This window comes from Amycolatopsis saalfeldensis, from assembly GCF_900110575.1.
Classification (GTDB): domain Bacteria; phylum Actinomycetota; class Actinomycetes; order Mycobacteriales; family Pseudonocardiaceae; genus Amycolatopsis; species Amycolatopsis saalfeldensis.
In genome coordinates this window covers 227114-452727 of the sequence record NZ_FOEF01000001.1, presented here as the reverse complement: position 1 = coordinate 452727, position 225614 = coordinate 227114, and the positions used below count along the sequence as shown (strand labels likewise).

Here is a 225614-nt window from a genome sequence, read left to right as displayed (position 1 = left end):
GGTTGTGACCAGGCCGGCCTTCCGCATCGCCGCGACCTTCTGGCTCAGCGCGGAGTGGGTCCGGTCGACGGACGCGGCCAGTTCCGTGATGGTCATCGGCCCGCGGGCGTGCAGGCGCAGCAGTTCCATCACGTAGCTGGGCTTGAGGCCGTCGATGCCGCGCTCGGTGTAGAGCCGCCCGATGTCGTCGTCCATCGCGGCCTGTAGCAGCCGCAGCGGTCGCCAGGCGCTCTGCTCGGTCGGGTCCGCGATGTCTTCCTCAGCCATGCCCGACAGTCTAACAGGGCTTATATAAGTACTATCGCATCTTCCTCGCTGCAACGGAATTCGTTCCACCGTCCGTTGTTGGGCGATTTTCCTTTACTGAAGCCAATTTCTTGAGCAGCTGCCTGGTTCGCCCGACGGTTCTCCGGGTACTTCCCTTTGACGGTAGGGGATTCTCGATCGGAGGTGTGGATGAGAAATGATCGGGAGTTCACCCGTCGGGCGGTATTCACGGCGGCGCTCGCCGGACTCGTCACGAGCGCGTGCGCCGCGCCGCCACGGGACGTCGGGCCGCGAGCAGAGACGCCGTCACCACTTCCACGGGAGACGCTCCCGCCACCTCCGCCGAACGCCCTGGCCACAAGCCTGCTAGTCGGCTTCTGCGGCGCCCCTGGGGCGAAGGCGCTCGGCGAGATGACGGGTGACCTGGCCGCGGCCGGCCGGGAGCTGACGCACCAGATCGGGACGTTCCCGAAGGACCGGCCGGTGACACCGGTCGTCGAGCTGATCGCCACCGCCGCGCATCGCACCACGGGCCCGGACGGAATGTTTCGCAGCCGCGCGTCGGACGCGACCGTGCGTGAGTACCTCGACGAGGCGAGTGCATTGAAAGGCTTGCTGCTGCTGAACATCCAGCCCGGCCGAGCAGATTTCCTGCCGGAAGTGCAGGCGTACGAGCACTGGCTGGCGGAACCGGACGTCGGCGTCGCGCTGGACCCGGAGTGGGCGGTGGAGCCGGGTGTCGTACCGGGGCAGAAGTTCGGCCGCACGACCGGCGCCGAGCTGGACGGCGTTGCCGTGTACCTGGGCGAGCTCGCGCGCACCCGTCACCTGCCGGACAAGATCATGGCCTACCACCAGGTCGCGGCCTCGATCGTTCGCGACGAGGCGGGCCTGCGTGCGCACCCGGGGGTGTCGGCGGTGAAGATCGTCGACGGAATCGGCAGCGCCGGAGCGAAGAAGGCCACCTGGAAGACGTTGATGGCGACCAAGCCCCCACACGTCCAGCCGGGCTTCAAGCTCTTCTTCCAGGAGGACACCCGCCACGGCGCAGCCCTGATGACTCCCGCCGAGGTCCTGTCGCTGACCCCGGCGCCCGCCTACGTCGTCTACGAATAGCCTTCCCCGGCCGGGTGTCACTCACGCGTGTGGTGCTTCGGTTGATCATGCCCGCACCGGGCATCCTTGCGGCGACCGCACAACGACGGGAGCCGCGCGGATGACACCCTGGTGGGCAGTGGCTGTGGGCGCTGTTCTGCTCGTACTGGTTGTGGTGCTTGTGGTCCTGCACCGTCGCCGCGCCGCGCGCGCCAGCGCCGCTTCCGTCTCCGACTGGCGTTCGCGCGCAGCTTCCAGCTCCGCTGCCGGTTCGCGCTCCGCATCTGATCCGCGCTCTCATGACTCGCCCTCCACCGCGGCCCCAGCCTCTGGCTCCCGCTCTGCCCGTCGACGTCGCCGCGCCGCCTCCCGCTCTGTCTTCCCCGCTGCTTCCGGCTCGCGTTCCCGCACCGGTTCCGACTCTCGCCCCAGCCCAGCCACCACGGACGACCCGCTCGCCCGCTACCCCACGGCCCGCCAACGCCCAGTCCCGAACCCCACCACCCGCCTCACCCCACCACGGGACTCGTCGCGAAACCGCCCGTACTTGGCGCCGCTCCCGACCCCACCCCAGGACCACCACCAGACAGCCGACAGCGTGAGCCCCATGCCCCCAGCGCCGGACGATCACCGTGCGGCCCCCGTGCCCTCGGCGTTGGACGGTTACCGTGCCCCCGACAGCGCGAGCGGCATGTCCCCGACACTGCACGATCACCGTGCGGCCGACGGCGCCGCCCCCGTGCCCTCGGTGCCAGACAGTCACCGTGTGCGCCCCGCACGCCCGACGCCGGACCGCCACCGTGCGGCGGACAGCGCGAGCCCTGTGCCGTCGGTGCCGGGCGACTACCGTGCCGTCGACAGCGTGAGTCCCACGCCCTCTGCTTCGGCGGACCGCCACCGTGGGGCGGAGGGTGCGAGCCCTGTGCGGTCGGTGCCGGGCGACTACCGTGCCACCGACAGCGTGAGTCCCACGCCTCCTGCTTCGGTGGACCACCACGATGCGGCTGATGGTGCGGCCCCGGTGCCCTCGGTGCCAGACAGTCACCGTGTGCGCCCCGCACGCCCGACGCCGGATCACCACCATGCGGCGGAGGGTGCGAGCCCTCTGCCCTCGGCGCCAAGCGACCACCGTCCCGCCGACAGCGCGAACCCCACGCCCCCGGCACCGCCGGACCACAGTTCGACAGTGCGTGCTGCGAACCGTCCGGCCCTGGCCCCAGAGCGCCGCGGGCCTGAGTCGGCTCGTGCGGGTGGTTCGTTCTCCGCGCCCGGGCAGGGCGCGTCTGGGGCTGGTGGTGTGGATCGTTCCTACTCGGCCCGGGACGGTGGTTCGCAGGGGGCTGCCGGTGTGGATCGGTCGCAGCCGTGTGGGGAGGACAGGTCGGCGGGGGAGCGGTCGGCGGGGTGGGGTGGGGCGGCGACGTCTGGTGAGGGGGGTCATGGCCGTCCGGCGTCGAGCTCGGCTGGGCAGGCGGGGGCGTCGTCGGTGCGGGCGTCACTTCCCGCTGTGCCCGAACGCTTCGACTCCTCCGGCACTACGCCGACTCAACCCGTCTACCTGCCGGACCTTCGTCACGCCGGTCCGGGCCGGACCCGGCGGACTCCTGACACCACCACGTGGCCCGACGCCGGTTTGCCGCAACCTCGCACTTCCCCGTCTCGCCGGGCGAAGCCCGACGCCGCGGGTTTCAGCTCCATGCCGTCCCATCAGCCGGGCGGTGAGCGACTCCGTCCCGTGGATCGCCCCGCCGGCAACCCGCGACTCCGACTGGTCGACCAAGAAGGCGAACAACCCGTCGAATCGCAGTTCGGTGTGCCGGCGACGTCCGGTGACGCTGATCGTCGTGGGGCTGGGCGCAGGTTGGTCGGGCCGCCGGAACGTCGGCGGTGGGGGCGGGGCAACCGGCCGTCCGAAGACGGACCGGGCGAGATTCCTCGTCGGCCGGACGACCGCTGAGCCGAAGCGCCGGGGCCGCGGGCGAACGGAAGTGCCAGGTCGGAGCAGCTGCGCCGACCGGCTTGTCCGCAAGCGAGACGTCACACGATTGAGGACGCGGCCGCTCGGGTAAGTCAGGGGTAGCCCGCCGCCGCGGTTCCTCCCCCACCGTCGGGGCGGCGGGCTCGGCCGGGCCCGTGTTTCGCGGGCCCGGCCTCGAACTTCCAGTGGCACGCGGCCGGGCACCTACCCTCGTCGGCAGGTCTCGTGGAAAGGACTTCGCATGCTGCCACTGTCCGGAATCACCGTGGTCTCGCTGGAACAGGCCGTCGCGGCGCCGTTCGCGACGCGGCAGCTCGCCGATCTCGGCGCGCGGGTGATCAAGATCGAACGGCCGGGCGCGGGCGATTTCGCGCGGTCCTACGACGCCACCGTGCACGGCCTGTCCAGCCATTTCGTCTGGCTCAACCGCAACAAGGAGTCGTTCGCGCTCGACGTGAAAGCGCCCGGGCAGCGCCAGATCCTGGACGAACTGCTGGCGCGCGCGGACGTCTTCGTGCAGAACCTCGCGCCCGGCGCGGCGGAGCGCCTCGGGCTCGGCGCCGAGCGGCTGCTGGCCGAGCACCCGCGCCTGATCGTCTGCGGCATCTCCGGCTACGGCACCGACGGCCCGTACCGCGACAAAAAGGCCTACGACCTGTTGGTGCAGTGCGAAACCGGCGTCCCCGCGTTGACCGGAACCCCGGACCAGCCCGCGAAAACCGGCATCCCGGTCGCCGACATCGCCGGCGGCACGTATGCCTACAGCGGCGTGCTTTCCGCGCTGTACGAACGCGAGCGCACCGGCCGCGGCCAAGCCTTCGAGGTTTCCCTCTTCGACGCACTCACCGAATGGGTCGGCTTCCCCCTCTACTACACTGTGTACGGGGGCACCCAGCCGGCGCGAACGGGACTTTCGCACGCGGCCATCGCCCCGTATGGCCCGTTCACCTGCGGCGACGGCGAGACGGTCTTCCTGGCCGTGCAGAACGACCGCGAGTGGCGGCGGCTCTGCGCGGACGTCCTGGAGCAGCCGGAGCTGGCAGGCCGGGATTCCTTCGCCACCAACGACTTCCGCTCCGAGAACCGCGACGAGCTGCGTGCCGTCATCGAGGCGGCGTTCTCCCCGCTCGACTCGGGCACGGTGCTCGACCGGCTCGACGCGGCGTCGATCGCCAACGCGCGGTTGCGGGGGATCGCCCAGCTGGCCGAGCACCCGCAGCTCGCCGAACGAGGGCGCTGGGGCGAAGTCGGCTCGCCGGCCGGGCCGCTGCGCTCGCTCCTGCCACCGGTGACGGTCGCGGGCCGTGAACCGCGCCTCGACCCCATCCCCGACGTGGGTGAACACAACGCCGCCCTGCTCGCCGAACTGGGCTACGACGCCATGCCGGACTGACCGTCCACAGTGGCGCGAAGTCGAAACTGTCCTTAGTGGACTTTGGAGTGCCCGGGTTCGAGGGCCGTGACGCGTAAGGTCGCCAACGGGCCATCGGGTGGCGTCTTCCGGCGCCTGACTCGGACCGGGGCTCGCCCACCAACGCCGCCACGTTAGGCCGAACCGGTCAATGCTCACCTCGTGAATTGCCTCTTCCTTTTCCGGGCCGGGTCGCTGACCTGCGGACACGGGGGCCTAGCACAATCGCGCGCCGTCCGGGGCGGTATTCCTCTTCTCTGCGGCCGGTACCACCTGCTGGTTATAGTTGTTGCTCGGTTTTCACTCGGGGGAAGGGGGACGTCGACGTGCCCCTGCTGGCTGGGGTCGGTGCCGTGACCGGCAGGCTGACCGAGGAACTGCTCGCCCGGCCCGACGGGCGGAGCCGGGCGCTGCCCGTCGTGGTGGCGGTCGGGGCGCGGGGGACCGGGAAAACGGCCCTGCTCACCGCCGTGGCCACGCGCTGCGAGGACGTTCCCCACGCGCAGGTGGACTTCGAGCGGCACGACTGGGAGAACATCCAGCCGCGGGAACTGCTGGGGCACCTCGCGTTCGACCTCGGACGGCACTGGCGGCAGTTCGGCAGGCTGGCGTTTCCCCGGCTGTGGCTGTGCATGCTCGTCCTCGGCGCGCCGGTGGACTTGAACGACCGCCGCGCCGCGCTGCGCAAGGTGCGGGAGTTGCTGGCGAAGAACCAGCCACTGGAACGAAACCGTGAAGCGATCGTGGACGTCGTGCGGCTCGCGGGCGGTGTCGCGCCGGTGGACGGGCTGCCCGGCTTGACCGCGGCCACCGACCTGCTGCTGCGCGGACTGAGCTGGTACGACCGCCGCCGGCTGCTCGGGAAGATCAAGGCACTGCCCGCCGCCACCGGCGACCACTCCGATTTCCTGCTCGGCATCGCCAAACAGGCGAACGGAGACGAGGAGGACCGCGCGACCGTCGACGCCACGTTCTGCGACGCGTTCCTCGCCGACCTGCGCCGCGCGTATTCCGGCGTCAACCGCTCCCGCCGGACGCTGAACAGCGTGCTGCTGCTGGACAACGCGCACACCCCGGGCGGTCGGACGTTCCTGCGCGCGCTCACCGAAGCCCGCCACCGCTGCCCGGACGAGCCCGACCCGCTGGCCGTGGTCGCCACCAGCCGGAGCTGGAACCCGGACTGGAACGAGAGCTGGTCGCTGCCGACGGCGCCGCCCGCCGACGCCGTCGAGAGCCGGCGTCGGCCCACCGCGCACCGGACGAACGGCCTCGTCGCCCCCACCCCGCGTCATCCGTCCGAAGTGGACACCGACTGGGCGCCCGGCGCCGAGCCGCTGGAGCAGCGGTGGAACCCTTGGTACCTGGTGGAAGTGGGCGCGCTGGGCCGCGACGACGTGGTGGACATCGCCGCGGGCAGCGACATCCACCCGGCCTCCCGGCTGCCGGGTTTCCTGCACCGCCTCACCGACGGGCACCCCGGCGCGGTCGCCGACGTCCTGGACGCCGTCGCGCACACCTATGACTCGCGGCGGGCGGGGGCGCTGCGGTCCGCGCTGCACACACCGGTCACCGGTCCGGACGGCGGCGAATCGTTGCTGCTGAACGGGATCCGCGAGTACCTCCTGCAGGACTTCACCCCGCCGAGCCGGGAGGACCTGATCACCGCGAGTGCCGCGCTGGACGTGGAAATGCTGTTCCACAAGGAGATCCTGGAACTACGTCATCCGGCCGGCGAGGGCGCGCTGTTCAAGGAGCTGGGCGACCGGCTGTGGTTGTGCGCGGAGCCGGGCGAGCCGGTGCGGTACGTGCTGCACCCGTGGCTGCGCCGGGTGCTGGTGCAGGAGCTGGCCGCGCGCGGGGAGGACCACTCGCTGAGCTGGGTCCGCGTGCACACCCGCTGCCGCGACTTCTACGACAAGAACGGCCGGACGGTCGCCGCCCGCTACCACGACCTGGCGCTGGAGAACGTGGCCGGCGCGGTCGAGTACCTCGGCAAGCCGTTCCTGCACGCGCGGCACGCCGAGTTCGACCTGGACACCGCCAGGGCGTGGCTGGCCGAGCTGGACGTGATCACCTCGGCGCCCAACCGGCTCGACAAGACCGCCGACCCGTATCAGCAGGTCGAGTCGCTCGCCGGGCAGCGGGACGACGAGCTGGAGACCTCGCTGGCCTGGCTGGTCGTCGCGCTGTGGATCGCGCGCGACCCGCTCGGCGATCCGGGCCGGACGCTGGACTCGACCATCGAAGCCGGCTTCCATCAGCTGGCGCAGGGCAGGGGGCGGGGATCCATCTTGGTGCACGAGCGCGCGGAGCGGTACCGATGAGCCGGCGGGACGAGCGGATCCGGCCGCCGCGGCCGACCTGGTCGAAGTGGCTGGTGGCCGGCGGCGGGGTGGTCCTGCTCGCCGTGGTGCTGGTGGCGGTGTTCGTGGTGGCGCCCGCGATCAGCCTGGCCGGGCGCACCTGCGCGGACGGGGTCGAAAAACGCGGGGACAACGCGGAGTGCACCGGCCTGACCGACGGCGGCTTCGTGTTCGGTCCCGAACTGGCGCCCGTCGAGCAGCGCATCCGGGCCGAGAACGACTCGGTCGCCGCCTCGGGCAAGCCGTTTGTCACGATCGCGGTGTTCCTGCCGATGACGTTGACCGACAACGACATCCTGTCCCCGGAGTGGGTGCGCCACCAGCTGGAAGGCGCCTACATCGCGCAGCACCGCGCCAACACCACGCAGTCCTGGGGCAGCCTGCCGCTGATCCGCCTGCTGCTGGCCAATCCGGGCAGCCACCTGAACCAGTGGGAGCCCGTGGTGGACGCGCTGCTCGCGCTGCCCGGCACCGACCGGCTGGTCGCGGTCACCGGGATCGGGCTCAGCCTGGAGACCGCGCGCGCCGCGATCCAGCGGCTCTCGGATCACCGGATCCCGGTCGTCGCCTCGCATCTGGCCGCGGACGAGTTCTCGGAGATCCCCGGTTTCCTCCGGGTCTCGCCGACCAGCTCCACCTACGGTATGGCCGCCGCCGGCTACGTGAAGCCGACCGCGCACACGGCCACGATCGTGCAAGACGACAACAACGCCGACCTGTACCCGAAAACGCTGGCCACCGCGTTCACCCAGCGGTTCGTCGACGCGGACCACCGGATCACCGGCCGCACCGAGCGGTACGACTCCAGCCTGCCCGGCGTCGAGAACACGTTCCTGCAGATGATGCCGAACATCTGCGGCGACCAGCCCGACGTCGTCTACTTCGCCGGCCGGGAGAACGACCTCACCGCGTTCGTCGCCGAACTCGCCCAGCGCCCGTGCCTCGACCGGCACCTCACCGTGCTGACCGGCGACCTGGCGCAGAGCGGCCCGCCGGGCCCGGAGATGCGGCGCGGCCTCCAGTCGAACGTCACGGTGCTCGCCCCCGGCCTGGCCCACCCCCAGGCCTGGACCAGCGAGCCGAACGCGTTCAACAAGACCGCGGTGGCGAACTTCCAGGAGCCCGGCTGCACGGACTGCTTCCAGGCGCTGTTCCCGAAGGAGCGGCTGGACGACGGCGTCGCCATCCTCGCGCACGACGCCGTGCTCACCGTGGTGTGGGCGATCCGCCTGATCCCGGGCGCCGTGCCCTCGCGGGTGACCGCTCAGGACGTGCTCCAGGCGAAGAACCGGCTGTACGGCACGCTCGCCGTCCCGGGCGCGAGCGGCATGATCTCCTTCGACGAGCGCGGCGACCCGGTGAACAAGGCGGTGCCGATCCTGCGGGTCCGGCTGGGCGACACCCCGGAGTTCGTGCAGCTCTCGACTCCGCTGTAGGCCGTTCCTCACTCGGGCGCGGGCTCACTCGGCACCGCGGGCGCGTGCGGCCCGGCCGCCGACCACTGCAGGAGGAACCGCAGTGCTTCGTGCGCCGGGGAACCGGGTTCCGCGGTGTAGGCGACGAGCAGCTGGTCCGGGTGAGTGTCCACAGTGAACTGCTGGACGTCGAGGGTGAGCGGGCCGGCGACGGGGTGGGCGTAGGTCTTGGTGAGCTGCCGCGGCCCGCGGACCTGGTGGCCGGCCCACCAGGCGCGGAAGTCGGCGTCGCGGACGCTCAGCTCGCCGACCAGGTCGCTCAGCGCCCGGTCGCGGGGGTTCCGGCCGGCCTCCATCCGCAGCGCGGCAACGCATTCGCGGGCGGCGCGCGGCCAGTCCGCGTAGAGCGCGCGGAAGCCCGGGTCGAGGAAGGTGAGCCGGATGAGGTTGCGCTCGGCCGGGGGCAGCGCGCCGAAGTCGGTGAGCAGGGCGGCGGCGCCGCGGTTCCAGGCCAGCACGTCCATGCCGCGGTGCAGCACCATGGCGGGCACGTCGTGCATGGTGTCCAGCAGCTGCCGCAGGTGGGCGGCGACGCCCGGCCGGGCGGGCGGCCGGGGCGGGTGGACGACGTCGGCGACGGTGAACAGGTAGTCCCGCTCGTCCGGGGCGAGCCGCAACGCGTCGGCGAGGGCTTCGAGAACCGGGCGGGAGACGCTGCGGGTGCGGCCCTGCTCCAGCCGGACGATGTAGTCGACGCTCACGTGCGCGAGCTGGGCCAGCTCCTCCCGGCGCAGGCCCGGGACCCGGCGCTGCCTGCCGTCGTCGGGCAGGCCCGCCGTGCGCGGGTCGAGCGCGGCGCGGCGGGCGCGGAGGAATTCGCCCAGCTCGTCGGATGCCATGCCACCAGTGTGGGCGCGATCCGGGCCGCGCGCCTGGTACTGGGCTCCATAGGCAAGTCCCTCCCTGGTGACGGCGGGCCGGACGGGCGATCTTGGGGGAGCAACCCCCAGCGAAAGTGAGTCTCACCCATGAGGAATTCCGTCACCTTCCCCAGCGCCGGGCTGAAGATCGCCGGTCACCTGTACCTTCCGGACGGCGAGGCGGGCCCGGCCATTGTCGTCGGCCATCCGGGCAGCGGCGTGAAGGAGCAGACCGCCGGTTTGTACGCCCAGCGTCTCGCCGAACAGGGCTTCGTCACGCTCGCCTTCGACGCCGCGTACCAGGGTGAGAGCGAGGGCGAGCCGCGCGGCCTGGAAGACCCGGCGCATCGGATCGAGGACTTGAAGGCCGCGGTCTCGTACCTGACCACCCGCGACGAGGTCGACGCCGAGCGGATCGGGGTACTGGGCATCTGCGCGTCCGGCGGCTACGGCCTGGCCGCCGCCGCTACCGACCACCGGGTCAAGGCCCTCGGCACCGTGAGCGCCGTCGACATCGCCCGGCAGTTCCGCGTCGGCGCCGACGGTGCCCAGGACCCGGCCGTCTTCCAGGGCATGCTCGACGCGGCCGCGGCCGCCCGTACCGCCGAGGCCGGCGGTGAGGGCGTCCGGACGTTCAAGCTCTTCCCCGACACCGAGGAGCAGGCCCGCGCGGCCGGTCCGCACGTCTACGAAGGCTGGGAGTACTACTGCACTCCGCGCGCCGGGCATCCCCGTTCGGCCAAGGAGCTGCCCTGGACCAGCGTCGACCGGATCGCCACCTTCGACGCCTTCCACGCCGTGGCGCTGATCGCCCCGCGTCCCCTGCTCATGATCGCCGGACGCGACGCGGAGACCGCCTGGATGAGCGTCGCGGCGTTCCAGCGGGCGACCGGGCCGAAGGAACTGCACTGGGTCGAGGGCGCCACGCACATGGACCTCTACGACAAGGACGAGTACGTGACGCCCGCGGTCGCGAAGCTCGCCGGCTTCTTCAAGCAGAACCTGACCGTGACGGCGTAGCGGCTACTCGGTGTCGGTGTGGATCGCGGTCAGGATCGGCGTGCGGGCGGCGGTCCGGGCGGGCCACAGCGAAGCGAGGACCCCGATGGCCAGGGTCACCAGCACGAACACGCCCAGCTGCGCCCACGGCACCGCCAGCGGGACGCCTTTCTGGCTCAGCACGCCCATCGCGCCGAGCGCGCACCCGGCCACCAGCCCGAGCACGGCGCCGAGCATCGCGGTGATCACCGACTCCCACCGCAGCACCGAGCCGACCTGCCTGCGGCCGAGCCCGACCGCGCGCAGCAGCCCGATCTCGCGCACTCGCTCCATAGTGGACATCGTCATGGTGTTCACCACGCCGAGGGCGCCGATCAGCACCGAAACGCTGAGCAGGGCGTAGAGGATGTCAAGGAATTCCTGCGCCTGGCCGCTCGCCGCGTCGGCGGCCTCGGCCCGGGTCTGCACGGTCAGCACCGGGTTCGCGAGCGTCTGCTGGATCTGCTTGCGCAGCGCCACCGGATCCTGCCCCGGAGCGGCCTTCACCAGGATTGTCTGCGGCGACGCCGTTTTCGGCGCGAGCCGGGTTGAGATCAGCGCTTTCTGGTCGACGGACTCCGGGGCGTCGTAGACCGCCACGACCGGCAGCGACACCGGCTGGTCGGCCGCGCCCACCGACTGGAGCGGCCCGGACACCTCGGAGCCGACCTTGAGGCCGTACTGCTGGGCCGTCGCCGTCGAGACCGCGATTCCGTCGGCCAGCCGGTCGAGTGAGCCCGCCTTGACCGTGAGGGGCAGGAAATCCTTGGCACTGCTGGGATCGACGGCCGTCAGGTTGAGGAAGCGGCGTTCCCCGAGCTTGATCGACAACGGCGTGAGCGGGCTGACCGCCTGCACGCCGGGCACCTTCGCGAGGTCGGCGGTGGTGCCGGAGCTGAGATCGGAGAACGGGATCGCGGTGACGTGGATGTCGGCGTTGTCGCCCGCCCCGGTGTCCTTCGCGTCCTTCGCCGCGACCGAGGCGATCATCACGGTGACCGCCGCGCAGACGGACAGCCCGATCATCAGCGTCGCGGCGGTGGCGGCGGTCCGGCGCGGGTTGCGGCGCGTGTTCTCCACGGCCAGTGTGCCGCGCATCCCGGAAATCCGGGTCAGCGGGCCGCGCAGCAGTTTGGTCAGGCCGAGGCCCAGCCACGGCGTCAGCACGATCAGCCCGAGCATGAGCAGTGGCGCGCCCAGGTACATCAGGTCCTGCGTCTCGATTCCGGCCGCGGTGGTCATCGCGCCGAGCAGGAAGACCACCACCCCGATGATGTTCCGGCGGCGCAACGATTTCGCGGTCGGCGGCAGCCCGGACCGCAGCGCCGCGATCGGCGGGATCGCGGCGGCGCGCCGGGCCGGGACGTACGCGGCGATCATCGTCACGCCGACACCGACCCCGAGCGCGGCGGCCATCGCGCCGGCGCTGAACACTTGCAGCGGCACGTCGGGCCCGTTGACCACGGAGAACCCGCGGTTGAGCACCACGGCCACGCCGATCCCGAGCAGGTAGCCGAACACCGTCGCGATCAGGCCGAGCACGGCGGCTTCGGCGAGCACGCTCCGGAGCACGTATCGCCGCGAAGCGCCGACCGCGCGCAGCAGCGCGTTCTCCCGGGCGCGGGCCGCTGCGAGCATGGTGAACATGTTGGCCACCAAGAAAATCGCGACGAACAGGGCCACGGCCGCGAACAGCAGCAGGATGTCGGTGAGCTTGCTGTCGCTCGGGGCGGAGTTGAGCGAGGCCCCCGTTTCGGCGACGAACTCCGGCGGCAGCTCGGCGCGCACGCTGGTGGCGATCGCGTCCTGGCTGACGCCGGGCGCGGCCACCAGGTCGACCGCCGTGTACCCGCCCGGTCGGGCGAACTGTGCGCCGGCGGACTTGAGGTCGAACGCGACGAGCGTGCCGCCCCCGGCGAGCCGGGCGTCGTCGGCGGCGAAGACCCCGGTGACCTCGACCGGCCGCACCGCGCCGTTGACGATCACGCGCACCTGGTCGCCGACCTGATAACCCGCGCGCTCGGCGGTGAACCGGTCGAGCGCGATCTGGTCCGGTCCGGTGGGTGCCTGCCCCGCGCTCAGCGGGTAGCGGCCGGGGTCGTAGCTGACGCCGCCGGCGCGCTCGGGCTGTCCGACGATCGCCCCGTCCTTGCCGACGAGGAAGGCGTACCCGTCGGCGATCGGCCGGACCTGCGCGACGCCCGGCACGGTCCGGAGCTGCCGGACGACGTCGTCGCCGAGCGATGTGTCTATTGTGGACGGCGTGACTTCGACCGCGACGCCGGCCTGCGCGCGGGCTTGGGCGCGTTCGACCGAGGTCGTGACCGAGTCGCCGTAGAGCAGCGACCCGACGACGAACGCGACGCCGAGCACCACCCCGAGCGTGGGCAACAGGAATCGCGCCTTGTGCGCCAGGATCGAGCGGAACGCGCGGCGGAACATCAGCGCACCGCCTGCGGCTCGAACCGGCGCATCCGGTCCAGCACCAGCGCGGGCGTCGGCTGGTGCATTTCGTCCACCAGCCGGCCGTCGGCCAGGAACAGGACCCGGTCGGCGTAACCGGCGGCGATCGGGTCGTGCGTCACCATGAGCACGGTCTGCTGCCATTCGCGGGCGCAGCGCCGGAGCAGGCCGAGGATCTGCGCGCCGGAGCGCGAGTCGAGGTTCCCGGTCGGCTCGTCGGCGACGATGAGCTCCGGCCGGGTGATCAGCGCCCGCGCGCACGCGACGCGTTGCTGCTGGCCGCCCGAAAGCTGCGCGGGCCGGTGCTCGAGCCGGTCGCCGAGGCCCATCGCCGTGATGACCCGGTCGGCCCAGGCCCGGTCCGGCTTCCGGCCGGACAGCGACAACGGCAGGATGATGTTCTCCCAGGCGCTCAGCGTCGGCAGCAGGTTGAAGGACTGGAAGACGAAGCCGATCTTCTCGCGGCGTACGCGCGTGAGCTTCTCGTCGTCGAGCGAGCCCAGGTCGGTCCCCGCGATGCTCGCCGTCCCCGTGGTGGGCTGGTCCAGCCCGGCGAGGCAGTGCACGAAGGTCGACTTGCCCGAGCCCGACGGGCCCATGATCGCGGTGAACTCGCCGCGGCGGAAGCCGGCGCTCACCCCGGCCAGCGCGACCACCGCGGCGCTGCCGTCGCCATAAACCTTGCCGAGCTGCTGCGCCTCGGCCACAGTTTGTTCATTCATGGCCGCCATGCTCGCGCGGGCGCCCGCGCGAGCGGTTCAACCGAACTGACGAGCCGGGCCGGGCCGGGTCCGCCGAAGGGATGAGGACCGTCGCGGGGGAACTGTCCTACCGTGACGGTCATGATCGGAAGACTTTCCTGGGCGCAAGGACTCCTGTTCGGCCTCGGCGTGCTCGCGGCGGTGCTCGTGGTGCTGGAGAGCCTGAGCGCGGAGACCGTGGCGACCGGGGCCGGGCTGGTGGTCTGCGGCCTGCTCGCGCTGGCCGTGCTGGCGATGCCCGCGGTGCGCGCGCCGGTGGTCGCGGGGCTGGCCGTGGTCTCGATCGTGTTCACCGTGCTGTGCCGGGTGCTGCCGGACGGCCTGGACAACACCTTCGGCGTCGTGGAGACGATCGCGCTGGCCTGGCTGACCGCGAGGGCGGTCATCGAGCTGCGCCCGAGCCGCTCGGTGCTGGTGGTGCCGCTGCTGTACCTCGCGATCGTGGTGCTGCCGACCCGTTGTTACACGCTCGGGCGCCCGTGGCTCGACAACTTCGTGATGCTCTTCGGCTTCGGCATGCTGCTGGTGATCCTGCTCGGGATGTACCTGCGCCTGCACGACCAGCGCCGCATCGACGCGGGTGAGTTCGCCAAGCAGGCGCAGCGCCTCGCCTATGCCCGCGATCTGCACGACTTCGTCGCCCACCACGTGACCGCGATCGTCGCCCAGACGCAGGCGGTCCGGTTCACCTCGAGCGGCGGCCACCAGCCCACGCCCGAGGCCCTCGACGAAATGCTGGCCGGGATCGAACGGGCCGGCTCGCAGGCGCTCGCGTCGATGCGGGGGATGATCTCGGTGCTGCGCGACGACGAGCCGGCGCCGGTCCGCGCGACGCTGGGCGAGGCGGTCGCGGAACCGGTCGGGCACTTCGTCGGCCCGCCGGTCAGCACCGACATCGACGACGACCTCGCCACCACCCGCCTGGCCCCGCACGTGCTCGACGCGGTGCACCACGTGGTCCAGGAGTCGCTCACCAACATCCTGCGCCACGCGGGCGGGGCCACGGCGGTCGAGGTGCGGGCGCGCACCCGGTCCGGCGAGCGCCTGGAAATCACCGTGACCGACGACGGACGGTCCACATCGGACATCTCCGGCGGCGGTTTCGGCTTGGTGGGCCTCACCGAACGCGTCGGCGACGCCGGCGGGACCCTCACCGCCGGGCCGGCGGACGGCGGCTGGCGCGTGACCGCGGTCCTGCCGCGGACGCCGGCTCTGCCATGATGACCGGCCATGAGCATCCGCGTGCTGATCGCCGACGACCAGGAGATGATGCGCTCGGCGTTCCGGATGATCCTGGACTCCCAGCCCGACATGGAGGTTGTCGCCTCGGTCGAGGACGGCCGCGCCGCGGTTGACGAAGCCCGGCGCCTGCGCCCGGACGTGTGCCTGCTCGACATCAGGATGCCGAAGCTCGACGGCCTGGAGGCGACCCGCCTGCTCGCCGGCCCGGGGGTGCTGAACCCGCTCAACGTCCTGATCGCCACCACGTTCGACCTGGACGAGTACGTGTACCGGGCGCTGCGCAACGGGGCGTGCGGGTTCCTGCTCAAGGACATGTCGCCCGCGCTGCTCATCGAAGCGGTGCGCGCGGCCGCGGTGGGGGCGACGCTGATCGCGCCGACGGTGACCACCCGGCTGTTGTCGCACTTCGCGGTGGACCGCTCGGACCAGGCCACCCCGGAGCCGGCGCCGAGCGAGCCGCTGACCGACCGCGAGATCGACGTGGTCCGCCAAGTGGCGCAGGGCCGGACGAACAGCGAAATCGCCGACAGCCTGTACGTCACCCAGGCAACGGTCAAAACCCACCTGGCGAACGTGCAGCGGAAGCTGGCGGTGCGGAACCGGGTGGAAATCGCCGCCTGGGCCTGGCGGACGGGGTTGTGCTCGTAGCTCGTGCTCTGGTGCGACTGTCCCCAATGGACGGACGCATTGAGCCGCGGGCCCGTGGCGTGGTCGCCTTTCGTCAGGCAACCGTCAGGTTCGTGGGCGCCGGATCGTCAGGTACGGGCGGTGTGCTGAGGCTCCTTGTTCCGCGACAGCTGGGAGCGCACCGCCATGGCCGCATTGCTCTACCGCCTCGGTGCCGGGGTCCACCGGCACCGGCTGGCCGTCCTGATGGCCTGGCTGGCCGTCCTGGTCGCGGTCGGCGCACTTGCCGCCACCGCCGGCGGCTCGTACGAGGACGACTTCTCGATTCCCGGCTCGCGCGCCCAGCAGACCCTGGACACCGTCGCCGGGCAGTTCCCCGACTCGTTGGGCGCCACCGTGCAGGTGGTGCTCGTCGCGCCCGCCGGGCACAAGGTCGCCGAGTACGAAGCCGTTGTCGAGCAAACCCTGGCCGCCGCCGCGAAGGCGCCGCAGGTCGCCGAGGTGGTGGACCCGTTCACCGCGAAGATGGTCTCGCCGGACGGTGGCACCGCACTGGCGGACGTCAGCTACCACTTGAAGCCCGCCCAGCTGGCGAGCAGTGTCCGCGAAAAGCTGGAGAACGCGTTCCGACCGGCCCGCGACGCCGGGCTCCGGGTGGAGTTCGGCGGGTCGGCGTACGGGGGCAGCTCCGAGGAAAGCGGCGGCGGCGCCGAGGTCGTGGGGCTGCTGATCGCGCTGCTCGTCCTCGTCCTCACGTTCGGTTCCCTTGCGGCCGCGGGGCTTCCGCTGCTCACCACGCTGGCCGGGGTGGGCGCGACAGTCGTCGGCCTGGGGGTGATCGCGGGTCTGCTGACGCTGCCGACGACCGCGCCCGCCATGGCTCTCATGCTCGGGCTGGCGGTCGGCATCGACTACGCGTTGTTCATCGTCGCGCGGCACCGGTCGCAGCTGGCGTCCGGCATGCCGGTGGCCGAGTCCGTGGCCCGCGCGACCGGCACGGCGGGCACCGCGGTGGTGTTCGCCGGCCTCACCGTGGTCATCGCGCTGGCCGGGCTGAGCGTCGTCGGGATCCCGTTCCTGACCGCGATGGGCCTGGCCGCCGCCACCGCCGTGATCGTCTCGGTGCTGGTGGCGGTCACCCTGCTCCCGGCGGTGCTGGGCTTCGCCGGAGAACGGCTGCGCCCGAAGCCCGGCTCGCGGGCCGTCCGGCGCGAAGCCGGGGCCGGCCGTCCGGCCATGGGTGCGCGCTGGGTTCGGCTGGTCACCCGTCGCCCACTGGTCACGGTGCTCGCCGTCGTCGCGGCACTCGGCGTCATGGCCGTGCCGGCGGCGGGGTTGCGGCTCGCGCTCACCGACAACGGCTCGGCCCCGGCGGGCAGCACCCAGCGGCAGGCGTACGACCTGACCGCCGCCGCGTTCGGACCGGGCTTCAACGGCCCGCTGCTGGTGCTGGCCGACCTCCGGAAGGACGCCGACGGGCAAGCCGCCGCCACGGCGCTGGCCGAGCGGCTCGGCTCGGTGGCCGGGGCGGCCGTCGTCGCCCGCCCGCAGCTGTCCGCGAGTGGCCGCTACGCGCTGGTGGAGGTGATCCCCGAGACCGGGCCACAGGACGAGCGCACCGAGCAGGTGGTGGCCGGCATCGAGGCCGCGGGCGGGGCGTCCGTCGGGGTCACCGGCGCGACCGCCATCGGCATCGACATTTCGGCGTTGCTGAGCGCTTCGCTCGTGCCCTTCGCCCTGATCGTCGTGGGCCTGGCCTTCCTGCTGCTGATGGTGGCCTTCCGGTCGCTGGTGGTGCCGCTCAAGGCGACACTGGGCTTCCTCCTGTCGGTCGGCGCATCGCTGGGCGCGGTGGTCGCGGTGTTCCAGTGGGGCTGGCTCGCCGGGCTGATCGGGGTCCCGCACACCGGCCCGGTGATCAGCTTCATGCCGATCATCCTCATGGCGGTGCTGTTCGGCTTGGCGATGGACTACGAGGTCTTCCTGATCAGCCGCATGCACGAGGAGCACGTCCGCGGCGGCGACCCGCGACGCGCGGTCACCCAGGGGTTCCGGGCCTCGGCACGCGTGGTCGCGGCGGCCGCCCTGATCATGATCGCGGTCTTCGCGAGCTTCATCCCGGGCGGCGACGCAACGCTGAAGCCCATCGCCTTCGCGTTGGTGGTGGGTGTCCTGCTGGACGCGTTCCTGGTCCGGATGACACTCGTGCCCGCGGTGCTGACGCTGGCTCGCCGCGGCGCCTGGTGGCTGCCGCGGTGGCTCGACCGGGTCCTGCCGAACCTGGACGTGGAGGGCGCGCGGCTGATCAGCCGGGAGGACGAGCGCGCTCCCGTGCCCGCCAAGGTGGTGTGATGGGGGCGTGGACCGCATTCTGGTGGTGGACGACGACCCGGGTCTGCGTGAGCTGTTGCTGTCCGCGCTGCGTTTCACCGGGTTCGAGGTCGAGGCGGTCGGCGGCGTGCCGGCCGCGCTGGCCGCGATCGAGGCGCGCCCGCCCGATGCGATCGTGCTGGACGTGATGCTGCCCGGCACGAACGGCTTCGACCTGCTGCACCTGCTGCGCTCGCGGGACGTCCAGGTGCCGGTGATGTTCCTGACCGCTCGCGACGAGCTGGACGACCGGGTGCGCGGACTGCGCCTCGGCGGCGACGACTACCTCACCAAGCCGTTCGACGTGGTGGAGGTCGCCGCGCGGCTGGAGGCGCTGCTGCGGCGCTCGCGTCGCGTGCCGCCGACGGTGCCGGAAGGCGTGTGGCGCTGCGGGGACCTGGAAATGGACGAGGCCCGGCACTCGGTGCGCAGGGGCGGGGTGCCGATCGAGCTTTCCCCCACCGAGTTCCGGCTGCTGCGCTACCTGCTGGTCAACTCCGGGCGGGTGGTCTCCAAAGCGCAGATCCTCGACCACGTCTGGCAGTACGACTTCGGCGGAGACGCGGGAGTGGTCGAGCGTTTCGTCTCCAACCTGCGCCGCAAGATCGACTTCGGCGGGCCGTCGCTGATCCAGACCGTGCGGGGGTTCGGGTACAACCTGCGGCCGGTGCGGCCGTGAACCGGCCCTCCCGGTGGCGGCTGGTCCTGATCGCGCTGCTCGCCGGCCCGGAAGCCGCGGTCGCCACCGCGGTCAAGAACGCGTTCGACGCGCAAAAGCGCGCTCAAGACCGGTTGCGCAGCTTCGTCGACGACGCCGGCCACGAGCTGCGCACGCCGCTGGCGACCATGCACGGCTGGATCGACCTGTACGTCCAGGGCGGCTTGAGCGACCCCGGCCAGCTCGACCACGCCATGGAACGGATGCAGGCCGAGGTGGGCCGGATGCGGCTGCTCGTCGACGAACTGGCGCTGCTGGCCCACCTCGACGCGGCCCGTCCGCTGAACCGCGAGCCGGTGGACCTGGTGGCGCTGGCCGCCGAGGTGGTGGACGACGCCCGGATCGTCAGCGCCGACCGGGCCATCACCCGGCAGGGGGCGGCGGAAGCGGTCGTCAACGGGGACGGCCCGCGTATCCAGCAGGTGCTGCGCAACCTCGTCGGCAACGCGGTGCAGCACACCCGGCCCGGCACGCCGGTCACGATCACCGTCGGCTCCCAGGACGGGCAGGCGGTGGTCGCGGTCCACGACGAAGGTGACGGGATCGCGCCGGAACACCTGCCGCACGTCTTCGAGCGCTTCTACCGCGCCGACCCCGGCCGCGGCCGCGGCCGCGACGGCGGTGGCTCCTCGGGTCTTGGCCTGGCCATCGTCGAGGCGATCGTGACCGCACACGGCGGCACCGCCGAAGTCACCTCGGCCCCGGGGCAGGGCACCACCGTCCGGGTCACGTTCCCGGTGGCTCTCGCCGATCGGCACTGAATCCGGTCATCGCCCGGTCCGTCCCGTCGATCGGGCCGCTGTGGAGCGCTGCCGACCAGCTGATTGCCGAGCGGGCGGGAAACGCGTAGCGTGAATTCCAACCGTACAGTTGGACATGGTCGAGCGGAGTGCGAATGTCGGATTCAGCGTCCGGATCTCGCGTGGTGATCGTCACCGGGGCCGCCCAGGGCATCGGCGCGGCGGTCGCGTGGCGCTTCGCCGAGGACGGCGCCAAGGTCGTCCTCACCGATCTGGCTCCGGACGGCGCGGCCGAGGTCGCGGCGAAGATCGCGGCGGCCCATCCCGGTTCCGACGCCATCGGGCTCCGCACCGACGTCACCGACGCCTCGGCCTGCGACGAACTGGTCGCCACCACCGTTGCGCGGCACGGCCGGCTCGACGTGCTGGCCGTGGCCACGGTGACCGCGCCGCAGCGGTCACCGCTCAAGGACCTCCCGCCCGCGGAGTGGGACCGGGTCATGGCCGTCAACGCCAAGGGGCCGTTCCTGTTGTCGCGCAGCGCTATCCCGGCCCTCACCGCACCCGGCGGCAGCATCGTCTACGTCTATTCGGCCCACGCGCAGCTCGGCGCACCGGGCCGGGCCGTCTACAGCGCGTCGAAGGGGGCACTCGGCTCGATGATCAAGAGCCTGGCGCTCGAGCTCGCACCCGACCGGATCACCGTCAACGGCGTGGCACCACTGCACATCGACGCACCCCTCAACGACGCCAGCCTGAACGGCGCCGCGGCCGAAGCCGGCATCACCGTGGCCGAAGCCCGGGCACGCCGCGACAGCACGATCCCCCTCGGCCGCCCCGCCGCCATGCGGGAAGTCGCCGACGCCATCGCCTACCTCGCCTCGCCACCGGCCGCCTACATCACCGGAACGATCCTCGACATCAACGGCGGTGTCCTGCTGCGCTAGCCCGATCGCCGACCAAGATGGGCGAAAAAGGATCCATGGTGGCGAATTCGCTGACCGGGAGCGGTCTCATTGTTGTGGTGCCCCAGCTTTTTGGGGGCCTGCAAGATTTCCCACTGGGTCGCCATCAGCGTTGCGGCCGATGTCCCCGTGGTGGGGCAGGCTCTGCTGTCTCGTGGCAGTGCAGATACAAAATCGTGCGTCGCACGTGTGGCCGACCGTGGCCTTGGTCCGAGAGTATTTCTTCTCGTCGACTTGAACGAGAAGTCGCCGGCGAACCGCCTCGTCGTCTGCGTCGGGCCCGTTCGGCACGTACTCGACGAGGTAGTTGCGTTTCGCCGGTGAGTCGATCCTGTCCTGCGGGGACGCGAATGGTGTCACGCGCCTCCTCACGGATGTCCGTGGGAGGGCCTGACCTGTGTGCCCTCGGCAGGATTCGAACCTGCGACACCTGCCTCCGGAGGGCAGTGCTCTATCCCCTGAGCTACGAGGGCGAAACCATCGCTTGCGCGACTGGGGAAGCTTAGCGCATGCCGCCGCCGGGGCTGACAACAGGAGGGGTCTCACGGGTTGATCTTCGGGTCACGGGCCGGGCGGGCGCTGCTAACGTCGATCTTGCCGAGGAAGGGAGCCGCCGTGGCCGCCGAGCCGTTTGAGGTCAGCATCACCGACGCCGAGATCGCGGATCTGCGGGAACGGCTGCGAAGGACGCGATGGCCCGAGCCCGAGCCGGTGGACGACTGGTCGCAGGGGCTGCCGCTGGCGTACGCGCAGGAGCTGTGCCGCAGCTGGGCCGAGGACTACGACTTCGGGTTCGCCGAGCGCGTGAACGCCTTCCCGCAGTACCGCGACACCGTCGACGGGCTGGGCATCCACTTCCTGCACGTCCGCTCGCCGGAGCCGGACGCGTTCCCGCTGGTGATCACGCACGGGTGGCCGGGTTCGGTGCTGGAGTTCCTGGAGGTGCTCGGCCCGCTGACCGACCCGCGCGCGCACGGCGGGGACCCGGCGGACGCGTTCCACGTGGTCGCGCCGTCGCTGCCTGGTTACGGCTGGAGTGACAAGCCGTCGGAAACCGGGTGGGGCGTGGAGCGCACCGCGCGGGCCTGGGACACGTTGATGGTTTCGCTGGGGTACGAGCGGTACGGCGCGCAGGGCGGCGACTGGGGTTCGGCGGTGTCCGGCGCGCTCGGCGAGGTGGCGCCCGAGCGGGTCGCCGCCGTGCACCTGAACATGGCGGCCGCGGCGCAGGGCACGTTCGACGACCCGACGCCCGAGGAGCTGGCCAACCTCAAAGCCGCGCAGGAGTTCGGGCGCACCGGCCGGGGTTATTCGGGGCAGCAGTCGACCCGGCCGCAGACGCTCGGCTACGGCCTCACCGACTCCCCGGCGGGCCAGGCCGCCTGGATCGCCGAGAAGTTCTGGGCCTGGACGGACAACAACGGCCATCCCGAGGACGCGTTGTCACGGCAGAAGATCCTGGACGCGATCTCGGTGTACTGGTTCACCGCGTCCGCCACGTCGTCGGCGCGCCTGTACTGGGAGAGCTTCGGCAGCTTCCGGGAAAAGGTCACGGCGCCGTCCGGGCTGTCGATCTACCCGCGTGAGATCACCCGCCCGTCGCGGCGGGAGGCCGAGCAGCGGTTCACCGACCTGCGCTGGTTCGAGGAAATGCCGCACGGCGGCCACTTCGCCGCGCTGGAACAGCCGGAGTCATTGGTGGAGCAGGTGCGCGGGTTCTTCCGCCTCTTCCGCTGACCGCTCGTCCCATCCCCCGGGAAGCTCACGCCCGGGGGATGGTTCTGTCCGCCCTTCGATCGTTATGGTGAACTTAGGCTTACCTGTATTGCACATATGCGCATGTGACTATATATTTCGCTTGGGGCACGGACAGGAGGCGAAGGATGGGGCACGGACATGGCCACGGGCAGGCGGTCGCGCCGGGGAGCGCCTCCGGGCGTTACGTGCGCGCGCTGCTGATCTCGCTGTTCATCGGCGCCGGCTTCATGGTGCTGGAGTTCGTGGTCGGCTTCGCGACCGGTTCGCTCGCCCTGATCTCCGACGCGGCGCACATGTTCACCGACGTGCTGGGCGTCGGCATGGCGCTGGCGGCGATCGTGCTGGCGCGGCGCAGCGGCCCGACGCTCAGCCGCACGTTCGGCATGTACCGCGCGGAAGTCCTTGCCGCACTGGCCAACGCCGTGCTGCTGTTCGGCGTCGCCGGGTACGTGCTGGTGGAGGCGATCGGCCGGATCAGCGACCCGCCGGAGGTGGCCGGGCTGCCGGTGATGCTCGCCGCCGGCGCCGGGCTGGTCGCGAACGTCGTGTCGTTCCTCCTGCTGCGCTCGGGCGCCAAGGAGAGCCTGAACGTCCGCGGCGCGTACCTCGAAGTCCTCGCCGACCTGATCGGCTCGGTGGGCGTGCTGGTCAGTGGCGCCATCACGCTGACCACGGGCTGGCGTTACGCCGACCCGATCATTGGCGTCGCGATCGGGCTGTTCGTGCTGCCCCGCACCTGGACGCTGGCCCGCCGCGCGCTGCGCATCCTCTTCCAGCACGCCCCGACGGGCGTCGACGTCGGCGAGATCAGCACCGAACTCGCCGCGCTTCCCGGTGTCGAGGACGTGCACGACCTGCACGTCTGGACGCTGACCTCCGGCATGGAGGTCGCCTCGGCCCACCTGACGATCAAGGGGGAGGCCGAGCAGTCCGCCGTGCTCACCGAGGCACAGGACCTGCTTTCGGCGCGCTACGCGATCAAGCACGCCACCCTGCAGGTCGAGGCGCCCCAATGCGCGAGGCGCTGCCAAGAGATGTCCTGGTAACGAGTGCTCAGGGCGCGGGAAGCGGCTTCGCGCCCCGGGCCTGCAGCATCAACGTCATCTGCTTCATCTCGGCGCCCTGCGAAGTCAGCATGCTCGTGGTGAGCGCCTTGATCGCCGGCAGGCTCGAGTGTTCCTGCGCGTACTGCGCCATCGCCGTGCCGCCCTGGTGGTGGCGCAGCATCAGCTGAAGGAAGTCGACGTCCAGCGCCTTGCCGGACAGCGTGCGCATCTTGGCCAGCTCCTCGTCGGTGGCCATGCCGGGCATCGGCGCGCCGCCGGCCGGGGAGCTGGTCGGCATCTGCATGCCGGCGTGGCCCATCGGCTCGGTCATCCAGCTCATGTACGCGCCGGTGGTCTGCTCGGGCTGGTCCCACAGCATGAGCCAGCCCTTCATCCGGCCGACCTGCTCGGTCTGCGTGCTCTCGATGTCGAACGCGAGCTGCTTCACCTCGGGGTCCGTGGTGTGGTCGCGCGCCCAGTTCGCCATCGTGACGGCCTGCAGGTGGTGCACCGACATGTCCTGCGCGAAACCGACCTCGACCGAGCCGGCGGCCGGCGTCGAGGACGCCGAATCGCCGTCGTTCAGCCGCGTGGCGAACATCCCGATGGCGGCGCCGATCAACAGCACCGCGACCAGCGTCCCGCCGATGACCACCCAGCGCGACCAGGCCGGCCGCTCAGCCACCACGGCGTCGGCCTGGTCCGGTTCGAGGTCGGTCTCGGAACTCACTTCACTGCCCAGCCGGCGGGCTCGACGGCATGCCCGAGCTGCCCGGCGCGGTGCCGGCGTCGCCCTGCGCGCCGGTGCTGCCCTTGTAGGTCATCGGCTTCGCGTCCGGGCCCGGCTTGCTCGGGTCGAACGGCGGCGGGTTGCTCGGGTCGAACTGGCCGGGGCCGAGCGCGTCGCAGGACGCGCCGATCTCCGGGTACACGCCGTTCGGGTTGGTCCGCAGCGCGGCGATGAACTCGTCGATGCGCGGGTCGTCGGCCTTGTCCAGCTTCAGCTGGTGGCCCCACGACTGCAGCGAGATCGGCTTGTCCAGGCCGGGGTAGGGCGACATCATCGTGTACGGCTTGCCCTTGACCCGCGCGGACAGCAGGGCCACCTGGTCCCCGGTGATCTGCTGCGGGTTGTAGGCGATCCAGACGGTGCCGTGCTCCAGGCTGTGCACCATGTTCTCGGTGCGCACCGCCTTCGGGTAGACGATGCCGTTGCAGGCGGCCCAGTAGCCGTCGTGCGGGCCGCCGAAGGGCGGGGAATGGTCGTAGGCCACGCGCTCGGTCGGCAGGATGTGCACCGAGCCGGCGTAGTTGGCGGTGATCACGCCGGGGATCTTCTTGGACGGGTCCGGGTTGGACGCGCTCGGCGCGTACGAGGCCGCGGCCTCGTCGCGTGACTTCTGGTCACGCTGCGGGGCGGACTTCACCATGTAATAGGTGATCACCGAAGCCAGGAGGGCGACCACCAGGACCACACCGGCGATGGTGCCCCACGGTGTGCCCTTCTTGGCGACGACCGAGCGGCCCCTGGCCGCCTTCATCGCCTTGGCGGGCGTCCCCTTCTTCCTGGTTGTCCCGTTCGCCATGGTTCCCGCGATCTCCTCGTGAGGGATTGGAGGGATCCGGACGGACCCTGCCCCCGGCCAGTGTAGAGACCTGGCGTCTGCTGACTGTGAACACCTCTCACGATCACTGTGGGTGTGACGGCGCTCCCGACACGCCCGTGCCGCCGTGGGCGTCCCACCTGGGCACACCTAGAATTCGGCGAGTGACTCCCGCCGCTCTCGCCGACCTGGTCCGCAGCTCCGCCGTGCAGGTGCTCGACGCACGGGGCGTCGACGCCGCCGTGCTGCCGGAGCAGGTGACCATCGAACGCCCGCGCAACCCCGACCACGGCGACTACGCGACCAACCTCGCCCTCCAGGTGGCCAAGAAGGCCGGCCTGAAGCCGCGGGAGTTCGCCGAGGCGCTGGCCGAGGTCGTGTCGGCCGCCGACGGGGTCGACGCCGCCGAGGTCGCGGGCCCCGGCTTCCTCAACTTCCGGCTCGCGGCCGGCGCGCAGGGCGAGGTCGTCCGCCAGGTGCTCACCGCGGGTGACGGCTACGGCCGCGGCGACGCGCTGGCCGGGCGCGTGATCAACCTCGAGTTCGTCTCGGCCAACCCGACCGGCCCGATCCACCTCGGCGGCACCCGCTGGGCGGCGGTCGGCGACGCGCTGTGCCGCGTGCTGTCCGCGCAGGGCGCCGCCGTCACGCGCGAGTACTACTTCAACGACGCCGGCGCGCAGATCGACCGCTTCGTGCGCTCCCTGATCGCCGCCGCCAAGGGCGAGCCGGCGCCGGAGGACGGCTACGCGGGCGGGTACATCACCGACATCGCGGCCGAGGTGCTCAAGGCCGAGCCGAGCGCGCTGTCGCTGCCCGAGGACGAGCGGCACGAGACCTTCCGCCGGATCGGCATCGAGCTGATGTTCAGCGAGATCAGGCAGAGCCTGCACGACTTCGGCACCGACTTCGACGTCTACTTCCACGAGAACTCGCTGCACGAGTCCGGCGCCGTCGACGCCGCGGTGCAGCAGCTCAAGGACTCCGGCAACCTCTACTTCGACGAGGGCGCCTGGTGGCTGCGCTCCAGCGAGTACGGCGACGACAAGGACCGCGTCGTCATCAAGACCGACGGCAACCCGGCCTACATCGCCGGTGACCTCGCCTACTTCAAGGACAAGCGCAACCGCGGCTTCGACCTGTGCATCTACATGCTCGGCGCGGACCACCACGGCTACATCGCCCGGCTCAAGGCGGCGGCCGCCGCGTTCGGCGACGACCCGGACAGCGTCGAGGTGCTGATCGGCCAGATGGTGAACCTGGTCAGCGACGGCAAGCCGGTGCGCATGTCCAAGCGCGCGGGCACCGTGATCACCATGGAGGACCTGGTCGAGGCGGTCGGCGTCGACCCGGCCCGCTACGAGCTGATCCGCTACTCCGTGGACTCCAGCCTGGACGTCGACCTGGACCTGCTGCGCAAGCACTCCAACGACAACCCGGTCTACTACGTGCAGTACGCCCACGCCCGGCTGCGCTCGATGCAGCGCTCCGCGGCCGATCTCGGCCTGAAATCCACTGTGGACGTCGATTTCGGGCTCCTGACCCTGTCGGTCGAGGGCGACCTCATGCGCACCATCGGCGAGTACCCCGCCATGGTGCGCCGCGCCGCCGAAATGCGTGAGCCCCACCGGGTCGCGCGCTATCTCGAAGAGCTGGCCGGCGCGCTGCACAAGTTCTACGCCGTACGCGAGGCGCGGGTCCTGCCGCAGGGCGACGAGGAGGCGACCCCTCTGACGTACGCCCGTCTCGCGTTGTGCGAAGCCGCCCGCCAGGTGCTGGCGAACGGCCTGTCCCTCCTCGGTGTCTCCGCTCCGGAACGGATGTAACCCATGGCGCACCCCGCGGGCCCCCGCCACGCCGACGTCTACCCCCATGCCGACGCCTCCGGGTTCCCGCCCGCGAGTGGCGTCGAACTCGACCAGCTGCCCGCGAAAGTGTGGCCGCGCAACACCTTCCGCGCCGCCGACGGGGTGGTGCGGATCGCCGGCGTCGACGTGCGCGAGCTGGCCGAGACCTACGGCACGCCGTTGTTCGTGGTCGACGAGGCGGACTTCAAGTCCCGCTGCGCCGACTACGCGGAGGCGTTCGACGACCCGGCGCTGGTGCACTACGCGTCCAAGGCCTTCCTCTCGATCGAGATCGCCCGCTGGGTGGCCGAGCAGGGGCTGAGCCTGGACGTCTGCAGCGGCGGCGAACTGGCCGTCGCGCAGCGCGCGGGCTTCCCGGCCGAGCGGATCACCTTCCACGGCAACAACAAGTCGGTCGCCGAGCTGGAGGCCGCCGTCGAGGCCGGGGTCGGCACCGTGGTGGTCGACTCCTACTACGAGATCGCCCGGCTCGCCGACGTGGCCGCGCAGCGCGACGTCGTGCAGCCGGTGCTGGTGCGCGTCACGGTGGGCGTCGAGGCGCACACCCACGAGTTCATCGCCACCGCGCACGAGGACCAGAAGTTCGGGTTCTCGCTGGCTTCGGGCGACGCCGCCGAGGCCGTCCGCCGGGTGCTGAACGCGCCGTCGCTGAAGCTGACCGGACTGCACAGCCACATCGGTTCGCAGATCTTCGACGCCGACGGCTTCGAGGTCGCCGCCCGCCGGGTGGTCGGGCTGCTCGGCGACCTGGCGAAGGAGCACGGCCGCGAGCTGCTGGACCAGCTGAACGTGGTCGACCTCGGTGGCGGCTTCGGCATCGCCTACACCGAAAAGGACAACCCGCCGCCGCCCGCGCAGATGATCACGCAGATCCGCGAGATCGTGCGCAAGGAATGCGCGTACGCCGACCTGCCGGTGCCGCGCATCGCGGGCGAGCCGGGCCGCGCCATCGCCGGCCCGGGCACGATCACGCTGTACGAGGTGGGCACCATCAAGGACGTCGCGCTCGGCGACGAGACCGCGCGCCGCTACGTGAGCGTCGACGGCGGCATGAGCGACAACATCCGCACCGCGCTGTACGACGCGGTGTACGACTGCCGCGTCGTCTCGCGCTCTGCCGACACGGCGGACGGAACCGACCCCGCGGCCGCCACTTTGTCCCGAGTGGTGGGAAAGCACTGTGAGTCCGGCGACATCGTCGTCCGGGACTGCTGGCTGCCCGACACGCTGGCCCCCGGCGACCTGCTGGCCGTCGCGGCGACCGGGGCCTACTGCTACTCCATGGCGAGCGGCTACAACCGGCAGCCGCGCCCGGCGGTGGTGGCCGTGCGCAACGGCAGCGCCCGCGTGCTGCTGCGGCGCGAGACGACGGACGACATGCTGCGCCTGGAGGTTTGAGACGTGTCCACTGTGTCCTCATCGGACAGCCGCTCGATCAGGGTCGCCCTGCTCGGCTGCGGCACGGTCGGCCGTGAGGTCGCCCGGCTGCTGGTCGAGCAGGCGGACGAGCTGGCGGCGCGCGCCGGGGCGCGGGTGGAGCTGGCCGGCATCGCCGTGCGGCGCCCCGACAAGCACCCGGGGCTGCCGCCGGAGCTGCTCACCGACGACGCCGCGGCCCTGGTGGTCCGCGAAGACGTGGACGTGGTGGTCGAGCTGGTCGGCGGCATCGAGCCGGTCCGCGGCTGGCTGCTCGCCGCGCTGGGCGCCGGGAAATCCGTGGTCACGGCCAACAAGGCGCTGCTCGCCGAGCATTCGGCCGACCTGTTCGAGGCCGCCGACGCCGCGGGCGTGGACCTCTACTTCGAGGCCGCCGTGGCCGGTGCGATCCCGCTGCTGCGGCCGCTGCGCGAGTCACTGGCCGGCGACCGCATCACGCGGGTGATGGGCATTGTCAACGGCACCACCAACTTCATCCTGTCCGCAATGGACTCCACCGGCGCGGGTTACGCCGAGACGCTCGACGAGGCCGGCCGGCTCGGGTACGCCGAGGCGGACCCGACCGCGGACGTCGACGGCTACGACGCCGCCTCCAAGGCCGCGATCCTGGCGTCGCTGGCGTTCCACACGCGCGTCACGGCTTCGGAGGTGCACCGCGAGGGCATCGCCGACGTCACGGCGGCCGACCTGCACGCCGCGCGGGTGCTCGGCCGCACGGTGAAGCTGCTGGCCATCTGCGAGCGCGTGACGGCCGACGACGGCGCCGAGTCCGTCTCGGCCCGCGTGCACCCGGTGATGATCCCGCGCAGCCACCAGCTGGCCGGGGTGGGCGGCGCGTTCAACGCCGTGTACGTCGAAGCCGACGCGGCCGGCGAGCTGATGTTCTACGGCCAGGGCGCGGGCGGCGCGCCCACCGCGAGCGCCGTGCTCGGGGACCTGGTCGCGGTGGCCCGCAACCAGGTCGCGGGCGGTCGCGGCCCGCGCGAGTCCGCGCACGCCGCGCTGCCGGTGCGCCCCATGGGCCAGACGCCGACGCGCTACCACGTGAGCCTCGACGTCGCCGACCGCGCGGGCGTGCTCGCCCAGGTGGCGCAGGCCTTCGCGGGCCACGGCGTGAGCATCGCCGCGGTCCGCCAGCGCGACGCCAACGACACGGCGAGCCTCGTCGTGGTCACCCACCTGGCACCCGACGCGGCGCTGCAGTCCACTGTGGACGAAATCGCGAAACTCGACGTGGTGCACGAAGTCGTCAGCGTGATGCGTGTGGAAGGCGAAGACCAATGAGTGCTTGGCCCGGGATCATCGAGGCGTACCGCGACCGGATTCCCGTTCCGGACGGCGCGAAGGTGGTGACGCTCGGCGAAGGCAACACGCCGCTGCTGCCGGCCCCGCACCTGTCCGAACTCACCGGCACCACGGTGTACCTCAAGGTGGAGGGCGCGAACCCGACCGGCTCGTTCAAGGACCGCGGCATGACCGTGGCCATCACGCACGCGCTGGCCAGCGGGCTCAAGGCGGTGATCTGCGCGTCCACCGGAAACACCTCCGCCTCGGCGGCCGCGTACGCCGCGCGTGCCGGGCTCACGTGCGCGGTTCTGGTGCCACAGGGCAAGATCGCGATGGGCAAGCTCGCCCAGGCCGTGCTGCACGGCGCGCGCATCCTCCAGGTCGACGGCAACTTCGACGACTGCCTGGAGCTGGCCCGCAAGACCGCGGCAGACTACCCGGTGACGCTGGTGAACTCCGTGAACCCGGTGCGCATCGCCGGGCAGAAGACCGCCGCGTTCGAGATCTGCGACGTGCTCGGCCAGGCGCCCGACATCCACTGCCTGCCGGTCGGCAACGCCGGCAACATCACCGCGTACTGGGCCGGGTACTCCGAGTACGCCGCCGACGGTGTGGTGAAGAACACCCCGCGGATGTTCGGTTTCCAGGCGGCGGGCGCGGCCCCGCTCGTGCGTGGCGAGCCGGTGGCCGAGCCGGACACGATCGCCACCGCGATCCGCATCGGCAGCCCCGCGTCGTGGGCCGGCGCGGTGACCGCGAAGGACTCCTCCGGCGGGCTGTTCGAGGCCGTCACCGACGAGAAGATCCTGGAAGCGTACCGCCTGCTCGCGAGCCGTGAGGGCGTGTTCGTCGAGCCGGCGTCGGCCACCAGCGTCGCGGGCCTGCTCGCCACCGCCGCGGACGGCCGGCTGCCGAAGGGCGCCACCGTCGTCTGCACGGTGACCGGGCACGGCCTCAAGGACCCGGCCACGGCGCTGGAAGGCAACGTCGAGGTCGAGCCGCTGGCGGTGGACCCGTCGGCGGTGGCCGCCGCGCTGGAACTGCGGTGACGGCGGGATTCCGGGCCACCGTCCCGGGGTCCACGGCCAACCTCGGCCCGGGTTTCGACGCGCTCGGCCTGGCGCTGGCCCGCCACGACGTGGTCGAGCTGCAGGTCACCGACGAGGGCCTGAAAGTCGAGGTGTTCGACGCGGGCGCGGGCGGCATCGCCGACGTGCCGACCGACGAGACGCACCTGGTGGTGCGGGCCATCCGCCGGGCGTGCGCGCACCTCGGCGTCCGCCCGCCGGGGCTGCACCTGCGTTGTTTCAACAACATCCCGCACGCGCGAGGCCTCGGTTCGTCCGCGGCGGCGGTGGTTTCCGGGGTGGCGCTGGGGTACGCGCTGGCCGGGGTCCCGCTCGACGACGAGGCGCTGCAGCTGGCCGCCGAGTTCGAAGGCCACGCCGACAACGCGGCCGCGAGCCTGCTGGGCGGACTGGTCGTGGCGTGGTGCGAGGACGGCCGGTTCCGCGCCGAGCGAGTGACGCCGGCCCCGTCGATCCGGCCGGTGGTCGCCGTGTCCGCGGTGAGGTCGTCCACCGACGCCACCCGCGGGCTGCTCCCGGCCCAGGTCCCGCACCCGGACGCGGCCCACAGCGCCGGGCGGGCCGCGCTCTCGGTGCTGGCCATGACCACCCGGCCCGAGCTGCTGCTCGCGGCCACCGAGGACCGGCTGCACCAGGACTACCGCGCGAGCGCGTACCCGGCCAGCGCCGAGCTGGTGCGCACGCTCCGTGCTCGCGGGATCGCGGCGACGATCTCCGGCGCCGGTCCCACAGTCCTGGCGCTCACCACCACGGGAGAATTGCCGCCGGACGCCGACGTCACCGGATTCGACGTCGCGGAGCTGGGCGTGGACCTCACCGGTGTGCAGGTTGCGGCTCTGTAAAGCCCCGGTCACGGGGCAGGGGGCAGCGGCGCCACGCGGGGGGTGGTTGTTGCACCCCGGTGGGCGTCGGTCTACCCTCGGGGGCGTTCGATCACCGTGCGTTTCCGCATCCGGTGCCGGTCCTGTCCGCTCCTCGGGAGTCTCCGGATCGCATCCTTCGTCGATCCGCCAATCCGTACCGCATGAGCTGCGGGAAAGCGGAGGACGCAGGCGGGTTTCCGGTTTCGGCGGTGCCGAATTCCGTTTCCTCCGTTTGGGGGAGGCAAACACCCCTGTGCTGGCGGCGCTCTCGCTGTGTCTCGCACGGTTAGGCGCGACTCGTCCGCATCGGAAGCAAATGCCGTTTCGCGATCAGACGCGATCGGCGGCAGTCCGCTGATCCACCTGGAGGCGTGGATCGGTCAGGAAGGACATGTGTGAGCAACACCGATCTGTTGAGCGGCGACGTGGAAACCCCCGCCGCGGCCGCTGAGAGCAATGGGGCCGCGGCCGCTCCGAAGCGCCGCACCGGGGGCCTGTCCGGAATGGTCATCGCCGAGCTCCGCCAGCTGGCGGGCGAACTGGGTGTGGGCGAGACCACCGGGATGCGCAAGGGTGACCTGATCGCGGCCATCCGCGAGCGTCAGGGCAAGACCAAGAAGCGCGCCGCCGGTACGGCGGAGACGCTCCCGCTCGAAGGCGTCGGCGACGCTCCCGAGGCCGTCAAGGCCCCGAAGGCCGTCAAGACCGAGGAGCCGGCTCGCGCCGCGAAGAAGCGCGAGGAGGCCCCGGCCGAGGCGCCCAAGGCCGAGAGCAACGGCTCGGCCCCGGTGGCCGAGGCGCCGCAGAACTCCGCCCCGGCCGAGCAGCGCCCCGCGCAGCAGGAGCGCCAGGACGGCGACGGTCAGCAGCAGGAGGAGGGCGGCCGAGGCCGTCGCCGCCGCGGCTCGAACCGCGCCGCGGGTTCGCCCGAGGGCCAGCGTGACGGCGGCCAGCGTGGTGACCGGGGCGACCGTGACGGCGGCAACCAGCAGCGCGGCGACCGTGCCGAGCGCGATGGCGGCAACCAGCGCGGCGACCGGGAAAACGGCAACCAGCGCGACCGCGGTGACCGAGGCGACCGGCAGGGCGGCAACCGGGACAACCGGGGCGGCCAGGACAACCGGCAGCAGCGCAACAACCAGCAGGACAGCGGCAACCGCGGCCAGCAGGACAACCGCCAGCAGGGCGGGGACGACGACGAGGAAGGCGGCCGTCGCGGCCGTCGCTTCCGCGACCGCCGCCGTCGCGGCACCGGTGGCGGCCAGCGCGAAAGCGGCTCGCCGGACACCGAGATCCGCGAAGACGACGTCCTGCTGCCCGTCGCGGGCATCCTGGACGTGCTGGACAACTACGCGTTCGTCCGCACCTCGGGCTACCTCGCCGGGCCGAACGACGTGTACGTCTCGCTCTCGCTGGTCCGCAAGTACGGCCTGCGCCGTGGTGACGCCATCACCGGCGTCGTGCGCCAGCCGCGCGACGGCGAGCAGCAGCGGCAGAAGTTCAACCCGCTGGTGCGCGTCGACTCGATCAACGGGCTGGACCCGGACGAGTCCAAGCGCCGTCCCGAGTTCACCAAGCTGACCCCGCTGTACCCGAACGAGCGGCTGCGCCTCGAGACCGAGTCGCACAAGCTCACCACCCGCGTGATCGACCTGATCATGCCGGTGGGCAAGGGGCAGCGGGCGCTGATCGTGTCGCCGCCCAAGGCCGGTAAGACCACGATCATGCAGGACATCGCCAACGCGATCGCGACGAACAACCCCGAGTGCCACCTGATGGTCGTGCTCGTGGACGAACGTCCCGAAGAGGTCACCGACATGCAGCGGTCGGTGAAGGGCGAGGTCATCGCCTCCACCTTCGACCGCCCGCCGGCCGATCACACCTCGGTCGCGGAGCTGTCCATCGAACGGGCCAAGCGCCTGGTCGAGATGGGCCACGACGTCGTCGTGCTGCTCGACTCGATCACCCGCCTGGGCCGCGCGTACAACCTGGCGGCCCCGGCGTCCGGCCGGATCCTGTCCGGTGGTGTCGACTCGACCGCGCTCTACCCGCCGAAGCGGTTCCTCGGCGCGGCGCGCAACATCGAGAACGGCGGCTCGCTGACCGTGTTCGCCACCGCCATGGTGGAGACCGGGTCGACGATGGACACGGTGATCTTCGAGGAGTTCAAGGGCACCGGCAACGCCGAGCTCAAGCTCGACCGCAAGATCGCCGAGCGGCGCGTGTTCCCGGCCGTGGACATCAACCCGTCCAGCACCCGTAAGGAAGAGCTGCTGCTCTCGCCGGACGAGCTGGCGGTCACGCACAAGCTGCAGCGGGTGCTGCACGCGCTGGACTCGCAGCAGGCCATCGACCTGCTGATCTCGCGCCTGCGCAAGACGAAGACCAACATCGAGTTCCTCATGCAGGTCTCGAAGACGGCCCTCGGCTCGAACGACGACGACTGACCCGTCGGCACACCGAAACGCCCCCGCCCGGCGCACACCGGGCGGGGGCGTTTTCGTCGGTGCTACTGGTGCGGGACGGCGGCCGGGGTCCAGCCGCGGTAGTTGGAGAAGTAGCTGGTCGAGCTGCCGTGGCCGATCGCGCCGTTGACGCTGCTGGCGTAGAAGCCGCCGCTGCCGTCGGCGATGCCGACATGGCCGTACGCGCTGATGTTCCAGTACACGAACGAACCGAGCGGCGGGGTGCCGCTGGTGTGCTTCGGGCTCGCGCCGTTCCAGTGCGCGTTCGCCGAGGCCCAGACGCCGGTGGTGCCGTAGGCGTTCTCGGCGGCCTTCTCGCAGTAGCCCTGCCAGCCGGTGCTGCCCAGGTGTGCCTTGTACCAGGCGACGGCGCCGGCTGGGGTGCCGTCGCCGGCGCTGTCGACGCTCACCGTGCCCGAGGGCAGCTCGGTGAAGGTGGCGGCGGCGGGATGGACGTCGGCGGCGGTGATCCCGGTGCTCGCGTTCGCGGCGGGGGCGACGAGCACCGCGGCGGCGACCAGCGCGGCCACGGCCACGGGTTTCGCCACCCGGGAGAGCAGGTCGGTTGTGCGCATGCTGAGCCTCCTACCTGTGGGTGATTCACGAACTCGGCGAGCATCGCGCCAACAGGTACAAGATTCGTACAAACGGATACTGCTTGAGGGCTCAACCGCTGGCTGCGGCGACGTGGAATACCAGGTCACCGGGGTGTGTTGAAGCAGCTGTCAGCCCGTCTGGCAGAATGACCCGCTGAAGTCCGGCACCGGTTCACCCCACCTCCGGGGACCCGGGGCCAACGAGAGAGGACACCATGAAGAGCGGTATTCACCCCGAATACGTGACCACCCAGGTCACTTGCAACTGCGGGAACAGCTTCACCACCCGCAGCACCAAGGACTCGGGCGAGATCCACGTCGAGATCTGTTCGAACTGCCACCCGTTCTACACCGGCAAGCAGAAGATCATGGACACCGGTGGCCGGGTCGCGCGGTTCGAGAAGCGCTACGGCAAGCGGCAGAAGACCGACGCCAAGTAGCTTCACCAACGGCGCCCACCCGCACGCTCGGGTGGGCGCCGTTTTTTGTCCTTTGATCTTTCGAGGCCGGGAAAGAGGCACACGTGGATTCGACGTCGCTCAAGGGCTTGCTCGAAGAGCACGCCCGGCTCGAGGAGCAGCTGGCGGATCCGGCCGTGCACACCGACCAGGCCCGGGCCCGCAAACTGGGCCGCCGGTACGCCGAGCTGGGGCCGGTCGTCCGCGCGGTGCGTGAACTCGACGAGACGCGCGACGACCTGTCCGCCGCCCGTGAGCTCGCGGCCGAAGACTCGACCTTCGCCGAAGAAGCCGCCGAGCTGGCCGCGAAGATCCCGGACCTCGAGTCCCGGCTCACCGAGCTGCTCCTGCCGCGCGACCCGTACGACGGCTCCGACGTGGTGATGGAGATCAAATCCGGCGAGGGCGGCGAGGAGTCCGCGCTGTTCGCCGGCGACCTGCTGCGGATGTACCTGCGCTACGCCGAGCGGCACGGCTGGAAGGCCGAGGTGCTCGACTCCACCGACTCCGATCTGGGCGGCTACAAGGACGTCACGCTGTCGATCAAGAGCAAGTCGGCCGACGTCGACGGCGTCTGGTCGCGGCTGAAGTTCGAGGGCGGCGTGCACCGCGTGCAGCGCGTGCCGGCGACCGAGTCGCAGGGCCGCATCCACACCTCCGCCGCCGGGGTGCTGATCTACCCGGAGCCCGAGGAGGTCGAGGTCGAGATCGACCCGAACGAACTGCGCATCGACGTCTTCCGCTCGTCCGGCCCCGGCGGCCAGAGCGTGAACACCACCGACTCGGCCGTGCGGATCACGCACCTGCCGACCGGGATCGTGGTGTCCTGCCAGAACGAGAAGTCGCAGATCCAGAACCGCGCCCGCGCGCTGCAGGTGCTCCAGGCGCGGCTGCAGGCCATCGCCGAGGAGGAGGCCGCCGCGAAGGCGTCCGACGCCCGGCGTTCGCAGGTCCGCACGGTCGACCGCTCGGAGCGCGTGCGCACGTACAACTTCCCGGAGAACCGCATCTCCGACCACCGCGTGAACTACAAGGCCTACAACCTCGACCAGGTCCTCGACGGTGACCTCGACGGCGTGCTCGACGCCCTGGCCACCGCCGACCGCGAGGAACGGCTGGCTTCGCAGTCCGGCTGAGCCGGTTAGCGGACCGCTTCCAGCGTCTCCGTCATCGGCTCGTCGTCGATGACCGGCGGCTCGGGTTTCGCGGGGCGCGGGAACAGGCTGATCCCGGCGAAGACCACGGCCAGCACGGTCGGGAAGAGCGTGAGCAGCTGGTGTTTCACGCCTTCCACGCCCTCGCCGAGCGCGGACAGCCCGAGCTGGCCGACCGAGAAGAACAGCAGCAGGAACAACACGATCCCGTACTCGCGCCCGTTTTCGCGGCGGCGGAAGGCGCGGACGCCGGCCCAGCCGGCGAGTAGCCAGATCGGGATCAGCACGAACAGGCCGGCCGGGGCGGCCAGCGCGGCCAGGCCGGAGAACACCGGCACGCGGTATTCCTTCGACAGCCTCGGCTCGCCGGACAGCTCGCCGAAGCTGCCGAGGTTGTCCGGGCGCGCGGTGAGCGTGTTCACCCCGCCCTGTTGCAGGATCTGGGCCACGCGCACGGGGTGCGTCGCGTAGTAGCGCGCGATGTTGCGGCGGCTGATCTGGTCGCGGTACCGCGGGTACAGCGGGTCGTGCCAGGCCGCGCCCGGGCTCCACCAGCCGGTGCCGATGTACCGCGCGAACGACGGCGGCAGCCCAAGCGCGGCCAGATCGGCGTTCGTGTCGTGCTTGCCGTCCACAATGGAGTCGAAGACGGCGTTGTACATGTTGGCCTCGCGGTATTCCGCGTTGGCCGGGTCGCCCTGCGATTGCATGCCGAGCGTGCCCACGCCGACGATCGCGAGCACGGCCAGCGGCAGGACCCAGCGGGCCTTGCCCCGGGTGCCGGCCGGTCGCGCCATCAGCACCGCGATGACGAAAAGCGGGATGAGCAACAGCGTCTGCGACTTCGCGTTGATCCCGATCAGTCCACCGAGGACGGTGACGATCGCGCCCGCGTACCGTAAGTGCTTGCGGTGCAGGAGAAACAGCCCGCCGGCGATCAGCAGGATGCCGAGGAACCCCGCGCCCTCGCTGAGCGTGGACGCGAAGTAGCCGAAGAACGCGGAGTCGCCCATCACGAGCAGCAGCAGTGCGGTGGCGATCCAGCGGTAACGGCCGGTCAGGTCCAGCCCGAGCACCGTGGCCGTGATCGCGGCGGCGACCAGCACACAGGTGATCACGCCCAGCACCAGCAGGTTCAGGATGCCGGTGGAGCCGAGCAGGGTGCCGGCCTTGTTCGCCAGCCAGTCGAGCCAGCTCTGGCTGGAGACGTAGTCACTGGTGCAGGGCACGCCCTGGCCGTAGCTGAAGCGCACCCAGCCCTCGGAGGGCCGGTCGAGCTGCTTGCCGCCGAGGCCGCAGAGCAGCCGCCAGCCGTCGCCGTTGTCCGCCATGCCGATCGGCCGCGGGACCAGGAACCGCATCAGCAGCAGCGCCAACGAGGCGGCGAAGACCGTCAGGCCGAAGCGCAGTTCCTTGGATCGCACCGGCCGAGTCTAGGAGATGACGGTGGGCGATCACCCGTGACCTGGGGTTGGGTCCCTCCAGGCGGACCGGCGTCCGGTCAGCGGACAGCCTCCGCGAAGACGCGCATCCGCTCCTCGTACCCGCCGTCCGGCCCGAAATGCACGGCCACCGCGGCGGCGCCCGCGGCCTCGTACGCGTGGTAATCCGCGACGGCACGGTCGAGATCCGCTCGATCGCCGGACCACTCCATCCGGGCCATGGGCTTCACTGGGCGATCTTCGGCGAGTACGGCCAGCGTCCGGGCGCGCTCGGCGAAGGCCGTTGGGTCCAGACCCGCGCTGAGCCACGCGTCTCCGGCGCGGGCGGCTCGCCTCAGCGCCACGGTGGAGTTGCCGCCGACCAGGATCGGCACGTGTGCGGCGGGACGGGGCTCGAAGTGGCCGCCCGACGGGCCGCGGCCCGTGGTGAACAGGCGCTCCAGCAGCTCCAGCGTCTCGTCCGTGCGCCGGCCGCGACCGGAGAAATCCACCCCGACCTCGGCGAACTCTTCGGCGTTCCAGCCGACGCCGACGCCGAGGACCAGCCGCCCGCCCGACAGCCGCGAGAGCGTCGCGACCTGCTTGGCCAGCACGTACGGCTCCCGCAACGGCAGGATCAGCACCGACGTCCCCAGCCCGATCCGTTCGGTGGCCGCGGCGATGTACGCGAGTGTCACCAGCGGCTCGTACACCCCGCCGTACACCTCGCCGAACGGCCCGGGCGGCAGCACGTGGTCGGGCAGCCACACCGACTCGTAACCCAGCTCTTCGGCGCTCCGGGCGAGCCCGGCGAACTGCCCGGGGTCGAGGTCCGGGGCCTCATCGGGCAACACCACCTGCAGGTCCATGCTCACGCCACCGCCGCCAGGAACGGGACGATGGCCGCGAGCCACTCGTCACGGGCTTCGGCGCCGATGTTGTGCCCCGCCTCGATCTCGGCCAGCCGCGCGCCGGGGATGCCGTCCGCCGGCTCGTGCGACAGCGCGGGGGAGGCGAGGCCGTCGAGGGTCGTCGCGATCACCAGCGTGGGCACGGTGATCCCGGCCAGCTCGGCCCGGGTGTCCACCGACTCGACCAGCGCGACCTGCTCGGGGGTGCCCGGCGGCACGAACGCGGCCAGGTGCTCGGCGCCGGTGGCGGCGAGCACCAGGTAGCGGGCCAGCAGCTCGCGGTCGCCGTCGAGCAGGGACTTCCAGACGTCCACGGCCAGGCGCATGCGGTTGTCCATCCGGGCGAAGCCGGACGTCAGGACCAGCCCGGTGACCCGCGACGGGTGCCGGGTCGCCGCGCGCACCGCGACCGCCGTACCCAGCGAGTAGCCGAGGATCGCGAACCGCTCGACCCCGGCGGCCACGGCCGTGGCCACGAGCTCGTCGGCCACCTCGTCGAAGTTGCCCTCGCCGCCGTGGGCCAGCAGCAGGCCGGGACCGGAACCGCGGACCACGTGCGCGAAATGTTTGCTCATGCCCGCGACGTTAAGAACTGACACCGGTGTGAAGGTCAAGTCTGGGGGGGTCGGATGCTGATCGGTGAGCTGTCGAGGCGGACCGGAGTGAGCCCGCGGCTGCTGCGTTACTACGGCGAGCAGGGGTTGTTGCCGTCCGAGCGCACCAGCAACGGCTACCGCGTGTACGGCGAACTGGCCGCGATGGACGAGCGGATCGACGCGATGCGCCGGCGGCGAGGCTCGCTCGCGAGGTATCTCGGCCAGGCGTGACCGTGCTGGGCGCGGTGTCGATACCCTGGGAATTCCCCCTGCTGTGTCAGGCTTGACGACGTGAAGGACGACCAGTGAATCGGCAGCCGCTGCGCCTGGCCATCATGGAGGCGACCCGGATTCTCACCGAGGCCGGTGTGGAGTCCCCGCGGTCGGACGCGGACCTCATCGCCGCGCACGTCCTCGGCGTCGACCGGGGCAGGCTGCCGATGGTGCCGCTGGTCGACCCGCCGGTGATCGAGGCGATCGGCCAGCTGGTCGCGCAGCGGGCCAAGCGCATCCCGCTGCAGTACCTCACCGGCTGGGCGGCGCTGGGCAACGTGACGGTGAACGTCGGCGCGGGGGTGTTCGTCCCGCGGCCGGAGACCGAGCTGCTGCTGGAGTGGGGGCTGAAATTCCTGCAGGGGCGCGAGTACCCGGTCGTGGTCGACCTGTGCACGGGCTCGGCCGCGCTGGCGCTGGCGCTGGCCCACGAGCGGCCGGACGCGGTCGTGTACGCGGTCGACGTGGACGCGCAGGCCCTCGCGTGGGCCCGCCACAACGCGGACGTCCACTCCGACGCCGGCAACACCCCGATCCGCCTGTACTCCGGCGACATCACCGACCCGACCATGTTCGCCGAGCTGGACGGGCTCGTCGACCTGGTGCTGTGCAACCCGCCGTACGTGCCCGAGGGCACCTACGTGCCGCCGGAGGTCGCCGAGCACGACCCGGCGCGCGCGGTGTTCGCGGAGGAGAGCGGCCTGGCGATCATCCGCCACGCCGTCGCCGCCGGCGCCCGGCTGCTCCGCCCGGGCGGCGGCCTGGCCATCGAGCACGACGACACCCACGGCTCGGCCGCCCCGGCCCTGGTCCGCGCCCGCCGCGTGCTGACCGGCGTCGAGGACCACAACGACTACACCGGCCGCGCCCGTTTCGTGACGGCCCGCCGCCTCGGCTGAGCCGCGAGCTCGAGACGGCCGGCGACCCGGCCGAAAGCGGGGCGGCAGTGAGCTTCGGCGTCCTCGGCCAAGCAGTGGGCCTGTTCGTGGTCACCAACCTCGACGACATCGTGGTACTGGCGCTGTTCTTCGCCCAGGGCGCCGGGCGCCGCGGGGCGACGCGAGCCATCGCCCTCGGTCAGTACCTCGGTTTCCTGGTGATCCTCGCCGTCAGCGTGGCCGCGGGGTTCGGCGCGACGTTCCTGCCTGCGGGGGTGATCCCGTACCTCGGGCTGCTGCCGCTCGCGCTCGGGATCAAGGCCGCGGTGGAGGCCTGGCGCCGTGAACCGGGTGCGGAGAACGCGGTCCGCGGTCCGCGCATCCTCGAGGTCGCCGCGGTCACGTTGGCCAACGGCGGCGACAACATCGGCGTCTACGTGCCGGTCTTCGCCACCGCGGGCGTCGGCGGCATGACCGCGTACGTGGCCGTGTTCCTACTCCTGCTCGCCGGTTGGCTCGCGGCCGGCCGGTTCTTCGCCACCCGGGCGGCCGTCGCGAAGGCCTTGTCGCGGTGGGGGCACATCCTGCTGCCGGTCGTCCTGATCGGCCTCGGCCTGCTCATCCTGATCGAGGGGTAGTGCCGGGAACGCCCCGCCGGCGGCCTTCGGTGGTTTTGGCGCCTTCCGGTCCCGGTGCCCGACTTTCGTCGTGAGGCATGGGGGTGGATTTCGTTCGCCGCCCTAACTAACGGCCCTACGGTCGATCTTCGAGCTGCCCTCCCCGAGGCGGCCGGAAGTTCGTGAAGGAGCGTGGATGAGACCCTCCTACCGACGCACCAGAACCGTCTTCGCCGTGGTGATCGCCGCGCTTCTGCTGCCCGGCCTGGCCGCCGGCACCGCGGCCGCCGACCCGCTCACCCGCGGCTGGCCCGCCCCCATCGACGCCGCGCGCTGGACCGACCAGGCGGCCATGACCTGGGACGACTACCGCCGGATCCCCGGCACGAACTGGGCCGACCCGGCGCTGAAGCCGACCCAGCGCACGTTCAAGGGCGCCGTGGTCCTCACCGACTACCCCGACCAGGACTTCGTCGTCACCAAAGCACCGCACTCGACCGTGTTCGGCAACCCCGGCCCGAGTGCTCACGACCTCCCGCGCGAAGGCGTCGCGAAGTACTACCAGGACTTCCTCAACAAGCCCGAGGCGCTCAACCACGGCCACACCATCAACGAGTACTGGATGGAGGACTCCGGCGGCCGCCTCGGCGTCGACCTGACCGCGTTCGGCCCGTACCGGATGCCCGGCAAGTCCTTCGAGTACGGCATGGAATTCCAGTCCGGCGCCTGCCCGAAGGGCTCGAACTGCACCCGGAACCTCCGCACGGACGCCGCGGCCGCGTGGCGCGCCGACGTCGGCCCCGTGGCCGACCAGTTCGACTTCGTCTTCTTCCTCTCCGCGGGCCAGGACGAAAGCTCGACCTGGCAGGAGTTCGGCGAGATGAAGTTCGGCGCGAAGGAGTCCGTGCCGGACGAGTTCGGCCCGCCCGGCGACGAGACCCTGCCCAACTGGGCGGACACCCGTTACGTGCCGTGGACCTCGTGGGCTTCGGCCGCGAGCATCTGGCCGAACGCGCAGAACGGCTCGTCCACCCAGGCCGAGAGCTCCGGCCAGGCGGTCTACGCGCACGAGTTCAGCCACATCCTCGGCATCGGCGACAACTACAACAACCCGTTCGGCGACCCGCCCCAGCGCAGTTACACCGGCCCGTGGGAAATGCTTTCGCGCGGCAGCTTCAACGGTCCCGGCGGACCGCACACGCGCTGGCAGATCCCGGCCACCGAGGGCGGTTCCATGGGCGCGCACCACATGCTGCGCAACAAGCTCAAGCTCGGCATCGTCGACCCCGCCCAGGTGCTGCAGCTCGACCGGGACCAGCTGGCCGAGACCGGGCCCGTCACGGCACGGGTGACCGCGCGCGAGGCGGCGCCGGAACCCGGCGCGTACACCGGCATCACCATCGCGATGCCCGGCGGGGACAAATCACCGAAGTGCGACGGCGCCACCGATCCACTCTGCGACGGCGGCGGTTACGACAACTACACCGTCGAGGTCGTCGACCGGATGGGCTCGGACTCGTTCGCGCCCGACTCCGGCGTGCTGCTGGCCAAGACGAAGAACCGCGACGCCGCGCCGTTCGAATGGATCGTCGACGCCAACCCGCAGGACATCGGCCTCACCGACTACGTGAAGCCGGACGGCACGCCGGTGAAGGCCACCGTCGGTGACTACCGGCAGCTCAACGACGCCGCGTTCAAGGCGGGCACCGGCGCGTCCGGCGCGTACGAGTACACCGACGAGGCGAACCGGCTGCACTTCCTCGTCACCGGCGTCAAGCGGGACGGCAGCGGGATCCTGTCCTACACCGTCACGGTCGCCTCGCTCGACGGCGCGGGACCGCAGGCGCGCGGTGCGGCGCTGCTGCCCGCCCTGCCCGCGTTCACCGACGGCGGACTGGCGACGTGCGACTTCCGCCTGCTCAACACGGGTTCGGCGCGCGGCGCGAAGGCCCCGTACGACTCCGACACCTACCGGCTGAGCGTCAGCACCGACGCGAAGGGCTGGGAGGTCCGCCTGCCCAACGAGCTGGCGACGGCGAAGTTCGGCAAGGCGGCCCCGGTGCGGGCCTACGCGAAACGGGCACCGGGCGCGGCCTACACCGCGCGCGTCGAGCTCACCGCGACTTCGGTCGCCGACCCGTCGCGCACGGCCACCACCGCCTGCACCGCGATCGGCTTCTGAGCCGCCCGTCCCCGGCACCTGACCACCGGATCAGGCGCCGGGGACGAGGGCTAGGCTTCGCGGCATGAGCACGGTGTACGACTGCAGCAAGCGCGAGTCCCGGGCCGAAGGGCTGGCCGCCGCGGCCGCCTCCGTGCGGTCCAGCCGGCTGGTCGTCCTGCCCACCGACACCGTTTACGGGATCGGGGCGGACGCCTTCGACGAGGGCGCCGTGCAGGCGCTGCTGCGGGCCAAGAACCGCGGCCCGGACATGCCGGTCGGCGTGCTCGTCGGGTCATGGTCCACTGTGGACGGTCTGGTGCTCGGGGTGCCGCCGCAGGCGCGGGCGCTGATCGAGGCGTTCTGGCCCGGCGACCTGTCCATCGTGCTGCCGCACGCGCCGAGTCTCCAGTGGAACCTCGGGCAGTCGCGCGGCACCGTGATGCTGCGCATGCCGCTGCACCCGGTCGCGCTGGAGCTGCTGCGCGACGTCGGCCCGATGGCCGTGTCGAGCGCGAACGTCTCCGGCCGCCCGCCCGCGGCCACCGCCGCCGAGGCCCAGGACCAGCTCGGCGATTCCGTCGCGGTGTACCTCGACGGCGGCTCGAGCGGCGAGCCGGTCGCGTCCTCGATCGTCGACCTCACCGGCGACGCGCCCGTGGTGCTGCGCGAGGGCGCGGTCACCCGGGCCGCGATCGCCGAGGTGATGGGCATCGCCGTCGAGTCGCTGGCCTGAGCGGAGAAGTCCACAATGGTCTCACCGCCCCGCCGCCGCGAACCGGTGACAGTCGTTTACAACGCTGTCTCACGGTCGCGGTAGCGTGACGCGGTGACTCGGACCCCCCGGCAGGCGTGACGCTGTCATGTCCCCTGTGCAAGGACTTCTCCCGATCCGGGAGTACCTCCTCGTCGCGCTCACCGCGACGGCTGTGACGTTCCTGCTCACCGGCGTGGTCCGCCGCGTCGCGATCCGCATCGGCGCGATCGCCAACCCGCGCGCCCGCGACGTCCACGTGACGCCGATCCCGCGCATGGGCGGGGTCGGGATCTACCTCGGGGTCGCCGCGGCGATGGGGCTCGCGCACCAGCTGCCCGCGCTCAGCCACGGTTTCGACGCCTCGCTCGACGCGGTCGGCGTGCTGCTCGCGGCCGGCGTCCTCTCGCTCATCGGGGCGCTCGACGACCGGTTCGAGCTGGACGCGTGGACGAAGCTCGCCGGACAGGTGATGTGCGCCGGGATCCTGGTCATCTTCGGCGTGCAGTGGGTGTCGTTCTGGGTGCCGTGGGGCGGTCAGGGCGATTCGTTCGGCTCCGTGCTGGTGCTGGACAAGAACCAGGGCGCGCTGCTGACCGTGCTGATGGTCGTGGTGATGGTCAACGCGATGAACTTCGTGGACGGCCTCGACGGGCTGGCAGGCGGCCTCGGCTTCATCGCCGCGTCGGCCACCTGCGCGTTCTCCCTGGGCCTGCTCGACAGCGCGGGCGGCGACGTCGGCTCGTACCCGCCGGCGCTGATCGCGGCCACGCTCGCCGGGGCCTGTCTGGGCTTTCTGCCCTACAATTTCCAGCCCGCCAAGATCTTCATGGGCGATTCGGGCTCGATGATGATCGGGCTGATGCTCGCCGGCGCGACGACGTCCGCCAGCGGCCGGGTGAGCTACACGCGCTTCAGCGCTTCGGACGCGCTGGCCCTGCTTTCGCCACTCGTCGTGGTGGTCGCGGTGCTCTTCGTGCCCTTGCTGGACCTGATCATGGCGGTCATCCGCCGCACCCGCCGCGGCGAGAGCCCGTTCGCGGCGGACAAGATGCACCTGCACCACCGCCTGCTGGAGATCGGCCACTCGCAGCGCCGCGCGGTGCTGCTCATCTACCTGTGGGCCGGGATCCTGGCGTTCGGCGCGGTTTCGGTGACGCTGTTCGACGGCCCGGTGAAGTTCTGGGTGATCGGGCTGGCGCTCGCGGTGGCCGTGCTGGTCTCGATCATCCCGCGGCTGCGCGCGCGCCACCGCCCGAGCGTGTAGCACCGGCCCGGGCCCGGCCCGGGACCACCTCTATACTGGCGGGTCGAACCGAGCAGGGAGCCAGTTGTGAGCGACACCGAGACCACCGCGCAGGAGAACCCGCACGCCGCACCGGTGCGCAAGGCCGCACAGGCGATGACCCGGGCGTCGCTGCTGGTGACCCCGCCCGTCGTGCTGGCCTGCATCGTGTTGTTCAGCGTCCTCAACGGACTGCACGGGTTCCTCGGCTCGCTGGTCGGCGGCGTGCTGGCGCTGCTCGCCTCGCTGTCCACCCTCGGCATGATGCGGTTCAGCGCCGGCCAGGACCCGATGTTCGTGATGGTCATCGCACTCGGCGGGTACGTCATCAAGGTCATCGTCCTGTTCGGCGCGCTCACCCTGCTCAAGGGCGTGACCGTGCTGCACCCGATGTCGCTGGGCATCACCATGATCGTGGCCATCCTGGTCGCGGCCGCCGTGGAGTTCGTCGCCTTCCGCCGCACGAACCTGCCCGCGATCGTCGTCACCGAAAGCAAAGTGACCGGCTCCTGACGGGGAGGTGACCGGTTCGGGACGGCGGTCCCGGGCCGTCCGGGACTTAGGTCCTCGACCGTTCGGCTGGTTAGGAGTACGTCTGTACGGCACTGATTGACCTGCTGGTATGGTCCGCGTCATGGGTGGCGGCCTCGGCCGCACACTCCCGACGACGAACCGCGATCAGCAGTGTGGCGACCGATGGTTTCCGCCTTCCGCTGCAGGTCCGAAGTAGACCGCAGGGCAGTGTTTACGCGAGACATCCCCGTGTGCAAGCCGAGTTCGGCGCACTGTGGGTAAGCCGCCTCCGGCGTCCCGACGCGTGTCGGGTACGTTAAGTCCAGATCGTGACGATTCCCCCGGCGGAGTGAACGCCGGCCGGGAGAACCGGGAGGAGCCCAGTGGGCGCGCTGGTACTGACCGAGGGTGCGACCTTTACACCCCCGGGTGCGGAAAGCTTCGAGTTGCCGCCGGTGTTCGGCTTTGTCACCAAGCCGATGCTGCTGGTCGTGCTCTCGGTGATCATCATTGCGACGTACTTCCTGCTGGCGACCCGCAAGCTCAAGGTCGTGCCCACCAAGGGGCAGTTCGTCGCCGAGTTCATCTATGACTTCAGCCGGAACAACATCGCGCGTGAGCAGATCGGCTCACGGGACTTCAAGCGCTTCGTTCCGATGATTTTCGCGTTGTTCACCTTCATCCTGATGAACAACCTGTACGGCATCATCCCGTTCCTGCAGTTCCCGACCATGGCGCGGTTCGGTTTCCCGGTCGCGCTGTCGGTGCTCGTGGTGTACCCGGTCTACCACTACGTGGGGATCAAGCGGCACGGCATCGGCGGGTACTTCAAGAAGGAGCTCGCCCCGGCCGGGGTGCCCGGCCCGGTGCTGCCGCTGTTCGCGGTGATCGAGTTCGCGGAGAAGTTCTTCCTCAACCCGCTGACGCTCGCCATCCGAGTTTTCGCCGCCATGTTCGCGGGCCACCTCATCCTCGCGGTGTTCACCCTCGGCGGCACCTTCCTGCTGACCGAGACCTCGAGCATCGCGCTGAAGCCGGTCTCCCTGGTGGCCTGGATCTTCGCCATCGGGCTGACCTTCCTGGAGGCCTTCATCCAGGTGCTGCAGGCCTACATCTTCGCCCTGCTGTCCGCGGGGTACATCGGCGCCGCGCTCGCCGCGGAGCACTGAGAAAAACAACAAGCCCCGATCCGCGTGAGTGCGCGGACCGAAGTGAAGGGAAACGCACGTGAGCAGCATCGTTCTGGCCCAGGCCGCCGCCCAGACCGTGAGCATCAACAAGGGCCTCGCCGCCATCGGCTACGGCCTTGGCGCGATCGGCCCGGGCATCGGCGTGGGCCTGATCTTCGCCGCGGTCATCAACGGCACCGCCCGTCAGCCGGAGGCGCAGAGCAAGCTCCAGGGCATCGGTTACGCGACCTTCGTGCTCACCGAGGTGCTCGCCCTGATCGGTATCGTCATCTACTTCATCGCCTCCTCCTGAGTCGTCTGCTTCTCGCTTAAGGAGACGTTGTGCTGAAGACCGAAATGGTGTTGGCCGCGGCTGACAATCCGATCGTCCCGGACTGGTCGGAGTTCATCCTCGGTATCGTCGCGTTCCTGATCCTGCTGTTCATCCTCAAGAAGTACGTGGTCCCTCGTTTCGAGACCGCGTACGAGGAGCGGGCGCAGAAGATCGAAGGCGGCATCGAGAAGGCCGAGCGGGCCCAGGCCGAGGCCGAGGAAGCGCTGGCGCAGTACAAGGCTCAGCTGGCGGAAGCCCGGTCCGAGGCCGCGAAGATCCGTGACGACGCGCGGCTCGAAGCCGAGCAGATCAAGGCGGAGCTGCGGGCCGACGCCGAGTCCGAGTCCCAGCGGATCGTCGCCCAGGGGCACGCCCAGCTGCAGGCCCAGAAGGCGCAGATCATCGCCGAGCTGCGGGCCGACATGGGCCGCAACGCGGTCGAGCTGGCCAGCCGCATCGTCGGCGAGTCGCTCGAGGACGAGGCGCGCCGCCGGGGCACCGTCGACCGTTTCCTGCAGGAGCTGGAAACCGCCGGCGCTAACGGAGCGGGGAAGTAGACCAGAATGACGCTGCATGCTGCGAGCCGTGAAGCGCTCGACCTCGCCGAGAACCGTCTCGGCGAGGTGCTGGCCGACGCGGGTGCCGACGCTGCGACCGTCGGGGACGAGCTGCTCTCGGTCGTCGACCTGCTCGACCGCGAGATCGGCCTGCGCCGGGCAGTCGGTGACGCCTCGGTCGAGCCCGAGGCCCGCCGCGGCCTCATCCGCCGGCTGTTCGACGGGAAGCTGAGCGAACCGTCGCTGAAGGTCCTCGACACCGTGGCCGGCAGCCGCTGGTCCAGCCCGCGTCAGCTGACCGACGGGCTCGAGTCGGTGGGCCGCTCGGCGCTGCTCACCGCCGCCGAGCAGGCCGGGAACGTCGACACCGTCGAGTCCCAGCTGTTCCAGATCGCGCGGGTCGTCGCCGGCTCCCCGGAGCTGGAAGCCGCGCTGTCGGACCTGGCCGGTCCCGCCGAGGCCAAGCGGGCGCTGGTCCGCGGGCTGTTCGCGGACAAGGTCGACGTGGTCACCGAGACACTGGTCGAGCAGGTCGTCCGCCGGGCCAAGGGGCGCGGCGTCGGCATCGGGCTCGACAAGCTGGTCAAGCTGGCCGCGGAACGGCGTCAGCGCTCCGTCGCCTACGTGACCAGCGCGAACGCCCTCACCGACGAGCAGCAGACCCAGCTCGGGTCGAAGCTCAACGGGATGTACGGCCGGCCGATGGCCCTGCACGTCGAGGTGGACCCCCGGCTCGGCGGCGGGCTCGTCGTCCGCGTCGGCGACGAGGTCATCGACGGCAGCACGGCCGGACAGCTCGCCGCCCTGCGCGGCCGGCTGAGCCGGGCTTGACCGGCGTGCCCGGCCGGCCCAACAGACTTTGCACACTGGACAGAACAGAAGCGAGAGCGGGAACGAAATGGCGGAGCTGACGATCTCCTCGGACGAGATCGCCCACGCGATCGAGAACTACGTCTCGAGTTACGCCCCTTCCGTTGAAAGGGAAGAGGTCGGCGTCGTCGTCGACGCCGGTGACGGTATCGCCCACGTCGAGGGCCTGCCCTCGGCCATGGCCAACGAGCTGCTCGAGTTCCCGGGCGGCGTCCTCGGTGTGGCGCTGAACCTCGACGCGCGTTCGATCGGTGTCGCGATCCTGGGTGACTTCGAGACCATCGAAGAAGGCCAGCAGGTCAAGCGGACCGGCCAGGTCCTGTCCGTGCCGGTCGGCGACGGCTACCTCGGCCGGGTCGTCGACCCGCTGGGCCAGGCCATCGACGGGCTCGGCGAGATCGAGACCACGGGCCGTCGCCCGCTGGAGCTCAAGGCCGCCTCGGTGGTCGAGCGCCAGCCGGTGTCCGAGCCGCTGCAGACCGGCATCACCGCGATCGACGCGATGACGCCGATCGGCCGTGGCCAGCGCCAGCTGATCATCGGCGACCGCAAGACCGGCAAGACGGCGGTCGCGGTCGACACGATCATCAACCAGAAGGCCAACTGGGAGACCGGCGACGCGAAGAAGCAGGTTCGCTGCATCTACGTCGCGGTCGGCCAGAAGGGCTCCACGATCGCCGCGGTGAAGAAGTCGCTCGAGGACGCGGGCGCGATGGAGTACACCACCATCGTCGCCGCCCCGGCCTCGGACTCCGCCGGCTTCAAGTGGATCGCCCCGTACACCGGCTCGGCCATCGGCCAGCACTGGATGTACGAGGGCAAGCACGTCCTGATCGTGTTCGACGACCTGACCAAGCAGGCCGACGCCTACCGCGCGATCTCGCTGCTGCTGCGCCGCCCGCCGGGCCGCGAGGCCTTCCCCGGCGACGTCTTCTACTTGCACTCCCGCCTGCTCGAGCGGTGCGCGAAGCTGTCGGACGAGCTGGGCGCCGGCTCGCTGACCGGGCTGCCGATCATCGAGACGAAGGCCAACGACGTGTCGGCCTACATCCCGACGAACGTCATCTCGATCACCGACGGCCAGTGCTTCTTCCAGTCGGACCTGTTCAACGCCGGCCAGCGCCCGGCCATCGACGTGGGCATCTCGGTGTCCCGCGTGGGTGGTGCCGCGCAGGTCAAGGCGATGAAGGACGTTTCGGGCTCGCTCCGGATCGACCTGTCGCAGTACCGCGAGCTGGAGTCCTTCGCCGCGTTCGCCTCCGACCTCGACGACGCCTCCAAGGCGCAGCTCGAGCGGGGCGCGCGCCTGTACGAGGTGCTCAAGCAGCCGCAGTACTCGCCGGTCCCGGTCGAGGAGCAGGTCGCCACGGTGTTCCTGGGCACGAACGGGCACTACGACTCGGTCCCGACCGAGGACGTCCGCCGGTTCAACCACGAGTTCCTCGACTCGGCGCGCCGCAAGCACGGCGAGATCCTCGGCTCGGTCCGCGACACGGGCAAGTTCTCGCCCGAGGCCCGCGAGAGCCTGGTCGACGCGGTGAACGAGTTCAAGAAGGAGTTCACCACCTCCGAGGGCAAGAACCTGGCCGAGGCGGACGCCGCGGCCATGGACGCCGACCAGGTCGGGCAGGAGACCGTGAAGGTCAACAAGCCCGCGCCGAAGAAGTGAGCTGGTAGCTCATGGCCGCACAACTCCGGGAACTTCGGTCGCGCATCAAGGCGACCAAGTCGATCGGCAAGATCACCAAGGCGATGGAGCTCATCGCCACCGCGCGCATCACCAAGGCGCGGGCGAAGGTCGCCGCTTCCCGGCCGTACGCCGAAGAGATCACCAAGGTGCTCTCGGCGCTGGCCGGTGCGGCGGCCAACCTCGACCACCCGCTGCTGGTCGAGCGCCCGAACCCGAAGCGGGCCGCGGTGCTGGTCGTCACCAGTGACAAGGGCCAGTGCGGTGGGTACAACACCAACGTGCTGAAGGCGACCGAGGAACTGCTCAAGCTCCTGCGTGACGAGGGCAAGCAGCCCGAGGTCTACGTGACCGGCAGCAAGGGGCTGAACTACTACCGGTTCCGCGGCCGCGAGGTCAGCGACAGCTGGACGGGCTTCTCCGACCAGCCGGGTTACGCCGACGCGGTCCAGGCCGCGGAGACGCTGGTGGGCTCGTTCCTCGCCGGCACCGACGACGCCGCCGGCAACGCGGACGGCATCGAAGGGGTCGACGAGATCCACGTCGTCTACACCGAGTTCGTCTCGATGCTGACCCAGCGCCCGGTCGCCAAGCGGGTCGCCCCGCTGGAGGTCGAGTACTCCCAAGAAGACTCAAGTGCCCCCGGGTTGCTCCCGAGCTACGAGTTCGAGCCGAGTGCCGACCGCCTGCTGTCCGCGCTGCTGCCGAAGTACATCAACACGCGCCTCTACTCGGCGCTGCTGGAGTCGGCGGCGTCGGAGCTGGCGGCCCGGCGCACCGCGATGAAGGCCGCGTCGGACAACGCGAACGACCTGGTGGGCACCCTGACGCGGGAGATGAACCAGGCCCGTCAGGCGCAGATCACCCAGGAGATCTCCGAAATCGTCGGTGGCGCGAACGCGCTCACCGCAGCAGGAAGTGATGACTGATGACCAGTACTGAAGCCCCGCGCGCCAAGGGGCGCATCGTGTCGGTGACCGGTCCGGTCGTCGACGTCGAGTTCCCGCGCGGTTCCGTGCCCGACCAGTTCAACGCGCTCAAGGTCGAGATCGAGTTCGAGCAGCTGCGCAAGACCGTGACGCTCGAGGTCGCCAGCCACCTCGGTGACAACCTCGTCCGCACCATTTCGCTCCAGCCGCAGGACGGCCTGGTCCGCGGCGCCGAGGTCACCGACACCGGCAAGCCGATCACCGTGCCGGTGGGCGACAAGGTCAAGGGCCACGTCTACAACGCGCTCGGCGAGTGCCTCGACGAGCCCGGCTACGGCGACGACCTCGAGCGCTGGGGCATCCACCGCAACCCGCCTTCCTTCGACCAGCTCGAGGGCAAGACGGAGATGCTGGAGACCGGCCTGAAGGTCGTCGACCTGCTCACCCCGTACGTGCAGGGTGGCAAGATCGGCCTGTTCGGCGGTGCCGGTGTCGGCAAGACGGTGCTGATCAAGGAGATGATCACCCGCGTCGCCCGGAACTTCGGTGGCACCTCGGTGTTCGCCGGCGTCGGCGAGCGCACCCGTGAGGGCAACGACCTCTTCCTGGAGATGAGCGAGGACGGCGTCATCAACGACACCGCCCTCGTGTTCGGCCAGATGGACGAGCCGCCGGGCACGCGTATGCGCGTCGCGCTGTCCGCGCTGACCATGGCGGAGTACTTCCGCGACGTCCAGAACCAGGACGTGCTGCTGTTCATCGACAACATCTTCCGGTTCACCCAGGCCGGTTCCGAGGTCTCGACCCTGCTGGGCCGCATGCCTTCGGCCGTGGGCTACCAGCCGACGCTGGCGGACGAGATGGGCCAGTTGCAGGAGCGGATCACCTCGACCCGGGGCCGTTCGATCACCTCGATGCAGGCGATCTACGTGCCCGCGGACGACTACACCGACCCGGCCCCGGCCGCGACGTTCGCCCACCTGGACGCCACCACGGAGCTCTCGCGTGGCGTGTTCCAGAAGGGCATCTTCCCGGCGGTGGACCCGCTGGCGTCGACCTCGACGATCCTCGACCCGGCCATTGTCGGCGAGGACCACTACCGGGTCGCCTCCGAGGTCATCCGGATCCTGCAGAAGTACAAGGAGCTGCAGGACATCATCGCGATCCTCGGCATGGACGAGCTCTCGGAAGAGGACAAGCTCACCGTCCAGCGCGCCCGCCGGATCGAGCGTTTCCTCTCCCAGAACATGCTGGTCGCGGAGGCGTTCACGCAGATCCCGGGCTCGACGGTGCCGCTGGCGGAGACCATCGAGTCATTCGACCGCATCGCCAAGGGCGACTTCGACCACTACCCGGAGCAGGCGTTCCTGGGCATCGGTGGCCTCGAAGACCTCGAGAAGAAGTACAAGGAAATCACCAAGAAGTGACTTCCCGGGGGCGGCGGGGGCTGTGTCCATTGTGGACTCCGGCGCCCGCCGTTCTCGTAACCGGAGCTTGACCTATTACACTCGGTGGTGACACCGGCGAGCGAGGGAGTGCTACGTGGCTGAGATGTCCGTGGAGCTGGTGGCCGTGGAGCGCCGGCTCTGGTCGGGTACCGCCACCTTCGTGGTGGCCCAGACCACCGAGGGCGAGATCGGCATCATGCCCGGCCACGAGCCGGTGCTGGGCCAGCTCGTCGAGGGCGGCGTGGTGAAGGTGACCACCACCGACGACGAGACGATCTGCGCGGCCGTGCACGGCGGGTTCCTGTCGGTGACCGGCACCGGGGTGAGCGTGCTCGCCGAAAGCGCCGAGCTCTCCGACGAGATCGACGTGAACGCCGCGAAGGCGGCCCTCACCGGCGACGACGAGGCAGAGCGGGCGAGGGCCTCGGCCCAGCTGCGCGCGGCCGGTCAGTCGGTTTGATCTGATCGAGCGACGAGCAGGAGCCGGGCCGTGAAGATCGCCATCGTGGTGCTGGGGCTCCTGGTCGTGCTCGCCGTGCTGGTCGCCTGGTACGGCCAGCGCTGGATCCGGATGCGCCGCGGTGGCGGCGTCAGCGTCGCGCTGCGGTGGCGTCCGGACGCGGCCCGCTCCAGCTGGCACCTCGGCCTCGGCCGCTACGAGGGTGACGAGTTCGTCTGGTACCGCGTGTGGAGCCTCCGCACCGGCCCGGACCGCGTCTTCCAACGGGCCAGCATGCAGATCGCCGACCGTCGTGACCCGTCCGGCACGGAGGCGTACGCGGTGCCCGAGGGCTCGACCGTCCTGCGGTGTGAATCGCCCACCCAGGAAGCGATCGAGATCGCGATGGGCCCGGGTGCGCTGACGGGCTTCCTGTCCTGGCTCGAGTCCGCCCCACCGGGGCGAAGGCTGCCGCGGGCGTCCTGAAATCGCTCGTGAGTGTTCGTACGGTTCTAACCGGCATGAACACTCACGAGGCAGCTCAGCCGCCGGGCTGCCACAGCACGTCGCCCTCGGGGTTGGCCAGCCGGGCGAGGATGAAGAGCAGGTCGGAGAGCCGGTTCAGGTACTTCGCCGCGATCGGGTTCGTGGTGTCCGGCTCGGCCTCGATGAGCGCCCAGGCGGCGCGTTCGGCGCGGCGGGTGACGGTGCGGGCCTGATGCAGGTAGGCGGCGCCGGGCGTGCCGCCCGGCAGGATGAACGACGTGAGCTTCGGCAGCCGCTCGTTGAACTCGTCGCACCAGCCCTCCAGCCGCTCCAGGTACGCCTCGGTGATGCGCAGCGGCTGGTACGGCGGGTCCTCCTGGATCGGCAGGCACAGGTCGGCGCCGACGTCGAAGAGGTCGTTCTGCACGCGCCGCAGCACGGTGCCCAGCTCGTCGGTGAGGCCGCCGACGGCGACGGCCAGGCCGATCACCGAGTTCGCCTCGTCGGTTTCCGCGTACGCGGCCAGGCGCGGCGAGGTCTTGGGCACGCGGGAGCCGTCGCCCAGCGCGGTGCTGCCGCTGTCGCCGACCTTCGTGTAGACGCGGTTGATGCGAACGACCATATGCCCGACTCTACCGGCCCCGCGTAAGGCAAAACTGGACCGGAGGGCATGATTGGCGGCCATGAGCGAGCACTTCGACGTGCACGGCGGGGCACGGCTGGTCGGCGAGGTCGACGTGGTCGGAGCCAAGAACAGCGTGCTGAAGCTGATGGCGGCGGCCCTGCTGGCCGAGGGCACGACCATCATCCGGAACTGCCCGCAGATCCTGGACGTCCCGCTGATGGGCGACGTCCTGCGCAGCGTGGGCTGCGAGGTGGTGATCGAGGGCGACACGGCGACCATCACCACGCCCGCCGAGCTGTCGCACCGCGCGGATTCGCCGGCGATGGGCAAGCTGCGCGCGTCCGTCTGCGTGCTGGGGCCGCTGGTCGGCCGGCTGAAGCAGGCCGTCGTCGCGCTGCCGGGCGGCGACGCGATCGGCTCGCGGCCGCTCGACATGCACCAGAACGGCCTCCGCAAGCTGGGCGCCACGAGCACCATCGAGCACGGTTGTGTGGTGGCGAAGGCGGAATCGCTGATCGGCGCGCAGATCTGGCTGGACTTCCCGAGCGTCGGCGCGACCGAGAACATCCTGATGGCCGCGGTGCTGGCCGAGGGCACCACGGTGATCGACAACGCCGCGCGCGAGCCGGAGATCATCAACATCTGCGAGATGCTGATCGAGATGGGCGCGAAGATCGAGGGCGCCGGCACGTCGACGCTCACGGTGCGCGGCGTCGAGCAGCTCCGGCCGACCGAGCACCGGGTGATCGGCGACCGGATCGTGGGCGCCACCTGGGCGTTCGCCGCCGCCATGACGCGCGGCGACCTGACCGTGCGCGGGGTCAACCCGCACCACCTGGACCTGGTGCTGGACAAGCTCCGCCTGGGCGGCGCGGACGTGACCACGTTTGACGACAAGGGTTTCCGCATCGTCCAGCCCGAGCGCCCGAAGGCGGTCGACTGGGTGACGCTGCCGTATCCCGGCTTCGCCACCGACCTGCAGCCGTTCGCGGTCGCGCTCTCGGCGGTGTCCGAGGGCACCTCGATGATCACGGAAAACGTCTACGAGGCGCGGTTCCGCTTCATCGAGGAGATGATCCGCCTCTCCGGTGACGCGCGCACGGACGGCCACCACGCCGTCGTCCGCGGGGTCGAGCGACTGTCCAGCGCCCCGGTCTGGGCCTCCGACATCCGTGCCGGCGCGGGCCTGGTGCTGGCCGGCCTCTGCGCCGACGGCGTCACCGAGGTCTGGGACGTCTTCCACATCGACCGCGGCTACCCGCACTTCGTCGAGAACCTGAACCGCCTCGGCGCCCGGATCAAGCGCGTGGCCGGGGAACCGGACCGCGCGTAGACCGGGCTATTCGCGGGCCCGCACCCCACCGGTTCGGAGCCTCGCCCGGCTATCCCGACCTGCTGGACATCCGCGAGATCACCGAGAAGACCGTGCACCAGACGGCAGACCCGGAGGTGACCGTGGTCGAGTTCGGGGTGGCCGGGCTGGCCGTCGCCACCGACCAGCTGCTCACCGCGTTCGCCGGGGGCCGGGATGCGTGACGTGCTGGTGCTCGGCTCGACCGGGAACACCGGCGGCCGGGTGCTCCGGCAGCTGCGTGACCGCGGCGTCCCGGCCCGGGCCGCCACCCGCAGGCCGACGCAGCCCGGCCAGGTCTGGTTCGGCTGGGCCGGTCGCAGCACGCAGCAGCCGGGCTGGGCGGTCCTGCGGCCGTCTTGGTTCATGCAGACCTTCACCGGCGACCACCTCGTCGCCCGGACGGTGCGCGACGGCGAGATCGTCACGGCGACCGGTGACGCGCGCGTCGGGTTCGTGGACGCCACCGACTTCGCCGCCGTCGCCGTCCGCGCGCTGACCGACGCCGAACCGCACAACACCGAACACGCGGCGCGCCACGCCGCGATGGACGACGCCATCCGTGAAGGCTCCGAGGACCGCGTGACCGACACCGTCGAGCGTGTGACCGGCCGTCCTGCCCGTGATTTCCGCACTTTCGCGAACGAGGAGATCCGCTAGCTCTCCAAGGCGAGCGCGGCGCCGAAGCCGATCAGCACGGTGCCGGTGACGCCGTCGAGCGTGCGGCGCACCTTGCGGCGCTCCAGCCAGGTGCGGACACGGTGGACGAGCAGGAGCAGCAGCACCTGCCAGACCACGCCGACGCCGGCCACGGTGTAGGCCAGCAGCAGCGCGTCGCCGGTCGTGGTCACCCCGGGGATGAGGAACTGCGGCAGCACCGAGAGGTACAGCACCAGCACCTTCGGGTTGGTCACGTTGGAGAGGAAGCCTTCGCGCCAGCGGCGGAACGGCGTCTGCCGCTGGCGCCGGGCGTCTTGCAGCGCTTCGTAATTCCCGCGCCAGGCGCCGCGCAGGGCCTGGAAGCCGAGGTAGCAGAGATACGCCACGCCCAGCCATTTAACGGTCTCGAACACCGGCCGCGAACTGGTGATCACCGCGCCCAGCCCGAGCGCGGCGGCGGTGCCCTGCAGGAAGTTCGCGACGGCGATGCCGAAGCAAGCCCACGCGCCGCCCCGGGCGCCGCCGGACAGCGCGTTTTTCAGCACCACCATGCTGTCCGGCCCCGGCGCGGCGGCGAGCAGCATCATCATGGCGAGGAACCCGCCGTACACACCCCACGTCATGGGCGCACGGTAACTCCGGTCAGGACTCCAAAGCCAGGGCCGCCCCGAAGCCGAGCAGTGCGGTCCCGGTGACACCGTCGAGCGCGCGCCGGACCTTGCGGCGCTCCAACCAGGTACGCACCCGGTGCACGAAGAACAGCAGCACCAGCAGCCACAGTGCACCCAGCACCGCGACGGTGTACGCGAGCACCAGCGCGTCCCACATCGTGGTCCGCACCGGGTCGAGGAACTGCGGCAGCACGGACAGGTACAGCACCAGCACCTTGGGATTGGTGATGTTGGACAGGAAGCCTTCGCGCCATCGGCGGAATCCGCTGGTGCGCTTGCGCCGGGTTTCCTCGACGGCCGCGTAGTTCCCGCGCCACGCGCCGCGCAGCGCCTGGAACCCGAGGAACACCAGGTAGGCCGCGCCGAGCCACTTGAGCGTGAGGAACACCGGCTGGGACCGGGCGATGACCACGCCGAGCCCGAGCGCCGCGGCCGTGCCCTGCACCGCGTTGCCGGCGAAGATGCCGAACGTCGCGAGCAGCCCGCCCCGGGTGCCGCCGGACAGCGAGTTCTTCAGCATCACCATCGTGTCGGGCCCCGGCGCGAGCACGATCAGGACGACGATCACCAGGTAGCTTCCGTACGCACTCCAAGTCACGTTTTGCCAGCCTAGGGGTCTTGGCGGGCGGAGTCTCGCGGGTTTTCGCCACAGCACTCCGGCAACCGGGACGAGCCGCCGGGCGGGTATCCACCGAGACCTGGGGAGGGCGCGCTGGTATTGGGAGCACACCATGCTCGTGGTGCTGGGGCCGGCGTTCTTGGCGACGTTCATAGTGCCGCTGACCACGGGTTTTCCGCCGCGGCCGAGGCCATACGCCCGATGGAGGTCGAGGAACCAGCCGGTGCGGGGCGCCTGGGTCGCGTTCCTGCCGGAGCTGCGGGCGATCCCGGACGCGCAACGGGTCGCGGCCCTGATCGAAGGGCTCCAGCGCTCGGGTCCGGTGCCTCAGAACCCGCGTCGCGGCGGCGGCCGCTGACCGGCTGTGCGGGTTCGTCCCGCGGAACCCCGCTGTGGCGCCGTTCGTTCGGTGGCTGTGGAGACAGTGCTGGCCCTGGGGCTGCCCGGCATGACGCTTCTGCTGGTGGCTGTCGGGGCGTACGAGATGCGGCCGAAGAGGAAGCCGTCGAAGCTGAAGGCGCGGCTGTCCTCGACATACCTGGACGAGGTCACCGCGTTCCTCTACGGCACCAAGCGCAACGAGCTGGAGCACCGCGACTCGGTGGAGATGACCCTCGACGAGGACGCTCAAGGGGCGCCTCCGCTCGGGACCGTCGACCTCGACAAGGGAGTGGTGATCCTGCGTCCGGCTTCTCAGGACAGCCGTCCCGAACGCCCGCGCTGACCACTCGTACGTGTCCGATTGCACTGCCCGGCTGAAGTTACCGGTGGGTACAATCGGTCCACCCAACGCCGGAGGTGGCCCGTGCCGTATCCATCCGACCACGAGCGCGATCGGCCCTGGGTGATGCGCACTTACGCCGGGCACTCCTCGGCCGCCGCGTCCAACGAGCTGTACCGCCGCAATCTCGCGAAGGGCCAGACCGGCCTCTCGGTCGCCTTCGACCTGCCGACGCAGACCGGCTACGACCCGGACCACGTGCTCGCGCGCGGCGAGGTCGGCAAGGTCGGCGTGCCCGTCTCGCACATCGGCGACATGCGGCGCCTGTTCGACGGCATCCCGCTCGCCGAGGCCAACACCTCGATGACCATCAACGCGCCCGCGATGTGGCTGCTCGCGCTGTACGTCTCCGTCGCGCGCGAGCAGGCCGAAGCCGAGGGCCGCGACGTGGACGAGGTGCTCGCGAAGCTCACCGGGACCACGCAGAACGACATCATCAAGGAGTACCTCTCCCGCGGGACCTACATCTTCCCGCCCGGGCCGAGCCTCCGGCTGATCACCGACATGATCGCGTGGACGGTGCACCACGTGCCCAAGTGGAACCCGATCAACATCTGCAGCTACCACCTCCAGGAAGCGGGCGCGACGCCGACGCAGGAAGTCGCGTACGCGCTGTGCACCGCCATCGCCGTGCTGGACGCGGTGCGCGACTCCGGCCAGGTGGAGCCGTCGGACATGGCGAAGGTCGTCGCGCGGATCTCGTTCTTCGTCAACGCAGGCGTGCGTTTCGTCGAAGAGATGTGCAAGATGCGCGCGTTCACGGCGCTGTGGGACGAGCTGACGCGCGACCGCTACGGCATCGAGGACCCGAAGGCGCGGCGCCTGCGTTACGGCGTGCAGGTGAACTCGCTCGGGCTCACCGAGGCGCAGCCGGAGAACAACGTCCAGCGGATCGTGCTGGAGATGCTGGCGGTCTCGCTTTCGCGTGGCTCGCGGGCGCGCGCGATCCAGCTGCCGGCGTGGAACGAGGCGCTCGGCCTGCCGCGGCCGTGGGACCAGCAGTGGGCGTTGCGGATGCAGCAGGTGCTCGCGTTCGAGACCGATCTCCTGGAGTACGAGGACATCTTCGACGGCTCGCACGTCGTGCAGGCCAAAGTGGACGAGATCATGTCCGGCGCGCGTGAGGAGATCGCGCGGGTGCAGGACCTCGGCGGCGCGGTCGCGGCCGTCGAGAGCGGGTACATGAAGTCGCAGCTGGTCACGTCGCTCGCCGAGTACCGGCGGGGGATGGAGAACGGTGAGCGCGTGCTGGTGGGGGTCAACAAGTTCGACACCACCGAGCCGTCGCCGCTGCAGGCTGAGGGCGCGAAGGCGATCGAGACGATCGACCCGGCCGTCGAGAAGGCCGCGGTTGCGGCGATCGAGGACTGGCGGGAGCGGCGGGACTCGGCCGCGGTCGAGGCTTCCCTGTTGGCACTGAAGGAAAAGGCGGCGACTTCGGACAACCTGTTCGAGGCCACTGTGGACTGTGCGCGGGCGGGCGTGACCACTGGCGAGTGGTCCGGCGCCCTGCGCGAGGTGTTCGGCGAGTACCGAGCGCCGACGGGCGTTTCCGCCGCCGCGGCCGCCGGGAAGGGCGACCCGGAGCTGGAGCGGGTGCGCGCCCGGATCCGCGCCACCGAGGCGGAACTGGGCGAGCGGCTGCGGATCCTGGTCGGGAAGCCCGGCCTGGACGGGCACTCCAACGGCGCCGAGCAGGTCGCCGTCCGGGCCCGCGACGCCGGGTTCGAGGTGGTCTACCAGGGCATCCGGCTGACCCCGGACCAGATCGTCGCGGCCGCCGTGCAGGAGGGCGTGCACGTGGTCGGGCTGTCCGTGCTGTCCGGCTCGCACCTGGAGGTCGTGCCGCTGGTGGTCGACGGCCTGCGCGCGGCCGGTGCCGCCGACGTCCCGGTGATCGTCGGCGGCATCATCCCGCCGGACGACGCCGCGCTGCTCACCGAGCGCGGCATCGCCCGCGTCTTCACGCCCAAGGACTACGAGCTGACCGGCATCATGGCCGGCATCGTCGACCTGATCCGCGAGCGGCACGGGCTCACCGGCTAGCCCAGTCCACTGAGGATGTCCTTTGTGGACTTGACGGTGGCGAACTGGTTGGCGAGGTTCGCCGCGGTCACGCGGTACAGCTCGTCGGCCGTCACGACTTCGCCGTCGAGGCCCGGCAGGTCGAAGGTGTACGTCGCGTCGAGGGCGAAGGTGACGTCGTAGCCGAGGTTGCCGCCCATGCGGGCGGTGGTTTCGCAGCAGAAGTTGGTCTGGATGCCGGCGATCACGAAGCTGCCGATGCCGCGCGCCTTGAGCCAGGCGTCGAGGTCGATGTCGCCGATGAAGGCGGAGTTGACCTTCTTGCCGAACACGAGGTCGGGGCGGGCGCCGTCGAGCTCGGGCTTGAAGTCGTGGCCCGGCTGGCCCGGGCGCAGCGGCGAGCCCGGCTTCAGCGAGTCGTGGTGCACCAGTACCACGGGCAGCCGGCGGTCCTGCCACGCGTCGAGCAGGGCCTTCATGTTCGCCTCGGCGCCGGGGTTGTTGCGCGGGCCCCAGAACTCCGGCTCGTCGAACCCGCGTTGGACGTCGATCAGGATGAGAGCGGTCATGGGGATGATCCTGGCGGTTCGATGGCGCCTCGGGCAGTGGCAGGAGATGCGCGATGCGGTACTTTCCTGCCATGCGCACGATCGGAGTGCTGCTCCTGCCGGGCAGCCGGATGTTCGACCTCGCCGTGATCGCCGAGGTGTGGGCCCAGGACCGCACCGACAGCGGGATCGGCCCGTTTTCCGTGCGGCTGTGCGCTTCCGGGCGAGCGCGCACGGCGGTCGCGCCGTTCGGCGAGGTCGCGGCGACGCACGGGCTGGCCGGCCTCGACGGCTGTGACCTGGTGCTCGCGCCCGGCCGCAGCGACCCGCTGGCCGACGTGCCGTCCCCGGCCCGGGCGGCGCTGCGCCGGGCCCACCGCGCGGGCGCGACGGTGGCGGGGCTGTGCTCCGGCGCGTTCACGCTGGCCGCGGCCGGGCTGCTCGACGGCCGCCCGGCCACCACCCACTGGCGTGACCTCGACGCGCTGGCCGCCGCCGCGCCGGACGCCGACCTGCGGCGGGACGTGCTCTACACCGAGTCCGGCGGCGTGCTCACGTCGGCGGGCGTGGTCGGCGGGCTCGACCTCTGCCTGTACCTGGTCCGCCGCGACCACGGCGCGGACGTCGCGTCCCGGCTCGCGCGGCGGCTGGTGATGCCGCCCGCACGCGAGGGCGGGCAGCGTCAGTACGTCGAGAACCCGTTGCCGGTCTTGACTTCCCGGCCCGGTCTTTCGTCCACTATGGACTGGGCGATAGCGCGGCTGGGCGACGACATCGGCGTCGACGACCTCGTCGGGCACGCCGGGATGAGCGAGCGGACGTTCCACCGCGAGTTCGCGGCCGCCACCGGTGCGACGCCCGGGCGCTGGCTGCGGGTCCAGCGCGTGCGTTATGCGCAGCGGCTGCTGGAAACCACGGAGCTGCCGGTGGAGCGCGTCGCGCAGCGGTCCGGCCTCGGCACGGCCGCGAACCTGCGGCGCCGGCTGCGCGCCGAGGTCGGTGTGGGCCCGGACTCCTACCGGCGCACGTTCCGTTCCCGAGGCCGCGGGGTTACGGTCGGGGGATGGGCGAGTACGAGCACATCCTGGTGAAACGGGACGGGGACACGATCACCGTCACCATGAACCGCGCGGCACGGCGCAACTCGCTGTCCGCCGACCATTTGCGTGAGCTGCTGGACGCGTTCCGCTCGGCGGGCGAAACCGACGCGACGGGCATCGTCCTCGCCGGCGCCGGCCCGGTGTTCTCCGCGGGCCACGACTTCGGCGATGTCGCCTCCCGGGACCTGATGGGTGTGCGCTCGTTGCTGACGCTGTGCACCGAGCTGATGCGGACGATGCAGTCGCTCCCGCAAGTGGTGATCGCGCGGGTGCACGGCCTGGCGACCGCGGCGGGCTGCCAGCTGGTCGCCTCGTGCGACCTGGCCGTCGCGGCGGAATCCGCGGGCTTCGCCCTCCCCGGCGGCAAAGGCGGCTGGTTCTGCCACACCCCCGCGGTCCCGGTGGCGCGCTCGATCGGCCGCAAGCGCCTGATGGAACTGGCCCTCACCGGCGACGCAATCGACGCCCCGACCGCCCTCGACTGGGGTCTCGTCAACCGCGTCGTCCCGGACGCCTCCCTGGACGACGAGGTCGCCGCCCTCCTGGCCCGCGCCACACGCGGCAGCCGCGCCAGCAAGGCCATGGGGAAGCAGACCCTGTACGCCCAGCTCGACCGCCCCGAAGCGGACGCCTACGCGCTGGCGGTCGAGGTGATGGCGTCGGCGTCGCAGCTGCCGGGCGCGCGGGAGGGAATGGCTGCGTTTCTGGAGAAGCGACATCCGGAATGGCGGGACTGAGCGCTCCTTCGTTTGGCCTGGCTGGCTCTCGTGCTTGGGCTGGCTTAGCCGCTCCCTCGGTCGGGTTGGCTGGCTTGGTCGCCCCCCGCCCTCGGGTTGGCCGGTTTGGTCGTTTCCTCACTCGGGCTGGCAGTCTTGGTTCCCCCGCTCAGATTCACCGGCTTGGGCGCTCCCTCGCCCGGGTTGGCCTAGCCGCCCCCGTTCTCGGGCTGGCTGACTCGGTCGGTCCTGTGCCTTGGTTGGCTTGGCTGTTCTTGGGCTGGCCGCTCTCGAGCTGCCCGGTTCGAGTGCTTCCGTTCTCGGGCTGGCTGACTCGGTCGGTCCTGTGCCTTGGTTGGCTTGGCTGTTCTTGGGCTGGCCGCTCTCGAGCTGCCCGGTTCGAGTGCTCCCGTTCTCGGGCTGGCTGACTCGGTCGGTCCCGTGCCTTGGTTACCTTGGCCGCTCTCGAGCTGCCCGGATCGAGCGCTCCCGCTCTCGGGTTGTCCACAGGCGCTCCCAGTTGTGGACAACTCCGGCCTCTCGCGGCTTGACCACGGGGTTTGGCGGAGTGGGCCAGTAGACTGGGCATGGGACGCCCCCCAGAGGAGGGCGGGGGTTGCTCTCCGGCGACTGGGGTCTGGAACTCGGCCGATTCGGCGGCGCACCGGTCGGTAGTGAGGGCCGGGACGGGCCGTGTCGGCGCCGGGTTGAGGAGGGCGGCGGCGTATTCCGCGATTGCGGTGGAGGGCTGTTGCGCGGTCGTGATGATCTTCCGGTCGAGCAGGCGGGTTGCGATCTTGGGCGGGTGGTGGGGCTGTCCGGTACTCGAGGCAGGACTCGCGCGGGGGTTGTCCGCGACCGGCAGACCCGGAGGGGAGTGGATCGGGGCCGATCCCCGCCGGTCGAGGGACTGGATCGGGGTGGGCGCTCGAAGGGGCGCTGATACCTCGAGGCCGCGGTCAACCACGTCAAGCTTGAGGCCGGCGGGGAACGCGTGGGCCGAACCGGCGCAGGGCTCTTACCGCTCTTCCAGCCAAGCGACCACAGAATCGACAAAGCCGTCGATGCGGGACAAGGGCTTGCCCGTGAACACCGCGTGGAGGTGTCCGACCTCGATGGCGTCGTTCCAGGTCCGGGCGCGTTGGTAGGTTTCCTCGTCGACGGCTGCGCGCAGGAGGTCCCAGCCGTGCCAGGTCGCGACCAGGGCCGCGTCGATCGCCGGGTCGGAGAGGATTGCCAGGTCCCAGTCGAGGACGCCGGTCAGCTTGCCGTCTTCGCCGAAGTGGACGTTGCTGCCGCCGAGGTCGCCGTGGACGAGCCTGGGCGGGACCTCTTCCAGCGCCAGCAACGTGTCCAGCCGCCGCCGGACTCCGTCACGCCACCTGGACGGCAGGCGCGGAATGACCTCGTCGTTCAGGATGTCGGCCCAGCCGAGGCCGTCGGCGTGCTGGCGCGGCGTGCGGAGAACGGCCTTGAGCGCCGGCGAGACCTCGAACTCGCGCAACGCCGCCAAAAGCAAGCCGAACGCCGCCGGGTCCCCGGTGCCTTCCGGCAACGAATCGCCGTCGAGCCACGAAATCGCGACGGCCGCGCGTTCCCCGAACGTGGCCACCGGCGTCAGCGGTGACGGCACGGCGAAAGGCAGACCGGCCGCCGCGACTGCTCGAAGGACCTCGACCCGGCGCGGCAGCTCGGCGGCGGCATCGGGGCGCTTGCTGATCCGCACCGCGGCGACGCCGGGGAACAGCACAACGTGGTGCATATTCCCTTGCTCGGCAAGGCATGCGGAGCCAAGCGGCGCGCCGGGGACCAGCGCTTCGGCGATTTCCAGCAGGTCGGCGGGGACCGCTCGGGTCATCTGATCATCCGCACGCAGCTCAGCGCCGTTCGTGCAACAGAAGAAGCGTGTACGCCGCGACAGTCTGCGCGTCGGTGATCCCACCGGTCGCGATCATCTTCTCCACATCCGCGCGGGCGAACCACGCCGTGGTCATGTCCTGCTCTTCGATCTCGCGTTCCGGCGCGCCCTCGGTGAGGTCGGTGGCGAGGTAGACGTGGCCGCGCTGGCTGGACATGCCGGGGGCGACTTCGAGCCGGCCGAGTTCGGTGACGGTTTCGGCGCGCAGCCCCGTTTCCTCGCGCAGTTCGCGGCGCGCGACCTCGGTGGGCGGGACCTCGGCGAGGCCGGGGGCGGTGCCCTGCGGGAATTCCCAGCGACGCTCGCCCACCGGGTAGCGGAACTGGTCGACGAGCAGCACCCGCTCGCCGTCGAGGGGGATGATCAGGGCATAGGTCGGTTTGTCGACCACGCCGTAGATGCCTTCACTGCCGTCGGCGCGGCGAATGGCGTCCTCCCGCACCGTCATCCAGTTGTTCCGGTACACCTCGCGGGTCGCGACACGCTGAATGGGGTCCACTCACCCAGTATCGCCGAGCCTGTCCTACCCTCGGCGGGTGCGTCTCGTGATCGCTCGCTGCCAGGTCGACTACGCCGGCCGTCTGACCGCCCATCTGCCGATGGCCACCCGGTTGCTGCTCGTCAAGTCCGACGGCTCCGTGTCCGTCCACTCCGATGACCGCGCCTACAAGCCGCTGAACTGGATGAGCCCGCCGTGCTGGCTCATCGAGGACGGCAAGCTGTGGATCGTCGAGAACAAGCAGGGCGAGAAGCTGGTGATCTCGATCGAGGAGATCTACCACGACCACGCCCAGGAGCTGGGTGCCGAGCCGGGCCTGCAGAAGGACGGCGTGGAGGCCCACCTCCAGGAGCTGCTGGCCGAGCACATCAAGACCCTCGGCGACGGCTACACGCTGGTGCGCCGCGAGTTCCCCACCGCCATCGGCCCGGTCGACATCATGGCCCGCGACTCCGAGGGCGGCAGCGTCGCCGTGGAGATCAAGCGCCGCGGCGAGATCGACGGCGTGGAACAGCTGACCCGCTACCTCGAGCTGCTCAACCGCGACCCGTTGCTGGCGCCGGTCCAGGGCGTGTTCGCCGCCCAGCTCATCAAGCCCCAGGCGCGCACCCTCGCCGAGGACCGCGGCATCCGCTGCCTCACCCTCGACTACGACGCGCTGCGCGGCATCGAATCCGACGAGTTCCGGCTGTTCTGAGCACCTGGCCGACGAGACCGTCGTCCGGTCCGCAGGTCGACCCGAAACGCCGTCCATGAGCGTCTTTTGCCCACCTTGCCCCGAGGTGGGGAGGCCTTCCGGGCGAAAACCGCCATGTCGTGGTGCCGACCCTGAATCCATGCAGTACTGTTCGCGCCTGGCGGGAACGTGGTGGTTCCTGTGGGAAATTGTTTGATTCGGAGGTGGGTCGGGTGCACGTCCTTGCCGACGCGAACCTGCGACTCGACGCTAGTGCTATCGACTACATCGAGTTGGCGTTCTATTTCGTGCTGGTGCTCGGCATCGGTTATCTGGCCAGAAGGCAGGTGTCGAGCAGTCTCGACTTCTTCCTCTCCGGACGATCGCTACCGGCCTGGGTGACCGGGCTGGCGTTCATCTCGGCGAACCTCGGCGCGGTCGAGGTGATGGGCATGTCGGCCAACGGCGCCCAGTACGGCCTGCCGACCGTGCACTACTTCTGGATCGGCGCGATCCCGGCGATGCTGTTCCTCGGCCTCGTGATGATGCCGTTCTACTACGGCTCCAAGGTGCGCAGCGTTCCCGAGTTCATGCGCCGCCGGTTCGGCAACGTCGCGCACCTGGTCAACGGCATCAGTTTCGCCGCCGCGCAGATCCTGATCGCCGGCGCGAACCTGTTCCTGCTGGCCAGCGTGGTGAAGCTGCTGCTCGGCTGGGACCTGTGGATCTCGATCGTCATCGCGGCGGTCATCGTGCTCTCTTACACCGCGCTCGGCGGCCTGTCCGCGGCGATCTACAACGAGGTGCTGCAGTTCTTCGTGATCGTCGCCGCGCTGCTGCCGCTGACCATCGTCGGCCTGGTGAAGGTCGGCGGCTGGCAGGGCCTGGTCAACAAGGTCACCGGCAGCCCGGGCGGTACCGCGCAGCTGCATTCGTGGCCCGGTGACAACCTGACCGGCTTCGGCAACAACTTCCTTTCGGTGCTGGGCATCGTCTTCGGCCTCGGCTTCGTGCTCTCCTTCGGCTACTGGACCACGAACTTCGTGGAGGTCCAGCGGGCCATGGCGTCGAAGAGCATGTCGGCCGCGCGGCGCACGCCGATCATCGGCGCGTTCCCGAAGATGCTGGTCCCGTTCATCGTGATCATCCCCGGCATGATCGCCGCGGTCACGGTGCCGGAGTACTTGCACGACAAGGGAATCCTGCTCCAGGGCGGCAGCGCGCCGAGCGGCGTCACGTTCAACAACGCGTTGCTGCTGCTGATGCGCGACCTGCTGCCGAACGGCATGCTCGGCATCGCCATCGCCGGTCTGCTCGCCTCCTTCATGGCCGGCATGGCGGCCAACCTGAGCGCGTTCAACTCCGTCTTCACGTACGACATCTGGCAGGCGTACGTCAAGAAGGACAAGCCGGACGGCTACTACCTCCGGCTCGGCCGCGGCGTCACCGCGGGCGGCACGATCCTGGCGATCGGCACCGCGTTCATCGCGTCGAACTCGGGCAACATCCTGAACTACCTGCAGGACCTGTTCTCCTTCTTCAACGCGCCGCTGTTCGCCACCTTCATCCTCGGCATGTTCTGGAAGCGGATGACGGCGAGCGCGGGCTGGATCGGCCTGGTGGCCGGCACCGTCTCGGCGATCCTGATCTGGAGCCTGTCGCAGGCCGGGATCATCGGGCTGACCGGCCAGGGCATCAGCTTCGTGGCCGCCGGCGCGGCGTTCGTGGTGGACATCGTGGTCAGCGTCGCCGTCTCGATGGTCACGCGGCCGAAGGCGGACAGCGAGCTGGTCGGGCTGGTCTACTCGCTGACCCCGCGTGGTTCGCTGAAGCACGACGACACCGGCGAGAACTCGGGCTGGTACCGCAAGCCGGGCCTGCTGGCCGGCATCGTGCTCGTGATCACCATCGTCCTCAACGTCATCTTCTAGGAGGCCGGAATGACTGACGGGTCCTCGCGGCCGCGCAAGGCGGGCGCTTTCGACATCCGGTTGATCATCGCGTTGCTGACCGGCGTGTACGGCGTGGTGCTGACGGTGATGGGCGCGGCGTTCACCACCCAGGCGGACCTGGACAAGGCCGCCGGGGTGAACATCAACCTGTGGGCGGGGATCGGCCTGCTCGTGTTCACGGCGATCTTCGTGACGTGGGCACTGGTGCGCCCGATCGTGGTGCCGGTCGGGCCGCCGCAGGGCGAGAACGTCGCCGAGCCGCCGGCACCGGTCGAATAACCGGGTTGTCCGGACAGGCCGCGCCGGTGGCGGCTACCGTGCTCCGCGTGGTGCACGATCTCCGGCGCGGCCGGTTCCTGAAGCTGTCCGCACTGGTCGCGGCCGGTGTCCTGGTGGTGTCCGCGTGCGGCGGCCCGGACCTGGGCAAGCAGAACTTCGCGCGCACGACGGTCCCCGCCGCGAGCGGGGATTCGCCGGCGTCCTCAGGCCCGATCACCGATCCGGCGGTCGCTTCCGCCGCGCTGCGCCCGGTGCAGCCGTGCCAGTTCGTGGACCAGGCCTCGCTCGCCGTGCTCGGCACGGCCGACGGCGACCCGACGCCGTCCAGCGTGCGGTTCGACGACTGCCGCAACAAAGTGAAAGACCCGGGTGGCAAGGAGATCTCGGTCGACGCCCAGGTCGGCACGCTGGTCACCTTCGCCTCCAGCAAGGGCACCGGCCAGGTCGGCGGGCTGCCGCAGGTCGAGGTGAAGGACACCACCGGCACCTCCTGCACGGTCAGCGCGCTCACCTCGCGTGATCCCGACCTCGGCATTTCGTTCTTGATCGACTACGCGGGCGGCGACCCGTGCCGCGCCGGGCGGACGCTGCTCACACCGGCCGTGCAGAAGCTGCATTCCTCGCCGCAGAAGTACGCCGAAGCCAAGGGCTCCCTGATCGACGTCGACCCGTGTTCGGTGCTGACCGACGCGGCGGTGGCGCCGGTGATCAAGAACGCCAAGGCCGGGGCCTCCTCGCTGCACAGCTGTGTGTGGGGCACCAGCGCGAGTGTCACCGTCCTGTTCTTCCCCTCCACCCCGCCGCTGGAGGGTGACGGCTGGGTGAAGGCCGACGTCGGCGCCCCGAGCCAGGCGTTCCAGAAGCAGGGGGCGACCGGCAGTTCCGACTGCCGGATCCAGTGGCAGCACCGGCCCTGGCAGGACGGCAGCGTCGAGGTGGCCCAGGTGCAGTACACGAACTACGACACCAAACCGGAGACCGACGACCCGTGCGGCAAGGCGCTGGGCCTGGCCAAGCAGGTCGCGCCGAAGCTGCCGCAGCCCTGAGCCTTGGCGGTGGGTGGCCGCGGGCGGATAGGTTGGGTGCGCACCCCACCGAAGACGCCGGAGGTCCGCATGAAGAAGATCATCAACGATCCGGCCGCAGTGGTCGCGGAGTCGCTCACGGGCCTCGCGCTCGCCCACGCGGACATCCTTCGGGTGCGGGACGACCCGGCGCTGGTCGTGCGGGCCGACGCGCCGGTTTCCGGCAAGGTCGCCGTGATCTCCGGCGGCGGGTCCGGGCACGAGCCGCTGCACGGCGGGTTCGTCGGGCGCGGCATGCTCGACGCGGCGGTGCCGGGCCCCGTCTTCACCTCGCCGACGCCGGACGCGGTGCAGGCCGCCGTCACCGCGACCACCGGGCCCGCGGGGGCGTTGCTGATCGTCAAGAACTACACCGGCGACGTGCTGAACTTCGAGACCGCCGCCGAACTGGCCGCGGCCGAAGACCTCGATGTGCGCAGCGTGGTGATCGACGACGACGTCGCTGTCAAGGACTCGACGTTCACCGCCGGGCGGCGCGGGGTGGGCGGCACGGTGCTGCTGGAGAAGATCACCGGCGCGGCCGCGGAGCGCGGCGACTCGCTGGACGCGGTGGAAGCGCTGGCCCGCAAGGTGATCGGGCAGGTGCGCTCGATCGGCGTGGCGCTGACCGCGCCGACGGTGCCGCACGTCGGCGAGCCGAGTTTCGACCTCGGCCCGGACGAGATCGAGTTCGGCATCGGCATCCACGGCGAGCCCGGCCGTGAGCGCATCCCGCTCGAACCGGCCGACGCACTGGTCGCTCGGCTGGTCGAGGCCGTCGTCTCGGACCTGCCGTACGAGGCGGGCGACAAGGTGCTGCTGTTCACCAATTCGATGGGCGCCACCCCGCTGCTGGAGCTGTACCTCGCGCACGGGATCGCCGAGCGGCTGCTGGCGGAGCGTGGGATCGTGGTGGAGCGCAGGCTCGTCGGCCCGTACATCACCAGTCTCGAGATGCAGGGGATGAGCCTGACGCTGCTGAAACTGGACGACGAGCTGACCGAGCTGTGGGACGCGCCCGTGTGGACGCCCGCGCTGCGGTGGGGGATCTGATGGGCTGTTCTTCGGAGGGCTTCGCGGCCGCACTGCGGGCCGCGGCCGAGGTCGTCGCCGAGCACCGCACCGAGCTGATCGAGCTCGACCGCGCGATCGGCGACGGCGATCACGGCGAGAACCTGAGCCGCGGCTTCACCGCGATCGTTTCGGCGCTGGAGACGGAGGTGCCGGCGACACCGGGAGCCGTCGCGAAACTGGCCGCCACCACACTGATCTCGAAGGTCGGCGGCGCCGCGGGACCGTTGTACGGCACGGCTTTCCTGCGTGCGTCGGCGAAGCTGGGCGACGCCGCGGAGATCGACGTGCCGCTGCTGCTCGAAGCGCTGCGGGCGGCGCTGGAGGGCGTGCAGGCGCGTGGCAAGGCGGTCGGCGGCGACGCGACGATGGTGGACGCGCTGATCCCGGCCGTCTCGGCTGCCGAGGGAGCCGCCGCCGCGGACGCGTCGGTCGCCGAGGTGCTCGCGGCCGCCGCCGACGCGGCCGACCGCGGCGCGGAGTCCACAGTGGACCTGGTGCCGCGCAAGGGCCGCGCGTCCTACCTCGGCGAGCGCGCCGTCGGGCATCTGGACCCCGGCGCCCGGTCCACGGCGCTGCTGCTGCGCGCGTTCGCGGAGGCGGCCCGGTGACCGTCGGAATCGTGCTCGTGTCGCACAGCGCGAAGCTGGCCGAAGGGCTGGCCGAGCTGGCGGCGCAGATGGCGCCGGACGTCCGGATCCGCCCGGCGGGCGGCCTCGACGGCGGCGGGATCGGCACCGACTACGACGAGGTCGTGGCGGCCGTCCAGCGTGCCGATTCCGGCGACGGCGTGGTGCTGCTGTACGACCTGGGCAGTGCGCAGATGACGGCCGAGCTGGCGGTGGAGTCGCTGGCCGACCCGTCCTCGGCGGTGGTCGTCGACGCGCCGCTGGTGGAGGGCGCGGTGGCGGCGGCCGTGGCCGCGCAGGGCGGGGCGAGCCGCAAGGCCGTCGGCGAGGCCGCGGCGAGCGCCGGGCTTGCGCCCGACCTGCTGGCCGTGGACTCCGATGGTGCCGAAGAGCAGGAGCTGACGCTGGCCAACGAGGTCGGGCTCCACGCGCGGCCGGCCGCGGTGCTGGTGCGGAGCCTGGCCGGGCTCGACGCCGAGGTCTCCGTGCGGCTGGGCGAGCGGGAGGTCGACGGGCACAGCGTGCTCGCGCTGATGTCGCTCGGCGCGCGCCAGGGCGACCGGATCGTCGTCCGGGCGAGCGGGCCGCAGGCGGGTGAGGCGCTGGCGAAGGTGACCGCGCTGGTGGAGACGAACTTCGGGGAGTGAGCCGGGTTCGCGACCGGGTGAGATGCCCCCGGTCTGACTCGATTCCGAAGTGCTTTCGCGGGGTTCCCGTGCCACAGTGGGCCCACACTACCCGCGAGTAACCTCCGGAGGACCCGATGGCACGGGATATCTCGAAGGTCGGCGTCGTCGGCCTGGGCACGATGGGCGCCGGCATCGCGGAGGTGCTGGCGCGCAGCGGGATCGACGTCGTGGCCGTGGAGTTGGACGAGGCCGGCGTCGCCCGCGGCCAGGGCCACCTGCGGCACTCCACCGAGCGCGCGCTCGCCGGCGGCAAGCTCGACGAAGCCGGTCGAGAAGCGTTGCTGGCGCGAGTCAGCTGCTCGACCTCGCTGTCCGACCTGTCCGAAGTGGACCTGGTGATCGAGGCGATCCCAGAGAGCCTGGCGGCGAAGGCGGAGGTCTTCTCCCAGCTGGACAAGGTGACGCGGCCGGACGTCGTCTTCGTGTCGAACACCTCGTCGTTGTCCATCACCGAGATCAGCGTGCACACGGCGCGGCCGGGCAAGGTCGTCGGGATGCACTTCTTCAACCCGGCGCCGGTGCTGAAGCTGGTCGAAGTGGTGCGCACGGTCGTCACGGAGCCGGAAGTGGTGACCGACGTCGTGGCGTTCGCCGAACGGCTCGGCAAGGTGCCCGTGGTGATGGGCGACCGGGCCGGGTTCATCGCGAACGCGCTGCTGTTCGGCTACCTCAACCACGCCGTGCGGATGTACGAGCAGCGGTACGCGACGCGGGAGGACCTGGACGCCGCGATGCGCTTCGGCTGCGGCTACCCGATGGGGCCGTTGGCCTTGCTGGACCTGATCGGCCTGGACACGGCGTACGAAATCCTCGACACCATGTACCACCAGTCGCGCAACCGGCTGCACGCGCCGGCGCCGCTGCTGAAGCAGATGATCACTGCCGGCCTGCTGGGCCGCAAGACCGGCCGGGGCTTCTATGCCTACGATGCGCCGGACTCGCCCACCGTCGTCGCCGACGGCTTCACGCCTGCGTCCACAGTGGAGTCCGTGGCACCGCGCGAGGTGCGGAAGGTGGGCGTGATCGGCACCGGGACGATGGCCACGGGCATCGCGGAGGTGTTCGCCAAACGCGGGTTCGACGTCGTGCTGCGGGCGCGGAGCCTGGAGAAGGCCGAGGCGTCCGTGGCGAAGGTGAAGAAGTCGCTGGACAAGTCCGTGGTGAAGGGCCGTCTGTCCGAAGAGGACGCTGCCGCCGCGCTGGGCCGGATCGCGCCGGTCACCGACTTCGAGGCGCTGGCGGACGTGGACCTCGTGGTGGAGGCGGTGGCCGAGGAACTGGCCGTGAAACAGGCGGTGTTCGCGGCGCTGGACGACGTGGTGCGGCCCGGCGCGGTCCTCGCCACGACCACGTCCTCGCTGCCGGTGATCGAGTGCGCGGCCGCGACCTCACGTCCCGGGGACGTGCTGGGGCTGCACTTTTTCAACCCGGCGCCGGTGATGAAGCTGGTGGAGGTGGTGTCGACGATCGCCACCGCGCCGGACGTGGTCGCGACCGCCGCCGCGGTGTGCGCCGCCGTGGGCAAGCACCCGGTGCACTGCGGCGACCGGGCCGGCTTCATCGTCAACGCGCTGCTGTTCCCCTACCTCAACGACGCGGTGAAGATGCTGGAAGCGCACTACGCGTCGGCCGACGACATCGACACCGCGATGAAGGTCGGCTGCGGCCTGCCGATGGGGCCGTTCGAACTGCTGGACGTGGTGGGGCTGGACGTTTCGCTGGCGATCGAGCGGACGCTGTTCAACGAGTTCCGCGAAGAGGGCTTCTCGCCCGCGCCGCTGCTGGAGCACCTGGTGACGGCGGGACGGCTCGGCCGTAAGACGGGCAAGGGTTTCAAGGACTACTGAGGTTCGGGCTATTCGGGGACCACGGTGGTGCCCTGCGCGGTGCCTTCGACGAGTTCGGTGTACGCGGCCGCGACCCTGGCCACGGGCGTGCCGCGGCTGCCGTCTTCGCCCATGGCCTCAAGGGTTTCGCTGATCCAGCCGGGGCTGACGGCGTTGATCCGCAGCCCGCGCGGCAGGTCGGTGGCCGCCGAGCGGACGAATCCGGCGAGGCCCGCGTTGACCAGCGCGCCCAGGCTGCTGCCGGGGAAGGGCTCGGTGAACGTGCCCCCGGTGAGCGTGATCGAGCCGCCGTCGGCGAGGCGCGCGGCGGCCCGGCGCGTCAGGGCGACCTGGCCGAGGAGCTTGCCGTGGAGGTCTTGCAGGACCTGGTCCTCGGTGAGGTCGGCCAGCGGCCTGAGCGGGACGTTCGCGGCGCAGCAGACCACTGCGTCGGCGGTGGTGTTTTCGAACAGCTCGTCGAGCGACGCGGGGTCGGTGAGGTCGGCCTTGGGGTCGCTCCGGCGGGAGACCGGAACCAGCTCGTGACGCGGCGCGAGCGCGGCGGTGACGGCCCGGCCGACGAGCCCGGAAGCGCCCAGCACAATGATCTTCACCGGCCGGACGTTACCGTTTTCCGCTGGTGTTCCGCCACCGATTTCGGCAATTCACGAACCGGTTTTGCGCCTCAGCCGGCCGCCAATGCGATACCCAGCCAGATCGCCCCGATCACGGCCGCCCCGGCGAGCGCGGCGAGTAGCAGCCACAGTGTGTCCAGGCGTTGTGCCGGCCTCGGCAGGCGCAGTGGTTCCGTTGGCGGGCCCCAGTAATCCGCCGCCTGCCCCGTTGTGCTCGTCATCGCTCCAGCCTCCGTACCGTTCTCGGCGATCCATTGTGGTCGGGAGGTCGGATCGGCGCGGGAGTCCGTTACCGGCAATGGCGCGCGGGCCTTTTTCGCGACCGGATCGAGAGGATTCGTCGCGCTTGGTGCTCGCGCTGTGCTCCAAAGTTGTCGGTGGTGCCGGTTAGCCTGCCGTCATGGACTTGCCAACGCTCGACGGCGCCCCGATCCCGGGCCTCGCCGGCTTCGTGCGCACCGCCGTGCGCCTGCATCCCGCCGAGGGCTCGCGCGGGGTGCGCGAAAGCCATGTCGGCGGGCGTCCGCTCGGACGGGGCGGGCGTCCGCTCGGACGGGGCGGACGTGCTGCAGGTGCTGTTCTGCCCGGCCCAGCACAACAGCGAGCACCACTACGGGCCGGCGATCCGGCTGGTCTGGCGGACCGCGGCCGACGTCCCGGCGGTGGCCGAACCGCCGCCGGAGCCCGAAGACGCCGAGCCCGAGCTGATCCTCGAAGCCCGGCTGCTGGACGTCCTGGTACTCCGCGGACCCGTGGCAGCTCGAGTGCGGGGAGCGTCTGCGCCAGGCGCTGGCGTTCGCCTCCCAGGAGGACGAGCGGCCGTGTGGCTGTGACGTCGAGGAGGACGCCGAGACCGGGCTGTTCGTCAGCGATTCGGGCGTGCTCAACGTGTTCCTGTGCCCGGCCGACGTGCGGCACCCGTTCAAGGTGCGGATCGACTGATGCTCACGCCGGGGGCAGCAGCGGCCCGCCGCTCCAATGCTGGAAGACGAGGTTCGTGTGCACGCGCGCCACCTCGTCGCGGGCGGTCAGCTCGTCCAGCACCAGGCGTTGCAGCTCGGCGGCGGAGCTGGTGGCCACGTGCGCGAGGAAGTCGTCCGGCCCGGTGAGGTGGTAGACCGCGCGGACCTCGGGCAGCGCGAGCAGGTGCTCGACGAACGGGTCCACCAGCGGCCGCCGGTGCGGGCGGACCTGCACGAACAGGAACGCCTCCAGCGGACGGCCCAGCTTCGCCGCGTCCACGGACGCGTGCTGGCCGGTGATCACGCCCGACTCGCGCAGCCGCGCCACGCGGTCGAGGCAGGTGGACGGCGCGAGGCCGACCTCGGCGGCCAGGTCCTTGTTGGAGATCCGGGCGTCGTTCTGCAGGAGGCGCAGGATGTCGAGATCAACCGGACTCAGTTCGACGGATCCAGTCATCGGCGAATGATATCCGAGAGCGTTGCCTTGACGCCGTGCGTTGTCCGAGTCTGTGTGGCATGACTTCTGCGCTGCGAACCCGAGCCGTCCATGCCGGGCGGGACGACCTGACCGACCTGGGCCTGCACGCCGCCCCGCTCGACTTCTCCACGACGTACCCCTCGCGGGACAGCATGGAAGAGGCGCGGCGGATCGACGAGTTCACCGCGGGCGGCAACGTCACCGGCATCTACGCGCGCATCGGGAACCCGACGGTGGAGCGGTTCGAGCAGGCGCTGGCCGAATTGGAGGGCTTCGAGCACGGCGTCGCGTTCGCCAGCGGCATGGCGGCGATCTCCGCGTGCCTGCTTTCCGCTGTGGCGCAAGGGAAACGGCATATCGTCGGGGTCCGGCCGATGTACGGCTCGACCGACCACCTGCTCACCTCGGGCCTGCTCGGCACGGAGGTCACCTGGGTCGCGCCCGAGGACGTGGCAGGCGAGATCCGGCCGGACACCGGGCTGGTGTTCGTCGAGACGCCCGCGAACCCGACGCTGACGGAGCTGGACATCGCGGCCCTCGCCTCGGCGTGCGGCGAGGTCCCGCTGCTGGTCGACAACACCTTCGCGACGCCCGTGCTCCAGCGCCCCGGCCGCCTCGGCGCCCGGATCGTCCTGCACAGCGCGACAAAGTTCCTCGGCGGCCACGGTGACGTCATGGGCGGCGTCGTCGCCTGCGACGCCGAAGAGGCCGCGCGCCTACGCCAAATCCGCTTCGCAACGGGCGGTGTGCTTCACCCGCTCGCGGGCTACCTGCTGCTACGCGGGCTGGCGACCTTGCCCCTGCGCGTCACCGCAGCGTCCGCCACGGCCGCCATCCTGGCCGAGCGGCTCGCCTCGCACCCCGCAGTCCGCACCGTGCACTACCCGAAACTGGGCGGCCCCCTTGTCGCGTTCGAGCTGACGGGCGACCCGCACGCCCTGATCGGCGCCGTCCGCCTGATCACGCCGGCGGTGAGCCTGGGCAGCGTCGACACCCTGATCCAGCACCCAGCCTCGCTCACCCACCGAGTGGTCCCCGCCGACGACCGCGAGGAGGCCGGCATCACCAACCGCCTGATCCGCCTCTCCACCGGCCTGGAAGACGTCGAGGACCTGTGGCACGACTTGGATCAGGCGCTGAAGGCCTGCTGACGCTTCCGGCCTGCACTCACCAGGCGGCTGCCGGTCATCGCGGCGCGGACGAGCGGTCGGCGTCCGGCTCAAGCACCTGAGTTCCTTCTTCAGCTGCAGCAGCCTCCACCGCAGCAGCCGCCGCCGGAGGAAGCGGGAGCCGCGGCCGACCCCGTGAGCGCGACGGTGGTCAGCAGCTTCACGGTGTCCGTGTGCCCCTCGGGGCAGGGTGCCGGCGCGCCGGACTCGCTCATCGGCCGTTGCAGCTCGAACGTCCCGGTGCAGTCGCGGCAGCGGTAGGCGTAGGTGGGCATGGCGGGATTATCGCCGCCGGAGTGGCGGGAGGGAAGCGCCCCCCGAGTGTCCGGGCGGCCTGTCACTCCGGCCAGGCCACGTCGGCCGCCTGCTGCGTCGCCCGGGTGGCCGCGGCGGTGCTCGGTGGGCAAGCGTCGCCCAGAGCAGCGGAGGGAAGCGGGTTCACTGCGGGCGGCCGGATTGCGTTGCCTGGGAGACGGGCCGGACCAACGGTGGCCGGTCGGTCTGCGCCGCCGAGGCGGCGTGGGTTGTGGCCGAACTGGTGAAGGTCGGTCGGATTGCATTGCAGGGGCGGCGTGGGAGCTGGCCGGGTGGGCGGTGGCCGGTCGGATTGCGCTGCAGAGCTGGGAAGCAGCGGGGTGGGTGGTGGCCGGTCGGATCGCGTGGCCCGGGGCGGTGTGGGGAAGTGGGCGCCGGGCAGGTGGTGGGCGATCGGATTGCGTTGCCGGGGTGGCGTGGGAAGTGGGCGGTGACCGGTTGGACTGTGTGGCCTGGGGCGGTGTGGGGAAGTGGGCGCCGGGCAGGTGGTGGGCGATCGGATTGCGTTGCTGGGGTGGGGTGGGAAGCAGCGGGGTGGGTGGTGGCCGGTCGGACTGTGTGGCCTGGGGGCGGTGTGGGGAAGTGGGCGCCGGGCAGGTGCGGGCGATCGGATTGCGTTGCCGGGGGCCGGTCTGATTGCGTTGCCGGGGTGATGTCCGGGCGGCGCCGTCCGGTGGGAAGCTGTGCTGGTGGACGTTCCCCAGCTTGCGGATCTCCCGCACCTCGGCCAGGTTGTCCCGGCGCTGCTCGGCTCGCTCGGCGCGCCGGGGGAGGTGAGCGCGCTCGCCCTGCCCGACGCGAGCAGCGCGTGCGTGCTGCTCATCGACGGGCTCGGCTGGCAACTGCTCGCCGAACACGCCGCCGACGCGCCCGTGCTCGCGGAACTCGCGAAGCGGCCGTTGCGGGTCGGCTTTCCGTCGACGACCGCGGCGGGGGTCGCGGCGATCGGCACCGGCTTGGCGTCCGGGGAGCACGGCATGGTCGGCTACACCTTCGAGATGCCCGGGATTGGTGTGCTGAACGCGTTGCGCTGGCGTTCCCACACCGACGGCAGCGACCTGCGCGGCGCCCTGCCGCCGCGGGAGGTGCAGCCGTTGCCGACGACGTTCGAACGCGCCGCGGCGGCCGGGATCGACGCGGTTGTGGTGTCGTCGGCGGAATTCGCGGACACGGCCCTGACCCGGGCGACGCAGAGCGGCGCGCGTTACGCCGGCGTGCACGCGCTGGGCGACCTGGCCGCGCGGACACTGGACGTGTTGTCGTCACGCTCGTTCTGCTACGCCTACCACAGCGAACTCGACCTGCTGGGGCACCTGTACGGACCCGGCTCGACGGCGTGGCGCATGCAGCTGCGGCATGTCGACCGGCTCGTGGAGTCCATTGTGGATGGTCTGCCGCCGGGTGCGCTGCTGGCGGTGGTGGCGGATCACGGGATGGTGACCGTCGACGAAAAGCTGGACCTCGACGACACTCCCGACCTGCTCGCCGGCGTCCGCGCGTTCGGCGGCGAGGTACGGGCCCGCCACGTCTACACCGAGCCCGGCGCGGCGGCTGATGTGCTGGCCGCGTGGCGCACCGTCCTCGGTGACCGCGCTTGGGTCCTGCCCCGCGACGAGGCCATCGAACGCGGCTGGTTCGGCCACCCGGTGAGCGACCGCGTCCGCCCGCGCATCGGCGACGTCGTCGCCGCGGCGACCGGGACTTTCGGCCTGGTCCGCGAACTGGCCGAGGCCGTCGAGTCCTCCCTCATCGGCCAGCACGGCTCCCTGACGGAGGCCGAGCAGTTGGTCCCGTTGGCGCTCGCGCAGGGCTGACCGCGGGTGAACCGCTGAAGGTGCGGAGTGGCCTTGCTCGCCGCCAGATAACGGGGGGACTTCTGCGGGTGGTGAATGGCCCGGCGGCCTCGCTCGGCGCCTGCCGACAGGCGGGTTTCCACGGATGGGACTTGCCTAGCGCCTGAAGGTGGGCAAATTTCTGCGGGCGGAGAGCGGCGGTTGGCCTAGCCCGGCGCTTGGTGCCAGGCGGAGTTCGGCGGGTGTGGACTGGTTGTGGTGGCGTTGTCCGGCGCTTGGTGGCGGGCGGGCTTTTGTGGGTGGTGAGTGGGCTGGTGGCTTTGGCCGGTGGCTGTTGGCGGGCGGGCTTCGGCAGTGGTGAGTGGACTGGTGGCTTTGGCTGGCGGCGCTTGGTGGCGGGCGGGCTTTTGTGGGTGGTGAGTGGCCTGGTGCCGTTGCCCGACGCCTGTTGGCGGGCGGAGTTCGGCGCGCGGGCGGAGACTCCCGCGCGGCCGTGCTCAGTCGCCGGTTACCGTTTTCGGTGTGCCCCGACGTAACCGACCCGGGCGTGACCGTCCCGATCGCGCCGAACGTCCCGACGTCGGCGGTACCAGCGGCTGGGCGCACTCCGAGTCCGGCCAGGACGGGGACTGGCTGGTCCGCTCCGTGCCCGGCGCCCACGCCACCAAGACCTACCGCTGCCCAGGCTGCGACCACGAGATCCGCCCCGGCACCCCGCACGTGGTGGTCTGGCCCGCCGACGAAACCGGCTCGGTCGCCGACCGGCGCCACTGGCACCGCGCCTGCTGGGACGCACGCGGCCGCCGCCGGCCCACTCGCCGCTGGTGAGAACCGTGCCAGTTACCGCACCGTGACGGACCGCCAGTCGACTCGCCGTCGGTATGGCCTGGGCAGTTAGCCCAGCTTGGTGAGAACCGTCGGCCTACTCGCCCTTGATCGGGACCTCCAGTCGACTTGCCGGTAGACCTTGCCAGCTGATCTGCCGTCGGTGGAAAGTTGCCGGTTGGCCCGCCGTTGGTGACGACCCCGCCCGCCGCTGGTGAGGACTGCGCCAAGTCAAGCCGCCCCTGGCGACGAGAGCTCTGGCGCCCACACAACCCAGGTTCTGTCACAAGCGGCCAGCCGGTGCCTACCGGGTGCCGAATCACCCCACCCCGGTAACCCAGGCGCCCGTCACCGTCGGAAGTTTCGGACCACTGCGCCGTCCTCGTCAGTCACCTCCTCGTAGTTCGTGAACCCCAGCCGTTCGACAACGCGTAGCGATGGCTTGTTGATGACGTTCACCGAGATCAGCACCGGCGCCTGGGCCAGTTCGCGTTCCGCCCAGTGCACCGAGGCGCTCGCCGCCTCCACTGCGTAGCCCTTGCCCCACGCTGACGGGTGGAAGCGGTAGCCCAGGTTCAGCACCTTCTCGCCCTGGAAGTCGCGCAGGCGGACGCCCGACATGCCGAGCAGGGCGGGATCCTGATGGTCGCGGACGGCCAGGTAGCCGTAGCCGTGCTCCGTCCAGTGCGCCAGCCAGGCGTCGAACATCCGGTGCGCGGCCGGCTCGTCCGGCGGGTTCACGCGGAAGCGGTTGGTCCTCGGGTCGGTTTCGATGGCCACCATCTCCTGCCGGTCCGCCTCGGTGAAGGGGCGGAGCAGCAGCCGTTCGGTCTTGATCTCCGTCAGCACATCCCCGAACGTAGCCCCGGGGTCCGACAAAATGGCGGGCATGACCGAACTGCCCCTGCTGCTTTTGCACGCCTTCCCGCTCGACGCCCGGATGTGGGACCCGGTGCGCGCGCCGCTCGCCGAGCGCGTCCGGCTCATCACGCCCGACCAGCGCGGGCTCGGCCGCAGCCCGCTGCCCGAGACCGGCCGCGAGCCGAGCCTGGACGACGCCGCCCGTGACGTCGTCGCGCTGCTCGACCGCCTGGAGCTGGACCGTGTGGTGCTCGGCGGTTGTTCGATGGGCGGCTACCTCGCGATGGCCGTGTTGCGCCTTGCCCCTGAACGCGTCGGCGGCCTCGTGCTCATCGACACCAAGGCGACGGCCGACACGCCCGAAGCCGCGCAGGCCCGGCTGGACGTGGCGGAGCGGGCCGAGAACGACGGCGTCGCCGGGTGGCTCGCCGAGGCCAATCTGCCCAACCTGCTGGCCGGGACCGCCTCACCGGACGTCGTCGAGCGGGTGCGCGGCCTGATCGACGAGCAGCCGCCGGCCGGGGTCGCCTGGGCCGCGCGCGCCCTCCGCGCCCGGCCGGATTCCTTGGAATCACTGCGTGACGCCACCGTTCCGGCGCTGGTGGTCGTCGGCGAGCAGGACGCCATCACCCCGCTCGAAGCGGCGAACACGATGGTCGGCGCGCTGCCGGACGCCACCCTCGTCGTGCTTCCCGGCGTCGGTCACTTGACGCCGCTGGAGGACCCGGCCGGGGTCGTCGAGGCGATCCTCGGCTGGTACCCGATCAGCTGAAGTAGCCGGCCAGCGCCGCCCGGGCCTCGCCGAGCCGGTGCGGGAACCGCTTCGCGATCAGAAACCGCCAGCCCACGGCGAAGAGCGAGCGCAGCCGCAGATACGACGCGATGGCGGCTTCGTCCACTTCGGCCGGATAGGCGGCGAGCAGGTCCGGTCCTCCTTGCTTCGCCAGGATCGCGAGGTCCCAGGCGAGCGGGCCGCGCCAGCTGTCCTCGAAGTCGAGCCAGCACGGCCCGTCCGCGGTCGCGATGAGGTTGCCCGGGTGCGCGTCCCCGTGCAGCGCCTGCACGGGCGTCGCCGGCAGGTCCGCCTCGATCCGGGCGGCCTCCGCGCGGATCCGGTCCGCGGCCCCGTCCATGACGTCGCCGTGGAGCCGGAGCATCGTCTCCACTTCCTCGAACGGGCCCCGGGCGGGCAGTTCGCCGGGAAAGTCGCGCAGTGCCGAATGGACCCGGGCGAGTGAGGCCGCGACCTCGCCCGGGCTGTGCCGATGGTCCGGATCGTGCGGTGTCCAGTGCCAGAGCGTGACCGGCAGGCCCTCGGCGAAATGCGGGCCGGCCGGGGGATCCGTGGTGGGTGAGACGACGCGCACATCACGCTCGGTGAGAAAGGCGGACAGGGCCACGTCGCGGGCCAGCCACGCCGTCGCGTCGGGGCGCATGAGCAGCGCCGTCGCGGGCACTCTCGCCACCACGTGACCCATTCTCACCAGGACGTTCGACCGCTCGTGGAGCACTTCCGGCGAGTCCGCGGGCAACCCCAGCCCGCGGGCCACCGCGGTGGCCGCGACCACCGCCGAAGCGGTGTACGGGTCGGTCATGCGGTGATCTAACCAGCCGGTGCGCGCGACTGTCGGTAGCGAGGGCTACGATCCCTCCTAGCCGCAGGATCGGGCCCGCGCCCGGCCCTTCGGCGTCCCGGATGTTGACCACCACAAGGTTTCAGTGTTGGAGGCAGGAGTGACGGCCGTAGCCCCCAAGCCGATCGCAACGCGCCCGTATCCCGCGCGCGAGTCGGTTAAGGGTTCGTACCTGCTGCGGTTGTTCCGCACGACGGACCACAAGCAGATCGGCATCATGTACCTGGTCACGTCGTTCGCCTTCTTCATGGCGGGCGGCGCGATGGCGATGCTCATCCGCACGGAGCTGGCCCGGCCGGGCCAGCAGTTCCTGTCGTCAGAGCAGTACAACCAGCTGTTCACCATGCACGGCACGATCATGCTGCTGCTGTACGCGACGCCGATCCTCTTCGGATTCGCGAACTTCATCCTGCCGCTGCAGATCGGCTCGCCGGACGTGGCGTTCCCGCGGCTGAACGCGTTCTCGTACTGGCTGTACCTCTTCGGCGGCCTGACCGTCCTCTCCGGCTTCCTGACCCCGGGTGGCGCCGCCGACTTCGGCTGGTTCGCCTACACCCCGCTGTCGGACGCGATCCACTCGCCGGGCGTCGGCGCGGATCTGTGGATTGCCGGGCTGATCGTCTCCGGTCTGGGCACCATTCTCGGCGCGGTAAACATGATCACCACGGTGATCTGCCTGCGCGCGCCGGGCATGACGATGTTCCGGATGCCGATCTTCACCTGGAACATCCTGGTCACCGCCATTCTGATCCTGCTGGCGTTCCCGATCCTGACCGCGGCCCTGTTCGGCCTGCTGGCCGATCGACATCTTGGCGCACACGTCTTCGATCCAGCCAACGGCGGCGTGATCCTCTGGCAGCACCTGTTCTGGTTCTTCGGCCATCCAGAGGTATATATCGTCGCGCTGCCCTTCTTCGGGATCGTGTCCGAGATCTTCCCGGTGTTCAGCCGGAAGCCGGTCTTCGGTTACAAGGGCCTGGTCTTCGCGACGCTGGCGATCGCGGCCCTGTCCGTCGCGGTGTGGGCGCACCACATGTACGCCACCGGCGCGGTCCTGCTTCCCTTCTTCTCCTTCATGACGTTCCTGATCGCGGTCCCGACCGGCGTGAAGTTCTTCAACTGGATCGGCACGATGTGGAAGGGCCAGCTGTCCTTCGAGACGCCGATGATCTTCTCGATGGGCTTCATCGTCACGTTCCTCTTCGGTGGCCTGACCGGCATCCTGCTGGCCGCGCCGGCGATCGACTTCCACGTGTCGGACAGCTACTTCGTGGTGGCGCACTTCCACTACGTCCTCTACGGCACGATCGTGTTCGCGACCTTCGCCGGGATCTACTTCTGGTTCCCGAAGATCACCGGCCGGATGATGGACGAGAAGCTCGGCAAGTGGCACTTCTGGACCACGTTCATCGGCTTCCACGGCACCTTCCTGGTCCAGCACTGGCTGGGCGCGGAGGGCATGCCCCGCCGGTACGCCGACTACCTGGCCAGCGACGGGTTCACCACGCTGAACACAATCTCCACGATCGGCGCGTACATCCTCGGCGCCTCGACGCTGCCGTTCATCTGGAACGTGTTCAAGAGCTACCGCTACGGCGAGATCGTCACGGTCGACGACCCGTGGGGCTACGGCAACTCGCTCGAGTGGGCCACGTCCTGCCCGCCGCCGCGGCACAACTTCACCGAGCTGCCCCGGATCCGGTCCGAGCGGCCCGCCTTCGAGCTGCACTATCCGCACATGGTCGAGCGGCTGCATGCCGAGGGTGAGATCGGTTTCTTCGGCAAGCCGCGCCACGGCGGCACGCCGTCGCAGAAGCTGGTCGAAACCCTCATACCCGGTAATCACGACAAGGACAACTCGGGCGAGCAGTAAGACCCGTTGAATTCGAAAAGGCGCGTGTCTGGCAGGTGTGAAGCCGGGCACGCGCCCTTTTTGTGTCCCGGTCCGGCAGTCCAGACTGATCGTTGTCCGCCGCCCGTGCCGAACGAGGGATAGAGCCCAGTGACCCAGACGCCCGTCCTGATCACCACGACCGGCCCTGACAAGCCCGGCGTCTCGTCCGTGCTGTTCGCCGTGCTCACCCGGCACGACGTCGACGTGCTCGACGTCGAGCAGGTGGTGATCCGCGGACAGCTCGTGCTCGGGGTGCTCGCCGGGGTGTACCGCGACCCGGAGGGCCTGCAGGAGTCCGTGGAGCAGGCGATGGCCAGCGTCGGCATGGAGGTGGACGTGCGGATCGGCGACGCCATCGGCGCGGACCCGTTCGCGCTCGGCCGCCGCGATTCGTCACACGTTCTGGTGATGATGGGCCGCCCGGTGACGGCGCGGGCGTTCTCCGAGGTCGCGCGGCGGCTCGCGGGCATGGGCGCGAACATCGACTCGATCCGCAGCGTCGCGGACTACCCGGTGACCGGGCTGGAGCTGTACGTCTCGGTCGGGGAGGACACCCCGGCGGCCGACGCCGAGCTGCGCTCCGTGGTGGCGGACGCGGCGTCCCAGGTGGCCGTGGACGTCGCCGTGGAGCGCGCGGGCATCGCGCGCCGGGCCAAGCGGCTGGTGGTCTTCGACGTCGACTCGACGCTGGTGCAGGGCGAGGTGATCGAGATGCTCGGCGCGTACGCCGGGGCCGAGCCGGAGATCCGCGAGATCACCGAGGCCGCGATGCGCGGCGAGCTGAACTTCGCCGAATCGCTGGAGCGTCGCGTCGCGCTGCTCGCCGGGCTGCCCGCGACGGTGCTCGACGAGGTCGCGGCCTCGCTGGAGCTGATGCCGGGCGCGCGCACCACGGTCCGCACGCTCAAGCGCATGGGCTTCCGCTGCGGCGTCGTCTCGGGCGGGTTCACCCAGGTCATCGACCACCTGGTGGCCGACCTCGGGCTGGACTTCGCGGCGGCGAACGAGCTGGAGATCGTCGACGGCAAGCTCACCGGCCGGGTGATCGGCGAGATGGTAGACCGCGCGGGCAAGGCGACGGCGCTGCGCCGGTTCGCCGATGAGTACGGCATTCCGCTGGGCCAGTGCGTTGCGGTCGGCGACGGGGCGAACGACATCGACATGCTGTCCGCGGCCGGAATGGGCGTGGCGTTCAACGCCAAGCCGGCGCTGCGCGAGGTCGCGGACACCGCGCTCTCGCACCCCTACCTGGACGCCGTGCTGTTCGTCCTGGGCGTCACGCGGGCGGAGGTCGAGGCTGCCGACGCGGCCGACGGGCTGGAACTGGTCCGGCCGTGAACCACGTCCTGGAGCGGCTGGGCAGCCGGTACGCCTACTGGCTGGGGCTGCCCGCCGAGGCCACCTCCGACACTTCGGACGAGGAGCCGGACCAGGTCCGGGCGATGCCGGTGATCCTGCGCATCGAGCGGGCCGAGCCGCCCGGCCGGACCCCGCTGCTCGAGGCGGCGGCCGCGGCCGCGCTGGCGGTGTGCCTGGACGAGCGCGCCGAGCCGGGCGGCGAATGGGCCGAGCCGGTGCAGGCGTGGCTGGACAACCGCATCCGCAAGGTCGCGCGCCGGGCGCGGGGCACGCACTGGCAGGCCGTACAGGCGTTGCCGGGCATCACCGTCGAGGTCGACGGCGCCGAGGCCCGCGCGCTGGTGCCCGGGCTGGTCGTGGAGACGCCGAAAGAGGTGTCACGGCTCCAGATCTCGGGCAGCGAGCTGCCGCCCGACACCCCGGGGCCCGCGCCGTCGGGCGTGCCGCTGCTGCTGCTCAACCCCGAGGTGTCGATGACCGTCGGCAAGGCCTCCGCCCAGGTCGGCCACGCCACGATGATCCTGGCTTCGCTACTGGACGACGCCGAGCTGGGCGCGTGGGCGGCGCGGGGCTACCGCGTGGCCGTCCGCACGCCGTCGCCCGCCCGCTGGAAGGAGCTGTGCCCGGTGGACGACCCGGCGGCCGGCTGGCGCGAGAACCGCGTGGTCGCGGTGCGGGACGCGGGGTTCACCGAGGTCGACCCGGGCACGATCACGGTGCTGGCGCAGCAGCCCGCCTGAGCCGGCCAGTGGGGTGGGACACGGAACATCGCCGGGCGGACGGCGGTTCTGCCGGTGAGTACTTTCCTTTGAGACTGAGGAGCTTGACGTGACCCTGGAAGTGCAGCGCGAAGGTGAGCACAGTTTCGTCGGGCGCAACGACCGCGGCGCGCAGGTGCGGCTGGGCCGCAAGGGCGCCGAGGGCGCGTTCTCTCCGGCCGAGCTGCTGCAGATCGCGGCGGCGGGCTGTGCCGCCGTCACCGCCGAAGAGCTGATCACCCGGCGGGTGGGCGAGGACTCGAAGTTCCGCGTCGGCGCCACCGCGGACCGGCGTGACGGCGCCTCCGAGCTGGACGCCGTCCACCTGGCCTTCGACGTCGACGTGTCCGGCCTCGAGCCGGCTCAGCGCGAGGCGCTGGCCGCCGCCGTGGACCGCGCGATCGAGCGCCTGTGCACGGTGAGCCGGACGCTCAAGAAGGGCATCCCCGTGACGGAGACGTTCCCGACCGCCTGAACCCGGCAGAACACGCGAATACGCCCGGCCCGCGGAGACTGCTGCGGACCGGGCGATGGGCTGGGCCGCGGTGGGCCCGGCTGTGGTGGACAGGCCGGGACGGCTCAGCTCTGCCAGACGACGTAGGCCTGGTCGGCGTCGGTGGTCATGGCTTCGATGAACTTGTCGTTGTCGAAGCCGGGCAGCGACTGGAGCCGCTCGATCAGCGCGTCGGCCGCCGGGTCGCCGCTCGGCACGGCGGTGCCCTTGCCGTCGTGGCCGACGAGCATGAAGAAGACGTCCTCGTTCCAGGGGCCGTCCGGGATCACCCTGACCATCACGGACGAGAGGTCCGACCACGTCACGGCTTCTTCGCTGCCATCGGCGAGAACGCGCCGCACCCCGGTGTCGTCGACACTGACGGTCCGGGATCGTGCGCTGGACGAATCCTGGGTCAACCGGTGCTCCCTGTCGTGTTCGTTCTCGTTACCGTACCCGCTGGGGTTGTGCGCGCCGTCACGCGGGCGCGGCAGCGTCCAGTCGCTTCAACGCGTCGCGCGCGACCTGCGAATCCGTGGTGGGCCAGAACGGCGGCAGCGACGCGCGCAGGAATCCGCCGTACCGCGCGGTGGCCAGCCGCGAGTCGAGCACGGCCACCACGCCGCGGTCGGTGATCGAGCGGTGCAGCCGGCCGGTGCCCTGGGCCAGCAGCAGGGCCGCGTGGGTGGCCGCGACGGTGAGGAACCCGTTGCCGCCCCTGGCTTCCACGGCCCGCTGCCGCGCCGAGGACACCGGGTCGTCCGGGCGCGGGAACGGAATCCGGTCCACCACCACGAGTTGCAGCGACGGGCCCGGCACATCCACGCCCTGCCACAGCGTCAACGTGCCGAACAGGCAGGTGCGCGGGTCTTCCGTGAACTTGCGCACCAGCAGCGAGGTGGCGTCGTCGCCCTGGCAGAGGATCGGGTGGTCCAGCCGCTCCCGCATGGCTTCCGCGGCCTGCTTCGCCGCGCGCATCGAGGAGAACAGCCCGAGCGTGCGCCCGCCCGCGGCCTCGACCAGCCCGGCCAGCTCGTCCATTGTGGACTCGGCCAGCCCGTCGCGGCCCGGCGGCGGCAGGTGCTTGGCCAGGTACAGGATCCCGTTGCGCTTGTGGTCGAACGGCGAGCCGACGTCGAGGCCCGTCCACTTGGGGCCCTTGTCCTCGTCGGACGGTGCCTCCTTGTCCGTGGCGGTGCCCGGCGACTTCTCGACCCGCGCCTGGCCCGGCGGCAGGCCCCACTGCCGTGCCATCGTGTCGAACGTGCCGCCGAGGGTCAGCGTCGCCGAGGTCAGCACCGTGGTGCTGAGGTTGAACACCCGCTCCCTCAGCAGTCCGGCGACGCCCAGCGGCGCGACCTTCAACGCCGGCGGGCGCGGGTTGGACGAGTACTTGTCGCCGGTCAGCCAGACCACGTCGCGTTGGTGCGCTTGATCCTCTTCGTACGCCTCCAGCAGGCGGACGGCGGTGTCGTGCACCTCTTCCAGCAGCGTGCGCGCGAGCTTGCGCGCGGTGGCCCCCTCGACGTCTTCCTTGCGGTCGGACCCCAGCGCGGTGAGGCAGGCCTTCGCCGCGTCTCGGACCGCCGGGACGGCGCCCTTCAGCGCCTGCGGCAGCGTGTCCATCCGGCCCGAGGGCAGGTCGTCGAGGATGAGTGCGAGGCCGTCGCCCGATTCCAGCAGGCGGTCGGCCACGTCCGCGTCGATCACCCGCCCGCTGCGCCGCGCGGCGGCGGACACCATGGCACTGCTCAGCTCGCCGGTGGCGACGGAGGTGACGCGGTCGACCAGGTCGTGCGCCTCGTCGATGATCACCAGGTCGTGGTCGGGCAGCACCTGGTAGCCCTGCAACGCGTCGATGGCCAGCAACGCGTGGTTGGTCACCACCACGTCGGCGCGGCCGGCCTCGGCCCGTGCCCGCTCGGCGAAGCAGTCCGTGCCGATCGGACAGCGCGCGGCGCCCAGACATTCCCTGGCCGTGACGGAAACCTGCCGCCACGCCTGATCGCCGACGCCGGGCACCAGCTCGTCGCGATCGCCGGTTTCGGTGTCGGAGGCCCATTCCCGCAGCCGCGTGACCTCCTTGCCCAGCCGGGACACCGCGAACGGGTCGAACAGCTGCGCGTCCTCCGGCTCGTCGGGCGCGCCCGTGTCGAGCCGGTGGAGGCAGAGATAGTTGCGGCGGCCCTTGAGGATCGCGAAAGTCGGCTCGCGGCCGAGTGGCTTCTTCAGCGCCTTCGCCAGGCGCGGCAGGTCGCGGTCGACCAGCTGGCGCTGCAGCGCGATGGTGGCCGTGGAGACCACCACCGTGGCCTCCTTCTCGACGGCGTGGCGGATCGCGGGCACCAGGTAGGCCAGCGATTTGCCGGTGCCTGTGCCGGCCTGGACGGCGAGGTGCTCACCGGTGCGGATGGCGCGGCCGACCGCGTCGGCCATCTCGACCTGGCCGGGGCGCTCGGTACCGCCCACCGACTCGACCGCGTGGGTCAAGAGTTCGAGGACGCCGGGGAAATCTGTTCGGACGGGCACAGCGAGACACGATAGCCGCCGGGTCCGACAGGACCGCGCGTTCCGGCGCGAACGGGCCGCTCGCGCCGGAACCGCGGGGAACTTCCTGGTAACTCAGTCTTCTTTGCCGAGGTGGGAAACCGCGGCCCACGCCAGCGGCAGCACACCCGCCGCGACGACCGTCTTCAGCGCGTCGCCGATCAGGAACGGCGTCACGCCCTTGTCGAACGCGGTCGCCAGGTCGAAGCCGGTGGCGGCCATCAGCCACGGCACGCCGAACGCGTAGATCACCACGTTGCCGGCCACCATCGTCCCCACCATGCGCAGCGGCGTGCGGTCACCGCCGCGGCGGGCGAGCGCGCCCACGAGGGCACCGGCGAAGACGAAGCCGACGATGTAACCGGCCGAGGCGCCGGACAACCCGGAGGTGGCGCCCTGGAACCACGGCACGCCGGCCGCGCCGACGAGCAGGTACAGCAGCATCGAGGCGGCGCCGCGGCGCATGCCGAGCGAGGCGCCCACGAGCAGCGCGGCGAACGTCTGGCCGGTCATCGGCACCGGGCTGCCCGGGACCGGGATGACCAGCTGCGCGGCGGCGCCGGTGAGCAGGGCACCGCCGGCGACCAGGGTCAGGTCGCGCACGAGGGTGCCGGGGACGAGGTCGGCGAGCACCTGGCGGCGGCCGGTGAGGGACAGCGACGACACGGGACCTCCCAGAACGAGAACGGACGTCCGAGGAGGTTAACGCCCGTTAGTTCGCGAGAACCCCACAAGTTGCGTTCCTCACCACCGCACTCGTCCGGGTGATGTAGGGGTTACGACGTTTGGGCGAGGTGCCGCGCTGCCGATGTCGAAGCACGGACGGAGAGGAGTGCGGAATGCGCGGACGGGTCCTGATGGTGACGGCGCTGGCACTGGCGGCCCTGCCCGGCGTGGCGTGGGCGGACGGGGTCACCTCCACGGGGTGGGGCGCCTCGGGCAGCGTCGACGTGCTGGCCGACGGCGAGCACGTGACCACCGGCGAGCTCGCCCGCTGCGACGCCGACGGGCCGCTGACCGGGCGTTCCGACGGCGGCAGGACCGGTGACGTCGCCGTCTTCGGCCTCGGTGGCACGACCTGTGGCCGCAAGGACGGGGTCACCACGGTCCTGGCCGGCGGCCAGCGCTTCGAGTCGGATGTGCTGAAGCGCTACGGCGGCCCGGTGCTGAAGGTCCGCACCTACTCCGCGGGCTGCAGCACCACGCGGAACGGCAGCACCGGCGACGTCTCGATCGGCACGGTCGAGGGCATCACCGTGCCGTCGTCGATCCCGGCGAACTACCGGGTCGCCATCCCCGGCGGCGCGGCCGGCACGGCGCTGGCCATGGTCACGCTGAACGAGACCGTGACCCCGCAGCCGGCCGACGGCAGCCTGGTCACGCATGCCGTGCACATCCAGCTGTTCCCGCAGGGCGGCCCGGCCAGCGGCGACATCTACCTCGGCACCGCAGCCTGCAACCCGTTCGGCAAGGGCGGGGCGCCGGCCCCGCCGCAGAGCTGACCTCAGGCGGGCGGCGGCACCGCGGCCGTGCCGGAGTAGGCGACGCCGGCTTCCTCGAAGTCCTTCAGCGTCGCGTCCACGGTGGGCTGCGAGCCGCCGACGGTCAGGTCCAGCAGCACGCGCACGCCGAAGCCGGCCTTCGCCGCGTCGAGCGCCGTGGCGCGCACGCAGAAGTCGGTGGCGATGCCGACCACGTCCACGTCGGTGACTTCGTTGGCACGCAGCCATTCCTCGAGCGTCTTGCCTTCGCGTGACTTGCCTTCGAAGCCGGAGTACGCGGCGGTGTACTCGCCCTTCGAGAAGACCGCCTCGATCGGCACCACGTCGAGCGAAGGGTGGAACGAGGCGCCCGGCGTGCCCGCGACGCAGTGGACCGGCCAGCTGGTGTTGAAGTCCGGCGTGTCGCTGAAGTGGTCGCCGGGGTCGATGTGGTGGTCGCGGGTCGCGACCACGTGGCTGTAGCCGCCCTCGGCCGCCCGCGCCGAAATCGCCTCCGCGGCGGCGGCCCCGCCGGGCAGACCGAGCGAACCGCCTTCGCAGAAGTCGTTCTGCACATCCACCACGATCAGGGCGGTTCCCATGGTCGGCTCCCTCTACAGAAACGTCGTCGGTATCGCGGGCTCGCCGTGCGAAAGCTTGAGGCCCTCCCACGGCAGGCTGACCTGCGCGCGCCGCAGCCGGGCCCGCGCGTCGTCCAGCGTGGGCAAATCATCCACCGCGCGGCCGCCGCGGACCAGGGGCAGCTGGAGTTCGCGGTCGTGTTCCTCGGGCTCGGGCCGCCCGGAGGCGGCCGTCCAGACGACCTCCTCCATCGCGGTCCCGGTGACGCGGTGGCGGCGGAGCGCGGACTTCCGGCCGCCGCGGGATTCCTTGTGCGCGCTGCGTTTGGCGACCGGCCGGCCGTCGACCTCCACCAGCTTGTAGACCATGCCGGCGGTCGGCGCGCCCGAGCCGGTGACCACGGAGGTGCCCACGCCGTACGCGTCCACCGGCTCCGCGCGCAGTGCCGCGATCGCGTGCTCGTCGAGGTCGCCGGACACGACGATGCGGGTGTCCTTCGCGCCGAGGGAATCGAGCTGGTCACGGGCCTTGCGGGCCAGCGGGCCGACGTCGCCGGAGTCGATCCGGATCGCGCCCAGCTCCGGCCCGGCCACGCGCACGGCGGCTTCGATGCCCGCGGTGATGTCGTAGGTGTCCACCAGCAGCGTGGTGTCCGCGCCCATCTTGTCGACCTGCGCGCGGAACGCCTGCTCCTCGTTGTCGTGCAGCAGCATGAAGGCGTGCGCGACGGTGCCGCGGGTGGGGATCCCGTAGCGGCGGCCGGCCTCGAGGTTCGACGTCGTGGCGAAGCCGGCCAGGTAGGCGGCGCGCGCGGCGGCGACGGCGGCGTACTCGTGCGTGCGACGGCCGCCCATCTCGATGATCGGCCGGCCGTGCGCGGCACCCGCCATCCGCGCCGCCGCCGACGCGATCGCGCTGTCGTGGTTGAGGATCGAGAGCACCAGCGTCTCCAGCAGCACCGCCTCGCCGAAGCCGCCGGTGACGGTCAGCAGCGGCGAGCCGGGGAAGTACAGCTCGCCCTCGGGGTAGCCGTCGATGTCGCCGGAGAACTCGTAGTCGGCGAGCCAGGCGATGGTCGCGTCGTCGACGACGGCGGTCTGCTCCAGCTGCGTCAGCTCGGCGTCGGTGAACCGGAAGTCCGCGATCGCGTCGAGCACGCGCGCGGTCCCGGCGACGACGCCGTAGCGGCGGCCGTCGGGCAGGCGGCGCGCGAAGACCTCGAAGACGCAGGGCCGCTCGGCGGTTCCGTCGGCGAGCGCGCTGCTCAGCATGGTCAGCTCGTAGTGGTCGGTGAGCAGCGCCGTGCTGGCGCTGGTGACCGGCTCGGGTGAACCCATGGGGTCAGCCTATTCACCCACATGGCCGGACCTGGCGCGGCGTACCCGGTGACCCCCGTGACACCATGGAGTGCATGTCCACGCCTGTCGCATCCGAACAGACGCAGGTTGATCCACTCGGGGTCGAAGTCGCCGAGGAGGACAAGCCGTGGCGCACCGTCGTGTGGAACGACCCGGTCAACTTGATGTCGTACGTGACGTACGTGTTCCAGAAGCTGTTCGGCTACAGCCGCGACCACGCCACGAAGCTGATGCTCGACGTGCACCACAAGGGCAAGGCCATCGTGTCGTCGGGTTCCAAGGAGAAGGTGGAGGTCGACGTGGCGAAGCTGCACGCGGCGGGCCTGTGGGCGACCATGGAACAGCCTTCATGAAGCCTTGGCGCCGCAAGGGCGAGTCGATCCTGGCGGGTTTCGAGCAGCAGGAGGCCGCCGTGCTGCGGGGCCTGGTCAGCCAGCTCGAGGATATGCTCACCGCGCGCGCCGAGGAGGCGCCGCAGGACGAGCTGGCCGAGCTCACCGGCATCCGCACCGGGCCGTCGGAGTCGCCGGACGACCCGGTGCTCTCGCGGCTGCTGCCCGACTTCCACAAGCTCGACCCGGACAACCCGACGCGCGAGGACCTCGATTCCGCCGCCGCGATGCGGTCGCTGCACGAGCCGGAGCTGCTGGAGAAGAAGGTCGGCGTCGCGAAGATCGTGCTGGACACGCTGCCCCGCGACGGCGGCAACGTGCGGCTGAGCTTCGAGCAGGCCGACGCCTGGCTGGGCGCGCTCAACGACGTGCGTCTGGCGCTCGGCACCGCCCTCGACGTCACCGAGGACATGCCGGACGAGCTGCCCGACGACGATCCGCGCGCCCCGCACCTCGGCGTTTACCACTGGCTGACCTGGGTACAGGAGACGCTGATCCAAGCACTGACCGCATGAGCGGGCTGACGGATGTGCCGGGCGTGCTGGTCGGTCACCACCAGCGGGTCGGCGGCGGCTGGGCGTCCGGCACCACGGTGGTGCTGGTGCCCGGCGGTGCGACCGGCGCGGTCGACCAGCGCGGCGGCGCCCCCGGCACCCGTGAGACGAACCTGCTGGAGCCGGAGAACCTGGTGCAGCGCGTGAACGCGGTGTGCCTGTCGGGCGGCAGCGCGTACGGGCTCGCGGCGGCCGACGGGGTGATGCGCTGGCTCGGCGAGCGGAACCTGGGCTTCCCGGTCGGCGCGGCGCCGCACGAGGTGGTGCCGATCGTGCCCGCGGCGGTGCTGTTCGACCTGCCGCGCAGCGAATGGGGCAACCGGCCGGACGCGTCTTTCGGTTACGCCGCTTGTGAAGCCGCCGCTTCGGGCGCGGTCGCGCAGGGGACCGTCGGTGCCGGGGCGGGTGCCGTCGTCGGCTCGCTGAAGGGCGGGATCGGGACCGCGAGCGAGGTCGTGAACGGGTTCACGGTGGGCGCGCTGGCCGCGGTGAACGCGGCCGGTGAGGCCGTGGACTTCACCACCGGCCGCCCGTTCGCCGCCGACCACGAGGTGGACGGCGAGTTCGGCGTCCGCTGGCCGGCCCGGCCCGGCTCGGTGCCGCCCGCCGGGACCGACCTGAACACCACGATCGGCATCGTGGCCTGCGACGCGGCCCTGTCCAAGGCCGAGGCGCGACGGCTGGCGGTGGCCGCGCAGGACGGGCTGGCCCGTGCTGTACGGCCCGCGCACACGATGTTCGACGGTGACACCGTTTTCGCACTGGCCACCGGTGCTCGCGAGCTGCCCGTGCCCGCGGGCTCATTCGCCGACGCCCAGCGCGCGGGCGCCCTCGACGCCTTGTGCTCGGCTGCCGCCCGGGTCTTCGCGCGGGCGATGGTGCATGGTCTGCTGGCGGCCACGGCGGCCGGCGGCGTGGTGGCGTACCGGGACGTCTGGCCCGAGGCGTACTGAGCCGCTGAGCTGCGACTCCCAGCATCTGGACACAGTGTGTCCACCACCTAAGATGTCGATGTGCTCCGGATCCGCCGTGAACTCGTTGACGAGATCGTCGCCCACGCCCGCCGTGACCACCCCGACGAGGCGTGCGGGGTGATCGCCGGCGCGGAGGGCTCCGATGTGCCCGAACGGTTCATCCCCATGCTGAACGCGGCCCGCTCGCCGACGTTCTACGAGTTCGACTCGGGCGACCTGCTCAAGCTCTACCGCGAGATGGACGCGAACGACGAGGTGCCGGTGGTCATCTACCACTCGCACACCGCGACGGAGGCCTACCCGTCGCGCACCGACGCGAACATCGCCGCCGAGCCGGAAGCGCACTACGTGCTCGTCTCCACGCGGGACCCCGACTCGCACGAGTTCCGCTCGTACCGGATCGTGGACGCCGAGATCACCGAGGAGCCGGTCGAAATCCTCGGCTGAGCCGCCCGGCTCACCGGAATAAGGGCGGCGTCCCGCGCGTCAGCCTGTGAGAACCCACCGGAGGTAGAAACCCATGGCCGTGACCGTGTCCATCCCGACCATCCTGCGCACGCACACCGGCGGCGAGAAGTCCGTCGAGGCGGCGGGCAAGACCGTCCTCGAGGTGATCGACGACGTCGAGTCGCGCCACGCCGGGCTCAAGGCCCGCCTGGTCAAGGAGGAGAAGCTGCACCGCTTCATCAACGTCTACGTCAACGACGAGGACGTGCGCTTCGCCGGTGGCCTCGAGGCCGAGGTGAAGGACGGCGACACCCTGACGATCCTGCCCGCCGTGGCCGGCGGCGCTCGCTGATCCATGGCCCGCTACGAGTCGCTCCTGGACGCCCTCGGCGGCACCCCGCTGGTCGGGCTTCCCCGGCTTTCCCCGACGCACGACGTGCGGCTGTGGGCGAAGCTCGAGGACCGCAATCCGACCGGTTCGATCAAGGACCGCCCCGCGCTGGCGATGATCGAGGCCGCCGAGCGTGAGGGGCGGCTGCGGCGCGGCTCCACGATCCTGGAGCCGACCTCGGGCAACACCGGCATTTCCCTGGCCATGGCCGCCAAGCTCAAGGGTTACGGGCTGGTCTGCGTGATGCCGGAGAACACCTCCATCGAACGCAAGCAGCTGCTGCAGGCGTACGGCGCGAGGATCGTGTTCTCACCCGCCGCGGGCGGCTCGAACGAGGCCGTCCGCCGGGCGAAGGAGCTGGCGGAGCAGAACCCGGAGTGGGTGATGCTCTACCAGTACGGCAACCCGGCCAACGCGGACGCGCACTACCGCGGCACCGGCCCGGAGCTGCTGAAGGACCTGCCGACGGTGACGCACTTCGTCGGCGGCCTCGGCACGACCGGGACTCTCGTGGGCGTCGGGCGCTACCTGCACGAAGCGAAGCCGGACGTGCAGATCATCGCGGCCGAGCCGCGGTACGGCGAGCTGGTGTACGGCCTGCGCAACCTCGACGAGGGCTTTGTGCCGGAGCTGTACGACCCCAGCGTGCTGAACAGCCGTTTCTCCGTCGGCGCGTACGACGCGCTTCGCCGCACTCGCGAGCTGCTGGAGCACGAAGGCATCTTCGCGGGTATCTCGACGGGCGCGGTGCTTCACGCGGCGCTCGCCGTCGCGGAGAAGGCGGCGGCGAAGGGCGAGCCTGCCGACGTCGCGTTCGTCGTGGCTGACGCGGGCTGGAAGTACCTCTCGACGGGCGCGTACTCCGGTTCCCTGGACGAGGCCGCGGCGCGGCTGGACGGGCAGCTCTGGGCGTGAAGGTCGTCGGCCTGCTGGGCGGCATGAGCTGGGAGTCTTCGGCCGAGTACTACCGGCTGGCGAACGAGCGGGTGAAGGCCGCGCTGGGCGGCTTCCACTCCGCGCGGGTGGTGCTCTACTCGGTCGACTTCGCCGAGGTCGAGGCCATGCAGGCCGAGGACCGCTGGGACGACGCGGGCGCGCTGCTCGGCGAGGCCGCCCGGGCGCTGGAGGCGGCGGGCGCGGACGTGGTGGTGCTCTGCACGAACACGATGCACCAGGTCGCGGACCGGATCGTCGACGGCCTCGGCATCCCGCTGCTGCACTTGGCCGACACCACGGCGTCGGCGATCCGCGCCGCGGGCGTCACCCGAGCCGGGCTGCTGGGCACCGCGTTCACCATGGGCCGGCCGTTCTACCGCGAACGATTGGCCGCGCACGGGCTGGACGTGCTGGTGCCGTCGCCGGAAGACCAGGCGCTGGTGCACCGGATCATCTACGAGGAGCTGGTGCAGGGCGTCATCCGCGCGGAGTCCCGCGAGGCTTACCGCGGCGTGATCCGGCGGCTGGTCGAGGCCGGCGCGGAAGGCGTCATCTACGGCTGCACGGAGATCGAGCTGCTCGTGGACGCCACGGACAGCCCGGTGCCGTCCTTCCCGACCACGCGGCTGCACGCGGAGGCGGCGGCCGACTGGGCGCTCGGCGTCGCGTCGCTGCCGCCTCTTCCCGCTGATCCCCGGGGTCGAGATCAGGGATTTCACCCGAGGCGGGACGCGCCGGTCACGCCGTAACCTGGACGCGTGAGCACACCACTTTCTCCTCTGCCCGCGCCGTCCGGTGACCAGCCCACCGACGTGGCGAAGCGGATCCTGCCGCCGAACCCGAAGACGGCGGCGATCGTGGCGCTTTCGTTCACCTTGGTCCTGTACCTGGTGGAGCTGATCGACGTGATCCTCCCGGCGAACCTGGACCACGGCGGCATCGTGTCGCGGCGGCTTTCGGGGCTCGACGGGATCCTCTGGGCGCCGCTGCTGCACGCCAACTGGTCGCACCTGTTCTCGAACACGGTGCCGGTGCTGGTGTTCTCCTTCCTCGCCATGGCGGCGGGCATCGGGCGCTGGGCCGTGGTCACGGCGATCATCTGGGTGATCTCCGGCGTCGGTGTGTGGCTGGTCGGACCGGGTGGCAACACCTACACCGTGGGTGCTTCCGGGCTCGCTTTCGGCTGGCTGGCCTATCTGCTGGTGCGCGGCATCTTCAACCGCGCGGCCGGCCAGATCCTGGTGGCCGTGGTGCTGCTCGGCATCTGGAGCGGCATGCTCTGGGGCCTGCTGCCCGGCAACACCGGCATCTCCTGGCAGGGCCACCTGTTCGGCGCGCTGGCCGGCGTCCTCGCGGCCTGGCTGACTTCGCGCGGCGATCGACGGAGCGCCAAGGCGATCCCGGCGCCACCCGGCGGTAACCTCGGGGTGTGACCTCCCCGGACGCGCCCATCGGTGTTTTCGACTCCGGCGTCGGCGGTCTCACCGTCGCCCGCTCGATCCTGGAACTGCTGCCGTCGGAGCAGCTTCGCTACGTCGGCGACACCGCGCACAATCCGTACGGCCCATTGCCCATCGCCACGGCTCGCGAGTACGCGCTCGCGGCGCTCGACGACCTCGTCGAAGGTGGCGTGAAGGCCCTCGTGATCGCCTGCAACACCGCTTCGGCCGCCTGTCTGCGCGACGCTCGCGAGCGTTATGACGTGCCGGTGATCGAGGTCGTGCTGCCCGCCGCGCGCCGCGCCGTGGTGGCCACGCACTCGAAGCGCGTCGGGGTCATCGGTACGGAGGGAACGGTCCGCTCGCGCGCGTACGAAGACGCCTTCGCCGCGGCGCCCGACGTGAAGCTCACCAGCGTCGCGTGCCCGCGCTTCGTCGACTTCGTCGAGCGCGGCATCACTTCCGGACGCCAGGTGCTCGGCCTCGCGCAGGGCTACCTGGAGCCGTTGCTGGACGCCGAAGTGGACACGCTGGTGCTCGGCTGCACGCACTACCCGCTGTTGTCCGGGGTGCTGCAGATCGTGATGGGCCAGGAGGTCACGCTCGTCTCCAGCGCCGAGGAGACGGCCAAGGACCTGTTCCGCGTGCTCACCGAACTCGACCTGCTGGCCGAGCGCGACACCCCGCCGCGGCACGAGTTCCTGGCCACCGGATCGCCGGAGCCGTTCACACGCCTCGCCCAGCGCTTCATGGGCTTCGCGCCGGGTGTCCTCTCTCCCACCAGCGCGTAGAACCGAGCCGGGAAGTTTAGGCTGAGGACTGTGCGACTGACGATCCTCGGGTGCTCGGGCAGCATTCCCGGGCCGAACACCGCAGCGTCCGGTTACCTGCTGGAGGCGGAGGGATTCCGGCTCGGGCTCGAACTCGGCAACGGCGCGTTCGCCCAGCTCCAGACGGTGCTCGACCCGTTCGACCTGGACGCGCTGGTCCTTTCGCACCTGCACTCGGACCACTGCGCGGACGTCAACGCGCTCACGGTGCTGCGCCGCTACCACCCCGCGCCGCCGTACCCGGCCCGTCCTCGGAGGCTGCCGCTGTACGCGCCGCCAGACGCGCCTTCGCGCCTCGCCCACGCGTACGCCGCCGACGCGGACGAGCGGGCCGGCGTCGACCTTTCCGACGTCTACGAGTTCCACGCGCTGCGCGAAGAGCGGATCTCGATCGGCCCGTTCGAGGTCACCGCCGTCGCCGTGAACCATCCGACGCCGGCGTTCGGCCTGCGCGTCTCCTACGGCGGCCGGATCCTCGCCTACACCGGCGACACCGGCCCGTGCGCCGCGCTCGGCGAGCTGGCCGACGGCGTCGACGTGCTGCTGTCCGAAGCCTCCTGGACCGACGCGGCCGACCGCCCCGGCGGCGTCCACCTCTCCGGCAAGCAGGCGGGCGAGCTGGCCAAGGACGCCGGCGTCGGGCGGCTGCTGCTCACCCACATCGCGCCGTGGACCGATCGGCGCGCGGTGCTCGCCGAGGCCTCGGCGGTGTTCCCGGACGCCGAGGTCGTGGCCCAGGGCTCGGTCTACGACCTCTGAACGGCAGACTGTCGGGGTGGGGTTCTAGAGTGCACCGCGTGTCGAGAAAAGATGGCAGGAACGACGACCAGCTCCGCGAAGTCAAGATCACCCGCGGCTTCCAGAAGTGGCCCGCCGGTTCGGTGCTGATCGAGTTCGGCAACACCCGGGTGCTGTGCGCGGCGAGCGTCACCGAGGGCGTGCCGCGCTGGCGTGCCGGGTCCGGACTGGGCTGGGTCACGGCGGAGTACGCGATGCTTCCGTCGGCGACGAACACCCGCGGCGACCGCGAATCGGTCAAGGGCCGCATCGGCGGCCGCACCCACGAGATCTCCCGGCTGATCGGCCGGTCCCTGCGCGCCTGCATCGACCTCGCGGCGCTGGGGGAGAACACGATCGTGATCGACTGCGACGTGATCCAGGCCGACGGCGGCACCCGCACGGCCGCGGTGACCGGCGGCTACGTCGCGCTCGCCGACGCCATCACCTGGCTCGGCGCGGCGAACCGGCTCAACGACCCGCAGCCGCTGTCGTCCTCGGTGGCCGCGATCAGCGTCGGCGTGGTGGACGGCCGGGTGCGCCTCGACCTGCCGTACGAGGAGGACTCGCGCGCGGAGGTCGACATGAACGTGGTGGCCACCGACGCCGGCACGATGATCGAGGTGCAGGGCACCGGCGAGGGCGCCACCTTCGCCCGGTCCACTTTGGACACGATGCTGGACATGGCGCTGGCCGGCTGCGCGGACCTCACCCGGATGCAGAACGAGGCGCTGGCGCTGCCGTACCCGGGCGAGCTGCCGGAGCCGCGCCCGGACCGCAAGAAGGGCTCGAAGTGACCCGGCTGCTGCTGGCCAGCCGCAACCAGAAGAAGCTGGGCGAGCTGCGGCGGATCCTCGAGGCCGAGGGCATCTCGGGCATCGAGGTCGTCGGGCTGAACGAGGTCGAGGAGTTCCCCGAGGCGCCGGAGACCGCGCCGGACTTCGAGGGCAACGCCGTCGCCAAGGCCCGCGACGCCGTGGCGGCCACCGGCCTGCCCGCGATCGCCGACGACTCGGGCCTGGCGGTCGACGCGCTGAACGGCATGCCGGGCGTGCTGTCCGCCCGCTGGTCCGGCCGGCACGGCGACGACGAGGCGAACCTGGACCTGGTGCTCGGCCAGCTCACCGACACCCCCGACGAACGCCGCGGCGCCGCCTTCGTGTGCGCCGCCGCGCTGGTCCTCCCGGATGGCGGGGAGACGGTGGTCCGCGGCGAATGGCGCGGCACGCTGATCCGGGAACGCCGTGGCACCAACGGTTTCGGCTACGACCCGATCTTCGTCCCGGACGGCGGGGCGCGCACGTCCGCCGAGCTGCCGCCGGCGGAGAAGGACGCGTCCTCGCACCGTGGCCGGGCCCTGCGCGCGCTGGTCCCGGACCTGCGCAAGCTCGCCGGATCCTGACGGCGCGGCCGCCGGGCGAGCGGGGCCGCTCGCCCGGGGCCGCGGTGATCCATATGCTCGCTGCATGTGTGCTGACATCGTGCTGGCGGAGGACGACCCGAAGCAAGCGGAGCTCGTCCGCCGCTACCTCGAGCGGGAGCGCCATTCGGTAGTGGTCGTGCCCGACGGCCGCGAGACGCTGGAACTCGTCCGCCGCCGCCGGCCCGACCTGCTGGTCCTCGACGTCATGCTGCCCGGGCTGGACGGCCTCGAGGTCTGCCGGATCCTGCGGGCGGAGTCCGACGTGCCGGTGCTGATGCTCACCGCACGGTCCACAGAGGACGATCTGCTGCGCGGCCTCGACCTCGGCGCCGACGACTACATGACCAAGCCGTACAGCCCGCGTGAGCTGATGGCCCGCGTGCGGACCCTGTTGCGCCGCACCCATGCCGCGGAGCGGGACGCCGGGCCGATGCGCGTCGGCGCGCTGTCGGTGGACGTCGGGCGGCACGAGGTGAGCGTGAACGAGAAGCCGGTGGACACCACGCCGGGTGAGTTCCGGCTGCTCGAGGTGATGGCCGCGCACCCGGACCAGGTGTTCACCCGCGGGCAGCTGCTGGAGCACCTGCACGGCTTCGACCGCTACATCACCCAGCGCGCGATCGACGTGCACGTGATGAACCTGCGCAAGAAGATCGAGGTGGCCCCGCGCAAGCCCGCGCGGCTGGTCACCGTCTACGGGGTCGGTTACAAGCTCACGGCGGGGCCGGCCGATGCGCCGTAGCCTGCTGATCCGCTGGATCGCGGTGTCGGCGCTGGTCGCGGTGTGCGCGATCGCGGCCACCGCGTGGCTCGCCGCGCAGACCACCTCGGGGGCGATCCGGCAGGAGCAGGGGCAGGTCTTCGCCGACGACGGCACCATCTACCAGGGCCTGCTGTCCTACGCCGCCACGCACCCGAACTGGGACGGCGCCGGCCCGGTGGTGCGGAAGTACGCGGACGCCACCGGCCGCCGGGTCGTGCTGACCACCCCGCAGGGCAAGGTGATCGCCAGCTCGGACCCGGACCCGGGCCGGCTGCCCGCGCAGCCGTCGGTGGTGATCGACCCGCTGTCGGTGGACCCGGGCCTCGGCGTGCCGTCGACGCCCGACCGGATCGACCCCAGCGCCGTCGGGCCGTACGCGCTGACGGCGGAGGAGCGGCAGTCGCTGATGGCCTTGGCGGACAAGGTGCAGTTGTGCGCGGAGAAGTACAGCGGCGTCGCCGACATCGAGGTCAGCCCGGGCGGGCACCCGCGAGTGGTGGTGCAGGACCCGTTCGCGATGACGCGCTGTGGCGGGCTCGGCCTGGAGCGTCCGGTCGAGACCGAGGAGAACGCGCTGAAGAAGCTGAACCAGCTCGTCAGCGCCTGCTACGGCCGCAACGACCAGTCCACGGCCGCCGTCGAGCTCCCGGCGGTGAACTGGACGTTCGAAGGCCCGGCCTCCAGCGCGACCGACCCGACCGCGCGCAACTGCGTGACGTCGGCCCGGCGCGAGCAGCTGACGCCGTACGTCGCGCCGGCCGCTTGGCTCTACATCACGGAAAAGGGCAGTGACCAGACGCCGAGCGGGTTCACCATGTCCGCGGAGAACCGGGTGCGGCTCGCCGAGGTGGCGGGCGGGATCCTGCTGCTCACCATCGTCGTCACCGGTCTCGCCTCGATCCGGCTGATCCGGCCGCTGCACGCGCTCACCGGCGCGGCCCAGCGGATGAAGGCGGGCGAAACCGGCGCGCGGGTGCGGGTGAAGGGCAAGGACGAGATCGCGCGGCTGGCCGTCGCGTTCAACGACATGTCCGAGGCGCGCGAGCGGCTGGAGGCCGCGCGCAAGGCGATGGTCAGCGACGTCGCGCACGAGCTGCGCACGCCGTTGAGCAACATCCGCGGCTGGCTGGAGGCCACGCAGGACGGCATCAGCAGGCTCGACGACGAGCTGGTCGCGTCCCTGCTGGAGGAGGCGCTGCACCTGCAGCACATCGTCGACGACCTGCAGGACCTGGCGCTCGCCGACGCCGGCTCGCTGCGCGTGCACCCGGAGCCGATCGACGCGAACGTGCTCCTCGCGCAGCTGGCCGCGGCGCACGCCCCGCGCGCCGACGCGGCCGGCGTGCGGCTGACCGTCCCGCTGATGGCGGAGCCCGAGCTGACCGCGGACCCGGTGCGGCTGCGCCAATCCCTCGACAACCTCGTGTCCAACGCCGTGCGCCACACCCCGGACGGCGGCTCGGTCACCGTGACCGGCCGCCGCGACGGCGGTGACGTCGTCTTCGAGGTGGCCGACACCGGCGTCGGCATCGCGCCCGAGGACCTGCCGCACGTGTTCGACCGCTTCTGGCGGGCGGACCGGTCCCGCACCCGCGGCTCCGGCGGCAGCGGGCTGGGCCTGGCCATCGTCCGCAACCTGGCCGAGGCCCACGGCGGCACCGCGGCGGTCACCAGCACACCTGGCCACGGCTCGACCTTCACGCTCCGCTTCCCCATGAACGACTCGTGAGCGTTCAGGCCGCCAGGCCGAGGTCCTTGATCAGCTTCGCGACGTGGCCGGTGGCGCGGACGTTGTAGAGCGCCTTCGCGATCTTGCCCTCGGCGTCCACGATGAACGTGGACCGGATGACGCCCTGCACCACGCGGCCGTAGTTCTTCTTCTCCCCGAACGCGCCCCACGCGGTGAGCACCGCCTTGTCCGGGTCCGAAAGCAGCGGGAAGGTCAGCTGCTCGGCCGCGACGAACTTGGCGAGCTTCTCCGGCTTGTCCGGCGAGACGCCCAGCACCTGGTAGCCGGCGTCGTTCAGCTCGGCGAGGTTGTCGCGGAAGTCGCAGGCCTGCTTCGTGCAGCCCGGCGTGCCGGCGGCGGGGTAGAAGTACACGACCACGGCCTGGCCGCGGAAGTCGCTCAACGAGACGTCCTTGCCCGTGCTGTCGGACAGGGTGAAGTCGGGGGCGGCGTCGCCCGCGGAGAGTCGCTGCTCGGTCATGCCTTGCAGCCTACTGTGCTGGTAGATGCCGAACCGACCGGAAGCAAGCAGTCGGTGCAGGTCCGTCGCCTATCCCGGGCGGCTTGCTCCCGGTCATTCGTCAGTTCAGGCGTCTCCGCAGTAAGTGACGACGCCGGGTTCGGAGCCGCTGGGCCGCAGCTGCACCTTGAGCTGCGTGGTCTCCGCGGGCACGGCGAACGCGAGGGTCATCTGCGCCGTGCGGCCGGACTGAAGGTCCTTGCCGGCGTCGAAAATGCCGTTCAACCCCTGTGTGGCGTCCACGACCTGCTTGGCCGGCCGCCCGGCGATGGTCGCCGTGACGGTGAGGCCGGACAGTTTGTACGCATCAGCGCCGTTGTTCGTCACCTCGATGTCGAATGACGCGGCGCGCGGGCTGCGCGGGTACGCCGCCGGGCTCGGCTGGAACGACTGCGGGGCCGAGACCGAGATCGTGATGCCGCTGGTGAACCGGTGCTCGGCGCCGAACTGCAGCTCGGTCGAGGACTGCGCGGCCGCCGCTTTCGCCGGGGCGCCGCCACCGCCGAGCGCTGCCGTGCCCTCCCTTGCGTCGACCCCGCAGGCCGCCACCCCGAACAGCAGGAAGGCGGACAGCAACAGCTTCGGGGTGCGCGCGGGCGCCATCGCGGGGTACTCCAGTCGGGGTGTGTGCGGGGGCCGTTCGGCGTAGCTGCCGAAGCGGACCCGCTCCACTGTGGCCGTCCATGCACGTGCGCGCGGGGGAAGACGCGCACCTGGTGTCGACCCGTGGCCGATCCGTGACCGAAAGGGCACACCGGGTGACAGTCGTCACCGAAACGCCACTTAAACGGCGAAGGCGAACAGGAGGATGAAGACTGCCACGCCCGCACCCCAGGCGACCATCAGCCAGCCGAAGTCACGCACGGGGTCGACGGCGCGGCTCTCCTCGCCGGGGATGTAGACGCCGCGGTTCTCGAACCAGTCCGTCCACCGGCGGAGCCAGCTCAGCGGGCCGCCTTTCGCCACGCCGCACCTCCGTCTCTCGCTCTTCCGATGGCCAGCCTACGGGTCCGGTGGCCGCGTGGTGAAGCAGCGCCTCTCGCTGGACTGTCTACTTAGGACTGAGGTGCGGTGCCGCGGGCTGAGCGAACTCGGCGAGCCGGGTCGCGATGTGCGGCAGGTCGAGCCGGCCCCGGACGACGTCGTGGACGAACGGCTCGGCCGCGTCCTCGTCCAGCGGCGCGCGCAGCGGGTGGTCGTTGAGGCCGAGGAAGAACCAGGTGGCGGTCCAGGCCAGGCGCTTGTTGCCGTCGATGAGGGGGTGGCCGCGGCCGAGGGATTCCATCAGCGCCGCGGCCTTCTCCCAGACGCCGGGGTAGGCGTCCTCGCCGAACACGGACGTCTGCGGCCGTGCGGCGGCGGAGGCCAGGATGCCCGTGTCGCGCACCGCCAGCTCCCCGGTGACCACCCGCCGCGCGACGACCATCAGGTCGTGCACGGTGAGGTAGTCGATCACCGCGCGAGCCGCTCGTTGAGGCCGGTGCTGGCTTCGAGCACGTGGTCGAGCGCGGCGCAGCGGCGATCCCCCCGCGACGTCACGGCGACCATCAGCGTCTCGCGCACGAAGTCCTGCACACTGCGTCCCGCGGCGGCGGCCTCCCGCCGGATCTCCTCGACCTCGTCGGCGGTGAACTCGACCGGAAGTGTCTGCCCCATGGGAAGACGATAGCGGGGCCGGGACCGCCCTGCTGCGGCCGAAAGTGCTCAGCCGCCCGCGACGGGCCGCTCGAAGAAGGCCCAGTACCGCTGGAAGTCCGGGGGGATTTCGGTGCCCTGGTACGGGTCCCGCTCCACGAAGCCCCGCGACCGGTACAGGCCCTGGGCGTCCTGCATGAAACGCGCTGTGTCGAGCCGGATCGTCGAGGCGCCCAGCTGGGCCGCCTGGTCCAGCAGCCGGTCGAGCAGCTGCGACCCGAGGTGCCGGCCGCGCCAGGCTGGCCGGACGTACATCCGCTTGAGTTCCACGATCCCCGGCGCCAGGGTCCGCAGCGCCCCGGCTCCGGCCAGCTCCCCGGACGCGTCGACGGCGACCAGCAGGGCGCTCGACTTCGTGCCGTAAGCGGCGAGGCCGTCACGCATCTGCGCGGGATCGGTGGGGGCTTCGAGGCCGAACGCGGCCTTGAACTGCCCGGTGGCCCAGGTCATGTACTCGACCATGAGGTCGCCGACCGCGTCCGCCTCCGCGGCGAGGTCGGCCGGGCGGACGAGGAGTGGTGACATGGCTGAAGGCTGCCACAACCGCCGGCGCCCCCTAGAGAACGGGCGGGCCCTGCTCGATCCGGCGCAGGATCGGTGCGAGGCGGAAGAGGTCTTCGCCGGTCTGGAGCCGGCGTTCGTCCCACCAGGTGGCGCCCGCGTCGGCCAGCGGCCCGATCAGGTCACGGGCCTGGGCCCGATCGCCCGGGCTGACCCCGCCGACGACCACCTCGAACGGCTCGTGCTCCCGGCCGTCACGATGCTGGTGGACGTACGCGGCCAGCTCGCGGACCTGGTCGGCCCGCGGAGCCTGCCCGTGCCTCGCGTCGGCGAAGAGCGGGACCACGCCGTCCCAGCGCGCGGCCCGGCGCATCGGCCTTCGGTGCGGCCAGTACCCGGCGATCCAGATCGGCGGGTGGGGGCGTTGCACCGAGGCGGGCAGCAACGTGACGTCGTGGACCTGGTAGTGCCGCCCCTGGTGGTCGACCGGCTCGCCGGTCCAGTAACGCGCCAGCAGATCGAGTCCTTCGTCCAGCCGCTCGGCCAGCACCACCGGGTCGGTCGGCTCGCCGAAGCTGCCGAACTCGTCCGCGATCGGGCCGCCGAGCCCGGCGCTGAAGATCACCCGCCCGCAGCTCGCCGAGTCCAGGGTGGCCACCTGCCGGGCCAGCTGCTCCGGCCGGCGCCGCGCGACCGGGGTGACCAGCGTGCCCAGCCTGATCCGCGAGGTGGCCAGCGCCGCGGCGGTCAGCAGCATCCACGGATCACCGAACGGCTGCCCCTGGCGCTCGCGTTTGTCGTGCACCACGTGATCCCACACGAACAGCGCGTCCCAGCCCGCCTGCTCCGCCGCCGCGGCCACCGCCGCGACGGTCCTGGCGTCGGCGAACTCCCCGAAGTTCGGGATGTTGATCGAAAAGCGCATGGCCCGATCGTGCTTCGCCGGATCGGGCGGGGCAACCGGATATCGCGACGCGCCGGGATCAGCGACCGGGACCGGGTCGCCGGCCCGCGCCCAGCAGCCGTTCCAGCAGCGCGAGGGTCTGGTCGACCAGCGCGTCGGCGGTCCGGCCCAGCCCGGCGGCCTGCTTGGCCAGCTGCCCGTCCGCCCACAGGGAAGCCAGGCCGTGCCCGAAGCCCCACAGGGCGATGGTGAGGACTGCGGCGTCGGTCTCGGCGATCAGCTCGCCGCCGACACAGGTCTGGACGACCTCGCCGACGATCCCGAACGCGGCGTCACCGGCGTTGTGCCCGGCAGGGTTCTTCGGCGACTCGGACAGCTCGGGCCGGAACATCAGGCTGAAGTAGGCCGGCCTGGCCCGCGCGAAGCCGAGATACGCCCGCACGAGCGCGACCAGCGCCGGCACCGGCGCGTCGGCCGTGGCGCGCGCGGCTTCCAGCTGCCGCGCCAGCTCCTCGAAGCCACGGCCGGACAGCGCGGCCAGCAGGCTCGCCCGGTCCGGGAAGTGGTTGTAGGGCGCCCGCGGGCTGACACCCGCGTCGCGCGCCACGCGGCGCAGGCTCACCGCGCCGATGCCCTCGGTCTCGATGAGGTGGAGACACGCGTCCAGCAGGCTCTCGCGCAGGGCTCCGTGGTGGTAGCTGGTTCGGGCTTCGGGCACCTCCGGAGCATAGGCACCGGGGATCGGGTTGACGCGGCTCGACAAATGTATACGATGAATACATCGTTTCCTCGGTTTCCCTCGGATCGGAGTTGCCGGATGCCCCAGCGCGTGCTTGTGACCGGCGGGACCGGCTTCGTCGCCGGCCACGTCATCCAGGAACTGCTCGATCACGGCTACCGGGTGCGGGCGACGGTGCGCACCGCCGCCGCGGCCTTGCCCGCCCCGGTCGAAACGGCCCGGGCGGACCTGGGGTCGGACGAAGGCTGGGCGGAGGCGGTCGCGGGCTGCGACTACGTGCTGCACGTGGCATCGCCGTTCCCCGCCGCCCTCCCGGACGACGAGCAGGAGCTGATCCGGCCCGCGGTCGAGGGCACGCTGCGGGTGCTGCGCGCCGCGGCGGCCGGGGGCACGGTGAAGCGGGTCGTGCTGACCTCGTCGTGCGCGGCCGTCGTGGCCGGTCATGACCGTCGCGACCTGGCGGCGCGTGTGTACACCGAAGCGGACTGGTCGGTTGTGGACGCCAGCCCGCCGTATCAGAAGAGCAAGACGCTCGCCGAGCGCGCCGCGTGGGACTTCGTGGCGGAATTGCCTGCGGCGCAACGGTTCGAGCTGGTCGCGGTCAACCCCGGCCTGGTGCTGGGGCCGCTGGGGCGGGCGTCGGCCGGGACGTCGGTGGACGTCGTGCGCCGGCTGCTGGCCCGGGACGTGCCGGGCTCGGCGCGGATGGCGATGGCGATCGTGGACGTCCGCGACCTGGCCGCCGCGCACCGGCTGGCGATGGAGACCCCTTCGGCCGCCGGCAACCGGTACATCCTGGCCGGCGAGGACATGTGGATGCGCGACGCGGCCCGCGTCCTCGCCGCCGAGTTCGCCGGCCGCGGCTTCCGGGTGCCCACGGGCGTGATGCCGAACTGGGTGCTGTGGCTGGCGGCGCGGTTCGACCGGTCGCTGCGCCTCGCCCTGTACTTCCTGGACCGCCGGGAACGGGTCAGCGCGGCGAAGGCGCAGCGCGAGCTGGGCTGGGTGATGCGGCCGGCGCGCGAAACCCTCGTCGACACCGGGAACAGCCTGATCGAACGGGGCATCGTCACCCCGCGTGGCGCCCGGGCGGTCCCTTCCGCCGAGCCGGCCGGCGGGCGCTGAGGCGGTCGCCGGCCGGCGGAACGCACCCGTCGCAGCCGGTTCCTCGAAGCACGTCAATCGGTCTCAGGGGTGGCGGGCGGGTGTTCGACGGGGAAGAAGATCGGGCTGAGCAGGTACTGCGCGCGGTCCGGCGCGGGCTGGTTGGCCAGTAGCGGCAGGATCGCGCGACGCAGCCCGACGATCATCTCCGTCAGTTCTTCGTGGCTGAGCCATACGGCGTGTTGCCGATAGCCGACGAGATCCGCCACCGGGTCGGCGTTCTCGCGGTCGAGGTAGGCGCCGAACTCGGCGACCAGAACGGCCATCGACGTGGCGAACACGCGGCGGTGGTCGTCGAGCGTGAGCGTCGCGACCGCGTCGGCATCGACGGTCACCCGATCTTGGCGCAGCCGGTATCGGCGTTCCACCGCGCCGCGTACCCGGCGTTCGCCGGCGACCTCCAGGATTCCGCTGGCCGCGAGCAGGTCGACGTGCCGGTAGATCATGGCCTTCGAGGCGTCGGGAATCCGGGCGCACAGCGAAGCGGTGGTGAGTTCCCGCCCGCCGCGCATCGCGTGCACGATCCGCAGCCGAACCGGGTGTGCCAGCAGTTCCAAGGTGTTCACCACCTCAAGTTCTCATATCGTGCTACCATTCGCAAAGTATGAGAACGCTGGGGGCGGCGATGGAGGCGAACCAGGGAGCGATCACCACGGTCGGGACGCCGAGCAGCGAGCCGTTCAACGAGGGTTGGTCATGGTGAGCGTCCCGGTGACCTGCGAGCGTGGCGGGTTCACGGTGGTCATGCCGGTCGACGGCGCCGGGATGGTGCACGGCCTGCGGCTCACGCCGCCGCGCTATGCCGCACCGCGAAAGTTCACCGAACAGGAAGTCACGGTCGGCTCCGGGCCGCTCGTTGTGCCCGGCACGGTGACCCTGCCCCGGGGGCGTGGCCCGTGGCCGGGAGTCGTGTTGCTCACCGCCGGGCCCTTCGACCGGGATCTGGCTGCCGGGCCGAACAAGCCGTTCAAGGGCCTGGCGTGGGGATTGGCCGGCCGCGGCGTGGCGGTGGTGGGCTTCGACAAGGTGAACCACGTCCACGGCGAGGTCGCGGCCGAGCCCGGTTTCACGATGGTCGACGAGTATGTGCTGCACGCGGTTGCTGCCGTCCGCCTGCTCCAGGCCGTCGTCCGGGTCGCCCGATTCGCTCGGCCGACAAGCCGCTCTGGCCGAGGACCCCGACCTGTCACCGGCGACCCCGGCCGCCGAGCTGCTCTTCGGTCGGCCGACGTCGCCGGCTGGCCGGCGCCCCGCGAGGGGAAGCTCGCCCGACTCGTCCGCGGCCTCAAGCACTGACCCGACTGATCCGGAAAGGCAGAGCAATGATCGAAAAAACCGCGGCCTCGGCGACCGCCGGCGAACAGCTGGACTGGCTGGTGGCCGCATCGACCCGTGCACCGCTGCCGGACAACGAGATCCGCCAGCGCATCGCGCCGTCTCTTGTGGACGGAAGTGGTGGTCCGGACGGAATCAACGCGGCACTGGCCGGGGTGGGCCCGCTCACGGTGCACTCGATCCTCGCGACGCGACGCGATCAGGCCCAGGCGGCGGTGCGTGGCCGTGCTGGCGACTACCTCCTGACGGTGCACGTCGACGCCGCAGGACTCGTGCACGACCTGCGGCTGACTCCGGACGAAGCCAAGCCGGCCTCGTGGACGGAGATCGACACGCAGCTCGCAGGACTGGGAACGCGCGTGTCCTTCGCCGCGGCGGAGATCGATCCGGACGGGCGGTGCCGGATCGTGCACGGCGTCGACGCCGAGACGCGAAGACCGATCGGCTCGGCGTTCAAGCTGTACGTGCTGGGCGCGCTCGCCCAGGCCGTCGCCGAGGGACGAGCCTCATGGGACGAACCATTGGCGATCCGCGACGAGTGGAAAAGCCTGCCCTCCGGCACAATGCAGAACCGCCCGGCCGGCGCTTCCTTCCCGCTGTCGGAATTCGCCGACCTCATGATCTCGATCAGCGACAACACCGCCACCGACCACCTGATCCACCGGCTCGGCCGGGACGCGGTGCAGCGCCAGGTGTCCCTGTTCGGCCACCGCCAACCCCGGGCAAACGTCCCGTTCCTCACCACCAAGGCGTTCTTCCGACTCAAGGCCGCCTCCGAGACGGCTCGCGCGCAGTACCTGGCCCTGCATCAACAGGACGAGCGCGCCGCCGCGGTACTGGAGCTCGAACGGCTGCCCCTGCCGGACGTGCGGGAGACCTGGCCCCAGCCCAGAGACATCGACCAGATCGAGTGGTTCGCCTCCCCAGCCGACATCTGCCGCGCCTACGCCGGGCTGCTGCGGCTCGACCAGCCGGGGGTCCACCACGCCCTGTCTCGCAACGACGACGGGCTCAACCTGGACGTGTCCCAGTTCCCAGCGGTGTGGTACAAGGGCGGCAGCGAGCCCGGCGTGGTGACCCTGCACTACCTCGCCCGCACAGCCGACGGCCGCGCCCTGGGAGCCAGCTTCATGGCGTCGGACCCCATCGCCGCACCCGACACCATCACCCTGACGGCCAAAGCCCAGTCCGTCATCCGAGGCATGTTCCACCTGCTGGCAAGACCGGAATGACCGCGTGAACCGCCCTGCAACGAGTCTCCCAAGCGCTCCACGCCCTGGCTTCGGACTGGTGGGGCCGGAGAGACTCGAACTCTCACTGGCACGGACCTAAACCGTGTGCCTCTGCCAATTGGGCTACGGCCCCCGGGAACCTCCGCGAATCGTAGCGCGCACCACGTTCGGGTCGGCTCGGCGTGGCCAGTGGCCGTCGCGGGCGGGGAGTCCTCTAACGTGGGCGCCTACAGTCCGATGCGGCGAGGAGGGCACGTGGCTCGCGACCCCGAGACCATCGAGCGTGAGATCGAGCAGGCCAGGACCAACCTGGTGGCGACGCTCGACCAGCTGGGCACCAAGGCCAACCCGCAGAAGCTCGCGAACGCGGCCAAGGACGGCGTCCGCGCCAAGCTGGACAACCCGAAGGTCAAGTACCCCCTGATCGGCGCCGGTGCGCTGATCGCGGTGCTGCTGCTTCGCAAACTGTTCCGCTGAGCCTTCATCCCGCACCGGAACTCCGCACGCCCCGGGGGTTCTGGTGCGGCTGAGCTCGCCTGCGGGTCCACGCTCCTGCCGGGGCGTCGTTCACTGCACAGTTGCTCCGCGGGCCAGCCGGTTCCGGCATCCGCGGGGCTGGTGCTGATCAGGCGCGAGCGGCCGGCGGCTTCGCCGAGGCACTCGCGGGGATGCCGGGACGGCTGGGCGCCTCGGGCTTGCGGTCCCCGACCTCCTTCGAGAGCTGCTTGCTCGACGGGAGCTGCGGCTTGACCGACCTCGCGGAGGCCTGACCGGGCACGGACACCGGGTCGGCCGTGGAGCCGTCGGCCGGAGCCGGGGTGGCCGTGGAGTCGTCGGAGCTGCCGGACGATGGCGTAGCCGGGTCGACAGGCGCGGTGGCGGGCTTGGCACCGGACTCAGCGGAAGCAGAACCGTCGACGGCAGGATCCACAGCCGCCGAGCCCGTGGGCGCATCACCGGCCGGCGCGGCAGCAGGGGGCTTCGTGCCCGCGGGCGGGACCTGGAGGGGTTCGATCTCCGGGAGGGTCAGCCGGGCGGTCATGTAGGTGCTGGTGAACTCCAGCGCACTGCCGTTGAGCAGGTGCACGACCGTGGGTCGCCCGTCCGGGGCGACCTGTTCCACCAGCTGGTCGGCGCGGTCACGGGCAGCGATGATCCCCGGCGCCTTTGCCGACAGCTCCTTGCCCCGGCCGTTGACGGTGATCGTCCAGTCTTCGTCGTCGTGCAGGTACGTCGCTGTGATCGTCTCCACCACTGTCCCACCCCTCTCGTCATCAGCATGCGTTACTGGCCGGGACTCGGCCACCGCACGCTCATGACGCGATTTTCTGCTCCCCGCGACTCTCCATCAGTCTTTCTACAGTGTCATCGATACAGTAGGAAAACTCTGTGTCACAAGTAACGAGAGGGAATGAGCGCTGAGTGACGACCGAATGGCCTAATGCACGCGCATCTTCACGGGCGTCTCAGCGGCCGGGTCGTGACAGTCCGGACCAGAGCATGTCCATGGCGTAGCCGGTCGCCGTCTCGGGGGTCACGGCGGGGAAGCGCTCGCACCAGATCGCGAGCCGCTCGCAGGCGCCGACGACGAGTTCGGCGGACGCTTCGGCGCGCATCCCGTCCTCGCTGTCGAAATGGCCGCTCATCAGAGCGGCGATCAGGTCGGTCTGCTGGCGGCGGGTCCGCTCGATCTCATCGGCCGCCGGCGTGCCGATCAGCGCCATTTCGTGCCGCAGCAGCGACCAGGCCTGACGGCGCTCGCGGATGAACACGAAAAACGCCAGCAATCCGCGTCGCAGCGCCTCTTCCGCGGTCTCCGCCCCGACCGTCGCCCGCTCCGTGACCTCGCGCAACGCCGCCCGCGACTGCGCGATGCACGCCAGCAGCAAGCCTTCCTTCGAGTGGAAGTACTCGTACAGCATCGGCTTCGACACGCCCACCAGCTCGGCGATCTCGTCCATCGAGGCCGCCGCGTAGCCGCGCTCGCTGAACACCTTCTCCGCGACCTCGATCATCTGCCGTTCCCGTTCGGCTCGAGGCATGCGCTTGCGTTTCGCGGTGGTCACGGGCTCACTCTACCGGCAGTAACCTACTGCTGAGTAAGTTCGAGGTGGCAACGCCTGGCGACGTCGAGGGCCACCCGGTGCTCGGCGGCGCGAGGGGGACGTTCGCGCCGCCGAGCGGTCATGGGTGGTCCGGTGACCTGAGGGCGGGCGGCCGCCGGGCGCGCGACGCCGACCACTCGGCGTCACCGGTGGTGGAGCGGGAACTTTTCGGGCAGGCGGAAGCCGCCCTGCTGCAGTAACGGAGACCTCCGGCAGTCGCGCGCGTTCGGCGCCGGAACCCGTGGATCCCGGCGGTGAAGGGGACTTCGCGGCCCTCGACGACGCGAAAAGTCCCCCTCGTGCCAGACGGGTCAGGCGCTGGGCGCGAGCTTGCGGAGGTGGGTGATCAGGTCGACGGTCGGCAGGTCGCAGAGTTCCGCCATGCGTTCCAGCGCCGCGAGGTCGAGCGAAACCTCCGCCGAGCTCGAGTCCGGGCCCGGATCGGCGGCCTGGCGGAGGCGGTCCTCCGCCCAGCGGCGCAGCGGCAGCAGCTCAGGGGACGCCTCCGCGATCACCCGGTGGAGGTCGACCCGGACGCGGCCGGGCTCTTCCACGAATACGCGTCTGTGCACCTTCGCCAGCAAGTCCTGGGGAAGCTCGTCCATGGCGACGCACAGCTCCACCAGGCGCACCACGGAACACTGGCGCGTGCCCAGCTCGTACGTCGCCAGCGTCTGCAGGGAGATTTCGCTCTGCAGATGCCGGTTCAGCTCCTTGCGCGTCCAGCCGCGGCCGCGCCTGAGCTTGCGGAGCTCGTCCCCGAGTATCCGCTGGTAGTGCTCAACGTCGATCACCACTCCTCGTCCCCTGCCCTGATCACGCTCCACCGCGTCGCGTCCGCTGTCGGTGCGGCGAACGTGTACGCGTCTCACGTGTATGAAAGTGGGCAGTGCGCTTTTCCTTACGCGGTTTCGCCGAAGACTTTGGTGACGATTTCGGCAACTGCTCCGAATGGAGTACCGCGCTGACCCGAACAGGTCAGTTGACGCAGGGCACGCCGTCGGCCGTGATGGGCTTGTCGCCCCCGCTGTCCCCGGCCGGCGGGGCCGCGGGGGAGGACGGCGCGCTGGAGGGGGCGCCGGCGGCGTTCGAGCCGCCGGAACTCGAGGTGGACGGGGAGTAGTCCGAGCCGAGGAAGATCATCACGTGCCCGGCGCTGACGCTCTTGTCCTCCTGGACCGTGGCCTTCGTGCCCAGCGCGTCGGCGACCGCCTGCCCGGCGGTCTTCCCGCCCTTCGGCACCCAGATCACGGTGGTCTTGCGCGAGGTCCCGTTCGCCGTGTCGCCCGCGGTGAAGCCCTTGCCGGCCAGCTCCTTGGAGACGCTCGCCGCCAGGCCGGTGCGGCCCGAGGAGTTGCGGACGTCGACGGTGGTCGCCTTGTTCGCGCTGTCGGCCGCGGGCGGCGGCGCCTGCTGCTGGCCCGGCTGCTGCGGGACCAGCCCCTGCACGAACGCCCGGACCGCGGCCGGGTCCACCTTGATCGCGGAGCCGTCGCTCGGGGTCTGGTAGTCGACGTTCTCCACCGGGATGGTGCGGAACTCGAGCTGCCCGCCGGTGAGGCCCTTCATCTGCTCGGCGAAGCCGAAGATGTCCCAGTTCTGGTTGAGCACCACGGACTTCTTGATGGCGTCGATCAGCGCGTTGAGCTTCGTCGGGTCGGTCAGCGTGCCGGCCGAGAGCACCTTGCGCGCCATACCGGCCATGAACACCTGCTGGCGCACGACGCGGTCGAGGTCGCCGCGGGGCAGCCCGTGGCGCTGCCGGACGAACTCGAGCGCCTGCACACCGGAGATGGTGTGCACGCCCTTGGTGAAGTTCGCTCCGGAGTAGGTGTCGTTGACGTTGTCGGCCAGGCAGACGTCGACGCCGCCGATGGCCTGCGTGATGTCGCTGAAGCCGAGCAGGTTGATCGCCGCGTAGTTGTCGATCGTGGACCCGGTGAGCTCCTCGACGGTGGAGATCAGCTCCTTCGCGCCGGCCTGGTTGGCCTTGACGTCGAGCTCCTTCGGGTCCGTGACGCCCTGTTTCTGCAGGTCCTTGCGGGCCTGGAGCATCGCGCGGGCGTACGCGGAGTTGATCTTGTGCTTGCCGTAGCCGCCGGGGATGTCCACGTACGAGTCGCGCGGCAGCGAGATGGCGACGGCCTTGCTGCCGTTGTTCGGGATGTGCACGAAGATCAGCGAGTCGGTGTTCAGCTCGCCGTCGGACTCGCCCGCGCGCAGCTGGTCGAGCAGCTGCTGGGAGAGCGGGTTGCCCTGCGCGTCGGTGCGGCTGTCGAGGCCGACCAGGAGGATGTCGCGGGCGCCGTCGGCCGGCTGGTCGCCGCCGGACTTCGGGTCGATCACGTCGGCGTAGTTGAGGCCGTTGACCAGGCCCTGGAACGAGGCCCACGCGTACCCGGTGAGGCCCATGACCAGCAGCGACACCACGGTGAGGGCGATCTTGGCGCTGCGGAAGGAGTTGCGGCGGACCCGCTGGGCCGGCCTGCGGTTCGGCGGGGGGCCAGGGCGGCGAGGCGGGCCCTGACGCGGGTCGCGGGGCTCCCGGGGAGCGCCGTACTCGGCGTTTTCGCGGGGTGCGCGCCCGGGCGGCGGGACGCGGCGGGCCGGGCCACGCCCTGGCGTGTCCTGCCAGGGGCGGGCTGGGCGGCGGTCGCCTTGCCCGTTCCGAGGCGGGTAATCCACGCGTCGGCTCCTTCTCATCAGTCCTGCGGTCCCGGTCTTGAAGACGCATCGTGCCGGGACGTGGTTGCCGTAGGTTTACACATCCCCTTCTTCGTGTGGCACGCACCACCCATGTTGCGCCATGCGCGCCTTGTTCGCCCGACCGGCGGAATGCCGGTCGGACCCGGAGTGTCCGGCTCAGCCCGGTGTCACCCCGGCCGCGCGCCGGGCCGGGACCAGGCACGATGCCGCGGCGATCAGGGCGAACGCCGCGGTCGCGGCGTGCAGGACAACCGTGGCGGCGCCCGAGGGCTCGCCGTCCGAGGCGGCCACCAGCGCCGGGATGCAGCCCAGCGCGCAGGCCAGCCAGGTGCTCGCCGCCGTGGTCGCGCCGGTCCGGATCGTGTGCAGCAGCAGCACGCCGAGCAGGAGGTGGACCAGGCTCTGCACCGGGTCGAAGCGGAGGCCGAACAGGTCGGCGTCCGCGGCGACGTCGCCGAAGCGGGCCAGCGCGAGGCCGAACACGCCGGCCGTCGCGTAGGCGATGCCGAGCACGGCGGCCGCCCTGGTCAGCAGCATCGCGTGCCAGCCGGGTCCGGTGCGGACGCGGACCGGCGGCTCGACGACTTCCCCGGCCGTCGCGCCCGGGCGGCGCTCGAACCACCAGAACACCGCGACCGCGGGTATCGCGAGCAGCGCGACGGCCATCGCGGTCCGCGGGCGGATCAGCCAGCTGAGGCCGTCGGCGATCGGGCCCGGCAGGTACACCACGGCGACGAGCAGCAGCATCGCCGCGAGGAACGCCAGGTACAGGCTCATCGGCGCGCGCAGCACCAGCCCCGCCGCCCGCCGGACCACGGGCCGAGCCGCCCAGCGCCGCAGCGGCGCCGCGAAGAGCCCGGCCAGACTCAGCTGTGTGACGCCCAGCAGCAGCACTTCCCACGGTGTGGCGGACAGGGCCGCGGGTGCACCGGGGCTGCCGAGCAGCGTCGGCGAGGCACCCAGCACGAAGCTCGCCACCGCGAGCCCGCCGGCGCCCACCGCTGCCGCCACGGCCAGCACTCGCCGGGAGGGCCGAACGCCGTCAGCGTGCGCGAAGGCCAGCTGCTGGGCCAGCAGTGCCAGCGCGAGCGTCGCGCCGTAACGCGGCAGTTGCGAGCCCGACCAGGTCGTCGCCAGTTCGCCCGCGACGACCAGGGCCAGCAGCGTCAGCACGGACGCCGACCTCGCCCTGCGGTAAAGCGCCAGCAGGGCCGGCGCGCAGACGATCATCAGCAGGTACACGCCCAGCAGCCACAGCGGGTGCAGCGCGATCCGCATCACCGTGGCGTTGGTGCCCGCCGGGATGCCGAGCAGTTCCAGCGCCAGCGGCACGAGCAGCGCCACCACGGCGAAGATCAGCGCGGGCCGCAGCAGCGGGCTCGCGCGCTCGGCGAGGTAGTGCCGGTAGCCGCGATCGCGTTCGGCCCGCCAGCCCGCCTCGTTGGCGTGGCCGCCGGCGAAGAACAGCAGCGGGGTCAGCTGCGCGAGCCAGGTCAACGGCCACAGCGCCGATTCCGGCGCGCCCGCCCAATCGGCGAGCGCGGTCACGGACTCGCCGAGCATCAGCAGCGCCGCACCACCCGCGCCGAGCAATGCCCACCGCGTCGGCGGGCCGGTCCGGCGCACCGCGGGCCGGGTCCGCCGGGCCGCGGGCCAGCCGCGCAGCCGGAACACCAGCAGCGCGCCGATGACCAGCACGCCCGCCACCATCGGGCCGATCGGGTCGCCGACCGGCGGGCCCCAGCGCTGGTGCCACGAGTTCACCACCAGCCCGGCCGAATACAGCGTCGCGACGAGCTGGCAGGTGCGGGGCGAATCCATCGGGTTCAGCGCGCAGGTGTGGTGCATGTCCTTCGACAGCTGGGCGTCGAGCGAAGCGCGGACCTGCTGGTCCAGCGGGTGGCCCTTCTTGTCGGCGTAACGCAGCAGGTCGTAGCCGAGGTCGTGCGCCTTGCACGGCACCGAGTAGTCCCACTTCGTGTTGTCGTCACCCCACGGCGCGGAGCAGCCGCCGTCGACGTGCACGGCCCGCACGGTCCCGTCACGCGCGGTCAGCACGCCCGGCCGCACGTCCATCACGGCGGTGAAGTCCTTGGGCAGCAAGGCCAGCGCGCTCGGCTGCGGGCCGGGGTGCACGAGCGCCTCGATGGCGTTCTGCGCCGCCAGCACGTCACCCGTCGGCGGCCCCTGGTCCGGCGGTGACGCCGGTCGCGAGGCGATCAGCCCGAAGGCGAACACGATGAAGAGGACGAGCAGCAGCCACCCCGACGTCGACCAGCGACGTCGTGGGCGTGCGGCGGCCGGGGCGCGGTCGTCGGTGGCTGGCATGGGTCCCAGGGTGCCAGCCCGCCCGCCGGGACGGCACGGTGACAGCCCCCGGCGTGGGCGGGGGATAGCCCCCGATGCCGACGGCGCCGAACATACCGCTTATTTCGGGCGCTGCTGAATTACGGCCCGGAAAGCCTGGTGGAAAGCCAATTCTGCCGCCGGAGTCGAACGCGATTAATCGGATTTCGAGTCCGGGTCAATGGCGGGCCGGAAACGGGGGCGCTCAGCCCTCGGTGGACGACTGGTCCGCGTCGGCGAACCGCACTTGGTTGCGGCCGCCCTCTTTGGCCGCGTAAACGGCGGCGTCCGCGGCGTGCAGCAGCTGTTCCACCGTGGTCCCGTTGGGCCCGAGCAGCGCCACCCCGATGGACGCGGTGCGCCCGCCGATCCGGGCCCGGCCGCCGCGCTTGTCGGTGCTGACGATCTGCTGCTCGGCGATCGCGACGCGGATGCGCTCGGCCGTCACCTTCGACGCCGTCTCGTCGACGTCCGGCAGCAGGATCAGGAACTCCTCGCCGCCGAACCGGCCGATGATGTCCTTGGGGCGGGTGATCTCGTCGAGGGTCTGCGCGACGGTGCGCAGCACGTCGTCGCCCGCCGGGTGGCCGTAGGTGTCGTTGATCCACTTGAAATGGTCGAGGTCGATCATCAGCAGCGCCAGCATTTCGCCGCCGCGCGCGGAGCGGGCCAGCGCGCGCTCCGCCGATTCGGACCAGCCGCGCACGTTGAAGATCCCCGTCTTCGGGTCCGTCCGCGCCTCGGACTGCAGCTGGTTGATCTCCGCCAGCCGGTTGCCAAGCACGGTGATCAGCACCAGGATCACGATCGCCGGCGGGATCTCCACGAGCAGGATGGTGGCGATCGTGCCGAGCCCGATCGTCGAGAGCTCCAGCAGGTTGTCGTCCTTGGTGCCCAGCACATTGCTCAGCGTCGGCGCCGAAGTGCCGCCCAGCGCGAGCAGCCCGCCGATGACGATCGCCTGCAGCGCGGCGTAACAGAAGCCGACGAGCATCAGGATGCCGAAGACCTGCAGCGAGTTCGCCGGGCTCAGCCGGGCCACTTCCGCCGACGCGAAGCTCTGGTAGAGCTGGTGGGCCAGCAGCGCCGAAACGGCGTGGGTCAGCGAAGTGAAGACGAACTTGTGTGGCGGCCGCCGCGAGTTGAACCACCGCTGGGTCCGGACGATGACGATCAGCAGCAGGGTCAGGTGGATCGGCAGCAGCAGCGCGCCCGGGAAGACCCAGATGCCGGACAGGTCGATGTGGACGGCGGTGACCCGGTTGCGCCGCCGCTCCTCCTGCCGCCGGGTGAGCTGGATGTGCACGGTGGCGCAGACGGCGAGGATCCCGAACCGCGCCCAGTCGACGAGTGTGGCCGCGCCTGTGGTGACGATCCCGAACGTCAGCAGCGCGACCGCGATCGCTTCCCAGGAAAGCAGGAAAATGATCATCGGGCGTGGCTTCGTCCACAGATCCCACGAAGGAACCGGATTCGCGGAAATCAGCGCGCGCAGCCTGGTGCCGACACCGTGCGACCGTTCGGTCGCGGTTTGTGCGGCACGCGCGGAAACCCGGTTCGGGTTTGGGTGATCATGGGCCGCTTCGGGTACCTCGTCACCGGAGTCCGTGGGTTCACCGCGCGCGTGTCCGTTCTCGGGCATCGGGCTCGGCCTCCTCCGGTCTCTCGGGTTGTCGGCGTGTGATGGTTCCCGCTGTGGTAGTGGTATGCCTTACCGGTATCATCGCACTCACCGACTTCCCGGCAGGGAGTCCTCCCCGAGGACTGAATTCGTGTTCCGCCCACTCGCGTGCCTCCACACCCCGGAGGCGCCTTCCCCCGATGGCTGGTGAATCCCGAATGCGAATTGCGGCACCGGTCTCTCCCGCATCCCCGCGGTGCGCCACAGGAGGTGCTTTCCCGATGTCGGACCGTGAGGCCTGAATCGTCCCCGCCCCTTTTCCGTCCGAATTGCAGTCACGAGGAGGTGCCGGACGATGTCGGACCGTGAAGCCTGAGCTGGACCTGACCGTGCTTGTTCCGTGACATGGTGAGCGGAGGTGGATTCCGTGCGTGACCGCGAGGCGTGAAAACAGTTCGGTCCGGCTTCGATGCCCGGACGTCTTTCGCCGGGCCGGCGGCAGTGATCCGGCCATGATTCAGAGCCCGGAGTCGGCGGCGACCGCGTGCCGGACCCGGGTCCAGGAGAACGCCGTGGGAATCGCCAGTACGACGCCGGCCACCCCGGCGAGTGCGATGGCCGTGACGGCCGAGCCGGTCGCCTGCGCGACCACCCCGCCGATCGCGACGCCGACGCCTTGCGCGACGCGCAGCCCCGTGCGGTACAGCCCGCCGGCGCCGCCGCGCAGCTCGTTCGGCACCCAGGTGGAGAACGTCGCGGTCACCGTGATGATGTACGCCCCCATGGCGCCCGCCAGTGCCAGCAGCACGAGCGCGACCGGCAGGTTCGGCCGCAGCAGGAACAGCGCGAGCAGGGCCAGCGACAGGGTGGCCAGCACGCCGAGCAGCCGTTGCCGCGTCGGCGCCGAGGCGAATTTGGACAGCAGGTAGGCCCCCACCACGAAGCCGAGCGGGTCGGCGGCGAGCAGCCAGCCGACGGCCGCGGACGGCTCGCCCAGCTGGCGGGCCAGCGGCGCGGCCAGCCCCTCCGGCACCACCGAAAGCCCGACCAGCCAGGACAGCGCGATCAGCACCCGCAGCCGCCGCTGGCCGAACACCCACCGCGTCGCCCCGAACCAGGTCGTCTGCTCCCCGCCCGCCGCGGGCCGGTCGTGCACCCAGATCCGGACGATGACCGCGGCGACCGCGAAGCTCACCGCGTCGATCGCCAGCGCCCACGAGGAGCCGACCGCCGTCACCAGCAGCCCGCCGCCCGCCAGCCCGAGCAGCTGCACCGTGTTGGTCGTGATCCCGCGCAGGTCCTGGCTGCGCAGGTACAGCTCGTCGTCTTCGAACACTTCACGGGTGATCGCGTTCTGCGCCGCGTTCGCCGGCGAAGCGGCCAACTGCACCACGACGAGCAGCCCGCACAGCACGCCGAGCGGCATCCCCGGGATGCTCATCAAGCCCACGAGCACCGCCTGCACCGCCGCGCTCGAGGCCAGCACCACTCGTCGCGGGTAGCGGTCGGCCAGGAAGGACAGCCCGAGCCCGCCCGCCAGCGCGGGCAGGAAGGTGAGGGCGTAGACCACCGCGGCCCAGAGCGCCGAGCCGGTGCGGTTGTAGACGAGGATGGACAGCGCCACCTTCGCCAGCTGGTCGCCCGCGCTCGAGATGGCCTCGGCCGCCCACAGAACGCGGTACTCGACGTTCCGCAGCGGCGCGGTCAGCGGTGCACTGGCGTGGGTCGTCACGGGGTGGCCATTCCCCCCTCCCCGGTCGGGCGAACGTAGTCTTCCCGCATTCTGCCGGTGCCGTGACAGCGCCGGTCAGCGCGTCACAGGTTCGGTAACCGGGACGACAGCCAGTATGCCGCCGATTACCCGGAGGTGGACCGGGAACGGGGATGTCGGCGGCGGTTGAGCCGATCGGGCTACGCCGGGTGGACCGCGGCTCCCGGTGGCGCTGACCCGTCGGGAGGTACCGGCGGACTGATCGACGATCACTCGCTCGGCGCAGGTCAGGCACCGTTCGCCGCCGCTGCCCTGTCCGTTGCGCCGAATGGACCAAGACTGGTGGGGAGCCCGGCGGCGCGGCCCCTCGCCCGCCGGTGCATGCAGTGGGGAGAGGTTTATGGACGGGCTGATGCAGGACAAGGCGGTGGTCGTGACCGGCGCCGGCCGGGGGCTCGGCGAAGCGTTCGCCGTGCACGTGGCGCGCGCGGGCGGCGCCGTGGTGGTCAACGACGTCGACCTGGAGCTGGCCGAGCGGACGGCGGAGAACATCCGGGCGTACGGCGGCCGGGCGGTGGCCAGCGGGCACAGCGTGGCCGACCCGGCCCAGGCGCAGGCGATCGTGGACGAGTGCGTGCGGGCGTTCGGCCGGATCGACGGGCTGGTCAACAACGCGGGGCTGAACTACGAGGCACTGCCGTGGGAGGACGACGTCGACCAGGCCAGGGAGCTGGTCGAAGTCAACGTCCTCGGCGTGATGTACACCGGGCTCGCCGCCATCAAGGCCATGGTCGCGGGCGGCACCGGCGGGTCGATCGTGAACATCTCTTCCGGCGCTTCGCTGGGCCAGCGCAAGCTCGGCGTGTACGCGGCGAGCAAGGGCGCGGTCGCGTCGCTCACCTACTCCTGGGCGCTCGACCTCGAGGAGGCCGGAATCCGCGTCAACGCCGTGTGCCCGGTGGCGCACACGCGGATGGTGTGGAAGTCGGAGCGGGCGCTGCGGGCCTGCCCGCCGGACCGCACGCCGTCGAAGATCGCGCCGGTGGTGCTGTTCCTGCTCGGCGGCGGCTCGGCCGGGATCACCGGCCAGATGATCCGGTGCAACGGCCCGCAGCTGCACGTGATGGGCCAGCCGTACCTGAAGCAACCGATCCTCGAACGCCCGGTGTGGGACACCGAGACGGTGCAGAACGCGTTCGACGAGGTGTTCAGCGCGCACCTGGAGAACTACGGGCTGGAGAAGCGCGTCCCGCCGCGGCTGCGCAAGTGGACGGAAACCCCCAGCCGCATCGCCTGACCGCGGGTCCGGTCGCCAACTCCAGGGTTGGTGACCGGGCTAGACTCCCGGCGTGGCTTGGGACACCGAGGAAACCCGCCGGCGCCTGATGGCCGCCGCGATCGCCGAGTTCGGCGCGCGGGGACCGGACGCGACCATGGCGGACATCGCGAAACGCGCCGGTATCAACAAAGAACGGCTGTACAACTACTACGGCGACAAGCGGGCCCTGTTCGAGACCGTGCTGTCCGACCAGCTGCGGCAGCTCGCGGCCGCGGTCGGGCGGCCGGACGGGCGCGCGGAAGAAGTCGGCGAGTTCGCCGGCCGCACCTTCGACTACCACCAACAGCACCCGGAGCTGGTCCGCCTGCTGCTGTGGGAGGCGCTGGGCCAGGAGCCGGCGGTCGACGAGGACAACCGCACCACGCAGTACCGGAACCAGGTCGAGTGGTACACCGCCGCGCAGCGCGAAGGCGTGCTGGACGAGGAGATCGACGCCGACTACGCCATTTTCATGGCCATCGCGCTCTCGGCCTGGTGGGTCGCCGTCCCCCAGCTCGCCCGCATGCTGACCGGCGCCGACGCCGACAACCCGGCCGAGCGGGCCCGCCGCCGCGCGGCGGTGGTCCGGGCCGCGGAACGCATCGCCCTGCCCCACGATCGCCGGTCCAGCACTTCGGAAGGCAAGAACCAACCCTAGGGTTGCAGCCCGAATCCGAGGCGGTCGGCCTGCGAACCGACGCCACCGACCCCGCAGCCTGCGACACGCTGGTGGCCACCGCCGTGCCAAGGGCCCGTTCCTGTTGTCGCGCAGCGCGATCCCGGCGCTGACGGCGCCGGGCGGGAGCATCGTGTACGTCTGCTCGGCCACCGCGCAGGCCGGTGTGCCGGTGGCCGCTCAGGCACCCGCTGTCGGAGCCGGGCTGCCGGTGTACAGCCCGGCGATGTCGTCGCCGTAGCGTTCGTTGATCACGCGTCGCTTGAGCTTGAGTGTCGGCGTCAGCTCGCCGGACTCGGGCGTCCAGACGCGGGTGATCACCTGGTAGCGCTTGATCTGCTCGACGCGCGCGAGCCGGCTGTTCGCGGATTCCACGGCGCGCTCGATCTCCGCGCGCACCTTTTCGTGGGCGGCCAGCTCGTCCAGGGTGTCGGCGCCCTCGACGCCGTTCGCCGCGGCCCAGCCGGGCGCGATCTCGTCGTCGAGCACGATCAGCGCGGTGACGTACGGCTTGTCGTCGCCGATCGCGACCGCCTGGCCGATCAGCGGGTGCTCCTTCAGCAGCCCCTCGATGTGCGTCGGCGCGATGTTCTTGCCGCTCGAGGTGATGATCAGTTCCTTCTTGCGGTCGGTGATCCGCACGTAGCCGTCTTCGTCGACGGTGCCGATGTCGCCGGTGGCGAACCAGCCGTCGTCGTCGGTCGCCTTCTTGATCGAGCCGTCGGCCTGGAGGTAGCCGAGGAACACGATGGGCCCGCGGACGAGCAGTTCCCCGTCTTCGGCCACTTTCACCTCGACGCCGTCGAGCGTTCGCCCGACGGTGCCCGCGCGGAACGCGCCCGCGCCGTTCGCCGTCACCGCGCCGGTGGTCTCGGACAGTCCCCAGACCTCCAGGATTTCGACGCCCAGCCCGGCGATGAAGTACAGCACTTCCAGCGGCAGCGCGGCCGCACCGCTCGCGGGGACGAGGAGCTTGTCGAGGCCGAGCAACGCGCGGACGGGGGCGAGCACGGTTTCGTCGGTCTTCGCGATGCGCTCGGCCAGCTCGGCCGGGACCTCCTGGCCCGCGCTGCGGAGCTTGTACCCCTCCTGCAGCAAGGCGTTGGCCTCGAGCAGGGCCGCCCGCCGGTCTTCGGGGACGGCGCCGAGCATGTTCTTCAGCCCCGCCACCATTTTCTCCCAGACCCGCGGCACGCCGAAGAAGCTCTGCGGGCGCACCTGGCCGAGCGCCGTGACGACGGCCGACGGGTCGGCGAGGGTGTGCACGTGGCCCACCCACAGGATCGGCATGTACACCGACAGCTCGCGTTCGGCGATGTGCGCGAGCGGCAGGTACGCGATGTTGGTGACGTGCATGGGGGAGCCGTGCAGCGCCTGCACCGCGTAGCCCTCGTGGATGGCGTTGCGGTGCGAGAGCACCACGCCCTTCGGGTCGCCGGTGGTGCCGGAGGTGTAGATCATCGCCAGCGGGTCGTCCGGCCGGATCGACTGCCACGAGCTTTCGAAGACGTCCGGGTCGGCGGCGATCGCGGCGCGGCCCGTTTCGCGCACTTCGGCGAACGAGGTGAACCGCTGGTCGCCGGCCGGGATCGATCCGGCGTCCAGCACCACGACGTGGCGCAGCGCCGGCAGGTCGTCGAGCACCGGCAGCCAGCGCGCCAGCTCGCCCGCACCCGCGAGCACGACCACCGGGGCGGCGCTGTGCCTTGCCACGTAACGGATCTGGTCCGGGCTGAGCGTGGCGTACGCGGTGCACGGGATGGCGCCGAGGTGCACGGCGGCGAGGTCGGCGACGAGGTGGTCCGGGCTGCCGGGCGCCATGATCAGCATCCGGTCGCGCGAGCCGAGCCCGAGTCCGGCCAGGCCGCGCGACACCTCGGCGATCGCGGTGCGGAATTCGCTCCAGGTCAGCGTCGGGTGGCCTTCGAGGTCGAGTGAGGTGACCGCGGGGTGGTCGCCGTACTCGGTGGCGTTGCGCAGCAGCAGGCCGGGGATCGTCTGGCCTTCGGCCTGCTCGGCGACGGACTTGGGCATGGTCAACGCTGACCCTCCTCCAACGGTGGCTGATCACGTCACTGTAGGGGCTCCCCGACGGTGTGGATAGAGAATCGAGGCCACCTTCGGCACCGGCGTGGACCTGGCCGCCGACCGGCCGAAACGGTCATTTGCCCACCGGGTGGACGCGGCCCGCCTGCTTGAATGGAGACCCGCCGCCCGGACCTCGAGGAGTGCCCATGACGAACCCGGCCCGCGAGCTGCTCGACGCGATCCAAGCGGAGCTGGCGCCTCGCGACGACGACAACCGCCTCGTGCCGCTGGTGGCCGCGGGCCAAGCGGCCCGGGCGGTGTTCGCCGCGATCGCCGCCGAGGAGAAGTGGATCGTGCGCAGCGATTGGCGCAGCTTCCACGAGCTGGCGGCGCGCGCGGACGAGCCGCGGGCGCGGGAGTTCTTCGGCGGGCTCGCGCCGGGGGAGCAACTCGCGCTGGGCAAGCTCGACGCGCTCGTGTCGGCCGCGGGCGCGGACCCCGGCACCGAGTTGCCGCGCGTGGGCTGCCAGGCGTACCCGGCGTACTTCGCGTGGCTGGCGCTGAACGGTGAATCGGCCGAAGTCGCTGTCGCCATCTTCGCGAACTTCGCCGCGTGGGGCCGGTATTGCGGCGCCATCGCCGCGGGCATGCGCGAGCACTACGGCTTCGACGACGACGCGTGCGCGTTCTTCGACTTCTTCGCCGCCGACGCGCCGGGGCTCGAGGACCAGGCTCTCGCGGCGATCCAGGCGGGCCTCGACGCCGGCCGGCTCGACGCGGGCCGCGCCCGGACGTACGCCCGGCTGTTCCAGGGCTACGAGCTGATGTTCTGGAACACCCTCGCGGAGGAGTTTTCCGCGTGACGGCCGGAATTCGCGATAATGGCCGGACCGGGCCGCGGAATTGATCCTCGTATCGCCCCTTCGGGTGAGCGACGGGGGTGTTTTCCCGGTCCCGCCGGTTATGATCGCCACCTGGTTCCCGCTGGTCGTGGCCCTGCCGGGGTGAGATCCCCGGCCCGCGGGGAAACGGAAATCGTGGTGCGGGAAAACCGGTTGGAGGGGACGGAGATGGCCGAAACACGCAGTCGAGAGGTGCCGATCTCCTATCTCGCCACGCTTCTGGCCGGCGTGGCCCTCGGATTCCTGCTCGCCGAATTCGGCCGGGTCCTCGTGCGCTACCCGGTGGAGGCGGTGCTCGTCACGGTGCTCGCCTGCTCGATCGCCGTGCTCGCCTGGGCGTGCCGGGAGATGCTGCGCGACCTCTTCAAGCGCGGCGGCAAGCGCGAGCCCGGGCCCGGCCACGGCGAGCCCGGGCCGTCCGGCTACCCACGGCTGTCGCTGCCCCACCAGAACGACCGGAACCACCGGCATCCGAACGGCGTTCGGCGCTGAAAAGTGGTAATCCGGCCGCGCGAAGCGTCGATTCCGTGGCGGGTGTCGGCAATTTCACCCTTTTCTCTCGGCGTGGCCGGTGATGGTCTCCGGTAAGCCGATCATCACCGAACGCCCGGGCAGTCCGTGACGGATCTCACCGAACCGTTTCAGTGCCGGCGTACGTACACTTCTGACGCTCGAAGGTGCGCCGCAGGTCACTCCGGCACCCGCCGCCCCGCCCGGCCGCCGTGCGATTGGCGTCAGTTCTGCCGTGGTCGATTTCCGAAGCCTCGCACGGGGTTGTGAGTCGATCACACAGTGGCCCCCGTGCTGGGCACCCGGACTTGACGTGCCTCTCGGGGCCTCATACCGTCGTCGCGGACGATGCGGGCCACGGTGGTTGATCCGGCTGGTCGGAACCGGGTGAGAAAGCCCCGGGGCGACCCGAACCGCAGGTACTGCCGGAAGGAATACGGGCCACGGTGAAGCAGAATTCTGTTCGACGCAACCGCGGGTCGTCGATTCGATCACGCGTGCTCTCGATCGCGCTGATTCCGAGCGTCGCTCTACTGCTCGTCGGGATCGCGCTGGCGGGTTACCTCATCACCGACGCGGTGAAGGCGCGTGACTACGCGAACAAGATCCGCGCCTCCGAAAACCCGGGCATCTCGTTCATCGTCGCGGCGGAGCAGGAGCGCCAGCTCACCATGAGCGTCCTCGCCGGACAGGGCTCGGCCCGCCCGACACTGCTGGCCACGCGGCCGAAGACCGACGCCGCGGCCGGCCAGATCAGCGCGCTGCTGCAAGGCAGCTTCGCCGACGACAGCACGGTGCCGGCGAGCGTGAAGCAGAACATCGCCACGTTCGCCGCGCTGTACGGGAAGATCCACGAACTCCGCCAGCAGGTCGACGCGGGCCAGGTCCCGCTGCTGCAGGCGTTCACCTTCTACAACCAGATCATCGACCAGTTCACCCAGGGCGTCGCCGGCCTGGCCCAGGCCGCCCGCGGCGCGCAGAACGCGTTCGCGCGGCTGTCCGCCATCCCGATCTTCAACGCCGCCGAACAGATGCAGCGCAGCGACGCGCTGTCCGCGGCGGGACTCGCGGCCGGCGGCCTCCGCGGTGACGAGCTGCAGGGGTACATCGGCGAGGTCGGCGCGTACCACGCCCAGCTCGAACAGTCCGTGCCGCAGATGATCCCCGAGGTGCGCGCGAGTTACGACAAGCTCGTCGCGAGCCCCGAGTGGAAGACCGTCAACCAGGTCGAGGCGGCGTTCCTGGCCGGCGGGGCGAACCAGCAGCTGCCCGTTCCGCAGGAGCAGTGGCGCACCGCCGCCCACCAGGTGGCCACCACGATGATGACGCTTTTCGTCACGCAGAGCGCGAACGCCACCAACGCGGCCATCAGCGATGCCGACAGCACGCTGGTGAACTCGATCATCGCGGGCGCCGTCGCGATGCTCATCGCGATCGCGGTGGTGCTCGTCGCCCTGCGGTTGTCGAGGCGCTTCATCGCGCGGCTCGCCCGGCTGCGGGAGGACACCCTCGACGCGGCCGAGGTGCGGCTGCCCGAGCTGGTGGAGCAGGTCCGCGCCGGACGTCCGGTGGACCTCGAAGCGGGCGGCCACTTCCTCGACCACGGCACCGACGAGATCGGCGAGGTCGCCGAGGCCTTCAACAAGGCGCAGTCGGCCGCCATCGCGGCCGCCGTCGAAGAGGCGAAGACCCGCGAGGGCACCAAGGCGGTGTTCCTCAACATCGCCCACCGCAGCCAGGTCATCGTGCACCGGCAGCTGAAGGTGCTCGACCAGGCCGAGCGCAAGCAGGAGGACCCGGACCAGCTGGACACGCTGTTCCAGCTCGACCACCTCTCCACCCGCGCCCGCCGCAACGCCGAGAACCTGATCATCCTCGGCGGCGGCCAGCCGGGACGGCAGTGGCGGCACCCGGTCGGGCTCGCCGAGCTGGCCCGCGGCGCCGCGGCCGAGACCGAGGACTTCGCGCGGGTGAAGACGGCCACGCTGCCGTCGATCGCCGTGCGCGGCCCGGTCGTCGGCGACCTCGTGCACCTGCTCGCGGAGCTGATCGACAACGCGACTTCGTTCTCCCCGCCCGAATCGCGGGTGGAGCTGCGCGGCAACGTGGTCGGCCGGGGCGTGGTCATCGAGGTCGAGGACCAGGGCCTCGGCCTGGAGCCCGAGCAGGCCGACGAGCTCAACGAGATGCTCGCCGACCCGCCCGACTTCGGCATCATGGCGCTGTCCGACGAGCCCCGCCTCGGCCTGTTCGTGGTCGCGCGGCTGGCGTCGCGGCACGGGATTTCCGTGCACCTGCGCGAATCCGCGTACGGCGGCACCCGGGCGATCGTGCTGGTGCGGACCGACCTGCTCGCCCCGATCAGCGAGGTGACACCGGATCCCGAGCCCGGGGACGCCGCCGACACGCCGATCCCGGACCAGCCGGTGGCCGTCGCGGACGTCACGCGGATCGGGCGGCGCTCGCGGCACCGGGCCATGCCGCCGGGGCCGGTCGCCGTCCCGCCGCGGTCCGCCGTCCCGTCGGCGTCGGTCGCGGTTCCGCCGCGTTCTGTGGACCCGTCGGCGTCGGTCGCGGTTCCGCCGCCTTCCGCGGTCCCGCCTGGGTCGGTCGGTGTCCCTTCGCCCGTCGCCGCCGGGCGGCCGGAACAGCAGCCGCCCGCCCGGCCGCCGCGCCCGCCGCAGCCCGCGTGGCCGGCGCGCGAGCCGCAGCCCGCGCCGGAGAACGGCAGGCCGCAGCAGCCGCGCCGGCCCGAGGCGCCCGGGCGGCCGCCGCTGCCGCAACGCCGTCGTCAGCAGAACCTCGTCCCGCAGCTGCGGGCGGACCGGCCCGAACCAGAGCGGGAGGAAACCCGTGAGGACTCGGCGGAGATCGTCCGCGACCGGCTGGCGGCGTTCCAGCAGGGCACCCGGCGCGCCGGCGCGACGGACGCGGAATCCGGCAACTTCGACACCAGGTACGGAGATCGCGAGTAATGGCCAACAACGGCGTCAATGAGCTCGACTGGCTGCTCGACGACCTCGTCAAGCGGGTCGCCGGTGCCGACCGGGCCGTGGTCCTGTCCTCGGACGGCCTGCTGATCGGCCGGTCCGGCACACTGTCCGAAGAGGACGCTGAGCACCTTTCGGCGGTGGCCTCGGCGTTCCAGAGCCTGGCCCGCGGCACCGGGCGGCACTTCGGCGGCGGCAACGTCCGCCAGACCATGGTGGAGATGGACCACGCGTTCCTCTTCGTCACCGCCGCCGGCCGCGGCGCCTGCCTCGCCCTGCTGGCGAGCGAGGACGCCGACATGGGCCTCGTCGCGTACGAGATGAACCTGATGGTCAAGCGGGTGGGCGCGGTCCTCACCGCCGCGCCGAGGGCCGGGGTGGTCCAGCGGACTTCGCCATGAGCGCCCGGCACGAGTCCTGGTACGACGACGAGGCTGGCCCGCTGGTCCGGTCCTACGCGGTGACGGGCGGGCGCACGCGGTCCGGCACGCTCGCACTGGATCTGATCACCCTGGTCGTCGCGCTGCGCACGGCGCGGGAGTCCGGGGTCGGCGAGCCGGAGTACGCGCGGATTCTGAGTCTGTGCCAGAAGCCCACTTCCGTCGCGGAAGTGGCCGCTCGCGTCGACCTGCCGCTGCCGGTGGTGAAGGTGCTGCTGAGCGACCTGATCGAGCAGAACCTGGTGCTGTTCCGTACCGCGGCGCCGGTGAGCGAAGCCCCCAGTCACCACGTACTCCAGGCGGTTCTTGATGGCATCCGAAAGCTCTGAGCCCCGGCGGACCCTGACCGCGACCGCGGTCAAGGTCCTGGTCGCCGGCGGCTTCGGGGTCGGCAAGACGACGATGGTCGGCTCGGTCAGCGAGGTGGCGCCGCTGCGCACCGAAGAGGTGATCACCACCGCTTCGGAGGGTGTCGACGACCTCGCCGGCGTCGAGCAGAAGACCACGACCACCGTCGCGCTCGACTTCGGCCGGATCACCATCAACCCCGAGCTGATCCTGTACCTGTTCGGCACCCCGGGCCAGGACCGGTTCTGGTTCATGTGGGACGAGCTGGCCGAGGGCGCGCTCGGCGCCGTGGTCCTCGCCGACACGCGGCGTCTCGAGTCGTGCTTCGCGGCTGTGGACTTCTTCGAGCGCCGCGGCCTGCCGTTTGTCGTTGGTGTCAACTGCTTCGACGGCGCGTACCGCTACGGCACCGAAGAGGTGCGCGCGGCGCTCGACCTCAGCCAGGAAGTCCCGCTGCTGCTGTGCGACGCGCGTGAGCGGGACTCCACCAAGCAGGTGCTGACGATCCTCATGGAACACGTGATGGACCGCAACGACCTCGCTGCGGCCCACCCCGGTCACTGAGCCCTGCGCTTGCGCCCCAGCGCGAACGACCCCGGCCCGACCACCGCGATCAGCAGGAAGATCCACGAGTACAGCGCGGCGGGCTCGCCCATGTTGTGCAACGGCAGCAGACCGGCCGGCGCGTGCACGGTGAAGTAGGCGTACGCCATCGTGCCGGACAGCAGCACCGCCGCGGGCCGCGCCGCGAACCCGGCCAGCACGAACAACGCGCCGACGACCTCGATCACCCCGGCCCACCACCCCGGCCACTGCCCGAACGGCACGGCCATCCCGGCGCCGTCGATCCCGCCCAGCAGCCCGAAGCCCTGCAGCCCGTGACAGAGGAACAGGAACGAAACCACGACCCGGAAAGCAGCCAGCACCCCAGGGCGACCCTGCTCCCGCACGGCGGCGGTGAGTTTGCCGCGGACGGTGGAGGTGGTGGTGCGGTTGTCGCGGATGTGCTCGCTGGTGGCGGTTTCGCCGTGGGCGTGCTGGTTGGTGGTCCGGTCGTCGCGGGTGCGCTGGTTGGTGGTCCGGTTGTCGTGGCCGGTGGCGGTTTCGCCGTGGGCGTGCCGGCTGGTGGTGCTGACGTGGGGACCGGTGGCGGTTGCGTTGCCGGGCTGGGTGCGGGCCGCGGTGGTCCGGGCGTGGTCGGCGTGACCGGTGGTGGTCTGGGTCCGGCTGGTGGTGGTGCGGGGCTCGTCGGCCTGGGTGGTCTGGCCGGTGGTGGTCTGCGCGGTGGTGCTGGTCATGACCGGGTCCTTCCGTAGGGGCGTTCTCCGTGCTTTCACCGAGGCGTCGAACGGCCCGGCCGCGGATCGACACGGGCCCGGAAACTTTTTTCGCACCGTCTTCCGTCGCGGTCGGCGCGGCCCGGCAGACTGGGCCGATGGTTGCCAAACGCAGCGCCGGGCTGCTGCTCTTCCGCCGTCAGGACACCGAGGTCGAGGTGCTGCTCGGGCACATGGGCGGCCCGTTCTGGGCGAAGAAGGACGCGGCCTCGTGGTCGCTGCCGAAGGGCGAGCTGGAACCGGACGAAGAGCCGGAGGCCGCGGCGCGCCGCGAGTTCACCGAGGAGCTGGGCCTGCCGGCGCCGGACGGTGAGTACCGGCCACTCGGCGAGATCAAGCAGTCGGGCGGGAAGGTCGTCACGGCCTGGGCCGTCGAGGGTGACCTGGACCCGGCGGCGGTGGTGCCCGGGACGTTCGAGCTGGAGTGGCCGCCGCGATCCGGGCGCCGGCAGGAGTTTCCCGAACTGGACCGGGTCGAGTGGTTCGGGCTGGCGGCGGCCCGGGAGAAGCTCCTGAAGGGCCAGCTGCCGCTGCTGGACCGGCTCGTCGAGCTGCTTTAGCCGGCCCGGCGCCCGAGCACCGTGAGCAGGCCGTCCAGCGGCCGGTCGGCGAACGACGACAGGATCAGGTCGGCGTGCCCGAAGTCCAGGGCCGCGGTGATCGGGTTCGGCACCGCGACGGTGGTGATCCCGGCGGCCTTCGCGGCGCTGACACCGTGCGGCGAATCCTCGAACGCGACGGCTTCGTCGGCCGTGACGCCGAGCGTCGCCAGCGCCGCGAGGTAGGTGTCCGGGCGCGGTTTCGCCGCATGGCGGTCGCCGGTCTCCACGGACGTGAAGCGGGCGGCGAGGCCCAGCCGGTCGAGCTGGCCGTGCACCCAGGTGCCCGACGAGCTGGACGCCACGCCGAGCCGCAGCCCGCGGGCGGCCGCCGCGTCGAGGTAGTCGAGCACGCCCTCTCGTGGTCCGCCGGTTTCCAGCAGTTCCAGTACCCGCGCGCGCATCCCGGGGCGCAGGGTCTCCGGGTCCGGCACGTGTTCGCCCAGCAGCGCCAGCATCGTCGACGCTGTGTTCTGCGTGCCGATGACGGTGTGCCAGACGTCCAGCGGCAGCTCCGCGCCGTGCTTGCGGAACGTCTCCTGCCAGGACTGGAGCACCGCCGCTTCGGTGTCGGCCAGCGTGCCGTCGAAGTCGAAGATCAAAGCTCGCGTGACCACTCCGGCAGCCTGCCGCACGGCGTCTCGGGGCGGCAAGGCGGGCGGGTCAGGCGGAGCGGCGCAGAGTGAGCAGCGTGATCTCGTTCGGGGCGAACACGCGGAACGGCGGGCCCCAGAAGCCGGAGCCGCGGCTGTTGTAGAGCTGGGTGCGGTCGCCGTGGCGGGTCAGGCCGGAGAGGGTGGGCTGGTCGAGGCGGACCAGGAGGTGGAACGGCCAGATCTGGCCACCGTGCGTGTGTCCCGAGATCTGCAGGTCGACGCCGGCCTCGCTGGCCTGCGTCACCTGCTTCGGCTGGTGGGCCAGCAGCACGACGGGCAGGTCCGGGTCCACACCGTCGAGGGCTGCGGGCAGGTCGGGGCCGTGGCCGGGGAGGCCGGACGTCGCGCCGGTCGGGTCGTCGATGCCCGCGAACAGGACTCCGTCGCCGTCTCGCTCGATGACGGTGCTGCGGTTGTGCAACGCGTCCCAGCCGAGGGTGGTCATGTGGTCGAGCCAGGCCTGGGCCTCGCCGAAGTACTCGTGGTTCCCGGTGATGTAGAACCGGCCGAGCCGGGCCTGGACGCCGCCGAGCGGGTCGACCTGCTTGCGGCGCTTGGCCACCGAACCGTCCGCGAGGTCGCCCGCGTGGCAGACGACGTCGGCCTGCAGCCGGTTCAGCTCGGCCACCAGCCGCTCGGACCACTTCGTGCGGTCGATCGGCCCGTAGTGGGTGTCGGTGATCACCGCGACGCGCAGTCCGTCGACGCCGGCGCCGAGCCGCGGGATCACGACGTCGACCTCCTTCACCGGCGGCACGCGCATCGCGATCCGATTGCCCGTCACGAGAAGGACGGCTGAAACCACGAGCACGGCGCCCGCGACGATCCGCGGGCGAGCGGGATCGTCCACACCGGACAGCGCGAGCACCAGCCGCAGCACGTGGCCGAGCACGCTCCAGGTGAACAGCACCCAGATCGAGCCGAGCAGCACGTCGCCGGCGCGGGCGGCCGCGTCGCTCTGCGCCGGGCCGTGGCCGCGGAACATCAGGAGCGGGAATCCGACCATCACCGCCGCGAACACCACCGTGCCGACGACCGTGCCCGCCACCGGCCAGCCCGGCAGCAACACGAACACCGACCACGGCTCGCCGAACAACAGAAGCAGGGCGATCACCAGCATCGCGGCCAGGCGAACTCGACGCATCACAGTGGCCATCCCTCGTCATCCGGTCCTGGACAACCCAGCGTAGCCGGAATCGCCGACTAACGGCCCGATGGGCTGTTAGCTCTCGGCTCACACGTGTTTGGCCGGCTGTGCGTTACCGGACGTTCGGGCGTCGCACGGGTTTGCGGGTCTCGGAGTAGGCACAGCTGTTTTGCCCGGCTTGGTGAAGTGAGTCCGGTGCCGCTGGGCGATCCGCACGAGATCGCGGCCGGCGCGTCGTTCGCCCACGGCCCGGCCCCGGTCGTCTGATGGCGACGCGGACGGACCTCGGCGGCGCGGAGTGTGCGCTCTCTGGACGATGTGGGGCAATGGTGGGGCATGCTCATCCTTCGTGACGCATTCGATGGTTTCACGCGGTTCGACGAGTTCGAGCGGAACCTCGGAATCGCGCCGAACCTGCTGACCCGCCGCCTGCGCAAACTCGTCGAGGCGGGGCTGCTGGAACGCCGCCGATACCAGGACCGCCCGCCTTTGCACGAGTACGTCCTCGCCCCCCGGCGGCCGCGAGTTCCTCCCGGTGCCGATCACCCTGGCAACCTTCGGCGACCACCACGCACCGGCCGATTCGCGAACCATCCAGCTGATGGACCGAACCTCGGGCGAGCCGGTGGAGGCCGTGCTCGTCGACCGCCGCTCGGGGAGTCGGGCTTGGTTTTTCCCGTGGGTCCGGGCGCTGGTGAAGGGATGCGGGAGTGTTACTCGCTGTCCTCAAAGGACTGATCGAGCGGCTGCCGGGAAGCGTTGGAGTGAGTGGGATGGCGGCGGCTGGGGTGGTTGGGTGGAGCCAACCGCCGTGGCAGTGGTGACTGGGGCGGTTGCGGTTGGAGTGGCTGGGACGACTGGGTGGAGGCAACCTCGGTGGCTGGGTGGGTGCGGTTGGTGTGGCTGGGCAAGCTGGGGTGGTTGGGTGGAGGCAGGTGTGGCTGGACTGGTTGGGGTGGCTGGGATGGCTGGCAGGAAGCAGCCGGAGCGGGCGTGGTCGCTGGGCTGGTTGGAGTTCGTCGGCCGGAGGAATCCGGAGCGGCTGTGGTGGCTGGAGCAAAGGTGCAGCCGGGCTGGTTGGGGTCGAGCAATTGGAGTGGTCAGGGAGGCCGGGCGGAACCTGCTGGCTTGGTGCGGACTGTCAGAGCGGTTAGGGCCGCATGGCGAATTCGTTGGGGTGGAGGGGATACCAGTGTGGGTCGGTGAGGGTTGTGGGGGTGGCGGGGTTGTCGGTGTGGGTCGGTGAGGGTTGTGGGGGTGGCGGGGTTGTCGGTGTGGGTCGGTGAGGGTTGTGGGGGTGGCGGGGTTGTCGGCGTGGGTCGGTGAGGGTTGTGGGGGTGGCGGGGATGCCAGCGCGGATCGGCGAGGGTCGTGGGGGTGGCGGGGATGCCGGTGCGGCTCGGTGGGGGTCGTTGGGGTGTACGGGATGGTGGAGATGCTTGGCGGTGGCGGTGGCGGTGGCGGTGGCGGCTGGGGTCGCTGGGATTCGAGCAGCTCGTTGGCGGCCGCTGGCGTGGCCGGGACGTCCGGGCGGCTAGGCGGAAGCCGCCGGGGTGGCTGGGAGGGGTGGGGCAGGGGGGAAAGCCGAGGTGGCCGGGATAGTCGGGGTGGGGTCGGAGGTCGGGGCGAGCCAGCGCCATTCGGGGGTGCCGGGGTTCATCACGTCGGTGGCCAGGCGGGCCTGGTGTGGGGTCAGGTAGCCGGCGAGGGCGGCTATTTCCGCGGCCACGCCGATGTCGATTTCGCCCGACTGCAAGGCATTCTCGGTTTCCGGCAGGTCGTTGGCGAGTGCTGTGGCGAGGGCGGTCATGGCGGCGACTTCCGTGGCGGACAGGGCGAGGCGGCGGGTGACTTCGGTGGTTTGGCGGGGTGCTCTCATGGCCACAACGATATCGAACACCTGATCGAGTGCACAGTCGCTTGATGGGGTGAACTCCGCGGTGGCGTCCATTGTGGAATGGACGAACCAGGGCAACGCGAGCCTCACCCGCGTCCGGCGCGCCACTCCTCCACGGTTTCCTCGACGTCCAGCGGCACAACGGTCAGGGGCGGCCCGGACTGTGGGCGGCGGTGGGCGTCGCGGATGCGGGCGTTGAGGTCTTCGACGATCTCGCGCACCCGCCGTTCCGCGCGCACCTTCGCCAGCTTCGCCGGCAGGTCCTGGATCTCCCGCGGCAAGGCGAGTGACGGCGGCAGCAGGTCGATCGCGCTGAGGTCCTCTTCCTTCAGGCGCCGCTGGACCCACTCGGTGGCGCTGTCGCGGCCGGTGGGCTTCGGCAGGGGTTTCCCGGCGCCGGGCAAGTTGTCGAAGTCGCCGCGTTCCTGCGCGGTGGCGATCTGCCGGTCCACCCAGGACCCGAAGGACGCGCCGATCGGCTTGCGCTTGGTCACGAGAGCCACCTCCACTCCCCACTCACGGTAGCCGGGTGAGGTCCGCGGCGGATGGGTCGAAGGTCCCGGATCGGCCGGTAGGATCGCCGGTGACCACTGGCGCCGGGGCAGGGGAGCGGGCTGCGCGATGACCGTCGAACGCGAGCGGACCGGCAAGGGTACGGCCGAGGCGGGGCCGGGGAAGTCCTGCGCCGGGGAGCCCACCGTCGACGACCAGATCGACCGCACCCTCCGCCTGCTCTGGCGGGACCGCGAGGCCCGGGCGGGCGAGCCGGCGCGGGGGCGGCGCCCCACGCTCACCGTCGCCCGCATCGTCGCCGCGGCCATCGCGGTCGCCGACGCCGACGGCCTGGCCGCCACCTCGATGCACCGCGTGGCCAAGGAACTGGGCGCGGGCACGATGACCCTCTACACCTACGTGCCCGGCAAAACCGAGCTGGTGGACCTGATGGTGGACGACGCACTGGTCGAGCGCCGCCTGCCCAAGCCCGGCGAGCCCCGGGCCGGCGACTGGCGCGCGCAGGTGAAGCTCTACTCCGACCGCACGCGAGAGGTCCATCGGCGACACCCGTGGCTGCGCGAGATGTCCCGCGTCCGGCCCGCGCTGGGGCCGGGGCAGCTCGCCGGGCAGGAATACCTGCTGTCCATCGTGGACGGTCTCGGCCTGGCCCCGCGCCTGGCCGTCGCCGCGGCCAACAGCATCGCCACCCACGTGGACGCGAACGCCGCGCTCGAGGCCGAGAGCGCCCACCTGGAACGTAGCACCGGGCAGTCGAACGACGCGTGGTGGGATCAGCGCTCGTCGTTCTGGGGCAAGTATTTCGACATCGAGGCGCACCCGGCGATGAACCGCACCTGGCTCGGCGGCGGATTCGACCAGAGCGTGGGCGAACAGGCGGCCGAGGCGTACGAATTCGGCCTCGACCGCCTGCTCGACGGCATCGAGCAGTAGGTCAAATGATCCATTGTGGATGGTTCAGCCGGTGAGCTGCGACCGGGCCGCTGAGCGGAAGGCCGTGACCAGACGGCCGCGCTCACCAGCACGAACAGCGACCGTCACCCGGCACGGCGGGATCCCTTCGACCGTCACGGCCGTGAGATCGCCCCTCGCGACGTTCCCGCCCGCGGCGGGCGCGAGGGCCAGCGCCCGGCCGCCGGCCACGGCTTCGAGTTTGTCCTGAGTGGTCTCGACGAGCGGGCCGTCGGGGGCCGGGCTGCCGTCCGGGCGCGGGTCGATCCGCCAGAAGGCGTCGTAGGCGGCGTCGGCATAACGGACGAGGGGTTCCCCGGCCAGGTCGTCGAGGGTGATCGATTCCTTGCCGGCCAGGCGATGATCCGCCGGCACCAGCAGGACCCGCGGTTCCTCGTACAGGACCGTCACGCTGAGCCCGCCGGCCGGGAACGGCTCCCGCGAGAGGACCGCGTCCACCCGATGTTCCAGCAACGCCGGGCGCACCTCGGTCCAGTCCAGGTGCCGGGTGCGCACTTCGGCGTCGGGATGGCGGGCGCGTAGCTCACGCACCGGTGCGGTGACGAGAAGCCCGCCCACGTACCCGATCGTGACGGCGTTGGGTATGGCGGCGGCGCGCGCCTTCGTCGCGGCCAGCTCCGCGGAGCGCAGAAGCGCCGTCGCCTCGGGCAGGAAGGCGTGCCCCGCTTCGGTGAGACGGCTGCCTTGCGCCGTGCGGTCCAGCAGCCGGACGCCCAGCCGTTGTTCGAGCCGCTGGACCTGCCGGCTCAACGAGGGCTGCGCGATGCGCAACGCATCCGCGGCGCGGTGGAAGTTGCCGTGCTCGGCCACGACAATACTGTGCCGTTCTTTACTAATCCGACTACAGCCCGTGTCCGCCTACTTCCGGTCAGATTAGTAAAGTACCGCACCAGGCGAAGATCGAGGTCGGCGCTGGGCACTCCCACATCCTACTCGTGATGCCCGTTCGGTATCGCCTGGTGAGGAACGGTTCTTGGACACCGCGGCCCCCGGTTCCCAACGTCGTGAGCACAGCCGTTTCACCGCGGTCGAGGGAATCCCACCGTGCGCATTTTCGTCGCAGGAGCAACCGGATACGTCGGCTCGGCCGTCGTCCGCGAACTGCTCGGATCAGGTCACGACGTGCTCGGGCTCGCCCGTACCGACGCCGCCGCCGACGCGTTGGCCAAGGCCGGCGCCGAAGTGCATCGCGGAGACCTCGATGAACCCGCCAGCCTGCGAGCCGGGGCCGCGAAGGCCGACGGCGTGGTATTCGCCGCGAACAAGCACATTTCCGAGACCACCGATTCGGCCGCTCGCGCGCGGACCGAGCTGAACGCGGTCGACCTCCACTGATCCCAGCGCTCGAACGGCCCCGCGGCTCCCCGTTGAGCACGCTGTGCTCGCCATGGCCGAGCGTGGGATCCGTTTCGTCTTCGGTACGGCTGGCGGCGACCGTCCACGGCCGAGGGGACACGCGCGGATTCATCTCGGCCCTGATCGCCACTGCCCGCGAGAAGGGTGTGTCCGCCTTCGTCGGCGACGGAACGAACCGGTGGCCGGCCGTGCACCGGCTCGACGCCGCGGTCCTGTACCGCCTGGTCGTGGAATCCGCACCGGCCGGCGCGCCGCTGCACACGGTCGCGGAGGAAGGGGTGCCGTTCCGCGACATCGCCGACGCCATCGGCCGCCGGCTGAGGCTGCCGGTCGTCAGTCTGACGGCCGCGGAGGCGAGTGAGCACTTCGTCGGCTTTCTCGCCCCGCTGGTCTCGCTCGGCAGCCCGGCTTCCAGCGCGCTGACCCGCGAACGCCTCGGCTGGGCGCCGGCCCATCCCACGCTGATCGCCGACATCGAGGACGGCCACTACTTCGAAGGCTGACCCTCGGGCAGGCGGATCCCGTGCAGGGCCCGGTATTCCGCGCGCCGGGGCGGGGTCCAGCCGTCGAGCAGCTCGGCGGCGGGGCGGTAGACCTCGATGCCGATCGGATGGCAGACGTCGATCGGGTCGCGGGCATCGGGGCCCCACAACGGGATCGAGAGGTCGCCGCCGGGGCAGGTGGACAGCGCGCAGAGCAGGTCCTGCTCGGCGAAGAACTCCAGGTGGTCGCCGGGCCGGGCGGGGCAGGCGGCCATGAAGTACCGGTCTTCGGCGGTCAGGCCCGTGCACTGGAAGACATTCAGCACGTCGTGCACGTCGAACTCGGTCAGCCCGTACGGGAGGACGGCGCGCACCAGGTTGGAGTGGCAGTGGAAGTCGAAGTCCTCACCGGTGAGCATCCGGTTGACGTACGGGTCGCAGCGCGTGCCGAGCAGGTCGTGCACGCGGCCGCCGTCGGCGTCGGTGCCGTAGCCCGCCAGCGTGTCCGCGGTGATGGTCAGCAACGGGCGCAGGAACGGCAGCGTCGACCAGAGCCGGTCGAACGTGCTGACGTGCGCGCGCTGCAGCTGCCGGGTGCGCGAGGCCCACAGCCGTTCCCGCGGGTCGTGGCGGTTCCACACGTTGAGGTCCCCGACCTGCGGGCCCTCGACGGTGACGATCCGGCACAGGTGACCCTGCGGCACGGTCCACGCCCGCCCGGAGCGGATCGGGATCTCGAACGCCTCGACCAGCTCGTGCCCGGCGTGGCCGCTGGCGAGCCGGCTGTAGAACTCACGGTCCACGTCGAGGGCGCCGCCCGCGGTCGCCTGGTAGGCGGGTTCCACCATGGCCGATCTCCTTCCGGAGGTTCACACCGTGAACGTGACGCCGGTCAGCTTCTCCGAAAGCTCCCACAGCCGGGCGGCTTTCGCAGGATCGCGGTCGGCGGCGATGGCCCGCTGCCGCACCGGACGGCCCACGCTCCCGAGCCTCGGGCCGTAGTACTCGCCGCCGACGGCCGACGGGTCGGTTGCCGCGCGAACGGCGGGCCAGGCGCCGTGGTGCTCGCCCTGCGTGATCGGTGACAGGCGCGCGAGCCGCGAAGGCGTGCTGACGCCTTCGCGCCAGGGGCTCCCGCCGTCGAGGCAGAGCCCGGGATGGGTGAGGACACAGTGGACGTCCACATCGGACGCTCGCAGCCGTCGGTCCAGCTCGAGGCCGAAGGACGTCACGGCGTGCTTGGACAGCCCGTACGCGCGGAACTCCGAGTACTTCCGCTCGCTCTGCAGGTCGTCGAGATCGAACTTCACCAGCAGGGAGATGAGGCTGCCCGTCGGGACGACGCGGCTGCCGGGCGTCGCCCTCAGCACCGGCATGGCCAGCGCGGTCAGCGCGAAGTGGCCGAGGTGGTTCGTGCCCAGCGCCAGTTCCAGGCCCTGCTCGGTGGTCTGGCGGGTGCGGCCGGGCGAGGTCGTGCCCGCGTTTTCGATCAGCGCGTCGACCCGTCCCAGCCGGACCAGCGCCTCGGCCGCCGAGGCCACCGACTCGAGGTCCGCCAGGTCCAGCGGGATGGTGCACAGCTCCGCCGCGGCGCCGACGTGCCCGCGGATGGCGTCCACGGCGGTGCGCAGGCGCCCGGGATCGCGGCCGAGGATGACCACGTGCGCGCCGGCCGCGGCGAGCTGCTCGGAGACGAAGTAGCCGATGCCGGAGTTGCCCCCGGTCACCGCGTAGGTCCGGCCGGACAGGTCGGGCGGCGACCCGGGGTTCCAGGACACGATCCCTCCAGCACTTCGGGGACTCGGACTGCCCGAACTATAGGGAGGCCGCCGCCCGGCCGGCACAGTGCATTAGCCGGCCAGCGCCGCCGCGATCGAGTCGGCGATCGGCGTCGTCGGCCGTCCGATCAGCCGCGACAGGTCGCCCGGGGTGCCCGCGAGGAGGCCGCGGCCGATGGCGGCGTCCACATCGGTCAGGATCCCGGCGTAGGCGTCCGGCAGCCCGGCGGAGAACAGGATCTTCTTGTTCTCCTCCGCGCTCACGGAGTTGTGCGCCACCGGCTGCCCGCTCTGCCGGGCGACCTCGGCGGCGAACTCCCCGAACGTCCACGCCGTGTCGCCGCTCAGCTCGTACACGGCGTTGAGGTGCCCTTCGGTGCGCAGCACGACCGCCGTCGCCGCCGCGTAGTCCGCGCGGCTCGCCGTGGCGATGCGTCCTTCCGGCGGAACGGCGTTGGTGACGGCGCCGCGCGCGATCGTGTCCGCGAGGCCGGCGGTGTAGATGTCGGTGTACCAGTTGTTGCGCAGGAACGTATACGGCAGACCGGAAGCGAGCACCAGGTCCTCGGTCGCGCGGTGCTCGTCGGCGAGTGCGAAGTCCGCCTTCGGGCCGCCGAACGCGCCGGTGTACACGAACTGGGCGACGCCCGCGGCCTTCGCGGCGTCGATCACGGCGCCGTGCTGCGGGACGCGCTTGCCGACCTCCGAGCCGGAGATCAGCAGCACGCGGTCGCCCGGTGCGAACGCGCCTTCGAGCGTTTCCGGCCGGTCGTAGTCGCCGACGTGCACGTGGACGCCCAGGTCGGCGGCCTTCTCCTCGCTGCGGGCGATGGCGGTGACGTCGTCCGGGGCGACGCCCGCCACCAGCAGGTCCGCGACGACGAGCCGGCCGAGCTGGCCGGTGGCTCCGGTGATGACGATGCTCATGCTGATGGTCCTCAGGTCGAGTGGACGGTGTTCACTCACCCTAGGAGGGTTACTAACCCAAATATAGTACCCACTTTGGGGTAAGGTACTGGCATTCCCGTAATGAGGAGGAGCAGGCATGACCGAGGCGATCGACCTGGCCCCCGACGTCAAGCGCGCGGACTGCCCCTCGCGCGGGGTGCTCGAACACGTGACCAGCCGTTGGGGTGTGCTGGTGCTCATCGCGCTGCTGGAGCGCTCGTACCGGTTCAGCGAGCTGCGGCGCGAGGTCGGCGGCGTGAGCGAGAAGATGCTGGCCCAGACCCTGCAGACGCTGGAGCGCGACGGTTTCGTGGACCGCGACGCCAAGCCCGTGATCCCGCCGCGCGTCGACTATTCGCTCACCTCGCTCGGGTGTGAGGCGGCCGAGCAGGTGGGCGTGCTGGCGTGCTGGACCGAGCGTCGGACCCCGCGGGTCCTGGCGGCGCGCGAGGACTACGACCAGGCGCGCCGCGACTCCTGATTCAGCCGGCCGGCGTGCCGCTGGTCGACGGCGCGGAGCTGCTGCCCGAGTCCGCCGGGGCGCCCGACGAGGACGTGGTGGCCGGGCTGGTCGGCGTCGTGGGAGTGGTCGGCGTGGTCGAGGTCGTCGGCGGCGGGCTGTCGCTGGTCGGCGTGCTCGACGTCGGGCTGGTCGACGGGCTGGTCGGCGTCGTGGGCGAGCTGCTGGTCGGCGTCGTGCTGGTCGGCGGCAGCTGCGAAGGCGGCACGCTCGACGGCGGCGGCTGCGTGACCGGCGGCGCCGGGTCCCCGCCCGGGCTGCCCGCGGCGGCGTCGACGGCGCCCGGTCCCGGCGGCGCGCCGATCGGGACCTGGCTGTCCGGCAGCTGCGAGACCCCGCCGCGGTACGCCGCGGCGTAGGACATCACGGTGTCCACATAGGACTGTGAATTGTTGTACCGGCGCACGGCCAGCCGCTGCATCGCGTCGCTGGACAGGTCCAGACCGCCGGAGCACAGGTACCGCGCGGTGGCCAGCGACTCGTCGTAGACGTTGTTCGGGTCGGCGACGCCGTCGCCGTTGCCGTCGGAGGCGTAACCGTTCCAGGTCGACGGGATGAACTGCATGGCGCCGACGGCGCGGTCCCACGTGCGGTCGCCGTCGTAACGGCCGCCGTCGGTGTCGCGGATCGCGGCGAACCCGCCGGAGCCGTTGAGCACCGGGCCCAGGATCGGCTCGAGCGTGTTGCCGGCGCTGTTCACATAGCCGCCGCGCGCGTGGTTCGACTCGATGCGGCCGATGGCGGCGATCAGCGCCCAGTCGAGGTGGCAGCCGGGCTGTTCCTTGGCCATGATGTCGGCGGCGTTCTTGTATGCCTTGAGCATGCTGCCGGGAATGCCGAGCGGCCCGGACGGCGCCGAGGACCCGTTGCCGGCCTGCGCGCCGGGCACCGTCAGCGGCTGGGGGACCGGCGGCTGCGGCAGGCTGCCGTCCACGGCGATCGGCGGGAGTGCGATGTCCGGCGGGAAGAACGGCGCGGCCAGTGCCGGCTGCCCGCTGCCGAGCGGGCTCTGCACGGCGAGCGGGGTCGGCAGGCCCGACGCGGTCACCGTCGGCAGCACGACGAGCGCGCCACCCGCGAGGGCGGCCGCCGTCCGGTGCCGGACCGAGCGCGCGCGCTCCGGGCGTGGCCGGTGTTTCGGCATGTGGTCACTCCCCGTCTTGTTGGACCTGCACCGCTCGCCAAGTTAGCCGATGCCGACGGGATTCGGTGAGCCACTGAGCGGAATTTGTCCTAGACGGCCAACTTTCGTCCATCTGGCATAAATCCATCGTCGGCCGACTGTCCTTTTTCACCAAGGTTTTACGGGTGTAACCGGCTATTCGGCGGCGTTTTCGGTGAATAGGCCGAACGGAGTAACGGCGGTGATTTCGCGGGCGTAACAGCGGGCCAGCGGGTCTTCGCGATAGGCGCCGAAAGCGTCGATCGCGCGGTACCCCTCACGTTCGTAGAAGCGGATGGCTTCCGGTTGGCGGACGCCGGTCTCCAGCAGCAGCCGGGTGATGTCGTGGCCGCGGGCCTGCTCTTCGAGGGCGCGCAGCAGCCGGGTGGCGAGGCCGGAGCCACGTGCTCCCGGAACGACGTACATGCGCTTGATCTCGGCTTCGCCCGGGCCGAGCCGGCGGAGGCCGCCGCAGCCGGTGGGCTTGCCGTCCTCGTCGCGGGCGACCAGGAACACGGTGATGCTCTCGGCGGTCGGGACCGGCCCGGCCTCGTGGCCGGCGGTCTCGTAGCGGGCGTCGAGCTCGTCTCGCTGAGCCCGCCGAAGCGCGACGGCGTCGGGAGCGTCCCAGGGTTCGATGCTGATCACGGCACTCCCGGCGGTGGGGCTCACGGTTTCGGAACATCTGTTACGGTAACGGATGTTACGGAACGGAGGCCGGGATGCCAAGGCAGCGTGACGTCGCCGCTCAGCGGGAACTGCTGTCGGGCGCCGTCTGGCAGGTGCTGGCGGAGTCGGGGCTGCCCGGCTTGACGGTCCGCGCGGTCGCCGGCCGGGCCGGCTGCACCAGCGGGCTGGTCATGCACGCGTTCCCGAGCAAGCGCGCGCTGCTGTTACACGCCCGGGAGCTGCTGCACGAGCGCACCGCGGCCCGCGCGGACGCGGTGCAGGACGCGGGCGGAGAGCCCCGGACCGTGCTGCGCGACGTGCTTCTGCGGGCAGTCACGCTCACCCCGGAAGCGGCCGACGAGGCGCGCGTCTGGGTTGGCTTCCTCGCGGCCGCGTTGGCCGATCCGGAACTGGCCGACCGGCACCGCGCGAACAACCGCTCGTTCGTCACCCGCATCGCGCGCCTGACCGGTGTTGTCCGTCCTGAATGGACGGATGGGCGATGTCGGGCGGCGGCGAAACGGCTGGTGGCGCTGGTTGAAGGCCTCAACACGCTTGCCGCCGCGGATCCGGAGACTTACTCGCCGGTCGTGCAGCGCGAGGCGGTCGGCACTGCCGTTTCGGCGCTCTAGGCGGCAGGACCGAAGCGTCGCCGGTACTCCGAAGGGCTCAGTCCGGTGTGCCGCCGCAGCTGGGCGCGGAGGTTGGCCGCGGTGCCGAAGCCGCTGGCGGACGCGATGTGGTCGAGGCGCAGCTCGCCGCGTTCGATCAGGCGGCAGGCCAGCGTCACGCGTTCCGTGGTCAGCCACGACAACGGCGTGGTGCCGAGTTCCGCGCGGAAGCGGCGGTGGAGCGTGGCCGGGCTCGTGGCGGCGCGCGCGGCCAGATCCGCGACGGTCAGCGCGCGGCCCAGGTTCGCCCGCGCCCACTCCAGCACCGGCGCGAGCGAGGTGTCCGGCACCGCGGGCACCGGCCGGGCCACGAACTGCCGCTGGCCGCCGTCGCGGTGCCCGGCGAAGACCAGCCGCCGGCTGACGGCGTTCGCGATTTCCGCGCCGTGGTCGCGCTGGATCACGTACAGGCCCAGGTCCAGCGCCGCCGCGCTGCCCGCCGCCGTGAGCACGCTGCCCTCGTCCACGAACAGGACGTCCGGCTCCAGCCGCACCCGCGGGTACCGGGCCGTGAACTCCGCCGCCCAGCGCCAATGCGTGGTCGCCCGCCGTCCGTCCAGGACACCCGCTTCGGCGAGGGTGAACGCGCCGGTGCAGAAGCTCATCAGCCGCGCGCCCCGGGTCGCCGCGCGCCGGATCGCGGCCAGCACGCCGGGATGCGCGGGTGCCTCGGGGTCCGGGCGGTTCGGCACGATCACCGTGTCCGCCGCGTCGACGGCGTCCAGTCCCGCCACCCCGGACAACGTGAACATCCCCAGGTGCATGGTCACTTCCGAGCCGGCGGCGGCGAGCGTGAACTCGTACCACGGACGGTCCAGCTCCGGCCGGCGCAGGCCGAACAACTCGGTGGCGACACCCATTTCGGACGGGTTCGAGCCCTCGTCCACCACCATCACGACCCGGTGCGAGGATTCTTGCGGCATATGCGATTCCTAGCACTCCCGTCGCCGGATGACCAGGCCGAGAATCGTTCTCATGAGCGAAAACCCCATCAACCTGCAGTCCGTGCTCGACGGTTTCGACGCCGTGTGGAGCCCCCGCATCGTCGACACCGTCAACGATTACGACATCCGCTTGGCGCGCTTCGCCGGCGAGCACGTGTGGCACGTCCACGAGGACACCGACGAGTTCTTCCTGGTCCTCGACGGCGAGATCGAGATCGGCCTGCGTGAGCCCGCGGGCGAGCGCGTGGTCACAGTCGCCCGTGGATCGGTCTTCGTGGTCCCGCGCGGCACGTTCCACAAGCCGTCCTCGAAGGCGGGCGCGGCCGTGCTGCTGGTGGAGCCGACGGGCACGCTCTCGGTGGGCGACCAGCACGAAGAAGTGCCCGACCACGTGGACGTGACCGTGGGCCATCGCGTTTGATCACGGCCTTCAGCTGCTGGGTTTCAGTCTGAGACGGCGTACCCTCGGCGCCATGAAACGGACCTCCTTCGCGCAGTGGCCGTGCTCCATCGCGAGGACCATGGACCTGCTCGGGGACTGGTGGACGCCGCTGGTGCTGCGTGACGCGTTCTACGGCGTCACGCGCTTCGACGAGTTCCAGCAGGCGCTCGGCATCGCGCGCAACACCCTCGCCGACCGGCTCCGGCGGCTGGTCGATGAGGGCCTGCTGGAGAAGCGGCCGTACCAGGCCGAGCCGGTGCGTTACGACTACGTGCTGACCGAGAAGGGCCGTGACTTCTGGAGCGTGCTCGCCGCGATGACGGCGTGGGGCGACCGCTGGCTCGCCACCGAGGCCGGCCCGCCGATCACCATGCAGCACAAGGACTGCGGGCACGAGACGCACGCCGAAGTGGTGTGCGCGGAATGCGGCGAGCGGCTCACGGCGGAGTCGACGCGGATGCGCCGCGGCCCCGGCTTCCCGGAGCGGATCGCGCACCGGCCCGACGTCGAGGCGCGGTTCGCCCGGCAGGAGGCCCAGCGCCGGCCGTCGCGTTGACAACCTGGGTTTCACTACGCAACTATCGTGGTCAGAGCCATTCTGACGAGCGAGGAGGCGCACCACGATGGAGTGGACCGGCGCGCGGTACGCGGACAATCCCACGGTCGAGGCCACGACGTGGATCGACGGCGACCCCGAGCGCGTGTGGCAGGTCGTGGCCGACGTCCGGCTGATGCCCTCGATGAGCCAGGAGCTGCAGTCCGTCGAGTGGTGCGACGGCGTCACGGGCCCGGCGCTGGGCCACGCGTTCCTCGGCAGCAGCAAGCACGACGCGCTCGGCGAGTGGCAGACGAAGTCGTTCGTCGTCGAATGCGACGAGCCGCGGGTGTTCGCCTGGGCCGTCCAGGACGCCGAGAACCCGACCGCGACCTGGCGGTTCACCCTGACTCCGGAGAACGGCGGCACCCGGCTCACCCAGTGGATGCGGATAGGCCCGGGGCGCTCGGGCCTGTCGCTGGCGATCGACCGGATGCCGGACAAGGAGCAGAAGATCGTCTTCGTCCGGATGCGCGAGTTCGAGAACTCGATGACCGCGACCATCGCGGCGATCAAGGACCGCGTCGAGGCCGCGAAGTGATGCGGACGGCTACCACGGTCGAGGCGTCCGGCGGCTGGGCGGAAACGCTCGCTTTTGTGCTGGAGGCCGAGAAACTGGGCCTCGACGGGTGCTGGGTCGCCGAGGCCTGGGGCTCCGACGCGCCGTCGGTGCTCGGCTACCTCGCCGGGCGCACGGAGCGGTTGCGGCTCGGCTCCGGGATCATCCAGCTCGGCACCCGCACGCCGGTCGCGATCGCGCAGGCCGCGCTGACGCTCGCGGAGGTGTCCGGCGGCCGGTTCTCACTCGGCCTCGGCGCGTCCGGCCCGCAGGTGATCGAGGGGTTGCACGGGGTGCCGTTCGCGAAGCCGCTGACGCGGATGCGCGAGACCGTCGAGATCATCCGCCAGGCCTTCGCCGGTGAGAAGATCTCCTTCTCCGGCAAGGCTTTCGAGATCCCGCTGCCGGGCGAGGCGCGGCCGATGCGGCTGTCGTCGAAGCCGAACGAGGACATCTCGATCTACCTGGCCACGCTCTCGCCGAAGCTGCTGGAGCTGACCGGCGAGATCGCCGATGGCTGGCTCGGCACCAGCTTCGTGCCCGAAGGCGCGAGCGCCTACTTCGGCCCCATCGACGCCGGGCTCGCGAAGTCCGGGCGAGTGCGCAAGGACCTGGACGTCTGCCAGGGCGCCGAAGTCGCGTTCGCCGCCGATGAAGACGAACTGCGGACGATGGTGGCCGGCCGTAAGAAGGAGCTGGCTTTTTCCCTCGGCGGCATGGGCTCCGCGAGCACGAACTTCTACAACGACGCGTACAGCCGCCAGGGCTGGGCCGAGGTCGCGGCCGAGGTCCGCGAGCGTTGGCTGGCCGGCGATCGCGACGGCGCCACCGCACTCGTCACGGACGAGATGGTGCTGGGCACCACGCTGATCGGCACCGAGGACATGGTCCGCGAGCGCCTGCGTGTGTGGCGCGACGCCGGCGTCGACACCGTCCGCCTGTACCCGTCGGGCGAGACGCTCGACGCGAAGCTCACCACTCTGGGCCGGGCCCTCGACCTGGTGCGCCAGGTCGGCTGACCGTTCCGAGCGGCTTCGGCGAAACGCCTGCACGGCCGGTCCGCCTGCGCGATAGTGGCGGCATTCCCGAGCCGAGGAGCCCCGCCGATGCGCAAGATCGTGTCCACTTTGTTCATTTCGCTGGACGGCGTGGTCGAGGCGCCGGATCAGTGGTCACTGTCCTATTGGAACGAGGAGCTCGAGCACGCCGTCGGCGCCGGCATGGCGGACGCGGACACGATGCTGCTCGGCCGGGTCACCTACGAGGGCTTCGCGGAGTCGTGGCCGGGCCGCACGGTGGCCGACGACCCGGGCGCGGAGTTCATGAACAGCGTGCGCAAGTACGTCGCGTCGACCACGTTGACGAGCGTCGGATGGCAGAACTCGACGTTGCTGGAGGGCGACCTCGCCACGGCGCTCGCCGGGCTGAAGGCCGGCGAAGGCGGCGACATCATGACCAGCGGCAGCACCACGCTGGTGCGCTGGCTGCTGGGCGCCGGCCTGGTCGACGAGCTGACCCTGCTGCAGTACCCCGTCGTCGTCGGCCGCGGACGGCGCCTCTTCCCGGTCGAGGGGCCGTCGTTCGACTTCGAGCTGGCCCGGTCGAAGGCGTTCGGCAACGGAGTGCTGCAGCTCGTCTACCGTCCGGTCCGGTGAGGATCAGTTCACCTGCCGGTCCTGGCCGTCCCAGAAAGGCTTGCGCAGCTTGAACTTCTGGATCTTCCCGGTCGCCGTGCGGGGCAGCTCGTCGAGGAATTCCACGCGTTTCGGGCACTTGTAGCCCGCCAGGTAATCGCGGCAGTGGGTGATCAGCTCCTCGGCCGTCACGGGGGAGCCGTCGGTGACCACGAGCGCCGTGACGAGTTCGCCCCACTTCTGGTCCGGGATGCCGATCACCGCGACCTCGCGGACGGCCGGGTGCGAGGACAGCGCGTCCTCCACCTCGATGGACGAGACGTTCTCGCCACCGGTGATGATCACGTCCTTCTTCCGGTCGGCGATGGTGAGGTACCCGTCGGTGAACGAGCCGCCGTCGCCGGTGTGGAACCAGTTGCCCTCCTGCACGCGGGCGGTCTCTTCCGGGTTCTCCCAGTAGCCGTCGAGGTTCATGTTCGACTGGACCAGCACCTCGCCGTCGGTGTCGATCGACACCCGGACGCCGAGCGCGGGCGTGCCGGCGCGGCCGAGGCGCTTCGCCTGCTCGTGCGGGTCGAGGTCCGCCCACTCGCTGCGGAACCGGTTCACCGTGAGCAGCGGCGAGGTCTCGGTGAGGCCGTAGATCTGGATGAACTCCCAGCCGAGCTCCGCGCGCACCCGCTCGATGGTGCGGGTCGGCGGCGGCGCGCCGGCCACGACGATCCGCACGCGGTCGCGGCCCGGCACCTCGCCCTCCCACTTCGCCGCGCCGTCGAGGGCGGCCGTGACCACCGCGGGCGCGGCGCACATGATCGTGACGCCGTGCTCTTCGATGCGCCGGAGGATCTCGGTGCCGTCCACCTTCCGCAGCACGATGTGCCGCCCGCCGAGGCCGGTGACGGCGTAGGGCATGCCCCAGCCGTTCGCGTGGAACATCGGCAGGGTGTGCAGCAGCACGTCGTTGTCGTTCAACGTGGTGTGCAGCCCGAAAACGGCGGCGTTCAGCCAGAGGTTGCGGTGCGTGAGCTGCACGCCCTTGGGGCGCGCGGTGGTGCCGGAGGTGTAGTTCAGCGTGGCCGTGGCCGATTCGTCGCCGGCCCACGGCCGCGGCTCGCCGTCACCGCCGAAGATCTGCTCGTCGTGCTCGCCCAGCACGTACACGTGCTTCGCGGTGACGGTGTCCAGCAGCGGCTTCAGCTCCGGGTCGATCATGACCACCTCGGCCCCGGAATGCTCGACGATGTACCGGACTTCCGCGGCGGCGAGCCGGAAGTTCACCGGCACCAGCACCCGACCCCAGCCGGAGACGCCGAAGAACGACGTCAGCAACCGCGCGGAGTTGTGCGAAACGATCGCGACGCGCCCGCCCACGGGCACACCGAGGGCGTCGAGGTTCGCGGCCTGCGCGCCGGCGCGGCGGGCCAGCTCCCGGTAGGTCACCTCGCCCCACGGCGCGGCGGGCTGGTCGGGCTCGTCCACCACCGCGATCCGGTCCGGGTAGACGGACTCCGCGCGGTCGAGGAAATCGCGGACGCCGAGGTCGTAGAACACGTGCCGGTCCCTTCGCTGCGTTGCGGGCGACACCGCCCGCGAGGCGATGATGACTCGCGGCCGGTGGTACCGGCCACCCCACAAAGAGGGTGGTCAGTCGTGCGGTCCGGCCAGCAGCCCGGCCGCGCGCGCCCGGTTCACCGCCTGGATCCGGTTCGAGGCGTCCAGCTTGCGCATCGCGTGCTTGAGGTAGGACTTGACGGTGTTGGCCCGCAGCCCCAGACCCGCGGAGATCTCGTCGTTGGTGCAGCCGGCGCCCACGAGCCGCAGCACGTCCAGCTCCCGCGGGGAAAGCGTGATGCCGCTGTCTCCGCTGTCTGTGTTGTGGGTATCGGGGTCGGGGCGCAGGCGTTCGCAGACGTCGAGCAAACGTGCGCGGGCCTCGACGTCGTGCATCGAATCGGCGATCGCGAGCAGTTCGGCGTGCAGCTCCAGGTGCTCCCCGGCGAGTCGCTGCTCGCCCGGGGGAACGTAGGCCTGGGCCGCGATCCGGCGCCGGACCTCTTCCTCCACCTCGATGTCCCGTTCCAGCCTCGACACCACCGCGGTCGCGGCACGCAGCACCCGATCGCCGAACGTGATCGAATCGCGGGTCGCGGCGTAGAGCACCGCGCGCGTCGACTCCCCGACGCACACCGGCAGCGCGACCATGGCCCGCAGTTGCTCGGGAGCCACGGCGCGGTCGTATTTGTGCGTGATGCCTTGCGCGCTCAGGTAGTCGACGACCGTGGACGGCCGCCTCAGCGCCACGGCTTTGCCGCCGAGCCCGGCGCCGGTGTCGACTTGCAGATGCTGCAACGAGCGCGTGGCCGTGCCGCGCAGCTGGTCGATCACCAGGGAGCGCGAGCCCGCCGAGACGGGCCCGCCCATCGCGACGGGCAGCCCGGTCGCGCGCTGGAGCGCCTGCAGCGCGCCGGTGACCAGGGGGCTGGCCGCCAGCGCGAGTCGGCCCGATGACGTCATGGGCATCGTCCTCGCCTCGCTCGACCTGCGGTGGGGCATTCACGCTACGCCGTCCGTCGCAATCGGACCACGGTTGTGGTTCGGTGGCGGGGTGGACGTTCCGGACTTCGACACCGTCGCCGAGGCCCTCTGCTCGGGGGAGCCCGGCGAGTTCGTCGCGGCCCGCACCGCCGCCGCGCGCGACGCCACGGCCGCCGGCGACCGTGAGCTGGCCGCCCGGATCCGCGCGCTGCGCAAACCGACTCGCGCGGCCTTCTTCGTCAACCGCCTGGCCCGCGACGGGGCCGCCTCGCTGACCGAGCTGGCCGACCTGGGCCGGCGCCTGCGTGCGGCCCACACGAACCTCGCGGGCGCCGAACTGCGCGACTTGGCCCACCGCCGCAACGAGCTGGTCCGCCGCATCATGGCAGAAGCTCCCGGCCTCAGCGATCCGGTCGCCCGCGAGGTGGAGGAAACCCTGGAGGCGGTGGTCGCCGACCCGTCCGTCGCCGCCCTGGCCCTGGCCGGACGCCTGACGTCGATGGCCCAGCAGGACGCGGACCAGTGGCTGTCCATGCCGCTTTCCCCGGCGCCGAAGAAGCCCGAGCCGGCGAAAGCGCCACCCAAGAAGGCCGCTTCCCCTTCTGCGGAAAGGAAAAAGGCCGAGGAGGACCGCCAGGCCCGAGAACGCGCCCGCGCCCGGCGCGAGGAACAACGCCGAAAAACCGCCGCCGCCCAAGGGGAACGCGCGGAAGCCGCACGCGCCCTGATCCGCGCCGAGCACGCAGCCGAACAGGCCGACGCCCGCGTCACCGACCTCCGCACCCGCCTCGTCGAAGCGGAAGCCCGCGCCACGCAAGCTGCCGACGATCTTACCGCCGCCCGCTCAGCTTTCGAGACTGCGGAAGCGGCCGTGAAAGCCGCTTCGGCGGACGAGGACTGATCAACGCGGGCTGTGTGTGGCGTCGCCGGCCCTGGTGCTCGGCAGCTCAGGCCAGGTGGGTGCCCGCGAGCAGGTGGGTGAGGTCGGCGCCGAGGCGGGCTCGGTTGGCTGGGGGCAGGTCGGCGAGGAGGGTGGCCAGCTCGGCGGCGATGCCGTCGTGGGTTGTGCGGGCCAGGGCGCGGCCTTGGTCGGTCAGGGTGACCTGGCTGGTGCGGCGGTCGGTGCGGTGCTGGCCGCGGGTGGCCAGATCGCGGCGCACCACCCGGTCGACCAGGCCGGAGAGGCTGGACTTCTCCAGGTGCAGCACCCGGCCCAGCTCCGACATCCCCAGCGGCCCGTTCATCAGCACGCACAGCAGCTGAGCCTGTTGCGGCGTCAGGTCGTGCTGCCGGCTGACGTCGGCGAACACGTGCTGCACCAGATGCGAAAGCCGCACCAAGGAACCAGCCAGCTCGATTTCCGCGGCGGGCAGTGTCTTCGTCATGGCTCCTCCCTGTGCACAGCCTACTTGACGACAGTTCGTAGTGCGAACTAACCTGTGGTTCGTACTACGAACTGTTAGTATAACGAACCAAAGGCGGCGTGATGGCGAGAGTGGTGGTGGCCGGCGGCGGGTACGGCGGCATCGCGGTGGCGAAGGCGCTTGACGACGTCGCGGAGGTGCTGCTCGTCGAGCCGAGGGAGGAGTTCGTTCACCACAACGCGGCGTTGCGAGCGCTGGTGGATCCCGAGTGGACGGACCGGATTTTCCTGCCGTACGGGAACTTGCTTCGGCACGGCCGGATTCTCCGCGACCACGTCGTGCGGGTCGGTGACGGTGATGGCGCGGTGACGCTCTCGTCAGGCCGGCGGGTGGTGGCTGATTACGTCGTGCTCGCCACGGGGTCGGCGTATCCGTTCCCGGCGAAGATGGACGTTTTCGGGACCGTCGCGGCGAAAGCCCGGCTCCGCGCCGCGAGGGAGGCGGTGGCCGAGGCGCGCTCGATGCTGCTGCTCGGCGCCGGCCCGGTCGGGCTGGAGCTGACCGGCGAGATCAAGGACCGCTGGCCGGACAAGGCCGTGACGATCGTCGACCCCGCGGTGGACGTGCTCGGCGGGCGGTACCCCGAGGAGTTCCGTGCGGAGCTGCGCCGCCAGCTCGACACGCTGGGCGTCACGTTGCTCCTGGAGACCAGCCTGACGGAGGAGCCGGTTTCCGAGGCGGGACAAGCGAAATCGTTCACCGTGACGACGCGGTCGGGGCATCAGGTGAGCGCCGACGTGTGGTTTCGCTGCTTCGGCGTCGCGCCGGCCTCGGGCTACCTGTCCGGCTCACCCGCGCGGACGGCGGCCGGGACGCTGCGGGTGACCCCGCACCTTCGCGTCGACGGCCACGACCGGGTCTTCGCGCTCGGCGACCTGGTGGACCTGCCGGAGGCGAAGATGGCGCGGGCGGCCGGAATGCAGGCCGACGTCGTGGCCGCGAACATCCGGGCGCTCATCGAGGGCGGTGAGCTCACGGCCTACCGACCGGCGTCGCCGGGGATCTCGCTGCCGCTGGGCGCCCGCGGCGGCGCGACGTACCAGGAGGGGATCGGAGTGCTGGGTGCGGAGCGGACCGCCGAGCTGAAAGGCGGTGACCTGCGGACGACCGCGTACACCGAGCTGCTGGACCCGACCCGCGACCGGTGAGCACAGACAGGGCGAGGCGGCTCCGGGCGGGGGCATACTGCGACCATGGATGCTCGGGCGCACGTGGATGCTTGGCTTGCGGCCTGGCAGGACCGGGATCTCGACGCGATCATGGCCTGTTACGCCGAGGGGGTGGACTTCGTGGCGTCCACCGTCGTCCGGCGGTGGGGGCGGGCGGATGGGCGGCTGCACGGCCGGGACGAGCTGCGGCTGCATTTCGAGCAGGGGCTGAAGCTGGCGCCGGGGCTGACGTTCACCGAAGAGGCGCTCCTGAGCAGCCCGGACGGGTACGCGCTGTTCTACCACCGGGAGAACGGCAATCGCGTTCTCGACGTCGTGGAGCTGGACGCCGCGGGGCAGGCTGCCCGCGTTCGCGCTTTCTACGAGCACCACCAGCACTGAGACGCGGAGCTGTCAAAGCAGGTAACGGAGCAAAAGCGTCCCGTCTTCGACCAAGACCGAGGCCAGTTCCAGCCGGGCCGGGTCCAGGCCGGCGCCGGTGGCGATGCGGGACGCGGTGCCGGCGATCAGGAGCGGGGCGATCGTCAGCCGTAGCTCGTCGACTGCTCCGGCGGCGGCGAGGGAGGCGAACAGGTGCGGGCCGCCCTCGCAGTCGATGCGGGGCAGGCCGCGGGCGACCAGGCCGTCGACGGCTGCGCGGAAGTCCACGGTGTCGGTGCCCGCGACCATGACGTCCGCGCCCGCCGCGGACCAGGCCGCGCGAAGGTCCGCGGGCGCGGCCGCGCTGGTGATGACGATCGTGGGCACCGAGGCCTTCGTGATCACCGGCGCGTCCGGTGGCAGGGAGCGGCCCGAAGTCACCACCGCGACCGGCGCGATCGGGTCCAGGCCGTGCCGACGGCGGCGCTCGGCGGCCTGTTGGTCCGGCTGCCCGCCTTCGAAACCCTCGATCAGCGCCGTCCCCGCGCCGACCAGCACGACGTCGGCGAGGTCGTTGCCCAGCCGGTAGACGATCCGGTCCGCAGGGGTCGACAGCGTGGCCGAGCGGCCTTCGACCGTCACGCCGCCGTCGGCGCTGGAGACGAAGTTCACCGCCAGCCACTTCGGGTCCGCCGGGTAGGAGTACAGCCGCTCCAGGTCGGCGTCGGCCAGGTCGCGGTTGCCGGGCCAGATCTCGCGGATCACAGCGAACGCACCACCCTCGCGGGCGGGCGCGTGCCCGCGATGCTGGCCACCATCTCCACCACGTGCCGCGTCTCGCGCACCTGGTGCGCGCGGAACATCGCGGCCCCGTGCAGCGCGGCCACCGCCGTCGCCGCGAGAGTCCCGCTCACGCGCTCGCCGACCGGCACGTCCAGCGTCTCGCCGATCACGTCCTTGTTCGACAGCGCCATCAGCACCGGCCAGCCCGTCGCGGTCAGCGCCTCGACACTCCGCAGCAGCTCCAGCGACTGGTAGGAGTTCTTCCCGAAGTCGATGCAGGGGTCGATCATGATGCCCTCCCGCGGCACCCCGCGCTCCAGCGCCCGCTCGGCCAGCGCGGTGGTGGCCTCGATGACGGCCTTGACGACGTCGTCGTACTCGGGCCGGACGGCTTCCGTGCGCGGCTGCAAACCGTTGGTGTGCGCGCAGATGTACCCGGCGCCGTACTGCGCGGCGACGTCCAGGATCTCCGGCTCGACGGCGGCCCAGTTGTCGTTGACCAGGTCCGCGCCGGCGCGGCAGACGGCATCGGCGACTTCGGCGCGGTAGGTGTCGACGCTGATCACGAGGTCGGGGAAGGTCTCGCGGGCCCAGGCGACGGTCGGCACGACGCGGCTGATCTCCTCCGCCGCGGTGACCTCGGGGCCGTGGCCGGCGGGCACTCCGCCGATGTCGACGAGGTCCGCTCCCTCGGCGCGGGCGCGGCGGACGGCGTCCTGCGCGCGCTGCTCTTCGAAGGTGGCGCCGTGGTCGTAGAACGAATCGGGCGTGCGGTTGACGATGGCCATCACCAGTGCGCGATCGCCGGTGAGGCGGCGGCCTCGGAAGACGAGGTCGGGCGTCTTCAATGTGCTCTCCCGTGCCGGTGCGTCGGTCTCCGCGATCATAGGCGAGCAGACGACGGCATTACGGCCGGCAGGTGGCGGGCGACGATGCCGGAGGCCACCTGCGCGCGGGCCTTCGACCGATTCAGGAGGCGAGTGCCTCGTTGATGGCGTGGAATTCGTGGGCGGTGCGGGTGGCGGAGAACTCGATCACGGTGTAGCGCGCGAGGCGCTGGACGATGAAGGGGTCGGTGGCGAGCACGGCGTCCAGCTTGCCGCGCAGGCACGGGCGGGTGAGGATGACCTGGTCGGCATCCCCGTTTCCTTTTCCGGAAACCAGGAACAAGCCGTGCGAGAAGTGTGACCGCACCCAATCCGCGTGTTCCGGAAGTGCGTAGTCGACTTCGTTTCGAGGCGCTGTGTATGTCAGCAGGGCTATGTACATGACTTCAGAGTAGAACTCCGGCGCCGACCTTGCATCCTCCTCCCGAGTGTCGCGTCCCACGGGCAAAGTCATCCCCCGGTCAATAATTTCGGAATTCCTTTACCGGGGCTTTTTGTTCCTTTTTAATGCGTCCGGCGTACGTAAACCTGCGTACGCCGGTGTCGACACCGGCACGACGACGAAACGTTGTCGTGGCACCAGACTCGGCGGTATGACTCCGATGGTGGCGGCCGTGGGCCGCATCTGGCGGGACGGCCGGCGAGTCGAGCGCGCCGCGTACGTGGTGGGGGCCGTGCTCTTCGCCGGCGGGCTGGCGAACGCGGTGGTGCTGCTGGCCTCCGGCGGCACCTGGCTCGGTCCGGTTTCGCTGCGCAAGGCGGTCACGTTCGGCTTGTCGTTCGGCCTCACCCTGGCGACGGTCGCGTGGGCGACCTCGTACCTCACGGTCCGGGGCCGGACGGTGCTGCTCGGCGCGTTCCTCCTCGCCTGCGTGACCGAGGTGGCGCTGGTGACCATGCAGGCGTGGCGCGGGGTCCCGTCGCATTTCAACTTCGAAACGGGCTTCGACGCGGCCGTTTCGATGACGCTCGCCGCCGGCGGCGGGGTGATCGTGCTGACCGGGCTCGGCTTCACCGTCGCGGCCTTCCTCTCGCCGGGCGCGATGGCGCCGAGCCAACGGCTGGCCGTGCGTTTCGGCCTGCTGGTGCTGATGGTCGCGCTCGCGACCGGCGCGGTGATGATCGCCCGCGGCGTCGGCGAGGCGCGCGGCGGAGATCCTCAACTGGCCTACACCACGGCGGGTGCGCTGAAACCACTGCACGCCGTGGCGATGCACGCGATCCTGGTGCTGCCCGGGCTGGCCTGGCTGCTGCGGTTCACCGGCCTGGCCGAACGGCAGCGGCTCCGGCTGGTGTGGCTCGCCGTTGTCGCGGACGCGGTGCTGACGGCCGTCATCGGAATCGAGGCCTTCACCGGAATTCCGCCGTTCTCGGCGCCGGCCGTTTACACCGGGTTGTCCGCTGTCGCACTCGCTGTTCTCGCCGGGACCGTTATTTTCGCGTTATTTTCCGCGCTGCGCGGTAAAGAAAGCCCTGACTATTTCCGCGCAAGCAATCCCTGAACGGCCTCGACGAGGGTGCGCCGCCGTTCGGCCCGATCGGCGGGCAGCCGCGGGCCGAGTTCCGGGTTCGTGGTGTGCCACGCCGCGGACAGCGCCTGGACCAGGACGACCAGTTGCACGGGCGAGTAGTGCCCCGGCACCTCGCCCGCCTGCTGGGCGCGGCCGATCTCGCCGAGCCGGACGTCGTTCGCTTCGGTGATCGCGCGCAGGTGCTCGTCGGCGGGCCGTTCGAGCCGGTACCAGGTGGACAGTCGCAGCGTCTCGGGATGGTCCTCGTAGTAGTCGAACGCGCGCCCGGTGTATCCGGCGAGTTCGCCGGCGTCGAACGGCACGGCGGCGAAGAACGCCTTCGTCCGCTCGTCGAAGACCGCGTCGAACAGCTGCTCTTTGCTGCCGAAGTAGGAGTAGATCATCGCCTTGTTGCAGCCCGCGGCGGCGGCGATCCGGTCGACGCGCGCGCCCGCGATGCCGTAGCCGGAGAACTCGGCGGTGGCGGCTTCGAGGAGCCGGCGTCGGGTTTGTTCCGCGTCACGAGCCATGGGCCCAGACTAGCAACCAACCGGTCAGTGGGTTTGCCGTTCACTCTGGTGTCAGGCGCTAGGGCCGGACACCCCGGGCGCGCCTCACGACCAGCCCCAGCCCTGCGTGAAGCAGCCCGCCAGGTAGAGGTCGACGCGGTCGGCGAACCGGCCCAGGTCCCGTCCGGTGAGGTCCGAGATCCGGCTCACCCGGTACCGCAGGGTGTTCACGTGCAGGTGCAGCGCGGCGGACGTCTGCGTCCAGGAGCCCGAGTGCTCGAGGAAGGCCTTCAGCGTGCTCAGCAGTTCGGAGCCGTGCGCGGCGTCGTAGGCCAGGACCGGGCCGAGCACCTTTTCGCCGAAGGAGCGGCGCAGGTCGTCCGGCACGGCGGCGAGCAGCAGCAGATGGGACGCGACCTCGTCGCCCGCCAGCACGCTCGCGCGGCCGGGCGAGAGCGCCGCGAGCGTCCGCGCGTGCCGGGCTTCCTGGATTCCCGCGCGCAGCCCCGCCGCGTCCGGCGCCCGGCTCAGCCCGATGGCCAGCCGCGCCGAACCCAGCGCCGGTTCGAGGATGCGGACGGCCTCGCGCAGGTCCGCCGCCACGCGGTCGAGGCGCAGGAAAGCGGGGAACAGGCCGAAAGTCTCGCCGTCCACGGTGCCGACGAGCGTCGGCCCGGAGACGGCCGCCAGCAGTTCCTCGACCAGTACCGGCGTCAGGCCGGGGCCGCCGCCCGAGACCTCGGCGGACAGCGCCACCAGCTGCGACTTCGCGGGGAACTCCGCCGCTGCCAGCCGGGACGCCAGCTCAGCCGTCGGAGAGTCGGAAAGCGCCAGCCGTAGCAACGGCTCGGCTGCGCGGTTCTCGATGCGCTTGGCCTCGTCGACGCGCGTTCGCTCCAGCCCGACCAGCGGGGCCAGCTCCAGCGCCAGCTCACGCCGCCACGACGGCCACGCCGAGCAGTCCCCGTCGACGACCAGGAACCAGCTGGCCACGCGGTGCCCGGACCGGCTCGCCGCGGCGAGCAGGGTGACCGGCGTGGCCGCGTCGACCTGGGGGTTCACCGTCAACGGCAGGCGTTCGGCCCGCAGGAAGCGCCGGGCGAGCGACGCGCGCCGATCGGCGGGCAGGGAGTCCGGGCCGGCGATCAGGCGGCCCGTCGCGCTGAGCACCCAGCAGTCCGCCGCCAGCTCGGCCGCGCCCGCGGCCACCAGCGCGGGCAGCCCGCGGCCCTCGGTGACGGCCGCGATGAGCCGCCGGTGCGAGTCCTGCGCCGGGGCCTCGCGCTCGGCGGCCAGGCCGAGGATCACGCGTTCCGTCACCGTCGCGAAGGACACCGAAAGCGGCACTTCGAACAGCGGCAGCCCGACCCGGCGGCACGACTCCACGAGGTGCTCCGGCACCGGGCCGCCGACCTCGGCCGTGCCCGCGCCCAGCGCGACGACGCCCGCCGCGGCCAGGGTGCCGACGAACTCGTCCGCGTCGGCCGGGCCGGGCAGCCAGCGCAGGCCGCACAGCACGATCTCGCCGCCGTCCAGGTACCGCGTCGGATCCTGCAGGGTCGCCTGGAAGACGCGCTCGAACTCGCGGTCCAGCGCGTCGGCGCCGGCCAGGAGCGTCAGCCCCAGCCCCGGCGTGTCCAGCAGCGCACCGAGCCGCACCACGCACCTCCCTTCCGTGTTCGAGACCTCATCAGTACCGCACACCCCACCCGGCGCGTCGTTTGGAGGAACCTACGAAATCCGGCCTCGCGCACCCCGCTCCTTTCAGTGGATCTGCCGTGGTCCGCGCCACGTCGCGGCGTGTGTACTGCAAGACATCGAAGGCAGAGCGCGGGAAGGGAAGACCATGGCGATCGTTCTGGGTGACAACCGCTACGGGAAGGCGGAGAACCGGCTCGTGCGCGTCGACCGCGACGGCGACGAGCACCGGATCACCGACCTCAACGTGAGCGTGTCGCTCTCGGGCGACATGAGCGACACCCACCTCACCGGGGCCAACGACAAGGTCCTGGCCACCGACACGCAGAAGAACACGGTGCACGCGTTCGCCCGCGACGGGATCGGCGAGATCGAGGACTACGCACTGCGCCTGGCCCGCCATTTCGTGACGTCGCAGGAGAGCATCCAGACGGCGCGCGTCGCGGTCGAGTCCTACCCGTGGCAGCGGCTGCAGGTCGGCGGCAAGCCCGCGCACCACTCGTTCGCCCGCTCCGGCGGCGGCAACCGCACCACCACCGTGACCTACGACGGCGAGCGCGCCTGGGTGCTGGGCGGCGTGCGGGACCTGACCGTGCTCAACTCGACCGGCTCGGAGTTCTGGGGCTTCCCGCGCGAGGAGTACACCACCCTCGCCGAGACGAAGGACCGCATCCTGTCCACGGCAGTGTCCGCCACCTGGCGCTTCGCCGCCGACGAGGCCGACTGGGCCAAGGCCTACGACACGGCGCTGGCGTCGTTGCTCGACGCGTTTGGCGGAACGTACAGCTACTCGCTGCAGCAGACGCTCTACGCGATGGGCACCCGCGTGCTGGAGACGGTGCCGGAGATCGTCGAAGTCCGGCTTTCGCTGCCGAACAAGCACAACTTCCTGACCGACCTCTCGCCGTTCGGGCTGGACAACCCCGGTGAGGTGTTCCACGCCGCCGATCGGCCGTACGGCCTGATCGAGGGCACCGTGCTGCGCGACGACGCGCCGCCCGCCGGCCCGGCCTGGAACTGAAAGGACGTCATGGAGTTCCTGCGCCCCGCCTCGCTGGCCGAGGCATTGGCGGCCAAGGCGGCGCACCCGGACGCGGTGCCCGTCGCCGGCGGCACGGACGTGCTGGTGGAGATCAACTTCGACCACCGCCGCCCGTCCGCGCTGCTCGACCTGAACCGCGTCGCCGAGCTGCATGGGCACGACACGGTGGACGGCCGGATCCGAATCGCCGCCGCGACGCCGTACACCCGGATCATCGCGGAACTCGGCGACCGGCTGCCCGGCCTCGCCATGGCCGCCCGGACGGTGGGCTCGCCGCAGATCCGCAACCGCGGCAGCGTCGGCGGCAACCTCGGCGCGGCCTCGCCCGCGGGGGATTCGCACCCGGCCCTGCTCGCGGCCGGCGCCGAGGTCGAGATCGCCTCGGTGCGCGGCACCCGCCGCGTCGAGGCGAAGGACTTCTACCTCGGGGTGAAGCGCAACGTCCTCGAGCCGGACGAGCTGATCACCGCTGTCCACCTCGCGCCGGCCGCCGGGCCGCAGCAGTTCAGCAAGGTCGGCACGCGCAACGCGATGGTCATCGCCGTCTGCGCCTTCGGCCTCGCGCTGCATCCGGGGGAGCGCCGGGTCGGGACCGGCGTCGGCTCGGCCGCGCCGACCCCGCGCCGGGCCGTCGACGCCGAGGAGTTCATCGCCGGGGAGCTGGCGGCCGAGGACCAGTGGGACCGGCCCCGTGCGCTCGCCGACTCGGTGAAACGCCGGTTCGGCGAGCTGGTCGCGCAGGCCGCGGCCCCGATCGACGACGTCCGCGGCAGCGCGGACTACCGCAAGCACGCCCTGTCCGTCCTCGCCCGGCGGACGCTGACCTGGGCCTGGACCGACTACTGCGGCGGGAGGCAGGCCGAATGCGCGTGAACGTGGTGGTGAACGGCGAAAAACGCCAGGCGGACAACGTCTGGGAAGGCGAAAGCCTGCTGTACGTGCTGCGCGAGCGCCTCGGTCTCGCGGGCTCGAAGAACGCCTGTGAACAAGGCGAATGCGGCTCCTGCACGGTGTACCTCGACGGGGTCCCGGTGTGCTCGTGCCTGGTCGCGGCCGGTCAGGCGGAGGGCCGCGAGGTGCGTACCGTCGAAGGCCTCGCCGACGGCGACCGGCTGGACCCGATCCAGGAGTCCTTTGTGGAGTGCGGCGCCGTCCAGTGCGGCTTCTGCACCCCCGGCCTGCTGGTGACGGCGCACGACCTCGTCGCGCGCACCACCGACCCGAGCGACGCCGAGATCCGCGAGGCGCTGGCGGGGAACCTCTGTCGCTGCACGGGATACGAGAAGATTCTCGACGCCGTGCGTCTCGCCGCGTCCCGTAAGGAGAACGCATGACCAGGTCCGCCCCGGCCCGGTCCCCGCAGGATCTGGCCGAAACCGTCAGCGGCGGCATCGGCGCGAGCCCATTGCGCCCCGACGGCACGCTCAAGGTGCGCGGCGAATTCGCGTACTCGTCCGACCTGTGGCACGAGGACATGTTGTGGGGCGCGACATTGCGCAGCCCGCACCCGCACGCCCGCATCGTGCGCCTCGACGTCTCCCGCGCGTTGGCCCAGCCCGGCGTGCACGCGGTGCTCACGTACGAGGACGTGCCCGGCGAGAACGTCTACGGCCTCAAGTACCAGGACACCCCCGCGCTGGCCGAGGACCGCGTGCGGTTCCAGGGCGAGCCGGTCGCGATCCTCGCCGCCGACCATCCCGAGATCGCGCGGCAGGCGCTCAAGGAGATCGACGTCGAGTACGAGGTGCTGGAGCCGATCACCGACCCCGAGCGCGCCGCGCACGACGCCACGCTGCCGAAGCTGCACCCGGACGGGAACCTGGTGCGGTACCAGCGAATCCTCAAGGGCGACCCGGACGCGGCCGCCGAGGTGGTGGTCTCCGGCGTGTACGAGATCGGCATGCAGGACCAGGCGTTCCTCGGCCCGGAGTCCGGGCTGGCCGTGCCGGACGACGACGGCGGGGTCGACCTCTACCTCGCCACCCAGTGGCTGCACGTCGATCAGCGGCAGACGGCCAAGGCGCTCGGCCTGCCGCCGGAGAAGGTGCGGCTGACGCTTTCCGGCGTCGGCGGCGCGTTCGGCGGGCGTGAGGACCTGTCCATGCAGATCCACTCGTGCCTGCTGGCGCTTCGCACCGGCCGTCCGGTGAAGATGGTCTACAACCGCGAAGAGTCCTTCTTCGGCCACGTGCACCGTCACCCGGCGAAGATGTACTACGAGCACGGCGCGACGAAGGACGGCGACCTCGTGTACGTCCGCGCGCGGATGTACTTCGACGGAGGCGCGTACGCGTCCAAGACCCCGGTGGTGGTCGGCAACGGCACGACGCTCAGCGTCGGCCCGTACAACGTGCCGAACGCGAAGATCGAGGGCTGGGGCGTGTACAGCAACAACCCGACGTGCGGCGCGATGCGCGGCCTCGGGGCGGTGCAGCCGACGTACGCGTACGAGTCGCAAATGGACAAACTCGCCGCCGCGCTCGGGATGGACCCGGCGGACCTGCGGATCCGCAACGCCATGAGCGAGGGCTCCACCAACGTCACCGGCCAGGTGGTGGACTTCCCGGCGCCGGTCGGCGAGCTGGTGCAGCGGGTGAAGGACATGCCGCTGCCGCCGGAACGCGGTGGTGCCGTGGACATCCGGGACCTGCCCGGCGGCGCTTCGAACGTAACGCACGGCGAGGGGGTGGTCCGCGGCGTCGGCTACGGCGTGACCATCAAGAACATCTCGTACGCCGAGGGTCTTGACGACTACTCGACGGCGCGCGTGCGGCTGCAGGTCATCGGCGGCGAGCCGGTGGCGATGGTGCACACCGCCGCGGCCGAGGTGGGACAGGGCCTCGTCACGCTGCAACAGCAGATCGCGCGGACGGAGCTGGGCGTGCCGCGGGTGACCGTGCACCCGGCCGACACGAGTGTCGGCGACGCGGGTTCCAGCTCGGCGTCGCGTCAGACGTACATCACCGGCGGCGCGGTGCGCAACGCTTGTCGCGCGGTGGCCGAAGCGGTGTACGCGCTGGCTGAGCGTCGGCTCGCCCGCCCGGCCGCTGGGATGTCGCTGGCCGGCGGCAAGATCGTCGCCGCCGACGGCGAGGTGCTCATCGGGCTGGCCGAGCTGCTGGGCGAGGAAATCGTGGAGGAGACCCGCGAATACCACCACCGCAAGACCTACCCGCTCGACCCGGAGACCGGCCAGGGCGACGCCCACGTGCAGTACGGCTTCTCCGCCCACCGCGCGGTGGTGGACGTCGACGTGGAGCTGGGCCTGGTCAAGGTCGTGCAGCTGGACTGCGCGCAGGACGTCGGCAAGGCGCTCAACCCCGACGCCGTGCTCGGCCAGATCCAAGGCGGTTCCGCGCAGGGCCTCGGGCTGGCGGTGATGGAGGAGATCCAGGTCGTCGACGGGAAGGTGCGCAACCCGTCCTTCACCGATTACCTGATCCCGACCGTGCTCGACATGCCCCCGATGCGCATCGACGTGCTGGAACGGCCCGACCCGCACTCCCCGTACGGCGTGCGCGGGGTCGGCGAGCCGCCCACGATCTCCGCGACGCCGGCCATCGCCAACGCCATCCGCGCGGCCACCGGGCTGGAGCTGCCCCGTGTCCCGATCCGCCCCGAGCACCTCACCGGTACCTGAAAACCCCTTGGGAGAGCTGAAGAAATGACCGTTTCCGCCGCTGCCGACCTGGAACACGGCTGGCTCGCCGAAAGCGTCCGCATCGCCACCAGCAACGTCGCCGACGGCGGCGGCCCGTTCGGCGCGCTGGTCGCCAAGGACGGCGAGATCATCTCCACCGGCGTCAACCGCGTCACGCCCTCGCTCGACCCGACGGCGCACGCCGAGGTCGTCGCGATCCGCGCGGCCTGCCAGGCGCTGGGCGACTTCAAGCTGACGGGCTGCGTGCTCGTCTCCTCGTGCGAGCCGTGCCCGATGTGCCTCGCGTCCGCGTTGTGGGCCCGGGTGGACCGCGTGCTCTTCGCGGCCGACCGCCACGATGCCGCCAAGGCCGGGTTCGACGACCGCGCCTTCTACGAACTGTTCGAAAACCCCCGCGAAAACTGGGAAGTACCCGTGTCCCGGCTGTCCTTGAAGGACGGCTTCGCGCCCTTTGACGCCTGGCTGGACCGGCCGGACCGCGTCGACTACTAGGGATTCCACCCCAACACCGGAAGCCCGCACCCAGGGCCCATCCCGGTGCTGACCGGAGCACCACAAAAACCGAAACGTCCCGCTGGCCACGCCCCGATCGCTTTCGGGGCGCGGTGCAGCACACCCACCGGCAAGGGGAGGACGCATGACCCAGGTACGCATCGAAGACGCTGTGAGCCCGGCGAAAGACCCGGTCCGTAAGTCCCTTATGGACCGTCTGTTCGACCTGACCGCACGGCGCACGACCGTCGGCCGGGAAGTGCGCGGCGGCGTCACCACGTTCGTCGCGATGGCCTACATCGTGCTGCTCAACCCGCTCATCCTCGGCGCCTCCGCCGACATCACCGGCGCGAAGCTCAGCGCCGGGATGGTCACCACCGCCACCGCGCTGGCGGCCGCGGTGATGACCATCCTCATGGGACTGGTCGGCAACGCGCCCCTCGCGCTCGCCGCCGGGCTCGGCATCAACGGCATCGTGGCGTTCCAGATGGCGCCGTCGATGACCTGGGCGCAGGCCTTCGGGCTGGTGGTGCTGGAAGGCGTCTGCATCGTGGTGATGGCGGTCAGCGGGATCCGGGAACGCATCATGAACGCGATCCCGGCGCCGCTGAAGATGGCCATCACCGTCGGCATCGGGCTTTACATCGCCCTGGTCGGCCTGGTCAGCGCGGGATTCGTGACCCGGATGCCGGACGCGGCCGGCACCACCGTCCCGGTCCGGCTCGGCCTCGACGGGCACCTCAACGGCTGGCCGATCGCGGTGTTCTGCTTCGGCCTGCTGCTGATGACCGTGCTCACCTCGCGCAAGGTGCCCGGCGCGGTGCTGATCAGCATCGCGGTGTCCACTGTGGTCGCGGTGGTGCTGCACGACGGCTTCGGCGTCGGCAACTGGGGCCTGACCACCCCGACGCTGCCGAGCCACGTCGTGGCGGCCCCGAACTTCGGGCTGCTCGGGCACGTCGACCTGTTCGGCGGCTTCGCCTCGGCGGGCGCGCTGACGGCCACGATCTTCCTGTTCACGCTGGTCCTTTCGGGCTTCTTCGACGCGATGGGCACGATCACCAGCGTTTCGGCCGAAGCCGGGCTGTCGAAGGACGGCCGCGTGCCGAAGATGGGCCGCATCCTGCTGGTCGACGGCGCGGGCGCGATCGCGGGCGGGCTGGCCGGCTCGTCGCCGAACACCGTGTTCCTGGAATCCGCGGCCGGTGTCGGGGAGGGCGCGCGGACCGGGCTGGCGAGCGTGGTCACCGGGGTGCTGTTCGCCGCGACGCTGCTGTTCACCCCGATCGCGGGCATCGTGCCGGCGCAGGCCGCCGCGCCCGCGCTGGTGGTGATCGGCGGCATGATGGTGGCGCAGTGCCGCAACATCCCTTGGCACGACCCGGATTACACGATCCCGGTGTTCCTCACCGTCGCGCTGATCCCGTTCACCTACTCGATCACCAACGGCGTCGGCGCCGGCCTGATCGCGTACGTGCTGATCAAGACCTGCAAGGGGAAATGGCGCGAGGCCGGCTGGATCCTGACCGTGCTGGCCCTCGTTTTCACCGTCTACTTCGGCGTCGACGTCGTCAAGGCGATCCTCTAGAAAGGACCTTCCGTGACCCTGATCTTCCTCAACGGCGGCGCCATGCGCGGCGAGCCGCTGCACCACCTGCTCGACGGCGCGCCGCTGGTCACCGCCACGACGACCGCGCCCAAGTACCGCTTCTACTCCGTCGGCGGCCAGTGCCCCGCGCTGGTCCCGGTGGCCCACGGCGGTGCGCCGGTCAGCGGCGAGGTTTACGACGTTTCGCTGGACGCCCTGCGCGACCGGGTGCTGCCGGCCGAGCCGCCGGAGCTGGAGCTGGGCGTGATCGAGCTGGCGGACGGCAGCTCGGCGTTCGCGATGCTGCTGCGCCGGCCGCAGACGTCGCACGTGCAGCTGCGTGACATCACGGAAATCGGCGACTGGCGCGCTTACCTGGCCGGCAGGGAAGCGGCGTGACGGCCGGGCCGCTCCCGTGACCGTGCTGGTGGCCCCCGACAAGTTCAAGGGCTCGCTGACCGCGGCCGAAGTCGCGTCGGTGGTGGCTGAGGGCTTCGCGGCAGTTTCTGCGGAACCGGTGCGGATGCTGCCGGTGGCGGACGGCGGTGACGGGACGGTCGCGGCCGCCGTCGCCGCCGGATTCCGCCGCGTGCCGGCGCGGGTGCACGGCCCGACCGGGCGTCGCGTCACGGCGTACTTCGCGCTCCGGGACGACGTCGCCGTGGTGGAGCTGGCGGAGGCCTCCGGCCTGCACCGGCTGCCCGGCGGCGTGCCACAACCCCTCACCGCGTCCAGCATCGGCACCGGTGAGCTGATCGCCGCGGCGGTCGCGGCGGGGGCTTCGCGAGTGGTGCTCGGCGTCGGCGGCAGTGCTTGCACGGACGGCGGCGCCGGGATGTTGACGGCGCTGGGCGCGCGTCTGCTGGACGCCTCCGGTGCCGTTCTCCCACCTGGCGGGGCCGCGTTGGCCTCGCTGTCTACTGTGGACCTGTCTGGCGTGGCTCCGGTGGAGGTCTCGCTGGCGTCCGATGTGGACAATCCGCTGCTGGGGCCATCCGGCGCGGCGGCGGTGTACGGGCCGCAGAAGGGCGCGTCGATAGACGATGTCTTGACGCTGGAACGCGGTCTGCGGCGGTGGTCGGAGCTGATCGGCCCGGAATTCGCCGAGGAGCCGGGCGCGGGCGCGGCGGGTGGTGTGGGCTTCGCGGCGCTGGCGGTGCTGGGCGCCCGGATGCGGCCGGGCAGCAGCCTGATGCTGGAACTGCTGGGCTTCTCCGACGCCGTCCGGCACGCGCGGCTGGTGGTCACCGGCGAGGGCTCGCTCGACGAACAATCGTTGCGGGGCAAGGCTCCGATCGGGGTCCAGCGCGCGGCGGCCGCGGTGGGCGTCCCGGTGGTCGCGATCGCGGGCCGGTGCCTGCTCTCGCCGGAGGATTGGCAGGCGGCGGGTTTCGAAGCCGTTTACGCCCTCACCGACCTGGACCCGGACCCGGCCCGCTGCGTCGCCGACGCCCGTTCTTTGCTGCGGCGCCGGGCGGAACAACTGGCGCGTGAGTGCTTGACGTTGTCCGGGTGAGTCACGAGAGGCCGCCGTTGCTGGTGAGCAGCTGGCCGTTGATCCAGCCGCCCTCGGGACCGAGCAGGAACGAGACCAGGTTGGCACAGTCGCGGGGCAGGCCGAGGCGGCCGAGCGGGGTCCGGGTGGCCAGGGCGGCGGCCAGGTCGCAGGTCAGCCAGCCCGTGTCGGTGGGGCCGGGATTGACCGCGTTGGCCGTGATCCCCAGTGGTCCCAGCTCGCTCGCCGCGGCGAGCACGATCCGGTCCAGCGCGCCCTTGCTCGCGCCGTAGGGCACGTTGCCGACGACGTCGTCGCTGGTCAACGCGACGATCCGGCCGTCGCCGCGCGGGCCGCGGTAGCGCTGGGCGAACTCGCGGATCAGCAGCCAGCTCGCGCGGGTGTTCACGGCGAAGTGCCGGTCGAAGCTGTCGGTCGTGGTGTCCAGCAGCCCGGAGTCCACGGATTCGCAGTGCGCCAGCACCAGCGCCCGGACGTCGCCCAACTCGGCGGTGACCCGGTCGAAGAGCGTCGACGGCGTGGCCGGGTCTTCGAGGTCGGCCTCCAGCTCGAGGGCGGCCGCGATCTCGTCGCGGCCCTCGTCCTGGCCCCAGGGCATCCGGTCGTCGTAAGGCGACCAGTGCGTGCACGCGACGTCCCAGCCGGTCGCGGCCAGCCGGGCGACGATCGCGGCGCCGATACCGGCCCGGCGGCCGACGCCGGTCACCAGCGCGAGCGGGCGTTCACTCTTCAACGGCGCCACCGACCGCGCGCAGGTGCCCGCGGAACGTGAGCGACGGGTTTTCCGCGCGCTGCCGGAGGAACTCGTCGAACCGCACCTGCTCCCGGAGCGTGGTGCCGCCGCGGATGAGCCCGGCCTGGCGGTGCTCGGTGTCCCGAATGGACTCGGCGAGCCGGAGAACCTCCCCGGCCTCGCTCGCGGGCACGAAGAGCGCACCGTCCTCGTCGCCGAACACGAGGTCTTCGCGGGTGATCGTCCACGGGCCGACGGCGGCCGATTCGAGCGCGTCGTCCGGTCGCGCGTGGACGCTCAGCGGCCCGGTCGGGATCGCGCCGAGGCTGAACAAGGGCAGCCCGATCGCGGCGAGGTCGGCGGTGTCACGGTGCAGCCCCCAGATCACGATGCCGCCGATCCCCGCGGTCGCCGCCTCGATCGCGACGAGATCGCCGACGCAGCTCTCGTCGAGGCGGCCCTGGTTGTCCACCACGAGCACGTCGCCCGGCTCGCTGCCGGCGAACGCTTCGAGGAAGACGTCCACACTTCCGACGTGTTGCGCGGGCAGCACCCGTCCGGCCACCCGCTCGCCCGCCGTCGCCGCCCGCGTCCCGGCCGGCGCGCATCGGACCTGCAAGCGCGCCCGGACGCAGGCGTCGGCGAGGTGCGCGGTGGTCAGCCCTTCGAAACGGCGGCGCAGCTCCTCGGCGTCCATCAGCGCTGAACCGGTCCGCCGGCCGGCTCCGGGGCCGTCGCCGCGAAGACCGTGACCAGGAAGTCGACGGCGGCCGCCACGTCGGCGACCACCATTCGGGGAGTGACGGTGTGATAGCCGGGCGGGGTGGTCATCCCGGTAGCCAACCACACCGGCGCCTGGGGGTGGCGCCTATTTCCGCGCCCGCGAGCGAATCCGCCATACGACGCGAACCGGACTTAATGCTCGCAGGCGCTTTGTTCGCTATTTCCGATTTGACGGTTCCTTGGCTGAAGTCCTGGTGAATTCCCGGTGGGCGGGCCATCCGGCCTCTCGCTTCTTCACTTTCCGCACGCATAATTTCGATCCGGTAGTCCGAACGAGTGGCAGGAGTCTTCAGGTGCCGGGGTCTGTGCGTGCCCGCTGGGTGGTGGGGGCCGTCGGTCTGGTGGTGGTCGCGGGGATCGCCATCGCGGTCTGGCCCGACGGTGCGTCGGCCCAGGACCCGGAGATCTCCATTTCCCGCTCCGCCTGCGGTCAGGGCTGGACCGATCCCAAGGCGGGAGCCCAGACCTTCACCCTCCACAACACCGGCTCGGTGACCTCGGAGGTCGACCTGATCGACCCGGGCACCGGCGTCGTCTACGGCGAGGTGGACGGGCTCGGCGCCGGGACCACCAGGCCGCTCCCGGTGACCCTCGGTAACGGAAAGTACGCGTTCCGGTGCCTGCCGGAGGACTCGTCGGCGATCGTGGGCCCGGTGAGCACGGTCAGTGGCGGCGCCGAGCGCGGCCCGGGGGTCGCGCCGGTGACGAACGACGATCTGCTCCAGCCGCTCAAGGCGTACCAGGCGCACGTGACGCAGGGGCTGGTCCGGCTGGTCGGCGACCTCGGCCCGGTCAAGGACGCGGTGCACCGCGGGGATCGCGCCGGCGCCCAGGCCGCGTGGCTGACCGCGCACCTGACCTACGAGCGCCTCGGCGCCGCGTACGACGCGTTCGGCGCCTCCGACGGCGCGCTCAACGGCACCACCGCCGGCCTGCCCGGCGGCGTGGCCGACCCGGGTTTCACCGGCTTCCACCGGCTCGAATACGGGCTGTGGCACGGCGAAGACCTCGGCGCGCTCGGCGCCGTCGTGGACCGGCTGGACAGTGACGCGCACGCCCTGCAGGACTCGTTCGCCCAGAGCCAGGTGGACGGCAACGACCTCGGCCTGCGCGCCCACGAGATCGTGGAGAACGCGCTGCAGTTCGAACTCACCGGCCGCACCGACTACGGCAGCGGCACGAACCTCGCCACGGCGCGCGCCAACCTCGACGGCGTCCAGACCGTGCTCGACGTGCTGCGCCCGGTGCTCGCCCCGCGCTTCCCGCAGCTGTCCACAGTGGACGGCTGGATGAAGCGCACCGAGACCGCGCTGGACGGAGCCCGCCGGGCGGATGGCAGCTGGACGCCCGTCGGGCAGCTGAGCACGCCGCAGCGCCAGAAGATCAACGGCGACGTCGCCGAGCTGACCGAGCAGCTGGCCCCGATCGCGGCCATCGCCGAGCCCAGGAGGGTTTCTTGAGCACCCCCGAATCCTCCCGCCGCAGTTTCCTGCGCCGCACCGTGGTCGGGGCCGGGCTGACGGCGGCCGCCGGGGTCGGAGTCGGCGCTTCGGCAGCAACAGCGGCCAGTAGTCAGGACAGCGGAGCGGTCCCGTTCCACGGTGCGCGCCAGGCCGCGATCCTGCGACAGCCGCCCGCGCAGAGCGTGGTCGCCTCGTTCGACGTGATCGCGGAGAACCGCGCGGAGCTGGCCGAGCTGTTCCGGGAGATCACCGACCGCTCGCGGTTCCTGACCACGGGCGGGGCGCCGGCCGCGCTCGGCATCACCGCGCCGCCGGCCGACTCCGGCGTGCTCGGCCCGGTGGTGCCGCCGGGCAGCCTCGGCGTGGTGCTCGGCGCCGGCTCGTCGCTGTTCGACGACCGGTACGGGCTGGCCGGCCGCAAGCCGGCGAGGCTCAAGCCGATGACGATGTTCCCGAACGACGCGCTCGACGCGGCGCAGTGCCACGGCGACCTTTCGCTCACCCTGTCCGCCGATTCGGCCGACACCGTGCTGCACGCGTTGCGCGACATCACCCGCGCGACCCGTGGCGGCATGCAGCTGCGCTGGAAGATCAACGGGTTCAGCTCGCAGCCGCGCCCGTCCGGCACCCCGCGCAACCTGATGGGGTTCAAGGACGGCATCGCCAACCCGGCCGAGTCCGAACTGGACCGCCTGGTGTGGGTGTCCGGGGGCGGCGAGCCCGCGTGGACCGCCGGCGGCAGCTACCAGGTGGTGCGGCTGATCCGGATGCTCGTGGAGTTCTGGGACCGCGTCTCGCTCACCGAGCAGGAGAACATGTTCGGCCGGCGGCGTGACACCGGCGCCCCGCTCGACGGCGCGAACGAGCAGGACGTGCCGCGCTACGCCGACGACCCGGTGGGCACGGTGATCCCGCTGACCAGCCACATCCGCAAGGCGAACCCACGCACGGCGGAGACCGACAACAGCCGGATCCTGCGCCGCGCGGTCAACTACGACCGCGGCGTGGACGCCAACGGCAACCTGGACATGGGCCTGGTTTTCCTCTGCTACCAGCAGGACCTCGAGCGGCAGTTCGAGGCGGTCCAGAAGCGGCTCGCCGACGAGCCGCTGGTCGACTACATCTCCCCCTTCGGCGGCGGCTACTTCTTCGCGTTGCCCGGGGTCACCGGTCCCGACGACCACTTCGGCCGGGCGTTGCTCGCCTGAGCCGGCCCGGCAGTTCCCACCACGAGGTCACCGAAATCAGGAGGATTCCCCAGTGGACACAGGAATCGGCAGACGGCGCCGCCGGTCACGGCGGCTGCTCGGCGCCGGCGCGCTCGCTTCGGCGGCCGCGCTGGTGATCGTCACCGGCTCCGCGGCGACGTCGGCGGACGCCCAGCCGCTGCACGCCCAGCCCGCGTCGTGGCTGCCGACGCTCACCCCGATCAAGCACGTCGTGGTGATCTTCGGCGAGAACATCTCGTTCGACCACTACTTCGGCACCTATCCCAAGGCGACCAACGAGAACGGCACCCCGTTCCAGGCCGCGCGCAACACCCCCAAGGTCAACGGCCTGTCCAAGCAGCTCCTGACGGACAACCCGAACGCCTACAACCCCAAGCGGCTCAGCCCGGACCAGGCGCTGACCTGCGACCAGAACCACGGTTACGGCGCGGAGCAGGCGGCCTTCAACGGCGGCAAGATGAACAAGTTCGTCGAGAAGACCGAGACGGACAAGTGCACCGGCCAGCCCGTGCTGTTCGGCGAGCCCGGCCTGGTGATGGACTACTACGACGGCAACACCGTCACCGGCATGTGGAACTACGCGCAGAACTACGCGCTGAGCGACAACTCGTTCAACACCGGGTTCGGACCGTCCACCCCGGGCGCGATCAACCTGATCTCGGGCCAGACGCACGGGATGCAGGCGGTCGACCCGGTCAGCCACGAGCCGACCACGGACGCCTACGTCACCCAGTCGCCGGACGCCAAGGGCGTCGGCACGGTCATCAACGACCCGGACCCGGCGTGGGACGACTGCTCCGACAAGAACCACACCGCCACCGACAACCTCGGCGCGATGCAGGGCCGCAACGTCGGTGACCTGCTCAACTCGCGGCACGTCACGTGGGGCTGGTTCCAGGGCGGCTTCAAGCCGACCGGCACCGCGAACGGGTACGCGGTCTGCGGCGCGAAGCACGCGAACGTGGGCGCCCAGTCCTCCGTGGACTACAGCCCGCACCACGAGCCGTTCCAGTACTACGCGTCGACGGCGAACCCGCACCACCTGGCGCCGTCCTCGGTGCAGGCGATCGGCCAGACCGACCGCGCGAACCACCAGTACGACGTCAGCGACTTCAACGACTCGCTGAAGGCCGGCTCGATGCCCGCGGTGAGCTTCCTCAAGGCGCCCGAGTACCAGGACGGCCACGCGGGGTACTCCGACCCGCTGGACGAGCAGCAGTTCGTCGTCAACGAGATCAACCAGATCCAGAAGTCGCCGGACTGGCGCTCCACCGCCGTCGTGCTGGCCTACGACGACTCGGACGGCTGGTACGACCACGTCAGCTCGCCGATCGTCAACGGCTCGCAGGACGCGTCGCAGGACCAGGCGGTGTGCACCGGCAAGCCGACCACACAGGGCAAGTACGCGGACCGCTGCGGTTACGGCCCGCGCCTGCCACTGATGGTCGTCTCGCCGTACAGCAAGGTGAACTACGTCGACCACACCCGGACCGACCAGACCTCGGTGCTGCAGTTCATCGAGGACAACTGGTTCGCCGGCCGCGTGGGCGACTCCTCGTTCGACAGCCGGGCCGGCGGGCTGTGGAACATGTTCAACTTCTGGTGGCCACAGGCGGGCAAGCTCCCGCTGGACCCGAAGACGGGGGCGGCCGCCCCGGGCGGTCACCACTGACGCGGTAACTGTTCCAGCCGAAGGCCATCGGGCGATTCTTGCCCGGTGGCCTTCGGCCGTCGTGGGGACGACGCCTCGCGGAAAAGGCGTTGGTGAACGGCGCCGGGCGCTGGTAGCAATCCGAGGATGACGAGCCGGACCGAAACGCCACGGCTCCGGCTGCGCCCGTTCACGCCGGACGATGTGGCCGATCTTGCCGCCCTGTACGGCGACCCGGAGGTGATGCGGTTCATCGACGACGGGCGGCCGGTGCCGCGCGCGGTCGTCGAGAACTCGACGCTTCCGGCGTTCCTGGCGGAATACCGCGAACTTCCCCCCGGGCAAGGTTGTTTCGCCGCGCAGGAAATCGCCACGGGCCGATTCCTGGGCTGGTTCTCCGCGCGCCCCGCCGTGAGCGCCGGGCTGGACGGCGGCACCGAGGTGGGCTATCGGCTCCGGCCGGCGGTCTGGGGACGCGGTTTCGCGACCGAAGGACTGCGCCTGCTCGTCGACCGGGTTTTCGCCGATCCCGGTGTGGCGCGGGTCGTCGCCACCACGATGACCGTCAACACGCGGTCCCGGCGAGTGCTGGAGAAGGCCGGGCTCACGCTCGTGCGCACCTTCTTCCTCGAGTGGCCGGAATACCTCGAGGGCGCCGAACACGGGGATGTCGAGTACGCGCTGTCCAGACAGGACTGGGCGTGTGACAGAGCGCGACATTAGTCGACACGATAGGGTTCGCCCAGGCACATCCTGTAGAAGGTGAAGGAACGACGAACCATGGCGCAGAAGGTTCACGTCGAGATGGTCGACGACATCGACGGCAGCATCGCCGAGCAGACCGTCCCGTTCAGTCTCGACGGTGTTAGTTACGAGATCGACTTGTCGGAGGACAACGCCGCCGCGCTTCGTGACGAGCTGGCCCGTTACGTGGCCGCCTCCCGCCGCACCGGCGGCCGCAAGGTCCGGATCGCCGCGGGCCAGGCCCCGCGTCCGACGTCGTCCACGGCCGACCGCGAGCGCAACCGGCTCATGCGCGAGTGGGCCGAGGCCAACGGCTTCGCGGTCTCCGACCGCGGCAGGCTGCCGGCCGAGATCGTCAAGGCCTACGAGGAGCGCGAGGAGATCGTCGAGGAGGCCCCGGCGAAGCCCGCCCGCAAGCGTGCGCCGCGCAAGAAGGCGAACGCCTGAACCGCACGGGGAGGGCCCGTCACCGCACCGGCGGTGACGGGCCCTTTCTCTTTGCGCCCGGTCCGGCCGTTTCCGTGACTTGATCGTTGCCGGCCAACCAGGACATCAATGAACTCGCCGCGCAGATCTCGAAGGAGCGCATCGACGACGCCGACTGGATCTTTTGCTCCAGCTACGGCGCGGGCCCTTCTCCCGACGAGAAGGCCGTGATGTCGAGCGGCCTGTGGAACTCGTAAACGTCGCCGAGTCCGCCGCAGCGGCTGCACGCCTTCTGGTCGCGGTCCAGGCCTGAGCCCAGGCACACCGGGCACGTTTTCCGCATGGCAAACCGCTTTCGGCTGGTGGCAGCTGATCGCCGGGAAGCGTCGGCGGCACCGTTCGCCAACGCGAGGTACCCACGGGGTGAGACCGGAACAGCCGCTAAAGGCCCAGCCGGGCGTCGAGGTCGATCTTGCCGCCTGCGGCGTCCAGGATGGCGCTGATCGCTTTGTCTTCCTGGAGGTGGCCGCCGTGCTGGTCGGCGTGGGCGCGCATGAGGTTGCCGACGTGGCGTTCCGGGTTGTTCCAGTGCGGCCAGCGGCGGCGGGCGATGGCGGCGAGCGCCGGGAAGTCCGGGGTGCCCTCCGCGGCCGTGGCGTCGAGCAGCCAGTGCAGGTAGGTGCGCAGCACCGCGACCGGGAAGCTGCCCGGGTGGCTGAGCCCGCCGTGGCCCGGCACGAACGTGCGGACGCCGGGGAACATCTTGTCCATCCACTCCAGCGCGTCGAGCCAGCCCGGCACCGAGCCGTGCACCGCCATCGGCGTCGCGCCGACGGACAGCAGGTCGCCGGTGAACAGGGTGCCGGTCCGGGGCTCGAACAGGACCAGGTCGCCGTCGGTGTGGGCGACGCCGGGGAAGGGCACGATCTCCACGACCACGCCGCCGAGGTTGATCTCCGCGGGCGCCGTCACCGCGTACACCGATTCGGGCGCCGGGGCCTCGAGCGTGCCCCAGTGGCTGCAGCTGAACGCTTCCTCGTTCCGCTGCGGCCCGGCCCGCACGATCGGCACCGCGGCCGGCGCGGCCAGGATCCGGCCGCCGTTGCGCAGCGCGACACCGGCGCCGTTGTGGTGCGTGCCGTGCGCGTGGGTGATCACGAGCGTCAGCGGCATCTCGACCGTGGAGTACTTCCGCACGTCCTTGACCAGGTCGAGCGTGTCGCGCTCGGTGCCGCAGGTGTCCACGAGCAGGACGCCGTCACGGCCCCGGATCCAGCCGCAGTTGGACACCAGCCAATCGCTCGGGCTGCGGACATAGGCGACCACGCTCGGGTCGGAATACCTGAGCGGGACGATGTTGCGCCTGATGGCGGGCATGGAATCCCCCTCGTGGGCCGTGCCGCCGTGATACCGGACCACCGCATGGTAGTGGATCACTGGCCTTCGAATGGTATAGACCAAGTGGGCGTATGTCAGCAGGCCGGGGGATCGCGTTCTCGCTCAGCTTCCCGGTGTGGACGCCCTCGCCCGGCGACCGGGAGCGCTCCCGCTCCGCCCGCCTCGCGTTTCCGGTGATCATCAGGCCCCCGGTTCCCTCTCCCGCACCGCCGGTTCGCGAGGAGGCTACTCCTGCGACGGCGTCGCGGCCCGGACCTGTTAGCCCGTGTGGTCCATGACTTGGCCGGATTTTCGTGGGTAGCGGAGGGATTGTTGACGCGGCTGTGACGATCCGACTACATTGCGGAGCCGTTCAGGCGTCTGGACTTCATTCACGTCCATGAATATCGAGGTGGTGTCGTGCGCCGCTCACGATGGTTGTCCGTGGCACTGGCCGCGGTTCTCGGCGTTTCCGGATTCGCTTTCGCCCCAGGGGTTTCGGCCACGCCCGCCGGGGCGCGTGAGCAGGTCGGCCTCGACGCGGGCTGGCGGTTCGCCCGCGAGGACGTGCCGGGCGCGCAGGCCCCGGGCTTCCCGGACGCCTCGTGGACGGGCGTGGCCGTGCCGCACACCTGGAACAATCTCGACGGCCAGGACGGCGGCGGCGACTACTACCGCGGGACCGGCTGGTACCGGAAGCACTTCACGCCCCCGCCGTCGCTGGCGGGCAAGCAGCTTTGGCTGCAGTTCGACGGCGTCAACACCGTGGCCGACGTCTGGGTGAACGGCGTCCACCTCGGCCGGCATCGCGGCGGCTACGCGACGTTCCGCTTCGACGCCACGAGCGCCCTGCGGACCGGTCGCGACAACGTCATCGCCGTGCGCGTCGACAACTCGAGCCAGCCCGACGTCGCCCCGCTGAGCGCGGATTACACCTTCTTCGGGGGCATCTACCGCGACGTCTCCCTCGTCGGCGTCGACCGGCTCGGCATCCGGATGGACGACTTCGGCGGCCCGGGCGTCTACCTCGCCCAGCGTTCCGTGACGGCGGAGGCGGCGACCATCGACGTCACCACCAAGGCGCGCAACAGCGGGACCGCCGCCCGGCAGGTCCGCGTGCGGACGGTGGTCACCGACGCGAGCGGCAAGGTCGCCGCGACGGTCCTGTCCCCTCCGCGGGAGGTCGCCGCCGGGGCCGACGCCGACGTCACGCAAAGGGTCGAGATCCCGAAGCCGCACCGCTGGCAGGGCAAGGCGGATCCGTACCTGTACCGCGCGACCGCCGAGGTCGTCGACGCGCGCACCGGCCGGGTCACCGACTCCGTCAGCCAGCCGCTGGGCCTTCGAACGTCCACTGTGGACCCTAATGCCGGCTTCTCCCTCAACGGGCAGCACCTGGCCCTGCACGGCGTCAACGCGCACCAGGACCGCCTCGACGAGGGCTGGGCCGTTGCGAACCGGCAGCGCGACCAGGACTTCGACCTGATGGACGAGATGGGCGTCAACGCGCTGCGGACCGCGCACTACCAGCAGTCCCAGCACGTCTACGACCTCGCCGATCAGCGCGGTTACGTGGTCTGGGCGGAGATCCCGCTGGTCAACGGCGTCACCGACAGCGACGCGTTCCGCGCGAACGCCGCGCGGCAGATGTCCGAGCTGATCCGGCAGAACTACAACCACCCGTCGATCGCGTTCTGGGGCATCGGCAACGAGCAGGCGAAGAGCGACGCCGTCACGAACGACCTCCTGCAGGCGCTCGCCGCCCAGGTGAAGGCCGAGGACCCGACGCGGCTGTCCACCTACGCCAACAACCGCGGCGGCCAGGACTCGGTGTCGGACCACGCCGACCTTTCGGCTTACAACAAGTACTTCGGCTGGTACGACCTGTCCGCGCCCGGCCCCGGCCCGTGGACCGACCAGCTGCACGCGGCGGACCCGGGCCGCCGGATCGCGATCAGCGAGTACGGCGCGGGCGGCAGCGTCAACCAGCACGTGGAGAACTCCACGGTGAAGCCTCCGGTCATCCCGTCACGGACGCACCCGGAGGAGTACGAGACGCTGGTCCACGAAAACTCGTGGAAGCAGATCGAAACGCGGCCGTACCTGTGGGGCACGTTCGTCTGGAACATGTTCGACTTCGCCTCGGACGGGCGCGCCGAGGGCGACACGCTCGGCCGTAACGACAAGGGCCTGGTGACCTACGACCGGCAGGTCCGCAAGGACGCGTTCTACTGGTACAAGGCCAACTGGACGACCACGCCGTTCGTCTACCTGACCAGCAGGCGCTGGACCGATCGGACCGCGGCGGCGACCACGGTGAAGGCGTACGGCAACGGCGTCGACACGGTCTCGCTGACGATCAACGGTGTTGCCGTGGGCAGTCCGAAGCCTTCCGCGGATCACATCTACACGTGGCCGGTCACCCTCGTCCCGGGGGCGAACGTGGTGAAGGTGACCGGTGTACGCGGTGGTCACGCGTACACGGACACGGTCACCTGGACGCTGGCCCAGCCCGAGTAGGCGGCTTTCGGCTCATTCGCAGTCGAGGCCGGTGAGCTTGGTGATGAGCCGCTCGGCGATGTCCGGCGGCCAGCGGAAGGCGGGCGACACCGCTCGCTGGTGGGCCAGCCCGTGCAGGCCGAGCCACAGGGCGACCGCATCGGCGGACGGATCCGTGCTGGTGATCAGGCCGGCGTCGGCGCAGGCGGCGAGGGCCTCGGCGAGCAACTCCATGCTCGCCTGGCCGAGCGTGGCCAGGTCGTCTTCGGACACGGAGCTTTCGCCCAGATTCGGCTTCCAGAACCCGCCGAACATCGTGCGGTAGCGCCCGGGATGGGCGGCGGCGAACTCCAGGTAACCGTCGCAGACGGCGAACAACCGGCTTCGGGGGTCCTCGCCCGCGGCGGCCACGTCGGCGCGCAACCGGTCGTCCAGCTCGGCGAAGGCGCTCCGCGTCACGGCCAGCATGATGGCGGCCTGATCGGGGAAGTGACGGTAGATCGAAGGCGCGGCGATCCCGGCGCGACGGGCGACCGACCGCAGGCTGATGGCGCTGTCGTCGCCGGTCTCGTCGAGCAGCCCGGCCGCCGCCGCCACGATCTCGTCGCGCAGTTTGGCGCCTTCTCCGCGGCGGTTGCGGGCACGAGGGTGCGTCGCCGGGTCCTCGCTCATGCCGTCAGCTTACTGCACAAAACTTACACCTGTTACCTCTTGCGCCGACTCGACTAACGGTCGTAACCTTACGACCGTAACCACAGGCGGAGAGGACTGATCCTGATGAACCACAAGCTCCTGAACGTCATCGGCGTCGTGGCGCTGAGCGCGGCGGCGGCGCTGTCCGCGCAGTCGCCGGCGATGGCCGGGGAAGCGCGGCCCGGGCCCCACGAGGAATGCCGGGGCGTGACCGTCGACGAGAACGCCCCGGTGATCAGCCGGGCCAGCGTTTTCATCCAGGCGCCGCTGTGGGAGGTGTGGCGCCTGCACACCGACGTCGACCACTGGGCGAAGTGGATCCCGGAGATCACCCCGGCGCACAAGGAGACCCCGGGACCACTGCGGCCGGGCTCGGTCTTCGACTGGTCCCCGCAGGGCATGAAGGTCACGTCGACGGTGAAGACGGTCGCGCCCGGCCGGTGCATCGCCTGGGGCGCCCCGGTGAACGGCATCACCGGCGTACACCTGTGGACCTTCAAACCGGCCAAGGGCGGCGTGGTGGCGACCACCGAAGAGTCCTGGGCCGGCCCGCCCGTCGACGCCGACGTCCCCGGCAACCAGAGCAGCTTGGACAAGGGCCTCGGCGACTGGGTCAACCGTCTCAAGGACACCAGCGAGGCGCGGTCCGGTTGTCACTGATTCGGGAGGCCCGTGGTGCGTCAGCTCTCGAGTGTCCAGCGCACGTACCGCATCGTCGGCGTGAACCCGGCCCTCTCGAAAACCCCGGGCGCGGCCGAGCGGTCCGCCGATTCCACGCTCGCGCTGGCGCGGTCGTAACCCTGAGCAGTGGCGGCCCGCAGCGCGTGCCCGATCAACGTGCCGGCGAGGCCCCGCGCCCGGTACCGCGGGAGCGTGCCGACGACCATGAAGTGCGCATCGCGGAGCAGGAAGCTGACCTCGGGCCGGAACGTCTGGTTGGTGATCTTGTTCTGCCACTGGTCCGCCGGCATCGGCGCGTCGCCTAGGCCCGCCTTGAACGATTCGTTCCGAACCCACCGGAAATCCTCGTCGTTCTGCTCGGACCACGGTTCGACCCGGAGCCCGGCGGGGATCGAGGCCTCGACGGGCAGTTCGCCGAGCGGGTGCTCCATGCGCTGGAAGTAGCGGATCGGCGCGAAGCCCTGGGAACGGAGGAGTTCGGCCACGCCGGCGATCTTCTCGGCCTTGTGGATGTCGACCGCGGGCTTCAGCGCCAGGTGGACGCCACCGTCCAGGAGGACTCGATGGACTTCTTCCGCGAACGCCTGGTAGCGGACCTTCAGGTAGCCGACCATGACGTCGCCGTCGAAGGCGGCGAGGCTCGCGCGCTCCGACGCCTTGGCGTCCGCGCCGATGAGCGGCCGCCACATGAGGGGGTTCGATGCTTCGCGCACCCGGCGGACGGTAATCCGCGCGGACTCGTGCTGTCTCCTCGTTTCCCGGCCGGGGGTTCAGGCCTTGAACCCCCGGTGCAGAGCCACCACCCCACCGGTCAGGTCCCGCCACGCCACCCGTGTCCAGCCCGCGCGCTGCAGGTCCGCGGCCAGGGCCGGCTGGGTGGGCCAGGCCAGGATGGAGTCGGCGAGGTAGTCGTACGCCGGGACGTTCGTGCTGAGGGCGCGGGCGATGCGGGGGGCCGCTTTGCGCAGGTAGGTCTGGAACGCCGTCTGCGTGAGGCGGGACGTCGGGTGGCTGTACTCCGCGACGACCACGCGGCCGCCCGGGCGGACGACGCGGCGCATCTCGGCCAGGGCGAGCACGTGGTCGGCCACATTGCGCAGGCCGAAGGAAATCGTTGCGGCGTCGAAGGAATCGTCTTCGAACGGCAGGTCCATCGCGTCGCCGGGGACGAACTCCAGCTCCGGCACACGGCGGCGGGCCACCTGCAGCATGCCGGGGGAGAAGTCGCAGCCCACGACCGATACGCCGGGCGCCGCGAGCGCGCGCGAAGAGGTGCCGGTGCCGGCCGCGACGTCCAGCACGCGCTGGCCCGGCCGCAGCTCCAGCGCCTGCGAGACGGCCCGGCCCCACCGGCCCATCTGCCCCAGCCACAGCACCGACCGCGTCCGGTCGTAGCCCTCGGCGACCTCGTCGAACATGGCCGAGACCTGATTCGCCTGCTTGTCCAGTTCCGCGCGCATAGTGCCGCCCAGCCTAGCCGCTCACTCCGCTGCCCGGACCAGGTTGACGGCCCCGAGGGCGATCGCGTCCGCGCCCCAGCGCGAAAGCCGCACCTCGACCGGTGAGCCGGACAGCAGCGGGTGCGCGGCCAGCGCCGCCAGCATCGGTTTTTCCAGCAGGGCCCACGAATTCGTCACCGAACCCCCGACCACGGCGGTCGCGATGCCCAGCAGCCCGCCCGCGTGCGTGATCGCCTCGCCCAGGAACCGGCCCGCGTCGGTGAAAACCGCGAGAGCCGCTTCGTCACCGGCCAAAGCGGCATCGGCGACCGAAGCGGCGGGCAGCGAGACGCCCGTCGCCTCGGTGTAGCGGCGGGCCAGGGATCGGCCGGACGCGTACGCCTCCAAGTGGCCGGCCACCCCGCAAGTGCACGGCGCGGGCCCGAAGTTCCCGACGTGGCCGATCTCGCCCGCGCCGGTGCCGCCACCGTGCAGCAGCCGGCCGTCCACATACAGGGCGCCGCCGACCCCCGTGCCGAGCGCGACGCCCAGCACGTGCCGTTCCCCCGCGTCCAGCTCGCCGAGCAGGAACGCGTTCACGTCGTTCTCCGTGCGCACCGGCACCCCGCCGAGCCGCGCGGAAAGCCCGGCGTTGACGGCGGTGCCCGCCCAGCCGGTGAACGAGTCGCCGGTCACCACGATCGTGCCGGTGCCCGGGTCGACCACCCCCGCCGCGCCGACGCCGACCCCGGACAGCGCCGACCCGTCGTCCACAAGGGACCGCACCAGCCCGGCGGCGATGTCCAGGATGGCCGGCCCGCCCAGGTGCGCGCCGGAGTCCGCCGTCGCCGAGGCGAGCTTGCGGCCGGCGGAATCGCACAACACGACCAGGGTCTTCGAACCGCCGATGTCCACACCGGCCCAGCGCTCGCTCACGCCGCCGGGTTCACGTCCGGATCGGCCAGCGCCTCGCGCCGGCTGCGCTGCAGCTCCGGGTCCGGCACGGGTGAGGACAGCAGCAATGCCTTGGTGTACGGGTGTTCCGGCGCGCGCAGCACGGTCGCGGCCGGCCCCTGCTCCACCAGCTCGCCCGAGCGCAGCACCGCGACGCGGTCGCACAGGCTGTCCACCACCGCCAGGTCGTGGCTGATGAACAGGCAGCCGAAGCCGAACTCCTCGTGCAGCCGCCGGAACACCTCCAGCACCGCGGCCTGCACCGAGACGTCCAACGCGCTCGTCGGCTCGTCCGCGATGAGCAGCTTCGGCCCCAGCACCAGCGCCCGCGCGAGGCTCACGCGCTGGCGCTGGCCGCCGGACAGCTCGTGGCCGTACCGGGTCATCATGGATTCGGGCAGTTCGACGGCGTCCAGCAGCTCCCGCACCCGCTTCCGCCGCTCCGCGCGCCCGGCCGAGGTGTGCACGGCCAGGGGTTCCGCGACCGTCTGGGCCACCGTCATCCGCGGGTCCAGCGAAGACGCCGGGTCCTGGAACACCGCGCCGATCTGCTGCCGCACCGCCCGCGCGGCGCGCCCGGTGCCGCGCGGCAGCGGACCGCCCAGCACCGCCACGGTCCCGGATTTCGGGGTGACCAGGCCCAGCGCGCAGTTGCCGAGCGTGGTCTTCCCGGACCCGGACTCGCCGACCAGCCCGACGATCTCGCCCGGCGCCACGGTGAGCGAAACCGAGTCGGCCACCCGCCGCCCGCCGTATTCCACGACGATGTCCGACAGCGCGAGCACGGGCCGTTCCGGCGTCGTCTCGGGCTCGGGGTGCACGCCCGCGCCCAGCCGGGGCACCGCCGCCAGCAGTTCACGGGTGTAGTCGGCTTCGGGCGAGCTGAACAGCTGCGTCGTCGGCGCCTGTTCGACCACCTGCCCGGACTTGAGCACCAGCACCCGGTCCGCGACGTCCGCGACCACGCCCATGTTGTGCGTGATCAGCAGGGTCGCCGTGCCCTCGGTGTCGCGGATGTCGCGCAGCAGGTCGAGGATCTGCTGCTGCACCGTGACGTCCAGTGCCGTGGTCGGCTCGTCCGCGATGATCAGCCGTGGCCCGGCCGCGAGCGCGATCGCGATCATCACGCGCTGCCGGAGCCCGCCGGACAGCTCGTGCGGGTACTGCTTCAGCCGCGCCGCCGGGTCCGGCACGCCGACCCGGCCCAGCAGCTCGGCGCACCGGGCGTGGTAGTGCCGGTGCCGTTTCGGTGCCGGGTCGTGGTTGCGGATCGCCTCGGCCAGCTGGAAACCGATGCGCAGCAACGGGTTCAGTGCCGTCATCGGCTCCTGGAACACCATGCCCGCGCCCTGCCCGCGCAGCTTCCGGAGCGCCTCGTCGCGCAGGTCCAGAATGGACTGCCCGTCGAGGACGATCGAGCCGGACACCGTGGCGGACGCGGGCAGCAGCCCCAGCACGGCCAGCGCGGCCGTGCTCTTGCCGGAGCCGGACTCGCCGACCATCGCCACGATTTCGCCCGGCGCCACCGAAAGCGACAGACCGTCGACGGCGGGCGCACCGTCGCCATAGGACACCCGCAGCTCGCGGAGGTCGAGCACCGGCTCGCTCATCGCCGTCCCTTCACCGCGAACGCGTCGCGCAGTCCGTCGCCGAGGAAGTTGATCGCGCACACCACCAGCACGATGGCGACGCCGGGCGGCAGGATCAGCCACCACGCGCCGTCGAAGGTGTAGGTGATGCCCTTGGACAGCATCGCGCCCCAGTCCGTGGCCGGCGCGGGCACGCCGAGGCCGAGGAAGCTCACGTACGCCACGAGCAGGATGGCGTCGGCGATCTGGAACGTCGCGTTCACCGCCACCGTGCCGATCGCGTTGGGGATGATGTGCCGGAAGACCACCCGCGTGCGGCCCGCGCCGAGCACGGTGATCGCGCGGATGTAGTCGCGTTCGCGCAGGCTCACGGTTTCCGCGCGCATCAGCCGCGCCGGGACCAGCCACGAGACGCAGCCGATCAGCAGGGCCAGCACGCCGACGCTCGGCGTCACCAGCGTCGCCGCCACCAGCAGCAGGAACAGCGCGGGAATCGCGACGCCGGTGTCGACCACCCGCATCAGCACCGTGTCGAGCCAGCCGCCGGTGTAGCCGGCGACCGCGCCCCACACCGCGCCGATGGCGGTCGCGATCAGCCCGGCCAGCACCCCGATGATCAGCGACGTCCGCCCGGCGACCATCAGCCGGCCGAGCACGTCGTAACCCAGCTCGTCGGTGCCGAGCGGGTGCCCGCCGCCGGGGGACAGCCGCGCGGACGCGAGGTCGGTGTGCGACTGGTCCGTGCCGTAGAGCAGCGGGCCGAGGAAGCAGAAGAGCACCACCAGCACGAGCAGGATCGCGCCGGCCACGGCCGTGCGCCGGGCCAGCAGTCGCGAAAGGACGGTCATGACCGCGCCCCCTTCACCCGCACACGCGGGTCGATGAGCAGCTGCAGCAGGTCCGCGAGCAGCGAGCCGAGCACCGTCGCGATCGCGATCACCAGCACCACGCCGAGCAGCACCGGGAAGTCGGCATTGCGCGCGGCCGTCCAGAACAGCAGCCCGACGCCGGGGTAGTTGAACATCGACTCCACCACCAGCGAACCGCCGAACACCGTCGGCACGTAGTAGCCGAGCATCGAGACCACCGAGGTCAGCGAGTTGGGCCAGACGTGGCGCCAGACGATCGTGCGCTCCGGCGTGCCCTTCGCCCGCGCCGTGCGGACGTAGTCCTCGGCCAGGTTGTCCAGTGTGGACGCCCGCATGTACCGGCTGAACACGGCGAGCGCGGCGCCCGTCCCGGCCAGGATCGGCAGGACGAGCGAGCCCGGCTGGGAAAGCAGTTCGCCGATCGTCTCGCCTTGCGCCGCCTGCGCCGGGAACCACGGCAGCACCTGCGCGAACAGGATGATCAGCACCAGCGACAGGAAGAACACCGGCGTCGCGTACAGCACGAAGGTGAACGCCGTGGTCACGTGATCGGAAGCCTTGCCGCGGCGGACCGCCTGCCAGACGCCGACCGGCAGGGCCACGAGGATCGCCAGCACCGTGGAGACGACCGTGAGCAGCAGCGTTTTCGGCAGCCGCTCGCCCAGCAGCGTGGTCACGGGCGAGTTCTGCGTATAGGAGTCGCCGAGGTCGCCGTGCAGCAGCCGCACCAGGTAGTCCCAGTACTGCACGGGCAGTGCCTTGTCGAAGCCCTGGGCGGAGTTGAACGCTTCGATTTGCGCCTGCGTGGCCTTCACGCCGAGCACGCCGCGCGCGGGCCCGCCGGGCAGCAGGTGCAGCAGCACGAACGTGACCACGGTGACCAGCAGGACGACGATCACGGCCAGCACCAGCCGGCGGAGGATGTACCGGGTCATCGCTTCACCTCGTCCAGAACCAGCGTTGGGGTGCCAGCCCGGCCAGCGGGTCCTGGCTGATGCCGTGCAACGCGGTGTCGATCGCCGAGACCTGGTACGGCGGGTTGGGCAGCCAGAGCACGGGCAGCTGCTCGGCCAGGTAGGCGCTGTAGTCGAACATCGGCTGGTCGGAGGCCGAAAGGTTCGTCGCGCTCATCAGCTCGTCCGCGTGTTTGTCGCTGTAGCTGCCGAAGTTCGTCCCGGCGCCGGTGGCGAACAGCTGCTCGCCGCTGGGGTTGGCCGGGAAGTACCAGCTGCCCTGCGTGCCGAAGTAGGACAGCTGCCAGGAGCACGAGGCGTCGGACGGCTCGCACGCGGTGCCGTTCGCCAGCACGGTGTTCAGCGGCTGCGCGTTGACCTTCATTTCGACGCCGATCCGGGAGAACTCCGAGCGCAGCTCCTGCATGGTGCCGTCGGTCTCGTCGGAGCCCGATTCGGTCAGCATGGTGAGGGACAGGCGGGTGCCGGCCGCGATGCCCTCGCCGCACAGCCGCGGCGCGGAGCACGCGAGCACCCCGTCGGGGCCGGGTTTCCAGCCGTGGCCGGACAGCAGCTTCCGGGCGGCGTCGAGGTCGAACGGGTACGGGTTGGTCTTTTGCCGCTGTGACAGGTACTTCGTGTCGTTGTCCTGCGGCACCGGGCCGTAGCCCACCCGGGCGGAGCCGCGCCAGATCACCGACGTGATGGCGTCCTGGTCCACCGCGTGCTGCAGCGCCTGGCGCACGTACAGCTGCGCGAACACCTTGCCCAGCCGCGGGTTGTTGAAGTTGTACGGCGAGTACGTGATGGACCAGCCGTTCCACGGCTCGACCCGGTAGCCCTGCGCCTCCAGCTTCGCTCGCTGGCCGAGGTTCGACGTGGGCACGTAGCCGTAGTCGACGCCGCCCGCGCGCAGCACGTTGTACTCGGCCGAGGAACTGGTGAAGGTCAGGAACTTCACCGTGTCCAGCTTCGCGGCGTCCGGGCCGGTGTACTTCGGGTTCTTCGTCAGCGTCACCTCGCCGGTGGCGGTGAACCCCGACAGCGTGAAGGGCCCGTTCACGACCTTCCACAACGGGTTCGTCGCGTACGTGCCGAGGCTTTTGGCCTGGCCCACCAGGAAGTCGAACACCTGCTTGGCGCCGGCCGGGTCGCGGTCGTGGTCGCCGATCGGGCCGCTCGCGCTGGTGCGGTCCCACGCCCGCTGCGGCATCGGGACGACCAGGCTGAGCTGGTTGGCGGTGAACCAGTCCGGGTTGTACGCCTTGTCGAGGGTGAGGGTGAAGGTGTGCTCGTCCACGGCGTGGAAGGCCTTGATGTTGTCCGGCATCAGGCCTTCGGAGTACTTGCCCCAGTTGTCCTTGCCCGCGCGGACCAGGTTGAGCCAGAACTCGACGTCGCGGCTGGTCACCGGGTCGCCGGTGGACCAGGTGAGCGGCTTGAGCGTGATCGTCACCGTCTTGCCGTCGGCCGAGTAGCGCGGCGGGTCGGCGGCGCTGCCGGGGTCGTCGACCGTGACCGAGCCGGAGTTGCCGTCGTAGTTGTACAGCGGCACGAACATCGTGCTCCGGATGACGCCGTTGTAGCTCGCGCCGTAGCCGGGGATCGAGATCGGCATGATCCAGTTCGGGGTCGCCGAAGGCGGCAGCGCGAACCGCGCGGTGCCGCCGGCCCGGGGCGCTCCGGAGCCACCGCCGTGCTGCTCCTGGCTGCCCGCGCAGCCGGACAGTGCGAGCACGGAGGCGAGCGTGACCCCGAGCGCGGTGCGCCACGGGTGTCGAGCCATCGCCATCACTTCCAACACGATTGATGTAAGTCGTAATCCGGGTATTGGGTGGGTTCCTGGTTGCCGTGTAATGTCGCATGGGTACCGGGAAAAGCCAAGAGCTGGTTTCCGGGTCAAGTTTCGGGATAGTTACATCAGATCTGAAGTAAGTAGGTGACGGCCGTGGCCGACGATCCCGCCGGGCTGTTGCGCCTGCTCTGGCTGATCGCGCACGAGCACGCGGTGTCCCGGGTGGACCTGGCGCGGGTGCTCGGGCTGCCGCAGTCCACGATTTCCGTGCGCACGCAGGCGTTGCTGGCCGCGGGGGTGCTCACGGAGCACGGCGAGGGCCGGTCCGCGGGCGGCCGGCGGCCGAAGCTGCTGTCGGTGAACGCCGGGTTCGGCCACGTCTGGGCGGCCGACGTCGGCTCGCGCCACGTCCGCATCGGCGCCCTCGACATCGCGGGCACGCTGCTGCACGTGGACGAGCGGCCGCTGGACATCAACCGTGAGCCGGAAGAGGTCGTGACGGAGTTCGCCGCGGCCGTGCGCGAGGTCGCGGCGGAGGCGGACTGCCCAGGGCGCTCGCTCGGCGTCGGGGTCGCGTTCCCCGGCCCGGTCGACGTCGGCGCGGGCACGATCACGCTGCCGTCCCGGATGCCGGGCTGGCGCGGGTTCGCGGTGCGCGAGGCCCTGCGCGAGCACTTCGAGCAACCCGTGGCCGTGGACAACGACGCGAACCTGCTGGCGCTGGGTGAATCCGTGGCCGGCTCGCCCGGGCGGACGCTGCTCGTGGTCAAGGCGGGCACGGGCATCGGGTCCGGGCTGGTGATGGCCGGGCGGCTCTACCGCGGCCGCGCCGGGGTGGCCGGCGACATCAGCCACGTGCGCGTGCCGGTGGCCGGCGAGCGGCCGTGCACCTGCGGCAACCGCGGCTGCCTGGAGACGGTGGCGAGCGGCGCGGCGCTGGTCGCCCAGCTGCGTGAGCAGGGGGTCGAGGTGGCGAGCACCGCGCAGGTGATGGCCACCGCGGAGGACGGCCACCCGGCGGCGACCACGGCCGTCCGGCGCGCCGGGCTGCAACTGGGCGAGGTGCTGGCCACGGTGGTCAACTTCAGCAATCCGGACGAGGTGCTGCTCGGCGGCGCGCTGTCCGGTTCGGAGGCGTTCATGGCCGCGGTGCGCGGCGCCCTGTACGAACGCTGCCTGCCGCTGGCCACCAGGGAACTGAGGATCGACCGGGTGCGCTTCGGCGCCGACGCGGGGCTGTATGGCGCGGGCGCGCTGGTGCTGGACGAAGTGTTCGACGAAGCGATACGGAGCGGGCGATGACAGTGACAGGGCGGAAACTGCGGGTCGGGATCACGGGGATCGCCATCGAGTCGAGCACGTTCTCGCCGCATCGGTCCACTGTGGACGACTTCCACGTCACGCGGGACGACGAACTGCTGGCGCGGTACGACTTCCTGCGGGAGCGTCCGGAATGGACCGAAGGAGTCGAGTGGGTGCCGCTGGTGCACGCTCGCTCGCTGCCCGGAGGCGCGGTCACCGAGGAGGCGTACGCCGAGCTGTCCGGCGAAATCCTGGAACGGCTGCGGGCGGCGGAAGCCCTCGACGGGTTGTTCTTCGACATCCACGGCGCGATGAGCGTGGTCGGCCGCGTCGACGCCGAGGGGGAGCTGGCGGCGCAGGTGCGCGCGATCGTGGGGCCGGACGTGCTGGTGTCGGCGTCGATGGACCTGCACGGCAATGTCTCGCGCGAGCTGGCCACGGCGCTGGACCTGATCACCTGCTACCGCAAGGCCCCGCACACCGACGCGTGGGACACGCGCGAGCGCGCGGCGCGCAACCTGGTGGCACGGCTGCGTTCCGGCGGGAAGCCGAAAAAGGCGTGGGTGCAGGTGCCGGTGCTGCTGCCGGGGGAGAAGACGAGCACGCGGCTGGAGCCGGCGAAGAGCGTGTACGCCGCGGTGGACGAGGTCGAGGCGCTCGACGGAGTGCTCGACGCGGCCATCTGGGTCGGCTACGCGTGGGCGGACGAGCCGCGCTGCCAGGCCGCCGTCGTCGTCACCGGTGATGACGAGGAGCTGATCACCGCGGAGGCCGCCCGGCTGGCGCAGTCCTATTGGGACGCTCGTCGAGACTTCGCTTTCGTCGCCCCGACCGGCACTCTGCCGGAGTGTCTGGAGCAGGCGGTGAAGTCGGCCGAGCGCCCGTTCTTCCTCAGCGACTCCGGGGACAACCCGACGGCGGGCGGGGCCGGGGACACGTCGTGGACGTTGGACGTGCTGCTGCGGACACCGGCCATTGTGGACTCCGAGCTGATCACCCTGTACGCGGCGATCGTGGACCCGGCCGCCGTGGCCGCCGCCGTCGAAGCCGGGCTCGGCGCGACCGTGACGGTGGAGCTGGGCGGGAAGGTCGACGCCGGCCCGCGCGGCCCGGTGCCGGTGACCGCGCGCGTCGAGGCGGTCGACGACGCCGACCCGGTCGCGGGCACGGCCGTGGCCCTTGCCGTCGGCGGCCTGCGGGTGATCGTGACGGCGCGGCGCAAGCCGTATCACCTGGAGTCGGACTTCCTCGCCCTCGGCCTGCGCCCGCGCGAGGCCGACGTCGTGATCGTCAAGATCGGCTACCTCGAGCCGGAGCTGTACGAGATGGCGGCCGACTGGCTGCTCGCGCTCACGCCCGGCGGCGTCGACCAGGACCTCCTGCGCCTCGGGCACGTCGCGATCGAGCGGCCGATGTTCCCGTTCGACGAGGCGATGGCGGCTCCGGCCCTGCGTCCCGAGCTGCTTTGAGCGAAGCGGCGGTGAGCGCGCCGTACGCGAGGTGGTCCAGCCATTGCGGCCACTGCGGCAGGGCGCGGATCGCGGGGTAACGCCGGGCGGCCACCCCCAGGTCCAGCGCGGCGATCACCGCCCCCGCGGCCAGCCCGTCCGCGACCGAGAGCGGACGGCGCCGGTCCAAGCCGGCGAGCACGGCCGTCCAGCCCGCGGAGACCACGAGGTGCGCGACGGCACCGCCGAGCACGCTCGCCCGGCCGCCGGGCAGCAGCGTGCCCGCCGCCCGCGTGGCCGCCAGCGGGTCACGTCTCGTGAGCAGCGCGTGCACGGTCGACGGCAACCCGGAGACGGTCGCCGCCACGGCCCAAGCCCTGATCACGCGGTGCATTCGCATGACACCGAACGTACTTCAGCGGATGCGGCCTTCGCGGCTTGACATGCAGGCATTTACCTGCCTTACTGTGAGTGTGCAACCGGAGCTGGACAAAGTCTTCAAGGCGCTCGCCGATCCGACCCGGCGCTACCTGCTCGACCAGCTGCACGAGGACAACGGCCTGACGCTGAACGAGCTGTGCCGGCGCGTGGACATGACGCGCCAGTCGGCGACGCAGCACCTCGCCGTCCTCGAAGCGGCGAACCTGGTCAGCACGGTCCGCCGTGGCCGGGAGAAGCTGCACTACCTGAATCCCGTGCCGCTGCACGAAATGCAGGAGCGGTGGGTCGGGAAGTTCGAACGCCCCCGGCTGCACGCACTGAGCGCCGTCAAACGCCGAGCAGAGGAAAACATGAGCGAGAAGCCGAGTTTCGTCTACGTCACCTACATCGAGAGCACCCCGGAGAAGGTCTGGGAAGCGCTCACCGACGCGGACATCACCGCGTTGTACTGGGGCCACCGCAACGAATCCGATTGGCAGGAGGGTTCGAGCTGGGCCCACGTGCGCGCCGACGGATCGGGCATCGCCGACATCAAGGGCGAGGTGGTCGAGAGCAAGCCGCCGAAGCGGCTCGTCACCTCCTGGTACGACCCGAACGGGCCGGAGGACCAGGTGCCCTCCCGCGCGGCCTTCGACATCCAGCTGTACCAAGGCGTCGTGCGCCTCACCGTGACCCACACGGATCTCGCCGACGCCAAGGCCCACCGCGACGTCTCCGGCGGCTGGGCGGCAGTGCTGTCGAACCTCAAGTCCCTGCTGGAGACCGGGAAGCCGTTGTCACTGGAGATGTCCAAAGCGCGGTGACGCCCTGTAGGTTGTGCTGATGTTCGAGAAGTGGCGCAGCCGCAAGGACTTCGATCTCTCGACTGCCGACGTGCCGCGAGAGGCGAGCACCGGGGACGTGGTGGTCGAGCGCATCGCCGCGATGATGCCCTTCCTGCTCGAGCAGGACGGCGAGCCCACCGTGATCGTCCGCTTGGAAGGGTTGCCCGACGAGGAGGTCAGTGCACTCGCCAAAGCGGTGCGCGAGGATCGCTGCCTCCTGCTGGCGGCGCTGCGGCTCTACTCCACCTACCCGGTGCTGATCTATTCGCTGTTCATCTATGACGCACCCGGCACCCCGCCGCTTTCGATCGAGGGCTACCGCGACGTCGTGCTGGCGGATGTCCAGGACTTCGTCGTGAGGCTCGGCCGCACGAACGGACATGGCCGGGTGCGCCTCTACGGCGGGGAGCCCTTCGGCCTGCTCGCCACCGGCCGGTTCGTGCTCAGGATCCCGCCGCGCATTGTCGTCGACTGGCAGCAGCCGTCGAAGCTGGAGCTGCGGGCACTCTGGCAGTTGTTCGTCATCGCGGCCCAGCAACGAGCCCGGATCCCCGAACCGGACCGGGACTTCGCGGCGGCGGTCCGCACGCACGAGGAGCGCGAGCCGAACCTGACCCTCAGATCGCCCTCTTTCGGGCCGTGACCAGCGGACGGAGGCGTGGCTACTTGTCGACACCCTCGTAGGTGCCGCGGGTGAAGCGCTTCGAGAAGATGAAGTACACCACCGCCACCGGGACCGTCATCAGCAGCGCGGCGGCCAGCTTCAACGGGAACTGGTTGCCCTGGCCGAGCTGGCCGGACACCAGCGTGGCCACGCCGGAGGTCAGCGTGTTCAGCGCCGGGTCCTGCCGCGAGACGATGAAGTGCGGCAGCTCGTTCCAGGAGCCCTGGAACGAAAGGATGGTCAGCGTGATCAGGGCCGGGCGCGACATCGGCAGCACCACGGACCAGAACGTGCGCAACGGCCCGGCGCCGTCGATCCGGGCGGCCTCCTCCACGCTCACCGGCACCGTCTCGAAGAACTGCTTCATGATGAACACCCCGGTGGCGTCGGCCAGCAGCGGCACGATCATCGCCGCGTACGTGTCGTACATGCCGAACTGGTTGAGCACCAGGAACTTGGGGATCAGCAGCACCACGCTCGGCACGGCGAGCACGGCCAGCACCGCGCCGAACACCGTGGCCCGGCCGCGGAAGCGCAGCCGCGCGAGCGCGTAGCCGGCCAGCGAGTCGAACACCACCCGCCCGACCGTGACCGACACCGAGACGAACACCGAGTTCAGCGCCCAGCGCGGGAAGTCCTGCTGGGCGAGCGCGCCGAACACCGCCACGGACCACTCGTGCGGCCACGGGGTCAGCGGGTGGGCCGTGGCGTCGGCGTCGGTCTTGAACGCCGTGCCGAGCTGGATCAGGAAGGGGTAGATGTAGACGGCCGCGACCACGCCGAGCACGGCGTAGCCCGCCCAGCGCAGCGACCTGCGTTGCCTCATTTTCCCTTCTCCCGCAACAACCAGCGCTGCCCCAGCGTGAACAGCACGATGACCACGAACAGCAGGAAGGCGATCGCCGAGCCCTGCCCCCACTCCTTGCCGATGAACGACGTCGAGTAGGACAGGTAGGCCGGCGTGAGCGTGGTCTTCGCCGGCTCGCCGCGGCTGAGCACGTACACCTGGTCGAACACCTGCCAGGTGCCGATCAGGCCGAGGGTGAGCACGAGGAACAGCGTCGGCCGCAGCTGCGGGAGCGTCACGCGCCAGAACCGCTGCCACGGCCCGGCGCCGTCGATCAGCGCGGCTTCGTCCACGCTCGGCGGCAGGTTCTGCAGGGCCGCGTAGAACATCAGCATGAACCCGCCGGTCGAGGTCCACACCACGAGCACGATGATCGAGCACATCGCCACGCTGGGCCCGGAAAGCCAGTCCCACCAGGACAATCCCATGAAGCTGCCGGCGGTCAGCGCCTGCGGCGGGTTCGTCACCCCGAGCCCGTGCAGGAGGAGCTGGAAGACCCCCCGCGGGTCGGCGAACCAGCTGGGGCCGTTCACCCCGAACAGTCCCAGCGCGGCGTTCACCGTGCCCGTGCTGGAGAAGAGGAACAGGAACACCACCGAGATCGCGACCGAGCTGGTCACGGTCGGGAAGTAGAACGCGGTCCGGAAGAACTGCTTGCCCTTGAGCCGTCGCTGGTTCAGCACCATGGCCAGCCCCAGTGCCAGCGCCGTCTGCAGCGGCACCACGAACAGCACGAAGTAGGCGTTGTTGCGCACGCTCGTGGCGAAGTTCCGCTGGGTGAGCCCCGGGTCGGTGAGCAGCGCGGCGTAGTTGTCCGCGCCGACGAAGTGCACGCGTGAAGACAGCGGGCTGCCGTTGCCGGTCCAGTCGCTCACGCTCACCCACAGCGCCATCAGGATCGGCACCACCATGAACAGGCCGAGGATCACCAGCGTCGGGGCGAGGAACAGCCAGCCGGCCCGGCCTTCGCGACGGAGCGGGCTCCGCTGTGGAGCCCGCCCCCGCCGCGAGGGGGATGGGGACGCGGCGGGGGCGGGGACTGTGGTGCGCGCGCTCACTGGCCCAGCGCGGCGGCGGTGTTGGTCTGCAGCTGCGTGAGGATCTGCTTGGGGTCCGCGCCGGGCAGCTGCTGGATCTGGGCGTCGAAGTCGGTCAGCACCGGGTCCATCTTGGTGAGCGTCACCGGGCCGTGCGCCGACCCGGCGCCGGCCAGGAAAGCCGCCTGCTGCGGGAAGTCCTGCTGGTACTGCGTGCGCACCGACTGCCGTGACGGCATCACGCCGAACGTCTTCGCGAACGCCAGCTCCTGCTGCGGCGCCATCAGCGCGTCGACGAGCTGCTTGGCCTGGGTCTGGAATTTGCTCTTCGCGGCGATGCCCCAGCACTGCGTGAACGAGAGCGTGCCCGGCCCGGCCGGGCCCGCGGGCAGCGGCACCACGCGGTACTTCAGGTCCGGGTGGTCCTTGGCCAGGCCGCCGACCATCCAGTTGCCGTCGATGCTCATCGCGGCCTTGCCCTGGCCGAACGCCTCGCCGGAGTCGCCCGCGCCGAGCTGCTTCGGGTACTTCGCCGCACCCGAGGCCAGCAGGTCGCGCACGTAGGTCAGCGCCTGGAGGTTCTGCGGGGTGTCGGCGGTGGCCTTCTTCTGGTCGGCGTCGAGCGGCCAGCCGCCGGCCTGCACCAGGAACGCGCCGACGCGGTCACGGGTGTTGTTGAACACGAGCCCGGCGCGGCTGCTCGTGGTGAGCTTCTGCGCGACGGCCTTGAGCTGGTCCCAGGTCTTCGGCACGTCGTTGTCGGTGAGGCCCGCGGCGGCCCAGGCGTCGGTGTTGATGCCCAGCGCCAGAGTGGAGAAGTCCTTGGGGACGCAGTAGAGCTTGCCGTCCTTGGTGAACGTGGTGCGCAGCGTCGGGTAGAGATCGTCCTTGTAGGACACCGAATCCCCGTACGGCAGCATTTCGTCGGCGTAACCCTGGAACTTGGTGGCGTCCACGGCGAACACGTCCGGCGGGCTGCCCGCGGCGAAGCCCTGGCTGAGCTGCTGCGGCAGGTCGTTCGCGGCGATCACCTCGGCCGTCGAGCCGCCGCTGGCCGCGCTCCACTTGGCCGTGGCGTCCTGCATCGCCTTCAGCTCGGCACCGCCGCTCGAGGCGATCATGAGCTTGAGCGAGGCGGGCCCGGCCTGCTGGGTCGCGGGCGCCGTCGAGTCGTCGAACCCGCCGCCGCACGCGGTCAGCGTGAGCAGCAGCCCGGTCGCGGTGACGGCACCGGCCGTGCGGGAGAGCGTGTGACGCATCGATCCTCCTTGATCGTGCAGGTGGGGTGGGGAAGTCAGGTCCTGCGCAGCACCAGCCGCGGGGGCAGCAGCGCCGACGCGGGCCCGGGCTCGCCGCGCAGCATCACGCGCAGCTGGCGGACGCATTCGGCGGCGACCTCGGCGATCGGCTGCGCGACGCTGCTCAGCCCGAGCACCGCCGCGGTCGGGGTGTCGTCGAAGCCGATCACGGAGGCGTCGGCGCCGAGCCGCAGGCCGCGGTCGCGCAGCTCGCCGACCACGCCGAGGGCGAGCGAGTCGCTGGCGCAGACGAACGCGGTGGGCGCGAGCGGCTCGTCGAGCAGGCGCGCTGCGGCCGAGCGGCCCCCTTCGACGCCGTCGAACACCGCTGCCTCACGCCGTTCGGGGATGCCCGCCTCGGCCAGCCCGGCCGACCAGCCGGCCCGCCGGTCGTCACCGGTCTCGGAACCCTCGGGCCAGCCGACGAACGCGATCCGACGGTGGCCCTGGCGCACCAGGTGATCGGTGGCCAGCCGCGTGCCGCGCGCGCCGTCGACGTCAACCCACGGGTGGTCCTGCTCGGCGCCCCACGGGCGGCCGAAGGTGACGAACGGCAGTTCGCGCTCCCGCAGCCAGCGCGTGCGGAGGTCGTCGTGGTGGGTGTGGGTGAGCACGAAAGCGTCGACACCGACCGAAGCGATGAGATCGGCGTACGCGCGCGTCTCGGACTCGTCGTCGGCGGCGGTGAAGAGCATGATCCGGTGGTCGTACTCCTCGGCGGTGGCCGTGAGCGAGTGCAGGAACTGGTCGAGGACCACGCCGCTGACGCCGTTGCCGACCGGCGCGATGCGCAGCCCGATGATCTGCGAGCGCGTGGTGCGCAGCTGGCGCGCGGCGGTGTGCGGGCGGTAGCCGAGACGCTCGATCGCCTCGAGCACCCGCTCCCGCGTCTCCGGGCTGACCACCTCGGGGGAGTTGATCACGTTCGACACCGTCTGGCGCGACACGGCGGCTGCCTCCGCGACCGAGTTCAGCGTCGCCCGCTGTGCCATGCCGACTCCTGCCTGCGTGTTTGCCGGTTTGAACGTTCAATCTGGCGGCTACTCTGAACGCTGGACGATGACCTGTCAAGACTTCCCCGGAACTTGACACGGACCTGGTTTGATCGATCCAATCGACGTACCCGACCCCACCGGAGGACGCCCCCATGCAGCCGCTGCTCCACGACCTCGCGATCGCCCTGCGAGCGCCGACGGTCGTCTTTTCCGGCCGCGACGGCCAGGTCCGCGGCGACGGCACCCAGGGCCTGCTGCACGGTGACCTGCGCTTGCTCAGCGAGGCCGTGGTCACGGTCGACGGGCACGAGCCGGTGCCGATCGGCGCCGAGGAGCCGTCGGCCGCCCGGGCGAGCTTCACCGGGCTGCTGCGCCACCTCGGCGACCCCGGCCCGGACCCGACGGTGTGGCTCCGCCGCCATCGACGGGTCACCGCGACCGGGATGACGGAGGAGCTGGAGCTGGTCTCCCACGCCGCCCGGCCCGCGGAGTGCGTGGTCGAGCTGGTGCTGGCCGCGGACTTCGCGGCGATCGAGGTGATCAAGTCCGGTGCCCGCGGGGCCCGGGTGGTGCCGGCGCCGGTGGCCGGCGGGATCCGCTGGACGTCCGGCTCGGTGTCGGCCACCGTCACCACGGACGCCGAGGCCACTGTGGACGGTGACCGGGTGCGGCTGCGGTGGCGGGTGAAGGCGGCCGGGACCGTCCGGCTGCACTGGACGTTGAGCGTGGCCGACCCGGACTCGCTGTTCGTGCCCGGCACCTCCGTGGCGCTGGCCGCGCCGGTGGTCCAGGCCGACGACCGGCGGTTCACCGCGCTGCTGAACCGTTCGCTGACCGACCTCGACGGGTTGCTGCTGGCCGAGCGCGCGCACCCTGAGGACGTCTTCGCCGGCGCGGGCGCGCCGTGGTTCCTCACCCTGTTCGGCCGTGACAGCCTGTGGGCGGCGCGGCTCGCGCTCCCGTTTTCGGTCGATCTCGCCGGCGGGACCCTGCGCACCCTCGCGCGGGCGCAGGGCGAGCGGATCGACCCGGCGACCGGCGAGCTGCCCGGCAAGATCCTGCACGAGCTGCGCCGGGCCGACTTCGAAGTGAACGGGATGTCGTTGCCCGCGCGCTACTACGGCACGATCGACGCGACCGCGCTGTGGGTCTGCCTGCTGCACGACGCGTGGCGCTGGGGACTGCCCGAAGACGAAGTCCGAGCGCTGGTGCCGAATCTGCGCGCCGCGCTGTTCTGGATCACCGGGCTGGCCGACACCGACGGCGACGGTTTCGCCGAGTACCTCGACGAGACCGGCCACGGCCTGGCCAACCAGGGCTGGAAGGACTCCGGCGACGCGGTGCGGTTCGCCGACGGCACGCAGGCCGCGCCACCCGTGGCGCTCGCCGAGGTGCAGGGCTACCAGCACGAGGCCGTGCTGCGGGCGGCCGAACTGCTGTCCGCGCTGGGGGAGCCGGCCGAGGGGCTGGCGGACTGGGCTTCGGCGCTGCGGGCGCGGTTCCGCTCCACCTTCTGGGTGTCCACTTCGGAGGGTCATTTCCCCGCGCTGGCCCTGGACGGCGAGAAGCGGCCGGTGGACGCGCTGACCAGCAACATCGGCCACCTGCTCGGCACCGGTCTGGTCGACGCGGCCGAGGGCGAGGAGATCGGCGCGCTGCTGCTCGGGCCCGCGCTGGCCCCGGGGTTCGGGCTGCGCACCATGGCGTCGACGGCCGGCGGGTTCTCACCGCTGAGCTACCACTGCGGTTCGGTGTGGCCACACGACACGGCCGTGGTGGTGCGCGCGCTGAGCGAGTCCGGTCAGTCCGCGCGCGCCGCGGAGCTGGGCATGCAGCTGGTCCGCGCGGCCGGCGCGTTCGGTTACCGGATGCCCGAGCTGTTCGCGGGCTACGGGCCCGAAGACGTCGACGCGCCGCTGCCGTACCCGGCGTCGTGCCGTCCGCAGGCCTGGTCCGCGGCCGCGGCGGTGACCCTGCTGACCACCTTCCTCGGCCTGCGGGCGGACATCCCGGCGGGCACGGTGACCGTCGACCCGCCGCGGCCCAGCCCGGTGGGCGCATTGCGGGTGACCGGCCTCCCGCTGGCCGGCGGAACCCTGGACGTCGCGATCGACGCGGCCGGGACCGTCACCGAACTGCGGCTGCCACCAGGTCTGCGCCGCGGCTGAGAGTCATTGCGACTCGCCGAACCGGGCGTCGATCGCGGCCAGATTGGCGTCACAGAGTTGTTGCGCCGCTTCGCGAAGCGTGCCACCGGTCTGTCCGGAGTGGACGAACAGTGGGTCGACCAGTCCGCGCAGGCGGGTGCGGACCTTGGTGAACGCCTCGTCGGCGGCCGGGCCGATGTCGCCGAAAAGCGTCCACCACCACCAGGAGTTGGTGGCCGAGTTGGCCACGAAGTCCGGGATCACCGGGATCCCGCGCGCGGCGAGGCGGGCCTCGGCCTCCGCCGTCACGGGCAGGTTCGCGGCCTCCACCACGAGCTTCGCCGTGATGACCGCTTCGCTGTGGTGGTCGATGCAGTACGAGACGGCCGCCGGGACGAGCACCTCGGCGGGCACGGTGAGCCAGCCTTCGGCCGGGCCCGTCGTGTCGCCCGGCCGAAGGCGCTCGCGGTCGATCGCGCCGAAGCGGTCCCGGCCCGCCAGCAGGCCCTCGACGTCGAGCCCGGCCGGGTTGGCGACCAGGCCGTGCCGGTCCGCGATCGCGACCACCCGCACCCCGGCCTCGGCGAGGAATCGTGCCGTGGCACCGCCCATCGAACCGAAGCCCTGCACGACCGCGCGGCTTTCCCGCCGGTCGAGGCCGAGGCGGTCCAGCCCGGTCAGCGCCGCCTCCGCGACACCGAGGCCGCCGACCAGCTCGTCGAGCCCGAGGCCCGCCACCCGGACCCGGAACGCCGCGGCCAGCCGTTCCATCGCCGCCGCCGGGTCGTCGAGCAGCGGGTGGATCGCCTCGACGGAGCTGCCCAGACCCAGCTCGGCGAGGACCTCGTCGATCACGTCCTGGCGGACGCCGAGGTCCTCGCCCATCGTCCAGTACCGCTCGATCAGCGGCCGCATGGCTTCGAGATAGCGCTTGAGCACGTCCCGGGCCAGCGGGTCGTAGGGGTCGAAGTCGATGCCGCCCTTCGCCCCGCCGAGCGGGAGATAACGGTCCTCCGGCTGGTAGTTGAGCGCCTCCTTGCGCGTCATGCCCTCGGCGAGCCCGCGGACCTCGGCCAGCGTGCAGCCGGGACGCATGCGCAGGCCGCCGCTGGCGACGCCGCGCACCAGCCGGTCGATGACGAGGTAGCCGCGACAGCCCGTGCCGGGGTCGGTCCAGCTCACTTCAAGGAACACGGCGGGCGATCCTCCGGTCGGTTCGTGACAGCGGTCGCGGCACCCTAACCGACCGGTGAATCAGCACGTCGGCGCAACAGCGCCCGCTCCGCGACGGTCCACGTGGTGGTGGTCAGCACATAAAGCGAGGCGGCGAGGGGAACAAAAAGGGTGACCAGGACCGTTCCATAGGGCAGGAGGCGCAGCAGCCTGGCGCCGGGGGCGGTGAGATCGCGTTGGCGGTCCTGCCAGCGGACCGAGAACCAGGCGACCACCGCGAGCGCGCCGGCCACCACGAACACCACCGGTGCGGCCGCCAGCCCGTGCGCCCCGAGGGGAACGCCGAACAGCGCGGCCGTGAGCAGCGCGTTGGGTGTGCCGGCGATGACCGCGGTGCTGAACAGGTGGTACATCACCCAGAAGAACGGCAGCTGCGCCACCATCGGCAGGCACCCGACGAACAGGGACGTGCCGGAATCCTGCTGCAGCCTGGTCATCTCGGCCGCGAGCTTTTCGCGGTTGCCGCGGTGTTTCTCCTGCAGCTTGCGGATCTCGGGCAGCAACGCGGTCCGGGCGCGCTCGCCCCGCACCGCCGCCCTGGCGAACGGGTGCAGCGCGAGCCGCACGGCGACCGTGAACCCCACGATCGCCAGCACCACCGCGAACGAACCGGCGACGGGGGCGGTGAGCGAGACGAGCCAATGGACGAGGTGGTACGCACCCGCGACGGGCACGTCGAGAAAGCCGGGCATGGTTGGACTCCGCTTGAGTGAGAGGGATTTCGGGCAGGCGGAATCGGCTGCGGGCAAGGAAATCTGCGGAAGGGCACATCACAATGGCCGGGACGGATTCGTCAGGCGTGGACGCGACAGCGCACGTCGGCGACCGCCGTGACATCGTGGGTTCGACCGGCCAAGTGTTGGCGGGTAAGGAAAAAAAGCGCTGCTTCCGCGGAGCTACGCAGCCGAGCCGGGGAGTCCGGGTGCCCGTGGCCGGCAGCGGCCGGGTGCGGCGGGATCGCGCAGCCGCAGGAAGGCCGCGCGGCGGGCGCGCTGGTTCAGGGCCGTGAAGCGGTTTCGCACCGGCACGGCCCACAAGGACAGCTCGCCCCGGTTCGCGTAGCCCACCACGAGGACGACCAGCAGTCCGGCCGCCACCACCGAGGCGAAGGCCACCAGGCCCGCGGGGCTCATCAGCGCGGGAAAGGCGAGTTCCAGCAAAGTGTCCATCCGGCCGCCCCTTTCGCTCGCCCGTGAGTCTAACCGAAACCGGGGTGTTGTGGCTGTCGCCCCGAGTGCGCTACGCTCGGCCACGATCCTCACGGATGTCGGCCCACCCGCCGCCCGGGGGAGTTCTTCCGAAGTCCGGTTCTTCCAGGGCCTTTCTTCGTTCACCAGCACACGATCCGCACCAAGCGTCGATCATTCTGTTTCTCATGAGGAGAAAAACCATGTCATACCACGGAATTCTTGATATCCACGCCAACAAGGCCACCCTCGGCTACGGCCCGGGCGGCACCACCGTCCCCTTCGGACTCGTGCGCAAGTACGGCCTGCGCCGCGGCGACGAAATCACCGGCGACGGTGACACCATCACCTCGGTCAACGGGGAGGAGCCCGGCGGGCCGCGGCCCGAGTTCGCGAACCTCACCCCGGTGCACCCGGACCAGCGGCTCGTTCTCGAAACCAGCCGCCACCAGCTGACCACCCGGGTGCTCGACCTCGTCGCGCCGATCGGGAAGGGGCAGCGCGCGCTGATCGTCGCGCCGCCGAAGACCGGCAAGACCTCGGTGCTGCAGGCGATCGCGCAAGCGGTCGCGACCAACCACCCCGAGGCGCACCTGATGGTGCTGCTCGCCGACGAACGCCCGGAGGAGGTCACCGACATGCAGCGCTCCGTGCGCGGCGAGGTGGTCGCGTCCACGTTCGACCGGCCGCCGGCCGAGCACGTCGCGGTCGCCGAGCTGGCCGTCGAGCGGGCGAAGCGGCTGGTGGAGAGCGGCCGTGACGTCGTGCTCCTGCTCGACTCGCTGACCCGCCTGGGCCGCGCCTACAACCTGGCGAGCCGCCCGTCCGGCCGCATCCTCTCCGGGGGTGTCGACGCCGGCGCGCTGCAGCCGATGAAGCGCATCCTCGGCGCCGCCCGGAACATCGAGGGCGGTGGCTCGCTCACCGTCGTCGCGACCGCGCTGGTCGGCACCGGCTCGCTGGCCGACACCGTGTTCTTCGAGGAGCTGAAGAGCACCGGCAACTCCGAGGTTCGGCTCGACCGCGTCCTCGCCGACCAGCGCGTGTTCCCCGCCGTCGACCTGTTCGCCTCCGGCACCCGCCGCGACGAGCTGCTCGTCCCCGGCCCCGAGCTGACGGTGATGGGCGAGGTCCGCCGGGCCCTGTCCGGACAGGACGCCAAGCGCGCCGCCGAGCAGTTCCTCGACCAGGTGCGCAGCACCCGCTCCAACGCCGAGTTCGTCATGCGTGTCACCGCTTCACTCGGCGTGCCCATGCCGGCGGCCGCCTGAGGCGCGTTTCGGCTGGTTGTCAGCCCAGCGCCGTCATCACGTGCTTGACCCGGGTGTAGTCCTCGAAGCCGTACATTCCGAGGTCCTTGCCGTAGCCGGACTTCTTGAACCCGCCGTGCGGCATCTCCGAGACGATCGGGATGTGCGCGTTCACCCACACACAGCCGAAGTCCAGCCGGCGGGTCAGGCGCATCGCGCGGGCGTGGTCGCGGGTCCAGACCGAGGACGCCGGGCCGTAGTCGGTGGCGTTGGCCAGCCGCACGGCCTCGTCTTCGGTCGTGAACGGCTGCACGGTGATCACGGGGCCGAACACCTCTTCGCGGACGATCTCGTCGTCGGGGCGGAGGCCGGCGACCACCGTGGGCGCGTAGAAGAAGCCTTGGTCGCCGAGCCGCTCCCCGCCGTGGGCGATGACGGCGTGCTCCGGCAGCCGGTCGACGAAACCCGCCACCCGCGCGAGCTGGCCCGCGTTGTTGAGGGGACCATAGGCCGAACCGGGATCGTCCGGCAGTCCGGTCTTCGTCGCGGCGGCCTGCGCGGCGAGCGCCGTGACGAACTCGTCGTGCACGTCCTCGTGGACGAGGACCCGGGTCGCCGCCGTGCAGTCCTGGCCGGCGTTGAAGTAGCCCGCCGCGGCCGTGGCCGCCGCGGCCGCGGCGAGGTCGGCGTCCGGGAACACCACCACCGGCGCCTTGCCGCCCAGTTCCAGGTGCACGCGCTTGACGTCGGCCGCGGCCGCGCCCGCCACCTCGATGCCGGCGCGGACCGAGCCGGTGATCGCCACCATGTCCGGCCGCGGGTGCGACACCAGCGCGCGGCCGGTGTCGCGGTCACCGCAGACGACGTTGAACACGCCTGGCGGCAGGAACTCACCGCAGATCTCGGCGAGCAGCAGCGTCGACGCGGGCGTGGTGTCGGAGGGCTTGAGCACGATCGTGTTCCCCGCCGCCAGCGCGGGCGCGATCTTCCAGATGGCCATCAGCAGCGGGTAGTTCCACGGCGTCACCTGCGCGCAGACACCCACCGGCTCGCGGCGGATGAACGAGGTGAACCCCTCCAGGTACTCCCCGGCCGCGCGTCCTTCGAGCACCCGCGCCGCACCGGCGAAAAACCGCAGGTGGTCGACGCCCATGGGCAGCTCCTCCTCGCGGGTCACGGCGAGCGGCTTGCCGGTGTTCGCGGACTCGACCGCGACGAACTCCTCGGCCCGCGACTCCATCGCGTCGGCGATCCGCAGCAGCGCGAGCTGCCGCTCGGCCGGCGTGGTGTCGCGCCAGGTCTCGAACGCCTCGGCCGCGGCTTCGACGGCGGCGGCGACATCAGCCTCGCTCGACAGCGAGGACGTGGCGTACACCGTCCCCGTCACCGGGTCGACGAGGTCGAGCGTGCGCCCGTCCGTCGCGTCGCGGTGCTCGCCCGCGACGAAGTTCCGGAAGACCTGCTTGCTGTTCATGGATTCCTTCCTGTCGGTGGTTCAGGCCGGCACGGTGACGAGCCAGCGATCGTCGCGACGGCGGAGGTAGCCGAACCAGTAGAGGCCCGACACGAGGAGGACCGCCGCGGTGATGCCGAGGTCGAGCGCGCTCTGCTCGACGAGCACGTACGCCAGCGCCAGCACCACGACGACGGGCACCACGGGCCAGCCGGGCATCCGCCAGACTCGCGGCTTCCGGTGCGCCGCGCGGCGCGCGCCCAGCACGGTCGCCGCGACTGCCAGGTACAGCGCGACGACGGCCACTCCGGTCACCCCGCTGAGCGTCTCCACCGGGACGAAGCACAGCACCGCTTCGGACAGGCCGACCACGAGCGTCGCGACCCACGGTGAGCCGAACCGTTCGCTCACCACGCTCAGCAGACGGTTGACCGGCGCGGGCCAGGCCTGGTCGTGGCCGGAGGCGAAGAGCACCCGCGAGTTCTGGATGACCATCACGATCACGGCGTTCACGATCGCCGCCGCGATGCACAGGCTGATGATCGTGCCGAACGTCGAATTGCTCCAGCCCACCACCAGCGCGGTGATGTCGACCGAGCCGAGCGAGCCCAGGTCCGGCAGGCCCAGGGTGATCGCGACGACCGGCACGAGGATCACCAGCGCGCTGATGCCGAGTGTCCAGAACACCGTGCGGGACACCGTTTTGTGCGGCTCGCGCATCTCCTCGGCGAGGTAGACGGCGGTGGAGAAGCCCTGCACCACGAACAGCGCCACGGCGAGCCCGGCGATCACCGCCGTCAGCCCGATCGCGTTGACGCCGTCGAAGCTCGGCCTCACCAGCACGGCGGCCGAGCGGCTGACATGGCTGAAGCCCAGCACGGAGACGACGACGATCGCCACGACCTCGATCGCGAGGAAGACCCCGGTGAGCCAGGCGTTGGAGCGCAGGTTCAGCAGGCCGATCACGGTGGAGGCGAGCATGACGACCGCTCCGGCCACCGACGGGTCGACGTGCACGATCGCGCCGACGTAGTCCGCCACGCCGATGGCGATGATCGGCGGCACCACCAGGATCACGATGAACGACAGCACGAAGGTGATCCAGCCGGCGAAGCGGTTGAGGACCATCGTCACCATCGCGTACTCGCCGCCGGCGCTGGGCACGAGCGTGCCGAGTTCGGAGTAGCAGAAGGCGATGCCGACGCACAGCAGCACCGCGAGCGCGATGGCCAGCGCGGTGCCGGTGCCGAGCTGGGCGAAGAGCGGGGGCACGAGCACGAACAGCGAGGACGCGGGGGTCACGCAGCTGAGCGTCAGCAGCGTGCCGCCGCCGACGCCGATCGAGCGGGTGAGGCCACGCCGGGCGGGCGGCTCGGCAGTGGCTTCCGCGGTGCCGGACAGGCCGGGGTCGGTGGGGGCCAGGTTACTAATCCGACCGGAAGTAGGCGGACACGGGCCGCAGCCAGTTTGCTTGTCGGGACCCGTTTCCGCCGTGGCTGTAGTCGGATTAGTAACGACCGGCTCAGTAGGGGGCATGGGCGGTGTCCCTCCGTCAGCGGCGGAATGTTTCGACGGATGGAACAGCACTGATTCAGTGTTGTCAACGCCACAAAGACGACTAAATCCGTTGTTGGCGCTGTCTGGACGGTTGCTTTCAGTGACGGTTCGGAATCGGGTGGCGCGGTGGCCGCCGGTTTGCCCGCGCTCGCCCGGGGAGGGGATGATCCGGTGGTGAGCAGCCAGGAACCGAACCCGAGCCGGCCGGCGCCGCCGGTGATCGACGACCTCTCCAAGCAGATCATCGCGCAGCTGCAGGAGGACGGACGGCGGGCGTACGCCACCATCGGCAAGGCCGTCGGGCTGTCCGAGGCCGCGGTCCGCCAGCGGGTGCAGCGGCTCTCGGACTCCGGGGTCATCCAGATCGTCGCGGTGTCGGATCCCTTGCAGGTCGGGCTGTTCCGGCAGGCGATGGTGGCGATCAATGTGGACGGTCCGCTCGAGCCGGTCGCCGACGCGCTCGCCGAGATGAACGAGATCGACTACGTGGTGCTGTGCGCCGGCCGCTTCGACGTGCTGTGCGAGGCGGTCTGCGCCGACGACGAAGCGCTGCTCGACCTGACGTCCAACCGCATCCGCGCGCTGCCCGGCGTGCGCAACGCGGAGGTGCTCGTATACCTCAAGCTGCGGAAACAGTCGTACCAGTGGGGCGTGCGCTGAGGGTGACGACTAAATCCGAAGGTTGATCACGCAGATTGACCTTGAATCGGTTGTGTAAACCTCTTGTTTCAACCGATCCACTTGCGACGGTAGGCCTGCTCGTGCGATAACCGAGAGGTCCGGCCGGTGCGCGCCAAGCGTGCCGGCAGCCCCGAGGCCGTTTCGAGGGAGCCATGAGCACCACCGCCGAACCCACCGACGTGACGGCCCTGGCCGCCGCCGCCCGTGACAACCTCTGGCTGCACTTCACCCGCCACTCCGGCTTCGAGTCCGCCGAAGTGCCGGTGATCGTGCGCGGCGAGGGCGCCTACATCTGGGACGCGCGCGGCAAGCGTTACCTCGACGGGCTGGCCGGCCTGTTCGCCGTGCAGGTCGGGCACGGCCGTGAGGAATTGGCCGAGGCCGCCGCGCGGCAGACGAAGCAGCTCGCGTACTTCCCTTTGTGGGGCCACGCGCACCCGTCGGCGATCGAGCTGGCGGAGCGCCTGACCGCCGCTTCGCCCGGTGACCTGAACCGCGTCTTCTTCACCGTCAGCGGCGGGGAGTCCGTCGAGACGGCGTGGAAGCTCGCGAAGCAGTACTTCAAGCTCGTCGGCAAGCCCACGAAGCACAAGGTGATCAGCCGCGCGCTGGCCTATCACGGCACTTCGCAGGGCGCGTTGTCCATCACCGGAATCCCGGGCGCGAAGGCGGACTTCGAGCCGCTGGTGCCGAGCACGATGCGCGTGCCGAACACCAACTTCTACCGCGCGCCCGAGCACGCCGACGACTACGAGGCGTACGGCCGGTGGGCCGCGGACCAGATCGAGCAGGCCATCGAATTCGAGGGCGCCGACACGGTCGCGGCGGTGTTCCTGGAGCCGGTGCAGAACACGGGCGGCTGTTTCGTGCCGCCCCCGGGCTACTTCGAGCGCGTCCGCGAAATCTGCGACCGCCACGACGTGCTCCTGGTGTCCGACGAGGTGATCTGCGCTTTCGGCCGCCTGGGCCACGACTTCGCCGCGAAGCGGTACGGCTACCAGCCGGACATCATCACCACCGCCAAGGGCCTGACCTCGGGTTACGCGCCGCTGGGCGCGGTGCTGGCCAGTGACCGCCTGATGGAGCCCTTCCTGCACGGGTCCACGACGTTCATGCACGGCTCCACCTACGGCGGCCACCCGGTTTCCTGTGCGGTCGCGCTGGCGAACCTGGACCTGTTCGAGCGCGAGAACCTGTACGGGCACGTGCTGGCACAGGAATCGGCGTTCCGCGGGACCCTGGACCGCCTGCTGGACCTGCCGATCGTGGGCGATGTCCGTGGGGCGGGGTTCTTCTACGGCATCGAGCTGGTGAAGGACAAGGCCACCAAGGAGACCTTCACCGCGGACGAGTCGGAGCGGGTGCTGCGGGGCTACTTGTCGGACGCGCTGTTCGAGGCCGGCCTGTACTGCCGGGCCGACGATCGGGCCGAGCCGGTGGTGCAGCTCTCGCCGCCGTTGATCTGCGGGCAGCGGGAATTCGACGAGATGGAGCAGATTCTGCGCGAGACGTTGACGGGGGCGTGGAAGCTCCTCTGAGCTGTGGGCGGCGCGCCGGAGGGTCCTCGGCGCGCCGCCCGTGCTATTCCGATCGGGGTGGACACCGAACCCTGGTTACGAGCGTTGGCCCACGTGGCATCGCTCAGCCACGGCCCGCCACTCGGCGAGTTCGGCGTCACGGTGCACTTCCACCCGGACCGTCTCGTCGGCGGGGTCCCGCTGCTGCGCCACCTGGCCGACGATGGTGTGTACCGCTCGCAGTTCGAGACCGGCACCAGCAACGGCGGGCTCACGGCCTACCCGGGTGGCGACCGGTGGCGCTGGGAGCACCGCCTGTTCGGCGGCGCGTACGACGACGCACCACCGTCGGCGCGCCCGAAGTACGGCTCGCTGAATTACCGGCGCCGCCCGGCGGGCGGTTCGGTGCGGTTCGGGTCGGCGCATTTCCGGCTGAACCACCCGGTCCGGCAGCGGACCACTTTCTGTTACCCGGACAGCGTTTCGAACCCCGCCGACTTCGGCACCGCGGACCACTTCCCGTTGCTGGGGCTCGCCCGCCGCGCCGAGCCCGACGTCCTGGACGACCACATCGAAGCCCATGTCCACGGCCCGCTGCGGCTCGCCGAGGACGCGGCGGAGCCGGGCTGGAGATCGCGGAGGACGGGGTGATCGACGCCCGGATCGTCGGGGGCGCCGTGGCCGTGCATGATCCCCGGACCGTGAAGCGGCTTTGGCATTGCGTCGCCCGATTCGGCGCTTGACCCGGACATAACCGGCGCTTGCCGCTCTCCGCCGCCCGATGTTCACTACCCTGATCGTTCACGAAGCGAAACGGGAGGAAACGCGTGGCGGACTGGGCCGATCTGGTCGGGTACATCAGGCACGAGTACCGGGTGGTTCTGGATGATCCGGATGAGATCCGGATCCGCATGTCGTTCGGCGACGACGCGGAGACGGAGGGGCGCGCGCAGGTCATGGTGATCGCCCGCGAGGTGTTCGACAAGCGGGAGGACTGGGTGCAGATCGCGACCCCGTTCGCGCGCGTGGACGAGGTCGACCTGCTCTCCGTGCTCACCGAGGTCGGCAACACGCTGGTCGTCGGCGGGGTGGTGGTGATGGGCGAGCACGTGGTGCTGCGGCATTCGCTGCCGTTGATCAACCTGGACATCAACGAGTTCATCGACCCGCTGGAGCTGGTCGCCGGGTCGGCCGAGCTGCTGGAACAGCAGTTCACCGGGCGCGACGACTACTGATCCGTCCCAAGCAGCACGGCCCTCCTCGCGATTGCCGAGCGAGGAGGGCCGTGCTGTGGGTCAGCGTCCGAAGAGCGTGCCGGACGGCAGCGCTGGACCGTCCATTCTGGACTGTTGGGCCTTCGGCTCCACGGCGGCGCAGTGCGTCCCCTTCGGCGGCACGGTGCCGGAGATCAGGTAGTCGTCGGTCGCCTTGGTGACGCAGTCGCTGTTCTTGAAGTACGCGCCGTGGCCCCAGCCGTCGTAGGTCAGCAGGGTGGCGCCGCTCTGCTGGGCCGCGCGCTGCGCCCAGGGGTACGGCGTGGCCGGGTCGTACCGGCTGTTCAGCATGAGCAGCGGTGGCGCGCCGTGCACCGAAAGGCGGTGCTGGGGGTTGCGCACCTGGCCGGGCCAGTCGATGCAGCCCGCCGTCGAGGTCCAGCCCAGCGGCGAGAACCGCATGTCCGGCGCCATCGCGGCGAGCGCCCGGCGGTAGGTCTCCAGCTCGCCGTAGCCGCTGACCGGCAGCTTCCAGTCGGCGCAGAAGACGCTGCCGAACGCCGACGGCACGGTGATGTCGCCGAACGCCGAGGGCTGGGCGGGCTTGCCGTCACGCAGGTTCACCATCGTGGTGGCGAGCTGCCCCCAGGTGGGGCCGTAGAAGTTCTGGCTGACCAGGTTCACGAACGCCACCGGGTCGAGCCGGTCGTCCGGGGTGCCGAGGTCGCCGCTTTCCGCGCGGGAGTACAGCTTCGCCATCAGGGCGTGCACGTCCTGGCCGTGCAGCGCGCAGCTCGCGGTCCGCGCGCACCAGGAAGCGAACTGCTCGAACAGCTCCTGCGACGACACGGTCTCGGTGCTGAGGAACTCCCACGTGGTCCGCAGCGAGTGGTCCATGTTGCTGTCCAGCACCAGCGCGCGCACCCGGTCCGGGTACGTCTCGGCGTACTGCTGGCCCATTAGCGAACCGTAGGAAACGCCGTAGTACGTCAGCTTGGCCTCGCCGAGCGCGGCGCGGATGGCGTCCATGTCGTGCACGACGCTCTTGGTGTCGGCGAACCCGGCGAGCGGCCCGGTGTTCTTGGCGCAGCTCGCGCCCAGCGCGCGGTTGTACGCCGTGAGCTGCGCGTACTCGCTCGCGTTCTTCGGCAGCTGCGGGTCCGGGGCGGTGACCTCGGTCAGTCCGCAGCGCACCGGGTTGCTCTGCCCGACGCCGCGCGGGTCGAAGCCGACGGTGTCGAACCGCCGGGTGATCGACGGCGACAGCGTCCAGCCGTCCTGCACCTCGCCCGCGCCGGGCCCGCCCGGGCCGCCCGGGTCCATCAGGATCGAGCCGATCCGCGCCGACGGGTCGGTGGCCTTGCGGCGCGCGAGCGCGAGCTGGATCGTGCCGTGGTCCGGGTGGTCCCAGTCGATCGGCACGGTCACGGTGCCGCAGTCGACGTCTTTCCCCGTGGGACAGGGTTTCCACGCGATGCCGCCGTTCGGCGCGGCGCCGGCCGGCGCGCCGGGGAGCATCGCCGCCACCGCCGTCGCGGCCGTGGCGACGAGCGCCAGTTTCCTGCCCAGGTCCATGGGTGCCCACCCTTCCGGCGAGAAGTCGACCGAGTCCGCCTGGATCTTGCCAGAAGATCACCCGGCGCGTACGCGGGTAAGGGAATCCCCGGCGTAAGGGGTGGGGACGACGTGATCTTCCGATGCCCGCACCGCGCCCTCAGGAAGAACGTGGACACCGCAATCACCGACGACCCGGGAGGAACCCATGAGAGGCGACTGGATCTTCGATCTGGTGCAGGTGGAGCAGGAGTACCGGTACGGCGGGCCGGCGGCGCATCGTCCGGACCGGCCCAGGGCGACCGGGGCACGCCGCCCTCCTTGGCATTGGCAGTGGCCCTCGCCGCGCCTGCCGGAGCCGAGACCGCGTTGAGTCCTTTGTGGACAGCGTGGACCGCGTGGACGGCGCGGTCAGGAGCCGGAGCCCTGCCGGCGCCCGGCCGCGCGGCCGATGAAGAAGCCGAGGATCAGGCCGACGATCAGCCCGACCGCGATGAAGAAGATGATGGTCGCGGCCGCGATCTTCCCGACCGTGCCCAGGAAGCCCTTCGCTTCGAGGTCCTGCGCGACGGTGACCGCCTGCGCCAGCGCGTAATGAGTCATCGGCCCAGCATCGCACCGATGGCGCCGGGCCGCAGGCTACTGCCACCGCGGTGGGTGAGGGCCACCCCCGTTGGCGCGGGGTGGCCCTCACCGGCTCAGCGGCTCCCGTAGTCCAGCCACGTTCCGGCGGGCCGGCGCTCGCCGACGCCGGGACGGCTGTAGTCGCAGACGCCCGACGGGAAGGCGGACCGCAGCGCCGTCTGCTCGGCCGGGGTGAACCGCACCGGGTAGGAGCGGAAGTCCACCGGTTCGAGGCGGCACTTCAACGTGTTCATCGCGGTGCCCTCACCCGCGGCCGTCCGGGTGTTCCCGGCCACCGGGTACGCCGCGCCGCACTGGCCGCTCGACGGGTAGGTCAGCTTCTCCTGCACCCGTTGGGTCGCCGAGACGTAACAGCCGTCCGACAGGTCGGCGGGCCGGTTCGCGATCACCTTCGCCGCGGCGGGGCGGTGCGAGCCGTCGCGGTCGATCGCGGTCAGCCAGCGGTCCATCGCGTCGAGTTCGTAGCCGCTCGCGGCGGCCTGCTGCTCGGCCGTCGGCTGGTTTTCGATGATCACCTGGTTCGCCGCCGTCCCGTTGGCGTCCAGCAGCCGCCGGCGCAGCACGTACGACCAGTCGCTGGTGTGGATGTCGTTGCCGGTGCCCGCGAAGTCGAGATCCGTGCGCTGGTCGATGATCGGCGTCGAGCGCAGTCCCTGCGAGGCGGAGTTGTAGATGTCGTCGCGGTAGACCGCGTCCAGCGCCTTCGGGTCCGCGGTACTGCGCTGGGCCACCGGTTTGCCGGTGTAGTCCAGCCCGCCGACCGACGCGTTGAGGTCGATGAACTGCGCCGGCGTGATCTTCCCGGCCCGCAGCGCGTCGAGGCCGTACTGCACGCCGACGTTGTCCAGCGGCGTGCGCACGAACCCGGTCTTCGGGTCACGGCCGATCTGGTTCACGAACTGCTCGTTCGAGTTGCAGCGCACCCCGTTCGGGTTCGTCACCGGGTCCCACCGCGCGCTGACGGGGATCGCCGCGTTGCAGCTGTCGGTGGCCGTCGCGCGGTTGGCGAAGGTCAGCTCCCACGAAACGCAGGTGTCGTAGGAGTTCCAGCCGCCGACGGCGAGCTTCTGCGCGGCGGTGAAGGAAGCGCCGTTCCCGGCGAAGTAGTGGTTCAGCAGCTCGCAGTCCGACACCGGCCCGAACGTGGTCATCGGGTCCGGAAAGGACACTCCGGGGATGATGCCGTCGACGATGCCGGGGTAGGCCTCCGCGATGTCGTACTGCTGGATCGCGCCGCCGGAACCGCCCCAGCCGATGGTGTGCGCGACCGGGCCGTAGGTGGTGATGAAGTGCTCCTTGACCATCATCGCGGCCTCGGCCGAAATGATCGGGCTGCAGTTGTTGTCGAGCACGTTCAGGCTCGACGACGCGACCGCGTAACCCTGGGCCAGGAAGAGGTCGTTGACCACTCCGCCGGTCGTGGCGCCCTGGTGGTAGCCGGCGTTGCAGCCGCCGCCGAAGGTGTACACGAGCTTGCCGTTCCAGCCGGGGCTCGCGGTGTACGGCGAGGGCGCCGTGGCGTCGGACGTGAGCGCGGCGATCTCGTACACCGCGCGGTCGATCGTCCCGCGCTCCACCCGCACCACGTACGGCACGGGGTGGCCGCCGACGGTCGCCGTCGCCAGGTCGGCCGGACGGCTCGCGGGATCGGCCAGCGGCTGGAACTTCCCGGCCGTCGTCTTGTACTGGTAGGTGACCTGGGTCGGTGCGCTGCAGAGCGGCATCGTCGCGGGCGGCAGGCCGTACGCCGTGGTCTCGCAGTAGAACGGCTGCTGCTGGCGGCCGGAAAATACCGGCCCGGTGATCGGGTGGTTCACCACGCGCACGCTCGCGCGGCCGCCATGGCCGGCGGTGGCGGTGACGTCGGTGCCGCCGTCACGCAGGCCCGTGACGAGCCCGAGCAGGCTGCCGTCGGCCTCGCTGTGGAAGGCGGACGTGACGTCGCGGCCGCCCGCGGTCACCCGGACCTGCCGTGCGGAGCCCGGGTCCGACGGCGTGACCCTGATCAGCACCTGGCCGCCGCTGACCAGGTCGGGCCGGGGATTGGAGACGGTGGTGATGGTCAAACGCGAAGGCGACGCCTCAGCGGCCGTCGCCACGGACGTGAGGAGGATCGGTACGGCCAGTGCGGCCAGCACCGCGGTGGAGCGCCAAGCACGGTTCGTCACAACGCACCTCGTTGCTCTCGGCGCCGCTCCGGCGCGACGCCACCCGGTGCCGGGTATAGCACGCGATACTGAGGACGAACAACATTCGGTTCCCCGAGCGAACGGCCTCGGACGATCAACTTCGGTTACCGGAAAACTCGGCCTGATAACAGGTCTGGGCAAGCCCGGCCCGCCACTGTACTGTTCGTCGCGTCCGAATCGGATTCTGATTCGGCGGTTTCACTGCAACGAGGCGGTGGAGGTGAGCGTGGCCGAGGACCAAGCGCTGCTGCGCACCGAAGGACTTTGCGTGTCCTTCGGCGGGCTCGAAGTGCTGCGGCAGGTCTCGCTCGAGGTGCGCGCCGGGTGCGTGCTGGGGGTGATCGGTCCCAACGGCGCCGGCAAGACCACCCTGTTCAACACGATCTGCGGGTTCGTCCGGCCCGACGCCGGCCGGTTGACGTTCGACGGCGCCGAACTCGCCCGCCCGCGCCCGGAACGGCTGACCCGCCACGGAATCGCCCGCACGCTCCAGGGCCTGGGCCTGTTCACCGGGCTGACCGCGCTGGAGAACGTCGTCGCCGGGGCGACGCACCGCTCACGCACCGGGCTGGCCGGAGCGCTGCTCGCGTCGCCGTGGGCGGACCGTGACGAGCGCGCACTGGCGTCCGCGGCGATGGAGGTGTTGCGGCAGCTGGGAATCGACGGCGACGCGCACCGGGTCTGCGCCGGCCTGCCCTACGGGGTGCGGAAACGGGTCGCGCTCGCGCGGGCGCTCGTCAGCCGGCCGCGGCTGCTGCTGCTCGACGAGCCGGCGGCCGGGCTTTCGGAGGCCGAGATCGGCGAGCTGGCCGAGACCGTCCGCGGCCTCGCGCCCGCGACCACCGTGATGCTCGTGGAGCACCACATGGACTTCGTCATGAACCTGTGCGACGAGCTGGTGGTGCTCGACTTCGGCGAAGTCATCGCCCGCGGCACGCCGGCCGAGGTCCGGTCCGACCCGCAGGTGCAGCGGGCCTACCTCGGCGATCCCGTGGCGGCCGTCGCGGAGGAGGACGGCGCGCATGCTTGACGTCAGCGGGCTCGTCGCCGACTACGGCGCGGTGCGGGCGCTCGACCAGGTGGACCTGAAGGTGACGCGCGGGTCGATCACCGCGGTGCTCGGCGCGAACGGCGCCGGCAAGACGACGTTGCTGCGCACGTTGAGCGGCCTGCACCGGCCGCGCGAAGGCTCCGTGTCGCTCGACGGCAAGGACATCACCCGTCTGGCGCCCGAGGATCTGGTACGGCTCGGCGTCGCGCACGTGCCGGAGGGGCGCGGGGTGATCGCCGAGCTGACGGTGGCGGAGAACCTCCGCCTCGGCGGGCTGTGGCGGCGCGATCGCCGCTGGCTGCGCACGGGCGCGGAGGAGATGTACGAGCTGTTCCCGCCGTTGGCGGACCGGAGGAACCAGCGCGCGGAGGCGCTTTCCGGAGGCGAGCGGCAGATGCTGGCCATCGGCCGCGCCCTGATGAGCCGCCCGGACCTGCTCCTGCTCGACGAGCCGTCGCTGGGCCTGGCCCCCCGCGTGGCGGCCCGCATCGTGGCCGTGCTGCGCACCTTGCGCGCCGAGAGCGGCCTCACCCTCCTGCTGGTGGAGCAGAACGCCGCGACGGCGCTGTCGGTCGCCGACCGCGCCGTCGTGCTGTACCTCGGTCGCAAAGTCGCCGACGACACCGCGGACACCCTGGCCGCCGACGATCGGGTGCGCCGCGCCTACCTGGAGGTGTGATGGGCCGCTTCGTGGACCTGACCCTGGCCGGGCTCACCAGTGGGGCCGTGTACGCGGCCGTCGCGCTGGCACTGGTGCTCATCTGGCGCTCGACGCGGATCGTGAACTTCGCGCAGGGCGGCATGCTGATGATCACCACGTTCATCGCGTACACGATCATCTCCCACGGCGGCTCGTACTGGCTCGCGCTGGTCGTCGCGGTGGCCAGCGGGCTGGTGCTCGGCGCGGTGGTGGAGCGGGTGCTGGTGCGGCCGGTGGAAAAACGATCGCCGCTCGACGCCGTGGTGGTCACGTTCGGCCTGCTCGTGCTGTTGCAGGGCGCGGCCGGGATGCTCTTCGGCGGCACCCCGCGCTCGTACCCGCCCGCGTTCGGCATCGGCGGGTTCCAGGCCGGCGGCCGGCAGCTTCTGTTCGCGCCCAACGACTTGTGGATCGTGCTCGTGGTGCTGGCCGTGATGGCCGCGCTGGCGCTGGTGTTCCGCAAGACCTCGCTCGGGCTGCGGATGCGGGCGACGGCGTTCGCGCCGGAGGTCGCGCGGCTGCTCGGCGTGCGCGTCGGGCGGATGCTGACGCTCGGCTGGGCGCTGGCCGCCGCGGTCGGCGCGCTCGCCGGGGTGCTGATCGCGCCCAGCACGTTCGTCAGCCCGACGGCGTTCGACGCCGTGCTGGTGTTCGGCTTCACCGCCGCGGTGATCGGCGGGCTCGACAGCCCGCCGGGCGCGGTCGTCGGCGGGCTCGCGCTCGGCATCGTGCTCAGTTACGTGGCAGGCTACCTCGGTTCGGACATCGTGACGCTGGCCTCGCTCGTCGTCCTCATCGCCGTGCTCATGGTGCGGCCGCAGGGACTGTTCGGCACGGCGAAGGGCAGGCAGGTATGACGGCACTGGCCTCCGCCGCCCCGCTGCGCCTGTGGCGGCAGTCCACTGTGGTCCGGCACCTGACCCTGTCGGTGCTCGGCCTCGTCGTGCTCTACTTCGTCTCCACCTCGCTCGACGCGTTCGCGAACCTCCAGCTGGCGCAGGTCTGCTACACCGCCATCGCGACCGCCGGCCTCACCGTCCTTTCCGGACTGTCCGGCCAGATCTCCTTGGGCCACGGCGCTTTCGTCGCGGTCGGCGCGTACACCACGGCGTTGCTGCTCGAACACCTCCAATGGCCGCTGGCGCTGGTGCTGCTCGGGTCCGTGGTGGTCGGCGGCGCGCTGGGCTGTCTGGTGGGCGTCGCGGCCGCCCGGCTGCGCGGGCCGTACCTGGCCGGCGCGACGCTGGCGCTCGCCGTCGGACTGCCGTCGCTGGCGGACTACCACGGGCTGCGCGATCTGCTCGGCGGCGCGAACGGCCTGATCGTCACGCCCGAGCCGCCGCCGCTCTCGCTCGGCGAGAGCTTCCCGCTGGAACGCTGGCAGGCCTGGATCTGCGGGCTGTGCCTGGTGATCACGCTGTTCCTGCTGTCGAACCTGGCGAGCAGCAAGCTCGGCCGTGACATGCGGCTGGTGCGCGAGGACGAGCAGGCCGCCGCGCTGTCCGGCGTGCCCGTGGCGCGCACGCAGATCGTCACGTTCGGCATCAGTGCCGCGTTCGCCGGCCTGGCCGGCGGCCTGTTCGCGATCGTCAACAACCTGGCCGCGCCCGGCGCGTTCACCCTCGCCCTCTCGCTGTCCCTGCTCACCGCCGCCGTGGTCGGCGGGCTCGGCTCACTGGCCGGCGCGGTCTACGGCGCCGTCCTCGTCACCCTGCTGCCGAACTGGACCGCCGACCTGGCACAGCAGGCGAACCTGCCACGGGCGATCTACGCGAACATCCCGCTGGTCCTCTACGGGCTGGTGCTGATCGTGGTGATCGTCGTGTTCCCCGGCGGCATCCAGTCCGGGGTGCGCAAGCTCGGCGCGCTGCTGAGGCGCGCCCGCCCCGACCGTCCACAAGAGAGCCGTCAGGAGACATGAAGATGACCGTACGCCGACACATTTCCGTCGCGGTCGCCCTGACCGCGACGGTCGCACTGGCCGCCGCCTGCGCTTCGGGCGGTGGCTCGGCCGACGCCACGCCCGGCATCACCGCCGATAGCGTGACCATCGGCTCCACCATCCCGCTCACCGGCACCGCCGCGCCCGGCTACAGCGAGCAGGGCCCGGCCGCGAAGGCGTTTTTCGACTACGTCAACGCGAACGGCGGCGTCAACGGCCGCAAGATCACCCTGAAGTACCTCGACGACGCCTACAACCCGGCCCAGACCGTCACCCTCACCAAACAGCTGGTGCTGCAGGACAAGGTGTTCGCGATCGTCGGCTCGCTGGGCACGCCGACGCACACCAAGGTCGTCGACTTCCTGAACTCCTCGCGCGTGCCGGACCTGTTCGTCGCGTCCGGCTGCACCTGCTGGGACCAGCCGAAGGCGCACCCTTACACGTTCGGCTGGCAGCCGGACTACACCGTCGAAGGCAAGATCCTCGGCGACTACGTGAAGAAGAACTTCGCCGGCAAGAAGGTCGCGTACTTCTACCAGGACGACGACTTCGGGCACGACGGCATGAAGGGCCTGGACAAGTACATCGACCAGAGCTCGGTGGTCTCGCGCCAGCCGTACCAGCCGGGCAACACCGACGTGGCCGCGCAGGTCTCGGCGATCGCGGCGTCGAAGGCGGACGTCGTCGTGCTGGAGACGATCCCGGCGTACACCGCGCTGTTCAAGCTGACGTCGCTGAAGCTCGGCTACTCGCCGACGCTGGTGGCCTCCAGCGTGGGCGCCGACCCGATCACGGTCTCCGGGCTGCTGGAGAACTTCGCGAAGCAGGCGGGCTCGTCGGTGAAGGGCCAGGACCTGATCGAAGGCCTGGTCACCTCGGCGTACCTGCCCGCGCTCGACGACACGAGCAACTCGTGGACCGCGCTGTTCAAGAAGATCCACGACCAGTACATCCCGAACGTGCCCTTCGACGGCAACGTCTACTACGCGATGTCCTACGCGTACACGTTCACCCAGGCATTGGCGCGCGCCGGGCAGAACCCGACCCGGCAGGGCGTCATCGACGCGCTGGAGAAGGGCGGGCTGACCGGGCCCGGGCTGGTCCCGTTCCGCTACGGCAAGGACTCGCACGCCGGGTACACCGGCGGGCAGATCGCGATGGTGAAGGCGGGCAAGCAGGTCTCGGCGGGCACCCCGCTCGTCACCGACGACGCCGGCGGTGCCGTGAGCCCCTACACCCAGCCCCAGCCGCAGGCCCCGGCCAACGGGATCCCGGCCGGCTGAGGCGCGTCCGGCACAATCGCGTCATGACGGAGGCGACAGGGAGCAAGCGGGCGCAGGCGACCCGGGCGGCGCTGCTCTCGGCGGCCGGTGAGGTGTTCACCGCCGCCGGCTACGAGCGGGCGAGCATGGCGATGATCGCCGAACGGGCCGGCGCGAGCATCGGCAGCCTGTACCACCACTTCGCCGCGAAGTCCGATTTGTACATCACCGTTTACAACGAGTACAACCGCCGCCAGCAGCACCGGTCGGCCAAGGCGTTCCGGACGGCGCTGGCGGCGGGCGAGGAGGACGCGCTGCGGCTGTACATCGCCGGGGCGCGGGCCTACCTCGAGGGCTGCTGGCAGGAGCGGAAGCTGGCCCGGCTGTTCCTTTCGGGAAACGGCCCGGCCGGCTTCGGCCTGCTGTCGCGCGAGCGGTTCCGCGAGTGGCTCACGGCCAACGCGACCCTGGTCAACGGCCACACCCGGCCGTTGTCGGACATGCTCGTGCTCTCGCTGACCGCGATGTCCACCGAGGCCGGCCGCGAGGTGGCCGACGCCCCGTCGAAGGCCGAGGCGACCCGGATGATCGACGAGGTGCTGGAGCTGATGGGCCGGCTGTACCCGTCTTCGTGACCGGCTGATCGAAAACGGCCTTGTCTGCGGCGCGCCCGCGAGATAGTTTCATTCCCTATGAATGTTTCTCGGCGACGGGGGTAACGGGCATGTGCGGGATCACGGGATGGGTGGACTTCGGCCGGGACCTGACGGCCGAGCGGGAGACGGTCGAGGCGATGACCGCGACCATGGCCTGCCGGGGGCCGGACGCGGCCGGGCTGTGGGCGGCCGGGCCCGCGGCGTTCGGCCACCGCCGGCTGGCCGTCATCGATCTGGAGCTGGGCACCCAGCCGATGACCGCCGAGGCCGGCGGGACCGTCGCGCTCACCTACAGCGGCGAGGTCTACAACTTCGCCGAATTGCGCGCGGAGCTGACCCGGCGCGGGCACCGGTTCACCACGGCCAGCGACACCGAGGTGGTCCTGCGCGGCTACCTCGAGTGGGGCGCCGGCCTGGCCGAGCGGCTCAACGGCATGTACGCCTTCGCGATCTGGGATTCCCGCGAGGAGCGACTGCTGCTCGTACGCGACCGGATGGGCATCAAGCCGCTCTACTACTTCCCGCACGGCGAAGGGCTGCTGTTCGGCTCCGAGCCGAAGGCGATCCTCGCGCACCCCGGCGTCCGGCCGGTGATCGAGGCGGACGGCCTGCGCGAGCTGCTGTCGTTCACGAAGAACCCCGGCCAGGCTGTGTGGTCGGGCATGCGGGAGGTCGAGCCCGGCACCGTCGTCACGCTGGACCGCCAGGGCCTGCGCGTGCACCGGTACTGGCGGCTGGAGGCGGGTGAGCACACCGACGACGTCGGCGTGACCGTGGAACGCGTGCGCGAACTGCTCGACGACATCGTGCGCCGCCAGCTCGTCGCCGATGTGCCGCGTTGTGTGCTGCTTTCCGGCGGCCTCGACTCCAGCGTGCTCACCGCGCTGGCCGCGCGGCAGCTGGCCGATCAGGACGAGCAGGTGCGCAGCTTCGCCGTCGACTTCGCCGGGCACGCCGAGCGCTTCGTGGCCGACCAGTCACGGTCCACCCCGGACGCGCCGTACGTCCGCGACGTCCACGAGCACGTCGGCTCCCTGCACCAGGACATCGTGCTCGACTCGGGTGACCTCGCCGACCCGGCGGTGCGCCGCGCGGTCGTGGCCGCGCGTGATCTGCCGTCCGGGCTGGGTGATCTCGACAACTCGCTGTTGCTGTTGTTCCGGGCGATCCGCGAGCGTTCCACCGTGGCGCTTTCGGGCGAGTCGGCGGACGAGGTGTTCGGCGGTTACGCGTGGTTCCACGATCCCGTGGTGCAGCAGGCCGACACGTTCCCGTGGCTGGCGCGCCGGCTCGGGGCGGGCGGACGGCCCGGCGGGGGGCTGTTCAGCGGCCACCTGATGTCCACATTGGACCTCGGCGGGCACATCCGCGACTCCTACGCCACCGCCGTCGCCGAAGCCGGGACGCGCGCGGGCGAGAGCGAGCACGAGCGCCGCATGCGCGTGATCAGCTACCTGCACCTCACGCGGTTCGTGCGGGTCCTGCTCGACCGCAAGGACCGGCTCAGCATGGCGGTCGGCCTCGAGGTGCGCGTGCCGTTCTGCGACCACCGGCTGGTGGAGTACGTCTACCGCACGCCGTGGGCGATGAAGACGTTCGACGGCCGCGAGAAGAGCCTGCTGCGGGCCGCGGCCCGTGATGTCCTGCCCGTCTCGGTGGCGGAGCGGGTGAAGAGCCCGTACCCGTCCACGCAGGATCCGAAGTACTTCGAAGCGCTGCGCGAGCAGGTCGAGGACTTGCTGGTGAACCGCGCGCACCCGGTGTTCGACCTGATGGACCACGGGTCGTTGAAGGGCCTGATGGCGGCCGGTGAGACGGCCTCGCCGCTGCGACCGCTCCTCGAACGAGTGCTGAACTTCGCGACCTGGTTCGATCTGTACTCACCGGAGCTGCGCATCCGGTGAGACCGGCCGGGTGAGGGAAGGAGCGGACATGGTGCGCGAGCCGCGGGATGCCGACGCCGACGAGGCGTTCCAGTTCGTGTTGTCGCTGCACCGGCTGCTGCGGGAGCTGCGCCGCGCCGCGCCGCCGGACGGCCTGCCCCGCACCCAGCTGCTGGTGCTGGCCAAGCTCTCGCGCTCCGGGCCGTTGCGGATCGGCGCGCTCGCCGACGAGGTCGGCTGCTCCCAGCCGACCGCGACGAAGGTCGTGCACGCCATGGAGGAGGCCGGGCTGGTGGCGCGCGGGACCGACGCGGACGACCGGCGCGTGAGCTACGTCCACCTCACCCAGCCGGGACGGCGGCGGCTGCGCGCGGTGGTGCGCGACGAATCCGAAGCGCTGGCCGAGCGGCTGGGCGAACTCGACCAGGACGAGGTGGAGCTGCTGCTCAAGGCCGGCGCCGTGATGCGCCGGCTGGTCGAACCGGAACCGGCTGACGTTCGACAAATTTCCCGCGAGCCGCAATAGTTGTGGAGGGGGACCTCGCCGAGGAGGCCGGATGTTCGCTGTGCCCGACGTCGAGCGCGACGACCGGCCGGACGGGAGCGTGGTCTTCCGCTCCCGGACGCCGCTGGGCCCGTACCCGCGGAGCGTCGCCGCCAAGCTGCGCGAGTGGGCGGCGATCGACCCGGACTACCCGCTGGTGGCCGAGCGCGCCGGGGATGGCTGGACGACGCTGACCTACGGCGAGGTGCGCCGCCGTGCCGACGCCGTCGGCCAGGCCTTGCTCGGCCGCGGGCTCGGCCCGGACGCCCCGTTGCTGATCCTTTCCGGCAATTCCGCGGCCCACCTCGTGCTCACTCTCGGCGCGCTGACGGCGGGCGTCCCGGTCGCGCCGATCAGCGTGGCGTACTCCCTGCTCAGCGCCGACCACGCGCGCATCCGCGAGATCGCTGCACTGTTACGGCCGGGGCTGGTTTTCGCCGAGGAAGGCGGCCCGTTCGCGGCCGCGCTCGCCGCGGTGTCGAGTGGCGCGGTGGTCGTCGCGCGTGATCCCGTGCCCGGCGCCGAACTGCTCGACGACCTGCTCGCGACGAAGCCGGGGCCCGGCGTCGAAGCCGCGTACGCCGGAGTCGGGCCCGACACGCTGGCGAAGGTGCTTTTCACGTCCGGCTCCACCGGCACGCCGAAGGGGGTGCTGAACACCCACCGCATGCTGTGCTCCAACCAGCAGGCGATCACCCAGGCCTGGCCGTTCCTCGCCGAAGAGCGGCCGGTGCTCGTCGATTGGCTGCCGTGGAGCCACACTTTCGGCGGCAACCACAACGTCGGCCTGGTGCTGCGGGGCGGCGGCACGCTGTACATCGACGACGGCAAACCCGCGCCGCACCTGTTCGCCCGGAGCGTCGAGAACCTGCGCTCCGCGCCGCCGACGCTCTACTTCAATGTCCCCGCCGGCTATGCCCAGCTCGTGCCCGTGCTGGAGCAGGACGCCGACTTCGCTCAGGTCTTCTTCTCCCGAGTGCGGCTTCTGTTCAACGCCGCGGCCGCGCTCCCCGCCGCGTTGCGTGAACGGCTCGCGGCGGTCGCGCGCGCCACCACCGGCCACGACGTCGCGCTCACGGGCTCGTGGGGCGCCACCGAAACCGCGCCCGCCGTGACCAGCGCGCATTACGCGTTCGAGGACGCGCGGTGCATCGGCGTCCCGCTCCCGGGGCTGGAGGTGAAGCTCGCGCCCGTCGGCGGCGCGCGGGAGATCCGGGTGCGGGGCGCCGCCGTGACGCCCGGCTACCTGGGCCGTCCGGAGGAGACGGCCGCCGCGTTCGACGGCGACGGCTTCTATCGCACCGGCGACGCCGCGCTGCCGGTCGATCCCGCGGACCCGAACGCCGGGCTGCTGTTCGGCGGCCGGATCGCGGAGGACTTCAAGCTCGGCACCGGCACGTTCGTCCGCGTCGGCGCGCTGCGGACGGCGCTGCTTTCGGCCGTCCCGGTGCTTTCGGACGCGGTGATCACGGGGGAGGACCGGGCGCACGTGGGCGCGCTGGCTTGGCTCAACCAAGCCGAAGCCCGGGCTGAGCCCACGGTCGTCGACGGCTGCCTGGTCCACCCGGGGCTGGCCGCGCACCTCGCGAAGCTGCTGGCCGGGCTGAACGCCACCGCGGGCTCCGCCGGGCGCGTCGAGCGGCTCGTGCTGCTCGCCGAGCCGCCGGACCTCGACGCCGGCGAGATCACGGACAAGGGGTACGTCAACCAGCGCCAGGTGCTGCGGCGGCGCGCCGGGATCGTGGAACGGCTCTACGCCGCCGATCCCGGCCCGGAGGTGATCCTCGCCGCGAGGCCGTGATGATGTATCAACAATTTTGTAGGATCGGGGGATGGCGGACGCGCGGTGGCTCGACGAGCGGGAGGCGCACGTCTGGCGTTCCTACCACCGGCTGCTCCGCGACTTCGGCGGCGCGGTGGACCGGCAGCTGGAGCGTGACGCGGGCCTGTCCGGCGCCGACTACGCGTTGCTCGTGCCGCTGTCCGAGGCCCCCGACGAGCTGTTGCGGATGCGCGACCTCGGCACCCAGGTCGACTGGGACCGCAGCCGGCTCTCGCATCACGTGAGCCGGATGGAGAAGCGCGGCCTGGTCTCCCGCGAAGACTGCCCGGACGACGCGCGCGGCTCGATGGTGCGGCTGACCGCGGCCGGGCGCGGCGCGATCCAGGCCGCCGCGCCCCAGCACGTGGAAACGGTGCGGCGGTACTTCTTCGACCCGCTTTCCGCCGGTGACCTGGAAGTGCTCGGCCGCGTCTTCGACCGGATGCTGGCGCGGCTCGACGAGGACGCCGAAGGCGATCCCTGCACCCGCTGACGGTCCCGTTCAGCGGCCGTCAGCCTCTCGTGCGGGCGTGGTCAGCGCTCCGCCGCAGTCTTGCGTCATCACCAAATCGAACCCGAGAAGGGGATCAGCGATGACCAGCAAGACCGTCCTCGTTTCCGGCGCCAGCGTGGCGGGGCCCGCGGCCGCCTACTGGCTGCACCAGCACGGCTACTCGGTGACGGTCGTCGAGACCGCGCCGGCACTGCGGCCCGGCGGCCAGGCCGTCGACTTCCGCGGCGAGCAGATGAAGCTGCTGGGCGCCATGGGGATCGCCGACGCGGTCCGCGAGCGGGAGACCGCGATGGGCGACCAGGTCGTGCTCGACCAGGCCGGTCGGCCGGCGTTCACCGTGCCGTCCCGGTTCATCAGCGGTGAGGTCGAGGTGCTGCGCGGCGACCTCGCCCGCATCCTCTACGACCGCACCAAGGACTACACCGAGTACGTCTTCGGCGACCGCGTCACCGCGCTCACCGAGACGGCCGACGGGGTGCAGGTGACGTTCCGCCACGGCGCGCCGCGCGAGTTCGACCTGGTGGTGGGCGCCGACGGCATCCACTCCGGCGTCCGCGCGGTGGCGTTCGGCCCGGAGGCGTCGTTCCGCCAGGGCCTCGGCTACCACGTCGCGGGCTTCACCGCGCCCAACCACCTCGGCCTGGACCACAGCGGCCTCATCCACAGCGAACCCGGCCGCAGCGCGATGATCGCGAGCAACCGCGAGCCGGAGACGGTCACCGTCGGCCTGTACTTCCGCGGCGACCCGCGTGGTTACGGCCGTCCGGATCTGGCTCGGCAGAAGGAGATCCTGGCCGACGTCTACGCGGGCGCGGGCTGGGAGATCCCCCGGCTGATGCGCGCGATGCCGGAATCGGACGACCTGTACTTCGACTCCGTCGGGCAGATCCGGCTCGACCGGTGGTCGGCCGGCCGCGTGGTGCTGCTCGGTGACGCCGCGTGGTGCGCGGGCCCCGGCGGCTCCGGCACCGGGCTGGCGATGATGGGCGCGCAGATCCTCGCGGGCGAGCTCGCCGCGGCCGGCGGAGACCACGTGACCGCGTTCGCGCGCTACGAACAGCGGCTGCGCAAGCCCGCGCACGTCGGGCACAAGAACGGCGCCGGCTCGGCCAACTTCCTCGTGCCGGCCACGCAGAAGGGGATCCACACCCGCAACCGCGGTTACAAGATGATGGGCAACGCGCTGTTCGGCAAGCTGTGGGACCACAT

At 71.2% G+C, this 225614-nt stretch carries 231 protein-coding genes and 2 tRNA genes (2 of these 233 running past the window's edge); 142 read left to right on the top strand and 91 right to left on the bottom strand.

Annotated features, from left to right (window positions below; translation table 11 throughout):
• On the bottom strand, positions 1 to 267 hold the 5' portion of the coding sequence (locus BMY97_RS02065; protein ID WP_091611603.1) for a MarR family winged helix-turn-helix transcriptional regulator. The gene continues 246 nt to the left of window position 1, outside the view; 267 of the gene's 513 nt are visible here — the first part of the coding sequence; the start codon lies at positions 265 to 267; the stop codon falls past the left edge of the window.
• Positions 268 to 678: 411 nt separating this feature from the next.
• On the opposite strand from BMY97_RS02065, the gene BMY97_RS02060 reads away from it, so the two are divergent.
• The 4 genes from BMY97_RS02060 (at position 679) to BMY97_RS02045 (ending at position 8550) form a co-directional block, all read left to right on the top strand.
• Positions 679 to 1383 (top strand): hypothetical protein, encoded by a 705-nt coding sequence (locus BMY97_RS02060; protein WP_245787097.1) that lies wholly within the window; start codon positions 679 to 681, stop codon positions 1381 to 1383.
• 2198 nt (positions 1384 to 3581) lie between these two features.
• Positions 3582 to 4733: a CaiB/BaiF CoA transferase family protein gene (locus tag BMY97_RS02055; RefSeq protein WP_091611597.1), complete on the top strand. Its 1152-nt coding sequence runs from the start codon at positions 3582 to 3584 to the stop codon at positions 4731 to 4733.
• A 371-nt stretch (positions 4734 to 5104) separates the two neighbouring features.
• A complete protein-coding gene (locus BMY97_RS02050) occupies positions 5105 to 7075 on the top strand; it encodes a hypothetical protein (protein WP_143086099.1) in 1971 nt (656 codons plus the stop codon).
• Positions 7072 to 8550: a type 1 periplasmic-binding domain-containing protein gene (locus BMY97_RS02045; RefSeq protein ID WP_091611592.1), complete on the top strand. Its 1479-nt coding sequence runs from the start codon at positions 7072 to 7074 to the stop codon at positions 8548 to 8550. Before BMY97_RS02050 ends, BMY97_RS02045 begins: the two co-directional genes overlap by 4 nt.
• Before the next feature lie 8 nt (positions 8551 to 8558).
• On the opposite strand, the gene BMY97_RS02040 is transcribed toward BMY97_RS02045, so the two are convergent.
• Entirely contained in the window at positions 8559 to 9428 is an 870-nt protein-coding gene (locus BMY97_RS02040; protein ID WP_091611589.1) for a helix-turn-helix transcriptional regulator, read from the bottom strand.
• Between the two features lie 129 nt (positions 9429 to 9557).
• Between BMY97_RS02040 and BMY97_RS02035 the strand changes: the two genes are divergently transcribed.
• Positions 9558 to 10469, top strand: coding sequence for an alpha/beta hydrolase (locus BMY97_RS02035; protein WP_091611587.1), 912 nt, complete (start codon positions 9558 to 9560; stop codon positions 10467 to 10469).
• Between the two features lie 3 nt (positions 10470 to 10472).
• Here BMY97_RS02035 and BMY97_RS02030 read toward each other — a convergent pair whose 3' ends face one another.
• Positions 10473 to 12929, bottom strand: coding sequence for an ABC transporter permease (locus tag BMY97_RS02030; protein ID WP_091611584.1), 2457 nt, complete (start codon positions 12927 to 12929; stop codon positions 10473 to 10475).
• Positions 12929 to 13672, bottom strand: coding sequence for an ABC transporter ATP-binding protein (locus tag BMY97_RS02025; protein WP_091612825.1), 744 nt, complete (start codon positions 13670 to 13672; stop codon positions 12929 to 12931). Before BMY97_RS02025 ends, BMY97_RS02030 begins: the two co-directional genes overlap by 1 nt.
• Positions 13673 to 13792: 120 nt before the next feature.
• Here BMY97_RS02025 and BMY97_RS02020 point away from each other — a divergent pair, with 120 nt between their 5' ends.
• The 6 genes from BMY97_RS02020 (at position 13793) to BMY97_RS01995 (ending at position 20355) form a co-directional block, all read left to right on the top strand.
• Positions 13793 to 14932: a sensor histidine kinase gene (locus BMY97_RS02020; protein ID WP_143086098.1), complete on the top strand. Its 1140-nt coding sequence runs from the start codon at positions 13793 to 13795 to the stop codon at positions 14930 to 14932.
• A gap of 9 nt (positions 14933 to 14941) precedes the next feature.
• Positions 14942 to 15601, top strand: coding sequence for a response regulator (locus BMY97_RS02015; protein WP_091611580.1), 660 nt, complete (start codon positions 14942 to 14944; stop codon positions 15599 to 15601).
• 165 nt (positions 15602 to 15766) lie between these two features.
• A complete protein-coding gene (locus BMY97_RS02010; protein WP_091612822.1) occupies positions 15767 to 17932 on the top strand; it encodes an MMPL family transporter in 2166 nt (721 codons plus the stop codon).
• A gap of 7 nt (positions 17933 to 17939) precedes the next feature.
• Complete coding sequence (locus BMY97_RS02005; RefSeq protein ID WP_091611577.1) at positions 17940 to 18629, top strand: response regulator transcription factor; 690 nt, start codon at positions 17940 to 17942, stop codon at positions 18627 to 18629.
• Positions 18626 to 19429 (top strand): sensor histidine kinase, encoded by an 804-nt coding sequence (locus BMY97_RS02000; protein ID WP_091611574.1) that lies wholly within the window; start codon positions 18626 to 18628, stop codon positions 19427 to 19429. Before BMY97_RS02005 ends, BMY97_RS02000 begins: the two co-directional genes overlap by 4 nt.
• A gap of 134 nt (positions 19430 to 19563) precedes the next feature.
• Positions 19564 to 20355, top strand: coding sequence for an SDR family NAD(P)-dependent oxidoreductase (locus tag BMY97_RS01995; RefSeq protein ID WP_091611572.1), 792 nt, complete (start codon positions 19564 to 19566; stop codon positions 20353 to 20355).
• A gap of 418 nt (positions 20356 to 20773) precedes the next feature.
• On the opposite strand, the gene BMY97_RS01990 is transcribed toward BMY97_RS01995, so the two are convergent.
• A tRNA-Arg gene (locus tag BMY97_RS01990) sits at positions 20774 to 20846 on the bottom strand.
• Between the two features lie 142 nt (positions 20847 to 20988).
• On the opposite strand from BMY97_RS01990, the gene BMY97_RS01985 reads away from it, so the two are divergent.
• Positions 20989 to 22110: an epoxide hydrolase family protein gene (locus BMY97_RS01985; protein ID WP_091611569.1), complete on the top strand. Its 1122-nt coding sequence runs from the start codon at positions 20989 to 20991 to the stop codon at positions 22108 to 22110.
• A gap of 146 nt (positions 22111 to 22256) precedes the next feature.
• Positions 22257 to 23177, top strand: coding sequence for a cation diffusion facilitator family transporter (locus BMY97_RS01980; RefSeq protein WP_091611567.1), 921 nt, complete (start codon positions 22257 to 22259; stop codon positions 23175 to 23177).
• Between the two features lie 7 nt (positions 23178 to 23184).
• Here BMY97_RS01980 and BMY97_RS01975 read toward each other — a convergent pair whose 3' ends face one another.
• Together BMY97_RS01975 and BMY97_RS01970 are read right to left on the bottom strand one after the other, a co-directional pair.
• Positions 23185 to 23907, bottom strand: coding sequence for a DUF305 domain-containing protein (locus tag BMY97_RS01975; RefSeq protein ID WP_091611564.1), 723 nt, complete (start codon positions 23905 to 23907; stop codon positions 23185 to 23187).
• A gap of 1 nt (position 23908) precedes the next feature.
• Complete coding sequence (locus tag BMY97_RS01970; RefSeq protein WP_425425213.1) at positions 23909 to 24763, bottom strand: thioredoxin-like domain-containing protein; 855 nt, start codon at positions 24761 to 24763, stop codon at positions 23909 to 23911.
• 182 nt (positions 24764 to 24945) lie between these two features.
• On the opposite strand from BMY97_RS01970, the gene argS reads away from it, so the two are divergent.
• The 6 genes from argS (at position 24946) to rho (BMY97_RS01940) (ending at position 33771) form a co-directional block, all read left to right on the top strand.
• Positions 24946 to 26607, top strand: a complete 1662-nt coding sequence (argS, locus tag BMY97_RS01965) for an arginine--tRNA ligase (RefSeq protein ID WP_091611553.1) — start codon at positions 24946 to 24948, stop codon at positions 26605 to 26607.
• Positions 26608 to 26610: 3 nt separating this feature from the next.
• Positions 26611 to 28047: a diaminopimelate decarboxylase gene (gene lysA, locus BMY97_RS01960; protein ID WP_091611550.1), complete on the top strand. Its 1437-nt coding sequence runs from the start codon at positions 26611 to 26613 to the stop codon at positions 28045 to 28047.
• 3 nt (positions 28048 to 28050) lie between these two features.
• Positions 28051 to 29370 (top strand): homoserine dehydrogenase, encoded by a 1320-nt coding sequence (locus BMY97_RS01955; RefSeq protein ID WP_091611547.1) that lies wholly within the window; start codon positions 28051 to 28053, stop codon positions 29368 to 29370.
• Positions 29367 to 30422, top strand: a complete 1056-nt coding sequence (gene thrC / locus BMY97_RS01950) for a threonine synthase (protein WP_091611544.1) — start codon at positions 29367 to 29369, stop codon at positions 30420 to 30422. Before BMY97_RS01955 ends, thrC begins: the two co-directional genes overlap by 4 nt.
• Positions 30419 to 31303: a homoserine kinase gene (gene thrB / locus BMY97_RS01945; protein ID WP_091611542.1), complete on the top strand. Its 885-nt coding sequence runs from the start codon at positions 30419 to 30421 to the stop codon at positions 31301 to 31303. Before thrC ends, thrB begins: the two co-directional genes overlap by 4 nt.
• Positions 31304 to 31719: 416 nt before the next feature.
• Positions 31720 to 33771, top strand: coding sequence for a transcription termination factor Rho (gene rho, locus BMY97_RS01940; protein WP_091611539.1), 2052 nt, complete (start codon positions 31720 to 31722; stop codon positions 33769 to 33771).
• Positions 33772 to 33833: 62 nt separating this feature from the next.
• Here the strand turns inward: rho (BMY97_RS01940) and BMY97_RS01935 are convergent, their stop codons facing one another.
• The gene (locus BMY97_RS01935) at positions 33834 to 34364 is read right to left on the bottom strand and encodes a CHAP domain-containing protein (protein WP_091611536.1); all 531 of its coding nucleotides are present in this window, start codon (positions 34362 to 34364) and stop codon (positions 33834 to 33836) included.
• 236 nt (positions 34365 to 34600) lie between these two features.
• Between BMY97_RS01935 and rpmE the strand changes: the two genes are divergently transcribed.
• Positions 34601 to 34825, top strand: coding sequence for a 50S ribosomal protein L31 (gene rpmE, locus BMY97_RS01930; RefSeq protein WP_091611534.1), 225 nt, complete (start codon positions 34601 to 34603; stop codon positions 34823 to 34825).
• 83 nt (positions 34826 to 34908) lie between these two features.
• Positions 34909 to 35979, top strand: a complete 1071-nt coding sequence (prfA, locus tag BMY97_RS01925; protein ID WP_091611531.1) for a peptide chain release factor 1 — start codon at positions 34909 to 34911, stop codon at positions 35977 to 35979.
• A gap of 5 nt (positions 35980 to 35984) precedes the next feature.
• Here the strand turns inward: prfA and wsfD are convergent, their stop codons facing one another.
• The 3 genes from wsfD to BMY97_RS01910 all read right to left on the bottom strand — a co-directional run bounded on the left by wsfD (position 35985) and on the right by BMY97_RS01910 (position 38904).
• Positions 35985 to 37421, bottom strand: coding sequence for a glycan biosynthesis hexose transferase WsfD (wsfD, locus tag BMY97_RS01920; RefSeq protein WP_091611529.1), 1437 nt, complete (start codon positions 37419 to 37421; stop codon positions 35985 to 35987).
• 77 nt (positions 37422 to 37498) lie between these two features.
• Positions 37499 to 38287, bottom strand: coding sequence for a TIGR03619 family F420-dependent LLM class oxidoreductase (locus BMY97_RS01915; protein WP_091611526.1), 789 nt, complete (start codon positions 38285 to 38287; stop codon positions 37499 to 37501).
• A gap of 2 nt (positions 38288 to 38289) precedes the next feature.
• Positions 38290 to 38904, bottom strand: a complete 615-nt coding sequence (locus BMY97_RS01910) for an alpha/beta fold hydrolase (RefSeq protein WP_091611522.1) — start codon at positions 38902 to 38904, stop codon at positions 38290 to 38292.
• A 54-nt stretch (positions 38905 to 38958) separates the two neighbouring features.
• On the opposite strand from BMY97_RS01910, the gene BMY97_RS01905 reads away from it, so the two are divergent.
• The 16 genes from BMY97_RS01905 to BMY97_RS01830 all read left to right on the top strand — a co-directional run bounded on the left by BMY97_RS01905 (position 38959) and on the right by BMY97_RS01830 (position 53325).
• Positions 38959 to 39156: a MerR family DNA-binding transcriptional regulator gene (locus BMY97_RS01905; RefSeq protein WP_091611519.1), complete on the top strand. Its 198-nt coding sequence runs from the start codon at positions 38959 to 38961 to the stop codon at positions 39154 to 39156.
• 74 nt (positions 39157 to 39230) lie between these two features.
• Complete coding sequence (gene prmC, locus BMY97_RS01900; protein ID WP_091611516.1) at positions 39231 to 40097, top strand: peptide chain release factor N(5)-glutamine methyltransferase; 867 nt, start codon at positions 39231 to 39233, stop codon at positions 40095 to 40097.
• Between the two features lie 47 nt (positions 40098 to 40144).
• Positions 40145 to 40714 carry a cadmium resistance transporter gene (locus BMY97_RS01895; protein ID WP_091611514.1) on the top strand — a complete coding sequence of 190 codons (570 nt, stop codon included), beginning with the start codon at positions 40145 to 40147 and terminating at the stop codon, positions 40712 to 40714.
• Between the two features lie 175 nt (positions 40715 to 40889).
• Positions 40890 to 42875 carry a M6 family metalloprotease domain-containing protein gene (locus BMY97_RS01890; RefSeq protein ID WP_091611511.1) on the top strand — a complete coding sequence of 662 codons (1986 nt, stop codon included), beginning with the start codon at positions 40890 to 40892 and terminating at the stop codon, positions 42873 to 42875.
• A 64-nt stretch (positions 42876 to 42939) separates the two neighbouring features.
• The gene (locus BMY97_RS01885) at positions 42940 to 43590 is read left to right on the top strand and encodes an L-threonylcarbamoyladenylate synthase (RefSeq protein ID WP_091611508.1); all 651 of its coding nucleotides are present in this window, start codon (positions 42940 to 42942) and stop codon (positions 43588 to 43590) included.
• A 127-nt stretch (positions 43591 to 43717) separates the two neighbouring features.
• Positions 43718 to 44875 (top strand): glycosyltransferase family 4 protein, encoded by a 1158-nt coding sequence (locus tag BMY97_RS01880; RefSeq protein ID WP_091611505.1) that lies wholly within the window; start codon positions 43718 to 43720, stop codon positions 44873 to 44875.
• 66 nt (positions 44876 to 44941) lie between these two features.
• Positions 44942 to 45406: a Cg1360 family ATP-synthase-associated protein gene (locus BMY97_RS01875; protein ID WP_091611502.1), complete on the top strand. Its 465-nt coding sequence runs from the start codon at positions 44942 to 44944 to the stop codon at positions 45404 to 45406.
• Between the two features lie 383 nt (positions 45407 to 45789).
• Complete coding sequence (gene atpB / locus BMY97_RS01870) at positions 45790 to 46575, top strand: F0F1 ATP synthase subunit A (protein WP_091611500.1); 786 nt, start codon at positions 45790 to 45792, stop codon at positions 46573 to 46575.
• A 58-nt stretch (positions 46576 to 46633) separates the two neighbouring features.
• A complete protein-coding gene (locus BMY97_RS01865; protein ID WP_091611497.1) occupies positions 46634 to 46888 on the top strand; it encodes an ATP synthase subunit c family protein in 255 nt (84 codons plus the stop codon).
• A 29-nt stretch (positions 46889 to 46917) separates the two neighbouring features.
• Complete coding sequence (locus BMY97_RS01860) at positions 46918 to 47466, top strand: F0F1 ATP synthase subunit B (protein ID WP_091611495.1); 549 nt, start codon at positions 46918 to 46920, stop codon at positions 47464 to 47466.
• Between the two features lie 6 nt (positions 47467 to 47472).
• The gene (locus BMY97_RS01855) at positions 47473 to 48297 is read left to right on the top strand and encodes a F0F1 ATP synthase subunit delta (protein WP_091611492.1); all 825 of its coding nucleotides are present in this window, start codon (positions 47473 to 47475) and stop codon (positions 48295 to 48297) included.
• Positions 48298 to 48364: 67 nt separating this feature from the next.
• Positions 48365 to 50005 carry a F0F1 ATP synthase subunit alpha gene (gene atpA, locus BMY97_RS01850; RefSeq protein ID WP_091611489.1) on the top strand — a complete coding sequence of 547 codons (1641 nt, stop codon included), beginning with the start codon at positions 48365 to 48367 and terminating at the stop codon, positions 50003 to 50005.
• A gap of 11 nt (positions 50006 to 50016) precedes the next feature.
• Positions 50017 to 50952, top strand: coding sequence for a F0F1 ATP synthase subunit gamma (locus BMY97_RS01845; protein WP_091611487.1), 936 nt, complete (start codon positions 50017 to 50019; stop codon positions 50950 to 50952).
• Positions 50952 to 52379 carry a F0F1 ATP synthase subunit beta gene (gene atpD / locus BMY97_RS01840; protein WP_091611484.1) on the top strand — a complete coding sequence of 476 codons (1428 nt, stop codon included), beginning with the start codon at positions 50952 to 50954 and terminating at the stop codon, positions 52377 to 52379. The genes BMY97_RS01845 and atpD overlap by 1 nt, the downstream gene beginning before the upstream one ends.
• A gap of 115 nt (positions 52380 to 52494) precedes the next feature.
• Positions 52495 to 52860, top strand: a complete 366-nt coding sequence (locus tag BMY97_RS01835; RefSeq protein WP_091611481.1) for a F0F1 ATP synthase subunit epsilon — start codon at positions 52495 to 52497, stop codon at positions 52858 to 52860.
• A 30-nt stretch (positions 52861 to 52890) separates the two neighbouring features.
• A complete protein-coding gene (locus BMY97_RS01830) occupies positions 52891 to 53325 on the top strand; it encodes a DUF2550 domain-containing protein (protein ID WP_091611479.1) in 435 nt (144 codons plus the stop codon).
• A gap of 55 nt (positions 53326 to 53380) precedes the next feature.
• Here BMY97_RS01830 and BMY97_RS01825 read toward each other — a convergent pair whose 3' ends face one another.
• Positions 53381 to 53947: a cob(I)yrinic acid a,c-diamide adenosyltransferase gene (locus BMY97_RS01825; RefSeq protein ID WP_091611476.1), complete on the bottom strand. Its 567-nt coding sequence runs from the start codon at positions 53945 to 53947 to the stop codon at positions 53381 to 53383.
• A gap of 61 nt (positions 53948 to 54008) precedes the next feature.
• Here BMY97_RS01825 and murA point away from each other — a divergent pair, with 61 nt between their 5' ends.
• Positions 54009 to 55283, top strand: a complete 1275-nt coding sequence (murA, locus tag BMY97_RS01820; protein WP_091611474.1) for a UDP-N-acetylglucosamine 1-carboxyvinyltransferase — start codon at positions 54009 to 54011, stop codon at positions 55281 to 55283.
• A gap of 195 nt (positions 55284 to 55478) precedes the next feature.
• Positions 55479 to 55961 carry a Rossmann-fold NAD(P)-binding domain-containing protein gene (locus BMY97_RS01810; protein WP_091611471.1) on the top strand — a complete coding sequence of 161 codons (483 nt, stop codon included), beginning with the start codon at positions 55479 to 55481 and terminating at the stop codon, positions 55959 to 55961.
• Here BMY97_RS01810 and BMY97_RS01805 read toward each other — a convergent pair.
• Both BMY97_RS01805 and BMY97_RS01800 read right to left on the bottom strand, forming a co-directional pair.
• On the bottom strand, positions 55958 to 56584 hold the full coding sequence (locus tag BMY97_RS01805; RefSeq protein ID WP_091611468.1) for a LysE family translocator: 627 nt from the start codon (positions 56582 to 56584) through the stop codon (positions 55958 to 55960). The two genes, BMY97_RS01810 and BMY97_RS01805, sit on opposite strands and share 4 nt — an antisense overlap.
• A gap of 19 nt (positions 56585 to 56603) precedes the next feature.
• Entirely contained in the window at positions 56604 to 57230 is a 627-nt protein-coding gene (locus BMY97_RS01800; RefSeq protein ID WP_091611466.1) for a LysE family translocator, read from the bottom strand.
• Between the two features lie 244 nt (positions 57231 to 57474).
• Here BMY97_RS01800 and BMY97_RS49010 point away from each other — a divergent pair, with 244 nt between their 5' ends.
• From BMY97_RS49010 to BMY97_RS01790, 3 genes are all read left to right on the top strand, one after another.
• Entirely contained in the window at positions 57475 to 57609 is a 135-nt protein-coding gene (locus BMY97_RS49010; protein WP_281246874.1) for a hypothetical protein, read from the top strand.
• A 51-nt stretch (positions 57610 to 57660) separates the two neighbouring features.
• Positions 57661 to 57975 (top strand): DUF6191 domain-containing protein, encoded by a 315-nt coding sequence (locus BMY97_RS01795; RefSeq protein WP_342743991.1) that lies wholly within the window; start codon positions 57661 to 57663, stop codon positions 57973 to 57975.
• Positions 57976 to 58056: 81 nt separating this feature from the next.
• Complete coding sequence (locus BMY97_RS01790; protein ID WP_091611456.1) at positions 58057 to 60078, top strand: protein meaA; 2022 nt, start codon at positions 58057 to 58059, stop codon at positions 60076 to 60078.
• Here the strand turns inward: BMY97_RS01790 and BMY97_RS01785 are convergent.
• Positions 60075 to 60626 (bottom strand): cysteine hydrolase family protein, encoded by a 552-nt coding sequence (locus tag BMY97_RS01785; RefSeq protein ID WP_091611451.1) that lies wholly within the window; start codon positions 60624 to 60626, stop codon positions 60075 to 60077. The two genes, BMY97_RS01790 and BMY97_RS01785, sit on opposite strands and share 4 nt — an antisense overlap.
• Before the next feature lie 71 nt (positions 60627 to 60697).
• On the opposite strand from BMY97_RS01785, the gene BMY97_RS01780 reads away from it, so the two are divergent.
• Entirely contained in the window at positions 60698 to 61696 is a 999-nt protein-coding gene (locus BMY97_RS01780; RefSeq protein WP_091611447.1) for a GlxA family transcriptional regulator, read from the top strand.
• A complete protein-coding gene (locus tag BMY97_RS01775; protein ID WP_091611442.1) occupies positions 61669 to 62442 on the top strand; it encodes an enoyl-CoA hydratase-related protein in 774 nt (257 codons plus the stop codon). Before BMY97_RS01780 ends, BMY97_RS01775 begins: the two co-directional genes overlap by 28 nt.
• A 997-nt stretch (positions 62443 to 63439) precedes the next feature.
• Here the strand turns inward: BMY97_RS01775 and BMY97_RS01770 are convergent.
• Both BMY97_RS01770 and BMY97_RS01765 read right to left on the bottom strand, forming a co-directional pair.
• The gene (locus BMY97_RS01770) at positions 63440 to 64279 is read right to left on the bottom strand and encodes an aminoglycoside phosphotransferase family protein (protein WP_091611437.1); all 840 of its coding nucleotides are present in this window, start codon (positions 64277 to 64279) and stop codon (positions 63440 to 63442) included.
• A gap of 19 nt (positions 64280 to 64298) precedes the next feature.
• Positions 64299 to 64838 carry an NUDIX domain-containing protein gene (locus BMY97_RS01765; RefSeq protein WP_091611431.1) on the bottom strand — a complete coding sequence of 180 codons (540 nt, stop codon included), beginning with the start codon at positions 64836 to 64838 and terminating at the stop codon, positions 64299 to 64301.
• A gap of 37 nt (positions 64839 to 64875) precedes the next feature.
• On the opposite strand from BMY97_RS01765, the gene nucS reads away from it, so the two are divergent.
• The 8 genes from nucS (at position 64876) to BMY97_RS01725 (ending at position 73045) form a co-directional block, all read left to right on the top strand.
• The gene (nucS, locus tag BMY97_RS01760; protein ID WP_177231127.1) at positions 64876 to 65535 is read left to right on the top strand and encodes an endonuclease NucS; all 660 of its coding nucleotides are present in this window, start codon (positions 64876 to 64878) and stop codon (positions 65533 to 65535) included.
• A gap of 212 nt (positions 65536 to 65747) precedes the next feature.
• Complete coding sequence (locus BMY97_RS01755; protein WP_091611423.1) at positions 65748 to 67445, top strand: sodium:solute symporter family protein; 1698 nt, start codon at positions 65748 to 65750, stop codon at positions 67443 to 67445.
• A 9-nt stretch (positions 67446 to 67454) separates the two neighbouring features.
• Positions 67455 to 67745 carry a hypothetical protein gene (locus BMY97_RS01750; RefSeq protein ID WP_091611418.1) on the top strand — a complete coding sequence of 97 codons (291 nt, stop codon included), beginning with the start codon at positions 67455 to 67457 and terminating at the stop codon, positions 67743 to 67745.
• 47 nt (positions 67746 to 67792) lie between these two features.
• Positions 67793 to 68791: a DUF3558 domain-containing protein gene (locus BMY97_RS01745; RefSeq protein WP_245787096.1), complete on the top strand. Its 999-nt coding sequence runs from the start codon at positions 67793 to 67795 to the stop codon at positions 68789 to 68791.
• Positions 68792 to 68860: 69 nt separating this feature from the next.
• Positions 68861 to 69862 (top strand): dihydroxyacetone kinase subunit DhaK, encoded by a 1002-nt coding sequence (gene dhaK / locus BMY97_RS01740; RefSeq protein ID WP_091611416.1) that lies wholly within the window; start codon positions 68861 to 68863, stop codon positions 69860 to 69862.
• Positions 69862 to 70491: a dihydroxyacetone kinase subunit DhaL gene (gene dhaL, locus BMY97_RS01735; RefSeq protein WP_091612816.1), complete on the top strand. Its 630-nt coding sequence runs from the start codon at positions 69862 to 69864 to the stop codon at positions 70489 to 70491. The genes dhaK and dhaL overlap by 1 nt, the downstream gene beginning before the upstream one ends.
• Positions 70488 to 71156 (top strand): dihydroxyacetone kinase phosphoryl donor subunit DhaM, encoded by a 669-nt coding sequence (gene dhaM, locus BMY97_RS01730; RefSeq protein WP_091611413.1) that lies wholly within the window; start codon positions 70488 to 70490, stop codon positions 71154 to 71156. Before dhaL ends, dhaM begins: the two co-directional genes overlap by 4 nt.
• Before the next feature lie 116 nt (positions 71157 to 71272).
• Positions 71273 to 73045, top strand: coding sequence for a 3-hydroxyacyl-CoA dehydrogenase family protein (locus BMY97_RS01725; protein WP_091611411.1), 1773 nt, complete (start codon positions 71273 to 71275; stop codon positions 73043 to 73045).
• Between the two features lie 8 nt (positions 73046 to 73053).
• Here BMY97_RS01725 and BMY97_RS01720 read toward each other — a convergent pair whose 3' ends face one another.
• Together BMY97_RS01720 and BMY97_RS46800 are read right to left on the bottom strand one after the other, a co-directional pair.
• A complete protein-coding gene (locus BMY97_RS01720; RefSeq protein ID WP_091611408.1) occupies positions 73054 to 73638 on the bottom strand; it encodes a short chain dehydrogenase in 585 nt (194 codons plus the stop codon).
• Positions 73639 to 73709: 71 nt separating this feature from the next.
• Entirely contained in the window at positions 73710 to 73880 is a 171-nt protein-coding gene (locus tag BMY97_RS46800) for a hypothetical protein (protein ID WP_177231126.1), read from the bottom strand.
• Between the two features lie 288 nt (positions 73881 to 74168).
• Here BMY97_RS46800 and BMY97_RS48110 point away from each other — a divergent pair, with 288 nt between their 5' ends.
• Complete coding sequence (locus BMY97_RS48110) at positions 74169 to 74492, top strand: hypothetical protein (protein ID WP_245787095.1); 324 nt, start codon at positions 74169 to 74171, stop codon at positions 74490 to 74492.
• Positions 74493 to 74604: 112 nt separating this feature from the next.
• Here the strand turns inward: BMY97_RS48110 and BMY97_RS01710 are convergent, their stop codons facing one another.
• Positions 74605 to 75078 (bottom strand): Lrp/AsnC family transcriptional regulator, encoded by a 474-nt coding sequence (locus tag BMY97_RS01710; RefSeq protein ID WP_091611405.1) that lies wholly within the window; start codon positions 75076 to 75078, stop codon positions 74605 to 74607.
• A gap of 59 nt (positions 75079 to 75137) precedes the next feature.
• Here BMY97_RS01710 and BMY97_RS01705 point away from each other — a divergent pair, with 59 nt between their 5' ends.
• Positions 75138 to 76250 (top strand): trans-sulfuration enzyme family protein, encoded by a 1113-nt coding sequence (locus tag BMY97_RS01705; protein ID WP_091611402.1) that lies wholly within the window; start codon positions 75138 to 75140, stop codon positions 76248 to 76250.
• Between the two features lie 89 nt (positions 76251 to 76339).
• On the opposite strand, the gene BMY97_RS01700 is transcribed toward BMY97_RS01705, so the two are convergent.
• Positions 76340 to 76543: an FmdB family zinc ribbon protein gene (locus BMY97_RS01700; RefSeq protein ID WP_091611399.1), complete on the bottom strand. Its 204-nt coding sequence runs from the start codon at positions 76541 to 76543 to the stop codon at positions 76340 to 76342.
• A gap of 729 nt (positions 76544 to 77272) precedes the next feature.
• Between BMY97_RS01700 and BMY97_RS01695 the strand changes: the two genes are divergently transcribed.
• Both BMY97_RS01695 and BMY97_RS01690 read left to right on the top strand, forming a co-directional pair.
• On the top strand, positions 77273 to 78397 hold the full coding sequence (locus BMY97_RS01695; RefSeq protein WP_091612813.1) for an alkaline phosphatase family protein: 1125 nt from the start codon (positions 77273 to 77275) through the stop codon (positions 78395 to 78397).
• A 501-nt stretch (positions 78398 to 78898) separates the two neighbouring features.
• On the top strand, positions 78899 to 79204 hold the full coding sequence (locus tag BMY97_RS01690; protein ID WP_091611396.1) for a hypothetical protein: 306 nt from the start codon (positions 78899 to 78901) through the stop codon (positions 79202 to 79204).
• 345 nt (positions 79205 to 79549) lie between these two features.
• Here the strand turns inward: BMY97_RS01690 and BMY97_RS01685 are convergent, their stop codons facing one another.
• Entirely contained in the window at positions 79550 to 80092 is a 543-nt protein-coding gene (locus tag BMY97_RS01685; protein WP_091611394.1) for a GNAT family N-acetyltransferase, read from the bottom strand.
• Between BMY97_RS01685 and BMY97_RS01680 the strand changes: the two genes are divergently transcribed.
• On the top strand, positions 80091 to 80834 hold the full coding sequence (locus tag BMY97_RS01680; protein ID WP_091612810.1) for an alpha/beta fold hydrolase: 744 nt from the start codon (positions 80091 to 80093) through the stop codon (positions 80832 to 80834). The two genes, BMY97_RS01685 and BMY97_RS01680, sit on opposite strands and share 2 nt — an antisense overlap.
• Here BMY97_RS01680 and BMY97_RS01675 read toward each other — a convergent pair.
• A complete protein-coding gene (locus tag BMY97_RS01675; protein WP_091611391.1) occupies positions 80827 to 81657 on the bottom strand; it encodes a phosphotransferase enzyme family protein in 831 nt (276 codons plus the stop codon). The genes BMY97_RS01680 and BMY97_RS01675 overlap by 8 nt on opposite strands.
• Positions 81658 to 81796: 139 nt before the next feature.
• On the opposite strand from BMY97_RS01675, the gene ctaD reads away from it, so the two are divergent.
• From ctaD to BMY97_RS01655, 4 genes are all read left to right on the top strand, one after another.
• Positions 81797 to 83569 (top strand): aa3-type cytochrome oxidase subunit I, encoded by a 1773-nt coding sequence (ctaD, locus tag BMY97_RS01670; protein ID WP_091611388.1) that lies wholly within the window; start codon positions 81797 to 81799, stop codon positions 83567 to 83569.
• A gap of 129 nt (positions 83570 to 83698) precedes the next feature.
• Positions 83699 to 84928, top strand: coding sequence for a phosphoserine phosphatase SerB (gene serB, locus BMY97_RS01665; protein WP_091611386.1), 1230 nt, complete (start codon positions 83699 to 83701; stop codon positions 84926 to 84928).
• Positions 84925 to 85689, top strand: coding sequence for an aminoacyl-tRNA hydrolase (locus tag BMY97_RS01660; RefSeq protein ID WP_091611383.1), 765 nt, complete (start codon positions 84925 to 84927; stop codon positions 85687 to 85689). The genes serB and BMY97_RS01660 overlap by 4 nt, the downstream gene beginning before the upstream one ends.
• A gap of 88 nt (positions 85690 to 85777) precedes the next feature.
• Positions 85778 to 86182: an OsmC family protein gene (locus tag BMY97_RS01655; RefSeq protein ID WP_091611381.1), complete on the top strand. Its 405-nt coding sequence runs from the start codon at positions 85778 to 85780 to the stop codon at positions 86180 to 86182.
• Between the two features lie 104 nt (positions 86183 to 86286).
• Here BMY97_RS01655 and BMY97_RS01650 read toward each other — a convergent pair whose 3' ends face one another.
• The 3 genes from BMY97_RS01650 to BMY97_RS01640 all read right to left on the bottom strand — a co-directional run bounded on the left by BMY97_RS01650 (position 86287) and on the right by BMY97_RS01640 (position 89413).
• The gene (locus BMY97_RS01650; RefSeq protein ID WP_091611378.1) at positions 86287 to 86619 is read right to left on the bottom strand and encodes a hypothetical protein; all 333 of its coding nucleotides are present in this window, start codon (positions 86617 to 86619) and stop codon (positions 86287 to 86289) included.
• A 58-nt stretch (positions 86620 to 86677) separates the two neighbouring features.
• A complete protein-coding gene (locus tag BMY97_RS01645; protein ID WP_091611375.1) occupies positions 86678 to 88729 on the bottom strand; it encodes an ATP-dependent DNA helicase in 2052 nt (683 codons plus the stop codon).
• A 93-nt stretch (positions 88730 to 88822) separates the two neighbouring features.
• The gene (locus BMY97_RS01640; protein ID WP_091611372.1) at positions 88823 to 89413 is read right to left on the bottom strand and encodes a biotin transporter BioY; all 591 of its coding nucleotides are present in this window, start codon (positions 89411 to 89413) and stop codon (positions 88823 to 88825) included.
• 173 nt (positions 89414 to 89586) lie between these two features.
• Between BMY97_RS01640 and BMY97_RS01635 the strand changes: the two genes are divergently transcribed.
• Positions 89587 to 90249, top strand: a complete 663-nt coding sequence (locus BMY97_RS01635) for a hypothetical protein (RefSeq protein WP_091611369.1) — start codon at positions 89587 to 89589, stop codon at positions 90247 to 90249.
• A gap of 2 nt (positions 90250 to 90251) precedes the next feature.
• On the opposite strand, the gene BMY97_RS01630 is transcribed toward BMY97_RS01635, so the two are convergent.
• Positions 90252 to 90830: an isochorismatase family protein gene (locus BMY97_RS01630; protein WP_091611366.1), complete on the bottom strand. Its 579-nt coding sequence runs from the start codon at positions 90828 to 90830 to the stop codon at positions 90252 to 90254.
• A gap of 12 nt (positions 90831 to 90842) precedes the next feature.
• Positions 90843 to 92147: a nicotinate phosphoribosyltransferase gene (locus BMY97_RS01625; protein ID WP_091611363.1), complete on the bottom strand. Its 1305-nt coding sequence runs from the start codon at positions 92145 to 92147 to the stop codon at positions 90843 to 90845.
• A gap of 74 nt (positions 92148 to 92221) precedes the next feature.
• On the opposite strand from BMY97_RS01625, the gene clpS reads away from it, so the two are divergent.
• From clpS to BMY97_RS01555, 14 genes are all read left to right on the top strand, one after another.
• Entirely contained in the window at positions 92222 to 92521 is a 300-nt protein-coding gene (clpS, locus tag BMY97_RS01620) for an ATP-dependent Clp protease adapter ClpS (RefSeq protein ID WP_091611360.1), read from the top strand.
• Complete coding sequence (locus BMY97_RS01615; RefSeq protein WP_091611358.1) at positions 92518 to 93075, top strand: DUF2017 domain-containing protein; 558 nt, start codon at positions 92518 to 92520, stop codon at positions 93073 to 93075. Before clpS ends, BMY97_RS01615 begins: the two co-directional genes overlap by 4 nt.
• Entirely contained in the window at positions 93072 to 94067 is a 996-nt protein-coding gene (locus BMY97_RS01610; protein ID WP_091611355.1) for a P1 family peptidase, read from the top strand. Before BMY97_RS01615 ends, BMY97_RS01610 begins: the two co-directional genes overlap by 4 nt.
• A 60-nt stretch (positions 94068 to 94127) precedes the next feature.
• Positions 94128 to 94535, top strand: a complete 408-nt coding sequence (locus BMY97_RS01605) for a M67 family metallopeptidase (protein ID WP_091611353.1) — start codon at positions 94128 to 94130, stop codon at positions 94533 to 94535.
• Positions 94536 to 94608: 73 nt separating this feature from the next.
• Complete coding sequence (locus BMY97_RS01600; RefSeq protein WP_091611350.1) at positions 94609 to 94887, top strand: MoaD/ThiS family protein; 279 nt, start codon at positions 94609 to 94611, stop codon at positions 94885 to 94887.
• Positions 94888 to 94890: 3 nt separating this feature from the next.
• Positions 94891 to 95841, top strand: coding sequence for a PLP-dependent cysteine synthase family protein (locus BMY97_RS01595; protein ID WP_091611347.1), 951 nt, complete (start codon positions 94891 to 94893; stop codon positions 95839 to 95841).
• Complete coding sequence (locus tag BMY97_RS01590; protein ID WP_091611345.1) at positions 95838 to 96611, top strand: aspartate/glutamate racemase family protein; 774 nt, start codon at positions 95838 to 95840, stop codon at positions 96609 to 96611. Before BMY97_RS01595 ends, BMY97_RS01590 begins: the two co-directional genes overlap by 4 nt.
• 9 nt (positions 96612 to 96620) lie before the next feature.
• Positions 96621 to 97295, top strand: coding sequence for a rhomboid family intramembrane serine protease (locus BMY97_RS01585; RefSeq protein WP_245787094.1), 675 nt, complete (start codon positions 96621 to 96623; stop codon positions 97293 to 97295).
• Positions 97292 to 98092: a glutamate racemase gene (gene murI, locus BMY97_RS01580; protein ID WP_091611342.1), complete on the top strand. Its 801-nt coding sequence runs from the start codon at positions 97292 to 97294 to the stop codon at positions 98090 to 98092. Before BMY97_RS01585 ends, murI begins: the two co-directional genes overlap by 4 nt.
• Positions 98093 to 98122: 30 nt before the next feature.
• Positions 98123 to 98890: an MBL fold metallo-hydrolase gene (locus tag BMY97_RS01575; protein WP_091611339.1), complete on the top strand. Its 768-nt coding sequence runs from the start codon at positions 98123 to 98125 to the stop codon at positions 98888 to 98890.
• A 38-nt stretch (positions 98891 to 98928) separates the two neighbouring features.
• Positions 98929 to 99705: a ribonuclease PH gene (gene rph, locus BMY97_RS01570; protein ID WP_091612805.1), complete on the top strand. Its 777-nt coding sequence runs from the start codon at positions 98929 to 98931 to the stop codon at positions 99703 to 99705.
• Entirely contained in the window at positions 99702 to 100310 is a 609-nt protein-coding gene (gene rdgB / locus BMY97_RS01565; RefSeq protein WP_091611337.1) for an RdgB/HAM1 family non-canonical purine NTP pyrophosphatase, read from the top strand. Before rph ends, rdgB begins: the two co-directional genes overlap by 4 nt.
• 64 nt (positions 100311 to 100374) lie before the next feature.
• Positions 100375 to 101073: a response regulator transcription factor gene (locus BMY97_RS01560; protein WP_091611334.1), complete on the top strand. Its 699-nt coding sequence runs from the start codon at positions 100375 to 100377 to the stop codon at positions 101071 to 101073.
• On the top strand, positions 101063 to 102823 hold the full coding sequence (locus tag BMY97_RS01555) for a sensor histidine kinase (protein ID WP_091611331.1): 1761 nt from the start codon (positions 101063 to 101065) through the stop codon (positions 102821 to 102823). Before BMY97_RS01560 ends, BMY97_RS01555 begins: the two co-directional genes overlap by 11 nt.
• Positions 102824 to 102827: 4 nt before the next feature.
• Here BMY97_RS01555 and bcp read toward each other — a convergent pair whose 3' ends face one another.
• The 8 genes from bcp to BMY97_RS01515 form a co-directional block, all read right to left on the bottom strand.
• The gene (bcp, locus tag BMY97_RS01550) at positions 102828 to 103304 is read right to left on the bottom strand and encodes a thioredoxin-dependent thiol peroxidase (protein WP_091611327.1); all 477 of its coding nucleotides are present in this window, start codon (positions 103302 to 103304) and stop codon (positions 102828 to 102830) included.
• 105 nt (positions 103305 to 103409) lie between these two features.
• Complete coding sequence (locus tag BMY97_RS01545; protein WP_425425212.1) at positions 103410 to 104015, bottom strand: hypothetical protein; 606 nt, start codon at positions 104013 to 104015, stop codon at positions 103410 to 103412.
• Positions 104016 to 104126: 111 nt separating this feature from the next.
• Positions 104127 to 104309, bottom strand: coding sequence for a hypothetical protein (locus BMY97_RS01540; RefSeq protein ID WP_091611324.1), 183 nt, complete (start codon positions 104307 to 104309; stop codon positions 104127 to 104129).
• 85 nt (positions 104310 to 104394) lie between these two features.
• Complete coding sequence (locus tag BMY97_RS01535) at positions 104395 to 104799, bottom strand: type II toxin-antitoxin system death-on-curing family toxin (protein ID WP_245787093.1); 405 nt, start codon at positions 104797 to 104799, stop codon at positions 104395 to 104397.
• Positions 104796 to 104999 carry a plasmid mobilization protein gene (locus BMY97_RS01530; protein WP_091611322.1) on the bottom strand — a complete coding sequence of 68 codons (204 nt, stop codon included), beginning with the start codon at positions 104997 to 104999 and terminating at the stop codon, positions 104796 to 104798. The genes BMY97_RS01535 and BMY97_RS01530 overlap by 4 nt, the downstream gene beginning before the upstream one ends.
• A gap of 48 nt (positions 105000 to 105047) precedes the next feature.
• Positions 105048 to 105563, bottom strand: coding sequence for a GNAT family N-acetyltransferase (locus BMY97_RS01525; RefSeq protein WP_091611319.1), 516 nt, complete (start codon positions 105561 to 105563; stop codon positions 105048 to 105050).
• 31 nt (positions 105564 to 105594) lie between these two features.
• Positions 105595 to 106464: an LLM class flavin-dependent oxidoreductase gene (locus BMY97_RS01520; RefSeq protein ID WP_091611316.1), complete on the bottom strand. Its 870-nt coding sequence runs from the start codon at positions 106462 to 106464 to the stop codon at positions 105595 to 105597.
• Positions 106465 to 106522: 58 nt separating this feature from the next.
• Positions 106523 to 107161, bottom strand: a complete 639-nt coding sequence (locus BMY97_RS01515) for a TetR/AcrR family transcriptional regulator (RefSeq protein ID WP_091612797.1) — start codon at positions 107159 to 107161, stop codon at positions 106523 to 106525.
• Positions 107162 to 107260: 99 nt separating this feature from the next.
• Between BMY97_RS01515 and BMY97_RS01510 the strand changes: the two genes are divergently transcribed.
• The gene (locus BMY97_RS01510) at positions 107261 to 108307 is read left to right on the top strand and encodes an NAD-dependent epimerase/dehydratase family protein (protein WP_091611314.1); all 1047 of its coding nucleotides are present in this window, start codon (positions 107261 to 107263) and stop codon (positions 108305 to 108307) included.
• A gap of 53 nt (positions 108308 to 108360) precedes the next feature.
• On the opposite strand, the gene BMY97_RS01505 is transcribed toward BMY97_RS01510, so the two are convergent.
• Positions 108361 to 108912, bottom strand: a complete 552-nt coding sequence (locus BMY97_RS01505) for a helix-turn-helix domain-containing protein (RefSeq protein WP_091612794.1) — start codon at positions 108910 to 108912, stop codon at positions 108361 to 108363.
• A 130-nt stretch (positions 108913 to 109042) separates the two neighbouring features.
• Between BMY97_RS01505 and BMY97_RS01500 the strand changes: the two genes are divergently transcribed.
• Together BMY97_RS01500 and BMY97_RS01495 are read left to right on the top strand one after the other, a co-directional pair.
• On the top strand, positions 109043 to 109642 hold the full coding sequence (locus tag BMY97_RS01500) for a hypothetical protein (protein ID WP_245787092.1): 600 nt from the start codon (positions 109043 to 109045) through the stop codon (positions 109640 to 109642).
• A gap of 26 nt (positions 109643 to 109668) precedes the next feature.
• Positions 109669 to 110913: a serine hydrolase gene (locus BMY97_RS01495; RefSeq protein WP_091611311.1), complete on the top strand. Its 1245-nt coding sequence runs from the start codon at positions 109669 to 109671 to the stop codon at positions 110911 to 110913.
• A gap of 56 nt (positions 110914 to 110969) precedes the next feature.
• Here the strand turns inward: BMY97_RS01495 and BMY97_RS01490 are convergent.
• Positions 110970 to 111046: transfer RNA gene (locus BMY97_RS01490), tRNA-Leu, on the bottom strand.
• Between the two features lie 122 nt (positions 111047 to 111168).
• On the opposite strand from BMY97_RS01490, the gene BMY97_RS01485 reads away from it, so the two are divergent.
• The gene (locus BMY97_RS01485) at positions 111169 to 111390 is read left to right on the top strand and encodes a DUF3618 domain-containing protein (protein WP_091611307.1); all 222 of its coding nucleotides are present in this window, start codon (positions 111169 to 111171) and stop codon (positions 111388 to 111390) included.
• A gap of 148 nt (positions 111391 to 111538) precedes the next feature.
• Here BMY97_RS01485 and BMY97_RS49465 read toward each other — a convergent pair whose 3' ends face one another.
• Complete coding sequence (locus BMY97_RS49465) at positions 111539 to 112165, bottom strand: hypothetical protein (RefSeq protein ID WP_425425211.1); 627 nt, start codon at positions 112163 to 112165, stop codon at positions 111539 to 111541.
• Between the two features lie 214 nt (positions 112166 to 112379).
• Positions 112380 to 112979 (bottom strand): TetR/AcrR family transcriptional regulator, encoded by a 600-nt coding sequence (locus BMY97_RS01475; RefSeq protein WP_091611302.1) that lies wholly within the window; start codon positions 112977 to 112979, stop codon positions 112380 to 112382.
• A gap of 44 nt (positions 112980 to 113023) precedes the next feature.
• Between BMY97_RS01475 and BMY97_RS01470 the strand changes: the two genes are divergently transcribed.
• Complete coding sequence (locus BMY97_RS01470) at positions 113024 to 113218, top strand: hypothetical protein (RefSeq protein ID WP_091611299.1); 195 nt, start codon at positions 113024 to 113026, stop codon at positions 113216 to 113218.
• 111 nt (positions 113219 to 113329) lie between these two features.
• Here the strand turns inward: BMY97_RS01470 and BMY97_RS01465 are convergent, their stop codons facing one another.
• The 5 genes from BMY97_RS01465 to BMY97_RS01445 all read right to left on the bottom strand — a co-directional run bounded on the left by BMY97_RS01465 (position 113330) and on the right by BMY97_RS01445 (position 121423).
• Positions 113330 to 113815, bottom strand: a complete 486-nt coding sequence (locus BMY97_RS01465; protein ID WP_091611296.1) for a helix-turn-helix domain-containing protein — start codon at positions 113813 to 113815, stop codon at positions 113330 to 113332.
• 181 nt (positions 113816 to 113996) lie between these two features.
• A complete protein-coding gene (locus BMY97_RS01460; RefSeq protein ID WP_091611294.1) occupies positions 113997 to 115703 on the bottom strand; it encodes an LCP family protein in 1707 nt (568 codons plus the stop codon).
• 177 nt (positions 115704 to 115880) lie between these two features.
• A complete protein-coding gene (locus BMY97_RS01455) occupies positions 115881 to 118052 on the bottom strand; it encodes a phospholipase A2 (RefSeq protein WP_091611291.1) in 2172 nt (723 codons plus the stop codon).
• Between the two features lie 223 nt (positions 118053 to 118275).
• Positions 118276 to 119502, bottom strand: coding sequence for a GGDEF domain-containing protein (locus tag BMY97_RS01450; RefSeq protein WP_091612792.1), 1227 nt, complete (start codon positions 119500 to 119502; stop codon positions 118276 to 118278).
• A 706-nt stretch (positions 119503 to 120208) separates the two neighbouring features.
• On the bottom strand, positions 120209 to 121423 hold the full coding sequence (locus BMY97_RS01445; protein ID WP_245787091.1) for an MFS transporter: 1215 nt from the start codon (positions 121421 to 121423) through the stop codon (positions 120209 to 120211).
• Between the two features lie 379 nt (positions 121424 to 121802).
• On the opposite strand from BMY97_RS01445, the gene BMY97_RS01440 reads away from it, so the two are divergent.
• Both BMY97_RS01440 and BMY97_RS01435 read left to right on the top strand, forming a co-directional pair.
• The gene (locus BMY97_RS01440) at positions 121803 to 122699 is read left to right on the top strand and encodes an SDR family NAD(P)-dependent oxidoreductase (RefSeq protein WP_091611288.1); all 897 of its coding nucleotides are present in this window, start codon (positions 121803 to 121805) and stop codon (positions 122697 to 122699) included.
• A 52-nt stretch (positions 122700 to 122751) separates the two neighbouring features.
• Positions 122752 to 123378: a TetR/AcrR family transcriptional regulator gene (locus BMY97_RS01435; RefSeq protein ID WP_091611285.1), complete on the top strand. Its 627-nt coding sequence runs from the start codon at positions 122752 to 122754 to the stop codon at positions 123376 to 123378.
• 198 nt (positions 123379 to 123576) lie between these two features.
• Here BMY97_RS01435 and BMY97_RS01430 read toward each other — a convergent pair whose 3' ends face one another.
• The gene (locus BMY97_RS01430; protein ID WP_425425224.1) at positions 123577 to 125430 is read right to left on the bottom strand and encodes an AMP-dependent synthetase/ligase; all 1854 of its coding nucleotides are present in this window, start codon (positions 125428 to 125430) and stop codon (positions 123577 to 123579) included.
• A 200-nt stretch (positions 125431 to 125630) separates the two neighbouring features.
• Here BMY97_RS01430 and BMY97_RS01425 point away from each other — a divergent pair, with 200 nt between their 5' ends.
• From BMY97_RS01425 to BMY97_RS01400, 6 genes are all read left to right on the top strand, one after another.
• The gene (locus tag BMY97_RS01425; RefSeq protein WP_091611280.1) at positions 125631 to 126287 is read left to right on the top strand and encodes a transcriptional regulator; all 657 of its coding nucleotides are present in this window, start codon (positions 125631 to 125633) and stop codon (positions 126285 to 126287) included.
• 207 nt (positions 126288 to 126494) lie between these two features.
• On the top strand, positions 126495 to 126818 hold the full coding sequence (locus BMY97_RS01420) for a hypothetical protein (protein WP_143086097.1): 324 nt from the start codon (positions 126495 to 126497) through the stop codon (positions 126816 to 126818).
• A 515-nt stretch (positions 126819 to 127333) separates the two neighbouring features.
• Positions 127334 to 129811 carry a sensor histidine kinase gene (locus BMY97_RS01415; RefSeq protein WP_091611275.1) on the top strand — a complete coding sequence of 826 codons (2478 nt, stop codon included), beginning with the start codon at positions 127334 to 127336 and terminating at the stop codon, positions 129809 to 129811.
• Positions 129811 to 130227: a roadblock/LC7 domain-containing protein gene (locus BMY97_RS01410; protein WP_091611274.1), complete on the top strand. Its 417-nt coding sequence runs from the start codon at positions 129811 to 129813 to the stop codon at positions 130225 to 130227. The genes BMY97_RS01415 and BMY97_RS01410 overlap by 1 nt, the downstream gene beginning before the upstream one ends.
• On the top strand, positions 130224 to 130595 hold the full coding sequence (locus tag BMY97_RS01405) for a DUF742 domain-containing protein (RefSeq protein WP_091611271.1): 372 nt from the start codon (positions 130224 to 130226) through the stop codon (positions 130593 to 130595). The genes BMY97_RS01410 and BMY97_RS01405 overlap by 4 nt, the downstream gene beginning before the upstream one ends.
• The gene (locus BMY97_RS01400) at positions 130576 to 131178 is read left to right on the top strand and encodes a GTP-binding protein (RefSeq protein ID WP_091611269.1); all 603 of its coding nucleotides are present in this window, start codon (positions 130576 to 130578) and stop codon (positions 131176 to 131178) included. Before BMY97_RS01405 ends, BMY97_RS01400 begins: the two co-directional genes overlap by 20 nt.
• Here BMY97_RS01400 and BMY97_RS48100 read toward each other — a convergent pair.
• A complete protein-coding gene (locus BMY97_RS48100) occupies positions 131172 to 131564 on the bottom strand; it encodes a DoxX family protein (RefSeq protein ID WP_245787141.1) in 393 nt (130 codons plus the stop codon). The two genes, BMY97_RS01400 and BMY97_RS48100, sit on opposite strands and share 7 nt — an antisense overlap.
• Positions 131565 to 132049: 485 nt before the next feature.
• Here BMY97_RS48100 and BMY97_RS01390 point away from each other — a divergent pair, with 485 nt between their 5' ends.
• The gene (locus tag BMY97_RS01390; RefSeq protein ID WP_091611266.1) at positions 132050 to 132511 is read left to right on the top strand and encodes an NUDIX hydrolase; all 462 of its coding nucleotides are present in this window, start codon (positions 132050 to 132052) and stop codon (positions 132509 to 132511) included.
• On the opposite strand, the gene BMY97_RS01385 is transcribed toward BMY97_RS01390, so the two are convergent.
• Both BMY97_RS01385 and BMY97_RS01380 read right to left on the bottom strand, forming a co-directional pair.
• Positions 132508 to 133167 carry an HAD family hydrolase gene (locus BMY97_RS01385; protein ID WP_091611263.1) on the bottom strand — a complete coding sequence of 220 codons (660 nt, stop codon included), beginning with the start codon at positions 133165 to 133167 and terminating at the stop codon, positions 132508 to 132510. The genes BMY97_RS01390 and BMY97_RS01385 overlap by 4 nt on opposite strands.
• Positions 133168 to 133213: 46 nt before the next feature.
• Positions 133214 to 134350 (bottom strand): metallophosphoesterase, encoded by a 1137-nt coding sequence (locus BMY97_RS01380; protein ID WP_177231124.1) that lies wholly within the window; start codon positions 134348 to 134350, stop codon positions 133214 to 133216.
• Between the two features lie 303 nt (positions 134351 to 134653).
• On the opposite strand from BMY97_RS01380, the gene BMY97_RS49460 reads away from it, so the two are divergent.
• On the top strand, positions 134654 to 135091 hold the full coding sequence (locus tag BMY97_RS49460) for a winged helix-turn-helix transcriptional regulator (protein WP_425425210.1): 438 nt from the start codon (positions 134654 to 134656) through the stop codon (positions 135089 to 135091).
• Positions 135092 to 135887: 796 nt separating this feature from the next.
• On the opposite strand, the gene BMY97_RS01370 is transcribed toward BMY97_RS49460, so the two are convergent.
• Together BMY97_RS01370 and BMY97_RS01365 are read right to left on the bottom strand one after the other, a co-directional pair.
• Positions 135888 to 136304 carry a hypothetical protein gene (locus BMY97_RS01370; protein ID WP_143086096.1) on the bottom strand — a complete coding sequence of 139 codons (417 nt, stop codon included), beginning with the start codon at positions 136302 to 136304 and terminating at the stop codon, positions 135888 to 135890.
• Between the two features lie 32 nt (positions 136305 to 136336).
• Positions 136337 to 136744, bottom strand: a complete 408-nt coding sequence (locus BMY97_RS01365) for a DnaJ family domain-containing protein (protein WP_091612784.1) — start codon at positions 136742 to 136744, stop codon at positions 136337 to 136339.
• A 127-nt stretch (positions 136745 to 136871) separates the two neighbouring features.
• Between BMY97_RS01365 and BMY97_RS01360 the strand changes: the two genes are divergently transcribed.
• Positions 136872 to 137696, top strand: a complete 825-nt coding sequence (locus BMY97_RS01360) for a TetR/AcrR family transcriptional regulator (protein ID WP_091611254.1) — start codon at positions 136872 to 136874, stop codon at positions 137694 to 137696.
• Between the two features lie 24 nt (positions 137697 to 137720).
• On the opposite strand, the gene BMY97_RS01355 is transcribed toward BMY97_RS01360, so the two are convergent.
• Complete coding sequence (locus tag BMY97_RS01355; protein WP_245787090.1) at positions 137721 to 138545, bottom strand: LysR family transcriptional regulator; 825 nt, start codon at positions 138543 to 138545, stop codon at positions 137721 to 137723.
• Positions 138546 to 138779: 234 nt separating this feature from the next.
• Between BMY97_RS01355 and BMY97_RS49310 the strand changes: the two genes are divergently transcribed.
• Positions 138780 to 139070, top strand: coding sequence for an NmrA family NAD(P)-binding protein (locus BMY97_RS49310; protein WP_342743990.1), 291 nt, complete (start codon positions 138780 to 138782; stop codon positions 139068 to 139070).
• A 62-nt stretch (positions 139071 to 139132) separates the two neighbouring features.
• A complete protein-coding gene (locus BMY97_RS49305; RefSeq protein WP_342743989.1) occupies positions 139133 to 139594 on the top strand; it encodes a Rossmann-fold NAD(P)-binding domain-containing protein in 462 nt (153 codons plus the stop codon).
• Here BMY97_RS49305 and BMY97_RS01345 read toward each other — a convergent pair.
• The 3 genes from BMY97_RS01345 to BMY97_RS01335 form a co-directional block, all read right to left on the bottom strand.
• Positions 139579 to 140421, bottom strand: coding sequence for an urea carboxylase-associated family protein (locus BMY97_RS01345; RefSeq protein WP_091611249.1), 843 nt, complete (start codon positions 140419 to 140421; stop codon positions 139579 to 139581). The two genes, BMY97_RS49305 and BMY97_RS01345, sit on opposite strands and share 16 nt — an antisense overlap.
• 21 nt (positions 140422 to 140442) lie before the next feature.
• Entirely contained in the window at positions 140443 to 141351 is a 909-nt protein-coding gene (locus BMY97_RS01340) for an SDR family NAD(P)-dependent oxidoreductase (RefSeq protein WP_091611246.1), read from the bottom strand.
• A 72-nt stretch (positions 141352 to 141423) separates the two neighbouring features.
• Positions 141424 to 142278, bottom strand: coding sequence for an SDR family oxidoreductase (locus BMY97_RS01335; protein WP_091611244.1), 855 nt, complete (start codon positions 142276 to 142278; stop codon positions 141424 to 141426).
• 118 nt (positions 142279 to 142396) lie between these two features.
• On the opposite strand from BMY97_RS01335, the gene BMY97_RS01330 reads away from it, so the two are divergent.
• Positions 142397 to 142780 (top strand): winged helix-turn-helix transcriptional regulator, encoded by a 384-nt coding sequence (locus BMY97_RS01330; protein ID WP_091611241.1) that lies wholly within the window; start codon positions 142397 to 142399, stop codon positions 142778 to 142780.
• 1 nt (position 142781) lies between these two features.
• Here the strand turns inward: BMY97_RS01330 and BMY97_RS01325 are convergent, their stop codons facing one another.
• On the bottom strand, positions 142782 to 143963 hold the full coding sequence (locus tag BMY97_RS01325; protein ID WP_091611238.1) for a lytic transglycosylase domain-containing protein: 1182 nt from the start codon (positions 143961 to 143963) through the stop codon (positions 142782 to 142784).
• A gap of 174 nt (positions 143964 to 144137) precedes the next feature.
• Positions 144138 to 144629 carry a GNAT family N-acetyltransferase gene (locus tag BMY97_RS01320; RefSeq protein WP_091611235.1) on the bottom strand — a complete coding sequence of 164 codons (492 nt, stop codon included), beginning with the start codon at positions 144627 to 144629 and terminating at the stop codon, positions 144138 to 144140.
• A gap of 74 nt (positions 144630 to 144703) precedes the next feature.
• Between BMY97_RS01320 and BMY97_RS01315 the strand changes: the two genes are divergently transcribed.
• Positions 144704 to 145282, top strand: a complete 579-nt coding sequence (locus tag BMY97_RS01315; RefSeq protein WP_091611233.1) for a TetR/AcrR family transcriptional regulator — start codon at positions 144704 to 144706, stop codon at positions 145280 to 145282.
• Here the strand turns inward: BMY97_RS01315 and BMY97_RS01310 are convergent.
• Positions 145279 to 146244 carry a helix-turn-helix domain-containing protein gene (locus BMY97_RS01310; protein ID WP_091611230.1) on the bottom strand — a complete coding sequence of 322 codons (966 nt, stop codon included), beginning with the start codon at positions 146242 to 146244 and terminating at the stop codon, positions 145279 to 145281. The genes BMY97_RS01315 and BMY97_RS01310 overlap by 4 nt on opposite strands.
• Before the next feature lie 52 nt (positions 146245 to 146296).
• Between BMY97_RS01310 and BMY97_RS01305 the strand changes: the two genes are divergently transcribed.
• The 5 genes from BMY97_RS01305 (at position 146297) to BMY97_RS01285 (ending at position 149516) form a co-directional block, all read left to right on the top strand.
• Positions 146297 to 146686 carry a cupin domain-containing protein gene (locus BMY97_RS01305; RefSeq protein ID WP_091611228.1) on the top strand — a complete coding sequence of 130 codons (390 nt, stop codon included), beginning with the start codon at positions 146297 to 146299 and terminating at the stop codon, positions 146684 to 146686.
• 52 nt (positions 146687 to 146738) lie between these two features.
• Complete coding sequence (locus BMY97_RS01300; protein ID WP_091611225.1) at positions 146739 to 147263, top strand: winged helix-turn-helix transcriptional regulator; 525 nt, start codon at positions 146739 to 146741, stop codon at positions 147261 to 147263.
• Positions 147264 to 147330: 67 nt separating this feature from the next.
• Positions 147331 to 147843, top strand: coding sequence for an SRPBCC family protein (locus BMY97_RS01295; protein WP_091611222.1), 513 nt, complete (start codon positions 147331 to 147333; stop codon positions 147841 to 147843).
• Positions 147843 to 148880, top strand: a complete 1038-nt coding sequence (locus BMY97_RS01290) for an LLM class flavin-dependent oxidoreductase (RefSeq protein WP_091611219.1) — start codon at positions 147843 to 147845, stop codon at positions 148878 to 148880. Before BMY97_RS01295 ends, BMY97_RS01290 begins: the two co-directional genes overlap by 1 nt.
• Positions 148881 to 148967: 87 nt before the next feature.
• On the top strand, positions 148968 to 149516 hold the full coding sequence (locus tag BMY97_RS01285; protein WP_091611217.1) for a dihydrofolate reductase family protein: 549 nt from the start codon (positions 148968 to 148970) through the stop codon (positions 149514 to 149516).
• Positions 149517 to 149519: 3 nt separating this feature from the next.
• Here the strand turns inward: BMY97_RS01285 and BMY97_RS01280 are convergent, their stop codons facing one another.
• Both BMY97_RS01280 and BMY97_RS01275 read right to left on the bottom strand, forming a co-directional pair.
• A complete protein-coding gene (locus tag BMY97_RS01280) occupies positions 149520 to 151046 on the bottom strand; it encodes an AMP-binding protein (RefSeq protein WP_091611214.1) in 1527 nt (508 codons plus the stop codon).
• Positions 151047 to 151139: 93 nt separating this feature from the next.
• Positions 151140 to 152009: a response regulator transcription factor gene (locus tag BMY97_RS01275; protein ID WP_218156650.1), complete on the bottom strand. Its 870-nt coding sequence runs from the start codon at positions 152007 to 152009 to the stop codon at positions 151140 to 151142.
• Between the two features lie 91 nt (positions 152010 to 152100).
• On the opposite strand from BMY97_RS01275, the gene BMY97_RS01270 reads away from it, so the two are divergent.
• Entirely contained in the window at positions 152101 to 152931 is an 831-nt protein-coding gene (locus tag BMY97_RS01270) for a hypothetical protein (RefSeq protein ID WP_091612781.1), read from the top strand.
• 46 nt (positions 152932 to 152977) lie between these two features.
• On the opposite strand, the gene BMY97_RS01265 is transcribed toward BMY97_RS01270, so the two are convergent.
• Positions 152978 to 153415, bottom strand: a complete 438-nt coding sequence (locus tag BMY97_RS01265; protein ID WP_091611209.1) for a MarR family winged helix-turn-helix transcriptional regulator — start codon at positions 153413 to 153415, stop codon at positions 152978 to 152980.
• 101 nt (positions 153416 to 153516) lie between these two features.
• On the opposite strand from BMY97_RS01265, the gene BMY97_RS01260 reads away from it, so the two are divergent.
• On the top strand, positions 153517 to 154602 hold the full coding sequence (locus BMY97_RS01260) for an FAD-dependent oxidoreductase (RefSeq protein WP_342743988.1): 1086 nt from the start codon (positions 153517 to 153519) through the stop codon (positions 154600 to 154602).
• Positions 154603 to 154647: 45 nt separating this feature from the next.
• Complete coding sequence (locus BMY97_RS01255; protein WP_091611203.1) at positions 154648 to 155004, top strand: nuclear transport factor 2 family protein; 357 nt, start codon at positions 154648 to 154650, stop codon at positions 155002 to 155004.
• A 12-nt stretch (positions 155005 to 155016) separates the two neighbouring features.
• On the opposite strand, the gene BMY97_RS01250 is transcribed toward BMY97_RS01255, so the two are convergent.
• From BMY97_RS01250 to BMY97_RS01240, 3 genes are all read right to left on the bottom strand, one after another.
• Positions 155017 to 155748: a pyrimidine reductase family protein gene (locus BMY97_RS01250; protein WP_091611200.1), complete on the bottom strand. Its 732-nt coding sequence runs from the start codon at positions 155746 to 155748 to the stop codon at positions 155017 to 155019.
• Positions 155745 to 156554 carry a dihydropteroate synthase gene (gene folP / locus BMY97_RS01245; RefSeq protein WP_425425223.1) on the bottom strand — a complete coding sequence of 270 codons (810 nt, stop codon included), beginning with the start codon at positions 156552 to 156554 and terminating at the stop codon, positions 155745 to 155747. The genes BMY97_RS01250 and folP overlap by 4 nt, the downstream gene beginning before the upstream one ends.
• Before the next feature lie 181 nt (positions 156555 to 156735).
• Entirely contained in the window at positions 156736 to 157035 is a 300-nt protein-coding gene (locus tag BMY97_RS01240) for a YciI family protein (protein WP_091611198.1), read from the bottom strand.
• Positions 157036 to 157246: 211 nt separating this feature from the next.
• Here BMY97_RS01240 and BMY97_RS01235 point away from each other — a divergent pair, with 211 nt between their 5' ends.
• Entirely contained in the window at positions 157247 to 158155 is a 909-nt protein-coding gene (locus BMY97_RS01235) for a hypothetical protein (RefSeq protein WP_245787089.1), read from the top strand.
• On the opposite strand, the gene BMY97_RS01230 is transcribed toward BMY97_RS01235, so the two are convergent.
• Together BMY97_RS01230 and BMY97_RS01225 are read right to left on the bottom strand one after the other, a co-directional pair.
• Complete coding sequence (locus tag BMY97_RS01230; protein ID WP_091611195.1) at positions 158131 to 158694, bottom strand: TetR/AcrR family transcriptional regulator; 564 nt, start codon at positions 158692 to 158694, stop codon at positions 158131 to 158133. The two genes, BMY97_RS01235 and BMY97_RS01230, sit on opposite strands and share 25 nt — an antisense overlap.
• A gap of 84 nt (positions 158695 to 158778) precedes the next feature.
• On the bottom strand, positions 158779 to 160335 hold the full coding sequence (locus BMY97_RS01225) for a helix-turn-helix domain-containing protein (protein ID WP_245787088.1): 1557 nt from the start codon (positions 160333 to 160335) through the stop codon (positions 158779 to 158781).
• 184 nt (positions 160336 to 160519) lie between these two features.
• On the opposite strand from BMY97_RS01225, the gene pucL reads away from it, so the two are divergent.
• From pucL to BMY97_RS01185, 8 genes are all read left to right on the top strand, one after another.
• Positions 160520 to 161392 (top strand): factor-independent urate hydroxylase, encoded by an 873-nt coding sequence (gene pucL / locus BMY97_RS01220; RefSeq protein ID WP_091611193.1) that lies wholly within the window; start codon positions 160520 to 160522, stop codon positions 161390 to 161392.
• Between the two features lie 9 nt (positions 161393 to 161401).
• Positions 161402 to 162286, top strand: a complete 885-nt coding sequence (locus BMY97_RS01215) for an FAD binding domain-containing protein (RefSeq protein WP_091611190.1) — start codon at positions 161402 to 161404, stop codon at positions 162284 to 162286.
• Positions 162277 to 162747 (top strand): (2Fe-2S)-binding protein, encoded by a 471-nt coding sequence (locus BMY97_RS01210; RefSeq protein ID WP_091611187.1) that lies wholly within the window; start codon positions 162277 to 162279, stop codon positions 162745 to 162747. Before BMY97_RS01215 ends, BMY97_RS01210 begins: the two co-directional genes overlap by 10 nt.
• Positions 162744 to 165053: a xanthine dehydrogenase subunit D gene (pucD, locus tag BMY97_RS01205; RefSeq protein WP_091611184.1), complete on the top strand. Its 2310-nt coding sequence runs from the start codon at positions 162744 to 162746 to the stop codon at positions 165051 to 165053. Before BMY97_RS01210 ends, pucD begins: the two co-directional genes overlap by 4 nt.
• A gap of 24 nt (positions 165054 to 165077) precedes the next feature.
• Positions 165078 to 165566: a nucleoside deaminase gene (locus BMY97_RS01200; protein ID WP_091611182.1), complete on the top strand. Its 489-nt coding sequence runs from the start codon at positions 165078 to 165080 to the stop codon at positions 165564 to 165566.
• A gap of 145 nt (positions 165567 to 165711) precedes the next feature.
• A complete protein-coding gene (locus BMY97_RS01195; protein WP_091611179.1) occupies positions 165712 to 167154 on the top strand; it encodes an NCS2 family permease in 1443 nt (480 codons plus the stop codon).
• A 12-nt stretch (positions 167155 to 167166) separates the two neighbouring features.
• Positions 167167 to 167553: an allophanate hydrolase-related protein gene (locus BMY97_RS01190; protein WP_091611177.1), complete on the top strand. Its 387-nt coding sequence runs from the start codon at positions 167167 to 167169 to the stop codon at positions 167551 to 167553.
• Between the two features lie 16 nt (positions 167554 to 167569).
• Entirely contained in the window at positions 167570 to 168670 is a 1101-nt protein-coding gene (locus tag BMY97_RS01185; RefSeq protein WP_091611174.1) for a glycerate kinase, read from the top strand.
• Position 168671: 1 nt separating this feature from the next.
• Here the strand turns inward: BMY97_RS01185 and BMY97_RS01180 are convergent, their stop codons facing one another.
• From BMY97_RS01180 to BMY97_RS49005, 3 genes are read right to left on the bottom strand one after another with little or no spacing between them, the layout of a single operon-like run.
• The gene (locus BMY97_RS01180) at positions 168672 to 169403 is read right to left on the bottom strand and encodes an SDR family oxidoreductase (protein WP_091611171.1); all 732 of its coding nucleotides are present in this window, start codon (positions 169401 to 169403) and stop codon (positions 168672 to 168674) included.
• Positions 169393 to 170100, bottom strand: coding sequence for an RraA family protein (locus tag BMY97_RS01175; protein ID WP_091611169.1), 708 nt, complete (start codon positions 170098 to 170100; stop codon positions 169393 to 169395). Before BMY97_RS01175 ends, BMY97_RS01180 begins: the two co-directional genes overlap by 11 nt.
• Complete coding sequence (locus tag BMY97_RS49005; RefSeq protein ID WP_281246873.1) at positions 170100 to 170234, bottom strand: hypothetical protein; 135 nt, start codon at positions 170232 to 170234, stop codon at positions 170100 to 170102. Before BMY97_RS49005 ends, BMY97_RS01175 begins: the two co-directional genes overlap by 1 nt.
• 245 nt (positions 170235 to 170479) lie before the next feature.
• On the opposite strand from BMY97_RS49005, the gene BMY97_RS01170 reads away from it, so the two are divergent.
• The 6 genes from BMY97_RS01170 to BMY97_RS46790 all read left to right on the top strand — a co-directional run bounded on the left by BMY97_RS01170 (position 170480) and on the right by BMY97_RS46790 (position 175956).
• A complete protein-coding gene (locus tag BMY97_RS01170; protein WP_245787086.1) occupies positions 170480 to 171646 on the top strand; it encodes an EfeM/EfeO family lipoprotein in 1167 nt (388 codons plus the stop codon).
• Complete coding sequence (locus tag BMY97_RS01165; protein WP_091611163.1) at positions 171643 to 172857, top strand: Dyp-type peroxidase; 1215 nt, start codon at positions 171643 to 171645, stop codon at positions 172855 to 172857. Before BMY97_RS01170 ends, BMY97_RS01165 begins: the two co-directional genes overlap by 4 nt.
• 52 nt (positions 172858 to 172909) lie before the next feature.
• Positions 172910 to 174550 (top strand): phospholipase C, encoded by a 1641-nt coding sequence (locus BMY97_RS01160; RefSeq protein WP_177231122.1) that lies wholly within the window; start codon positions 172910 to 172912, stop codon positions 174548 to 174550.
• 126 nt (positions 174551 to 174676) lie between these two features.
• Positions 174677 to 175252 (top strand): GNAT family N-acetyltransferase, encoded by a 576-nt coding sequence (locus BMY97_RS01155; protein WP_091611160.1) that lies wholly within the window; start codon positions 174677 to 174679, stop codon positions 175250 to 175252.
• A 57-nt stretch (positions 175253 to 175309) separates the two neighbouring features.
• Positions 175310 to 175720: a histone-like nucleoid-structuring protein Lsr2 gene (locus BMY97_RS01150; protein ID WP_091611158.1), complete on the top strand. Its 411-nt coding sequence runs from the start codon at positions 175310 to 175312 to the stop codon at positions 175718 to 175720.
• An 86-nt stretch (positions 175721 to 175806) separates the two neighbouring features.
• On the top strand, positions 175807 to 175956 hold the full coding sequence (locus BMY97_RS46790; protein ID WP_177231106.1) for a hypothetical protein: 150 nt from the start codon (positions 175807 to 175809) through the stop codon (positions 175954 to 175956).
• Between the two features lie 184 nt (positions 175957 to 176140).
• Here BMY97_RS46790 and BMY97_RS01145 read toward each other — a convergent pair whose 3' ends face one another.
• Positions 176141 to 177076: an MBL fold metallo-hydrolase gene (locus BMY97_RS01145; protein ID WP_091612767.1), complete on the bottom strand. Its 936-nt coding sequence runs from the start codon at positions 177074 to 177076 to the stop codon at positions 176141 to 176143.
• A 420-nt stretch (positions 177077 to 177496) separates the two neighbouring features.
• On the opposite strand from BMY97_RS01145, the gene BMY97_RS01140 reads away from it, so the two are divergent.
• Positions 177497 to 179596, top strand: coding sequence for a glycoside hydrolase family 2 protein (locus tag BMY97_RS01140; protein ID WP_218156649.1), 2100 nt, complete (start codon positions 177497 to 177499; stop codon positions 179594 to 179596).
• A gap of 12 nt (positions 179597 to 179608) precedes the next feature.
• On the opposite strand, the gene BMY97_RS01135 is transcribed toward BMY97_RS01140, so the two are convergent.
• Positions 179609 to 180247, bottom strand: a complete 639-nt coding sequence (locus BMY97_RS01135) for a TetR/AcrR family transcriptional regulator (protein ID WP_091611156.1) — start codon at positions 180245 to 180247, stop codon at positions 179609 to 179611.
• Between the two features lie 105 nt (positions 180248 to 180352).
• On the opposite strand from BMY97_RS01135, the gene BMY97_RS01130 reads away from it, so the two are divergent.
• A complete protein-coding gene (locus BMY97_RS01130) occupies positions 180353 to 180928 on the top strand; it encodes an SRPBCC family protein (protein WP_091611154.1) in 576 nt (191 codons plus the stop codon).
• Between the two features lie 20 nt (positions 180929 to 180948).
• Here BMY97_RS01130 and BMY97_RS01125 read toward each other — a convergent pair whose 3' ends face one another.
• From BMY97_RS01125 to BMY97_RS01095, 7 genes are read right to left on the bottom strand one after another with little or no spacing between them, the layout of a single operon-like run.
• The gene (locus BMY97_RS01125; protein WP_245787085.1) at positions 180949 to 181662 is read right to left on the bottom strand and encodes a GNAT family N-acetyltransferase; all 714 of its coding nucleotides are present in this window, start codon (positions 181660 to 181662) and stop codon (positions 180949 to 180951) included.
• A gap of 57 nt (positions 181663 to 181719) precedes the next feature.
• Positions 181720 to 182409 carry a ubiquinone/menaquinone biosynthesis methyltransferase gene (locus BMY97_RS01120; RefSeq protein ID WP_091611149.1) on the bottom strand — a complete coding sequence of 230 codons (690 nt, stop codon included), beginning with the start codon at positions 182407 to 182409 and terminating at the stop codon, positions 181720 to 181722.
• Positions 182410 to 182430: 21 nt separating this feature from the next.
• Positions 182431 to 183324 (bottom strand): ROK family protein, encoded by an 894-nt coding sequence (locus BMY97_RS01115; protein WP_091611147.1) that lies wholly within the window; start codon positions 183322 to 183324, stop codon positions 182431 to 182433.
• Positions 183321 to 184952, bottom strand: a complete 1632-nt coding sequence (locus tag BMY97_RS01110; RefSeq protein ID WP_091611144.1) for a dipeptide ABC transporter ATP-binding protein — start codon at positions 184950 to 184952, stop codon at positions 183321 to 183323. Before BMY97_RS01110 ends, BMY97_RS01115 begins: the two co-directional genes overlap by 4 nt.
• Positions 184949 to 185779 carry an ABC transporter permease gene (locus BMY97_RS01105; RefSeq protein ID WP_091611142.1) on the bottom strand — a complete coding sequence of 277 codons (831 nt, stop codon included), beginning with the start codon at positions 185777 to 185779 and terminating at the stop codon, positions 184949 to 184951. The genes BMY97_RS01110 and BMY97_RS01105 overlap by 4 nt, the downstream gene beginning before the upstream one ends.
• The gene (locus tag BMY97_RS01100) at positions 185776 to 186735 is read right to left on the bottom strand and encodes an ABC transporter permease (RefSeq protein ID WP_091611139.1); all 960 of its coding nucleotides are present in this window, start codon (positions 186733 to 186735) and stop codon (positions 185776 to 185778) included. The genes BMY97_RS01105 and BMY97_RS01100 overlap by 4 nt, the downstream gene beginning before the upstream one ends.
• 4 nt (positions 186736 to 186739) lie before the next feature.
• Positions 186740 to 188539, bottom strand: a complete 1800-nt coding sequence (locus tag BMY97_RS01095) for a peptide ABC transporter substrate-binding protein (protein ID WP_091612762.1) — start codon at positions 188537 to 188539, stop codon at positions 186740 to 186742.
• A gap of 162 nt (positions 188540 to 188701) precedes the next feature.
• Here BMY97_RS01095 and BMY97_RS01090 point away from each other — a divergent pair, with 162 nt between their 5' ends.
• Positions 188702 to 189850, top strand: coding sequence for an ROK family transcriptional regulator (locus tag BMY97_RS01090; RefSeq protein WP_091612759.1), 1149 nt, complete (start codon positions 188702 to 188704; stop codon positions 189848 to 189850).
• Positions 189847 to 191319 (top strand): M81 family metallopeptidase, encoded by a 1473-nt coding sequence (locus BMY97_RS01085; protein ID WP_091611136.1) that lies wholly within the window; start codon positions 189847 to 189849, stop codon positions 191317 to 191319. The genes BMY97_RS01090 and BMY97_RS01085 overlap by 4 nt, the downstream gene beginning before the upstream one ends.
• Here the strand turns inward: BMY97_RS01085 and BMY97_RS01080 are convergent.
• Positions 191201 to 191698 carry a hypothetical protein gene (locus tag BMY97_RS01080; RefSeq protein ID WP_177231121.1) on the bottom strand — a complete coding sequence of 166 codons (498 nt, stop codon included), beginning with the start codon at positions 191696 to 191698 and terminating at the stop codon, positions 191201 to 191203. The genes BMY97_RS01085 and BMY97_RS01080 overlap by 119 nt on opposite strands.
• 67 nt (positions 191699 to 191765) lie before the next feature.
• Between BMY97_RS01080 and BMY97_RS01075 the strand changes: the two genes are divergently transcribed.
• Positions 191766 to 192542, top strand: coding sequence for an ArsR/SmtB family transcription factor (locus BMY97_RS01075; protein ID WP_342743987.1), 777 nt, complete (start codon positions 191766 to 191768; stop codon positions 192540 to 192542).
• A 19-nt stretch (positions 192543 to 192561) separates the two neighbouring features.
• On the top strand, positions 192562 to 193206 hold the full coding sequence (locus tag BMY97_RS01070) for a hypothetical protein (protein WP_143086095.1): 645 nt from the start codon (positions 192562 to 192564) through the stop codon (positions 193204 to 193206).
• A gap of 19 nt (positions 193207 to 193225) precedes the next feature.
• Here BMY97_RS01070 and BMY97_RS01065 read toward each other — a convergent pair whose 3' ends face one another.
• Genes BMY97_RS01065 through BMY97_RS01050 form a run of 4 tightly spaced genes read right to left on the bottom strand, consistent with a single transcriptional unit; the run spans position 193226 to position 197401 of the window.
• On the bottom strand, positions 193226 to 194053 hold the full coding sequence (locus BMY97_RS01065; RefSeq protein ID WP_091611129.1) for a carbohydrate ABC transporter permease: 828 nt from the start codon (positions 194051 to 194053) through the stop codon (positions 193226 to 193228).
• Complete coding sequence (locus BMY97_RS01060) at positions 194050 to 195132, bottom strand: carbohydrate ABC transporter permease (RefSeq protein WP_245787084.1); 1083 nt, start codon at positions 195130 to 195132, stop codon at positions 194050 to 194052. Before BMY97_RS01060 ends, BMY97_RS01065 begins: the two co-directional genes overlap by 4 nt.
• Complete coding sequence (locus BMY97_RS01055; RefSeq protein WP_091611127.1) at positions 195129 to 196370, bottom strand: sugar ABC transporter substrate-binding protein; 1242 nt, start codon at positions 196368 to 196370, stop codon at positions 195129 to 195131. Before BMY97_RS01055 ends, BMY97_RS01060 begins: the two co-directional genes overlap by 4 nt.
• Before the next feature lie 35 nt (positions 196371 to 196405).
• Complete coding sequence (locus BMY97_RS01050) at positions 196406 to 197401, bottom strand: LacI family DNA-binding transcriptional regulator (protein ID WP_091611124.1); 996 nt, start codon at positions 197399 to 197401, stop codon at positions 196406 to 196408.
• Positions 197402 to 197556: 155 nt separating this feature from the next.
• Here BMY97_RS01050 and BMY97_RS01045 point away from each other — a divergent pair, with 155 nt between their 5' ends.
• Positions 197557 to 199572 carry an amylo-alpha-1,6-glucosidase gene (locus BMY97_RS01045; protein WP_143086094.1) on the top strand — a complete coding sequence of 672 codons (2016 nt, stop codon included), beginning with the start codon at positions 197557 to 197559 and terminating at the stop codon, positions 199570 to 199572.
• A 3-nt stretch (positions 199573 to 199575) separates the two neighbouring features.
• Here BMY97_RS01045 and BMY97_RS01040 read toward each other — a convergent pair whose 3' ends face one another.
• From BMY97_RS01040 to BMY97_RS01030, 3 genes are all read right to left on the bottom strand, one after another.
• Positions 199576 to 200745, bottom strand: coding sequence for a Glu/Leu/Phe/Val dehydrogenase dimerization domain-containing protein (locus tag BMY97_RS01040; protein WP_091611121.1), 1170 nt, complete (start codon positions 200743 to 200745; stop codon positions 199576 to 199578).
• A gap of 44 nt (positions 200746 to 200789) precedes the next feature.
• A complete protein-coding gene (locus BMY97_RS01035) occupies positions 200790 to 201476 on the bottom strand; it encodes a YidC/Oxa1 family membrane protein insertase (protein WP_091611118.1) in 687 nt (228 codons plus the stop codon).
• 204 nt (positions 201477 to 201680) lie between these two features.
• Entirely contained in the window at positions 201681 to 201953 is a 273-nt protein-coding gene (locus BMY97_RS01030) for a DUF6412 domain-containing protein (RefSeq protein WP_091611116.1), read from the bottom strand.
• A gap of 221 nt (positions 201954 to 202174) precedes the next feature.
• Here BMY97_RS01030 and rho (BMY97_RS01025) point away from each other — a divergent pair, with 221 nt between their 5' ends.
• Positions 202175 to 203242, top strand: coding sequence for a transcription termination factor Rho (gene rho, locus BMY97_RS01025; protein WP_091611113.1), 1068 nt, complete (start codon positions 202175 to 202177; stop codon positions 203240 to 203242).
• A 19-nt stretch (positions 203243 to 203261) separates the two neighbouring features.
• On the opposite strand, the gene BMY97_RS01020 is transcribed toward rho (BMY97_RS01025), so the two are convergent.
• Both BMY97_RS01020 and BMY97_RS01015 read right to left on the bottom strand, forming a co-directional pair.
• A complete protein-coding gene (locus BMY97_RS01020) occupies positions 203262 to 204695 on the bottom strand; it encodes a gamma-aminobutyraldehyde dehydrogenase (protein ID WP_091611110.1) in 1434 nt (477 codons plus the stop codon).
• Positions 204696 to 204716: 21 nt separating this feature from the next.
• Positions 204717 to 205976, bottom strand: a complete 1260-nt coding sequence (locus BMY97_RS01015) for an APC family permease (RefSeq protein WP_245787083.1) — start codon at positions 205974 to 205976, stop codon at positions 204717 to 204719.
• 429 nt (positions 205977 to 206405) lie between these two features.
• On the opposite strand from BMY97_RS01015, the gene BMY97_RS01010 reads away from it, so the two are divergent.
• The 4 genes from BMY97_RS01010 (at position 206406) to BMY97_RS00995 (ending at position 209664) form a co-directional block, all read left to right on the top strand.
• A complete protein-coding gene (locus BMY97_RS01010; RefSeq protein WP_091612751.1) occupies positions 206406 to 206891 on the top strand; it encodes an Lrp/AsnC family transcriptional regulator in 486 nt (161 codons plus the stop codon).
• Positions 206892 to 207064: 173 nt separating this feature from the next.
• Positions 207065 to 208450 carry an aspartate aminotransferase family protein gene (locus BMY97_RS01005; protein WP_091611108.1) on the top strand — a complete coding sequence of 462 codons (1386 nt, stop codon included), beginning with the start codon at positions 207065 to 207067 and terminating at the stop codon, positions 208448 to 208450.
• A gap of 93 nt (positions 208451 to 208543) precedes the next feature.
• On the top strand, positions 208544 to 209080 hold the full coding sequence (locus tag BMY97_RS01000; protein ID WP_342743986.1) for a DUF3626 domain-containing protein: 537 nt from the start codon (positions 208544 to 208546) through the stop codon (positions 209078 to 209080).
• A 176-nt stretch (positions 209081 to 209256) separates the two neighbouring features.
• Positions 209257 to 209664 carry a hypothetical protein gene (locus BMY97_RS00995; protein WP_091611105.1) on the top strand — a complete coding sequence of 136 codons (408 nt, stop codon included), beginning with the start codon at positions 209257 to 209259 and terminating at the stop codon, positions 209662 to 209664.
• A 60-nt stretch (positions 209665 to 209724) separates the two neighbouring features.
• Here BMY97_RS00995 and BMY97_RS00990 read toward each other — a convergent pair whose 3' ends face one another.
• The 3 genes from BMY97_RS00990 to BMY97_RS00980 form a co-directional block, all read right to left on the bottom strand.
• The gene (locus BMY97_RS00990; protein ID WP_091611102.1) at positions 209725 to 211218 is read right to left on the bottom strand and encodes an alpha/beta hydrolase; all 1494 of its coding nucleotides are present in this window, start codon (positions 211216 to 211218) and stop codon (positions 209725 to 209727) included.
• Positions 211219 to 211608: 390 nt separating this feature from the next.
• Positions 211609 to 211800, bottom strand: a complete 192-nt coding sequence (locus BMY97_RS00985) for a hypothetical protein (protein ID WP_091611100.1) — start codon at positions 211798 to 211800, stop codon at positions 211609 to 211611.
• Positions 211801 to 211895: 95 nt separating this feature from the next.
• A complete protein-coding gene (locus BMY97_RS00980; RefSeq protein WP_091611097.1) occupies positions 211896 to 214010 on the bottom strand; it encodes a DUF6351 family protein in 2115 nt (704 codons plus the stop codon).
• A gap of 247 nt (positions 214011 to 214257) precedes the next feature.
• On the opposite strand from BMY97_RS00980, the gene BMY97_RS00975 reads away from it, so the two are divergent.
• The 11 genes from BMY97_RS00975 to BMY97_RS00925 all read left to right on the top strand — a co-directional run.
• Positions 214258 to 215061 carry an ABC transporter ATP-binding protein gene (locus tag BMY97_RS00975; RefSeq protein ID WP_245787082.1) on the top strand — a complete coding sequence of 268 codons (804 nt, stop codon included), beginning with the start codon at positions 214258 to 214260 and terminating at the stop codon, positions 215059 to 215061.
• Positions 215054 to 215761 carry an ABC transporter ATP-binding protein gene (locus BMY97_RS00970; protein ID WP_091611095.1) on the top strand — a complete coding sequence of 236 codons (708 nt, stop codon included), beginning with the start codon at positions 215054 to 215056 and terminating at the stop codon, positions 215759 to 215761. Before BMY97_RS00975 ends, BMY97_RS00970 begins: the two co-directional genes overlap by 8 nt.
• Positions 215761 to 216639, top strand: a complete 879-nt coding sequence (locus tag BMY97_RS00965) for a branched-chain amino acid ABC transporter permease (RefSeq protein ID WP_091611093.1) — start codon at positions 215761 to 215763, stop codon at positions 216637 to 216639. Before BMY97_RS00970 ends, BMY97_RS00965 begins: the two co-directional genes overlap by 1 nt.
• Positions 216636 to 217703, top strand: a complete 1068-nt coding sequence (locus BMY97_RS00960) for a branched-chain amino acid ABC transporter permease (RefSeq protein ID WP_091611089.1) — start codon at positions 216636 to 216638, stop codon at positions 217701 to 217703. The genes BMY97_RS00965 and BMY97_RS00960 overlap by 4 nt, the downstream gene beginning before the upstream one ends.
• A 2-nt stretch (positions 217704 to 217705) precedes the next feature.
• Positions 217706 to 219007 carry an ABC transporter substrate-binding protein gene (locus BMY97_RS00955; protein ID WP_091611086.1) on the top strand — a complete coding sequence of 434 codons (1302 nt, stop codon included), beginning with the start codon at positions 217706 to 217708 and terminating at the stop codon, positions 219005 to 219007.
• A gap of 23 nt (positions 219008 to 219030) precedes the next feature.
• The gene (locus BMY97_RS00950) at positions 219031 to 219621 is read left to right on the top strand and encodes a TetR family transcriptional regulator (protein WP_091611083.1); all 591 of its coding nucleotides are present in this window, start codon (positions 219031 to 219033) and stop codon (positions 219619 to 219621) included.
• Between the two features lie 89 nt (positions 219622 to 219710).
• Positions 219711 to 221546 (top strand): asparagine synthase (glutamine-hydrolyzing), encoded by a 1836-nt coding sequence (gene asnB, locus BMY97_RS00945; protein ID WP_091611082.1) that lies wholly within the window; start codon positions 219711 to 219713, stop codon positions 221544 to 221546.
• Positions 221547 to 221574: 28 nt separating this feature from the next.
• The gene (locus BMY97_RS00940) at positions 221575 to 222051 is read left to right on the top strand and encodes a MarR family winged helix-turn-helix transcriptional regulator (RefSeq protein WP_091611079.1); all 477 of its coding nucleotides are present in this window, start codon (positions 221575 to 221577) and stop codon (positions 222049 to 222051) included.
• Positions 222052 to 222082: 31 nt separating this feature from the next.
• Positions 222083 to 223870, top strand: coding sequence for a feruloyl-CoA synthase (locus BMY97_RS00935; RefSeq protein ID WP_091611076.1), 1788 nt, complete (start codon positions 222083 to 222085; stop codon positions 223868 to 223870).
• 31 nt (positions 223871 to 223901) lie between these two features.
• Positions 223902 to 224384, top strand: coding sequence for a MarR family winged helix-turn-helix transcriptional regulator (locus tag BMY97_RS00930; protein WP_091611072.1), 483 nt, complete (start codon positions 223902 to 223904; stop codon positions 224382 to 224384).
• Positions 224385 to 224484: 100 nt separating this feature from the next.
• A protein-coding gene (locus BMY97_RS00925) for an FAD-dependent monooxygenase (RefSeq protein ID WP_091611069.1) crosses the window boundary here: on the top strand, positions 224485 to 225614 show its 5' portion. 61 nt of this gene lie beyond the right edge of the window; the window shows 1130 of its 1191 coding nt (coding positions 1-1130); it begins with the start codon at positions 224485 to 224487; the stop codon falls past the right edge of the window.

Coding starts and splice junctions, on each gene's coding strand:
- BMY97_RS02060 (WP_245787097.1), top strand. CDS start 679: ATGACGGGTGACCTGGCCGCGGCCGGCCGGGAGCTGACGCACCAGATC.
- BMY97_RS02055 (WP_091611597.1), top strand. CDS start 3,582: ATGCTGCCACTGTCCGGAATCACCGTGGTCTCGCTGGAACAGGCCGTC.
- BMY97_RS02045 (WP_091611592.1), top strand. CDS start 7,072: ATGAGCCGGCGGGACGAGCGGATCCGGCCGCCGCGGCCGACCTGGTCG.
- BMY97_RS02040 (WP_091611589.1), bottom strand. CDS start 9,428: ATGGCATCCGACGAGCTGGGCGAATTCCTCCGCGCCCGCCGCGCCGCG.
- BMY97_RS02035 (WP_091611587.1), top strand. CDS start 9,558: ATGAGGAATTCCGTCACCTTCCCCAGCGCCGGGCTGAAGATCGCCGGT.
- BMY97_RS02030 (WP_091611584.1), bottom strand. CDS start 12,929: ATGTTCCGCCGCGCGTTCCGCTCGATCCTGGCGCACAAGGCGCGATTC.
- BMY97_RS02025 (WP_091612825.1), bottom strand. CDS start 13,672: ATGAATGAACAAACTGTGGCCGAGGCGCAGCAGCTCGGCAAGGTTTAT.
- BMY97_RS02020 (WP_143086098.1), top strand. CDS start 13,793: ATGATCGGAAGACTTTCCTGGGCGCAAGGACTCCTGTTCGGCCTCGGC.
- BMY97_RS02015 (WP_091611580.1), top strand. CDS start 14,942: ATGAGCATCCGCGTGCTGATCGCCGACGACCAGGAGATGATGCGCTCG.
- BMY97_RS02010 (WP_091612822.1), top strand. CDS start 15,767: ATGGCCGCATTGCTCTACCGCCTCGGTGCCGGGGTCCACCGGCACCGG.
- BMY97_RS01995 (WP_091611572.1), top strand. CDS start 19,564: ATGTCGGATTCAGCGTCCGGATCTCGCGTGGTGATCGTCACCGGGGCC.
- BMY97_RS01980 (WP_091611567.1), top strand. CDS start 22,257: ATGGGGCACGGACATGGCCACGGGCAGGCGGTCGCGCCGGGGAGCGCC.
- BMY97_RS01970 (WP_425425213.1), bottom strand. CDS start 24,763: ATGGCGAACGGGACAACCAGGAAGAAGGGGACGCCCGCCAAGGCGATG.
- lysA (WP_091611550.1), top strand. CDS start 26,611: ATGGCGCACCCCGCGGGCCCCCGCCACGCCGACGTCTACCCCCATGCC.
- thrC (WP_091611544.1), top strand. CDS start 29,367: ATGAGTGCTTGGCCCGGGATCATCGAGGCGTACCGCGACCGGATTCCC.
- BMY97_RS01935 (WP_091611536.1), bottom strand. CDS start 34,364: ATGCGCACAACCGACCTGCTCTCCCGGGTGGCGAAACCCGTGGCCGTG.
- rpmE (WP_091611534.1), top strand. CDS start 34,601: ATGAAGAGCGGTATTCACCCCGAATACGTGACCACCCAGGTCACTTGC.
- BMY97_RS01915 (WP_091611526.1), bottom strand. CDS start 38,287: ATGGACCTGCAGGTGGTGTTGCCCGATGAGGCCCCGGACCTCGACCCC.
- BMY97_RS01910 (WP_091611522.1), bottom strand. CDS start 38,904: ATGAGCAAACATTTCGCGCACGTGGTCCGCGGTTCCGGTCCCGGCCTG.
- BMY97_RS01905 (WP_091611519.1), top strand. CDS start 38,959: ATGCTGATCGGTGAGCTGTCGAGGCGGACCGGAGTGAGCCCGCGGCTG.
- BMY97_RS01890 (WP_091611511.1), top strand. CDS start 40,890: ATGAGACCCTCCTACCGACGCACCAGAACCGTCTTCGCCGTGGTGATC.
- BMY97_RS01885 (WP_091611508.1), top strand. CDS start 42,940: ATGAGCACGGTGTACGACTGCAGCAAGCGCGAGTCCCGGGCCGAAGGG.
- BMY97_RS01880 (WP_091611505.1), top strand. CDS start 43,718: ATGTCCCCTGTGCAAGGACTTCTCCCGATCCGGGAGTACCTCCTCGTC.
- BMY97_RS01855 (WP_091611492.1), top strand. CDS start 47,473: ATGACGCTGCATGCTGCGAGCCGTGAAGCGCTCGACCTCGCCGAGAAC.
- atpA (WP_091611489.1), top strand. CDS start 48,365: ATGGCGGAGCTGACGATCTCCTCGGACGAGATCGCCCACGCGATCGAG.
- BMY97_RS01845 (WP_091611487.1), top strand. CDS start 50,017: ATGGCCGCACAACTCCGGGAACTTCGGTCGCGCATCAAGGCGACCAAG.
- atpD (WP_091611484.1), top strand. CDS start 50,952: ATGACCAGTACTGAAGCCCCGCGCGCCAAGGGGCGCATCGTGTCGGTG.
- BMY97_RS01825 (WP_091611476.1), bottom strand. CDS start 53,947: ATGGTCGTTCGCATCAACCGCGTCTACACGAAGGTCGGCGACAGCGGC.
- murA (WP_091611474.1), top strand. CDS start 54,009: ATGAGCGAGCACTTCGACGTGCACGGCGGGGCACGGCTGGTCGGCGAG.
- BMY97_RS01810 (WP_091611471.1), top strand. CDS start 55,479: ATGCGTGACGTGCTGGTGCTCGGCTCGACCGGGAACACCGGCGGCCGG.
- BMY97_RS01805 (WP_091611468.1), bottom strand. CDS start 56,584: ATGACGTGGGGTGTGTACGGCGGGTTCCTCGCCATGATGATGCTGCTC.
- BMY97_RS01785 (WP_091611451.1), bottom strand. CDS start 60,626: ATGACCGCTCTCATCCTGATCGACGTCCAACGCGGGTTCGACGAGCCG.
- BMY97_RS01780 (WP_091611447.1), top strand. CDS start 60,698: ATGCGCACGATCGGAGTGCTGCTCCTGCCGGGCAGCCGGATGTTCGAC.
- BMY97_RS01775 (WP_091611442.1), top strand. CDS start 61,669: ATGGGCGAGTACGAGCACATCCTGGTGAAACGGGACGGGGACACGATC.
- BMY97_RS01770 (WP_091611437.1), bottom strand. CDS start 64,279: ATGACCCGAGCGGTCCCCGCCGACCTGCTGGAAATCGCCGAAGCGCTG.
- BMY97_RS01750 (WP_091611418.1), top strand. CDS start 67,455: ATGACTGACGGGTCCTCGCGGCCGCGCAAGGCGGGCGCTTTCGACATC.
- dhaK (WP_091611416.1), top strand. CDS start 68,861: ATGAAGAAGATCATCAACGATCCGGCCGCAGTGGTCGCGGAGTCGCTC.
- dhaL (WP_091612816.1), top strand. CDS start 69,862: ATGGGCTGTTCTTCGGAGGGCTTCGCGGCCGCACTGCGGGCCGCGGCC.
- BMY97_RS01725 (WP_091611411.1), top strand. CDS start 71,273: ATGGCACGGGATATCTCGAAGGTCGGCGTCGTCGGCCTGGGCACGATG.
- BMY97_RS46800 (WP_177231126.1), bottom strand. CDS start 73,880: ATGACGAGCACAACGGGGCAGGCGGCGGATTACTGGGGCCCGCCAACG.
- BMY97_RS48110 (WP_245787095.1), top strand. CDS start 74,169: ATGTCGGCGGGCGTCCGCTCGGACGGGGCGGGCGTCCGCTCGGACGGG.
- BMY97_RS01710 (WP_091611405.1), bottom strand. CDS start 75,078: ATGACTGGATCCGTCGAACTGAGTCCGGTTGATCTCGACATCCTGCGC.
- BMY97_RS01705 (WP_091611402.1), top strand. CDS start 75,138: ATGACTTCTGCGCTGCGAACCCGAGCCGTCCATGCCGGGCGGGACGAC.
- BMY97_RS01700 (WP_091611399.1), bottom strand. CDS start 76,543: ATGCCCACCTACGCCTACCGCTGCCGCGACTGCACCGGGACGTTCGAG.
- BMY97_RS01680 (WP_091612810.1), top strand. CDS start 80,091: ATGACCGAACTGCCCCTGCTGCTTTTGCACGCCTTCCCGCTCGACGCC.
- BMY97_RS01685 (WP_091611394.1), bottom strand. CDS start 80,092: ATGCCCGCCATTTTGTCGGACCCCGGGGCTACGTTCGGGGATGTGCTG.
- BMY97_RS01675 (WP_091611391.1), bottom strand. CDS start 81,657: ATGACCGACCCGTACACCGCTTCGGCGGTGGTCGCGGCCACCGCGGTG.
- BMY97_RS01635 (WP_091611369.1), top strand. CDS start 89,587: ATGCGCGGACGGGTCCTGATGGTGACGGCGCTGGCACTGGCGGCCCTG.
- BMY97_RS01630 (WP_091611366.1), bottom strand. CDS start 90,830: ATGGGAACCGCCCTGATCGTGGTGGATGTGCAGAACGACTTCTGCGAA.
- BMY97_RS01625 (WP_091611363.1), bottom strand. CDS start 92,147: ATGGGTTCACCCGAGCCGGTCACCAGCGCCAGCACGGCGCTGCTCACC.
- clpS (WP_091611360.1), top strand. CDS start 92,222: ATGTCCACGCCTGTCGCATCCGAACAGACGCAGGTTGATCCACTCGGG.
- BMY97_RS01615 (WP_091611358.1), top strand. CDS start 92,518: ATGAAGCCTTGGCGCCGCAAGGGCGAGTCGATCCTGGCGGGTTTCGAG.
- BMY97_RS01610 (WP_091611355.1), top strand. CDS start 93,072: ATGAGCGGGCTGACGGATGTGCCGGGCGTGCTGGTCGGTCACCACCAG.
- BMY97_RS01600 (WP_091611350.1), top strand. CDS start 94,609: ATGGCCGTGACCGTGTCCATCCCGACCATCCTGCGCACGCACACCGGC.
- BMY97_RS01595 (WP_091611347.1), top strand. CDS start 94,891: ATGGCCCGCTACGAGTCGCTCCTGGACGCCCTCGGCGGCACCCCGCTG.
- BMY97_RS01560 (WP_091611334.1), top strand. CDS start 100,375: ATGTGTGCTGACATCGTGCTGGCGGAGGACGACCCGAAGCAAGCGGAG.
- BMY97_RS01555 (WP_091611331.1), top strand. CDS start 101,063: ATGCGCCGTAGCCTGCTGATCCGCTGGATCGCGGTGTCGGCGCTGGTC.
- bcp (WP_091611327.1), bottom strand. CDS start 103,304: ATGACCGAGCAGCGACTCTCCGCGGGCGACGCCGCCCCCGACTTCACC.
- BMY97_RS01530 (WP_091611322.1), bottom strand. CDS start 104,999: ATGGGGCAGACACTTCCGGTCGAGTTCACCGCCGACGAGGTCGAGGAG.
- BMY97_RS01525 (WP_091611319.1), bottom strand. CDS start 105,563: ATGTCACCACTCCTCGTCCGCCCGGCCGACCTCGCCGCGGAGGCGGAC.
- BMY97_RS01520 (WP_091611316.1), bottom strand. CDS start 106,464: ATGCGCTTTTCGATCAACATCCCGAACTTCGGGGAGTTCGCCGACGCC.
- BMY97_RS01510 (WP_091611314.1), top strand. CDS start 107,261: ATGCCCCAGCGCGTGCTTGTGACCGGCGGGACCGGCTTCGTCGCCGGC.
- BMY97_RS01500 (WP_245787092.1), top strand. CDS start 109,043: ATGGTGAGCGTCCCGGTGACCTGCGAGCGTGGCGGGTTCACGGTGGTC.
- BMY97_RS01495 (WP_091611311.1), top strand. CDS start 109,669: ATGATCGAAAAAACCGCGGCCTCGGCGACCGCCGGCGAACAGCTGGAC.
- BMY97_RS01455 (WP_091611291.1), bottom strand. CDS start 118,052: ATGCCAGCCACCGACGACCGCGCCCCGGCCGCCGCACGCCCACGACGT.
- BMY97_RS01450 (WP_091612792.1), bottom strand. CDS start 119,502: ATGATCATTTTCCTGCTTTCCTGGGAAGCGATCGCGGTCGCGCTGCTG.
- BMY97_RS01440 (WP_091611288.1), top strand. CDS start 121,803: ATGGACGGGCTGATGCAGGACAAGGCGGTGGTCGTGACCGGCGCCGGC.
- BMY97_RS01430 (WP_425425224.1), bottom strand. CDS start 125,430: ATGCCCAAGTCCGTCGCCGAGCAGGCCGAAGGCCAGACGATCCCCGGC.
- BMY97_RS01425 (WP_091611280.1), top strand. CDS start 125,631: ATGACGAACCCGGCCCGCGAGCTGCTCGACGCGATCCAAGCGGAGCTG.
- BMY97_RS01420 (WP_143086097.1), top strand. CDS start 126,495: ATGGCCGAAACACGCAGTCGAGAGGTGCCGATCTCCTATCTCGCCACG.
- BMY97_RS01410 (WP_091611274.1), top strand. CDS start 129,811: ATGGCCAACAACGGCGTCAATGAGCTCGACTGGCTGCTCGACGACCTC.
- BMY97_RS01405 (WP_091611271.1), top strand. CDS start 130,224: ATGAGCGCCCGGCACGAGTCCTGGTACGACGACGAGGCTGGCCCGCTG.
- BMY97_RS01400 (WP_091611269.1), top strand. CDS start 130,576: ATGGCATCCGAAAGCTCTGAGCCCCGGCGGACCCTGACCGCGACCGCG.
- BMY97_RS01390 (WP_091611266.1), top strand. CDS start 132,050: ATGGTTGCCAAACGCAGCGCCGGGCTGCTGCTCTTCCGCCGTCAGGAC.
- BMY97_RS01380 (WP_177231124.1), bottom strand. CDS start 134,350: ATGCGTCGAGTTCGCCTGGCCGCGATGCTGGTGATCGCCCTGCTTCTG.
- BMY97_RS01370 (WP_143086096.1), bottom strand. CDS start 136,304: ATGGACGCCACCGCGGAGTTCACCCCATCAAGCGACTGTGCACTCGAT.
- BMY97_RS01360 (WP_091611254.1), top strand. CDS start 136,872: ATGACCGTCGAACGCGAGCGGACCGGCAAGGGTACGGCCGAGGCGGGG.
- BMY97_RS01345 (WP_091611249.1), bottom strand. CDS start 140,421: ATGGTGGAACCCGCCTACCAGGCGACCGCGGGCGGCGCCCTCGACGTG.
- BMY97_RS01335 (WP_091611244.1), bottom strand. CDS start 142,278: ATGAGCATCGTCATCACCGGAGCCACCGGCCAGCTCGGCCGGCTCGTC.
- BMY97_RS01330 (WP_091611241.1), top strand. CDS start 142,397: ATGACCGAGGCGATCGACCTGGCCCCCGACGTCAAGCGCGCGGACTGC.
- BMY97_RS01325 (WP_091611238.1), bottom strand. CDS start 143,963: ATGCCGAAACACCGGCCACGCCCGGAGCGCGCGCGCTCGGTCCGGCAC.
- BMY97_RS01315 (WP_091611233.1), top strand. CDS start 144,704: ATGCCAAGGCAGCGTGACGTCGCCGCTCAGCGGGAACTGCTGTCGGGC.
- BMY97_RS01310 (WP_091611230.1), bottom strand. CDS start 146,244: ATGCCGCAAGAATCCTCGCACCGGGTCGTGATGGTGGTGGACGAGGGC.
- BMY97_RS01305 (WP_091611228.1), top strand. CDS start 146,297: ATGAGCGAAAACCCCATCAACCTGCAGTCCGTGCTCGACGGTTTCGAC.
- BMY97_RS01300 (WP_091611225.1), top strand. CDS start 146,739: ATGAAACGGACCTCCTTCGCGCAGTGGCCGTGCTCCATCGCGAGGACC.
- BMY97_RS01295 (WP_091611222.1), top strand. CDS start 147,331: ATGGAGTGGACCGGCGCGCGGTACGCGGACAATCCCACGGTCGAGGCC.
- BMY97_RS01290 (WP_091611219.1), top strand. CDS start 147,843: ATGCGGACGGCTACCACGGTCGAGGCGTCCGGCGGCTGGGCGGAAACG.
- BMY97_RS01285 (WP_091611217.1), top strand. CDS start 148,968: ATGCGCAAGATCGTGTCCACTTTGTTCATTTCGCTGGACGGCGTGGTC.
- BMY97_RS01275 (WP_218156650.1), bottom strand. CDS start 152,009: ATGACGTCATCGGGCCGACTCGCGCTGGCGGCCAGCCCCCTGGTCACC.
- BMY97_RS01265 (WP_091611209.1), bottom strand. CDS start 153,415: ATGACGAAGACACTGCCCGCCGCGGAAATCGAGCTGGCTGGTTCCTTG.
- BMY97_RS01260 (WP_342743988.1), top strand. CDS start 153,517: ATGGCGAGAGTGGTGGTGGCCGGCGGCGGGTACGGCGGCATCGCGGTG.
- BMY97_RS01255 (WP_091611203.1), top strand. CDS start 154,648: ATGGATGCTCGGGCGCACGTGGATGCTTGGCTTGCGGCCTGGCAGGAC.
- folP (WP_425425223.1), bottom strand. CDS start 156,554: ATGGCCATCGTCAACCGCACGCCCGATTCGTTCTACGACCACGGCGCC.
- BMY97_RS01240 (WP_091611198.1), bottom strand. CDS start 157,035: ATGTACATAGCCCTGCTGACATACACAGCGCCTCGAAACGAAGTCGAC.
- BMY97_RS01235 (WP_245787089.1), top strand. CDS start 157,247: ATGACTCCGATGGTGGCGGCCGTGGGCCGCATCTGGCGGGACGGCCGG.
- BMY97_RS01230 (WP_091611195.1), bottom strand. CDS start 158,694: ATGGCTCGTGACGCGGAACAAACCCGACGCCGGCTCCTCGAAGCCGCC.
- pucL (WP_091611193.1), top strand. CDS start 160,520: ATGGCGATCGTTCTGGGTGACAACCGCTACGGGAAGGCGGAGAACCGG.
- BMY97_RS01215 (WP_091611190.1), top strand. CDS start 161,402: ATGGAGTTCCTGCGCCCCGCCTCGCTGGCCGAGGCATTGGCGGCCAAG.
- BMY97_RS01210 (WP_091611187.1), top strand. CDS start 162,277: ATGCGCGTGAACGTGGTGGTGAACGGCGAAAAACGCCAGGCGGACAAC.
- pucD (WP_091611184.1), top strand. CDS start 162,744: ATGACCAGGTCCGCCCCGGCCCGGTCCCCGCAGGATCTGGCCGAAACC.
- BMY97_RS01200 (WP_091611182.1), top strand. CDS start 165,078: ATGACCGTTTCCGCCGCTGCCGACCTGGAACACGGCTGGCTCGCCGAA.
- BMY97_RS01195 (WP_091611179.1), top strand. CDS start 165,712: ATGACCCAGGTACGCATCGAAGACGCTGTGAGCCCGGCGAAAGACCCG.
- BMY97_RS01175 (WP_091611169.1), bottom strand. CDS start 170,100: ATGGACGCCGAGGAGCTGCGCCGCCGTTTCGAAGGGCTGACCACCGCG.
- BMY97_RS49005 (WP_281246873.1), bottom strand. CDS start 170,234: ATGACCACCCCGCCCGGCTATCACACCGTCACTCCCCGAATGGTGGTC.
- BMY97_RS01155 (WP_091611160.1), top strand. CDS start 174,677: ATGACGAGCCGGACCGAAACGCCACGGCTCCGGCTGCGCCCGTTCACG.
- BMY97_RS01150 (WP_091611158.1), top strand. CDS start 175,310: ATGGCGCAGAAGGTTCACGTCGAGATGGTCGACGACATCGACGGCAGC.
- BMY97_RS01145 (WP_091612767.1), bottom strand. CDS start 177,076: ATGCCCGCCATCAGGCGCAACATCGTCCCGCTCAGGTATTCCGACCCG.
- BMY97_RS01135 (WP_091611156.1), bottom strand. CDS start 180,247: ATGAGCGAGGACCCGGCGACGCACCCTCGTGCCCGCAACCGCCGCGGA.
- BMY97_RS01130 (WP_091611154.1), top strand. CDS start 180,353: ATGAACCACAAGCTCCTGAACGTCATCGGCGTCGTGGCGCTGAGCGCG.
- BMY97_RS01120 (WP_091611149.1), bottom strand. CDS start 182,409: ATGCGCGCGGAACTGGACAAGCAGGCGAATCAGGTCTCGGCCATGTTC.
- BMY97_RS01110 (WP_091611144.1), bottom strand. CDS start 184,952: ATGAGCGAGCCGGTGCTCGACCTCCGCGAGCTGCGGGTGTCCTATGGC.
- BMY97_RS01105 (WP_091611142.1), bottom strand. CDS start 185,779: ATGACCGTCCTTTCGCGACTGCTGGCCCGGCGCACGGCCGTGGCCGGC.
- BMY97_RS01100 (WP_091611139.1), bottom strand. CDS start 186,735: ATGACCCGGTACATCCTCCGCCGGCTGGTGCTGGCCGTGATCGTCGTC.
- BMY97_RS01095 (WP_091612762.1), bottom strand. CDS start 188,539: ATGGCTCGACACCCGTGGCGCACCGCGCTCGGGGTCACGCTCGCCTCC.
- BMY97_RS01085 (WP_091611136.1), top strand. CDS start 189,847: ATGACAGTGACAGGGCGGAAACTGCGGGTCGGGATCACGGGGATCGCC.
- BMY97_RS01080 (WP_177231121.1), bottom strand. CDS start 191,698: ATGCGAATGCACCGCGTGATCAGGGCTTGGGCCGTGGCGGCGACCGTC.
- BMY97_RS01070 (WP_143086095.1), top strand. CDS start 192,562: ATGTTCGAGAAGTGGCGCAGCCGCAAGGACTTCGATCTCTCGACTGCC.
- BMY97_RS01065 (WP_091611129.1), bottom strand. CDS start 194,053: ATGAGGCAACGCAGGTCGCTGCGCTGGGCGGGCTACGCCGTGCTCGGC.
- BMY97_RS01055 (WP_091611127.1), bottom strand. CDS start 196,370: ATGCGTCACACGCTCTCCCGCACGGCCGGTGCCGTCACCGCGACCGGG.
- BMY97_RS01050 (WP_091611124.1), bottom strand. CDS start 197,401: ATGGCACAGCGGGCGACGCTGAACTCGGTCGCGGAGGCAGCCGCCGTG.
- BMY97_RS01045 (WP_143086094.1), top strand. CDS start 197,557: ATGCAGCCGCTGCTCCACGACCTCGCGATCGCCCTGCGAGCGCCGACG.
- BMY97_RS01035 (WP_091611118.1), bottom strand. CDS start 201,476: ATGCCCGGCTTTCTCGACGTGCCCGTCGCGGGTGCGTACCACCTCGTC.
- BMY97_RS01030 (WP_091611116.1), bottom strand. CDS start 201,953: ATGGACACTTTGCTGGAACTCGCCTTTCCCGCGCTGATGAGCCCCGCG.
- rho (WP_091611113.1), top strand. CDS start 202,175: ATGTCATACCACGGAATTCTTGATATCCACGCCAACAAGGCCACCCTC.
- BMY97_RS01020 (WP_091611110.1), bottom strand. CDS start 204,695: ATGAACAGCAAGCAGGTCTTCCGGAACTTCGTCGCGGGCGAGCACCGC.
- BMY97_RS01005 (WP_091611108.1), top strand. CDS start 207,065: ATGAGCACCACCGCCGAACCCACCGACGTGACGGCCCTGGCCGCCGCC.
- BMY97_RS00990 (WP_091611102.1), bottom strand. CDS start 211,218: ATGGACCTGGGCAGGAAACTGGCGCTCGTCGCCACGGCCGCGACGGCG.
- BMY97_RS00985 (WP_091611100.1), bottom strand. CDS start 211,800: ATGACTCATTACGCGCTGGCGCAGGCGGTCACCGTCGCGCAGGACCTC.
- BMY97_RS00970 (WP_091611095.1), top strand. CDS start 215,054: ATGCTTGACGTCAGCGGGCTCGTCGCCGACTACGGCGCGGTGCGGGCG.
- BMY97_RS00965 (WP_091611093.1), top strand. CDS start 215,761: ATGGGCCGCTTCGTGGACCTGACCCTGGCCGGGCTCACCAGTGGGGCC.
- BMY97_RS00960 (WP_091611089.1), top strand. CDS start 216,636: ATGACGGCACTGGCCTCCGCCGCCCCGCTGCGCCTGTGGCGGCAGTCC.
- BMY97_RS00955 (WP_091611086.1), top strand. CDS start 217,706: ATGACCGTACGCCGACACATTTCCGTCGCGGTCGCCCTGACCGCGACG.
- BMY97_RS00950 (WP_091611083.1), top strand. CDS start 219,031: ATGACGGAGGCGACAGGGAGCAAGCGGGCGCAGGCGACCCGGGCGGCG.
- asnB (WP_091611082.1), top strand. CDS start 219,711: ATGTGCGGGATCACGGGATGGGTGGACTTCGGCCGGGACCTGACGGCC.
- BMY97_RS00940 (WP_091611079.1), top strand. CDS start 221,575: ATGGTGCGCGAGCCGCGGGATGCCGACGCCGACGAGGCGTTCCAGTTC.
- BMY97_RS00935 (WP_091611076.1), top strand. CDS start 222,083: ATGTTCGCTGTGCCCGACGTCGAGCGCGACGACCGGCCGGACGGGAGC.
- BMY97_RS00930 (WP_091611072.1), top strand. CDS start 223,902: ATGGCGGACGCGCGGTGGCTCGACGAGCGGGAGGCGCACGTCTGGCGT.